At 63.1% G+C, this 227,857-nt stretch carries 212 protein-coding genes, 2 tRNA genes and 4 pseudogenes (2 of these 218 cut by a window edge); 107 read left to right on the top strand and 111 right to left on the bottom strand.

The window, feature by feature from the left end:
• Positions 1-187 carry the 5' end (the start) of a YajQ family cyclic di-GMP-binding protein gene (locus QYH69_RS01015; protein WP_075155912.1) on the bottom strand. The gene continues 299 nt to the left of window position 1, outside the view, so only the first 187 of its 486 coding nucleotides appear in the window; it begins with the start codon at positions 185-187; its stop codon lies off the left edge, out of view.
• Positions 188-480: 293 nt separating this feature from the next.
• Here QYH69_RS01015 and murB point away from each other — a divergent pair, with 293 nt between their 5' ends.
• A complete protein-coding gene (gene murB, locus QYH69_RS01020) occupies positions 481-1,578 on the top strand; it encodes a UDP-N-acetylmuramate dehydrogenase (protein WP_308830071.1) in 1,098 nt (365 codons plus the stop codon).
• 189 nt (positions 1,579-1,767) lie between these two features.
• Here murB and QYH69_RS01025 read toward each other — a convergent pair whose 3' ends face one another.
• Together QYH69_RS01025 and argF are read right to left on the bottom strand one after the other, a co-directional pair.
• Positions 1,768-2,997 carry an argininosuccinate synthase gene (locus QYH69_RS01025; protein WP_308830072.1) on the bottom strand — a complete coding sequence of 410 codons (1,230 nt, stop codon included), beginning with the start codon at positions 2,995-2,997 and terminating at the stop codon, positions 1,768-1,770.
• Between the two features lie 161 nt (positions 2,998-3,158).
• Positions 3,159-4,088 (bottom strand): ornithine carbamoyltransferase, encoded by a 930-nt coding sequence (gene argF / locus QYH69_RS01030; RefSeq protein ID WP_308830073.1) that lies wholly within the window; start codon positions 4,086-4,088, stop codon positions 3,159-3,161.
• A gap of 518 nt (positions 4,089-4,606) precedes the next feature.
• On the opposite strand from argF, the gene QYH69_RS01035 reads away from it, so the two are divergent.
• Positions 4,607-4,942, top strand: a complete 336-nt coding sequence (locus tag QYH69_RS01035; protein ID WP_075155917.1) for a DUF3579 domain-containing protein — start codon at positions 4,607-4,609, stop codon at positions 4,940-4,942.
• Positions 4,943-5,171: 229 nt separating this feature from the next.
• Here QYH69_RS01035 and rpsT read toward each other — a convergent pair whose 3' ends face one another.
• Entirely contained in the window at positions 5,172-5,450 is a 279-nt protein-coding gene (gene rpsT, locus QYH69_RS01040; protein WP_075155918.1) for a 30S ribosomal protein S20, read from the bottom strand.
• 375 nt (positions 5,451-5,825) lie between these two features.
• Between rpsT and murJ the strand changes: the two genes are divergently transcribed.
• On the top strand, positions 5,826-7,376 hold the full coding sequence (gene murJ / locus QYH69_RS01045; protein ID WP_308830074.1) for a murein biosynthesis integral membrane protein MurJ: 1,551 nt from the start codon (positions 5,826-5,828) through the stop codon (positions 7,374-7,376).
• A gap of 5 nt (positions 7,377-7,381) precedes the next feature.
• On the top strand, positions 7,382-8,224 hold the full coding sequence (locus tag QYH69_RS01050; protein WP_308830331.1) for a SirB1 family protein: 843 nt from the start codon (positions 7,382-7,384) through the stop codon (positions 8,222-8,224).
• 159 nt (positions 8,225-8,383) lie between these two features.
• Here the strand turns inward: QYH69_RS01050 and QYH69_RS01055 are convergent, their stop codons facing one another.
• The 5 genes from QYH69_RS01055 to lpxK all read right to left on the bottom strand — a co-directional run bounded on the left by QYH69_RS01055 (position 8,384) and on the right by lpxK (position 12,504).
• Positions 8,384-9,142 (bottom strand): 3-hydroxyacyl-CoA dehydrogenase, encoded by a 759-nt coding sequence (locus QYH69_RS01055; RefSeq protein ID WP_308830075.1) that lies wholly within the window; start codon positions 9,140-9,142, stop codon positions 8,384-8,386.
• Between the two features lie 267 nt (positions 9,143-9,409).
• Positions 9,410-10,075 carry an adenylate kinase gene (adk, locus tag QYH69_RS01060; protein ID WP_308830076.1) on the bottom strand — a complete coding sequence of 222 codons (666 nt, stop codon included), beginning with the start codon at positions 10,073-10,075 and terminating at the stop codon, positions 9,410-9,412.
• Between the two features lie 353 nt (positions 10,076-10,428).
• Positions 10,429-11,271: a 3-deoxy-manno-octulosonate cytidylyltransferase gene (kdsB, locus tag QYH69_RS01065; RefSeq protein WP_308830332.1), complete on the bottom strand. Its 843-nt coding sequence runs from the start codon at positions 11,269-11,271 to the stop codon at positions 10,429-10,431.
• A gap of 32 nt (positions 11,272-11,303) precedes the next feature.
• Complete coding sequence (locus QYH69_RS01070; RefSeq protein WP_075155923.1) at positions 11,304-11,507, bottom strand: Trm112 family protein; 204 nt, start codon at positions 11,505-11,507, stop codon at positions 11,304-11,306.
• A complete protein-coding gene (lpxK, locus tag QYH69_RS01075) occupies positions 11,488-12,504 on the bottom strand; it encodes a tetraacyldisaccharide 4'-kinase (protein WP_308830077.1) in 1,017 nt (338 codons plus the stop codon). The genes QYH69_RS01070 and lpxK overlap by 20 nt, the downstream gene beginning before the upstream one ends.
• 604 nt (positions 12,505-13,108) lie before the next feature.
• Between lpxK and xseA the strand changes: the two genes are divergently transcribed.
• From xseA to QYH69_RS01090, 4 genes and pseudogenes are all read left to right on the top strand, one after another.
• Positions 13,109-14,488, top strand: coding sequence for an exodeoxyribonuclease VII large subunit (gene xseA, locus QYH69_RS01080; RefSeq protein ID WP_308830078.1), 1,380 nt, complete (start codon positions 13,109-13,111; stop codon positions 14,486-14,488).
• A gap of 442 nt (positions 14,489-14,930) precedes the next feature.
• A pseudogene (locus QYH69_RS36010) lies at positions 14,931-15,272 on the top strand (superoxide dismutase); the annotation flags it as partial.
• Positions 15,273-15,352: 80 nt separating this feature from the next.
• Positions 15,353-15,505, top strand: a pseudogene (locus QYH69_RS36015) (Fe-Mn family superoxide dismutase); the annotation flags it as partial.
• Between the two features lie 708 nt (positions 15,506-16,213).
• Positions 16,214-18,121 (top strand): PAS domain-containing protein, encoded by a 1,908-nt coding sequence (locus QYH69_RS01090; RefSeq protein WP_308830079.1) that lies wholly within the window; start codon positions 16,214-16,216, stop codon positions 18,119-18,121.
• Between the two features lie 53 nt (positions 18,122-18,174).
• Here QYH69_RS01090 and QYH69_RS01095 read toward each other — a convergent pair whose 3' ends face one another.
• The 3 genes from QYH69_RS01095 to clpP all read right to left on the bottom strand — a co-directional run bounded on the left by QYH69_RS01095 (position 18,175) and on the right by clpP (position 21,116).
• Complete coding sequence (locus QYH69_RS01095; RefSeq protein WP_308830080.1) at positions 18,175-18,795, bottom strand: LysE family transporter; 621 nt, start codon at positions 18,793-18,795, stop codon at positions 18,175-18,177.
• A gap of 8 nt (positions 18,796-18,803) precedes the next feature.
• Positions 18,804-20,261 carry an NYN domain-containing protein gene (locus QYH69_RS01100; RefSeq protein WP_308830081.1) on the bottom strand — a complete coding sequence of 486 codons (1,458 nt, stop codon included), beginning with the start codon at positions 20,259-20,261 and terminating at the stop codon, positions 18,804-18,806.
• A 189-nt stretch (positions 20,262-20,450) separates the two neighbouring features.
• The gene (clpP, locus tag QYH69_RS01105; protein WP_308830082.1) at positions 20,451-21,116 is read right to left on the bottom strand and encodes an ATP-dependent Clp endopeptidase proteolytic subunit ClpP; all 666 of its coding nucleotides are present in this window, start codon (positions 21,114-21,116) and stop codon (positions 20,451-20,453) included.
• A 256-nt stretch (positions 21,117-21,372) separates the two neighbouring features.
• On the opposite strand from clpP, the gene QYH69_RS01110 reads away from it, so the two are divergent.
• Positions 21,373-22,239 (top strand): sigma-70 family RNA polymerase sigma factor, encoded by an 867-nt coding sequence (locus QYH69_RS01110; RefSeq protein WP_308830083.1) that lies wholly within the window; start codon positions 21,373-21,375, stop codon positions 22,237-22,239.
• On the opposite strand, the gene QYH69_RS01115 is transcribed toward QYH69_RS01110, so the two are convergent.
• The 3 genes from QYH69_RS01115 to QYH69_RS01125 all read right to left on the bottom strand — a co-directional run bounded on the left by QYH69_RS01115 (position 22,192) and on the right by QYH69_RS01125 (position 26,831).
• Complete coding sequence (locus tag QYH69_RS01115; RefSeq protein WP_308830084.1) at positions 22,192-23,469, bottom strand: EAL domain-containing protein; 1,278 nt, start codon at positions 23,467-23,469, stop codon at positions 22,192-22,194. The genes QYH69_RS01110 and QYH69_RS01115 overlap by 48 nt on opposite strands.
• A 239-nt stretch (positions 23,470-23,708) precedes the next feature.
• A complete protein-coding gene (gene mdtD, locus QYH69_RS01120; protein WP_308830085.1) occupies positions 23,709-25,157 on the bottom strand; it encodes a multidrug transporter subunit MdtD in 1,449 nt (482 codons plus the stop codon).
• Between the two features lie 264 nt (positions 25,158-25,421).
• Entirely contained in the window at positions 25,422-26,831 is a 1,410-nt protein-coding gene (locus QYH69_RS01125; RefSeq protein ID WP_308830086.1) for a PLP-dependent aminotransferase family protein, read from the bottom strand.
• 161 nt (positions 26,832-26,992) lie between these two features.
• On the opposite strand from QYH69_RS01125, the gene QYH69_RS01130 reads away from it, so the two are divergent.
• Complete coding sequence (locus QYH69_RS01130) at positions 26,993-27,295, top strand: DUF2917 domain-containing protein (RefSeq protein WP_308830087.1); 303 nt, start codon at positions 26,993-26,995, stop codon at positions 27,293-27,295.
• A 70-nt stretch (positions 27,296-27,365) separates the two neighbouring features.
• Here the strand turns inward: QYH69_RS01130 and QYH69_RS01135 are convergent, their stop codons facing one another.
• Positions 27,366-28,661, bottom strand: a complete 1,296-nt coding sequence (locus QYH69_RS01135; RefSeq protein WP_308830088.1) for a citrate synthase family protein — start codon at positions 28,659-28,661, stop codon at positions 27,366-27,368.
• Between the two features lie 121 nt (positions 28,662-28,782).
• Here QYH69_RS01135 and QYH69_RS01140 point away from each other — a divergent pair, with 121 nt between their 5' ends.
• A complete protein-coding gene (locus QYH69_RS01140; protein WP_308830089.1) occupies positions 28,783-30,237 on the top strand; it encodes a CoA transferase in 1,455 nt (484 codons plus the stop codon).
• Between the two features lie 146 nt (positions 30,238-30,383).
• Here the strand turns inward: QYH69_RS01140 and QYH69_RS01145 are convergent, their stop codons facing one another.
• The gene (locus QYH69_RS01145) at positions 30,384-31,130 is read right to left on the bottom strand and encodes a GntR family transcriptional regulator (protein ID WP_075155933.1); all 747 of its coding nucleotides are present in this window, start codon (positions 31,128-31,130) and stop codon (positions 30,384-30,386) included.
• A 142-nt stretch (positions 31,131-31,272) separates the two neighbouring features.
• On the opposite strand from QYH69_RS01145, the gene QYH69_RS01150 reads away from it, so the two are divergent.
• Positions 31,273-32,118 carry an aldo/keto reductase gene (locus tag QYH69_RS01150; RefSeq protein WP_308830090.1) on the top strand — a complete coding sequence of 282 codons (846 nt, stop codon included), beginning with the start codon at positions 31,273-31,275 and terminating at the stop codon, positions 32,116-32,118.
• Positions 32,119-32,187: 69 nt separating this feature from the next.
• Here QYH69_RS01150 and QYH69_RS01155 read toward each other — a convergent pair whose 3' ends face one another.
• From QYH69_RS01155 to QYH69_RS01205, 11 genes are all read right to left on the bottom strand, one after another.
• On the bottom strand, positions 32,188-32,682 hold the full coding sequence (locus QYH69_RS01155; protein ID WP_308830091.1) for a hypothetical protein: 495 nt from the start codon (positions 32,680-32,682) through the stop codon (positions 32,188-32,190).
• 381 nt (positions 32,683-33,063) lie between these two features.
• Positions 33,064-35,202 (bottom strand): ABC transporter ATP-binding protein, encoded by a 2,139-nt coding sequence (locus QYH69_RS01160; protein WP_308830092.1) that lies wholly within the window; start codon positions 35,200-35,202, stop codon positions 33,064-33,066.
• Entirely contained in the window at positions 35,199-36,128 is a 930-nt protein-coding gene (locus QYH69_RS01165; RefSeq protein ID WP_308830093.1) for an ABC transporter permease, read from the bottom strand. The genes QYH69_RS01160 and QYH69_RS01165 overlap by 4 nt, the downstream gene beginning before the upstream one ends.
• Before the next feature lie 10 nt (positions 36,129-36,138).
• On the bottom strand, positions 36,139-37,155 hold the full coding sequence (locus QYH69_RS01170) for an ABC transporter permease (protein ID WP_308830094.1): 1,017 nt from the start codon (positions 37,153-37,155) through the stop codon (positions 36,139-36,141).
• Positions 37,156-37,164: 9 nt separating this feature from the next.
• Entirely contained in the window at positions 37,165-38,838 is a 1,674-nt protein-coding gene (locus QYH69_RS01175) for an ABC transporter substrate-binding protein (protein ID WP_308830095.1), read from the bottom strand.
• A 366-nt stretch (positions 38,839-39,204) separates the two neighbouring features.
• Positions 39,205-40,293 carry a HoxN/HupN/NixA family nickel/cobalt transporter gene (locus tag QYH69_RS01180; RefSeq protein WP_308830096.1) on the bottom strand — a complete coding sequence of 363 codons (1,089 nt, stop codon included), beginning with the start codon at positions 40,291-40,293 and terminating at the stop codon, positions 39,205-39,207.
• A 31-nt stretch (positions 40,294-40,324) separates the two neighbouring features.
• Positions 40,325-40,858 carry a cupin domain-containing protein gene (locus tag QYH69_RS01185; protein WP_308830097.1) on the bottom strand — a complete coding sequence of 178 codons (534 nt, stop codon included), beginning with the start codon at positions 40,856-40,858 and terminating at the stop codon, positions 40,325-40,327.
• 164 nt (positions 40,859-41,022) lie between these two features.
• Positions 41,023-43,128, bottom strand: a complete 2,106-nt coding sequence (fusA, locus tag QYH69_RS01190) for an elongation factor G (RefSeq protein ID WP_308830098.1) — start codon at positions 43,126-43,128, stop codon at positions 41,023-41,025.
• A gap of 408 nt (positions 43,129-43,536) precedes the next feature.
• Positions 43,537-44,064: a DUF192 domain-containing protein gene (locus tag QYH69_RS01195; protein ID WP_308830099.1), complete on the bottom strand. Its 528-nt coding sequence runs from the start codon at positions 44,062-44,064 to the stop codon at positions 43,537-43,539.
• Positions 44,065-44,211: 147 nt separating this feature from the next.
• Entirely contained in the window at positions 44,212-44,400 is a 189-nt protein-coding gene (locus tag QYH69_RS01200) for a hypothetical protein (protein WP_308830100.1), read from the bottom strand.
• A gap of 328 nt (positions 44,401-44,728) precedes the next feature.
• Positions 44,729-45,298: a pseudouridine synthase gene (locus tag QYH69_RS01205; RefSeq protein ID WP_308830101.1), complete on the bottom strand. Its 570-nt coding sequence runs from the start codon at positions 45,296-45,298 to the stop codon at positions 44,729-44,731.
• Between the two features lie 453 nt (positions 45,299-45,751).
• On the opposite strand from QYH69_RS01205, the gene icd reads away from it, so the two are divergent.
• Positions 45,752-47,008 (top strand): NADP-dependent isocitrate dehydrogenase, encoded by a 1,257-nt coding sequence (gene icd, locus QYH69_RS01210; protein ID WP_308830102.1) that lies wholly within the window; start codon positions 45,752-45,754, stop codon positions 47,006-47,008.
• 326 nt (positions 47,009-47,334) lie between these two features.
• Positions 47,335-49,020 (top strand): multicopper oxidase family protein, encoded by a 1,686-nt coding sequence (locus tag QYH69_RS01215; protein ID WP_308830103.1) that lies wholly within the window; start codon positions 47,335-47,337, stop codon positions 49,018-49,020.
• A gap of 183 nt (positions 49,021-49,203) precedes the next feature.
• On the opposite strand, the gene cspD is transcribed toward QYH69_RS01215, so the two are convergent.
• A complete protein-coding gene (gene cspD / locus QYH69_RS01220; protein ID WP_017776809.1) occupies positions 49,204-49,410 on the bottom strand; it encodes a cold shock domain-containing protein CspD in 207 nt (68 codons plus the stop codon).
• Between the two features lie 585 nt (positions 49,411-49,995).
• Here cspD and clpS point away from each other — a divergent pair.
• Entirely contained in the window at positions 49,996-50,310 is a 315-nt protein-coding gene (gene clpS / locus QYH69_RS01225) for an ATP-dependent Clp protease adapter ClpS (RefSeq protein WP_075155947.1), read from the top strand.
• Positions 50,307-52,607: an ATP-dependent Clp protease ATP-binding subunit ClpA gene (gene clpA / locus QYH69_RS01230; protein WP_075155948.1), complete on the top strand. Its 2,301-nt coding sequence runs from the start codon at positions 50,307-50,309 to the stop codon at positions 52,605-52,607. The genes clpS and clpA overlap by 4 nt, the downstream gene beginning before the upstream one ends.
• 120 nt (positions 52,608-52,727) lie before the next feature.
• On the opposite strand, the gene dut is transcribed toward clpA, so the two are convergent.
• The 6 genes from dut to QYH69_RS01260 form a co-directional block, all read right to left on the bottom strand.
• Positions 52,728-53,174, bottom strand: a complete 447-nt coding sequence (dut, locus tag QYH69_RS01235) for a dUTP diphosphatase (RefSeq protein ID WP_308830104.1) — start codon at positions 53,172-53,174, stop codon at positions 52,728-52,730.
• A 67-nt stretch (positions 53,175-53,241) separates the two neighbouring features.
• On the bottom strand, positions 53,242-54,243 hold the full coding sequence (locus tag QYH69_RS01240) for an LLM class flavin-dependent oxidoreductase (protein ID WP_308830105.1): 1,002 nt from the start codon (positions 54,241-54,243) through the stop codon (positions 53,242-53,244).
• A gap of 71 nt (positions 54,244-54,314) precedes the next feature.
• Positions 54,315-55,529, bottom strand: a complete 1,215-nt coding sequence (coaBC, locus tag QYH69_RS01245; protein ID WP_308830333.1) for a bifunctional phosphopantothenoylcysteine decarboxylase/phosphopantothenate--cysteine ligase CoaBC — start codon at positions 55,527-55,529, stop codon at positions 54,315-54,317.
• A 207-nt stretch (positions 55,530-55,736) separates the two neighbouring features.
• Positions 55,737-56,237, bottom strand: coding sequence for a signal peptidase II (lspA, locus tag QYH69_RS01250; protein WP_308830106.1), 501 nt, complete (start codon positions 56,235-56,237; stop codon positions 55,737-55,739).
• On the bottom strand, positions 56,237-59,074 hold the full coding sequence (gene ileS, locus QYH69_RS01255; protein WP_308830107.1) for an isoleucine--tRNA ligase: 2,838 nt from the start codon (positions 59,072-59,074) through the stop codon (positions 56,237-56,239). The genes lspA and ileS overlap by 1 nt, the downstream gene beginning before the upstream one ends.
• A gap of 202 nt (positions 59,075-59,276) precedes the next feature.
• Positions 59,277-60,275, bottom strand: a complete 999-nt coding sequence (locus QYH69_RS01260; RefSeq protein ID WP_308830108.1) for a bifunctional riboflavin kinase/FAD synthetase — start codon at positions 60,273-60,275, stop codon at positions 59,277-59,279.
• A 179-nt stretch (positions 60,276-60,454) separates the two neighbouring features.
• Here QYH69_RS01260 and purN point away from each other — a divergent pair, with 179 nt between their 5' ends.
• From purN to nadC, 6 genes are all read left to right on the top strand, one after another.
• Entirely contained in the window at positions 60,455-61,141 is a 687-nt protein-coding gene (gene purN, locus QYH69_RS01265; protein ID WP_308830109.1) for a phosphoribosylglycinamide formyltransferase, read from the top strand.
• A complete protein-coding gene (locus tag QYH69_RS01270) occupies positions 61,138-62,397 on the top strand; it encodes an RsmB/NOP family class I SAM-dependent RNA methyltransferase (RefSeq protein WP_308830110.1) in 1,260 nt (419 codons plus the stop codon). The genes purN and QYH69_RS01270 overlap by 4 nt, the downstream gene beginning before the upstream one ends.
• Positions 62,398-62,485: 88 nt before the next feature.
• Positions 62,486-63,838, top strand: coding sequence for a mechanosensitive ion channel domain-containing protein (locus QYH69_RS01275; protein ID WP_308830111.1), 1,353 nt, complete (start codon positions 62,486-62,488; stop codon positions 63,836-63,838).
• Positions 63,839-64,134: 296 nt separating this feature from the next.
• Complete coding sequence (locus QYH69_RS01280) at positions 64,135-65,331, top strand: acyl-CoA desaturase (RefSeq protein ID WP_308830112.1); 1,197 nt, start codon at positions 64,135-64,137, stop codon at positions 65,329-65,331.
• Positions 65,332-65,470: 139 nt separating this feature from the next.
• Positions 65,471-66,607, top strand: coding sequence for a quinolinate synthase NadA (nadA, locus tag QYH69_RS01285; RefSeq protein WP_374992332.1), 1,137 nt, complete (start codon positions 65,471-65,473; stop codon positions 66,605-66,607).
• Positions 66,607-67,524 carry a carboxylating nicotinate-nucleotide diphosphorylase gene (gene nadC / locus QYH69_RS01290; protein ID WP_308830114.1) on the top strand — a complete coding sequence of 306 codons (918 nt, stop codon included), beginning with the start codon at positions 66,607-66,609 and terminating at the stop codon, positions 67,522-67,524. The genes nadA and nadC overlap by 1 nt, the downstream gene beginning before the upstream one ends.
• Positions 67,525-67,595: 71 nt before the next feature.
• Here nadC and nadB read toward each other — a convergent pair whose 3' ends face one another.
• The 4 genes from nadB to radC form a co-directional block, all read right to left on the bottom strand.
• Positions 67,596-69,203 carry an L-aspartate oxidase gene (gene nadB / locus QYH69_RS01295; protein ID WP_308830115.1) on the bottom strand — a complete coding sequence of 536 codons (1,608 nt, stop codon included), beginning with the start codon at positions 69,201-69,203 and terminating at the stop codon, positions 67,596-67,598.
• 221 nt (positions 69,204-69,424) lie between these two features.
• Positions 69,425-69,592, bottom strand: coding sequence for a 50S ribosomal protein L33 (gene rpmG / locus QYH69_RS01300; protein WP_087733803.1), 168 nt, complete (start codon positions 69,590-69,592; stop codon positions 69,425-69,427).
• An 11-nt stretch (positions 69,593-69,603) separates the two neighbouring features.
• Positions 69,604-69,837: a 50S ribosomal protein L28 gene (gene rpmB, locus QYH69_RS01305; protein ID WP_075155960.1), complete on the bottom strand. Its 234-nt coding sequence runs from the start codon at positions 69,835-69,837 to the stop codon at positions 69,604-69,606.
• A 323-nt stretch (positions 69,838-70,160) separates the two neighbouring features.
• A complete protein-coding gene (radC, locus tag QYH69_RS01310; RefSeq protein WP_308830116.1) occupies positions 70,161-70,994 on the bottom strand; it encodes a DNA repair protein RadC in 834 nt (277 codons plus the stop codon).
• Positions 70,995-71,263: 269 nt separating this feature from the next.
• On the opposite strand from radC, the gene QYH69_RS01315 reads away from it, so the two are divergent.
• The 7 genes from QYH69_RS01315 (at position 71,264) to QYH69_RS01345 (ending at position 78,378) form a co-directional block, all read left to right on the top strand.
• A complete protein-coding gene (locus QYH69_RS01315) occupies positions 71,264-71,719 on the top strand; it encodes a peptidylprolyl isomerase (RefSeq protein WP_075155961.1) in 456 nt (151 codons plus the stop codon).
• Between the two features lie 2 nt (positions 71,720-71,721).
• Complete coding sequence (ispH, locus tag QYH69_RS01320) at positions 71,722-72,681, top strand: 4-hydroxy-3-methylbut-2-enyl diphosphate reductase (protein ID WP_308830117.1); 960 nt, start codon at positions 71,722-71,724, stop codon at positions 72,679-72,681.
• A 567-nt stretch (positions 72,682-73,248) separates the two neighbouring features.
• Positions 73,249-74,487, top strand: a complete 1,239-nt coding sequence (locus tag QYH69_RS01325; protein ID WP_308830118.1) for a branched-chain amino acid ABC transporter substrate-binding protein — start codon at positions 73,249-73,251, stop codon at positions 74,485-74,487.
• Between the two features lie 225 nt (positions 74,488-74,712).
• The gene (locus tag QYH69_RS01330; RefSeq protein ID WP_308830119.1) at positions 74,713-75,663 is read left to right on the top strand and encodes a branched-chain amino acid ABC transporter permease; all 951 of its coding nucleotides are present in this window, start codon (positions 74,713-74,715) and stop codon (positions 75,661-75,663) included.
• A gap of 36 nt (positions 75,664-75,699) precedes the next feature.
• Positions 75,700-76,869: an ABC transporter ATP-binding protein gene (locus QYH69_RS01335; protein ID WP_308830120.1), complete on the top strand. Its 1,170-nt coding sequence runs from the start codon at positions 75,700-75,702 to the stop codon at positions 76,867-76,869.
• Positions 76,870-76,885: 16 nt separating this feature from the next.
• Entirely contained in the window at positions 76,886-77,662 is a 777-nt protein-coding gene (locus tag QYH69_RS01340) for an ABC transporter ATP-binding protein (protein ID WP_308830121.1), read from the top strand.
• Positions 77,662-78,378, top strand: coding sequence for an ABC transporter ATP-binding protein (locus QYH69_RS01345; RefSeq protein WP_075155966.1), 717 nt, complete (start codon positions 77,662-77,664; stop codon positions 78,376-78,378). The genes QYH69_RS01340 and QYH69_RS01345 overlap by 1 nt, the downstream gene beginning before the upstream one ends.
• 151 nt (positions 78,379-78,529) lie before the next feature.
• Here QYH69_RS01345 and QYH69_RS01350 read toward each other — a convergent pair whose 3' ends face one another.
• The 3 genes from QYH69_RS01350 to QYH69_RS01360 all read right to left on the bottom strand — a co-directional run bounded on the left by QYH69_RS01350 (position 78,530) and on the right by QYH69_RS01360 (position 81,579).
• Complete coding sequence (locus QYH69_RS01350; RefSeq protein ID WP_308830122.1) at positions 78,530-79,039, bottom strand: GNAT family acetyltransferase; 510 nt, start codon at positions 79,037-79,039, stop codon at positions 78,530-78,532.
• Between the two features lie 19 nt (positions 79,040-79,058).
• Entirely contained in the window at positions 79,059-80,243 is a 1,185-nt protein-coding gene (locus QYH69_RS01355; RefSeq protein WP_308830123.1) for an acetylornithine transaminase, read from the bottom strand.
• Positions 80,244-80,547: 304 nt separating this feature from the next.
• Positions 80,548-81,579: a CDP-6-deoxy-delta-3,4-glucoseen reductase gene (locus QYH69_RS01360; RefSeq protein ID WP_308830124.1), complete on the bottom strand. Its 1,032-nt coding sequence runs from the start codon at positions 81,577-81,579 to the stop codon at positions 80,548-80,550.
• A gap of 134 nt (positions 81,580-81,713) precedes the next feature.
• Between QYH69_RS01360 and QYH69_RS01365 the strand changes: the two genes are divergently transcribed.
• Positions 81,714-82,778, top strand: coding sequence for an NAD-dependent epimerase/dehydratase family protein (locus QYH69_RS01365; RefSeq protein ID WP_308830125.1), 1,065 nt, complete (start codon positions 81,714-81,716; stop codon positions 82,776-82,778).
• Here the strand turns inward: QYH69_RS01365 and QYH69_RS01370 are convergent.
• The 3 genes and pseudogenes from QYH69_RS01370 to QYH69_RS01380 form a co-directional block, all read right to left on the bottom strand.
• Positions 82,770-82,957: pseudogene (locus QYH69_RS01370) on the bottom strand (hypothetical protein). The gene QYH69_RS01365 and the pseudogene QYH69_RS01370 sit on opposite strands and share 9 nt — an antisense overlap.
• 168 nt (positions 82,958-83,125) lie before the next feature.
• Entirely contained in the window at positions 83,126-83,848 is a 723-nt protein-coding gene (locus QYH69_RS01375; protein ID WP_308830126.1) for a 16S rRNA pseudouridine(516) synthase, read from the bottom strand.
• A gap of 159 nt (positions 83,849-84,007) precedes the next feature.
• The gene (locus QYH69_RS01380) at positions 84,008-84,802 is read right to left on the bottom strand and encodes an alpha/beta hydrolase (RefSeq protein WP_308830127.1); all 795 of its coding nucleotides are present in this window, start codon (positions 84,800-84,802) and stop codon (positions 84,008-84,010) included.
• A 252-nt stretch (positions 84,803-85,054) separates the two neighbouring features.
• On the opposite strand from QYH69_RS01380, the gene QYH69_RS01385 reads away from it, so the two are divergent.
• The 3 genes from QYH69_RS01385 to QYH69_RS01395 all read left to right on the top strand — a co-directional run bounded on the left by QYH69_RS01385 (position 85,055) and on the right by QYH69_RS01395 (position 88,792).
• Complete coding sequence (locus QYH69_RS01385; protein WP_308830128.1) at positions 85,055-86,419, top strand: amino acid permease; 1,365 nt, start codon at positions 85,055-85,057, stop codon at positions 86,417-86,419.
• Positions 86,420-86,688: 269 nt separating this feature from the next.
• The gene (locus QYH69_RS01390; protein WP_308830129.1) at positions 86,689-87,798 is read left to right on the top strand and encodes a hypothetical protein; all 1,110 of its coding nucleotides are present in this window, start codon (positions 86,689-86,691) and stop codon (positions 87,796-87,798) included.
• A 229-nt stretch (positions 87,799-88,027) separates the two neighbouring features.
• The gene (locus QYH69_RS01395) at positions 88,028-88,792 is read left to right on the top strand and encodes a DUF3800 domain-containing protein (protein ID WP_308830130.1); all 765 of its coding nucleotides are present in this window, start codon (positions 88,028-88,030) and stop codon (positions 88,790-88,792) included.
• A 157-nt stretch (positions 88,793-88,949) separates the two neighbouring features.
• On the opposite strand, the gene QYH69_RS01400 is transcribed toward QYH69_RS01395, so the two are convergent.
• Positions 88,950-89,951 carry a hypothetical protein gene (locus tag QYH69_RS01400; RefSeq protein WP_308830131.1) on the bottom strand — a complete coding sequence of 334 codons (1,002 nt, stop codon included), beginning with the start codon at positions 89,949-89,951 and terminating at the stop codon, positions 88,950-88,952.
• 174 nt (positions 89,952-90,125) lie between these two features.
• Between QYH69_RS01400 and QYH69_RS01405 the strand changes: the two genes are divergently transcribed.
• Complete coding sequence (locus QYH69_RS01405) at positions 90,126-90,617, top strand: hypothetical protein (RefSeq protein ID WP_308830132.1); 492 nt, start codon at positions 90,126-90,128, stop codon at positions 90,615-90,617.
• 177 nt (positions 90,618-90,794) lie between these two features.
• On the opposite strand, the gene QYH69_RS01410 is transcribed toward QYH69_RS01405, so the two are convergent.
• Both QYH69_RS01410 and QYH69_RS01415 read right to left on the bottom strand, forming a co-directional pair.
• Complete coding sequence (locus QYH69_RS01410) at positions 90,795-91,262, bottom strand: hypothetical protein (RefSeq protein ID WP_308830133.1); 468 nt, start codon at positions 91,260-91,262, stop codon at positions 90,795-90,797.
• Positions 91,263-91,306: 44 nt separating this feature from the next.
• Positions 91,307-91,546: an Arc family DNA-binding protein gene (locus QYH69_RS01415; RefSeq protein WP_308830134.1), complete on the bottom strand. Its 240-nt coding sequence runs from the start codon at positions 91,544-91,546 to the stop codon at positions 91,307-91,309.
• A 481-nt stretch (positions 91,547-92,027) separates the two neighbouring features.
• Between QYH69_RS01415 and QYH69_RS01420 the strand changes: the two genes are divergently transcribed.
• The 16 genes from QYH69_RS01420 to QYH69_RS01495 all read left to right on the top strand — a co-directional run bounded on the left by QYH69_RS01420 (position 92,028) and on the right by QYH69_RS01495 (position 102,905).
• A complete protein-coding gene (locus QYH69_RS01420; RefSeq protein WP_308830135.1) occupies positions 92,028-92,495 on the top strand; it encodes a hypothetical protein in 468 nt (155 codons plus the stop codon).
• An 8-nt stretch (positions 92,496-92,503) separates the two neighbouring features.
• A complete protein-coding gene (locus tag QYH69_RS01425) occupies positions 92,504-92,785 on the top strand; it encodes a hypothetical protein (RefSeq protein WP_308830136.1) in 282 nt (93 codons plus the stop codon).
• Complete coding sequence (locus QYH69_RS01430) at positions 92,778-93,701, top strand: hypothetical protein (RefSeq protein WP_308830137.1); 924 nt, start codon at positions 92,778-92,780, stop codon at positions 93,699-93,701. Before QYH69_RS01425 ends, QYH69_RS01430 begins: the two co-directional genes overlap by 8 nt.
• A 142-nt stretch (positions 93,702-93,843) precedes the next feature.
• Entirely contained in the window at positions 93,844-94,314 is a 471-nt protein-coding gene (locus QYH69_RS01435; protein ID WP_308830138.1) for a hypothetical protein, read from the top strand.
• 112 nt (positions 94,315-94,426) lie between these two features.
• Positions 94,427-95,059, top strand: coding sequence for a hypothetical protein (locus QYH69_RS01440; RefSeq protein WP_308830139.1), 633 nt, complete (start codon positions 94,427-94,429; stop codon positions 95,057-95,059).
• Between the two features lie 109 nt (positions 95,060-95,168).
• Positions 95,169-95,414 carry a transcriptional regulator gene (locus QYH69_RS01445; RefSeq protein ID WP_308830140.1) on the top strand — a complete coding sequence of 82 codons (246 nt, stop codon included), beginning with the start codon at positions 95,169-95,171 and terminating at the stop codon, positions 95,412-95,414.
• Positions 95,415-95,423: 9 nt separating this feature from the next.
• Positions 95,424-95,729, top strand: a complete 306-nt coding sequence (locus QYH69_RS01450; protein WP_308830141.1) for a helix-turn-helix domain-containing protein — start codon at positions 95,424-95,426, stop codon at positions 95,727-95,729.
• A complete protein-coding gene (locus QYH69_RS01455; RefSeq protein WP_308830142.1) occupies positions 95,723-96,649 on the top strand; it encodes a toprim domain-containing protein in 927 nt (308 codons plus the stop codon). The genes QYH69_RS01450 and QYH69_RS01455 overlap by 7 nt, the downstream gene beginning before the upstream one ends.
• Positions 96,646-97,797, top strand: a complete 1,152-nt coding sequence (locus QYH69_RS01460; protein ID WP_308830143.1) for a helicase RepA family protein — start codon at positions 96,646-96,648, stop codon at positions 97,795-97,797. Before QYH69_RS01455 ends, QYH69_RS01460 begins: the two co-directional genes overlap by 4 nt.
• Before the next feature lie 207 nt (positions 97,798-98,004).
• Complete coding sequence (locus QYH69_RS01465; protein WP_308830144.1) at positions 98,005-98,193, top strand: hypothetical protein; 189 nt, start codon at positions 98,005-98,007, stop codon at positions 98,191-98,193.
• Positions 98,190-98,573, top strand: a complete 384-nt coding sequence (locus QYH69_RS01470; protein WP_308830145.1) for a single-stranded DNA-binding protein — start codon at positions 98,190-98,192, stop codon at positions 98,571-98,573. Before QYH69_RS01465 ends, QYH69_RS01470 begins: the two co-directional genes overlap by 4 nt.
• 29 nt (positions 98,574-98,602) lie before the next feature.
• Positions 98,603-99,025: a DUF5681 domain-containing protein gene (locus tag QYH69_RS01475; protein WP_308830146.1), complete on the top strand. Its 423-nt coding sequence runs from the start codon at positions 98,603-98,605 to the stop codon at positions 99,023-99,025.
• Entirely contained in the window at positions 99,003-99,293 is a 291-nt protein-coding gene (locus QYH69_RS01480; RefSeq protein WP_308830147.1) for a hypothetical protein, read from the top strand. Before QYH69_RS01475 ends, QYH69_RS01480 begins: the two co-directional genes overlap by 23 nt.
• 255 nt (positions 99,294-99,548) lie before the next feature.
• Positions 99,549-100,016 carry a hypothetical protein gene (locus tag QYH69_RS01485; protein ID WP_308830148.1) on the top strand — a complete coding sequence of 156 codons (468 nt, stop codon included), beginning with the start codon at positions 99,549-99,551 and terminating at the stop codon, positions 100,014-100,016.
• 28 nt (positions 100,017-100,044) lie between these two features.
• Positions 100,045-102,153 carry a hypothetical protein gene (locus QYH69_RS01490; protein WP_308830149.1) on the top strand — a complete coding sequence of 703 codons (2,109 nt, stop codon included), beginning with the start codon at positions 100,045-100,047 and terminating at the stop codon, positions 102,151-102,153.
• Positions 102,154-102,581: 428 nt separating this feature from the next.
• Positions 102,582-102,905, top strand: coding sequence for a hypothetical protein (locus QYH69_RS01495; RefSeq protein WP_308830150.1), 324 nt, complete (start codon positions 102,582-102,584; stop codon positions 102,903-102,905).
• Between the two features lie 10 nt (positions 102,906-102,915).
• Here the strand turns inward: QYH69_RS01495 and QYH69_RS01500 are convergent, their stop codons facing one another.
• Positions 102,916-103,350, bottom strand: a complete 435-nt coding sequence (locus QYH69_RS01500; RefSeq protein ID WP_308830151.1) for a hypothetical protein — start codon at positions 103,348-103,350, stop codon at positions 102,916-102,918.
• A 765-nt stretch (positions 103,351-104,115) separates the two neighbouring features.
• Between QYH69_RS01500 and QYH69_RS01505 the strand changes: the two genes are divergently transcribed.
• Together QYH69_RS01505 and QYH69_RS01510 are read left to right on the top strand one after the other, a co-directional pair.
• Complete coding sequence (locus QYH69_RS01505; RefSeq protein WP_308830152.1) at positions 104,116-105,021, top strand: integrase domain-containing protein; 906 nt, start codon at positions 104,116-104,118, stop codon at positions 105,019-105,021.
• 1 nt (position 105,022) lies between these two features.
• Complete coding sequence (locus tag QYH69_RS01510; RefSeq protein ID WP_308830153.1) at positions 105,023-105,235, top strand: AlpA family phage regulatory protein; 213 nt, start codon at positions 105,023-105,025, stop codon at positions 105,233-105,235.
• Positions 105,236-105,356: 121 nt separating this feature from the next.
• Here QYH69_RS01510 and QYH69_RS01515 read toward each other — a convergent pair whose 3' ends face one another.
• The 4 genes from QYH69_RS01515 to hemN form a co-directional block, all read right to left on the bottom strand.
• Positions 105,357-106,124: an Abi-alpha family protein gene (locus QYH69_RS01515; protein WP_308830154.1), complete on the bottom strand. Its 768-nt coding sequence runs from the start codon at positions 106,122-106,124 to the stop codon at positions 105,357-105,359.
• An 82-nt stretch (positions 106,125-106,206) separates the two neighbouring features.
• The gene (locus QYH69_RS01520) at positions 106,207-107,430 is read right to left on the bottom strand and encodes an integrase arm-type DNA-binding domain-containing protein (protein ID WP_308830155.1); all 1,224 of its coding nucleotides are present in this window, start codon (positions 107,428-107,430) and stop codon (positions 106,207-106,209) included.
• A 207-nt stretch (positions 107,431-107,637) separates the two neighbouring features.
• Positions 107,638-107,722 (bottom strand) — tRNA-Leu (locus QYH69_RS01525).
• 124 nt (positions 107,723-107,846) lie between these two features.
• On the bottom strand, positions 107,847-109,259 hold the full coding sequence (hemN, locus tag QYH69_RS01530; protein WP_308830156.1) for an oxygen-independent coproporphyrinogen III oxidase: 1,413 nt from the start codon (positions 109,257-109,259) through the stop codon (positions 107,847-107,849).
• Positions 109,260-109,448: 189 nt separating this feature from the next.
• Here hemN and QYH69_RS01535 point away from each other — a divergent pair, with 189 nt between their 5' ends.
• From QYH69_RS01535 to QYH69_RS01545, 3 genes are all read left to right on the top strand, one after another.
• Positions 109,449-109,790 (top strand): YkgJ family cysteine cluster protein, encoded by a 342-nt coding sequence (locus QYH69_RS01535; RefSeq protein WP_308830334.1) that lies wholly within the window; start codon positions 109,449-109,451, stop codon positions 109,788-109,790.
• Positions 109,787-110,371 carry a DUF1439 domain-containing protein gene (locus QYH69_RS01540; RefSeq protein ID WP_308830157.1) on the top strand — a complete coding sequence of 195 codons (585 nt, stop codon included), beginning with the start codon at positions 109,787-109,789 and terminating at the stop codon, positions 110,369-110,371. The genes QYH69_RS01535 and QYH69_RS01540 overlap by 4 nt, the downstream gene beginning before the upstream one ends.
• A 95-nt stretch (positions 110,372-110,466) precedes the next feature.
• Positions 110,467-111,303 (top strand): undecaprenyl-diphosphate phosphatase, encoded by an 837-nt coding sequence (locus QYH69_RS01545; RefSeq protein WP_308830158.1) that lies wholly within the window; start codon positions 110,467-110,469, stop codon positions 111,301-111,303.
• 1 nt (position 111,304) lies between these two features.
• Here QYH69_RS01545 and trmB read toward each other — a convergent pair whose 3' ends face one another.
• The 4 genes from trmB to QYH69_RS01565 all read right to left on the bottom strand — a co-directional run bounded on the left by trmB (position 111,305) and on the right by QYH69_RS01565 (position 113,751).
• Positions 111,305-112,162 carry a tRNA (guanosine(46)-N7)-methyltransferase TrmB gene (trmB, locus tag QYH69_RS01550; protein ID WP_308830159.1) on the bottom strand — a complete coding sequence of 286 codons (858 nt, stop codon included), beginning with the start codon at positions 112,160-112,162 and terminating at the stop codon, positions 111,305-111,307.
• Between the two features lie 272 nt (positions 112,163-112,434).
• Positions 112,435-112,509, bottom strand: a tRNA-Gly gene (locus QYH69_RS01555).
• A gap of 113 nt (positions 112,510-112,622) precedes the next feature.
• Positions 112,623-113,186, bottom strand: a complete 564-nt coding sequence (locus QYH69_RS01560) for a YggT family protein (RefSeq protein WP_308830160.1) — start codon at positions 113,184-113,186, stop codon at positions 112,623-112,625.
• A 244-nt stretch (positions 113,187-113,430) separates the two neighbouring features.
• The gene (locus tag QYH69_RS01565; protein WP_308830161.1) at positions 113,431-113,751 is read right to left on the bottom strand and encodes an EthD family reductase; all 321 of its coding nucleotides are present in this window, start codon (positions 113,749-113,751) and stop codon (positions 113,431-113,433) included.
• Positions 113,752-114,468: 717 nt separating this feature from the next.
• Here QYH69_RS01565 and QYH69_RS01570 point away from each other — a divergent pair.
• From QYH69_RS01570 to QYH69_RS01580, 3 genes are all read left to right on the top strand, one after another.
• Positions 114,469-114,594: a hypothetical protein gene (locus QYH69_RS01570; protein ID WP_308830344.1), complete on the top strand. Its 126-nt coding sequence runs from the start codon at positions 114,469-114,471 to the stop codon at positions 114,592-114,594.
• Between the two features lie 420 nt (positions 114,595-115,014).
• Positions 115,015-115,314 (top strand): hypothetical protein, encoded by a 300-nt coding sequence (locus QYH69_RS01575; RefSeq protein ID WP_308830162.1) that lies wholly within the window; start codon positions 115,015-115,017, stop codon positions 115,312-115,314.
• A 230-nt stretch (positions 115,315-115,544) separates the two neighbouring features.
• Positions 115,545-116,510 (top strand): threo-3-hydroxy-L-aspartate ammonia-lyase, encoded by a 966-nt coding sequence (locus QYH69_RS01580; protein WP_308830163.1) that lies wholly within the window; start codon positions 115,545-115,547, stop codon positions 116,508-116,510.
• Positions 116,511-116,534: 24 nt separating this feature from the next.
• Here the strand turns inward: QYH69_RS01580 and QYH69_RS01585 are convergent, their stop codons facing one another.
• On the bottom strand, positions 116,535-117,245 hold the full coding sequence (locus QYH69_RS01585) for a LysE family transporter (RefSeq protein ID WP_308830164.1): 711 nt from the start codon (positions 117,243-117,245) through the stop codon (positions 116,535-116,537).
• 79 nt (positions 117,246-117,324) lie between these two features.
• The gene (locus QYH69_RS01590) at positions 117,325-118,902 is read right to left on the bottom strand and encodes a UbiD family decarboxylase (protein WP_308830165.1); all 1,578 of its coding nucleotides are present in this window, start codon (positions 118,900-118,902) and stop codon (positions 117,325-117,327) included.
• 673 nt (positions 118,903-119,575) lie between these two features.
• On the opposite strand from QYH69_RS01590, the gene QYH69_RS01595 reads away from it, so the two are divergent.
• Positions 119,576-120,781: a transglycosylase SLT domain-containing protein gene (locus tag QYH69_RS01595; RefSeq protein WP_308830166.1), complete on the top strand. Its 1,206-nt coding sequence runs from the start codon at positions 119,576-119,578 to the stop codon at positions 120,779-120,781.
• Between the two features lie 180 nt (positions 120,782-120,961).
• Here QYH69_RS01595 and QYH69_RS01600 read toward each other — a convergent pair whose 3' ends face one another.
• From QYH69_RS01600 to leuC, 10 genes are all read right to left on the bottom strand, one after another.
• Positions 120,962-122,155, bottom strand: coding sequence for a pyridoxal phosphate-dependent aminotransferase (locus QYH69_RS01600; RefSeq protein WP_308830167.1), 1,194 nt, complete (start codon positions 122,153-122,155; stop codon positions 120,962-120,964).
• Positions 122,156-122,228: 73 nt separating this feature from the next.
• Positions 122,229-122,666: a transcription antitermination factor NusB gene (gene nusB, locus QYH69_RS01605; RefSeq protein WP_308830168.1), complete on the bottom strand. Its 438-nt coding sequence runs from the start codon at positions 122,664-122,666 to the stop codon at positions 122,229-122,231.
• Positions 122,663-123,190: a 6,7-dimethyl-8-ribityllumazine synthase gene (ribH, locus tag QYH69_RS01610; RefSeq protein ID WP_308830169.1), complete on the bottom strand. Its 528-nt coding sequence runs from the start codon at positions 123,188-123,190 to the stop codon at positions 122,663-122,665. The genes nusB and ribH overlap by 4 nt, the downstream gene beginning before the upstream one ends.
• Before the next feature lie 85 nt (positions 123,191-123,275).
• The gene (gene ribBA, locus QYH69_RS01615; protein ID WP_308830170.1) at positions 123,276-124,409 is read right to left on the bottom strand and encodes a bifunctional 3,4-dihydroxy-2-butanone-4-phosphate synthase/GTP cyclohydrolase II; all 1,134 of its coding nucleotides are present in this window, start codon (positions 124,407-124,409) and stop codon (positions 123,276-123,278) included.
• Positions 124,410-124,540: 131 nt separating this feature from the next.
• Positions 124,541-125,629, bottom strand: coding sequence for a porin (locus QYH69_RS01620; RefSeq protein ID WP_308830171.1), 1,089 nt, complete (start codon positions 125,627-125,629; stop codon positions 124,541-124,543).
• A 252-nt stretch (positions 125,630-125,881) separates the two neighbouring features.
• Positions 125,882-127,222 carry an MFS transporter gene (locus QYH69_RS01625; protein WP_374992325.1) on the bottom strand — a complete coding sequence of 447 codons (1,341 nt, stop codon included), beginning with the start codon at positions 127,220-127,222 and terminating at the stop codon, positions 125,882-125,884.
• Positions 127,223-127,374: 152 nt separating this feature from the next.
• A complete protein-coding gene (locus tag QYH69_RS01630; RefSeq protein WP_198039184.1) occupies positions 127,375-128,262 on the bottom strand; it encodes an alpha/beta fold hydrolase in 888 nt (295 codons plus the stop codon).
• Positions 128,263-128,361: 99 nt separating this feature from the next.
• Entirely contained in the window at positions 128,362-129,381 is a 1,020-nt protein-coding gene (locus tag QYH69_RS01635) for a 4-hydroxythreonine-4-phosphate dehydrogenase PdxA (RefSeq protein WP_308830173.1), read from the bottom strand.
• 155 nt (positions 129,382-129,536) lie between these two features.
• Positions 129,537-130,196 (bottom strand): 3-isopropylmalate dehydratase small subunit, encoded by a 660-nt coding sequence (gene leuD / locus QYH69_RS01640; protein WP_308830174.1) that lies wholly within the window; start codon positions 130,194-130,196, stop codon positions 129,537-129,539.
• A complete protein-coding gene (leuC, locus tag QYH69_RS01645) occupies positions 130,189-131,625 on the bottom strand; it encodes a 3-isopropylmalate dehydratase large subunit (protein WP_308830175.1) in 1,437 nt (478 codons plus the stop codon). The genes leuD and leuC overlap by 8 nt, the downstream gene beginning before the upstream one ends.
• A gap of 156 nt (positions 131,626-131,781) precedes the next feature.
• Here leuC and QYH69_RS01650 point away from each other — a divergent pair, with 156 nt between their 5' ends.
• From QYH69_RS01650 to QYH69_RS01670, 5 genes and pseudogenes are all read left to right on the top strand, one after another.
• Positions 131,782-132,717, top strand: a complete 936-nt coding sequence (locus QYH69_RS01650) for a LysR family transcriptional regulator (RefSeq protein WP_308830176.1) — start codon at positions 131,782-131,784, stop codon at positions 132,715-132,717.
• 157 nt (positions 132,718-132,874) lie between these two features.
• Positions 132,875-135,340, top strand: a complete 2,466-nt coding sequence (locus tag QYH69_RS01655) for a tetratricopeptide repeat protein (protein ID WP_308830177.1) — start codon at positions 132,875-132,877, stop codon at positions 135,338-135,340.
• A 271-nt stretch (positions 135,341-135,611) separates the two neighbouring features.
• Positions 135,612-137,531, top strand: a complete 1,920-nt coding sequence (locus QYH69_RS01660) for a methyl-accepting chemotaxis protein (protein ID WP_308830178.1) — start codon at positions 135,612-135,614, stop codon at positions 137,529-137,531.
• A 93-nt stretch (positions 137,532-137,624) separates the two neighbouring features.
• Positions 137,625-138,101: pseudogene (locus QYH69_RS01665) on the top strand (methylated-DNA--[protein]-cysteine S-methyltransferase); the annotation flags it as partial.
• A gap of 64 nt (positions 138,102-138,165) precedes the next feature.
• Positions 138,166-138,990, top strand: coding sequence for an isocitrate lyase/phosphoenolpyruvate mutase family protein (locus QYH69_RS01670; RefSeq protein ID WP_308830179.1), 825 nt, complete (start codon positions 138,166-138,168; stop codon positions 138,988-138,990).
• Positions 138,991-139,148: 158 nt separating this feature from the next.
• Here the strand turns inward: QYH69_RS01670 and QYH69_RS01675 are convergent, their stop codons facing one another.
• The 4 genes from QYH69_RS01675 to QYH69_RS01690 form a co-directional block, all read right to left on the bottom strand.
• Positions 139,149-139,937, bottom strand: coding sequence for a class II aldolase/adducin family protein (locus QYH69_RS01675; RefSeq protein ID WP_308830180.1), 789 nt, complete (start codon positions 139,935-139,937; stop codon positions 139,149-139,151).
• Between the two features lie 85 nt (positions 139,938-140,022).
• The gene (locus QYH69_RS01680; protein WP_308830181.1) at positions 140,023-141,360 is read right to left on the bottom strand and encodes an MFS transporter; all 1,338 of its coding nucleotides are present in this window, start codon (positions 141,358-141,360) and stop codon (positions 140,023-140,025) included.
• A 96-nt stretch (positions 141,361-141,456) separates the two neighbouring features.
• Entirely contained in the window at positions 141,457-142,827 is a 1,371-nt protein-coding gene (locus QYH69_RS01685; RefSeq protein ID WP_308830182.1) for an MFS transporter, read from the bottom strand.
• A 100-nt stretch (positions 142,828-142,927) separates the two neighbouring features.
• Entirely contained in the window at positions 142,928-144,040 is a 1,113-nt protein-coding gene (locus QYH69_RS01690; RefSeq protein WP_308830183.1) for a D-2-hydroxyacid dehydrogenase, read from the bottom strand.
• Between the two features lie 271 nt (positions 144,041-144,311).
• Between QYH69_RS01690 and QYH69_RS01695 the strand changes: the two genes are divergently transcribed.
• Positions 144,312-145,208 (top strand): amidohydrolase family protein, encoded by an 897-nt coding sequence (locus tag QYH69_RS01695; protein ID WP_308830184.1) that lies wholly within the window; start codon positions 144,312-144,314, stop codon positions 145,206-145,208.
• Positions 145,209-145,399: 191 nt separating this feature from the next.
• Positions 145,400-146,290, top strand: coding sequence for a LysR family transcriptional regulator (locus tag QYH69_RS01700; RefSeq protein WP_075156002.1), 891 nt, complete (start codon positions 145,400-145,402; stop codon positions 146,288-146,290).
• Positions 146,291-146,316: 26 nt separating this feature from the next.
• Here the strand turns inward: QYH69_RS01700 and QYH69_RS01705 are convergent, their stop codons facing one another.
• The 3 genes from QYH69_RS01705 to QYH69_RS01715 all read right to left on the bottom strand — a co-directional run bounded on the left by QYH69_RS01705 (position 146,317) and on the right by QYH69_RS01715 (position 147,419).
• Entirely contained in the window at positions 146,317-146,517 is a 201-nt protein-coding gene (locus QYH69_RS01705; protein WP_075156003.1) for a hypothetical protein, read from the bottom strand.
• Positions 146,517-147,086, bottom strand: coding sequence for a hypothetical protein (locus QYH69_RS01710; protein ID WP_308830185.1), 570 nt, complete (start codon positions 147,084-147,086; stop codon positions 146,517-146,519). Before QYH69_RS01710 ends, QYH69_RS01705 begins: the two co-directional genes overlap by 1 nt.
• A 96-nt stretch (positions 147,087-147,182) precedes the next feature.
• A complete protein-coding gene (locus tag QYH69_RS01715; RefSeq protein ID WP_308830186.1) occupies positions 147,183-147,419 on the bottom strand; it encodes a hypothetical protein in 237 nt (78 codons plus the stop codon).
• 725 nt (positions 147,420-148,144) lie between these two features.
• On the opposite strand from QYH69_RS01715, the gene QYH69_RS01720 reads away from it, so the two are divergent.
• The gene (locus QYH69_RS01720; protein ID WP_308830187.1) at positions 148,145-148,351 is read left to right on the top strand and encodes a DUF1330 domain-containing protein; all 207 of its coding nucleotides are present in this window, start codon (positions 148,145-148,147) and stop codon (positions 148,349-148,351) included.
• 672 nt (positions 148,352-149,023) lie between these two features.
• Here the strand turns inward: QYH69_RS01720 and QYH69_RS01725 are convergent.
• From QYH69_RS01725 to QYH69_RS01765, 9 genes are all read right to left on the bottom strand, one after another.
• Positions 149,024-149,545 (bottom strand): hypothetical protein, encoded by a 522-nt coding sequence (locus tag QYH69_RS01725; protein ID WP_308830188.1) that lies wholly within the window; start codon positions 149,543-149,545, stop codon positions 149,024-149,026.
• Between the two features lie 169 nt (positions 149,546-149,714).
• On the bottom strand, positions 149,715-152,006 hold the full coding sequence (locus QYH69_RS01730; RefSeq protein ID WP_308830189.1) for a heavy metal translocating P-type ATPase: 2,292 nt from the start codon (positions 152,004-152,006) through the stop codon (positions 149,715-149,717).
• An 85-nt stretch (positions 152,007-152,091) separates the two neighbouring features.
• Positions 152,092-153,147: an AI-2E family transporter gene (locus tag QYH69_RS01735; RefSeq protein ID WP_308830190.1), complete on the bottom strand. Its 1,056-nt coding sequence runs from the start codon at positions 153,145-153,147 to the stop codon at positions 152,092-152,094.
• Positions 153,144-155,831 (bottom strand): cation-translocating P-type ATPase, encoded by a 2,688-nt coding sequence (locus QYH69_RS01740; protein WP_308830191.1) that lies wholly within the window; start codon positions 155,829-155,831, stop codon positions 153,144-153,146. Before QYH69_RS01740 ends, QYH69_RS01735 begins: the two co-directional genes overlap by 4 nt.
• Before the next feature lie 23 nt (positions 155,832-155,854).
• Entirely contained in the window at positions 155,855-156,322 is a 468-nt protein-coding gene (locus QYH69_RS01745) for a carboxypeptidase regulatory-like domain-containing protein (RefSeq protein ID WP_374992326.1), read from the bottom strand.
• Between the two features lie 270 nt (positions 156,323-156,592).
• Entirely contained in the window at positions 156,593-157,090 is a 498-nt protein-coding gene (locus QYH69_RS01750) for a DUF805 domain-containing protein (RefSeq protein ID WP_308830192.1), read from the bottom strand.
• A 156-nt stretch (positions 157,091-157,246) separates the two neighbouring features.
• A complete protein-coding gene (locus tag QYH69_RS01755) occupies positions 157,247-157,384 on the bottom strand; it encodes a DUF3563 domain-containing protein (RefSeq protein WP_308830193.1) in 138 nt (45 codons plus the stop codon).
• A 61-nt stretch (positions 157,385-157,445) separates the two neighbouring features.
• Positions 157,446-158,369, bottom strand: coding sequence for a hypothetical protein (locus QYH69_RS01760; protein ID WP_308830194.1), 924 nt, complete (start codon positions 158,367-158,369; stop codon positions 157,446-157,448).
• Entirely contained in the window at positions 158,366-159,766 is a 1,401-nt protein-coding gene (locus QYH69_RS01765) for an ATP-grasp domain-containing protein (RefSeq protein ID WP_308830195.1), read from the bottom strand. The genes QYH69_RS01760 and QYH69_RS01765 overlap by 4 nt, the downstream gene beginning before the upstream one ends.
• A 343-nt stretch (positions 159,767-160,109) precedes the next feature.
• On the opposite strand from QYH69_RS01765, the gene nhaR reads away from it, so the two are divergent.
• Positions 160,110-160,997 (top strand): transcriptional activator NhaR, encoded by an 888-nt coding sequence (nhaR, locus tag QYH69_RS01770; protein ID WP_308830196.1) that lies wholly within the window; start codon positions 160,110-160,112, stop codon positions 160,995-160,997.
• A gap of 58 nt (positions 160,998-161,055) precedes the next feature.
• The gene (locus tag QYH69_RS01775) at positions 161,056-161,700 is read left to right on the top strand and encodes a glutathione S-transferase N-terminal domain-containing protein (protein ID WP_308830197.1); all 645 of its coding nucleotides are present in this window, start codon (positions 161,056-161,058) and stop codon (positions 161,698-161,700) included.
• Between the two features lie 22 nt (positions 161,701-161,722).
• On the opposite strand, the gene QYH69_RS01780 is transcribed toward QYH69_RS01775, so the two are convergent.
• Both QYH69_RS01780 and QYH69_RS01785 read right to left on the bottom strand, forming a co-directional pair.
• Positions 161,723-162,415 carry a PepSY-associated TM helix domain-containing protein gene (locus QYH69_RS01780; protein ID WP_308830198.1) on the bottom strand — a complete coding sequence of 231 codons (693 nt, stop codon included), beginning with the start codon at positions 162,413-162,415 and terminating at the stop codon, positions 161,723-161,725.
• A 16-nt stretch (positions 162,416-162,431) separates the two neighbouring features.
• Positions 162,432-164,453: a TonB-dependent siderophore receptor gene (locus QYH69_RS01785; RefSeq protein WP_308830199.1), complete on the bottom strand. Its 2,022-nt coding sequence runs from the start codon at positions 164,451-164,453 to the stop codon at positions 162,432-162,434.
• A 513-nt stretch (positions 164,454-164,966) separates the two neighbouring features.
• Between QYH69_RS01785 and QYH69_RS01790 the strand changes: the two genes are divergently transcribed.
• From QYH69_RS01790 to QYH69_RS01805, 4 genes are all read left to right on the top strand, one after another.
• On the top strand, positions 164,967-166,310 hold the full coding sequence (locus QYH69_RS01790) for an MFS transporter (protein ID WP_308830200.1): 1,344 nt from the start codon (positions 164,967-164,969) through the stop codon (positions 166,308-166,310).
• Positions 166,311-166,340: 30 nt separating this feature from the next.
• The gene (locus tag QYH69_RS01795) at positions 166,341-167,405 is read left to right on the top strand and encodes an alpha/beta hydrolase (protein WP_308830201.1); all 1,065 of its coding nucleotides are present in this window, start codon (positions 166,341-166,343) and stop codon (positions 167,403-167,405) included.
• A 31-nt stretch (positions 167,406-167,436) separates the two neighbouring features.
• Positions 167,437-168,162, top strand: a complete 726-nt coding sequence (locus tag QYH69_RS01800; protein WP_308830202.1) for a hypothetical protein — start codon at positions 167,437-167,439, stop codon at positions 168,160-168,162.
• A 182-nt stretch (positions 168,163-168,344) separates the two neighbouring features.
• A complete protein-coding gene (locus QYH69_RS01805) occupies positions 168,345-169,229 on the top strand; it encodes a LysR substrate-binding domain-containing protein (protein WP_308830203.1) in 885 nt (294 codons plus the stop codon).
• Positions 169,230-169,305: 76 nt separating this feature from the next.
• Here the strand turns inward: QYH69_RS01805 and QYH69_RS01810 are convergent, their stop codons facing one another.
• The 4 genes from QYH69_RS01810 to QYH69_RS01825 are packed head-to-tail and all read right to left on the bottom strand — an operon-like array spanning position 169,306 to position 175,397.
• Positions 169,306-170,865: a UbiD family decarboxylase gene (locus tag QYH69_RS01810; protein ID WP_308830204.1), complete on the bottom strand. Its 1,560-nt coding sequence runs from the start codon at positions 170,863-170,865 to the stop codon at positions 169,306-169,308.
• On the bottom strand, positions 170,862-171,620 hold the full coding sequence (locus QYH69_RS01815) for an enoyl-CoA hydratase/isomerase family protein (RefSeq protein ID WP_308830205.1): 759 nt from the start codon (positions 171,618-171,620) through the stop codon (positions 170,862-170,864). The genes QYH69_RS01810 and QYH69_RS01815 overlap by 4 nt, the downstream gene beginning before the upstream one ends.
• A gap of 13 nt (positions 171,621-171,633) precedes the next feature.
• Entirely contained in the window at positions 171,634-174,024 is a 2,391-nt protein-coding gene (locus QYH69_RS01820; protein WP_308830206.1) for a xanthine dehydrogenase family protein molybdopterin-binding subunit, read from the bottom strand.
• Entirely contained in the window at positions 174,021-175,397 is a 1,377-nt protein-coding gene (locus QYH69_RS01825) for an MFS transporter (protein WP_308830207.1), read from the bottom strand. The genes QYH69_RS01820 and QYH69_RS01825 overlap by 4 nt, the downstream gene beginning before the upstream one ends.
• Positions 175,398-175,778: 381 nt before the next feature.
• Here QYH69_RS01825 and QYH69_RS01830 point away from each other — a divergent pair, with 381 nt between their 5' ends.
• Positions 175,779-176,561, top strand: coding sequence for a class II aldolase/adducin family protein (locus QYH69_RS01830; RefSeq protein WP_308830208.1), 783 nt, complete (start codon positions 175,779-175,781; stop codon positions 176,559-176,561).
• A gap of 3 nt (positions 176,562-176,564) precedes the next feature.
• Entirely contained in the window at positions 176,565-177,299 is a 735-nt protein-coding gene (locus tag QYH69_RS01835) for a dienelactone hydrolase family protein (protein WP_308830209.1), read from the top strand.
• A 55-nt stretch (positions 177,300-177,354) separates the two neighbouring features.
• Here QYH69_RS01835 and QYH69_RS01840 read toward each other — a convergent pair whose 3' ends face one another.
• Together QYH69_RS01840 and QYH69_RS01845 are read right to left on the bottom strand one after the other, a co-directional pair.
• On the bottom strand, positions 177,355-178,152 hold the full coding sequence (locus tag QYH69_RS01840; protein WP_308830210.1) for a xanthine dehydrogenase family protein subunit M: 798 nt from the start codon (positions 178,150-178,152) through the stop codon (positions 177,355-177,357).
• Positions 178,153-178,164: 12 nt separating this feature from the next.
• Complete coding sequence (locus QYH69_RS01845) at positions 178,165-178,659, bottom strand: 2Fe-2S iron-sulfur cluster-binding protein (RefSeq protein ID WP_308830211.1); 495 nt, start codon at positions 178,657-178,659, stop codon at positions 178,165-178,167.
• 449 nt (positions 178,660-179,108) lie between these two features.
• On the opposite strand from QYH69_RS01845, the gene QYH69_RS01850 reads away from it, so the two are divergent.
• Genes QYH69_RS01850 through QYH69_RS01860 form a run of 3 tightly spaced genes read left to right on the top strand, consistent with a single transcriptional unit; the run spans position 179,109 to position 182,023 of the window.
• The gene (locus tag QYH69_RS01850; protein ID WP_308830212.1) at positions 179,109-180,740 is read left to right on the top strand and encodes an FAD-dependent oxidoreductase; all 1,632 of its coding nucleotides are present in this window, start codon (positions 179,109-179,111) and stop codon (positions 180,738-180,740) included.
• The gene (locus QYH69_RS01855; RefSeq protein WP_308830213.1) at positions 180,737-181,558 is read left to right on the top strand and encodes a fumarylacetoacetate hydrolase family protein; all 822 of its coding nucleotides are present in this window, start codon (positions 180,737-180,739) and stop codon (positions 181,556-181,558) included. Before QYH69_RS01850 ends, QYH69_RS01855 begins: the two co-directional genes overlap by 4 nt.
• 9 nt (positions 181,559-181,567) lie before the next feature.
• Positions 181,568-182,023, top strand: coding sequence for a carbon monoxide dehydrogenase subunit G (locus QYH69_RS01860; RefSeq protein WP_308830214.1), 456 nt, complete (start codon positions 181,568-181,570; stop codon positions 182,021-182,023).
• Positions 182,024-182,098: 75 nt separating this feature from the next.
• On the opposite strand, the gene QYH69_RS01865 is transcribed toward QYH69_RS01860, so the two are convergent.
• Complete coding sequence (locus QYH69_RS01865) at positions 182,099-182,845, bottom strand: IclR family transcriptional regulator (RefSeq protein ID WP_198039187.1); 747 nt, start codon at positions 182,843-182,845, stop codon at positions 182,099-182,101.
• Positions 182,846-182,870: 25 nt separating this feature from the next.
• Here QYH69_RS01865 and QYH69_RS01870 point away from each other — a divergent pair, with 25 nt between their 5' ends.
• From QYH69_RS01870 to QYH69_RS01885, 4 genes are all read left to right on the top strand, one after another.
• On the top strand, positions 182,871-183,194 hold the full coding sequence (locus QYH69_RS01870) for a hypothetical protein (RefSeq protein WP_308830215.1): 324 nt from the start codon (positions 182,871-182,873) through the stop codon (positions 183,192-183,194).
• 311 nt (positions 183,195-183,505) lie between these two features.
• Complete coding sequence (locus tag QYH69_RS01875) at positions 183,506-184,480, top strand: cupin domain-containing protein (RefSeq protein ID WP_308830216.1); 975 nt, start codon at positions 183,506-183,508, stop codon at positions 184,478-184,480.
• Positions 184,481-184,637: 157 nt separating this feature from the next.
• Entirely contained in the window at positions 184,638-185,723 is a 1,086-nt protein-coding gene (locus QYH69_RS01880; RefSeq protein ID WP_308830336.1) for a porin, read from the top strand.
• A gap of 12 nt (positions 185,724-185,735) precedes the next feature.
• Entirely contained in the window at positions 185,736-186,311 is a 576-nt protein-coding gene (locus QYH69_RS01885) for a UbiX family flavin prenyltransferase (RefSeq protein ID WP_308830217.1), read from the top strand.
• Positions 186,312-186,347: 36 nt separating this feature from the next.
• Here QYH69_RS01885 and QYH69_RS01890 read toward each other — a convergent pair whose 3' ends face one another.
• Complete coding sequence (locus QYH69_RS01890; protein WP_308830218.1) at positions 186,348-187,463, bottom strand: NADH:flavin oxidoreductase; 1,116 nt, start codon at positions 187,461-187,463, stop codon at positions 186,348-186,350.
• Between the two features lie 105 nt (positions 187,464-187,568).
• Between QYH69_RS01890 and QYH69_RS01895 the strand changes: the two genes are divergently transcribed.
• Both QYH69_RS01895 and QYH69_RS01900 read left to right on the top strand, forming a co-directional pair.
• Complete coding sequence (locus tag QYH69_RS01895; protein WP_308830219.1) at positions 187,569-188,465, top strand: LysR family transcriptional regulator; 897 nt, start codon at positions 187,569-187,571, stop codon at positions 188,463-188,465.
• Between the two features lie 511 nt (positions 188,466-188,976).
• Positions 188,977-189,732 carry a FadR/GntR family transcriptional regulator gene (locus QYH69_RS01900; protein WP_308830220.1) on the top strand — a complete coding sequence of 252 codons (756 nt, stop codon included), beginning with the start codon at positions 188,977-188,979 and terminating at the stop codon, positions 189,730-189,732.
• Between the two features lie 33 nt (positions 189,733-189,765).
• On the opposite strand, the gene QYH69_RS01905 is transcribed toward QYH69_RS01900, so the two are convergent.
• On the bottom strand, positions 189,766-190,536 hold the full coding sequence (locus tag QYH69_RS01905; RefSeq protein WP_308830221.1) for a FadR/GntR family transcriptional regulator: 771 nt from the start codon (positions 190,534-190,536) through the stop codon (positions 189,766-189,768).
• A 239-nt stretch (positions 190,537-190,775) separates the two neighbouring features.
• On the opposite strand from QYH69_RS01905, the gene QYH69_RS01910 reads away from it, so the two are divergent.
• The 8 genes from QYH69_RS01910 to pqqA all read left to right on the top strand — a co-directional run bounded on the left by QYH69_RS01910 (position 190,776) and on the right by pqqA (position 196,447).
• Positions 190,776-191,804 carry a 2-keto-3-deoxygluconate permease gene (locus QYH69_RS01910; protein ID WP_308830222.1) on the top strand — a complete coding sequence of 343 codons (1,029 nt, stop codon included), beginning with the start codon at positions 190,776-190,778 and terminating at the stop codon, positions 191,802-191,804.
• Positions 191,805-191,817: 13 nt separating this feature from the next.
• Positions 191,818-192,246 carry a heme-binding protein gene (locus tag QYH69_RS01915; protein ID WP_308830223.1) on the top strand — a complete coding sequence of 143 codons (429 nt, stop codon included), beginning with the start codon at positions 191,818-191,820 and terminating at the stop codon, positions 192,244-192,246.
• A 23-nt stretch (positions 192,247-192,269) separates the two neighbouring features.
• Complete coding sequence (locus tag QYH69_RS01920) at positions 192,270-193,247, top strand: D-glycerate dehydrogenase (RefSeq protein WP_308830224.1); 978 nt, start codon at positions 192,270-192,272, stop codon at positions 193,245-193,247.
• A 9-nt stretch (positions 193,248-193,256) separates the two neighbouring features.
• Complete coding sequence (glxR, locus tag QYH69_RS01925) at positions 193,257-194,144, top strand: 2-hydroxy-3-oxopropionate reductase (protein WP_308830225.1); 888 nt, start codon at positions 193,257-193,259, stop codon at positions 194,142-194,144.
• A gap of 254 nt (positions 194,145-194,398) precedes the next feature.
• The gene (locus QYH69_RS01930; protein WP_308830226.1) at positions 194,399-195,601 is read left to right on the top strand and encodes a PQQ-dependent sugar dehydrogenase; all 1,203 of its coding nucleotides are present in this window, start codon (positions 194,399-194,401) and stop codon (positions 195,599-195,601) included.
• A gap of 9 nt (positions 195,602-195,610) precedes the next feature.
• Complete coding sequence (locus QYH69_RS01935) at positions 195,611-195,919, top strand: cytochrome c (RefSeq protein WP_308830227.1); 309 nt, start codon at positions 195,611-195,613, stop codon at positions 195,917-195,919.
• A gap of 67 nt (positions 195,920-195,986) precedes the next feature.
• Positions 195,987-196,334 carry a hypothetical protein gene (locus QYH69_RS01940; RefSeq protein WP_308830228.1) on the top strand — a complete coding sequence of 116 codons (348 nt, stop codon included), beginning with the start codon at positions 195,987-195,989 and terminating at the stop codon, positions 196,332-196,334.
• 38 nt (positions 196,335-196,372) lie between these two features.
• On the top strand, positions 196,373-196,447 hold the full coding sequence (gene pqqA / locus QYH69_RS01945; RefSeq protein ID WP_308830337.1) for a pyrroloquinoline quinone precursor peptide PqqA: 75 nt from the start codon (positions 196,373-196,375) through the stop codon (positions 196,445-196,447).
• Positions 196,448-196,538: 91 nt separating this feature from the next.
• On the opposite strand, the gene QYH69_RS01950 is transcribed toward pqqA, so the two are convergent.
• The 7 genes from QYH69_RS01950 to QYH69_RS01980 all read right to left on the bottom strand — a co-directional run bounded on the left by QYH69_RS01950 (position 196,539) and on the right by QYH69_RS01980 (position 204,468).
• A complete protein-coding gene (locus QYH69_RS01950; RefSeq protein ID WP_308830229.1) occupies positions 196,539-197,462 on the bottom strand; it encodes a hypothetical protein in 924 nt (307 codons plus the stop codon).
• Between the two features lie 232 nt (positions 197,463-197,694).
• Positions 197,695-199,116 carry a UbiA family prenyltransferase gene (locus QYH69_RS01955; RefSeq protein ID WP_308830230.1) on the bottom strand — a complete coding sequence of 474 codons (1,422 nt, stop codon included), beginning with the start codon at positions 199,114-199,116 and terminating at the stop codon, positions 197,695-197,697.
• A 195-nt stretch (positions 199,117-199,311) separates the two neighbouring features.
• Positions 199,312-199,725: a GtrA family protein gene (locus QYH69_RS01960; RefSeq protein ID WP_308830231.1), complete on the bottom strand. Its 414-nt coding sequence runs from the start codon at positions 199,723-199,725 to the stop codon at positions 199,312-199,314.
• Positions 199,722-200,462 carry an SDR family oxidoreductase gene (locus QYH69_RS01965; protein ID WP_308830232.1) on the bottom strand — a complete coding sequence of 247 codons (741 nt, stop codon included), beginning with the start codon at positions 200,460-200,462 and terminating at the stop codon, positions 199,722-199,724. The genes QYH69_RS01960 and QYH69_RS01965 overlap by 4 nt, the downstream gene beginning before the upstream one ends.
• A complete protein-coding gene (locus QYH69_RS01970) occupies positions 200,459-201,781 on the bottom strand; it encodes an FAD-binding oxidoreductase (protein WP_308830233.1) in 1,323 nt (440 codons plus the stop codon). Before QYH69_RS01970 ends, QYH69_RS01965 begins: the two co-directional genes overlap by 4 nt.
• Positions 201,782-201,998: 217 nt before the next feature.
• The gene (locus QYH69_RS01975; RefSeq protein ID WP_308830234.1) at positions 201,999-203,687 is read right to left on the bottom strand and encodes a carboxylesterase/lipase family protein; all 1,689 of its coding nucleotides are present in this window, start codon (positions 203,685-203,687) and stop codon (positions 201,999-202,001) included.
• A gap of 58 nt (positions 203,688-203,745) precedes the next feature.
• Complete coding sequence (locus tag QYH69_RS01980; RefSeq protein ID WP_308830235.1) at positions 203,746-204,468, bottom strand: extensin family protein; 723 nt, start codon at positions 204,466-204,468, stop codon at positions 203,746-203,748.
• A 367-nt stretch (positions 204,469-204,835) separates the two neighbouring features.
• On the opposite strand from QYH69_RS01980, the gene QYH69_RS01985 reads away from it, so the two are divergent.
• The 4 genes from QYH69_RS01985 to QYH69_RS02000 all read left to right on the top strand — a co-directional run bounded on the left by QYH69_RS01985 (position 204,836) and on the right by QYH69_RS02000 (position 210,643).
• Positions 204,836-205,219, top strand: coding sequence for a hypothetical protein (locus QYH69_RS01985; RefSeq protein WP_308830236.1), 384 nt, complete (start codon positions 204,836-204,838; stop codon positions 205,217-205,219).
• A gap of 338 nt (positions 205,220-205,557) precedes the next feature.
• The gene (locus QYH69_RS01990) at positions 205,558-205,788 is read left to right on the top strand and encodes a hypothetical protein (protein ID WP_308830237.1); all 231 of its coding nucleotides are present in this window, start codon (positions 205,558-205,560) and stop codon (positions 205,786-205,788) included.
• Complete coding sequence (locus QYH69_RS01995) at positions 205,788-206,429, top strand: ParB/Srx family N-terminal domain-containing protein (protein ID WP_308830238.1); 642 nt, start codon at positions 205,788-205,790, stop codon at positions 206,427-206,429. Before QYH69_RS01990 ends, QYH69_RS01995 begins: the two co-directional genes overlap by 1 nt.
• A gap of 551 nt (positions 206,430-206,980) precedes the next feature.
• Positions 206,981-210,643: a CheR family methyltransferase gene (locus QYH69_RS02000; RefSeq protein ID WP_308830239.1), complete on the top strand. Its 3,663-nt coding sequence runs from the start codon at positions 206,981-206,983 to the stop codon at positions 210,641-210,643.
• 40 nt (positions 210,644-210,683) lie between these two features.
• Here QYH69_RS02000 and QYH69_RS02005 read toward each other — a convergent pair whose 3' ends face one another.
• From QYH69_RS02005 to QYH69_RS02015, 3 genes are all read right to left on the bottom strand, one after another.
• The gene (locus tag QYH69_RS02005) at positions 210,684-211,706 is read right to left on the bottom strand and encodes a lysylphosphatidylglycerol synthase domain-containing protein (RefSeq protein WP_308830240.1); all 1,023 of its coding nucleotides are present in this window, start codon (positions 211,704-211,706) and stop codon (positions 210,684-210,686) included.
• Positions 211,707-211,711: 5 nt separating this feature from the next.
• Positions 211,712-213,007, bottom strand: coding sequence for a bacteriohopanetetrol glucosamine biosynthesis glycosyltransferase HpnI (hpnI, locus tag QYH69_RS02010; RefSeq protein ID WP_374992327.1), 1,296 nt, complete (start codon positions 213,005-213,007; stop codon positions 211,712-211,714).
• Between the two features lie 616 nt (positions 213,008-213,623).
• The gene (locus QYH69_RS02015) at positions 213,624-214,304 is read right to left on the bottom strand and encodes a VIT1/CCC1 transporter family protein (protein ID WP_308830241.1); all 681 of its coding nucleotides are present in this window, start codon (positions 214,302-214,304) and stop codon (positions 213,624-213,626) included.
• A gap of 408 nt (positions 214,305-214,712) precedes the next feature.
• Between QYH69_RS02015 and QYH69_RS02020 the strand changes: the two genes are divergently transcribed.
• Positions 214,713-215,177, top strand: a complete 465-nt coding sequence (locus tag QYH69_RS02020) for a glycine zipper family protein (RefSeq protein WP_308830242.1) — start codon at positions 214,713-214,715, stop codon at positions 215,175-215,177.
• A gap of 18 nt (positions 215,178-215,195) precedes the next feature.
• Here the strand turns inward: QYH69_RS02020 and QYH69_RS02025 are convergent, their stop codons facing one another.
• Complete coding sequence (locus tag QYH69_RS02025; RefSeq protein WP_308830243.1) at positions 215,196-216,395, bottom strand: MFS transporter; 1,200 nt, start codon at positions 216,393-216,395, stop codon at positions 215,196-215,198.
• Positions 216,396-216,587: 192 nt separating this feature from the next.
• Between QYH69_RS02025 and QYH69_RS02030 the strand changes: the two genes are divergently transcribed.
• Genes QYH69_RS02030 through QYH69_RS02050 form a run of 5 tightly spaced genes read left to right on the top strand, consistent with a single transcriptional unit; the run spans position 216,588 to position 220,821 of the window.
• Positions 216,588-217,568 (top strand): chromate resistance protein ChrB domain-containing protein, encoded by a 981-nt coding sequence (locus QYH69_RS02030; protein ID WP_308830244.1) that lies wholly within the window; start codon positions 216,588-216,590, stop codon positions 217,566-217,568.
• A complete protein-coding gene (locus QYH69_RS02035; RefSeq protein ID WP_308830245.1) occupies positions 217,565-218,752 on the top strand; it encodes a chromate transporter in 1,188 nt (395 codons plus the stop codon). Before QYH69_RS02030 ends, QYH69_RS02035 begins: the two co-directional genes overlap by 4 nt.
• 31 nt (positions 218,753-218,783) lie before the next feature.
• Positions 218,784-219,518, top strand: coding sequence for a superoxide dismutase (locus QYH69_RS02040; RefSeq protein WP_308830246.1), 735 nt, complete (start codon positions 218,784-218,786; stop codon positions 219,516-219,518).
• 58 nt (positions 219,519-219,576) lie between these two features.
• Positions 219,577-220,620, top strand: a complete 1,044-nt coding sequence (locus QYH69_RS02045; protein WP_308830247.1) for a YncE family protein — start codon at positions 219,577-219,579, stop codon at positions 220,618-220,620.
• A 30-nt stretch (positions 220,621-220,650) separates the two neighbouring features.
• Entirely contained in the window at positions 220,651-220,821 is a 171-nt protein-coding gene (locus QYH69_RS02050; RefSeq protein ID WP_308830248.1) for a hypothetical protein, read from the top strand.
• 20 nt (positions 220,822-220,841) lie between these two features.
• Here the strand turns inward: QYH69_RS02050 and QYH69_RS02055 are convergent, their stop codons facing one another.
• The 3 genes from QYH69_RS02055 to QYH69_RS02065 form a co-directional block, all read right to left on the bottom strand.
• Positions 220,842-221,609: an MBL fold metallo-hydrolase gene (locus QYH69_RS02055; RefSeq protein WP_308830249.1), complete on the bottom strand. Its 768-nt coding sequence runs from the start codon at positions 221,607-221,609 to the stop codon at positions 220,842-220,844.
• 386 nt (positions 221,610-221,995) lie between these two features.
• Positions 221,996-222,127 carry a hypothetical protein gene (locus QYH69_RS02060; protein ID WP_308830250.1) on the bottom strand — a complete coding sequence of 44 codons (132 nt, stop codon included), beginning with the start codon at positions 222,125-222,127 and terminating at the stop codon, positions 221,996-221,998.
• A 17-nt stretch (positions 222,128-222,144) separates the two neighbouring features.
• Complete coding sequence (locus tag QYH69_RS02065; RefSeq protein ID WP_308830251.1) at positions 222,145-222,639, bottom strand: ferritin-like domain-containing protein; 495 nt, start codon at positions 222,637-222,639, stop codon at positions 222,145-222,147.
• Positions 222,640-222,889: 250 nt separating this feature from the next.
• Between QYH69_RS02065 and QYH69_RS02070 the strand changes: the two genes are divergently transcribed.
• From QYH69_RS02070 to QYH69_RS02090, 5 genes are all read left to right on the top strand, one after another.
• Entirely contained in the window at positions 222,890-223,777 is an 888-nt protein-coding gene (locus tag QYH69_RS02070; RefSeq protein ID WP_308830252.1) for a manganese catalase family protein, read from the top strand.
• Positions 223,778-223,811: 34 nt separating this feature from the next.
• Entirely contained in the window at positions 223,812-224,321 is a 510-nt protein-coding gene (locus QYH69_RS02075; protein WP_075156057.1) for a ferritin-like domain-containing protein, read from the top strand.
• A gap of 129 nt (positions 224,322-224,450) precedes the next feature.
• Positions 224,451-225,092 carry a hypothetical protein gene (locus tag QYH69_RS02080; protein ID WP_308830253.1) on the top strand — a complete coding sequence of 214 codons (642 nt, stop codon included), beginning with the start codon at positions 224,451-224,453 and terminating at the stop codon, positions 225,090-225,092.
• Positions 225,093-225,230: 138 nt separating this feature from the next.
• Positions 225,231-225,539, top strand: a complete 309-nt coding sequence (locus tag QYH69_RS02085) for a hypothetical protein (RefSeq protein ID WP_308830254.1) — start codon at positions 225,231-225,233, stop codon at positions 225,537-225,539.
• A gap of 138 nt (positions 225,540-225,677) precedes the next feature.
• Complete coding sequence (locus QYH69_RS02090) at positions 225,678-226,973, top strand: divalent metal cation transporter (RefSeq protein ID WP_308830255.1); 1,296 nt, start codon at positions 225,678-225,680, stop codon at positions 226,971-226,973.
• A 55-nt stretch (positions 226,974-227,028) separates the two neighbouring features.
• On the opposite strand, the gene QYH69_RS02095 is transcribed toward QYH69_RS02090, so the two are convergent.
• Positions 227,029-227,857: the 3' portion of a sensor histidine kinase gene (locus QYH69_RS02095; RefSeq protein ID WP_308830256.1), read on the bottom strand. 296 nt of this gene lie beyond the right edge of the window; 829 of the gene's 1,125 nt are visible here — the last part of the coding sequence; the start codon falls outside the window, past its right edge; its stop codon occupies positions 227,029-227,031.

Consider the following 227,857-nt stretch of genomic DNA (forward strand, 5'->3'; position numbering starts at 1 on the left):
GCACGTCCTTCACCTGGCCGAGTTTGAACTCGTCGTCGGCATACGCAGTCAGCTCGCGTTCCTTCTGCTCGACGCGTGCATCGGATCCCTTGAAGTCGAAACGCGTCGAAATTTCCTTGTTCGACTGCTCGATCGCATTCTTCACCTCAACCATGTTGGCTTCGCAGACGACGTCGAACGATGGCATCTTTTTCTCCCATAGTGCCGCGGTGCCCCCATGCCGCCCACCGGGCGCACGCGATGCACTCGCTATAATCACGAACCGATGTCATTTTACCGACGCCTTCTGGTTTGCCCAAGTTTGCCCAAGGTTCGCACGTCGCCGTTGTGGCTTTGCATATCGATTTTCGTGGCGGCCAGCCTCGGCGCCGGGTTCATGCCGAAGCGCTCCTGAAGACTTCAACCGTTCCGAAACGCACCTGAAACCGCCCGAAATCCGCCGATATCCGTTAGTCCGACACCTTGCCGATTCCTGCCCCGATGTCTGAAACCGCCTCCGTCCCCGGCTCCGTCCTGTTTCTGGCCGACTATCCGCTGCGCGCGCACAACACCTTCGGCTTCGACGTGCGTGCAAAGCTGGCGTGCCGGATCGAACGCGAGGACCAGTTGCTCGCGGCCGTGCGCGACCCGCGCGCGGCGGGGCTGCCGCGGCTCGTGCTGGGCGGCGGCAGCAATGTCGTGCTGACGCGCGATTTCGCCGGGCTCGTGCTGCTGATCGCGCTGCGCGGCCGGCGCGTCGTGGGTGAAGACGCCGATGCCTGGCTGGTCGAGGCGGCGGCCGGCGAGAACTGGCATGAGTTCGTCGCATGGACGCTCGCGCACGGTTTGCCCGGGCTCGAGAATCTTGCGCTGATTCCCGGCACGGTCGGAGCGGCGCCGATTCAGAACATCGGTGCATACGGGCTCGAAATGGCCGAGCGTTTTGCCTCGCTGCGCGCGGTCGATCTCGCGTCCGGCGAGACCGTCGAAATGGACGCAAGCGCGTGCCGGTTCGGCTATCGCGATAGCTTCTTCAAGCGGGAAGGGCGCGATCGCTTCGTGATCACCTCGGTGAGGTTCCGGTTGCCGAAGGCGTGGACTCCGCGCGCCGGCTATGCCGATGTTGCGCGAGAGCTGGCCGCTCGACAGCACGGCAGTGGCAACGTTTATGGAAGCGCGGCCGCGGCCGCGGACGCTGCCGCTACCACGCCGGGCGCGCAGGCGATTTTCGATGCGGTGGTCCGGGTGCGCCGCGCGAAACTGCCGGACCCGCTCACACTCGGCAATGCCGGCAGCTTCTTCAAGAACCCCGTCGTGGATGCGGCGCAATTCGATGCGCTGCTCGAGCGGGAGCCGGCGTTGGTGTCGTATCCGCAGCCCGATGGGCGCGTAAAGCTGGCAGCGGGTTGGCTTATCGACCGTTGCGGGTGGAAGGGGCGCACGCTTGGCGCGGCGGCCGTTCACGACCGTCAGGCGCTGGTGCTCGTCAACCGCGGCGGCGCGACAGGCGCCGACGTGCTTGCGCTTGCGACGGCGATTCAGCGTGACGTCGCCGGGCGCTTCGGTATCGATCTCGAGCCTGAGCCGATTTTTATCTGAGGGTAGCGGGGCGGGCGTGCGAGATCCGCTAAACCCGCCGCTTCGGACCCGGACGAATCGCGCGTGAAGCGAAAAACAAAACGAACAATAAGCGAGAAATAAAAAGCGCCGATGCACGTCCATGCATCGGCGCTCTTTTGGGAGGCTTCAGCGCGGGTTTAACGAAACACCGAGCCTTAAGCGCAAGTACTACGCGTCGCGTTTGCGACGCGCATTTTCCGCGATCCGCATCCGCAGCGCATTGAGCTTGATAAAGCCGCCGGCGTCCGCCTGGTTATACGCGCCGCCGTCGTCGTCGAAGGTGGCGATGGTCTTGTCGAACAGCGTGTCCTTCGAATCGCGCGCGACGACCGACACGCTGCCCTTGTACAGCTTGACGCGCACCCAGCCGTTGACCTTTTCCTGCGTATGATCGATCAGCACCTGAATCGCGCGGCGCTCCGGGCTCCACCAGTAACCGTTGTAAATCAGCGAGGCGTAGCGCGCCATCAGGTCGTCTTTCAGATGCGCGACTTCGCGGTCGAGCGTGATCGATTCGATGCCGCGGTGCGCCTTCAGCATGATCGTGCCGCCCGGCGTTTCATAGCAGCCGCGCGACTTCATGCCGACATAGCGGTTTTCGACAAGGTCGAGACGGCCGATGCCGTGCTTGCCGCCGAGGCGGTTCAGTTCGGTCAGCATTTCGGCCGGCGACAGGCGTTTGCCGTTCAGCGCGACCGGGTCGCCGTGATCGTACTCGATATCGACGAACTCGGGCTGGTCCGGCGCTGCTTCCGGCGCCACCGTCCAGCGCCACATGTCCGCTTCGGCTTCGGCCTTCGGGTCTTCGAGGTGGCGGCCCTCGAACGAAATATGCAGCAGGTTTGCGTCCATCGAGTACGGCGCGCCGCCTTGCTTGTGCTTCATCTCGATCGGAATACCCGACTTTTCCGCGTAGGCGAGCAGCTTCTCGCGCGACAGCAGATCCCATTCGCGCCACGGCGCGATGACCTTGATGCCGGGCTCGAGCGCGTAATAACCGAGCTCGAAGCGGACCTGGTCGTTGCCCTTGCCGGTCGCGCCGTGCGATACCGCCTGTGCGCCCGTCGCGCGCGCGATTTCGATCTGGCGTTTCGCGATCAGCGGACGCGCGATCGACGTGCCGAGCAGATACTCGCCTTCGTAAATCGTATTGGCGCGGAACATCGGGAACACGAAGTCGCGTACGAACTCTTCGCGCAAGTCGTCGATAAAAATGTTTTCCTGCTTGATGCCGAGTTGCAGCGCTTTCTTGCGCGCCGGCTCCAGCTCTTCGCCCTGACCGATGTCGGCCGTAAACGTGACGACTTCGGCGTCGTAGTTGTCCTGCAACCACTTCAGGATGACGGAGGTGTCGAGGCCGCCCGAATAGGCGAGCACGACTTTCTTGATATCGCTCATGATGGACTCGTAGCTGGAAGACTAGTGCGCGCCGGCGGCCCCGGAGCGCGGAAAATCGCTATTTTGACACTAAACCGATGCATGTCCCGCGTTTTGGACGGCGGTGACGGGTGCGAGGGACGCTGCCGCTGCGGCGGCGTGCCTCCGGTTGACGCCGAAGCTCAGTGATTGAGCTTGCCGAGCAGCAGAAACTCCATCAGCGCCTTCTGCACATGCAGACGGTTTTCCGCTTCGTCCCAGACGACGCTTTGCGAGCCGTCGATGACTTCCGCGCTGACTTCCTCGCCGCGATGCGCGGGCAGGCAATGCATGAAGAGCGCGTCCTTATTGGCGCGCGCCATCATGTCGGCATCGACGCACCAGTCCGCGAACGCTTTCTTGCGCGCTTCGTTTTCGGCTTCGAAACCCATGCTGGTCCAGACGTCGGTGGTGACGAGATCGGCGCCGGCGCAGGCTTCGTGCGGATCGTCGAACTCCTGATAGAACGGGGCGCTTTCGGATGCAACGAGTGCGCGGTCGAGTTTGTAGCCTGGCGGCGTGGACAGGCGCAGCTTGAAACCGAGAATCTGCGCGGCCTCGATCCACGTGTACAGCATGTTGTTCGCGTCGCCGACCCACGCGACCGTCCGGTCGCGAATCGGCCCGCGGTGCTCGTAGTACGTGAAGATATCGGCCAGCACCTGGCACGGGTGATATTCGTTCGTGAGGCCGTTGATTACCGGCACGCGCGAGTTTTCGGCAAAACGCTGGATGATGTCCTGGCCGAACGTGCGGATCATGATGATGTCGACCATCCGCGAGATCACTTGCGCGGCGTCTTCGATCGGTTCGCCGCGGCCCAGTTGCGTATCGCGCGTGCTCATGAACACCGCATGGCCGCCAAGCTGGAAGATGCCCGCTTCGAACGACAGGCGCGTGCGCGTCGAGTTTTTCTCGAAGATCATCGCGAGCGTGCGGTCGTGCAGCGGGTGATAGGTTTCGTAGTTCTTGAACTTGCGTTTCAGAATGCGGGCGCGTTCGAGCACGTATTCATAGTCGTCGAGCGAGAAGTCCTTGAACTGCAAATAGTGGCGGATAGTTTTGGCGGTCATGAAACAAATACGGCGGGTTCACCCGGCCTCGAAAGCCGGACGGCGCCGCCGTCGTTTGTGATAAGTCAATGCAGCATAAAGGATTTTCCAAGGTTTGACGAGTCAGCCGACCCCGTGACCGGCCAGCTGGCCGATTACCCGGACCGTAAGAAAATTGTTGCCGAATCGTTCGCGAAAGTCTTGTGTGCAGTGCGGAAAAAGGCTCGCTGCGCTATAATCGACGGGTTTTTCAAAGCCCAGCAGGCAGGCTCCATGCTTGCGGAACACGGCTTACAGATAAGACGCGGCGTGTGAGTGCACGGTGCAGTGCACGCGGGGTCGGGCCTGACAGGTGCGGATAGGTGACCTCGAAGGTGGCCACGTAGCTGGCCTCGAAGCTGGCCACGACACGCCAAAGCGTTGCGATGAACATTTCAAGCGTATCGTACGCATCAGATACGCGTATGGATCTCGCGTGGTCGTGTCTCAGGTAGCTTTTCCGTTGGCGCTCCGCTGGGCAGTCACTCAGGGTTTCCTACATGGCCGACACACCCCCAACCGAGTTCTTCATTCAAGGCATCACCAGCACGGGAAAGAAGTTTCGGCCGAGCGACTGGTCGGAGCGTCTCGCTGGCGTGATGTCGGGTTTCGGTCCGGGGGCGAGGGGGCCGAATGCGCGCCTGCAATATTCGCTGTACGTGCGGCCAACCATCCTCGGCGACCTCAAGTGCGTGATCCTCGACTCCCGGTTGCGCGATATCGAGCCGATGGCGTTTGACTTCGTGATGAACTTCGCGAAAGACAACGATCTCGTCGTCACCGAAGCGTGCGAATTGCCGCCGCATCACGGGACACAGCAAGGCAGAACGTTCTAAGGATCAGATCCGGTCGAACCCGGAACCCGCATAGCGGGTTTTTTTATGCCCGAGCGAGCCGCATCCGCGAATTTTCTTGCAGCGTATGACCTGCGTCTCGATCCACAGCCGGACCCGCTGCGCGGACCCATACCGCGCGACCAACAAAAAAGCCCGCCGAGGCGGGCTTCAATGTAGCAGCGGAAACAGGAAGCAACCCGCATGACGCGGGTTGGCAGGACTTGCGAATTTACTGTGCTGCGGGGGCTTGCAGGCCCTTGACGGCTGCAGCCAGGCGGCTCTTGTGACGAGCGGCCTTGTTCTTGTGAACGATCTTCTTGTCGGCAATGATGTCGATGGTTTTCGACGATGCCTTGAAAATTTCAGCAGCCTTCGCTGCGTCGCCGGCGTCGATTGCCTTGCGCACGGCTTTGATTGCCGTACGGAACTTCGAGCGCAGCGCCGAGTTATGCGAGTTGGCCTTGGCGGCCTGACGGGCGCGCTTGCGTGCTTGTTTGGTGTTAGCCATGACGTGGTTCCTTATCCTGTTCCTGTTTCCAGTGCCGGCCCATTCGACTGACCGATGGCCGTCGGGAGACCCGGCGCTGCTTCTGGATGCAACCCGCGGAAGCGATTGCCCGCGAGCGTCGATCTGATTCGAGGTACGACAACGACGCGAAGATTGGCCTATGCCCACCTTTCATGCCGGATAGGCGAAAGAGGGGAGGCAAGCTTCGAAACGGGCGATTATAGCAATAGAACCGCCCTCCTGACAAGGCATGCAAATTCCTGCCGAAATCACGCCCCGAGCGAGCGTTTATAGCGAACGTCCTGCTCGCGGACAGGTCCGAATCGCGTTTCGACACGCTCTTCCCTCCGGACGGACCCGTATAATAAGCGCCCCATGAATCTATTCCGAGCCCTGTTGACGGTCAGCGGCTTCACGCTGCTGTCCCGCGTGACCGGACTGGCCCGCGAGACGCTGATCGCCCGCGCGTTCGGCGCCAGTCAATACACCGACGCGTTCTACGTCGCCTTCCGCATTCCGAACCTGTTGCGCCGCATCTCTGCCGAGGGGGCATTCTCCCAGGCATTCGTGCCGATTCTCGCCGAGTTCAAGAACCAGCAGGGCCACGACGCGACGAAGGCGCTCGTCGACGCGACCTCGACCGTGCTGGCGTGGGTGCTCGTGGTTCTGTCGCTGCTCGGCGTTGCTGCTGCGTCGTGGGTCGTGCTCGTCGTCGCGTCGGGCTTGCGCACCGACGGCAATGCATTCCCACTCGCGGTCACGATGACGCGGATCATGTTCCCGTACATCGTCTTTATCTCGCTGACCTCGCTTGCATCGAGCGTGCTCAATACCTACAAGCACTTCTCGATGCCGGCGTTCGCGCCGGTGCTGCTCAACGTTGCGTTCATCTTCGCGGCGGTGTTCGTCGCGCCGCATCTGCGCACGCCTGTTTATGCGCTCGCGTGGGCCGTGATCGCGGGCGGCATCCTGCAATTCGTCGTGCAGCTGCCGGTGTTGAAGAAGATCGACATGCTGCCGCGCTTCGGGCTCAATCCGGTTCGCGCGCTCGCGCATCGCGGCGTTAAGCGCGTGCTCGCGAAGATGGTGCCGTCGATGTTCGCCGTCTCGGTGGCGCAGATCAGCCTCATCATCAACACGAATATCGCGTCGCATATCGGGCCGGGCGCGGTGTCGTGGATCAATTACGCAGACCGGCTCATGGAATTCCCGACCGCGCTGCTCGGCGTCGCGCTCGGCACGATCCTGCTGCCGAGTCTTTCGAAAGCGCACGTCGATGCCGACACGCACGAGTATTCGGCGCTGCTCGACTGGGGCTTGCGCGTGACGTTCCTGCTCGCCGCGCCGAGCGCGGTCGCGCTGTTTTTTTTCGCCGAGCCGCTGACCGCGACGCTCTTTCACTATGGCAAGTTCGACGGCAACGCGGTCGTGATGGTCGGGCGCGCGCTGGCCGCGTACGGCGTCGGCCTCGTGGGACTGATTCTGATCAAGATTCTCGCGCCGGGCTTTTATGCAAAGCAGGACATCAAGACACCGGTCAAGATCGGTATCGGCGTGCTGGTCTTCACGCAGGCATGCAACTATGTCTTCGTGCCGATTTTCTCGCATGCGGGGCTCACGCTGTCGGTCGGGCTCGGCGCTTGCATGAACGCGTTGTTTCTGTTCATCGGCTTGCGGCGTCGGGGCATCTATATGCCGTCGGCCGGGTGGACACGCTTTTTCGTGCAACTGCTCGGCGCGTGTCTCGTGCTGGCCGGCGTGATGCGATGGCTTTCCGCGAGCTTCGACTGGATCGGCATGCACGACACGCCGCTCATGCGAATCGTGCTGCTCGGCGCATGCCTCGTTCTGTTCGCCGCGCTATATTTCGGTATGCTGTGGCTGATGGGCTTCAAATACGCGTATTTCAGAAGGCGAGTGAAGTGATCACGATGACGCGGGTTCTCGATTATTTCAGCACGCTTGTCGCCGAGGACGAAAGCCTTCCGCTGACGGAAGCAGCGCTTTCGCTCGCGCAGGACGCCTACCCCGATCTCGATCTGCAGGGCACGCTCGCGGAGATCGACGAACTGGTGTTGCGTCTGCAGCGGCGCATGCCCGACGATGCCGACGTGAAGCAGAAAGTCGGCATTCTGAACCGGTTCTTCTTTCGCGAACTCGGCTTTGCGGCCAACGTCAACGACTATTACGATCCCGACAACAGTCACCTCAACGTCGTGCTCAAGCGGCGGCGCGGAATTCCGATTTCGCTTGCGGTGCTGTATCTCGAGATTGCGAGCCAGGTCGATATTCCGGTGCGTGGCGTATCGTTTCCGGGGCACTTCCTGTTGCGTGTGACGACGCCCGAGGGCGATGTGATGCTCGATCCGACCAGCGGACACTCATTGTCCGAATCGGAAATGGTCGAGATGCTCGAGCCGTATGTCGCGAAGGCCGGCGACTCGGTCGGCCGCGCGCTGCGCATGCTGCTGCAGCCGGCGACACGCCGCGAGATCATCGCGCGCATGCTACGCAATCTGAAGTCCACCTATTTGCAGACCGAGCGTTGGCAGCGTCTGCTCGCGGTGCAGCAGCGGCTCGTGATTCTGCTGCCGGACAGCATCGAGGAAGTGCGCGACCGCGGCTTCGCCTATGCGCGGCTCGACTATCTGCGGCCCGCGCTCGAAGATCTCGAGCGTTATCTCGGCGACCGGCCCGACGCCGACGATGCAACGGTCGTCGAATCGCAACTCGAGGAAATTCGCCAGCGCACGCAGCATAACGATCGGGACTGACGGCGGCCGTTCCGTCACACGAAAAACGCGAAAACACGAAGACGCGAAGAAGAATGGAAAGAAAAGCCTGCAGGCGAAAACATTTCGTCTGCAGGCTTTTCTTTTTCGGTTTTCATTTACGCATCGGCGACAGGCAGTGCGTGGCGACCGTTGCTTTAGTTACTTCGGCTGCATGCGTATCGCGCCGTCGAGACGAATCACTTCGCCGTTCAGCATCGGGTTGTCGAAAATCTGCTTGGCGAGCAGCGCGTATTCGACCGGTTTGCCGAGACGCGGCGGGAACGGCACCATCGCGCCGAGCGAATCCTGCACTTCCTGCGGCATGCCGAGCAGCATCGGCGTTTCGAAGATGCCAGGCGCAATCGTCATTACGCGGATGCCGTTGCGCGACAGATCGCGCGCGATCGGCAAGGTCATGCCGGCGACGCCCGCTTTCGATGCAGCGTAGGCGGCCTGGCCGATTTGCCCGTCGAAAGCGGCGACGGACGCCGTATTGACGATCACGCCGCGCTCGCCGCCCGCATTCGGTTCGAGTTTCGCCATCGCGGCGGCGGCGAGGCGGATCATGTTGAACGTGCCGATCAGGTTGATCGCGATGGTCTTCGAAAATGCGTCGAGCGAGTGCGGGCCGTCCTTGCCGACGGTTTTCATGGCCGGCGCGACGCCTGCACAGTTGACGAGCCCGCGCAGCGCACCCAGCTTCGCCGCCGCGTCGACTGCTTGCGCCGCATCGTCTTCACGCGTGACGTCGCATTTGACGAACACGCCGCCGAGTTCCTTCGCGAGTTGCGTACCGGCTGCTTCATTCAGATCGGCAAGCACGACCTTGCCGCCGTTTTCGGCGAAGAGGCGCGCGGTGGCCGCGCCGAGCCCCGATGCGCCGCCGGTGATCAGAAATGCGTTGTCGCGGATATCCATACATTCTCCTTGGGCCGGTTTGCCGCGTCCGACTTGCGGCTCGACTTGCGGCAGCGTGTCGAGCAACGATTGTAGCGGGTGCCGTTGGCACATAAAAGGCGGTATAGCATGTCACCGCGTTCGGCAACTTGCCGCACGAGTCGCCCGACAATGATTTGGATATCTGATCAAAACCGGCCGTGGTTGCGATAGATCGCGGCAACAAAAAACCGCCCACTGAGGGGCGGTTTCCGCGAATAGCTGCATGCGCGGGCGATGCCTGTATGCCTACTTCAATGCATCGAACACGCGCGTGCGAATCTCGTCGACCGTGCCGAGCCCCGAAATACGCCGATATGCGGGCGCTTTGAGCGTGGTGGACGGATCGCCTTTCTGCGCCCAGGCCTGGTAGTAATCGATAAGCGGCTTCGTCTGCGCGACATAGACATCCAGACGTTTGCGCACGGTTTCTTCCTTGTCGTCGTCGCGCTGGATCAGCGGCTCGCCGGTCACGTCGTCGACGTTCGCGACCTTCGGCGGATTGAACTTCACGTGATACGTGCGGCCCGACGGCGCGTGCACACGGCGGCCGCTCATGCGGACGATGATCTCGTCGAACGGCACGTCGATCTCGACCACGTAGTCGATCGCGACGCCCGCCTGCTTCATCGCTTCGGCTTGCGGCAGCGTGCGCGGAAAGCCGTCGAACAGGTAGCCGTTCTTGCAGTCGGGCTCGAGCAGACGCTCCTTCACGAGGTTGATGATCAGTTCATCGGTAACGAGTTCGCCGGCGTCCATATAGCGCTTCGCTTCGACGCCGAGCGGCGTGCCCGCTTTCACCGCCGCGCGCAGCATGTCGCCCGTCGAAATCTGCGGAATGCCGAACTTGTCCTTGATGAAGTTCGCCTGGGTGCCCTTGCCCGCTCCAGGCGCGCCCAACAGGATCAAACGCATGTGATATCTCCAGATCTGTATGTGAATTCTGTTCGGCCCGCAGCGCATCCGCACTCGTCGCACTGCTTTTTTCCCGGTGCCTCTGCTGCGGCGTCCGCTGCTTCGACGGTTGCCTTGCCCGCGGTCTCGCCCTTAAGCCACCGCGCGGTACTCAGACGGACCGGAAGCCGCGCTGCACGTCACGCGCCATGCGCGACGGCGCTGCAGCATACGAAGGTGGACTGCACAACGAGCGGACGAGCGGCACAAGCGGCACAAGCGGAACATGCGGCACAAGCAGCACAAGCGGGACACTGCAATAGCGAACGGCCTTGCCGGTGGTTCGCTAACCGTCCCGATTATGCCATGGGTTTTTACGCGGACGATCCGAAAAGCGCCTGCACGCGCGCCAGATCGGCCGGTGTATCGACACCCGGCAGCGGCGTATCGGGCGTGACGAGCACCGCGATCCGTTCGCCATGCCACATCGCGCGCAACTGTTCGAGCGCTTCGGTTTGCTCGATCGGCGAAAGCGTCAGGGACGGAAACGCGCGCAAAAATTTCGCGCGGTAAGCGTAGAGGCCGATATGCCGGTAGACGGTCGCGGACGCAGGCGGCGCCGGCATTTCGGCGAGATTGGGCAACTGCGCCGGCGAGGGCGGTTGCCACGCGTCGCGCGCCCATGGAATCGGCGCACGCGAGAAGTAAAGCGCAACGCCGCGGGCGTCGAGCACGACCTTCACGACGTTCGGATTGAACACTTCCATCGGATCGGCGATCGGATGCGCGGCCGTCGCGATCGCGCATCCTTCGCTCGCCGCGAGGTGCGACGCAACGCCGCGCACGAGCGCCGGATCGATCAGCGGTTCGTCGCCTTGCACGTTGACGACGATCGTCTCGTCGCTCCATCCATGCTGCACTGCGACTTCGGCAAGCCGGTCGGTTCCCGACGGATGATCGGCGCGCGTCAGCACCGCATCGAAGCCGTGTTCGCGTGCCGCCGCGAACACTTGCGGCGCGTCGGTCGCGATCAGCACCTGCTGTGCGCCCGACTCGCGCGCGCGTTCGGCGACGCGCACAACCATCGGCTTGCCGCCGAGATCGGCGAGCGGCTTGTTCGGTAAGCGGGTGGAAGCGAGGCGGGCCGGAACGACGGCGATGAACGGCGGGGCGGCGGCAGATGAGCCGCTTGGGGAACCGCTTGCCGAACCGCCCATTGAACTGCTCACTGAACCGCTGATTGAGCTGCTCACGCAACCGACCCTGGATTCAGGTCGACGGGCGTACCTTCGACGGTCTGCCGTGCTTCTTCGACAAGCATGACCGGAATGCCGTCGCGAATCGGATAAGCGAGCTTGTCGGCGTTGCAGATGAGCTCCTGCGCCGAACGATCGTAGCTGAGCGGGCCCTTACAGATCGGGCAGACGAGGATTTCAAGCAGACGGGCGTCCACGGAGTTTCTCCACAACGGATTCGATAAGGCGATGATCGAGCGCGGCTTCGACCGGCACGACCCAGATTCGCGCGTCACGCCAAGTCCCTAATTTTACCGCATCCTTTTCGGTGACCAGGATCGCATCGGCCTCGACGTCGGCGAATGGATTCGCGATGAATGCGTAGTGGTCGGGCAGCGCGCGCGTATCGGGCGTTATGCCGGCCGCGCGCAGCGTGGCGAAGAAGCGCTCGGGTGCGCCGATGCCGGCCGCGGCCAGCACCTTGACGCCGGCGAACTGCGCAAGCGGCCGCCGCAGATGCGGATTGTCGAGATGCCACGCGTCGCCGGGCGTCAAGTGCAGCGCGTACGTGTTCGGCCACGGCGGCAGTGTGCGCTCGTAGGGGCTGTTGACGAGCGTCGCATCGCGGTGGCGCGACAGCGGTTCGCGCAGCGGACCTGCCGGCAGCAGAAAGCCGTTGCCGCCGAGCCGATGGTCGAACACGACGAGCTCGACGTCGCGCGCGAGACGATAGTGCTGCAACCCATCGTCGCTGACGATCACGTCGACCTCGCGATGCGCGGCAGTCAGCGCACGCGCGGCCGCGACGCGGTCGGGACAGACGCACACCGGCGCGCCGGTGCGTCGCGCGATCAGCAGCGGCTCGTCGCCGGCTTGCGAAGCTGGCGACGCGGGCGTGACGGCGGTCGGCGTGCGCACGTGCGCGCCGTAGCCGCGCGACACGACGCCGGGCGTGAAGCCCGCCGCGCGCAACGCTTCGACGAGCGCGATCACGGTCGGCGTTTTGCCGGTACCGCCCACGGTGACATTGCCGACCACCACGACGGGCACGCCTATCCTGACGCGCTCGAGCCAACCCGCCGCGAATGCGCCGCGGCGTGCGGCCGCGATGGCGCCGAACCCGCAGGCAAGCGGCGATAGTGCCCAGGCGAACGGACCGCGCCGCTGCCATTCGCGCGCGATATACGACTCGATGCGGGCGCGCAGCACGTTCATGCGTGTACGGCTACCGCGGGACGGCGCGAGCGCTCGCTGCAGGCGAGCAGCGGGCGAGGCGCGCGTGACACGATGAACGCGGATGGCATCGGCAGGTTTCTCCAGGCGATTCTGATTGCAGCGGGCTGCGGCTGAGGTGAATACGACGCTACGACGCGGCGGCATATGCAGACCGCCAGTGGCTGGGACCCGGCACTCTATCGCGCCAAGCCGCGTCGCGGCAAGTCGCCGGCGACAGCATTGTCCGCGCCAGCGGCCGTTCTGCGAACCTCGGCGTAGCGTGGTCCACCTGTGGATAACTTTGTGGAAAATCTGCCCCGCATTCAACCGCAAGCACCGCCGCCCAAGCCTCGGGCCGGTATAGGGAATCATTTAAGAGATAAAAAACCCATAAAAATCAGCAACCTATTTCGAATTCATTGGCGTTTTCGGGGCGTTTTCGACCCCTCATATCTAGCATCCCGTCATGTGGACACTTTTAACAACGTGACTAACCCGATCCCTTGAAGGCTGGACGCGGCCGGCCACTCGGTCTATCGTCTGTTCGGCCTGGCGAAACTGCCCCGATTTGCGCCCGACGACCCGATCCCATCCAGACACCCGCATGAATTCAGATAGTCCTTTCGCTTCATCCATTCCGGGCAGCGGCGATGCCGTCGTGCCGGTGTCCGCGCTGAATCGCGCGATCGGCACGATGCTCGAGCGCTCGTTTCCGCTCGTGTGGGTAGCGGGCGAAGTGTCGAATTTCACGCGCGCTGCAAGCGGTCACTGGTACTTCTCGATCAAGGATGCGCAAGCGCAGATGCGCTGCGTGATGTTCCGCGGCCGCGCGCAGTACGCCGAGTTCACGCCGCGCGAAGGCGATCGCATCGAAGTGCGCGCGCTCGTGACGATGTACGAGCCGCGCGGCGAACTGCAGCTCAATGTCGAAGCGGTGCGGCGCACGGGTCAGGGGCGCCTGTACGAAGCGTTCCTGAAGCTGAAGGCCCAACTCGAAGCCGAGGGTCTGTTCGACGCCGGGCGCAAGCGCGCGCTGCCCGCGCATCCGCGCTCGATCGGCATCGTCACGTCGCTGCAAGCGGCGGCGCTGCGCGATGTGCTCACCACGCTTTCGCGCCGCGCGCCGCATGTTCCGGTGATCGTTTATCCCGCACCGGTGCAAGGCGTGGGTGTCGGAGCGAAGCTCGCCGCAATGGTCGAAACGGCGAATGCGCGGCGCGAGGTCGATGTGCTGATCGTGTGCCGCGGCGGCGGCTCGATCGAAGACCTGTGGGCGTTCAACGAAGAAGTGCTCGCGCGCGCGATCGCGGCGAGCCGCGTGCCGGTCGTGAGCGGCGTCGGTCACGAAACCGACTTCACGATCGCCGACTTCGCGGCCGACGTGCGTGCGCCGACGCCGACCGGCGCCGCCGAACTCGTGAGCCCGCAACGCGTGCTGTTGCTGCGCGATCTCGACCATCGGCATGCAGCGCTCGCGCGCAGTTTCGGCCGGATGATGGAGCGCCGCGCGCAGCAACTCGACTGGCTTGCGCGGCGTCTCGTATCGCCAGCCGAGCGGCTCGCCCGGCAACGCACGCATTTGCATCAGTTGAGCGTGCGGCTCGCGTCGGCCGGCGCACGTCCGGTTCGCGACGCGCGGGCGCGCTTTGCATTGCTGCGCGTGCGCTGGCAACGCTGGTGTCCGGACGTCGCCGTGCATCGCAGCGCATTGGGCCGCCTCGACGAACGTTTGCGCAGCGCGTTCGTGCGGCGGCATGAACGCGATGCCGCGCATATCGCGGCGCTCGCGGCGAGGCTCGAAGTGCTGAGTCCGCAACGCACGTTCGAACGCGGTTATGCCGCGTTGCTCGACGCGCAAAACGGCCGCGCACTGCGTGCGCCAGCTGCTTTGAAACCGGGGCGCCGGCTGACCGTGCATCTCGCGGAGGGCTCGGCGGACATCGCGCTATCGGACGTGCAGCCGCGTCTGCCGGAAGGCTTTTGAGCGCAGCGGTTCGAAGTAGATTTGACCTCGTCGCAACGCGCGGGCAAGAAGCAATTGCACTCATTACCCTAATTCATAGGTATGTGAATTTGCATGGCAATTGCGCAGACGCGCGTGACACTGGAACGCCGATATAACGCCTATAAAGACGCAGATGGGACATTCGTAAGACCGCAATCAAGGCCCGGGTACGCGGCTTGATACTGTTCCGATACAACGCCGGATTGCAGGATTCCGCCCGATCGGCTGCGGCGTCGCGCGACGTGAAGATCTGCGATCGCGACTCGCGCGTGCCGAGTGAATTTCATGGGCCGGCGCCGCCATTGATACCCCTCTGGTCAAAAGACCGTTGGTTTGCGGGGTTATCCCAAGTCGCCTACAATCCATTGCTCGACAAGCGTTGTCCGCAGACTTCCCCATAAACAGATAGAAGGAAAGCACCATGGAACATCAGCTCCCGCCTCTGCCGTTCGCGAAAAACGCACTCGCGCCGCACATGTCCGAAGAGACGCTCGAGTTTCATTACGGCAAGCATCACCAGACCTATGTGACTAACCTGAATAATCTGATCAAGGGTACCGAATACGAAAATCTGACGCTTGAAGAAATCGTCAAGAAATCGTCGGGCGGCGTGTTCAACAATTCCGCCCAGGTGTGGAATCACACGTTCTTCTGGAATAGCCTGAAGCCGCAAGGCGGTGGCCAGCCGAGCGGCGCACTTGCAGAAGCGATCAACAAGAAGTGGGGTTCCTTCGACAAGTTCAAGGAAGAGTTCACGAAGTCGGATCGTAGCCATGTCGTTCTGTGAGCCAAGGAGTTGGTAGAATGTTTTGTCTTCCTAAGACCGCTTGGCCTCCCGACTTCGCCACGCCGCTCACCACCGATGCGAAGCCGCTGCTCACGATCGACGTGTGGGAGCACGCGTACTACATCGACTATCGCAACGCACGTCCGAAGTTCGTCGAGGCGTACTGGAACATCGTGAACTGGGACTTCGCAGCGAAGAACTTCGGCTGATACTGATACGAAGGCGCGCCAACCGCGCCACATCGGATCGCGGCCTCATCGCGTAGCGCGCCCGCAGTCGGCGAACGATCTGTAGTCGAAATGAAAGCCCTCCATCGCGAGGGCTTTTGTTTTTTTGTATTCGTATGTTGTCCGTATCCAACCACGCCGACTCATCTGGCTATCGGCAATCGTGGTTTTGGCAATTGCCGTTCCATATTCCCGATGTGATGGCGATGTCGTCGCTCCGTGCACTGCCTTTTCGCGTTTTACGAAACCCTCTTCCTTGTTTGAATGCATTGTCATGCATGAAGACGCGTCGTGTCTTTTTCGTGCATTACCGCACCCGGCGTGCGTGCTTGATGGTGAAAAAATATCTCAGTACACTCACTTGCGACGCGATGACTGCGGCAAGGCGAGCAATGCAAAGAGGCCTTCGCGGTCGCGGTCTATCTGCGTCCGGTGTCTTATGGCGTGATGCCCACTGCGCCGCTGCCCGATGGCGGGCAGCCTATGCGCGCAGCCGGGGCTCGGACGGTTCGCGCCGCGCGCGCAGCAAGCGTGCGCATCACTGAGGTCTCTTCTTAAGGAGCGTCGGCATCCGCGAGGCGTACGGCTTCGAGTGCCGGCATGCCCAGGTGATGGTGTCGTCCGTGGTTTCGCAACGTTCGATTCATCCATGCCCATGCGCTCTACTAACTATCGTGGCCTGAGTAGTCAATGACACCCGAACTCGACTCGCCGAATCTGCTCGACACGATCCCCGCATTGATCTGGAACGGTTCGCCCGACGGCGGCGCGTCGTCCCTCAACGCAGCCTGGACGCGCTTCACCGGCAGGCCGCCAGCCGAGTTGCTCGGCTTCGGCTGGCAGCGCCTGTTGCATCCCGACGACGTCTACTGCGTACAGGAAGGCTGTGCACGCGCGCATGGCGGCGGCGCCGACCGGCGCATGCACGTGCGCATCCTCGACGCGACCGGCCGTTATCAGCGGTTTCTCGTCAGCATCAGTGCGAACGGCGCCGACTACGATGCGCCCGGCGGCTTCGCGGCCGCGGCGATCCGGTTCATCGACAGCAGGGCGGACAAGGCCACCGATTGCATGGGCGAACGAGACCTGCGCTTTCCGTGGGGCCATGTGCCGGTGATGGTCTGGAGTACCCAGGCGGACGGCTACCTCGATTTCGTCAACGACCATTGGGTGCGTTTCACCGGCATGCCGCTCGAACACGCGCAGGGTTGGGGCTGGCAGGAAGCCGTGCATCCGGACGATCGCGAGCGATCGATGCGCGTGTGGCGGCAACTGCTGGAAAGCGGTCTCGAGGGCTCGTGCGAATGCAGGCTCGGCAACCACGAGCGCGGCTACCGCTGGTGCATGTCGATCGTGAAACCGAGGCGCGACGCGACGGGGCGCATCGTGCGCTGGTATGGAGCGATCCTCGATATCGAAGACCGCAAGCGCGCCGAAGACGCCTTGCGGTTGAGCGAAGCGTATCTGACCGACGCGCAGCGTTTGAGCCACACCGGCAGCTTCGCGCTGAACCCGCATACGGGAGCGCTTTACTGGTCGCCCGAAATGTACCGGCTCTACGAATACGAGCCGGGCACGAAGGTCGATCTGCGTGCGGTGTTCGCGCGCACGCATCCCGACGATCTCGACGAGGCGACGCGCGCGTTCGCGCGGATCGGCGCCGGCGATCTCGAAGTCGACACGACGCATCGGCTCATGATGCCTGACGGTCGCGTCAAAGATATTCGCCTGCTCGCGCATCCGGTCGACTATCAGGCCGGCACATCCGAGTATGCGGGCGCGGTCATCGACATCAGCGAAACGAAGCAGGCCGAACGGCGTCTGCAGCAGGCGCACGACGACCTCGCGCACGCCACGCGCATCGCCACGCTCGGCGAACTGACCGCCTCGATTGCGCACGAGGTGAGTCAGCCGCTCGCGGCGATCGCCGCGAACGGCGCGGCCGGCCTGCGCTGGCTCGCGCGCGGCGAGCCCGATGTCGGCGAGGCGTGGCTCGCGGTGGAGCGGATGATCAAGGATGCGCAGCGTGCCACCGACGTGGTCCGGCAACTGCGCGCGCTGGCGCGCAAAGACGGCACCGCGCGCAAGTTCGACGACGTCAATCGCATCATTCAGGAGACGGTGCTGCTCGCGCAGCCCCAGCTATCGAAGAATCGCGTCGTGTTGAAGCTCGAGTTGTGTCCGCAACTGCCGCGCGTCGAAGTGCATGCGGTGCAGCTGCAGCAGGTACTGATCAATCTGATGACGAACGGCAGCCAGTCGATGGACGGCGTCGACGGCGCGCGCGTGCTGACGGTGACTTCGTCGGCGAGCGCGGACGGCGGCGTGCGCGTGGTCGTGCGCGACGTCGGCACCGGTTTCGCGGCGCACGATCATGAAAAGCTCTTTTCGCCGTTCTTCACCACGAAGCAGGACGGCATGGGAATGGGGCTGTCGATTTGCAAGACGATCATCGAGAGCCACGGCGGCACGATCATGGCCTGCAATAACGCAGGGCCCGGCGCACAGGTCACGGTGGAATTACCGGGCGCATGCCGGCCTGAACGATATGCGAGCGAAAGCAGCCGCAAAGCCGACGACGCAAACTCGCGCGTCTAGTCGTCAAGTGCGCGGCGGCACGCCGTAAGGCCGTGCCGCGCGTCATGGAATGACTAGCGGTCGAGCGCGAGTTTGGCGCCGAGCGCGATCAGGATCGTGCCCATCGAACCGTCGATAATCTTTCGGATGCGGCCGTAGCCGTTCTGCACACGCGGCATCGAGAAAACGATGGCCATCGCGTTGAACCAGCCAAGCGACACCACGGTGACGACGCCGACCGTTGCCGCATGCGCCCATGACGGCGCATGCGCGGGCAGCACGGTGACGAACAATCCGCCGAAAAATGCGGCCCCCTTCGGATTGGTCAGGCCAACCAGAAGACCGCGGCGATAGGCGCCGAGTGCGCTGGACGCGGCTGCGGCGCGCGCTTCGAGCTGGCCCGCGGGCTGGCGCAAACCGGCGAGCATTCTGATGCCGAGATAGATCAGATAAAGTGCGCCCGCCACGCGGATCGCGCCGTAGAGCCATGCGAGTTGCGCCAGGATCAAACCGAGCCCGAAGTTCGCAAGCGTGGCCCACAACGCATGCGACGTGGCGATGCCGCATGCGGCGAATAGCCCGGCGCGGCGCCTCGCCAATGCCTGCGACGTGACGGCCATCAGGTCGGGCCCGGGGCTCGCGCACGCGAGCAGCATGACGCCGGCAACCAGCGCGAGTTGCGGGAGATAGCTCATCGCGACGATCATTCCGTACCTGTCGTTGCGGTTGTTCCTTTGCGCGGACGCCGCCCGCGAGACGTCGATTTGCGCGCCGTCTTGCCGGCTTTTGCTGCTTCCGCCGAGCCGCTTGCAGCGGCGGAAGCCGTGGCTTCGTGCCGCGATTCCCGCGAGTCCTGTGGCTCGTGCGGCTCGCGCTGCTCGTGTCGCTCGTGTTGTTCGTGTTGCTCGTGCGGTGCTTCCGCGTGGAACGGCAACTCCGCATTGACGGGCCCGGCCGATTCCGCTGACTGAGCTCCTTCCGCCGTTTCCTTCTTCGGCTTCTTCGCTTGTTTTGCGGCTGGTTTGCGTTCCGTGCGCGTCTTGCCGCGCGTGCCGGCGTGTTCGGCCGGCGCTTCGCCTGCCGCGGCCCGTCCACTGCGTCCACCGCGCCCGCCGCGTCCACCGCGTTCGCGAGGTTCCCGTTCCACTTCCGCTGCCGCTTCGAGAGGAGAGGCCGCAAGCGTGGCCTGCGGACCGTCGATGACTTCGCGCAGCACCTCCACGGCGGCTTGCGATTCGCTTGCGCCGCGACTCGCGCGCTCGCCTGCGGGTTCGCCGCTGGTCTCGATCGCGGCCTCTACCGCGGCCTCGCCCGCCGCCTCGCCTATCGGCCCCGCCGCCACGTTCCGATACACGTAAGTGCCCGACTTCTCGTCGCGGCCCACTTCGAACAGGCCACGCGCTTGCGCTTCTTCGAGCAGATTGCCGAACGCGCGAAAGCCGTAATACGTTTCGTTGAAATCGGGCTTGCGCCGTTTGATCGCGTTCTTCAGCACCGACGCCCAGATCTTGCCGCTATCGCCGCGTTCGGACGCTAGCGCGTCAAAGGTCTGCACGGCGATTTCGATCGCCTTCGTCTTGCGCGTATCGAGATCTTCCTTGCGCTGCTTGTCGCCATCGGGCGCGCGCTTCGCCGACGGCTGCGGCGCGCGTGCCGCTTCGCGTTTGGCGGCGGCGCGCTGGCTTTCGCGGACCAGATCGTCATAAAAAATAAACTCGTCGCAATTCGCGGTCAGCAGGTCCGATGTCGAACGCTGCACGCCGACGCCGATCACCTGCTTCGCGTTCTCGCGCAGTTTCGACACCAGCGGCGAGAAGTCCGAATCGCCGCTGATAATCACGAAGGTGTTCACATGCGACTTCGTATAGCAGAGGTCGAGCGCGTCGACGACGAGGCGAATATCGGCCGAATTCTTGCCCGATTGCCGCACGTGCGGAATCTCGATCAGCTCGAAATTCGCCTCGTGCATCGCCGCCTTGAAGCCTTTGTAGCGCTCCCAGTCGCAATACGCCTTCTTGACGACGATGCTGCCTTTGAGCAGCAGACGCTCGAGTACGAGCTTGATGTCGAACTTCTCGTACTTCGCATCGCGTACGCCGAGCGCGACGTTTTCGAAGTCGCAGAACAGCGCCATGCTGACGTTGTCGAAAGATGACGCCATGGGTTTTTCTCCATTGGAATGCCTGCCCGCTTCGCCAGGCCGCGGTCAGAAACAGAGAAAGTACTCGATCGCACGCAGCACCGCAACGGCAAGCATTGATCGACAAAAAAGCCCTCGCGACGAGGGCTTCTGTTTCGCTCATTGCATCCGGCCGTGCCGCGATGATCCGACATGCCGCAAGGCGGGCAATTATCGCGCGTTTGCGTTTGCGTCGGCATCGCGCGCGAGGGCCGCGCGTGTTTCGAGCACATCGTCGATAAGCCCATAGGTTTTTGCGGCGTCGGCCGACATGAAGTTGTCGCGGTCGGTGTCGGTTTCGATTTGCGCGACGGTCTGGCTGGTACGCTCGGCAAGCAGCGCGTTCAACCGCTCGCGCAGGTAAAGCACTTCTTTGGCCTGAATCTCGACGTCGGACGCCGTGCCTTGTCCGCCGCCCGACGGCTGGTGGATCATGATTCGCGCGTTCGGCAACGCATAGCGCTTTCCCTTTGTGCCGGCCGCCAGCAGAAAAGTGCCCATGCTCGCGGCAAAGCCGGTGCACAGCGTCGACACGTCGGGCTTGATGAACTGCATCGTGTCGTAGATCGCAAGACCGTCATAGACGGAGCCGCCTGGCGAATTGATGTAGAACGCAATATCCTTGTCGGGGTTCTCCGATTCGAGAAACAGCAGTTGCGCGACGATCAGGCTGGCCGACTGCTCGGTGACCGGACCGACCAGAAACACGATGCGTTCGCGCAGCAGCCGCGAGTAGATGTCGTAAGCACGCTCGCCGCGGCCCGACTGTTCGATAACGGTCGGCACGAGGTTGAGGCCGGAGGCCGAAGCTGACAGGGTGGGGTAATGCATGCGCATGAAGTCCTCGCTGGGTCCGATAAGAAAAGTCAATTCACTTGAAGGAGTCGCACACGGGTTGGCGCGATTCCTGTCAGCGAAGACGCGTCGGCGCGAGCAGACGTGACGCGAAATATTTTTCTGATCGGCTGTCACGGGCGGGCGAAGGTGTGCGTCTACAGGTAGCGGAGCATGGTCCGAAGGGCCGAAGAGTTCCGGCGACGATCGAGGAGCATGACGAATGGATAACGACGCGCAACGCACGGAGGCGAGCGGAATGGACGGAACAGATCAGGCAAGCGGCACGGAGGGCATGAGCGGGCGAGCGTCGCCCCGGTCCGACGCAACTTTCGAAGCGCTGCGCCGCAAGCTCGTTGCGCACGCGCAGCGCATGCTCGGCAGCCGCGCCGAAGCCGAAGATGTCGTGCAGGACGCGTGGCTCAAGTGGCACGGTGCATCGGCCGCGGACGTCCGCTCGCCCGACGCGTGGCTCACGACGGTCACGACGCGCCTCGCGATCGACCGCTTGCGCCGCTTGCGGACCGAGCGCGCATCGCACGTATCCGGGAAGTTGCCGCATACATGGCTGGCCGATGCGCTTGCTCCCGCCGCCGACGAACGCGCATTGCACGCATCGGACATGTCATATGGCGTTATGTTGCTGCTCGATCGATTAAAGCCTGACGAGCGTGCGGCGTTCGTGTTGCACGAAGCGCTCGACTGCGACTACGCGGAAATTGCGAAGATTGTTGCGAAGACGCCCGTTCATTGCCGCCAGATCGTGCATCGTGCGAAAGAGCGGTTGCAGCGTGCGGGCGCGCCATCGAAAGCAGCGGATCCGGCTCAGCATGCACGCCTGGTCGAACGCTTGCGCGCGGCCATCGACGCTCAGGATCGCATCGAACTCGTGCGTCTGTTCAGCGTGGGAGTGCATATCGAGAACCGTGAAGGGCGCGGCGACGGCTTCTCGACGAGAGCTGCTTGCGCGTCGGCGAGGTCGATGCCGACGCCGATACATCACGCAGAAGCGATACCGCAGGCGTTCAGTCTGTCCGCGATCCGCCGCCTGCTGCGGCAAATTGCGGATCAACCGTCGTTATGGACGCGGTGCGGCCCCGCCGTCCCAGTTGATATCGACGCATAGCACCTGCATGCCGTGCGCGGCCTGCGAGGCGATCGACGCGGTCACGCACAGGTGCGCTTCATTGATCGACAGATACGGCGGTGTCAACTGCACGCGTCCCGGCGCACGTACGGCCTGGATGAAATAAGGCCGCCGTTCCCAGCTTGCGCCTTCGGAATGCAACAGCGGACGGAAGCGCTTCGCGCGCTGCGAAGCGCGCCCGCTCGGCAGCACGTTGTCGCCGATCTGCCGGCCCGAGCCATCGAGCAGGAAGCAGCGCGCCGTTTCACGCAGCGCGAGCAGCGGTGCGGTTGCCGCTGACATCGTCGCGCCTTCGGCAAGTTGCGCGCTCGCCTGCTCGAGCGCCGCGACGAACGGCGCGAGCCGCTCGGCCTGCGCCTGTTCGCGCGCTGCGACGCGCTTGCGCAGCGCCGCCGAAAGGTCGTCCATCAGGCTCACGGCGACCTGCGGCTTGACCGGTTCGACGCTCGGCGACGCGAAGAACGTGCCCTGCACGAAGTCGACATTGCATTCGAGCGCGATCAACGCGTCGTTTTCGGTAGTCAGATTGCCCATCAGCACGAGCTGCCCCGATTCGTGCAACAGCGACACGATGCCCGGCAATACGCGCTCGATATGCGAATGCTCGGTGGCCTGCGCGAGAATGCCGCGGTCGAGCGTGACGATGTCGGGCCGCAGCGTCCAGACGCGGTCGATATTCGAATGCTTCGCGCCAAAGCCGTCGAGCGCAATCAGAAAGCCCGACTTGCGCAGCGCGTCGATGATTTCCGCAAAGCGCGTGGTTTCGCCGCCCGCCTGCTCGCTGACTTCGAGCACGACGCGTTGCGGCGGCAGACCGAGCGCCTTGAGGCCGGCGAGCAGCGCGTCACCATAGCTCATATCCATCAGCGCGGCCGGATGCAGGCTCAGGAAGAGCCACTCGTCGTGACTGTCGAACGCATTGAAATTGCCGAGGTGCAAGGATTCGGCAAGCCGCCCGAGTTCGAGCAGATCGCCGCGCCGCGCGGCTTGCGAAAACACTTCGTGCGACGGCACCTGCATTGCGTTTTCGTCGTGCACGCGCAGCGACGCGTGATAGCCGATCGCGCGGCGATGCGATACCGAAAACACCGGTTGAAACACGCTGAACACGGTATAGCCGCCGTAGCGCACCGTGCGGCGGGAACCTTCCTCCCCCGCGACAGGGCGCGGCGGCTGAAAACCGGGAGGGTCGAGTTCGACCATGCTCATCGTGTCGATCATTCGCGAATATGCGCAGGTGCGCGGAATCTTCAGTTTACAGGATCGGCCAGCAAGAAACATGCGAGCGGACAATCTGCCGCGTCGTTCGACCGATGGCTTGCCGGCAAGGCGTGGCGTGGCTTCAGCGGACGCCGCATGCGCCGGTTGGCGGCACATCGATGGTGCAACAGCGTGCGTCGCGCCCCGTTGCGGTTCGTCGCGACCGGCCGCGATGCTCACGCGCAGGATCAGGCCCGCTCCGACGGATCGGTCTTCGCCGCGGGCCGTCGGATGTCCTGAGCGAGTTGCGCGAAGATCCACGACGTGCCCGCGGTGATGATGCCCACGCAAATGAATGTCGCGTGAAACGCCGGCAGCGTGTTCGCTTCGGTGACGCGCGGAATGATGCCGGTGAACGTCGTCAGCATCGCGCCCGCGACGGTGACGCCCAGGCTCATCGACAGCATTTGCACGAGCGAAAAAAGACTATTGCCGCTGCTTGCGCCGCCGGTGCCGAGGTCCTTCAGTGTCAGCGTATTCATCGCGGTGAACTGGATCGAATTCACGCCGCCGAAGAACGCAAGCTGAACGAGCCGCAGCCATAGCGGCTGGTTCGGCCCGGTCAGCGCGAAGCTCGCCATCGCGAGGCCGACCAGCACGGTGTTCGTGACGAGCACACGCCGGTAGCCGTAACGGAAGATCAGGCGTGTGACGAGCCGCTTCGAGGTCATGCCGGCCGCGGCGACCGGCAGCATCATCAGGCCTGCTTCGAATGCGCTGTAGCCGAGGCTCACTTGCAGCAGGAGCGGCAGCAGATACGGCATCGCGCCGCTGCCGATCCGCGCGAACAGGTTGCCGAGTATGCCGACGCTGAATGTATGGATCTTGAAGAGGTCGAGCGAGAAGATCGGCTGCGGCACGCGCACCGCGTGCAGTCCGTATGCGGTGAAAAAGCCGAGGCTCAGGATAAGCAGCACGAGCACCGTGGCATGGGCGAAGCCGAACTCGCCGCGGCCGTCGAGCGCCATCGAAATCGAGATCATCGCCACGACGAGCAGCAGATAGCCTTTCAGATCGAATTTCGCGGTGTCCGGATTGCGCGAGTCCGGCATGAAGATAAAGGTGGCGATCACGCCGATCACGCCGACGGGCACGTTGATCAGAAAGATCCAATGCCACGAAGCGATTTTCACGAGCCAGCCGCCGAGCGTCGGTCCGATCAGCGGACCGATTAGCCCCGGTATCGCAACGAAGGACAGCGCGGGCAGATAGCGTTCGGCCGGAAATACGCGCAGCACGGCGAGACGTCCGACCGGCAGCAGCATCGCGCCGCCGGCGCCCTGCAAGATGCGCCATAGCACGAGCTGTGGCAGCGTATGCGCGCTCGCGCACAGCAGCGAGCCGAGCGAGAACACGAAGATCGCGCTCATGAACACCCGCCGCGTGCCGAGCTTGTCGGCGAGCCATCCGGACACGGGGATCATCACCGCCATCGTCAGCGAATACGCGATCACGACCGATTGCAGATGCAGTGGCAATTCGCCGAGGCTCGTCGCCATTGCCGGCAACGCGGTGTTGACGATCGTCGAATCGAGCGTCTGCATGAAGAAGCCGGTCGCGACGATCCACAGCATGACCGTGAGCGATCGGGCAGAGGGCTTGACGGGAGGTGTCTCGGAGGTTGTCGTTTGTGCCATGAGTGCGAAGGCGAGCCGGTTGAACCGGTCGGGCGATATTTTAAGCAAAAACTGTATCGGCGCGCAGAGGTTGCGCGTGCGGACACGCATCGGCTGCAAGCGGCGAGCCTGTAAGGACAGCGATGCATGCGGCATCTGCATCGGCATCGGTCGATACCGATGCGCGAGGTCGGCCTGTTCTATCGGACGGAACGTACCTGCCTGCGAATCGGCCTCGCGCCCGGATGGTGCACGAGCGGAAAGCGCGTTGCGCAGCGCTGGCCGTTACAGCCTGGCCGCCGCCTCGAAAAAGGCGAGCGCGCGCGGGTCCTGCGTGTAGGCGGCATTGATGCGAATCCACGGGCACGTCTCGGCATTCGGACGGAAGTAGTGTCCCGGCGCGACGGTCACGCCGAGCGGCGCACCGCATTCGGCGAGCACGCGCGAATCGTCGATATGCGGCACGCGCGCCCAGATCAGATTGCCGCCGAGCGGCTTTTCGAACACCTCCCAGCCGGCGGCCTCGAGCATCTGCACCGACGCGCCGAGCGCTTCGCCCATGCGCCGGCGCAGCCGTTCGATGTGCTTGCGGTATACGCCGCGTTCGAGCATCGCGACGGCCACGGCTTCCGTGAAGCGCGAGCCGCCCACGCTCGTCAGCATCTTGATGTCGGCCAGATCCTTGATGATCGCCTGGCTCGCGATCGTATAGCCGATGCGCAGCGACGACGACAAGGTCTTCGATAAGCCGCCGATGTAAATCACATGCTCGAACTGATCGAGCGTCGCGAGCCGGTCGGTTGTTTCATTCTGGAAGTCCGCGAAGATGTCGTCTTCGATAATCGTGAAATCGTAGTCGCGCGCCAGTTGCAGCAGGCGAAACGCCACATGCGGCGCGACCGTCGTGCCGGTCGGGTTGTGGAACACGCTGTTGACGAAAAACAGCTTTGGCCGGTGCTGCGCGAGTTGCACCTGCAGCGCGTCGAGGTCCGGGCCGCTGCGCGTGCGCGGTATGCCGACGAGCTTCACGCCATGCAGTTTGAGCAGACCGAACAGATTGTAGTAACCGGGGTCTTCGACGAACATCGTGTCGCCTGCTTTCAGCATGTAGCGCATCAGCAGGTCGAGCGCCTGGCTTGCGCCTTGCGTCACGAGAATCTGCGATGCATCGACGTCCATGCCGAGCTGCGCCGAGCGGCTGCGCAAATGCTCGCGCAATGTCGCGTTGCCGAGCGGCGTCGCGTAATCGACAAGGCTCGCGGCGTCGGTGCGCGACACGTGGCGGACGGCCTGCGCGAGACTGTCCATATCGCGCCATCCCTCGGGAATAAAGCCGCTGCCGAGCTTCAACGTTCCACCCGGATGGTTCATCTGCTGCAGCAGATGAAACGACTCTTCTTCGGCGCGCCGCGGGTCCGACGTGCCCTGGCAGCGGTCGACGCCCGCGCGTGCGCGCTGCGCGACATAGAATCCCGAGCCGTGCCGCGAGTCGAGATAACCGAGCGACACGAGCCGGTCGTATGCCTCGATGACCGGGAAGCGGCTGATCGCGTGGTCGGCGGCGAACTGTCGGATCGACGGCAGCTTCGTGCCCGCGTGCGCGGTGCGCGAGCCGATCCATTGCGTGACGCCATTGACGATCTGCTCGGTGAGCGGCACGCCGCTTTCGCGGTCGAGTTCGATATCGAGCTTCATGCGCCTCCTTGTTCGGGCCATCGGCTTTCGCCTGCGCTTCGCAAAAGTGTCCGTTTTTTCAACTGCACAGTTCCGTTGAAAGTGTTCGGTACTGTGCATGTGATTGGCGACATCGTACGTCAATAATCGACGTACCGAAATGCTTTACAAGGAGCACTGCGATGCGCGAAATCCGAACTTTCGAACTCGAACACGGCGAGCCGGCGGCCGCGTGGCGTGTCGCTCAGCCGCTCCTGCTCAAAGTAACGGCCGGCGAGGTGTGGCTGACGATGGAAGGCGACGCCGAAGACTATTGGCTCGGCCGCGGCGACACATTCAGGCTGCCGCGCGGCGTGACTGCCTGGCTCAGCGCCGGCGATCAGGGCGCACGCGTCGTGCTGTCGGGCAACCGGCGTATGGCGGGCTGGCCTTTGACGCGCACGTCGGCGTGGAGCTGGTTGCCGCGGTGGTTGCTGGCGGCTTGAGTTGTCGGCTCAAATCGCCGCTTCGAATTACGCGATCCGTGCGGCAAATGGATGTGGCCAACGCGGCACTTCAACCATTTATATCGTACGCGCCGATATAGCGGGCGCGCGGGCGAATGAGCCTGCCGTCCGCTGTCTGTTCGATCGCATGCGCGATCCACCCCGCAACGCGGCCCACCGCAAATAGCGTAAACGCTGCGCCCGAGGGCAACGCGAGCACGCGTTCGATTGCAGCCAACGCATAGTCGACGGTCGGCTCGACGCCGGCCGTGTCGTGCATGGCCGCGGCGAGCCGTTGCACTTCCACGAGCGGTGAACGCGAGGGCGCGCAGTCGGCGAGCATCTCGAGCAGCAGCCTCGCACGCGGGTCGCCGTCCGGATACAGCGGATGGCCGAAGCCCGGCAGCGGCGGGCGCAGTGCGAGCGTTTCCTGCGTGCCGGCGCTGCGTGCGTCGCTGTGCTCCTCGCGAGCGAGACGCGTGGCGAGGAAGCGATCGAGGTCGGCGGCGCGCGAGGCGTCGTCGAACAGCGCCGCGATGCGCACCGTCTCGCCGCCGTGCCGCGGCCCCGCGAGCGCGGCCAGGCCGCCCGCGATCGCGCCGAATAGATGCGTGCCGGTCGAGGTGATGCAGCGCACCGTGAAGGTCGACGCGTTCAATTCGTGATCGGCGCACGCGACGAGTGCGGCACGCAGCAGGTTGATCTGCGGCCGGGTGCGTACGCCCCACGCGGCGGCGAGTTGCCGATGCAGCGGATCGTTCGACGGCGCAGCCGAAATCATGGCGGCCGCGACGAGGCGCAGCAGCACGCAGGCAGTGTCGAGCTGCGCGTCGCGCCCGAGCGCCCAGACGCGCGGCATTTGCGCCGCGGCGGCCGGCAGCAGCACGAGCGCGCGATCGAGCGGCGTACTGTCGCTCCACAATTTCAGCCATGCGGACCACTGCGCGGCGGCGATCGGCGCCGCCGGCGCCTGTGCGATGCGCCGTTCGCTGCACGCCCACAGCAACGCGGCCGTGTCTTCCAGCGAGGCAGTGCGAGCGAGTTCTATCGCGTCGTGTCCGCGATAGAAGAGCCGGCCGTCGGCAATTAGCGTGATGGCCGATTCAAGCACCGGCACGCCCCAGTCGAGTACTTTCTGCGCGACTTTGCCTGCGCGCTTGCCGTCGGCCTTGCGGCGCGCGAGGCGCCGCACTTCGTCGGCATCGTAGAGGCGGCGCTTCGAATTTGCATCGGGCGACGAGCGCAGCATGCCACGGCTGACATAGGCGTACAGCGTCGGCAAGCTGATGCCGAGCGCTTGCGCGGCTTCATCGGCGCTGAGGTGGCGCTTCGACGAAGAATCGCTGGCACGACGGGTGGAGGGCATAAGGGGCGGCAAAAACCGGACAAATCAATATACATTGATTCTAACAATCAAGATTGATCGATGTGGGGCCGAATTCTAGACTGGTCGCCATTCCCACCGTCGGCGCGAAGCCGCTTCCACCATGACGCCTCTTATTGCCCTGGACCACCTGTGGACCGCGGCCGGCTGCGACGCCGCGGCGCTCGACGCCGTTTCGATTACCGGCAACGATCCCGCGTTGCCATCTGTGTTCCGCGTCGGCACGCTCGCGGCTGCGACGATCGCGGCGACGGGGCTGGCCGCCGCCGAATGTCATCGGTTGCAAACCGGGCTGCAAAGCGGACAGCGGCAACGCGTTCACGTCGACGTGCGACGTGCGCTGACCGCGTTTCGCAGCGAACGGTACCTGCGCGTGAACGATGGCCCGCCGCTGGACATGCGCAATCCGATCTTCGGCTTCTTCGAGACGCGCGACGGCCGTTGGGTTCAGCTGCACACGAATTTTCCGCATCACCTCGAAGGTGTGTTGAAAATCCTCGGTTGCGCGAACGACCGGTCTTCTGTGGCACAGGCGATTCGCGATCGGGACGGCGCCACGCTCGATCAGACGCTCGCCGATGCGGGCTTGCCCGCTGCGCTGATTCGCACGCCGCGCGAATGGGCGGCGCTCGAGCAGGCGAAGGCGATTGCGAATCTGCCGCTGTTCGAGATCGAGCGGATTGGCGACGCGCCGCCGCAGCCGATTGCGTCGTCAAGCCGTGCCGGCGCCGGGGGGCTTGCTCGAGCGGCCCAAGCGGCCCAGCCACCCGACCAGCCGCTTTCCGGCGTGCGCGTGCTCGATCTGTCGCGGATCATCGCGGGGCCGGTCGCGGGCCGCGCGCTCGCATCGCACGGCGCACAGGTGCTGCTCGTCAATGGCCCACATCTGCCGAACATTGCGCCGCTCGTGATCGACACGGGTCGCGGCAAGCGTTCGGCGACGCTCGATCTGCGCGAAGCGGCGGGCCGCGCTCGACTCGAAGCGCTCACGCGCGATGCCGATGTGTTCCTGCAAGCCTACCGGCCGGGCGCACTCGCCGCGCGCGGCTTCGGACCGGAGGCACTCGCGCGCTTGAGGCCCGGCATCGTCTGCGTCTCGATCTCCGCATATGGGCATACAGGGCCGTGGGCCACGCGGCGCGGTTTCGACAGCCTCGTGCAGTCGGCCAGCGGCATTGCGCATACGGAGGCGCACGCGGCCGGCGTCGATGGGCCGAAGCACCTGCCGTGTCAGGCGCTCGATCACGGCACCGGCTACCTGGCCGCGTTCGGCGCGATGGTGGCGCTGGCGCGCCGCGCGACCGAGGGCGGCAGCTGGCATGTGCGGCTGTCGCTTGCGCAAACGGGCCGCTGGTTGCAGTCGCTCGGGCAGATCGAGGATGGCTGGCGCGTGCCGGAAGTGAATTTCGACGATGTGAAGCATTCGCTCGAAGCGGTCGATTCGCCGTTTGGCCGCGTGCTCGGCACGCCGCCTGCCGAACAGCTTTCGGAGACGCCGCCGCGCTACGGCCGGCCGCCGGTGCCGATCGGCACTGATGACGCGCGCTGGGAAAGCTAGCGCCTCGCGGCCGGCGGGGCGGTTTCGCACGAGCATGTCATCCGCGGTGCGGTGCGGTGCATCTGACGTCGCCCGCTGCCCGGCGCGTCGGTCTGCCGGCCGGATCGCCGGCGAGGCGAACGATGCCTGCGCCGCGCAGCAGTCCACTACTTCCGCAACTCGGCCACGAAGTCGTAGTAGTCGTTACGGCAATAGGTATCGGTCAGTTCAATCGCGCGCTGGTCCGACGTATAACCGACGCGTGTGATTAGCAACAGCGCTTCGTTCTGCGCAATGCTCATTTGCTGTGCGATTTCCTCGCTCGCATTGACCGCGCGAAAGTGTTGCAGCGCGCGTACGATCGACAAACCGCGCTGCTCGAGATACGAATACAACGAATCGCCGATCGCATGCGGATCGGGAATCACCGAAGCGGGGAACGTCGAATTTTCGACGGCCATCACGATGCCGTCCGCGAGCCGCAAGCGGCGCAAGCGCGTGACGGCGGCCGCCGGCGACAGCCCGAGGCGGATCACTTCATCGCGATTCGCCGGCACGATCTCGCGCGAAAGCCATTGCGAACTGGGTGTGAAACCCCGCCGGCGCAGCATCTCGCTGAAGCTTGACAGGCGCGACAATGGATCTTCATAGCGCGGCGTAATAAAGCTGCCCGCGCCTTGCGTGCGGCGGATCAAACCCTGTTCGACGAGCAGCGCGATCGCCTTGCGCGCGGTAATGCGCGACACGCCAAGCGCGTCGGACAGCACACGCTCCGAGGGCAATGCTTCTCCGGGGTTCCAGCGGTTGTCATGAATCGCATGGCCGAGCTTGCGGGCGAGTTGCAAGTAAAGCGGCGTATCGTTTTCCGGGTCCGGACGCAAATCGCGCCAGCGGTCTTCCGTGGTTGAGTTCATGACTTGTGCGCAAGAAGGGCAAGCGGCAATTCTATGATATTGGCGCGCGGCGTTATAGCGGGCTTTTGCCTGGTGTGCCGATGCGTTGCGGCCAAAACGCTACACTCGCAGCAGCGCAACGCAACCGTTCCTGGAGAAATCAATGACGACCGATATCGCCACCGTGACGTTACCCGACGGCGAGCGCATTCCGAAGCTGGGGCAGGGCACGTGGGAGATGGGCGAGCGCACGTCGCAGCGCGCGGCGGAAATCGCCGCGCTGCGCGAAGGCATCGAACTCGGCATGACGCTCATCGATACCGCGGAGATGTACGGCGAAGGCTCGACCGAATCGCTGCTCGGCGAGGCGCTGGCGGGCGTTCGCGACGACGTGTTTCTCGTCAGCAAGGTGTATCCGCATAATGCGAGCCGGCGCGGCGTGCAGGCGGCGTGCGAACGCTCGCTCAAGCGCCTGAAGACCGACCGGCTCGACCTGTACCTGCTGCACTGGCGCGGTTCGGAGCCGCTCGAAGAAACCGTCGCGGGCTTCGAAGCGCTGCGTCAGGCCGGCAAGATCCGTCACTGGGGCGTGAGTAACTTCGACGCCGACGATATGGACGAACTCGCCGCCGTGCCGCACGGCGATGCGTGCGCGACGGATCAGATTCTGTACAACGTCGCGCGGCGCGGGCCGGAATTCGATCTCCTGCCGTGGCTCAAGGCGCGCAATATTCCGGCGATGGCTTATAGCCCGGTCGATCACGCGCGTTTGCCGAAGCGTTCGCCGCTTGACGACATCGCGGCCGCGCACGGTGTATCGGTGTTCCAGATCGCGCTTGCGTGGGTGCTGCAGCAGCCCGATGTGTTCGCGATTCCGAAGGCGGGACGCGTCGAACATGTGCGCGATAACCGGCGCGCCGCCGATATCGCGCTGAGCGCCGACGATTGCGCGGCGATCGATGCGCATTTCCGTCCGCCGCTGCGCAAGCAGCCGCTCGAGATGTTGTGAGCGCGGCGCCGCGCGCGGCTCGCGGCTGTCGCTATCGGCTGTCGCTGTCGACCGGCTGCCTCGCGGCCATCAGTTGCACGGATGATGCATGTGCACGGAGCCGAGCAGGGCGACTTCGGCGGGCGTGTCCTTCAGCGCAGCGGCATCGACCTGATTCGCATCGGCAAGATAGTCGTCGATGATCGACGAAAGCTTCACGTCGTGCAGGCACAGCGACGCGCGTTGTGCTTCACCTGCGGACAGTTGCGCGCGTTGCGCGAGAAACTGCACGCCATATTGATAGCCATGAATGATGCCGCGAACGGCGCCGAGGCATTGGCCCTGCGCGACGGCGTCGTTTTTGCGCGCGCATAGCCGCTCGAGCGTGTAGGCGGAGAAGGTCGGATCGGTCGTTGGCATCGGATGCGACTGAGCGGACTGCAGCCTTGCTTGCACGACCGATCGAGCCGGTACGCCGAAGGCGTTTGCATCGGCTTGCGCAAGCGGCACGAGAGACACGCACAGCGCGGCGCAAAGCAGGCCGGCGGCAACGCGCGCGGCAGCGCGACGTGAAGTTTGTTGCATGGCAAGCGCTCATCGAACGGCGACTCAAGTCTGAGACGCCCGGCGCGCTTTGGTTCCGTTGCTGCGCGTGGACGGCATTCGGCGCGCAGTCGTGTCGACTGATGTGTCGACTGGGGCCGTCACGGTCGGGGCGGTGACGTTCGACCGGGGGGAGCGAAACCTCACCGCCGCCGCTGGCAGGCGATGGTCGCCGCCAGGCTGCGCGCTTGCTGGCGGATCACGCGAATCGTCGCGCGGCACGACTGGCGTGAGCACCGCGGCGGCGTCATCGGCGGCCGTCGAAGGTGTCGCATCTAGGGAAAATTGACCGGTGGCCATAGGATCGCCGCGCGTGGCGTTTCTGCGCTGAAACGAGCGCGCGAAATCAGCACGCGCGATGCTTCATCGGCGACGTCGAAGTAAGCGAAGCTCGTCGACGGGGATGTGGCAGCGGATGCGATGGCCGTCGCCGGCATCGGAAAACGGCGGGTCCTGCTGTTCGCAGATCGCGCCGATCTTACGCGGGCAGCGAGTATGAAACACGCATCCTGACGGCGGTTCTGCGGGACTCGGTGGCTCGCCCTCGAGACGAATGCGCTCGCGGCCCGAATTCATTGCATGCGCATCGAGTGTCGGTACCGACGATAGCAGTGCCTCCGTGTACGGATGATGCGGTCCCTCGAACACAGCGGCGGCGGGTCCGATTTCGAGCAGCCGTCCGACGTATAGCACGGCGATGCGGTCCGACAGATACCGGACCACGTGCAGATCGTGCGAAATGAATATGTAGCTCACCTGATGCTCGCGCTGCAAATCCGCGAGCAGGTTCAGGATTGCGGCCTGTACCGAAACATCGAGTGCGGAAGTCGGTTCGTCGCAGACGACGACCCGCGGATCGCCCGCGAATGCGCGCGCGATCGCCACGCGCTGCTTGAGGCCGCCGGACAGTTGCCGCGGGCGTGCGCCCAGATAGCGGTCCGGCAAGCGCACGGCTTCCACGAGCGTCGTCAACCGCTCTTCGCGCGCGAGCGCATGCAGCGAAGTCAGCCGCGACAGCGCGCGGCCGATCAGACGCTTCACCGAATGCGCGCGATTGAGCGCCGAATCCGGGTTCTGAAACACAATTTGCAGCGACTTCACCTGCTCGTCATTGCGGCGTGTCACGCGCGAGGCCAAGGGTTCGCCGTCGAGTTCGAGCACGCCGCCCGCGTCGGGCTCGATAAGACCGAGCAGCATTTTGGCGAGTGTCGTCTTGCCGCTGCCCGATTCGCCGACGAGGCCCAATGTTTCGCCAGCCGCGAGTTCGAGCGATACCGAATCGACCGCGCGCAATGCGACGCCGGATGCATGGAAGGTCTTCGAGATGTGACCGGCGCGCAGCACGCGCTCAGCGCCGTTGGGCTTTGCAGCGACGGGTGGCGCATGAGTGTGCGTTTGCGCTTGACCGGAATCGGCGGACTGCGCAGCCTGCCCGGTTTGCTGCGGCGCATTCGCCCGCGGCAACTCGGTCGCGCGCTCATGATAGTGACAGCGCGACATCTGGTCGCCATGCTGTGCGCTCATCCTGTACGGCGGCGGCGCGTCGCGGCGGCAACGATCGTCGGCGAGCCGGCAACGGTCTGCGTAAATGCAGCCCTGTGCGATCGAACCGGGCATCGGCAAGCTGCCCGCGATCGTATCGAGCCGATCCCTATCCTTGCTGCGGCCCGGGCTCGGCAGGCAGCGCAACAGGCCTACCGTATAAGGATGACGCGGCCGGCTGAACACGTCGCGTGTCGCGCCTTCCTCGACGAGCTTGCCGGCGTACAGCACGCCGACGCGCTCGCACATCTTGCCGATCACCGCGAGGTTGTGGCTGATAAACAGCACCGCGGTGCCATATTCCTTGCGCAGTTGCGCGATCAGATCGAGCACTTCCGCTTCGACGGTCGCGTCGAGCCCGGTCGTCGGTTCGTCGAGAATCAGCAGTGCGGGGTTCGACGCAAGCGCCATCGCGATCACGACGCGCTGCTGCATGCCGCCCGACAATTCGTGCGGATAACTATCCATCACGCGTTCGGGCGCCGCGATGCGCACGCGCCGCAGCATCTCGAGCGTGCGTTGCATCGCCTCGTCGTAGGTCGCGCCCGATACCTCGAACGCTTCGGCGACCTGGCGCGCGATCGTCAGCGAAGGGTTCAGCGCGCGCGACGGGTCTTGATAGACCATCGAGATCGCATTCGCGCGCATGGCACGCAGCGCGGCCGTGTCGAACGATTCGACATCGTCGCCGTCGATCGCGATGCGGCCCGCCTTGACCCGGCCATTGCGCGCGAGATAGCGCAGCACGGCCATCGCAACCGTCGATTTGCCGCAGCCCGATTCGCCGACGAGACCATAGGCTTCGCCGCGCCGCACGCGAAACGACACGTCCTGCAGCACCTCCCGGTCGCGGCCGCGCACACGGTAAGCAACTGTGAGGCCGACGATCGTCAGCGCATCGGAACGGTCGCGCTTCGACACATCGAACGCGGGAAATGCTGCGGCCGGCGACGCGCTCATCGGTCCAATACTCCTTCGACGCTGTCGGCGATCAGATTCACGCCGACCACCAGCGATGCGATTGCCGCGGCGTCGAACACGACGGTCCACCATGCGCCGCCGGCCATCAGCGTGTACGAATCGGAGAGCGCGAGCCCCCAGTCCGCGGAAGGCGGCTGGATGCCGAAGCCCAGAAACGACAGCGTTGCGACCGAGAAGATCGCATAGCCGAGACGCACGGTCGCTTCGACGATGATCGGCGGCAGCACGTTCGGCAGAATTTCGGCGAACATGATGTAGACCGCGTGCTCGCCGCGCAGCTGCGCCGCGGCGACATAGTCGAGATGGCGTTCGGCGAGCACCGCGGCGCGCACGGTACGTGCGGTGATCGGCATGAACGTGATGCCGATCACGAGTATCACCGTGAGGTTCGACGCGCCGACCGCGGCGAGCGCGAGCAGCGCGACGATCACGAGCGGCAACGCGAGCACGGCGTCGATCGCGCGGCCGATCACATGATCGACCCAGCCGCCGAAATAGCCGACGGTCAGCCCGAGCGCGGTGCCCGCGACCGTGCCGACGAGCGTCGCGAGCGGCGCGATCGTCAGGATGTCGCGCGCGCCGACGATCACGCGTGAACAGACATCGCGGCCGAGCTGATCGGTGCCGAACCAGTGCGTGCGATCGGGCGGCAGCAGCGAATTGAGCGGATCGGATGCGTAAGCGTCGTGCGGCGCGATCCATGTGCCGGCGATCGCGCAGGCTACCCACCACAGCACGATGAGCAAACCGATCACAAAGCTCGGCGAGCGCAGCAGCAACAGCAGCCGCTCGTAGCGCGGATCCTGCGCGCGCGGCGGCGGCGCGGCGGAGGTCGTCGCGGTCGTCGCGCCTGCCGCGGCGCCCGCCTCGCGCGCTTCGGGTGTACCCGGTGCGGCGCTCGTCATAAGGTGCTCCTCATTCGGCGCTCCGTACGCGCAGACGCGGATTCAACGTCACGTGCAGCGCATCCGCGATGAAATTGGCGACCGTATAGACGACGCCGACCGTCAGCACGCCAGCCTCGAGCATCGGAAAGTCCTTCGCTTTCGCGGCGTTGTAGATCAGCGAGCCAATGCCTTCGTAGTGAAACAGCGTCTCGACGACGACGAGCCCGCCGATCATATAGCCGAGCTGCGTCGCCGAGACCGTGATGGTCGGCAGCAGCGCATTGCGCAGCACGTGCCGGAAAATCACGATGTGCGGCGGCAAGCCTTTCAGGATCGCCGTGCGCGTGTAGTCCGCATCGAGCGCTTCGACGGTGCCCGCGCGCGCCATTCGCGCGATGTAGCCGAAAAAGATCAGGACGAGCGGCAGCACCGGCAGGATCAGATGCCGCAACTGTTCGAGCGCGCCCGCGCCCGGCGGCGCGGCTGCTTCGATCGGCAGCCAGCGCAGCCAGATGCCGAACACGAGTATCAGCACGATCGACGAAACGAATTCCGGCACCACGGTCGCCGATAGCCCGGCGACGCTGATCGTGCGGTCGATCCAGCGCCCTTCGTGCAAGGCGGCCCATACGCCGCCCGCGATACCGAGCGGCACGACGACGATAAACGCGAGCAGGCCGAGCTTCGCGGAATTCGCGAGCGCGCTGCCGATAAACGGCGCAACCGGTTCGCGAAACGCATACGACATACCCATATCGCCGTGCAGCAGATGCATGATCCATTGCGTGTACTGCGTGAGCAGCGGGCGGTCCGCGCCGAGCTGATGGTTGAGCGCGGCGACCGCGCGTGCGTCGGCGAGCGGGCCGAGTATCGCGCGGCCGATGTCGCCGGGCAGCAACTGCCCGCCGGCGAACACGAGTACCGAAAGCAGCCACAACGTGACGAGCGCAAGTGCGAGACGCGTCGCGAGAAAGCGCGCAACGCGCGCCGTGTTGCCCGAAGTGCCGCGCTGGGCGGCGGAAGCGGAAGAGGCGGAAGTCGACATCGGAGCCGGCTACGCGGCGATCACCGCGCGATCGAAATACAACTGCGCGAGCGCAGTAAAACGCACGCCGTTCAGCTTCGCGCGTGCCGCTATCAACTGATCGTAGAAGAACGGAATGATCACCGGCGTTTCATCGAGCAGCAGCGTCTGGATCTGGGCGGAGATGCGCTTTTGCGACGTGATGTCGAGCGCCGCGTCGAAATTCGCCACAAGCCGGTCGTACTGCGAATTCCGGAAGTGCGCAGCATTCCACGTACCTGTGCTCGTCAACGGCGCTTTCAGGAATACGTTCGGCACGCCGCGCGCGCCGTAATCGGTGATGCCGAGCGGCGAGTCGAGCCAGTCGGACTTGCCCGGCACGCCCGCGCCGTAATACGTCGACTGGCTTTCCACCTTCAGGTTGATGCGCACGCCGATCGCCTTCGCGTAATTCTGCACGACGACCGCGAGATCGGGCAGTTCCATGTACTTTTCAGTGGTCAGCGTAATGTCGAAGCCGTTCGGCACGCCCGCTTGCGCGAGCAGCTGTTTGGCCTTCGCGACATCGATCCTGCGTTGCGGCACGCCTGCGTCGGACGACGGAAACACCGGCGCAAACGGGCTGTCGTTGCCGACCTGCGCGCGGCCCTGAAAGAGCCCGCGCACGATTACATCGCGATCGATCGCGAGTGCCAGTGCCTGGCGCACGCGTTTGTCCTTGAACTGCGGGCTGTCGTTGCGCATGTGAATCTGCCGGTGCGCACTCGACTTCACGCCGATCACCTTGAATTCGGGGTTGTTCAGAAGCCCGCGGCCGCCCTGCACGGTGAACGTGCCCATCACATCGGCCTGACGGCCTTGCAGCGCGAGAATCTGCGCCTGCTGATCCGCGTAGAACGTGAACTGCAGGCGTTCGGGCAGCGCTTTTTCGCCCCAGTAGTCGGGATTGCGCACGAAAGACGCGCCGACCTTCGGCTGATACTTTTCGAGCTTGAATGCGCCGGTGCCGACGAAGGTTTTTTCGTAATCGCCTTTATAGCTCGCCGGCAGAATGATCGCGTTGTAGTTGTCCGACGAAACGTAGTACGGAAAGTTGCCCGTCGGCGCGTCGAGATGAAACTCGACCGTGTGATCGTCGACGACCCTGGTCGCGCCCTTCGACAGCACGCCCTTAAATACCGACAGCGCGGCCGAGCCGGCTGCCGGGTCGGTCAGCCGGTCGAACGTCGCGGCGACGTCCTTTGCGGTGAACGGTTCGCCATTGCTGAACTTTACGTTCTGACGCAGCTTGAAGGTCCACACGCTGCCCTTGTCGTCCGGTTTCCACGACAGGGCGAGCGCGGGTCGCAGCATAAGCTTTTCGCTGTCGTCGTCGACGAGGAATTCACCGGTTTGATTGAGCAGCGCGAGGCCGCCGGCGTCCGTCACGGTGAGCGGATCGACGGCGCCGGCCGGCATTAGATGCGCGATGCGGATCGTCGCGTTCGACGCGCCTTGCGCACGCGCTTCGCGCGCGGCGAAAAGCCCCGTGCCGGCCAGCGAAAGTCCGATTACGCTCGCGTAGCGCAACAGTTCGCGGCGCGACAGGCGGCCAGCGAGGAATTCGTCGATTGCATGATTGCCGTACGGGTCGGCTTCATTGCGGGCGGTGTCGAGAGCCCGTCGTAGCGACGGCAGGTACGGGTGGTCCGCGGGGATTTTCATCGATGGATAGTCCGGTCCGTTCTGTTGAGCGTCGCGCGCGGCCTCGCGAGAAAGCCAGGGCGGCGCGGCGGTGCGAGCGGTACTGCGACGATGGATGACGACTCAGTGTAAGCGATTGCCTTGCACTGCGGCGTGTTTGCGGCCGCGAACCGCCCTGCGGATCACGAGAAACCGGAGCGGCTTGTCTCGCGCTGACAACGGTGGGCGTTCGATCGCGCGGGCTTGCGCGTGCTTACCGCGTGCTTCGCCGCGCGGTAAGCACGCGGTGAAGCACGGAAGACTTGCGGCGCTGCGATGGCGAATGCGTCGTTGTTGCAGCGCGCGCTACGCTTGCGACGCTTATCGCGCTAACCGCCGTTATCGCAGTTACCGTGTCGACGGTGCGCGCCGCCAGCGGTGAAACAGGATCGACCCGATCCAGCACGCCATGAAGGTCGCGACGATGCCATAACCGAGCGTGCCGAATCGTGCGTTGAGCGCGCCGATTGCATCCCAGGCGCGGCCGGACAAGCCGAGTTTGTCGGCGATGAGGCCGAGCGCTTCGACGCCGCCGATCGCGATCGCGACGAGTGCCGACACGAAGGTGATGCTTGCGTTGTAGTAGAGCTTGCGCTTCGGGTCGTCCATCGCCCAGCCGTACGCGTGGACCATCAGCACATTGTCGGTCGAATCGACGAGCGTCATGCCCGCGGTGAAGAGCGCCGGGAACACGAGGATCGAATAGAGCGGCAGACCTTTGCCGGCCTCGGCCGCGGCGATCGCGAGCAAGCCGATTTCGGTCGCGGTGTCGAAGCCAAGGCCGAATAGCACGCCGACCGGATACATATGCCAGCTTTTCGTGACGATGCGAAAGAGCGGCTTCAGCGCGCGCGACAGCAATCCGGCCGGCGCGGCCGCATGGGCCGCGGCTTCGAGGCTCGCATCGGCCGCTGCTTTGCTGCCATCAGCGTTGCCGCCATCGGCGTGTCCGCCATGGGTGCCGCCGCTGCGTTGCACATGCCGATAACGGCGCCACACATCGCGCAGGATCGTCAGATTGACGCCCGCGAGCACGAGCAGAAATACCGCCGATACCATCGTGCCGATCGTACCGCCGACGGCCTTGAACGCGTCGAAGCGGCTATGCAGCGACAACGCCGTGATGGCGATGCCGATCGTCGCGGCGATCACGATCGTCGAATGGCCGAGCGAAAATGCGAGGCCGACGCCGAGCGGCCGCTTGCCCTGCTGCATGAGCTTGCGCGTGACCGCGTCGATCGCCGCGATATGGTCCGCGTCGACGGCGTGCCGCAAACCGAAGCCATACGCGAGCAGCGCGGTGCCGAGCAGCAGCGGATAGTGGCGCAACGCGACGAGCGCCCACGCCCATGCGCCGAGGTTCGCGGCAATCAGCAACGCGTAGAGCGTGACGATCTGTCGTGTCGGAAGACGAAGGCGCGTGGCGGTCGGCGTCATGAGGCGTCGTGCGGAAAAGGGCGGTGGTGTTTCAGTGCTGGTGCGGATGCTTGTGGATCGGATCGACCCAGTAGACCGTCTCCGGCTGCTCGACGGCGTCGATATTGAGGTTTACGACGACTGCCTCGTTGTCGCTGCGCACGAGCACGCATTCGAGTGGGTCGTCGGTGCTCGCATTGATCTCCTGATGCGGCACATACGGCGGCACGAAGATGAAGTCGCCCGGGCCTGCTTCGGCGGTGAATTCGAGGTGCTCGCCCCAGCGCATCCGCGCGTGGCCGCGCACGACGTAGATCACGCTTTCGAGCGCGCCGTGATGATGCGCGCCCGTCTTCGCATTTGGATGGATCGTCACCGTGCCGGCCCAGATTTTCTGCGCGCCTACGCGCGCCGCGTTGATCGCGGCCGCGCGGTTCATGCCCGGCGTTTGCGCCGTATTCGTGTCGAGCTGGTCGCCGCGGATCACCTTGACGCCGTGCTCGCGCCAGTCGATCGACTGATCGTGCTTTTCGTGCGCGGCATCATTGCCGTCGCCGTGGTGATCGTGGTCGTGGTCGTGGCTCATCGGTTGTCTCCTTGCGCGACGCCTTGGGCCGCGCGGTCCATTCTGACATGACCAAAATTGACACGCACGCTCGCTGACATGGCGGCGCGTGCGCAGGCGAAAAAAAGCCCGTTCGTCAAGAACGGGCCTTCGCAACGAGCTTTCGCTACAGCGGCGAATGCCGGTTACTTATGCTTCGAGTTGATGATCGCTTCGGACACGTTGTTCGGCGTTTCGGCGTAGTGCTTGAATTCCATCGTATACGTCGCGCGGCCCTGCGTGAGCGAGCGCAGCGACGTCGAATAGCCGAACATCTCGGCAAGCGGCACTTCGGCGCGCACGAGCTTGCCGCCGCCGCCCGCGATGTCTTCCATGCCCTGCACGATGCCGCGCCGCCCGGACAGGTCGCCCATCACGTTGCCCATGAACTCTTCGGGCGTTTCCACTTCGACGGCCATCATCGGTTCGAGCAGCACCGGCTTCGCCTTGCGCATCGCGTCCTTGAACGCCATCGAGCCGGCCATGCGGAACGCGTTTTCGTTGGAGTCGACGTCGTGATACGAACCGAACGTCAGCGTGACCTTCGTATCGACGACCGGATAACCCGCGAGCACGCCCGCTTTCAGGGTTTCCTGGATGCCCTTGTCGACAGCGGGGATGAATTCGCGCGGAATCACGCCGCCCTTGATCGCGTCGACGAATTCATAGCCCTTCGTCGGATTCGGCTCGAGCGTGATCACCGCGTGGCCGTACTGGCCGCGGCCGCCCGACTGCTTGACGAACTTGCCTTCGACGTCTTCGACCTTCGTGCGCACGGTCTCGCGATACGCGACCTGGGGCTTGCCGACCGTCGCCTCGACGCCGAACTCGCGCTTCATCCGGTCGACGAGAATTTCGAGGTGCAGCTCGCCCATGCCGGAGATGATCGTCTGGCCCGATTCCTCGTCGGTGTTGACGCGGAACGACGGGTCTTCCTGCGCGAGGCGGTTCAGCGCAATGCCCATCTTTTCCTGGTCGGCCTTCGTCTTCGGCTCGACAGCCTGTGAGATAACGGGCTCCGGGAAAATCATCCGCTCGAGGATGATCACTTTGTTCGGATCGCAAAGCGTATCGCCGGTGGTCGCTTCCTTGAGACCGACGGCGGCCGCGATATCGCCCGCGCGCACTTCCTTGATTTCCTTGCGCTCGTTCGCGTGCATCTGAAGGATACGGCCGAGGCGCTCCTTCTTTTCCTTGACCGCGTTGTAGACGGTATCGCCCGACTCGACGACGCCCGAATACACGCGGAAGAAGATCAGCTGGCCGACGAACGGGTCCGTCATGATCTTGAACGCGAGCGCGGAGAACGGCTCGTCGTCGCTCGGATGGCGTTCCGCTTCGTTGTCGTTTTCGTCGTGGCCCAGAATGGCGGGCACGTCGACCGGCGACGGCAGATAGTCGATCACCGCGTCGAGCATGGCCTGCACGCCCTTGTTCTTGAACGCGCTGCCGCACAGCATCGGCACGATCTCATTGGCGATCGTGCGCTTTCTGAGCGCGCCCTTGATTTCCTCTTCGGTCAGGCTCTCGTGGTCTTCGAGGTACTTTTCGAGCAGCGCTTCGTCGGCCTCGGCCGCGGCCTCGACCATCTTCTCGCGCCACTCGTTCGCGAGCTCGACGAGATTCGCCGGAATGTCCCGGTACTCGAACTTGATGCCCTGGCTTTCGTCGTCCCAGACAATCGCCTTCATCTTGACGAGGTCGACCACGCCTTCGAAATGCTCTTCGGCGCCGACCGGAATCTGGATCGGCACCGCGACGCCCTTCAGGCGCTCGCCGATCTGCTTCTGCACGCGGAAGAAATCGGCGCCGACGCGGTCCATCTTGTTGACGAACGCAATGCGCGGCACCTTGTACTTGTTTGCCTGGCGCCAGACGGTTTCCGACTGCGGCTGTACGCCGCCGACCGAGTCGTACACCATGCACGCGCCGTCGAGCACGCGCATCGAGCGCTCGACTTCGATCGTGAAGTCGACGTGACCAGGGGTGTCGATAATGTTGATCCGGTGCTCCGGATAATTGCCGGCCATGCCCTTCCAGAAGGCCGTTGTGGCAGCCGACGTGATCGTGATGCCGCGCTCCTGTTCCTGCTCCATCCAGTCCATCGTCGCCGCGCCGTCGTGAACCTCGCCGATCTTGTGAGTCACGCCGGTGTAAAAAAGGATGCGCTCGGTGGTGGTAGTTTTGCCGGCATCGATGTGAGCGCTGATCCCGATATTCCGATAGCGCTCGATAGGAGTCTTGCGGGGCACGTGAACCTCCATGAAATAGCGCGCCGCCCCTTTTCCGCCGGTGGATGACCTACCCGTCCGGTCGGCTGCGGCGCGTCTGGCAGAGAATATAAGGATAGCGTGTCGGGTCCCCTTTTGCTTGAATCTTCCGCGCCGGGGCAAGCGGGTGGGGCGCGCGGAGTCGGTTGCGCCGCAATTGCGGGAAGTACGGTGCGGCAGCAAGCGGAAGCCTGCAGGCGCAAAAAAGCCGGTTTGCACACCCGGTGTACAAAACCGGCTTTATGCCGTGCCCGCTTCGCGCGCAGCGGGAATTCAGGTGGTTACTCGAGCCTGCGAGCCGGCGCGACGCGCGAGCGTCGGCTGCTGATTGCAGCCGCGCATTGCAGCTGACTGCTGTGGCTGGCTGCTGTGGCTGCCTACGGTGGCTGCCTACTGTGCCGCCTGCTGCGGCTGGGGCAGGCCCTGAATCTTCATGCCGGGCTTGATGCCCTTCGACTCGAACCAGCCCTTGCTCATCTCGAGCGCGTAGACGCCATTGTTGCGCGGGCAATGGTTGTTCTCGGTTTCGGCCTGCATCTCGTCGATGTCGGTGATCGTGCCGTCCGCGCGGATAAACGCGATCGACAGCGGAATCAGCGTGTTTTTCATCCAGAAGCAGTGCACCGCGGTCTCGTTGAACACGAACAGCATGCCCTCGTTCGGCCTGAGCTCCGTACGATACATGAGGCCTTGCTCGCGATCCGGATCGTTCGCGGCGACGGCAGCGTCGATCACGAACATGCCGGCCGTCAGTTTCACGCGCGGGAAGTCGCCGGGCTGCTTCGCGCCGGGCGGAATTTGCGCAAACGCGTCGCGCGCCGGCAAGGCGGCAAACGACAACGCGACGACCGACAACGCAACGGCAAGCGCGAGGCGCGCCGCAAAATTCGCCCATAGCGAGCGCGGGTTGAATCGCACGACGGTGCTCCTTCTCCAGAGATGAACCGCGAATGTTACGCGAGCGCACAGAAAAAGAAAAAGGCAGACGGCCTTGCGGCGATCTGCCTTTCAACGCCGTAAGAACGGCAGGTATGGCTTGTTCTTGACTGCGTTATTTCTTCGAACTTATTCCGAAGCGGCCGAAGCTGCAGCTGCCGGTGCTGCCTTCTTCTTCGAAGCGTGCTTCGTGTGCTTCTTCGTTGCCTTGTGTGCCGACGAAGCCGGAGCCATTGCGTCAGCGGCCGGAGCCGAAGCTTGTGCGAAAGCAGCAGATGCGAAGAGGCCAGCGACCAGAGCGGCGATGAGCTTGTTCATTGTGTGAAATCCTCAGCTTTAGTTAATTAACCAGATGACCCGTGGGTCGAGTCATGTCGTTCAACGTGCCATCCACCTTTCGGTTGACAGCCGGTTCGTCAAATTTCCGCGGAAATTCTCATGAGCCGGTTGCGAGCTGCGAGTCGCGCGCGACACACGGCAGCGATGTGCCGGGTGGTGCGAACGGCTTGCGAGGCTGAATGCCGGACAGCTCGCGGCATCTGGGTCGTGTAACGCGTGATGCCGCGACGCGGTTGACGAAACGGCGGACGAAAGCTCGCGAATTTTTGCGGCACACGACGGTGCGCCGCGAGTCGGACGACGCTGCCTAGGCGAGCCCGTCCCACGGCGCGCGTGCGGACAGTTCGGTCGACTCGCCCGGTTCGAGGCCGAGCGCGAAGATGTCGAGCGCGCCGATGCCGACGCGCACGAGACGCAAGGTCGGGAAGCCGACCGCGGCCGTCATTCGACGCACCTGGCGGTTCTTGCCTTCGGTGATCGACAGTTCGATCCACGTCGTCGGAATGGCCGCGCGGTAGCGGATCGGCGGATTGCGCGGCCACAACGCGGCGGGCGGTTCGACAAACTCCGCGCGACACGGGCGCGTCACATAGTCGCCGAGATCGATGCCGCGCGCGAGCGTCTTCAGGTCCGCGGTGCGCGGCGTGCCCTCGACTTGCGCCCAGTAGCGTTTGACAAGTTTGTGACGCGGCTCGGCGATGCGCGTCTGCAGCGCGCCATCGTCGGTGAGGAGCAGCAGACCTTCGCTGTCGGAATCGAGCCGGCCCGCCGGATAGACGCCGGGCACGCGCACCCAGTCCGCCAGCGACGCGCGCGTTTCGTGCGGCGAGAACTGACAGATCGTGCCGTAGGGCTTGTTCAGAGCGAGCAGCGTCATGCGCGGAATCTGTGCTGATGAATGGAGTAGTAACGTCAAATGGCGGCGTTCGCGCCGTAAAGGCGCGAGAATAGGACGCAGGAGATGAACGCGCGGACGCAAGCCGCAAACATGGTAAATGGCGCGATATTAATGCATAATACGGAGCGCTCAGTCTTATGTCTTATATAAGACCTATGACATCACGCTTCTGAGCAGGCATGCCGATGTCTTTCTGCTTTCCCGCGAGGGTCCGGTCTGGCCGTGCTGGCCTTTCTCCGGCTTCTGCCCGGCCTTCGCGGACCGGGCCGCGGCAGCGTTCGCGTACGACGGTGGGCTAGAATAACGGCCTGGCGGCTCACGGACGTCAGGCATGCGCGGTAAGAGGAATGCCCGGGAATGCCCGGGAGTGCCGGTTTTTGCGGGTCCCCAATCTGCTTTCACAGCACAGCCATCCATCACTGGAGTCCGATCATGGCGTATCAGCACATCAAGGTTCCGACGGGCGGTGACAAGATCGCCGTCAACGCGGATTTCTCGCTCAAGGTTTCCGACCAGCCGATCATTCCGTACATCGAAGGCGACGGTACGGGTGTCGATATCACGCCGGTGATGATCAAGGTCGTCGATGCGGCGGTCGAGAAGGCGTATGGCGGCAAGAAAAAGATCCACTGGATGGAAGTTTTTGCCGGCGAGAAGGCGACCCGCGTGTACGGTCCCGATGTGTGGCTGCCGGAAGAAACGCTGGCCGCGGTCAAGGAATACGTGGTGTCGATCAAGGGCCCGCTGACGACGCCGGTCGGCGGCGGCATCCGCTCGCTGAACGTCGCGCTGCGCCAGGAACTGGACCTGTACGTATGCCTGCGCCCGGTGCAGTACTTCAAAGGCGTGCCGTCGCCGGTGCGCGAGCCGGAAAAAACCAACATGGTGATCTTCCGCGAGAACTCGGAAGACATCTACGCGGGCATCGAATGGGCCGCGGAATCGGAGCAGGCGAAGAAGGTCATCAAGTTCCTGCGCGACGAAATGGGCGTGAAGAAAATCCGTTTCCCGGACACGTCGGCGATCGGCGTGAAGCCGGTGTCGAAAGAAGGCACCGAGCGCCTCGTGCGCAAGGCGATCCAGTACGCGATCGACAACGACCGCCGTTCGGTCACGCTCGTGCACAAAGGCAACATCATGAAGTTCACCGAGGGCGCGTTCCGTGACTACGGCTATGCGCTGGCGCAGAAGGAATTCGGCGCGGAACTCGTGGACGGCGGCCCGTGGATGAAATTCAAGAATCCGAAGTCGGGCAACGAAATCGTCATCAAGGATGTGATCGCCGACGCGTTCCTGCAGCAGATCCTGCTGCGACCTGCCGAGTACGACGTGATCGCGACGCTGAACCTGAACGGCGACTACGTTTCCGACGCGCTCGCCGCGCAAGTGGGCGGCATCGGCATCGCGCCCGGCGCGAACATGTCGGATTCCGTCGCGATGTTCGAAGCGACGCACGGCACCGCGCCGAAGTACGCGGGCAAGGACTACGTGAACCCGGGATCGGAAATCCTCTCGGCGGAAATGATGCTGCGTCATCTTGGCTGGACCGAAGCGGCCGACGTGATCATTTCGTCGATGGAGAAGTCGATCCTGCAGAAGCGCGTGACGTACGACTTCGCGCGTCTGATGGAAGGCGCGACTCAAGTGTCGTGCTCGGGCTTCGGTCAGGTCATGATCGAGAATATGTAATCGCGGTTCGGGTCCCGATTGCTGCTGTTTCGCGCGGCCCGAATCGAGCGATTGAACCCCGGCGGATCGCGTCGCGATTGCCGGGGTTCTTTTTTCGAGCACTGTTCGAAATCGCGCTTTTCGCTTTCGTTGCGCGCGCATCGAGTTCGCACCATGCGTTCCGCTTCGGCGCGCGAACGCAGGAGCTGCGTTATGCTGGGCGCTCGCCGCGAATGAACGCCTGATCGCCCGATCTGCGGGAAACGAATACGTTGGTGCGCATCGTCATTGTGCTGTCACTTGCCATGCTCGCGATGCAACGTTGCGGTATGAACAGGGAACAACCGATGATTCGCAGGGAATTTCTGGCTCGTGCGCTGCGCGCCGCCGTCGCATCTGCCGCAGGGTCTTTCGGCGTGCGCAGCGCGCTCGCGCAGCACGCCGGGCACGATATGCAGGACATGCCGGGCATGGAAGGCATGGGCGACATGCACGGCACGCATGATACGGCCGCCATGCGCGGCATGGCGTCGCATGCGGGCAGCGCGAACGACGCAGGTGTCGCGCTCGCATCGCCGAACGCATTGCCGTCCGGCGCGCCGCTCGCGACGTTGCGCCGCCTCGCCAACGAAAGCAGCGATCCGGGCATGTTTCGCGCAACGCTCGTCGCGCAGCCGGTGCGCCGGCAACTGATGCCGGGCAAGGCGACGCCATTCTGGCTGTACGGCGACGCGGCGCAAGGTCCGGTCGCGGGTCCGCTGATCGACGTGCACGAAGAAGATACCGTCGAAATACGCTTCGTGAACCGCCTGCCGCAGCCGTCGACCGTGCACTGGCACGGCCTGCCGGTGCCGCCCGATCAGGACGGCAATCCGTTCGACCCCGTCGCGCCGGGCGAATCGCGCGTCTACCGCTTCACGTTGCCGCGCGGCAGCGCCGGCACGTACTGGTATCACCCGCATCCGCATATGTTGTCGGCGGGGCAGGTGTACCGCGGCCTTGCCGGGCCGATCGTCGTGCGCGCGGCCGACGACCCTCTTGCCGCGTTGCCTGAACGCCATCTGTTCCTGACCGACCTCAAACTCGCCGCCGACGGCTCGATCGCGCCGAACGACATGATGGACTGGATGAATGGCCGTGAGGGTCAGTTCGTGCTGGTCAACGGCGCGCGGCGCCCGCGCCTCGTGGTTGCGCGCGACGAGCGATGGCGCGTCTGGAACGCGTGCAATGCGAGGTATCTGAGGCTGTCGCTCGGCGTCAATTACCCGTTCGTGCAGGTCGGCACCGACGGCGGCCTGCTCGGCGACGCGCGCGACGGCCTGACCGAACTGCTGCTGGCGCCCGGTGAGCGCGCCGAGCTGGTGGTGCGCGCGGGCCAATGGCCATCGCAGACCGCGCTGACGGCCGCCGTCTACGACCGCCGCAAAATGGCGATGGGCTCGGGCGGCGAGCACGGCAGTTTGCCGCCCGATCCGGCCCGTGTGCTCGCCGACGTGCGTTTTTCACCGGCCGGCGGCGCGGGCACAGGCGCAGGCGCCGAGCCGACGCTGCATCCGCTTCCATCGCCGCTTCGTACGATCGAAGCGCTGGCGCCTCCGGCGGGCGCCTCGGCGCCGCGAAAATCCGTCGTCTTCTCCGAAGAGATGGATATGACCGCGATGCATCGGCCGGGCGCGACGATGCACGAGATGCCGGCCGGGATGAAATTTCTGATCAACGGCGAAACCTTTGATGCGTCTCGCATTGCGCTCACGAGCCGCAGCGGCGAGGTCGAGCATTGGTCGATTGAAAATCGTACCGACATGGACCATCCGTTCCACCTGCACGGCACGCAGTTTCAGGTTGTCGAGCGGGAGCGAAACGGCAAACGGACGCCGGAGCCGTACCTCGCATGGCGCGACACGGTCAATGTTCAGCCGGGTGAAACAGTGCGCATTGCCACTGTGCAGAAAATGCCGGGCGAGCGGATGTTTCACTGCCATATTCTCGAACACGAAGATCTCGGAATGATGGCGACGCTGAAAGTCGTCTAGACCGCCGCGTTCAATGGCGCGCCGATTATGATTCTTAAAAGCGAAAAAGAAAAAACCCGGCGTGAGGCCGGGTCTCAATAACTGGGCTTTCAAACGTGCCGTGCTTCAAAAGCCGTCACGCTTTGTAAACGAGGAACCCGGCATGAAGCCGGGTTCTTTAAAGGGTACGGGAATCGAACAAATTCAGGCAGCAGCCTGGATGTTCGATGCCTGTTTGCCTTTGGGGCCTTGCACGACCTCGAAACTCACCTTCTGGCCTTCCTTGAGGGTTTTGAACCCGTTCATCTGGATAGCCGAAAAGTGTGCAAACAGATCCTCACCGCCTTCGTCGGGCGTAATGAATCCGAAACCTTTCGCGTCATTGAACCATTTGACCGTACCGGTTGCCATACCAACTTCCCCTGTATCTCAATCACACGAGCCCTCGAAAAGCCCAACGACCGCGAAATGCAGCCGCCCCTCCTCACAAGCTCACCAACGGCATTTTTTCGTATAGACCGCGCATTGAAAAAAGTGCCAGCTTGATTGTTGAGTCTCTTTATTCGAGTGTCAAGGAAATTTTGAGACGCTATGTGCGCCGTTGTAAAGAACCAATTTCCAGGGTTTTTCCTTCTTTTCTTATGTGCGGTCGCCCAAGCGGTCCATCTTGAAAAGTCGCATAATCGACTCACATGCCGCGTGTAGCCGGGCTTTTCGGGGCGCGTGCCGTCGGACGCTTCTGCATCCGCGGCGAGCTTAACGTCTGCTGGCGCAGGTTGTGCGATACTCGTTTCGGACAGCGGCCTTTGCGCCGCGAACTGGAACGAATGAGGACATACCGGAGGGCTGGTTCCGCGATCGGCCCCGCGCATTGCGCAAGCGCGACGGGCCAACGCCCGCGGGTCCCGGCCGATGTGTTACCGGCCGTGGCCGGCTGGTCGGCCGGTTGGGTTTTGACAGGATTGCGGGCCTGTCCGAGTTGTTTAGAATGGGTGTATGGCGATTATCCCGGACAAGCAGGACAACACGGTACTGGAGCGGCAGGAACAAAAGCTGAAACCGCCGGCCATGTACAAGGTAGTGCTGTTGAATGACGACTTCACGCCGATGGAATTCGTCGTGATGATCGTGCAGGAATATTTCAATAAAGATCGTGAGACCGCTACGCAGATAATGCTGAAGGTGCATCGCGAAGGCAGGGGAGTTTGTGGGGTCTACACGCGGGACATCGCGTCGACCAAAGTCGAGCAAGTCGTTACCCACGCACGGCAGGCCGGGCATCCGCTGCAGTGTGTGATGGAGGAAGCATGATTGCCCAGGAACTGGAAGTCAGCCTGCACATGGCGTTTATGGAAGCACGTCAGGCGCGGCATGAGTTCATCACGGTCGAACATCTTTTGCTGGCGCTGTTGGACAACCCGACAGCTGCCGAAGTGCTGCGCGCCTGCGCGGCCAACATCGAAGACCTGCGGCAGAACCTGCGCAACTTCATTCATGACAACACGCCTACCGTGCCAGGCACGGATGACGTCGATACGCAGCCCACGCTGGGTTTCCAGCGTGTGATCCAGCGCGCGATCATGCACGTGCAGTCCACGTCGAACGGCAAGAAGGAAGTGACGGGCGCGAACGTGCTCGTCGCGATCTTCGGCGAGAAGGATTCGCACGCGGTGTACTACCTGCAGCAGCAGGGCGTCACGCGCCTCGACGTGGTGAACTTCATCTCGCATGGCATCGCGAAGACGAACAGCACCGATGCGGCGAAGGCGAGCGATTCGAACACCGAATCGGACGAAGCAGCCGCGCAGAAGGAAACGCCGCTCGCGCAGTTCACGCAGAACCTGAACCAGATGGCGAAGGACGGCCGCATCGATCCGCTGATCGGACGCGAAGCGGAAGTCGAGCGCGTGGTGCAGGTGCTGTGCCGCCGGCGCAAGAACAACCCGCTGCTGGTCGGCGAGGCCGGCGTCGGCAAGACCGCGATCGCCGAAGGCCTTGCGTGGCGCATCATGCGCGGCGAGGTGCCCGATATCCTGGCCGATGCGCAGGTGTATTCGCTCGATATGGGCGCGCTGCTGGCCGGCACGAAATATCGCGGCGACTTCGAGCAGCGTCTCAAGACCGTGCTGAAGGAACTGAAAGAGCGTCCGCACGCGATTCTGTTCATCGACGAAATTCATACGCTGATCGGCGCGGGTGCCGCATCGGGCGGCACGCTCGATGCGTCGAATCTGCTGAAGCCGGCGTTGTCGTCGGGCACGCTCAAGTGCATCGGCGCGACGACGTTCACCGAATTCCGCGGCATCTTCGAGAAAGACGCAGCGTTGTCGCGCCGTTTCCAGAAGATCGACGTCACGGAACCGACGGTCGAGCAGACGGTTGCGATTCTGCGTGGCCTCAAGTCGCGCTTCGAAGAGCACCACGGCGTGAAGTACTCGTCGGGTGCGCTGTCGGCCGCGGCCGAACTGTCGGCGCGCTTCATCACGGACCGTCATCTGCCGGACAAGGCGATCGATGTGATCGACGAAGCGGGCGCGGCGCAACGGATTCTGCCGAAATCGAAGCAGAAGCGCACGATCGGCAAGGGCGAGATCGAGGAAATCATCTCGAAGATCGCGCGCGTCCCGGCGCAAAGCGTGTCGCAGGACGATCGCAGCAAGCTGCAAACGCTCGATCGCGACCTGAAAGCGGTCGTGTTCGGCCAGGATCCGGCTATCGACGCGTTGTCTGCTTCGATCAAGATGGCGCGCGCGGGTCTCGGCAAGACCGACAAGCCGATTGGCGCATTCCTGTTCTCGGGCCCGACCGGCGTCGGCAAGACCGAAGTGGCGCGGCAACTGGCGTTCACGCTCGGTATCGAGCTGATCCGTTTCGATATGTCCGAGTACATGGAGCGTCACGCGGTCAGCCGTCTGATCGGCGCGCCGCCCGGATATGTCGGTTTCGACCAGGGCGGTCTGCTGACCGAAGCCGTGACGAAGAAGCCGCATTGCGTGCTGCTGCTCGACGAAATCGAGAAGGCGCATCCGGACATCTTCAACGTGCTGCTGCAGGTGATGGACCACGGCACGCTGACCGATAACAACGGGCGCAAGGCGGACTTCCGCAACGTGATCATCATCATGACCACCAACGCGGGCGCGGAGGCGATGCAGAAGTCGTCGATGGGCTTTACGAATCGCCGCGAAACCGGCGACGAAATGGCCGACATCAAGCGCATGTTCACGCCGGAGTTCCGCAATCGTCTCGATGCGACGATCAGCTTCCGCTCGCTCGATGAAGAAATCATCATGCGCGTGGTCGACAAGTTCCTGATGCAGCTCGAAGACCAGTTGCATGAGAAGAAGGTCGACGCGCTCTTCACCGACAACCTGCGCAAGCATCTCGCGAAGCACGGTTTCGATCCGCTGATGGGCGCGCGTCCGATGCAGCGCCTGATCCAGGATACGATCCGCCGCGCACTGGCCGACGAACTGCTGTTCGGCAAGCTGATGAACGGCGGCCGTGTGACGGTCGATGTCGATCAGGAAGACAAGGTCCAGCTGACGTTCGACGAACAGTCGCTGCCGCCGCGGAATCCGAATCCGGAAGCGGTGGAAGTGGACTGAAGTCGTCCGTCTTCTTCGGAAAAAACGGCGTGGGTTCTTCAACCCGCGCCGTTTTTATTTTGCCTCCCGCACGTCGGGGCCAACGCAACCGAAGTGTCGTTACCGCGTCCGCGTCGCAAGTCAGTGCTTGCCGGTACTCCCGAACCCGCCCTCACCGCGCTCGCTCGCGGCGAACTCGTCGACGATATTGAACTGTGCCTGCACGACGGGCACGATCACGAGCTGCGCGAGCCGCTCCATGGGGTTCAGCGTGAATGTCGTTTGCCCGCGGTTCCACGTCGAAATCATTAGCTGGCCCTGGTAATCCGAGTCGATCAGGCCGACGAGATTGCCGAGCACGATGCCGTGTTTGTGACCCATCCCCGAACGCGGCAGAATCAGCGCCGCATAGCCGGGGTCGCCGACATGCACGGCGAGGCCGGTCGGCACGAGTGCCGTGCCGCCGGGCGCGAGCGTCAGCGGTTCATCGAGGCAGGCGCGCAGGTCGAGGCCCGCGCTGCCCGGCGTGGCGTAGGCGGGCAGATAGTCGCGCATGCGCGCGTCGAGAATCTTCAGGTCGAGTTTCATGCAGGTCGAATTTATGTTCGGGTTTGGAATGAAGTGGGGAAAACCGCGGCGCAGTATCCGGGTCCGCTCAGCGACCGAGCTCGAACGCCTCGGCAAGCAGTTGATAAGAACGCAGCCGCGCTTCGTAACTGCCGGCGACGGTCAGCACGATCAGTTCATCGGCCTCGAACTGTTCCTGCAGTGCTCGCATGCGCTCGGTCACCGACTCCGGCGTGCCGATAATGCTGCGCGGCTTCTCGCGATCGATGATCAACTGCTCACGCGCGCCGTATTCTTGCGCGACGCCTTGCGCAATCGACGGAATCGGCGCGTTGAGTCCATACGCCATTTGCACGCGGCGCAGATCGACGGCTTTTTCGAGGTCCGCGGCCTCGCGCTCGGTATCGGCGCAGATCACAAATACGGCGGCGGCGAGATATGGCTTTGCCTCGTGACCCGCCTGAAAGCGTTCGCGATACGCCTGCGCGACCGCATGTCCGAAATGCGCATTGATGAAATGCGCAAACGAAAAGCGGATACCGAGCTGCGCCGCGAGCATGCCGCCGAAGTCGCTGGAACCGAGCATCCACAACTGCGGACGCGCGTCGATTTGAGGCTGCAGCAGCACGCCGTACGCGACGTGATCCGAAGGCAGCGTGCCGTTCATCAAGCCGATCAGATCGGCCACCTGCTGCGGGAAAATATCGCCGCGATTGTACGCGCCTGCCGCGACCGCCTGCGCGGTGCGCATGTCGCCGCCCGGCGCGCGGCCGACACCGAGATCGATGCGATTCGGAAACAGCGCCTCGAGCATCAGGAACTGCTCGGCGATCTTGAACGGACTGTAGTACGGCAGCATCACGCCGCCCGAGCCGATGCGAATCCGTTTCGTCACGCTGCCGAGGTGCGCGAGCATCACTTCAGGGCACGGATTCGACACGCCGCGCAAGCCGTGATGCTCGGCACACCAGTACCGTGTGTAGCCGAGATCGTCGGCCAGTTGCGCGAGTTCGACCGTTGCGGCAATCGCATCGGCCACCGAGTGCCCGTCGATCACGGGCGTCTGGTCGAGCACGGAGAGTAGCGTCATGACAGCAGCGCTCCTGGATAGCTAGAGTGCGGGAGGCACGCGAAGGCGAGCGCGAAGTTCACGGCGGCCGTTTAGCCGATCAGGCTCGCGTCCGGCAGACGCTGCGCGATTTCGGCGATCAGCGCGCGCGCGAGCGCCTGTTTGCCGGCGCGCGGCAGCCGCGTGATGCCGCCTGCCTCGAACAGTGCGACTTCGTTATCGTCGCGGCCGAACGTCAGCGGACCGAGGTTGCCGATCAGCAGCGGCACGTTCTTGCGCACGCGTTTTTCTTCGCCATGCACGTCGAGGTCGCCGCTCTCGGCGGCAAAGCCGACGCAATACGGCGGATGCGTGAGATGCGCGACCGCGGACAGAATGTCCGGGTTTTCGACGAACGTGAACGCAGGCACCGCGCGATCCGCGGTTTTCTTGATCTTCTGCTCGCTCACATGTTCGGCGCGCCAGTCCGCCACCGCGGCGACGCCGATAAAGATGTCGTAGTCGGGTACCGCGCGCATCACCGCTTCATACATCTGCTGAGCGGTTTGCACGTCTTCGCGGTAGACGCCCCACGGCGTATCGAGCGCGACCGGGCCCGCGACCAGATGCACGTCCGCGCCGGCCTGCTGCGCAGCACGGGCGAGCGCGAAACCCATCTTGCCGCTCGAGCGGTTCGTGATGCCGCGCACCGGGTCGAGCGGCTCGAAGGTCGGACCCGCGGTCAGCAGCACGCGGCGGCCGGCGAGCACCTTCGGCTGGAAAAACGAAACGATCGCTTCGTAGGTGGCTTCGGGCTCGAGCATCCGGCCGTCGCCGATTTCACCGCACGCCTGCGCGCCGGAGTCGGGCCCCAGCACCTGCACGCCGTCGCCGCGCAGCAGCGCGACATTGCGCTGCGTCGCCGGGTTCATCCACATCTGACGGTTCATGGCGGGCACCACGAGCAGCGGACAGTCGCGCGCGATGCACAGCGTGGACAGCAGATCGTCGGCCATGCCGTGCGCGAGCTTCGCGAGAAAGTCGGTGGAGGCCGGCGCGATGACGATCGCGTCCGCTTCACGCGACAGATCGATATGCGGCATGTTGTTCGCGATACGCGCATCCCACTGGCTCGTGTAGACGGGGCGCCCGGACAGCGCCTGCATCGTGACCGGCGTGATGAATTGCGTCGCCGCCTCGGTCATCGCGATCTGCACCGTGGCGCCTGCTTTCACGAGCAGGCGCGTGAGTTCGGCGATCTTGTAGCACGCGATGCCGCCCGTCATGCCGAGCACCAGATGCTTGCCGGCGAGCTCGCCGACGATCATGGCTTCGGGCGCAGCGGCTGCGTCGCGCGCATCATCGCGTTGTTCGGTCGACGCGGCGAGCGCATCGTTGGTCAGCTTGTTTGCCACTGAAGTCTCCGACTAGACGTCGACCCTACCCGCGCATTTCGGCGCCTGTGCCAGCGCATGTCTGAGCGCGTCTCTCAGCACAAGCCGCAGCACACCCCGCAGCACACGTCTGAGCACCCGTCAGCGTGCCCCGCGCACGCGCCGCAATTCGTCGATCACGAGCAGCACGGCGCCGATCGTAATGGCGCTGTCGGCAAGATTGAACGCGGGCCAATGCCATCCGCCGACGTGGAAATCGAGAAAATCGATCACGTGGCCGTACATCAGCCGGTCGATCACATTGCCGAGCGCGCCGCCGAGAATCAGCGCGAGCGCGGTGCAGAACATTCTCTGCGTGCCGTGGCGCTTGAGCAGATAGCAGATCACGAGCGCCGCGACGATACCGAGCAGCGTGAACGCCCAGCGCTGCCAGCCGCCCGCCATCGCGAGAAAGCTGAACGCCGCGCCGCGGTTGAACACGAGCACGAGATTGAAGAACGGCGTAATCACGTGCGACTCGCCGTACGCGAACACCTTCGCGATCGCGATCTTCGTCAGCTGGTCGCCAAGGATCACGATCAGTGCGACGCCGAGCCATGGCGCAAGCGACCCGCTTGCCGATTTCGACAGGCTTCTGGACATTATGCCGCGCTCCTTGCTTCGCCGTTGCCGAACAGGTTGCTCACGCAGCGGCCGCACAGCGTCGGATGGTCGGCATCGGCGCCGACGTCCGCGCGATAGTGCCAGCAGCGCTCGCATTTCAGATACTTCGACGCAATCACTTCGACGCCTTCGTCCGTCTCGCTCTCCACCTTGACGACGTTCGCCGCGGACGTGATCAGCACGAACTTCAGATCGTCTTCGAGGCTGGCCAGCGCATCGTAGCGCGCGCCGCTCGCGCGCAGCTCGACTTCGGCCTGCAGCGACGAGCCGATCAGGTTCGCGACGCGCGCTTCCTCGAGCGCCTTCGTCACGTCGCCGCGCACCGCGCGCAGGAGCGCCCACTTGTCGAGCAGCGCGGCACCGTCCGGCACCTCGGGGTAAGCGTGATAAAGCTCGGTGAAGATCGTCTCGCTGTGCGGCTGAAACACCTTCCACGCTTCTTCGGCGGTGAACGACAGGAACGGCGCCATCAGACGCAGCAGCCCGTTTGCGATGTGATACAGCGCGGTTTGCGCGGAACGGCGCGCGGCGGAGTCGGGCGCGGTTGTGTACAGGCGGTCCTTCAGCACGTCGAGGTAGAAGCCGCCGAGGTCTTCCGAGCAGAACGTCTGCAGCTTCGCGACCACCGGATGGAACTCGTACCTGTCGTAGTGCGCGAGGACGTCGGTTTGCAGGCTCGCCGTCAGCGCGAGCGCGTAGCGGTCGATCTCGAGCCATTCGCCAACGGGCCGCGCATGCTGCGCGTAATCGAAGTCCGACAGATTGGCGAGCAGAAAGCGCAGCGTATTGCGGATGCGCCGATAGCTTTCGGTTACGCGCTTCAGGATTTCCTCGGAAATCGCCAGCTCGCCCGAATAGTCGGTCGACGCAATCCACAGACGGATGATTTCCGCGCCGAGCCGGTTCGACACTTCATGCGGATCGATGCCGTTGCCAAGCGACTTGCTCATCTTGCGGCCTTCGCCGTCGACGGTGAAGCCGTGCGTGAGCAGCGCGTTGTACGGCGGCCGGCCGTCGAGCATCGACGCAGTCAGCAGCGACGAATGGAACCAGCCGCGGTGCTGGTCCGAACCTTCGAGGTACAGGTCGGCCGGGAATTGCAGTTCGTCTTTGTGCGAGCCGCGCAGCACATGCCAGTGCGTCGTGCCCGAATCGAACCAGACGTCGAGCGTATCGCGGTTCTTTTCGTACAGGTTCGCGTCGTCGCCGATCAGTTCGCGCGGATCGAGCGTTTGCCACGCTTCGATGCCGGACACTTCGACGCGTTTCGCGACTTCCTCGAGCAGTTCGAGCGTGCGCGGATGCAGTTCGCCCGTTTCCTTGTGCACGAAGAATGCCATCGGCACGCCCCATTGGCGCTGGCGCGACAGCGTCCAGTCCGGGCGATTCGCGATCATCGCGAACAGGCGCTGCTTGCCCCACGACGGAAAGAACGCGGTCGCCTCGATGCCTTCGAGCGCGGTTTCGCGTAGCGTCCTGCCGCCGTCGCGCGGCTTCACGTCCATGCCGGCGAACCATTGCGACGTCGCACGATAGATGATCGGCGTCTTGTGGCGCCAGCAGTGCATATAGCTGTGCGTGTACTTCTCGCTGCGCAGCAGCGTGCCGGCCTCGCGCAGCGCGTCGACGATCTTCGGATTCGCAACCCAGATCGACAGCCCGCCGAACAGCGCAAGCGATTCGATATAGCGGCCGTCGCCCATCACCGGGCTGATGATGTCGGAGTCCGCCATGCCGTGCGCCTTGCACGAGACAAAGTCTTCGACGCCATACGCCGGCGACGAGTGAACGATGCCGGTGCCGGTATCGGTCGTCACGTAGTCGCCGAGATAGACGGGCGACGTGCGCTTGTAGGCCGGATGCGCCGACGATAGCGGATGATGGAAGCGCAGGTTCGCCAGCGCGGCGCCGGGCGCGGTTGCGATCACGCGGCCTTGCAGACCGAAGTCCTTCATGCACGCTTCGACGCGCTCTTCGGCGAGGATCAGCAAGCCGCGCTGCGTATCGACGAGCGCGTAGACCACTTCGGGGTGCACGTTCAGCGCCTGGTTCGCGGGGATCGTCCACGGCGTCGTGGTCCAGATCACGATGCCGCCTTCGGCGCGCGGCAGCGCCGCAAGACCGAATGCCTGCGCGGTCTTGTCCGGTTCCGCGAACGCGAACAGCACGTCGATGGTCGGATCGGTCTTGTCCTTGTATTCGACTTCCGCTTCGGCGAGCGCCGAGCCGCAGTCGAAGCACCAGTTCACGGGCTTCAGGCCGCGAAACACATAGCCCTTTTCCATGATCTTCGCGAGCGCGCGGATTTCGCCGGCTTCGTTCGCGAAGTTCATCGTCTTGTACGGGTTGTCCCATTCGCCGAGCACGCCCAGGCGCCGGAAGCCCGCTTTCTGCTTCTCGATCTGCTCGGTCGCGTACGCGCGCGCCTTCTGCATTACTTCGGCGGCCGGCAGCGACTTGCCGAACTGCTTTTCGATCTGGATTTCGATCGGCATGCCGTGGCAATCCCAACCCGGCACGTAGACCGCGTCGAAGCCCGCCATATTGCGCGCCTTGACGATCATGTCCTTCAGGATCTTGTTCACCGCATGGCCGAGGTGGATGTCGCCGTTCGCATACGGCGGACCGTCGTGCAGGACGAATTTCGCGCGGCCCTTCGAGGCGGCGCGGATTTTTTCGTAGACCTTGCGCTCCTGCCAGTCCTTGACCCATTGCGGCTCACGCTTCGGCAGGTCGCCGCGCATCGGGAACGGCGTGTCCAGCAGGTTGACCGGATACTTGGCTTGCGGTTTCGAATCGGCTTTCTTGTTGCTCATGGTGACGTAGCGGTGAATACGGTGTTGGCGCCCATGTCGGCGGTCGGCGCGGATTTGCCCGGGATTGCGCGACCGGTAGTACGAGGCGGCGCGGCTTGCGAACCGTCGGGCCCGTCCGGCGGACTGTGCCGGCTTCGGGTCGAACCCGTCGGTTCAGAACGCTTCGGTGCGCACGGTTCCGTTCCGCACGCACGATGGCCGTTTATCTAATTCGGTCGGTTGCCGAGGTCGAGAAGTTCGTTGACCGGCTGCCCGGCGCGCGACCCGGCTCGAGCGCTTCGAACCACGCGCGCGCGCTCGCGACATCGCGCGCGATCGCGGCAGACAGTTTTTCGAGGTCGACATACTTCTCCTCGTCGCGCAGCTTCTTCAGAAACTCGACGCGCACGAGTTTGCCATAGGCGTCGCCATGCCAGTCGAGCAGATGCACTTCGAGCAGCACGCGGCCGGAATCGTCGACGGTCGGACGCAGCCCGAGGCTCGCGACGCCGGGCAGCGGCTTGTCTTCGATGCCATGCACGCGCACGACGAAAATGCCCGACAGCGCGGGCCGCTTATGGGCGATCGGCAGATTCAGCGTCGGAAAGCCGAGGTCGCGGCCGAGCTTGAGCCCATGCACGACATGTCCGCTGATCACGTAGTCGCGGCCGAGCGCGGCGCGCGCCGCGTCGAGGTCGCCGGCGACCAATGCCGCTCGCACACCCGAGCTCGAAATACGCGCGCCAGAGGGATCGGCCACCGTCGGCATCTGCTCGGCTTCGAAGCCCAAGCGCTCGCCAGCCGCTTTCAGCGATGCGAAGTCGCCGGCGCGCTTTGCGCCGTAGCGGAAATCGTCGCCGATCATGACCCAGCGCGTGTGCAGCCCGTTGACGATGATCCGCTCGACGAACGCATCGGGCGACTGGCTTGCGAACCGTTGATTGAAGTGCTCGACGACGACGCGATCGACACCGTTCATCCGCAGCGCTTCGAGCTTGTCGCGCAGCATCGCGATGCGCGGCGGCGCGCTGGCCGGGTTGAAGAATTCGCGCGGGTGCGGCTCGAAGGTCATCACGCAGACGGGCAAGCCGCGTGCATCGGCGGCTGCGCGCACGTGCGCGAGCAACGCCTGATGGCCGCGGTGGACACCGTCGAAATTGCCGATGGTCAGCGCGCAGGGCGCACGGCTCTCGGCATTGGGAAGACCCCGAAAAACTCTCACGATAGCGGGCTGCGGTAAATGCCTGAGGTTAGTACCCGTCGTCGATACCGGGTTCATGAGACAGGTGATGCGATCAATGAAGCACGACCGATCCCCGCAAAACACACGATTATAAACGCTCAAGGCCGCCGACGGCTTCGCGTCGCGGTTCGCGCGGTGCCGGATGGTAAAATCCGCCGATGAAAAAACTCGTTATTCTGATCTCCGGACGGGGCAGCAACATGCAGGCAATCGCGAACGCCTGCGCGCGCGAGCGCTGGCCGGCGCACGTCGCCGCCGTGATTGCCAACCGTCCGGACGCCGCCGGGCTGCAGTTTGCAGCGTCGCAAGGCATTCCTACCGCGGTGGTCGACCACCGCCAGTTTCCCGACCGGCAGTCGTTCGACGTCGCGCTCGCCAATATGATCGACGCCTATGCGCCCGATCTGCTGGTGCTGGCCGGCTTCATGCGAGTCCTGACCGATGGCTTCGTCGAACGTTACGCGGGCCGCATGCTGAACGTCCATCCGTCGCTGTTGCCGAGCTTTCCGGGCCTGAAAACGCATCAGCAGGCGCTCGACGCCGGCGTGCGCGTGCACGGCGCGTCCGTGCATTTCGTCACGCCCCGGCTCGATCACGGGCCGATTGTCGCGCAGTCGGCCGTGCCGGTGCGCGCCGGCGACGACGCAACGGCGCTCGCCGCGCGCGTGCTCGCGACCGAGCATCTGATTTACCCGCGCGCAGTGCGCTGGTTCGTCGAAGGGCGGCTCGCGCTCGACGGCGAGCGCGTCGTTCTGACGCCGCCCGAGCCGCAAGCGTTTTTCTTCGACGATATGGGCCGCGCGAATGACGCGGCCGACTGCAACGCCACCGCGGAGGGTGCATGAGGCTGCATGGTTTTCTGATTGGCCAGACCGAGACGCTGCTCGCCGAAGTCTTGAAGTTCACCGGCCCCGCCGACGCGACGACGAGCCGCTTTTTCCGCGCGCATCCGAAGCTCGGCCACAGCGAGCGCGGCGTGATTGCCGAAGCCGTGTTCGCGGTGCTGCGCCGGCGCATGGAATTCGCGCATCTGGCCGAGAGCGGCAGCGGCAGCCCGGCGCGACGTCTGGCGCTGCTCGGTCTGATGCAGACGGCGGGCCGCACGGCATTGAAGCCGTTCGTGAGCGAAGCGGAGGGCGAATGGCTCGAGCGCGTATCGAAGATCGACCCGGCGAGCTTGCCGCAGCGCATTCGCATGAATCTGCCGGACTGGATCTACGACGCGCTCGCGAGGCGTTTCGAGCCCGAGGAGCTGGTGCAACTGGCTGCGGCGCTCAACTATCCGGCGCCGCTCGATCTGCGCGCCAATCCGATGAAGGCGAGCCGCGACGAGGTTTTGCAGGCGCTCGAAAAGGCCGGCATCGACGCGGGCGCGATGCCGTTCGCGCCGCTCGGCGTGCGCGTGGCCGACAAGCCGCCGCTCACGAAGCTCGATGCATTCCAGAACGGCTGGATCGAGGTGCAGGACGAGGGCAGCCAGCTGCTGTGCTCGCTCGTTGCGCCGCGGCGCGGCGAGATGATCGTCGACTTTTGCGCGGGAGCGGGCGGCAAGACGCTCGCGCTCGGTGCGATGATGCGCTCGACCGGGCGGCTCTACGCGTTCGATATTTCCGAGCGGCGTCTTGCGAAGCTGAAACCGCGCCTCGCGCGCAGCGGCCTGTCGAACGTAAACCCGGTGCTGATCGACAGCGAGCACGATGCGAAGATCAAGCGCCTGGCGGGCAAGATCGACCGCGTGCTCGTCGATGCGCCGTGCAGCGGCCTCGGCACGTTGCGCCGCAATCCGGACCTGAAGTGGCGGCAGTCGCCCGAATCGATCGGCGAACTGACGCCGAAGCAGGCCTCGATCCTCGCGAGCGCGGCGCGTCTCGTGAAAAAAGGCGGCCGGCTCGTCTATGCGACGTGCAGCATTCTCGAAGCGGAGAACGAGGCGGTGGTCGCGCAGTTCCTCGCCGAGCATCCGGAGTTCGCGCTCGTTCCCGCGCGCGACGTGCTGGCCGAGCAGCGCATCGACCTGGAAATGGGCGACTATCTGTCGCTGTGGCCGCATCGGCATGCGACCGACGGTTTCTTTGCCGCCGTGCTCGAGCGGCGCGATTGAAGTCGACCGGAGCTAACCCAGGCAGTTGCGCGCAGCAGGTGATCGAAGCGCCGCGCACTGACCGAACGGAACCGCATACGCCCTGACCATGCAGAACACGCCGTTCTTCGAACCGCTGACTGACCTGCTGCGCGATCTCGGCGAGCACGCGACGCTGTGGCAGGTCGCCGTGCTGGTCGGCGCGCTCGCGCTCGCGTGGCTGGCTGCGCGGCTGTTGCGCCGCACGCTGGACGCGCGGCGCGAGACGCGCTACCAGGCGTTGCGCTTCGGCGCGGAGGCGCTCAATCGCGCATTCTTGCCGCTGATCGGTGCGTTCTTCGTGTGGATTGCGCGCGCGGTTGCCGGACGCTTCATCCATACGGCGCTGCTCGATCTCGCGCTGGTGCCGCTGGTCGGCATCGGCCTCATCTACATCGTGTTCTTCTTCGCGCGGCGCGCGTTCGGCCGCGACGGGCACACGCACACATGGCTCGCGCTCGTCGAACGCGTCGTGTCGCTCGTCGTCTGGGTCGGCATGGGGCTGACGGTGATGGGTATCCAAGGCAACGTGCTGACCTGGATGGCCGGGGTGAGCTTTCGTGTTGCGAATACGCAGATCACGCTGCTGTCGCTGCTATCCGGGTTGCTGTGGGTGTGCGGGACGATGGTGGTGGCAATGTGGCTCGGCGCCGCATTCGAAGAACGCGTGATGCGCTCGAGCACGCTCGATGCGAATCTGAAGGTCGTGCTCGCGCGCGTCGGCCGTGCGCTGTTCGTACTGGCAGCGGTGCTGATCAGCCTGTCGCTGGTCGGCATCGATATCACCGTGCTCGGCGTGTTCGGCGGCGCGCTCGGTGTCGGGCTCGGCTTCGGGCTGCAGAAGATCGCGAGCAACTATGTGTCCGGCTTCATCATTCTGCTCGACCGGTCGCTGCGCATCGGCGACACGATCAATGTCGGCGCGCTGCAAGGGCAGGTTACGCAGATCCGCACGCGCTATACGGTCGTGCGCGGCCTCGACGGCATCGAGACGCTGATTCCGAACGAGCGGCTCATCACCGACGTCGTGCAGAACCAGTCGTCGTACCTGACGCGCGGATTCCAGAAGACAGCCGTGCACGTGGCCTACGCGACCGACGTCGAAAAGGCCATGGCGCTGCTCGCGCAGGCCGCGACCGGTGTCGAGCGCGTGCTCGAGGATCCGGCGCCATCGCCGAATCTGGTCGGTTTCGGGCCGGACGGCATCAATCTCGAGCTCGGTTATTGGGTCGCGGATGCGGCGACCGGCACGTCGGGCGTGCGCTCGGCGGTCAATCGCAATATCTGGCGGCTTTTTACCGAAAACGGCGTTTCGATTCCATATGCGCAACGCGATGTGCGGATCGTCGGAGCGGGCACTGCGGATGCGCATACCGTTAACCTGGCCACGCCCGCCGCGAACGAGCCGGGAACCGCCGCGTGATGTGTTGTACAAAGCATTTATCGGTGCGCGACGGTTCGACGCACAGCTGTCGTTGCCGGTGGGTTCATCATGTGAAGTGCAGCGCCAGCGCCCGCATCGGTGGGGTCTGCGCGCCGCATTCAGTGATGACCCGAATTGATGCGGCACAACAAATTTCTTATTTTTTACAACGACTTGGAACCCTTCAAGTAGAATGTCGTCCAACTCGGCCGCATGCTTTCACTTTCTTGACACGCGTCGTTGTATGCTTCTGCAGTGGCGTTCGCGCTGTCTCTCCGTCTCACAGGTAAATAGCCTTGCTCAACTCGCTGCTTGATTTCATTGCTCATGGGCTGCTTCGCTTTTCATGGTGGCAACTCCTGCTCTATACACTCGCGGTCACGCACGTCACGATTATTGGCGTGACGGTTTATCTGCACCGTTGCCAGGCGCATCGCGCACTCGATTTGCACCCTGCAGTCAGTCATTTCTTCCGATTCTGGCTGTGGATGACCACCGGCATGCTGACGGGCCAGTGGGCGGCGATTCACCGCAAACATCACGCGAAGTGCGAGACCGAAGAAGATCCGCACAGCCCGCAAACGCGCGGCATCTGGAAGGTGCTGCTCGAAGGCGCCGAACTCTATCGCGCCGAAGCGAAGAACGAAGAGACGATGCGCAAGTTCGGCCACGGTACGCCGAACGACTGGATGGAGCGCAACGTCTACACGAAGTATCCGATCCTCGGCGTGAGCCTGATGATGGTGGTCAACGTCGCGCTGTTCGGCGTGGTCGGCCTGTCCGTATGGGCCGTGCAGATGGTCTGGATTCCATTCTGGGCGGCGGGTGTCGTCAACGGTCTCGCGCACTTCTGGGGTTATCGCAACTTCAATTCGGCGGACGCCAGTACGAACATCTTCCCGTGGGGCATTCTGATCGGCGGCGAGGAACTGCATAACAATCACCACACGTACGCAACTTCGGCGAAGCTGTCGAACAAGTGGTTCGAGATCGATATCGGCTGGATGTACATTCGCGTCCTGTCCGCATGCCGGCTCGCCACGGTCAAGAAGATTGCGCCTACGCCGCGCTTGGGATCCGGCAAGCTCGTGCTCGATCAGGACACGCTGCAGGCCGTGCTCGCAAACCGCTATGAAGTCATGGCGCGCTACGGCAAGGCGCTCAAGCGCGCGTATCGCCAGGAACTGGCGCATCTGAAGGAAGTCGGCGCGCGTGAGAAGTATCAACTGATGCGCGGTGCGCGCAACTGGTTCCACAAGGAAGAGGCGGGGCTCGACGAGCCGCAGAAGCGCCAGCTGCCGCAAATCTTCGCGAACAGTCAGAAGCTGCGCACGTATATCGAACTGCGCAACGAGCTTGCGGCGATGTGGGAGCGTTCGAACGCGTCGCGCGAACAGCTTCTCGCGCAATTGCAGGACTGGTGCCATCGCGCCGAGCAAAGCGGCATCAAGGCGCTGCAGGAATTCGCGCTGCGTCTGCGGCGCTACGCCTGACCGGGCGAAATCCATTAAACTCTGACTACGTCACAGAAGAACCCCGCGTTGGCGGGGTTTTTCGCATTCTGGGCCCCGAAATGCACAAGAATGACGTGGTCGCCGCGTTTCACCTGCACCAGTCAGGACTGAGGAAATGATGAATGAGGTAATCAGGACCATCGAGTACGATCGGCCGCTCGCGCAGGGGATGACCTGCGGCGTCGGCGAAGCGTGGGCCAAGGTGCCACAGGCGCCGTCGCCCGAGGAAAGACGTGCGCTGAAAGAGCGCATTCGCGCATTGCTCAAGCGCGAAAAAGCCGTGCTCGTCGCACATTACTACGTCGACGCGGAATTGCAGGAGCTGGCAGACGAAACCGGCGGGTGCGTGGCCGATTCCCTCGAAATGGCGCGCTTCGGCCGAGACAACGACGCGCAAACGCTCGTGGTGGCCGGCGTCCGGTTTATGGGCGAAACGGCGAAGATTCTGAGCCCCGGCAAGCGCATTCTGATGCCCGATCTCGACGCGACGTGTTCGCTCGACCTCGGCTGTCCTGCAGACGAATTTTCGGCGTTTTGCGACGCGCATCCGGACCGCACGGTGGTTGTCTATGCGAACACGAGCGCCGCGGTGAAAGCGCGCGCCGACTGGATGGTCACGTCGTCGATCGGGCTCGAGATCGTCGCCGATCTGCATGCGCGCGGCGAAAAGATCATCTGGGCGCCGGACCGGCATCTCGGCGGCTACATCCAGAAAAAGACCGGCGCGGACATGTTGCTGTGGCAGGGCTCGTGCCTTGTTCACGACGAATTCAAAGGCATCGAACTCGAGGTGCTGCGCGCCGAATATCCGCACGCGAAGGTGCTCGTTCATCCGGAGTCGCCGGAAAGCGTGGTCGCGCTGGCCGACGTGGTCGGCTCGACGACGCAGCTGATCGACGCGGCGCAACGGCTCGATGCGACGCACTTTATCGTTGCAACCGATCTTGGCATTCTGCACAAGATGCGGCTCGCGGCGCCGGGCAAAACGTTCATCGAAGCGCCGACCGCCGGCAACAGCGCGACCTGCAAGAGCTGCGCGCATTGCCCGTGGATGGCAATGAACGGACTCGCCAATCTCGCCGACGTGCTCGAACGCGGCCACAACGAGATTTTCGTCGACCCCGCCATCGGCGAGCGCGCAAAGCTGCCGATCGACCGGATGCTCGACTTTGCCGCCCGCCATAAGAAGCGCGTGCAGGCAAGCGGCGATCTCGCGCGTGACGGCGCGCTGTTTTCGAACGTGGGAGCGGCCTGATGGGTGCCATGGTGGGTGCTGGCGAGCAACCTGGCTATCTCGGCGACGTCGTGTCGCCGCTCTTCGCGGAAATCCGCGCGCAATACGGCGATGCGCTCGATGCGGCGCTTGCGCGCAACGTCACGGACGCGCTTGCCGAAGACGTCGGCAGCGGCGATCTGACCGGATATCTCGTGCCCGCCGACGAAATGCGCGACGCGCGGATCATCGTGCGCGAGGAGGCGGTGCTATGCGGCGTGATGTGGTTCGGCGAAGTGATGCGTCGCGTCGATCCGCGTATCGACGTGCGCTGGCGCTATCGCGAAGGCGACCGGATGACGGCGGACACGACGGTCTGCGCGCTGCGCGGCCCGGCGCGCTCGCTGCTGACCGCCGAGCGCAACGCGCTGAACTTCCTGCAACTGCTGTCAGGCGTCGCGACGGCGACGCGGCGTTTCGCCGACGCGATCAGCCATACGCCGGCAAAGGTGCTCGATACGCGCAAGACGCTGCCGGGGCTGCGACTCGCGCAGAAGTACGCGGTGCGCGTCGGAGGCGGTGCGAACCAGCGGCTTGCGCTGTATGACGGCATTCTGATCAAGGAAAACCATATCGCAGCGGCCGGCGGCGTCGGTGCGGCCATGAAGGCCGCGCTTGCCCTGGACGCGAAAGTGTCGATCCAGATCGAAGTGGAAACGCTCGAGCAACTCGAAACGGCGCTCGCACACGGTGCCCGCTCGGTGCTGCTCGATAATTTCACGTTCGAAGCGATGCGTGACGCAGTCCGTATTACGGCGGGGCGCGCGGTGCTCGAGGTGTCGGGCGGAGTGAACTTCGAGACGATTCGCACGATTGCCGAAACTGGAGTCGACCGTATTTCGGTGGGCTCGTTGACGAAGGACGTGCGCGCGACCGATTACTCGATGCGGATCATTTAGGCCGGCGCGTCAAGCAAACGAGGCCATCGCGTACACGCTGTGCGCGATGGCCTTTCGTTTTGATGGTTGCGTTACAGCGTGCGCTTCGACGTGCGTTTTGGCGTGAGCACGGACGGCAGTGCCTTCGGCAATGCGTCTGGCCAATCGCGGCTGAAATGCAGACCGCGGCTTTCGCGCCGCGACCGCGCGCCTTCGACGATCAGCGACGCGACGTCGACGAGGTTGCGCAGTTCGAGCAGGTCGCGACTGACTTTGAAGTTCGCGTAAAACTCGTGAATCTCGTCGCGCAGCAACGAGATCCGATGCTTGGCGCGCGCGAGACGCTTGTCGGTGCGCACGATGCCGACGTAATTCCACATGAGCCGCCGCAATTCGTCCCAGTTGTGCGCGACAACGACTTCCTCGTCCGGGTCCGACACGCGGCTCTCGTCCCACTCGGGCAACTGCGCGTGGACGGCTGCGCGAAAGCCTTCCTGTTCGATTGCCGCAGCGGCCGAGCGGCCGATCACGAGGCACTCGAGCAGCGAGTTGCTGGCGAGTCGATTTGCGCCGTGCAGACCGGTGCAGGACGTTTCGCCGACCGCATAGAGACCGGCCACATCGGTGCGGCCCGCGAGATCCGTCACCACGCCGCCGCAGGTATAGTGCGCCGCGGGCACCACCGGAATGGGCTGCTTCGTGATGTCGATGCCAAACTCGAGGCAGCGCGCGAGGATGGTCGGGAAGTGCTCGTGCAGGAACGCGGCCGGCTGATGACTGATGTCGAGATACACGCAATCGATGCCGCGTTTCTTGATCTCGAAGTCGATCGCCCGGGCGACGATATCGCGCGGCGCCAGTTCGGCACGCTCGTCGTGAGCGGGCATGAAGCGCGTGCCGTCCGGCAGCTTCAGCAGGCCGCCTTCGCCGCGCACCGCTTCGGTGATCAGAAACGACTTTGCGTATGGGTGGAACAGGCACGTCGGATGGAACTGGATGAACTCCATGTTCGAAACGCGGCAGCCCGCGCGCCATGCCATCGCGATGCCATCGCCGGTCGCGGTGTCGGGGTTGGTCGTGTACAGGTACACCTTGCCCGCGCCGCCCGTGGCGAGCACCGTGTGCGGCGCTTCGATCGTGACCGTGCGGCCGGTATTGAGATCGAGCGCGTAGAGGCCGTGGCAGCGGCGGCCCGGTAGACCAAGGCGATCTGACGTGATCAGATCGATCGCATGGTGATCTTCGAGCAGCGTGATGTTCGGATGCGCGCGGACCCGTTCGGTGAGCGTCGCAACGACAGCGTGGCCGGTTGCGTCCGCCGCGTGAATAATGCGCCGATGACTGTGGCCGCCTTCGCGCGTGAGATGAAAGCCGAGCTCGGCCGCGTCGTCTTTGGTGAACGGCACACCTTGTGCGATCAGCCATTCGATCGCTTCGCGGCCGTGCTCGACGATAAAGCGCGTAGCCGCTTCGTCGCATAGCCCGCCGCCCGCAACCAGCGTGTCGCGCACATGGTTTTCGACGCTGTCGGCGGAATCGAGCACTGCTGCGATGCCGCCTTGCGCCCAGTCGCTCGCGCCATCGGTCAGCGACCGCTTGGCGATGACCGCCACCCGCCGCGACTGCGCGAGGTTCAGCGCGACGCTCAATCCGGCAAGACCGCTTCCGACAATTGCTACATCGAATTTCATCTGCTGCATCTCCGTCATGTTTTGCTGGCGCGGCGATGGGTATGCCGCTTGCCCGTAGGAAATCAAAGAGCATACGCGCCACTGACCCCGAGGGAAAGCTGGCCGATCGGCCGATGGGGAAAACCAGCAAGCGTAGGGAAGAGTCGGCGGACAGCGCGGATAGCGGTGAATCGACCCGCGAAAATAAAAATGCCCCGCACTGGGCGGGGCATTTTTTGAAGGAACCAGACTTACTTGATCTTGGTTTCCTTGTACGCGACATGCTTGCGTACGACGGGATCGAACTTCTTGATCTCCATCTTTTCGGGCATGTTCCGCTTGTTCTTCGTGGTCGTATAGAAGTGACCCGTGCCGGCAGTGGATTCCAGCTTGATCTTGTCGCGTGCGCCTTTCGCCATGATGTAGCTCCTTACGCTTCGCCGCGTGCGCGCAGGTCTGCGAGCACAGCGTCGATACCGTTCTTGTCGATCAGGCGCAGGCCGGCGGTCGAAACGCGCAGGCGCACCCAACGATTCTCGCTTTCAACCCAGAAACGGCGGCTTTGCAGATTCGGAAGAAAACGACGCTTGGTCTTGTTGTTCGCGTGGGAAACGTTGTTGCCGCTCATCGGCGCTTTCCCAGTTACTTGGCATACGCGTGCCATGAGAGCACTCCTAATACGCTTTAAATTCTGAGCCCGAACGCCGTATAAGCTTCTGGAAGAGGCGCCGGGGCGACTGTTCGCTCTGACTGCGCTGCTCGAAACAACACGCTGTGAAGTTCCGCGCCGCCATGCGATTCTGCCGTTGATTCCCGTCCGTTCCGGAAGACCTTGGAAGGCGCTTCGAACAGGGTTACAGGTTGGAAAGAGGCAAACCGCGATTCTAGCAGAAAAAAACCCGCAAAATCAAACTTTTTGCCGCCGGGAATCGCGCGAAGCGGTCGCGGAATGAGTCAACGCGGAGTCAAAGCGGAGTCAAAGCGGATTCAAAGCAGGCCATTGCGGGCGAAGGAGTATACGTCTTTCGCGCCGACGACGACATGATCGAGCAACCGCACGTCGACGAGCGCGAGCGCGTCGCGCAGCATTCGTGTGAGCTGCCGGTCGGCGGCGCTCGGCTTCGCCGCGCCCGACGGATGATTGTGCGCGACGATCAGGCCCGCCGCGTTCAGCAGCAGCGCGCGCCGCACGATTTCGCGCGGGTAGACGGCCATCTGCGTGAGCGAACCGCGCGTAAGCTCTTCCGCCCGGATCAGCCGGTGCCGCGCGTCGAGGTAGAGGCAGTAGAACACTTCGTGCGGCTGACCGCCGATCGTCAGACGCAAATAGTCGTCGACGGCCTGCGGCGAGTCGAGCAGCGACCGGGTTTCGAGTTCCTCGAGAAGCGCGCGCCGGACCATTTCGATGACGGCGAGCAACTGCGCGATCTTGGCGCGGCCAATGCCGTGCAGGCCTTCGAAGTCGTCTTCGGTTGCAGTGAGGATGGCCCGCATCGAACCGAAGCGCCCCACCAGCGTGCGCGCCATCTCGAACACGTTGTGGCCCGTCTGGCCGGTGCAAAGCATGACCGCGATCAGATCCGCGTTCGACAACACGCTCGGTCCCTGCTTGAGCAGCCGCTCGCGCGGCAAGTCGTCCTTCGGCGACGCGCCCCGCCGGCGGCGTTTGGTTTTTTTCGCAGGCAGGGCCACCGGCTCGACGGACGCCGGGGCTGCCAAGGCGGGCTCCGGCAACGCAGCGTCGGGCAGCGCAGGGTCCTGCAGCACCGGCAAAAAGCCCGGCGCCGCGTGCTCGCGCGCGATGCAGATACCGTCGTTCATTTCAGCAGCCTCCCCGGCGAAGTGTGACGCGGCTTCGCGCCGCAGGCGAGCGGTCCGGACCGGTCACGGATATGTGGCTTACAATAGATCCTTTGCGCGGGGTGCCCCGACATGGGGCGTGCTCGCGTAAGACACCCCGGCGCCGCGCTACACGCGCAGCCGCAGGGCGCGCCGGATGCACCGCGGCGCACGCGCACTGCCGAGGGCCGCCTCGTTGACGGCCGCTCGGCGCTGCGGCGCCCGGCGCCTTCCGACCGAACGAGTACTGCATGAGCATCATCGACATCTCCGAAGTGAAACCGGGTTCGCACGTCACGCTCCATTACCGGCTTTCGCTTGCCGAGGGCGCCGAGATCGTCAACACCTTCGCCGACAAGCCGGCCACGCTGCTTTTGGGGGCAGGCCAACTGGCGCCGCCGCTGGAAGATATTCTGCTGGGATTGAAGGTCGGCCACCATTCGACCTTTCGGCTAACGCCCGAGCAGGCCTTCGGCCCGCGCAATCCGGATCTGATCCAGCGCGTGTCGCTTGCCACGCTGCGCGAAAACAGCATGATCGGTGAGGATTTTTCTCCCGGCGATCTCGTCGAATTCAATGCGCCCGGTGGTGGCCGCTACGCGGGCGTGCTGAAAGAGGTCGGCGAAACCTCAGCCCTGTTCGATTTCAATCACCCGCTCGCCGGCCAGGCGCTGGCGTTTGAAGTGAAAATCATCGGAATCCTGTAAACATGAGCATCATGGACACGACTCTCGCCGAAACGGAAATCCTGCTGGCGCAGCCACGCGGGTTCTGTGCCGGCGTCGACCGCGCCATCGAGATCGTCGAGCGCGCGATCAAACTGTATGGCTCACCGATCTACGTGCGCCATGAAATCGTCCATAACGCGTATGTGGTCGAGGACCTGCGCAAAAAGGGGGCGATCTTCATCGAACAGCTCGACGAAGTGCCGTCGGGCAGCACGGTCATCTTCAGCGCGCACGGCGTGTCGAAGGCGGTGCGCACCGAAGCGGAGTCGCGCGGGTTGCGCGTCTACGACGCAACCTGTCCGCTTGTCACGAAGGTGCATATCGAAGTGGCGAAGATGCGCGCCGAAGGGTTCGACATCGTGATGATCGGCCATAAGGGCCACCCCGAAGTCGAGGGCACGATGGGTCAGACCGAGCGGGGCATGTACCTCGTCGAAGACATCGAGGATGTGCAGGCGCTCGAACTCGCCGACCCCGACCGTATCGCGTATGTCACGCAGACCACGCTGTCGGTCGACGATGCCGCGGAAATCATCGCGGCGTTGAAGGCCAAGTACCCGCAGATCCGCGAGCCGAAGAAGCAGGACATCTGTTACGCGACGCAAAACCGTCAGGACGCCGTGAAATTCATGGCGCCGCAGTGCGACGTCGTCATCGTGGTCGGCAGCCCGAACAGTTCGAACTCGAACCGCTTGCGCGAACTCGCGGAGAAGCTCGGCGTGCCTGCGTATATGGTCGATTCGCCGGACCAGATCGACCCGAACTGGGTCGTGGAGAAGAAACGGATCGGCGTCACGGCGGGCGCCTCGGCGCCGGAAGCGCTTGCGCAGGCCGTGATCAGCCGTCTGCGCGAGATGGGCGTGCGCAACGTGCGCGCGCTCGACGGTATCGAGGAGAACATCGCGTTCCCGCTACCGCGCGGGCTCGGTTTGCCGGCCTGAGGTCAAGGCGATCGGAGCGACCGGCTCCGGTCGCGTCGAAGAAAGCGCGTCCCGACCGCGTCGACGACGCGCTTTTTTTCAACCGGGCATTCGATAAATAAGTTCCATATCACACCTGAAAGCCACTCCTGGTGTGTCTGCGCGCACAGTTTTTACCAAATTTGCGGCGTAATTTGGTGACGAACCGCGAATCGTTCCCCTATTTAAGTGTTCGGAAAGCGGTAAATGCCGTCCCATTTCGCACCGAATTGGTGCTTCCGAAGTCGTCCGACTTTGGTGCGCGGAGCAGGCGCAGCGTCGTTCGAAAAGCCGGTTCTCTCCTTCAGCCATAAGGCTCGCAAGCAAAACGCGGTGTTGTCTCAAATGGTGCAACTGCGGCATGAAAATGCATTGCAACCCGGTTGCGCCAAATGCGCGATACGGATCTCAAAAAGCGGTTGCAATGCAGGAAAACCCTGCGCATTCAAGAATATTGCCCATCCCATAATTGGAGTTACAATGCGCGCGTTCTTAAGGCTTCAGGCGCTTCGGAACATCGGATTTTGCAAGGCGCAGGAGACCTATTTAATGCATTTCAAGTTTGCTTTCGCCGTGTCTATCGCGGCCGCGGTCGTGATGTCGGCCGGGTGCAGCAAGAAGAACGACGGTGAAGCGAGCACGGCGGCATCGGCAGCAGCGACGGCCGCGGCTGCGTCGGCAGGGCCGACGGGCGCGAGCGGGGCAAACGGCGACTCGAATTCGGCGACTATCGTGAAAATCGGCCACGCGGCGCCGCTGACTGGCCCTATTGCGCATCTGGGCAAGGACAACGAAAACGGAGCGCGGCTTGCGGTTGAGGAAATCAATGCGCAGGGTCTTACGATCGACGGCCGCAAGATCCAGCTCGAACTCGATGCGCAAGACGATGCAGGCGACCCTAAAACGGGCACCCAGGTCGCGCAGCGGCTCGTCGACGATCACGTGGTCGCCGTGATCGGGCATCTGAATTCGGGCGTGTCGATTCCGGCGTCGAAAATCTATAGCGATGCGGGCATCGTGCAGATTTCGCCGTCGTCGACGAATCCTGCCTATACGCAGCAGGGTTTCAAGACCACCTACCGTGTGGTTGCGACCGACGCACAGCAGGGTCCCGCGCTCGCGAACTATGCAACGAAGGCGCTCAACGCGAAGCGGATCGCGGTGGTCGACGATGCGACCGCATATGGCAAAGGTCTCGCCGACGAATTCGCGAAGACCGTGCAGGCGAGCGGCGCGACGATCGTCGCGCGCGAGGCGACGAATGACCGGGCAACCGACTTCCGGGCCATTCTCACGAGAATCAAAAGCGTTCAGCCGGACGTGATCATGTACGGCGGCATGGACGCAACGGGCGGACCGTTCACCAAACAGGCGGCGGCGCTCGGCATCAGGGCAAAAATCCTTGGCGGCGACGGCGTGTGCACCGACAAGGTAGAGGAACTGGCGGGTCAAGCCGTGCAGAACCTCGTATGTTCGGAAGCAGGACTGGCGCTTTCGAAAATGGAGCGTGGCGCGGACTTCGAGAAGAAGTACGACGCGCGCTTTCACACGCCGGTGCAGATTTACGCACCGTTCACGTACGACGCCGTATACGTGATCGTCGACGCAATGAAGCGCGCCAATTCGATCGACGCGCCCAAGGTGCTGGCTGCGATGCCGTCCACCGATTACAACGGGGTAATCGGTCACATCGCATTCGACGACAAGGGTGATCTGAAAGAAGGCGCCATTACGCTTTACGACTTCAAGGACGGCAAGAAAACCGTTCTCGACGTCGTGAAGATGTAATGACGGGAATAAAGCGTGGCGGCACCGAACCATCCATCGGTGCCGTTTTTGCATCCGCATCGAACGCGGGCGTGGTTGCGACCCAGCCGCGCGCGTGTTCGATACGAATAACCCTTACCGGTCTTTTATATCAGTACCGCAGTGCCGTTGCGATTCCGTAATGCACGACCGCCAACCCGGCCGGTCGTGAACGTGAATCCAGTCGCACGGGCCAAGGAGCATTAAATGGATATTTTCATCCAGCAGATCATCAACGGACTGGTGCTTGGTAGCGTCTACGCCATCATCGCACTGGGCTATACGATGGTGTACGGCATTCTGGGCATCATCAACTTCGCACACGGCGATGTGTTGATGATCGGCGCGATGGTCGCCTTGTCGGCGATCGGCGTGTTGCAGAATCACTTCCCGGGCCTCGGTAACGTGCCGACGCTTTGTATTGCGCTGATCATCGCCGCCTGCGTGTGCTCGGTGGTCGGCTACACGATCGAGCGCGTCGCCTACCGGCCGTTGCGCCGCGCGCCGCGTCTCGCGCCGCTGATCACGGCCATCGGCGTATCGATCCTGCTGCAGACGATCGCCATGATCATCTGGGGCCGCAATCCCCTCGCTTTCCCGCAGTTGCTGCCGACCGACCCGATCAACGTGATCAAGGCGACCGACACCAACCCCGGCGCCGTGATCTCGATGACTGAAATCGTGATCATCGTCGTGGCGTTCGTCGTGATGGCCGGCCTGCTGCTGCTCGTGCACAAGACGAAGCTCGGACGCGCGATGCGCGCGATCGCCGAGAACCCGGCCAATGCATCGCTGATGGGCGTGAATCCGAACTTCGTGATTTCCGCGACCTTCATGATCGGCTCCGCGCTTGCCGCGCTGGCCGGCGTGATGATCGCATCCGAGTACGGCAACGCGCACTTCTATATGGGCTTCATTCCGGGCCTGAAAGCGTTCACCGCGGCGGTGCTCGGCGGTATCGGCAACCTCGGCGGCGCAATGGTCGGCGGCGTGCTGCTCGGCCTGATCGAACAGCTCGGCGCCGGCTATATCGGCAACCTGACCGGCGGCGTCTTCGGCAGTAACTACCAGGACGTGTTTGCGTTCGTCGTGCTGATCGTCGTGCTGGTGTTCCGTCCGTCGGGTCTGCTCGGCGAACGTGTTGCGGATCGTGCCTGACCTCGGGCGATATCGGGCCAACAGGAGTAGATAACCATGACCTCAATTCAACCGATCGAGCCGTCCACGACGCTCATCCCCGAGAAGAACGTTACGAAGACGCTGGTGGTGGGCATCATCACGGCGGTGTTCGTGATCGCTGCGCCGATGATCATCGGCGCAGCCGGCGGCAACTACTGGGTGCGCGTGCTCGACTTCGCGATGCTGTACGTGATGCTCGCGCTCGGCCTCAATGTGGTGGTCGGCTTTGCCGGCCTGCTCGATCTGGGCTACATCGCGTTCTACGCGATCGGCGCGTACACCGCGGCGCTGCTTACGTCGCCGCACCTCACGTCCCAGTTCGCGTGGATCGCCGCGATGTTCCCGAACGGCCTGCACGCGCCGATCTGGATCGTCGTGCCGCTCGCGATGGCGCTCGCGGCGCTGTTCGGCGTGCTGCTCGGTTCGCCGACGCTGCGGCTGCGCGGCGACTACCTCGCGATCGTCACGTTGGGCTTCGGTGAAATCGTGCGGATCTTCATGAACAACCTCGACCGTCCCGTGAACATCACGAACGGGCCGAAGGGCATCACCGGCATCGATCCGGTGCACGTCGCCGGCTTCAACCTGTCGCAAACGCATACGCTGTTCGGGTTCACGTTCCCGTCGGTGTACATGTATTACTACCTGTTCGTGCTGTGCTCGCTGCTCGTGATCTGGACCTGTACGCGTCTGCAGCACTCGCGTATCGGCCGCGCGTGGGCTGCGATCCGCGAAGACGAGATCGCCGCGAAGGCGATGGGCATCAACACGCGCAACGTGAAGCTGCTCGCGTTCGCGATGGGCGCGTCGTTCGGCGGTTTGTCGGGCGCGATGTTCGCGGGCTTCCAGGGCTTCGTGTCGCCCGAGTCGTTCACGTTCTGGGAATCGGTCGTGGTGCTCGCCTGTGTGGTGCTGGGCGGCATGGGGCACATTCCGGGCGTGATTCTCGGCGCGGTGCTGCTCGCGGTGTTCCCCGAATTCCTGCGCTCGACGATGGGCCCGCTGCAGCATTTCCTGTTCGGCCATGAAATCGTCGATACCGAAGTGATCCGTCAGCTGCTATACGGTCTCGCGATGGTGCTCATCATGCTGTACCGCTCGGAAGGCCTGTGGCCGTCGCCGAAGCACGAGGACAAGATTGCGAAGCTGGCCAAACGCAGCGGCAAGAAGCCGGTGCGCGCATAAGGCCGGGGAGAAACACATGAGCGATAAAAACATTCGACTGTCCGTGAAGGGCGTGAACAAACGCTTCGGCGGCCTGCAGGCGCTGTCCGACGTCGGCCTGCAGATCGAGGAAGGTTCGATCTACGGACTGATCGGCCCGAACGGCGCCGGCAAGACTACGTTCTTCAACGTGATTACGGGCCTCTACACGCCGGATTCCGGCGAATTCAAGCTCGACGGCGAAAACTACACGCCGACCGCGGTGTATCAGGTGGCGAAAGCGGGCATCGCGCGTACGTTCCAGAACATCCGCCTGTTCGGCGGCATGACCGCGCTCGAGAACGTGATGGTCGGCCGTCACGTGCGCACGAAGCATGGCCTGTTCGGCGCGGTGTTCCAGACGCCGGCCGAGCGCCAGGAAGAGCGCGAGATCAAGGAACGCGCGCTCGAGCTGCTCGAGTATGTCGGCGTGCTGCAATACGCGGACTACACGTCGCGCAACCTGTCGTATGGCCACCAGCGGCGCCTCGAGATCGCGCGCGCGCTCGCGACCGATCCGAAGCTGCTCGCGCTCGACGAGCCGGCGGCCGGTATGAACGCGACCGAAAAGGTCGAACTGACGAAGCTGCTCGACAAGATCCGCAGCGACGGCAAGACGATCCTGCTGATCGAACACGACGTGAAACTGGTGATGGGCCTGTGCAACCGCATGACAGTGCTCGATTACGGCAAGGTGATCGCCGAGGGTCTGCCGCAAGACGTGCAGAAGGACCCGAAGGTGATCGAGGCATATCTCGGCGCGGGGGTCCACTGATGGCTACGGCGATGTTGAAAATCAAGGGCCTGCAGGTCAACTACGGCGGCATCCAGGCGGTCAAGGGTGTCGACATGGAAGTCGCGCAGGGCGAGCTCGTCACGCTGATCGGCGCGAACGGCGCGGGCAAGACGACGACGATGAAGGCGATCACGGGTCTCAAGCCGTACTCGGCCGGCGATATCGAGTATATGGGCCAGTCGATCAAGGGCCTGCCCGCGCACGAGCTGCTGAAGCGCGGGCTCGCGATGGTGCCCGAAGGCCGCGGCATCTTCGCGCGCATGTCGATCCTCGAGAACATGCAGATGGGCGCCTATCTGCGCAAGGATAACGACGGCATCAAAAAGGACGTCGACCGCATGTTCGGCTTCTTTCCGCGACTGAAGGAACGCGCGACGCAGCTGGCCGGCACGCTGTCGGGCGGCGAGCAGCAGATGCTCGCAATGGCGCGTGCGATCATCAGCAAGCCGAAGCTGCTGTTGCTCGACGAACCGTCGATGGGGCTCTCGCCGATCATGGTCGAGAAGATCTTCGAAGTGGTGCGCGAGATTTCGAAGGAAGGCTTGACGGTGCTGCTCGTCGAACAGAATGCGCGTCTCGCATTGCAGGCTGCGAATCGCGGCTATGTGATGGACTCGGGCACGGTCACGATGTCGGGCGACGCGAAGCAGATGCTCGACGATCCCAAGGTGCGTGCGGCGTATCTCGGCGAGTGAGCAGGTAAGCTGATGGCACTGCTTGCCCGGCTTCAGGTAGCCGGGTGCCGATGCGAATAGAAATAGGGCTGCGCGCAGGCGATGCACGCAGCCCTTTGTTTTTGGCTATTCGATCCGTTCTATTTGCGCTTTGTCACGCGCGCATGGCGAGTCAAGCAGGTTGCGGCGCCCCGGCGCGGTCGCTCGAAGCGTGATCGGAGAGTTCGCCAAGCCGCTTGCCGAGACTGACTACGTCATCCATCCTGTAACCGAGCCGTTCGTAGAACGCGCGGATCTCGCCCTTCGCGCTCAATACCTGCAGATTCACTTTTGGGCAGCCGCGCGCCGCGAGCGCCGCTTCGGCGTACCGCACGAGCTGTGTGCCGATGCCGCGCCGGCGCCGCGCGCTGTCCACCGCGAGCGAATACATCCAACCGCGGTGCCCGTCATAGCCAGCCATCACGGTGCCGACCACACGTTCATCGTCTATCGCGACGAAGAACAGTTCGGGCTGCGTCGTGAGCTTGTTCGCGATCGACAACTGCGGATTGCGCTGCGGGCGCGTCGGATCGCGGTATTCGGGGAACGCGTCGCGCCACAATGCGATCACCTGTTCGGTGTCGCTCTCGGCGAAACAGCGGATCGAGATTCCGTTCGGGTTCGACGTCGCAGGCGTAGTCATAGGCACACTCAGTTATTGGTCAAAGCGAATCGAGCACGGTACGCAGCATCTTCATCATCTGGTCGATTTCGTCGTTCGTGACGTTGAGGGCCGGCATGAAGCGCAGCAGGTTCGGTCGCGCGGCGTTCAGCAGCAGGCCATCCGGCTGCATGAGACGCGCTTTTTCGACGATCTGGCTGCCAATGTCCTTACCGAGCAGCAGCGCCCGCAGCAGGCCTTCGCCGCGTTCGCCTTCGAAGCCGCGTTCCTTCGAAAGATCGAGTAGTTGCGCGCGCAGATAGTTGCCGCGTTCGCGAACGCCTTCGAGGAAGCCCGGCGCGCTCAGCTGCGAGATGACCGAATAGCCGACCGCCGTCATCAGCGGATTGCCGTTGTACGTGCCGCCCTGATCGCCGGCCTCGAACACTTCGAATTCGTTTTTCGTAAGCAGCGCGGCGAGCGGCACGCCGCCGCCGATGCCCTTCCCGAGCGTCATCACATCGGGCTCGATGCCCGACAGCTCATAGGCGAAGAGCGTGCCTGCACGGCCGCAGCCGCTTTGCACTTCGTCGACGATCAGCAGCACGTTGTGCTTTTTCGTCAGCGCGCGCAGTTGCTGCATGAACTCGCGCGTTGCCGGAATCACGCCGCCTTCGCCTTGAATCGGTTCGAGCATCACGCCGACCGTCTTCTCGTTGATCAGCTTTTCGACCGAGGCGATATCGTTCAGATCGGCCTTCGGGAAGCCTGGCACTTGCGGCGCGTAGATCGTGTCCCAGCCGGCCTTGCCGCTTGCCGACATCGTCGCGAGCGTACGGCCATGAAAGCTGTGATCGAACGTGATGATCTCGTACGCGCCGTTCTTGTGTTTCTTGCCCCACTTGCGCGCGAGCTTGATCGCGCCTTCGTTCGCTTCGGCGCCGCTGTTGGCGAAGAACACCTTGTCGAAGCAGCTGTGCTGCGTCAGCAGCCCCGCGAGCTGCGCCATCGGTTCGTTGTAGAACGCGGGCGACGGGTTGATCAGCAGACGCGCCTGCTTGTCGAGCGCTTCGATCATGCCTTCGTTGCAGTGCCCGAGGCTGTTGACGGCCCAACCCTGAATGAAATCGAGGTAGCGCTTGCCGGTATTGTCGTAGAGCCATGAACCCTTGCCGTGCGTAAAGACGACTTCGGGCCGGTTCGTGATGTACATCAGCGACTCGATCGGGTACTCATTGAAATTCATGGCGACGGGCTCCGGGCAGCAGGGAAAGAAGAACGCAAGAGAGCGGTAAGGGAATGCAATATGCAAACAGAAAAAGCCACACGCCAAACAAAAAAGCCACGGCATGCCGTGGCTTTCATGATCCGAATCGCGTGTGACGTGTGATGCACCGACGCGAATTCATAACGAAGCCACGCGCCCCTAAGGGAGCGGCGAGCGGCGACGTCGGAGTTCGGACTGGATGCGGTTCATGGGCGCAAGAATACGACAAGGCCGGCGGCGATGTAAACCATAAATTTGCGGAAGTACGCTGCGAGACGGCCGATCAGACCGGGTGCGCGAGATCGGCTGCGCTCGTGAACGAATCCGCGTAGAACTCCTCTTCGGGCAGGCGATGATGCTGCGTGAAATCGCGCTGCGCCGATTCGACCATCACCGGTGCACCGCAGGCGTACACCTGATAGCCGGACAAGTCTGGCAGATCTTCGATGACCGCACGATGAACGAAGCCGGTGCGGCCCGTCCACGCGTCGCTCGCGTCCGGCTCCGACAGCACCGGCACGAACCTGAAGTTCGGGATATCTTTCGCCCATTGCTCGGCGAGCTCGAGCATGTAGATGTCTTTCTTGCGGCGCGCGCCCCAGTAGAGCGTCATTGGCCTCTGCAGATTCTTGAACACCGCATGCTCAATGATCGCCTTGATCGGCGCAAAGCCCGTTCCCGACGCGAGCAGGACGATCGGCTTCGCCGAATCCTCGCGCAGGAAGAATGTGCCGAGCGGCGCTTCGAAGCGCAGGATGTCGCGTTCCTTCATCGCGCCGAAGACGTGGTCGGTGAACGTGCCGCCGGGCATATGGCGGATATGCAGCTCGATCGGTCCTTCGTCGTGCGGCGGCGTGGCCATCGAATAGCTGCGGCGCTTGCCGTCCTTCAGGATGAATTCGAGGTACTGCCCGGCCAGATATTGCAGACGCTCGTTGGCCGGCAACTGCAGTTTCAGCACGACGACGTCGTCGGCTTTGCGCTCGATCGAGTTGATGCGGCACGGCAGCTTCTTCACCTGCATGTCGCCGACGCCGCTGATCTCGCGCACGTCGACCTCGAGGTCCGAGCTCGCTGTCGCGCAGCAGAACAGCGCCATGCCACGGGTTTTCTCATCGTTGGACAGCGCTGACGAAGAATGCGGGCGCTGCTCGACCTGACCGGAGAGGACCGTGCCCTTGCACGAGCCGCACGCACCGTTCTTGCAACCGTACGGCAGGCCGATGCCCTGGCGCAGCGCGGCGGTCAGCACCGGTTCATCCGGTTCCACCTGAAACTGCCGGCCGCTTTGCCGGATCGTTACGTTAAAAGCCATAGATCAATCGAACTCGAAAAGTCAGTAATTCGTGGGAGCGCTTCATCGCGCGGTCCGCGACCGCTCGCGCCGCCGCACCGGGCCTGCGTCATGCGCCGATGCAAGCAGCCATTGACCGCTACAATGCGTGCACGATGAATGCGACACGAACCTTGCGCAGACCGCGCGTGCTGATCGTCGGATGCGGCGATGTCGGAACGCGCTGCGTACAGCAATTGCGGCAACTGCGGCACTCCACGCGCGTCTTCGCGCTGACGAGCCATGCCAGTCGTTGCGCCGAACTGCGTGCGGCTGGCGCGATTCCGCTCGTTGGCGATCTCGACATGCGCCGCAGCCTCGCACGCATTGCCGGTCTTGCGCCGACCGTGTTGCATCTCGCGCCGCCGCCGAAAACCGGCGACGACGACGCGCGCACGCGCGCGCTGCTCGCCACGCTTGCCGCGCGACGCATACGGACCGCGCGTACCACACGTATTACGCGCGCGAAGCATGTGTCGCATACGCCTATCGGCAGACAACGGCGCTTGCGCGCCGCGTGGACACCCTACGCAACAGCCCAAACGCATATTGTACCCGACGGGCCACAGCGAGCCCGCCGCCCGCGCGTGCTGCCGCGCATCGTCTACGCGAGCACGAGCGGGGTGTACGGCGATTGCGGCGGCGCGCTGATCGACGAGACGCGGGCGGTGGCGCCGGCGAACGCACGCGCGAAGCGGCGCGTCTCGGCGGAGCGGCAGTTGCGTCGCGCGGCGGCACGCGGCGCCGTCAGCGCATGCATCGCCCGTATCCCGGGCATCTACGCGGCGAACCGTTTGCCGCTCGCGCGTCTCGAACGGCACACGCCTGCGCTTGTCGACGCCGACGACGTCTACACGAATCACATCCACGCGGACGATCTCGCCGCGATCCTGCTGCGGATGGCGACGCACGGCCGTCCCTCGCGCGTGATTCACGCGTCGGACGACAGCACGCTAAAGATGGGCGAATACTTCGACCGCGTCGCGGACGCGTACGGACTGCCTCGCGCGCCGCGCGTGTCGCGTGCCGAAGCGGAGCAACAGCTCGAGCCGATGATGTTGTCGTTCATGCGCGAGTCGCGGCGTCTTGCGAACGAGCGGCTCAAGCGCGAGTTGAAGGTGCGCCTGCGCTATCCCGATGTCGACGGTTTTCTGCGCTCGATGCGCGAGCATTCAGATTAGTCCCGGCAACGCCTCGAGCAGCAGAAAACACAAGAGGCCGCCGATCAACGCACCGACGAGTTCGGGTCGTACTTGTGCCTGACGTGCATCGCGACGACAACGCCGATCAACGTCAGTGCGGCGAGACAAACGAAACCCATCATCACGTAGGAAATCGCTAAATTGCCGTAGTGGATCATGGCGCCCCTCCCTCATCTTTCTACTCCTTGTGAAACCAAGTATAGAAGGCGGGGCAGGCAACGGCATGCTGCGTCGCAGCGCTGCCGCGGTGTTTCGCGGCGGTTTCGTACGGAGTCCCACGTAGACGCTCGCGTTTGGTTCGCGCGGCCGCCGCTTCAGTTGCCGCTTCAGTTGCCGCTGCCGCTTCGGTTACTGCGCAGCGCGGCGAGTTCGATGTCGTCGAGCCATTGCCACGCACCCTCAGGCAAATCCGCAGGCAATGCCAAGCCACCGACGCGTTCGCGATGCAACGCTTCGACGCGATTGCCCGCCGCCGCCACCATGCGCTTGACCTGATGGTATTTGCCCTCGAGCACGGTCAGTTCGAGCGTGCGCGTGTCGCGCGCATGTGCCGCCACCGCGGCGACCGGTTTTGTCTCGCCATGCAGCAGCACACCGCTGCGCAATGCGTCGAGTTGCGGATCGTCGAGCGGATGGCGCGTCGTGGCGATGTAGACTTTCGGCACCTTTCGCTTCGGCGAGGTGAATGCGTGGACGAACTTGCCGTCGTCCGAGAGCAGCAGCAAACCGGTGGTGTCCTGATCGAGGCGGCCGACGCTTTGCACGCCGCGCGCAGCGAACTGCGGCGGCAACAGACTGAACACACTCAGATGATGTTGCGGCTCGCGCGAACACTCGTAGCCGGCCGGCTTGTTGAGGACCAGGTAAGCGAACTCGCGATAAGGCCACGCGATGCCGTCGACGGTGAACTTGAGACCGGCGACGTCGAGGTCCGCGTCGGGATCGGTCAGCACGGCCTCTGCGATTGCGACGCGGCCGTCCGCGATCAGCGCGCGACATTGCCGGCGCGAGCCGAAGCCCTGCGAGAAAAGAATGCTTTCGAGATTCATGACCCGGTGATGGACGGTGTGCGGGACCGCACCGGCGCGCACGTTGCGCGACGAAACCGTGCATTTTACCTACGCACGGCGGGGAGGACAGCTTGCTGAATCTGCGATTGCTCGTTGTCTCGCGTTCGGCCGCGTAGTCAGACCGCGACCGCGCCGTTACTACTGCTTGCTGAATTCGCGCGCAGCTTTGTCGATTGCATCCGCGGTCGCGCCGGCGTGCGCGACCGTGACGAGATGGCTTGATGGAATCTCGACGATCTTCGCACCGATGTGTTTCGCCATCGAGCGCTGAACATCGGGCGACACCGCGCGGTCCTTCGTCGTGACGATGTACCACGAAGGCCGCGTTTTCCAGGCGGCCTTGTCGACTTTTTCATCGAACGCGGCCGACGCGATCGGCTGCTGCGCCGTGGCGAGGACACGCGTGAGATTGGCCGGCACGTCCGCTGCGATGCTCGCGCGATACTCGTTCCGATCGAGCCACAGAAAGCCGTTCGCGTCGCGAATGATGTTGTCGCCGGCCGGCATTTTCGGCCCGCGTTTCAGGATGTCCATCGGCGATTCGCCGACGTCGGGCGCAATCGCCGAGACATAGACGAGGCCGACCACTTTCGCGTCGTCCGCGCCTGCTTCCGTGATGACCTCGCCGCCCCACGAATGGCCGACCAGTACGGTCGGGCCGTCCTGTTGCGCGAGCACGCGCCGGGTGGCGGCGACATCGTCGGCGAGCGACGTTAGCGGATTCTGCACGGCGCTGACGTGGTAGCCCTTCTTCTGCAGGCGCGCAATGACGCCGTTCCAGCTCGAGCCGTCGACGAACGCGCCGTGCACGAGCACGATATTACGCACCGGCCCGTCAGCCGACGACGCGGTTTGTGCGTGGACGTACTGCACGATCGCGGCGGCCGTCGACAGGCACAGAAAAACGGCACAAAGCAGACGTTTTGTCGACATGTTGCATCCTTTTCCGAGCCGGGATTACGGCAACATACCTAACCCGCGAATGCGTAGCAACCGCTAATGCGTCGCAGACGGTGCGGTTGGTCACGCGGCCGGCGACGAAGCGCATTGCCGTCCATGCACCCGACCTGCGCGCGACGCGCGACCTAACATGTAGGAACCCGGACGAACGATACAATGGCGCCTTTTTTCGGGCGAACCACAAGTTCGGCCGGAATCCGATTCCACACCATGGAGCGAGGCATCTTGCATAGTTCACCTCATCACGACGGTCTGAAACGCGGTCTGAGAAACCGTCATATCCAGCTGATCGCGTTGGGCGGCGCAATCGGCACGGGGCTTTTTCTCGGCTCGTCGAGCGTGTTGCAGGCAGCCGGGCCGTCGATGATTCTCGGCTATGCGATCGGCGGATTCATCGCGTTTCTGATCATGCGGCAGCTCGGCGAGATGGTCGCGCAGGAACCGGTGGCTGGCTCGTTCAGCCATTTTGCATACAAGTATTGGGGCGATTTCCCGGGCTTTCTGTCGGGCTGGAATTACTGGGTGCTGTACGTGCTCGTGAGCATGGCGGAACTGACGGCGGTCGGCCATTACGTGCATTTCTGGTGGCCCGGCGTGCCCGCGTGGCTGTCCGCGCTCGTGTGCTTCGTCGTGGTCAATGCGATCAATCTTGCCAATGTGAAGGCCTATGGCGAAACCGAGTTCTGGTTCGCGATCGTCAAAGTGGCCGCGGTGATCGGCATGATCGTGTTCGGCGGTTATCTGCTGATCAGCGGCGAAGGCGGTCCGCAGGCAACGGTGACGAATCTGTGGCGCGACGGCGGCTTCTTTCCGCACGGTTTCCACGGGCTCTTCATGACGCTTGCCGTCATCATGTTTTCGTTCGGCGGACTCGAACTGATCGGCATCACGGCAGCGGAAGCGGCGGAACCGCAAAAGAGCATCCCGAAGGCCGTGAACCAGGTGATCCATCGCATACTGATTTTCTACATCTGCTCGCTTGCCGTGCTGCTTTCGCTGTATCCGTGGAGCCAGGTCGCCGCCGGCGGCAGTCCGTTCGTGATGATCTTTTCGCAGATTGGCTCGAGCGTGACCGCAAATGCGCTTAACGTCGTTGTGTTGACCGCGGCGCTTTCGGTTTACAACAGCTGTGTGTACGCGAACAGTCGCATGCTCTATGGGCTCGCGGAGCAGGGCAACGCGCCGCAGGCGCTGCTCAAGGTCAATGCACGCGGCGTGCCGTACAGGGCGATCGGCGTGTCGGCTGCTGCCGCGTTCTCGTGCGTGATCGTCAACTATCTGATTCCGGCGAAGGCGCTCGATGTGTTGATGGCGCTCGTGGTCGCCGCACTCGTGCTCAACTGGGTGTTGATCAGTCTCACGCATCTGAAAACGCGGAAGGCCATGCTCGAAGAAGGGCAGACGCTCGTGTTCAGGTCGTTGTGGTTTCCGTTCGGCAACTGGATTTGCCTCGCGTTCATGGCGATGGTGATCGTCATTCTTGCGATGACGCCTGGTTTGAACGTGTCGGTAATGCTTGTGCCGATCTGGCTCCTTGTGATGTGGGTAGGTTATCGGATCAAGGAGCGGCGTGCGCCGGTAGCGGTTTGATTGTTGAGGCTCGAAGCCGGTGCAGCGGGGGAGCGACGGGAGGGGAGAAGAGAAGAGAAGAGAAGAGAAGGCGGATGACTGGTGCCAGGGCCGGAATGAAATAGTTCCGAAAAAAGCATATCAGTACTGGAGGTTTGAATCCGCAGCGGACAAAAAACCCCCAGAACAACCCCCAGACGACGGCCGCTCGGTCTACACGGTGTGGGCTCCGCGCCAAGGAAGTCGCTAGAATCACACGACTCCTTTCTGTGCTCCATTTCGACCAAGCCATGCAGACAATTCACGACCGAAATCGCCTGATTGGTTTCTTGAAGTCTTGCATCGAGTGCAGCATCTACCTTGCGCCAACGGACCCAGGTTTGACCTTTGGCGAGCTCGTCGAAGCCGGGCGTAGCGTTGGGCTTCTGCCGGGAGAAATTTCAGATGCGATGCCATACGTAGCCACGGTGTACGGCGTTGGCGGCCGATTAATGCCGGGGCCGAACGATACCGTGCTGTGGCTGATTTTCTACCCGCCCGAGGCCCCGGATTACCGGAACCCCAAGGCATTTGATTTCGTCTTCGCCGAGATGCACGAAGCTGCGCGTGTCTACGGGGCACAGAGCGCACGGCTTGAGCGCACTGTTATTGTCGAGCGTGGGAATACCGCGGGACTTTCACGGAATGACGTCCAGGTTGCCGTGACCATGATGGTGTTGAACGGTATTCTGGTGGAGCAGGAAGGAATCCTTAGATATGCGCGAGGCAGGGAAGCCTTCGCCGCCCCGAGCACGCAACTGACGCAACAACGCAACTTTACGCAGGCGCGTCGAAACGAGTCTCGCGAGCGAGCTTATGCTGCGGTGAAAGACGTCATAGCACGGCGCTCAGATGGTCGCCCAGAATCCGCTGAACCCTTCAAGGCTTTCGCGGAGGCGCTTGAATCCCTTGGCACCGGTCCATTCCGCGTTTGGTGGAACCAGATGGTGGCGGAACTGCGGCAGGCGAGCACGCAAACTGCACCAGTCACTGTGACGACGCTCGCGGCCGCGCTCGTTGAAGCCTCGCTCACGTTCGTCGTGTCGCACGCCCAGACGCTTGGTCTTGGTGTCATGGGCTCAAAATCATTTACGGAACGGCCTTCAAGATGGAAGCTGGAGGAACTGGTCACCAGCGCGGGATATGGCGGCGAAGCTGCGATACTGGATAAGTCAGTGCAGACGCGGGCAAGCATGCTGATCAGCGCACGGCAGCGAATTCACGCAGGGCGGATGCTTGAGGATTTTCCTGGTGGACCACCCGATCTGCAGCCCGAAAAGGCGCGGGATGCGGTTCTCACGGCGGAGCAGGTTGTTCGCAGCGTGCTTGACTGGTTGCAGCGATACCCTTCGAAATCGTAAGGACGAACGACGTCGATTTGCGCTCCCTACTTACGGCGTCTTTCTGGGCGGCCGACGACGCGCTGCTCACTTAAAACCCGCGTTTTCACGATAGCCGCGGCGAAGCGCTCACGCGTCTCGCGCGAAAGGCCGACGTACTCACCTTGTCTCGAATCAGCGGTATCAAGGACCTGGAGGTCTTGATGCAGCACTACTACCGAGAGACGTCTGAGCAGATCGCTGCGCGTTTATGATCGACGAAACATTTGGGGGCGAAAACGCAGTGAATAGCGATTACATAGTCTTCGTGGACGAAAGCGGCGACCACAGCCTGACGTCAATCGACGCGGAGTATCCGCTGTTCGTGCTTTGCTTTTGCATCGTGAAGAAGACCGACTACGCGGACACGCTTGTGCCGAGTATCAAGCGTCTCAAATTTGACACTTTCGGCCACGATTGCGTCGTCCTGCACGAGATCGACATCCGACGGAAGAGGGGCCCGTTCTCGAAGCTCAGCAAGGAGCCGCGCGAGGCGTTTCTAAACGCGCTGACGGCGATCATCGACGATCTACCCCTCACCGTCATTGCCGTCGTGATCGAAAAACAGAGGCTACGCGCGCGCTACGCGCATCCGTTCAATCCGTACCACATCGGCATTCAGTACGGACTTGAGCGCGTGAGGGCATTCCTCAGGCTGCAGGGGCAACACGAGGCGCTCACGCATGTCGTATGCGAGGCGCGCGGCGCAAAGGAGGACGCCGATCTGGAGCTCGCGTTTCGGAGGGTTTGCGACGGCGATAACCGGTCGGGCGCACCCTACAACTTCGACATAGTTATCTGCGACAAAAGATCCAACTCGGAGGGTTTGCAGCTCGCCGACCTCATGGCAAGGCCGATCGGCCTGTCGGTTCTACGGCCGGGGCAGGCCAATCGCGCTTTCGAAGTGCTCGAGAGAAAGTTCTTCGCTGGTGCTTTCGGGGTGGTGAATGGCAACGGCCTGAAAATCTTCCCCTAGAAAAGCGAAAGGCCCCAAGGTAGTCCCTGGAGCCTAGCGCCGGCCGCGTAGTCGCAACCCATTTGGTATTACAAGCATAGCTTGTAGGGTAGCCTAAGGTCAAGCTGGCTAAACTCTCGGGTATGCGAGTTCCGCGTTCGGTCCAATTTCAGCGGACCTATCGCCGTGCGGCCGAAGCCGGTTGTGCCGTAACTGAAATGATGCTGGCGGTCGTAACCTCGCCGCGGAGGATCGTTGCATTAATGCTCAGATAAACGGGTGTTCTACCCCACTCGGCCGATTGGAGCAGCCCTATCTGAGCTCGATCAAGGCTATTGTCTTGAAACGTTGCTGAAAATTCTTTTTCGTCCTGAACGCGGCGCACCCGTAACTTGATGTAATCAGTCGCGCGCAAGTCGGTACTGAGGATCATGTAGGTTCCATTAAGCTGGGCCTCTTCGGACGGTGATCGTTTGGCGAGAGACAATGTTCGAGCGGTGTCGCGATCGATCGTCACATCATTAACCGCGAGCGTTTTGGCGTCACCAACGCTTTTCAGCAGCGAGTTACGCGCGTCGTCGAAGTCCGTCCTCGCGGCTGCAATTGCTGCATTTGCAGACATTGCTCTTGCTAGCGTGTCGAGGCGTTTTGTTTCCTCCTGACTCAGTGCGATTTGCTTGTCGGCGTCGATCTGCGACTTCCTGTCGTCCGATCGCACCTTCAAATATCCCTTGTAAGCTACGACGCTGGCTGCGATCGCGCCTAAACCGAGGACAGAGATGACGAGCTGATCGGGCGTCATTTTGCTTAACAGCTCCGTGCTGAGTGTTTTTGCGAAGTCGCCGAGGTCGATATTGATCAACGACGAGCCCTTGCTCACTTTCGCTTTGAACCGCAGATTGTTGCGTTCAGCGGCGGTCAGCGAGCGAGAGTCGGGGCTGTCGTGTACCAGTCGGGAATACGCCCGGTTCAATGCCGTTTGAATTTCAACGATCGCTTCCGCGATGTCCGACGTAATGGAACTGTTGTAACCAGGGCCATTTAACCGGATGGTGACCTTCGGCCAGTCGACGAACTCCAGCTTGTATGTAGCATCCGCGAGCTCCTTTTGCAATGCTTTTTCGAGAGCCGCGAAGGCGGTCTTATCGTCCGTTATTTTGAGCGTTCGTGACGTAGCCATCGTTCCCCTTCGATATTTTTCTGGTGCCCGGCCTGAGCGTTGGTGCGCATCCTAGCACTACTGTGGGGTGGATAAAACGTATCTGCATCGAATATGCCTGACGAATATTCGGGAGCGCTTTAGCGACTATTGCATGACGGTTGTATATTCACGTCTCCACACCTAGGAGATGACATGGATAACAACGAATATTCTGAATTGCTCCGTCTCAAGTCTCCGCATTTCCCAGCCTTGGGCGACGTCTTCATAGTTGTGTCGGCCGGTGACTATCGGACAGGTGGAATTCCGCATTTCTTCGGAGAGTTTTTTATCTTTTCTACGAAGGAGATTGGTGGCGTTATTGGGCAACGGGTGTACTTGCATCAACATCTAACCCGGAACGGCTCCGCCGAGGTTTTTGCTTTGTCGAAGGTGCGCGCTACAGCCGAGCTCTCGCAGCAAGTGGCAAAGTTGCTCAGCTTAAAGAACGACGACAGGTTTGATGGTGGTTTGGTACTCGAAAAATCTGAGTGGGATTACGTTGAGACGCTGTGCCGTGCGGGCATTCTGCCACAAGAGTCCATACGAGAAATTGAGCAAAAGACCAGATCGTCGTACGTCGTGAAGATTCTCAGAGAGATGACGAATTTCTCTGCATTGACGTTCGAAGAAGCCAAGAACCGATAACCGATGGCGGCGTTTCGGCCAACTCGACATTCTCGCGAGACGCTTTAGAAATTGAAAAAACGGCCCCGCCGAGGCGAGGCCGAACCTATGGTCAATGGCGCTCGCCACCACGCGAGCAACTGAACGATAGGACTTGATGTACAGGGCGGCAAGGTTAGCTATCGCATGCGGCGGTGTCTACGGCCGCGTTGGGCCGACCGGAAAGAGTTTCGCTTCCCACATCATCAAAACCTGTCGCACGATGCCAGAAAGTGGACGTGTGTGCCCGGAATCAAACGTGACCGTGACCGCAGAGCCAGTGTTGTATGGGGCGGTCACATATGCGGCGCCCATATACGCTCCTGCAATGCGCTGGATCTGCCCCGATGTCGATATCTGGCGCGGCGACTTTTTCGGCACCGACAGGACAGCATGCTTTGATGCATCGGCTATGTCATGAACCAGTGCGAAATCGGGGCACGCGCTCACCAACTCTTGTCGTAACCTATCAACACGAGCTTGCATCTCCTGGCGATCACGTCCCTCATAACCCTCGAGCGCGGCATGATCAGTCATGTGGTACAGGACGATCGTCGCCAAACGTCCGCGCCGGACGTTGCTCACGTCGGCCAGGTACTCATCGACGGTTGGTTTTACCGTCGACATGAAGAACTGCGCCGCAGTCGGTCGCTTGCCTCGGCGCATATCGTCTAGCGCTTTGCGCGTTTCTTCTCACGTTCGTCAAGCACCTGACCGACCTTCTCAGCGAACAGGTCCAGTGTATACGGATCGACCTGAGTAACCGGGGCTGGATCTTTGGAAAAACTCTCTTCCAGCCGCGCAACGATCTCGGCGGTAAGTGAGCGCTTGTTCCTGTCCGATGCCTTGTCTAGCCTGTCTTTCAAGGCGGCAGGGATTCGGAGATTGACTTGAGGTTCATCGCGGGCCATGCCGCATTATATGTAGCACCGTGCTTGCAATCAATAAAGCACCGTGCTACATTCATTGCCAATCCTCGCCAATGTATGCATAGGGTCGGCGAAGGCGCGGTGCACACTCACTGAGTGGATCAAATCAACAGGGTGGCATATGAGCGAAATTTCTGAAATCCGACTCACGAAACATCCTCTGGGGCGCCGCAAAAGCCGGCCGCTTCCGGGGGCACCGTTAGCAGGAACGGTGGATTTGTGCGCATACCGCAGCCGTCGGGCTGCAGAGCATTCGGATTGTCTGCAAATCCCGTCGTCCTCATGCCTTCAGGTAATGATCAGTGAGTCCGGGGAGTTGAACTGGGTTGGGCATATCAACCCGTTACACGCGGCAAAAATGCTTGATCTGCTTCTCTTGCTAACCGTACTTGCAAGAAAGGCTGAATGCTTTGGTCAAGACACGTTTCGAGAAAAATCGAGAAAGAACGAGTGATCGATAACTATGCAAGAAGAACGGTTCCTGATCCGCGATCGCGCCTATGGCGTATGGCATCGACCGCGGTCGATTGAGCGCTACCTGGGCAGGCGTCAGGCCACGTCGATGACGATGGCCGATCTGGATAGCGTGCTATTTGTCGAGTACGGCTACGACAACAAGCTCCCGCTGGCTCTTGTCGAGGTCGCTCGCGATATCGGACAGGAGAAGGCAACGGGCGTCATCCACCAGCTCGCGCGAATGGCCGGCATTCCGGCATTCGTGGCGCTATACAGCCCCGCGACAACGGCAAACCCGGCAAGTCCTGCGTGGCACGACATCGAGGCATTTCGGGTGCGGCGCGTGTGGCCAAAGCCGGAAAATGAGTGGCGCCAGCTGTCACCAGCCGAATGGGCGGCCGCACTCGTCCAAATCCGCGACTGGCAGCTCAGGCGCTTTTCATCTCAACTCGCCGCAAATGATGCGGTGTATTAGGAGGTCATATGCGAATCGATGACGAAATATCTCCCACTTCGGGCGAACCACAGCCGGTCAAGACCGAACTCGATGTCGCAATCGTCGCGCTCCAAAACATCGATCAACTATCCCAAGAAACGTCGGATAACATCTGTGCGTTGGCCCGGGCATTGGAAAAGCTCGTTGCCACGGAAACCGAACGCACTCTGGCGAGGCTTATCGTGCAGCAGTCGGACATGTTGATGAACGACATCAATGCGCGCGCCGAGTCGTGTGGCGCGAACTACAGCGAGGCGCGCCATGCATGACAACGTCATTGCGCTGGTGCGCCCGCAGCGCCAAGAGGCACGGATTCGCACCGTCCCCGCAAACGAGCGCCTGACCAGTTCTGCGCAAGTGATGCAATTGGCAGTTCAATTCGGTGATGCTGATCTGCTCAATCGAGTGGTGCCTTGGCTTCGCGACGGCAAAGCTGATGCCGTGGAAACTTGGCTCTCCAGTTCATTCATGTCGCGTCTCAGAACACACGTCGACGACGCAATGGGATCGACGGCCATGGAACCGGTCCGGTGGAAGGCCCAGTGCAATCACGTCAAAGGGCGACTCACCACTCCCGCGGGCACTGTCGTCATAGAAGTTATCCCGCGCTGTGGCAACGGCAGATCGGCGTTATTCGGTAACAAATTTGTGTCCTACGTCAGATTCGAGGGACATCGGGACGCACTGCTTCTCGCTCGGCTTGTGCAAGTGCACTGGTTGCATACCGGTTCCCGTGGAGGAAAGAGAAACGAGTTCGAGGCCGCCATCTTTGGTGCAAAGCGCATCGTAAAGATCGGGCGAAGCGGCGAGCGCTACAAGGTCTGCGTCGACATGACCGACGACGAGCATCTCGAGGTCAGAAGCGACAGGTCCGAAACCATCGAGAAAGCGCAGAAGTCCTTACGGGACGAGGTCGACGGGTTGCCGCAGTCGCCGGACCAATACATGGAGACATTCCGCGCCCAAGCAAATCTAGGTATCGGTCTGTTGCAGATGTGTGCCTGCGACAACGAGGGTGGCTTTTCACTCGACGATCGTAGCCGCGCCGCGATCCTCGTGCGATTGGACGCATTGCGACAAGCCTTGGCTCAGGCGAAGTCGACCTTCGACCGTGGCGCACGCAGAAGTCAGATCGCGTGCATCGCACAACGACATGCGCATTCAATACCCGACACGGCAACCTAAGACGGATGTTTGCTCGGGACTAGATACACCGTGCATGGAGGAAGCGTAGCAGACACATTCATTCATTGAGAAAGGCGGGACGGAAGGCGTTGGCGCGCCAGCCGTCCCTAACCACAACACGACCTGTTACGGAGGTCGCATCATGGCTGTTTGCAAGTTTATCGCAGCTGCGGCTGCGGGCCTGCTCGCGTGCGCAAGCGCAAGGGCGGAAACCGATCTTGTCCTGATGGGTAAATCGTGGCACTTCGGCCACGATGTCCCGGCCGGCGAGACGGGCTATAACGTGAACCAGTACAACTGGGGCGGGGGCCTCGAATACCGCTTCACGCCGTCTGGCTGGTTCGTCGGCGGTTTGACGTATCACGACACGTTTCATCAGCAAGCGTATGCGTTGTACGGTGGCTACCAGTATTCGGTGCCGCTCACCGACAATCTCTCTGCTTTCGCCGCGATCCGTGCTGGCTATCTGAACGGTTCGGGTTGGCACGGACCGGGAGCGCTGCCGAGCTTCGGTATCAAGTACAAGCGGGTGTCTGCAGAGGTCGTATACATTCCCCCTTCCGGGAAGGACGGTTACAACTGCATCGCCGTATTTGGTCGGATCGCGTTCTGACATGCGACGGCACATCAGACACGGCGCCGCAGAGTTTGGCCGAATGGCGCACAGGTATCATGTGTGGCGGAGACTCAACCCAACTTCGCCACGTCGAGATATGCAGAATCGAATGCCAGACCTCAAAGTCGACGTCGACGAAGTCGCCGCCTTGATGGCTTTTCCGAGTGATGAACTGGCGCGTAAAGCCTTTGCGCTGTACATCCGTCACGACCGAGCCGCGGCGATGGGCCAGAGCGTCGTGTTGTCGGCCGACGAATATCTGTTTCTGACATCGTGCGCTGACGTTTCTCGTCCCGAGATAGCGCAACGTGCGAAAACATCGACGGCCAGGGGAATGGCGGCAGCGTGGCCATTCGTCCAGATGTTTCTTGCGCCACCTGATTCAAAGCCATCGCTCGCAAAGGCGTACCGACAAGCGCAGGAATTGAAGGAGACGAACTACCGGGCGACCAAACACAGATTGACAGAAATTTACGCGGATCTCGATTCCGATCGCGTTGACCGAAAGTACTTTGAGGAAGTCAGACGGGAGTTTGCTTCCGTGCTGCATCTGTGGATGGCGCACATGATCACAAACGTCGCGACGGATCGTGGTCCGGACGTACGGGACCCCCAAAGGCTTCGCGCGTTCCTCTTGGGCGCGGAGCGGTGCGCGGCATATCTCGCATCTCTCCAACACGCCAACCGACACCCACCTGTCGACGTTTCGCAACTCCATCGCGTCCCTGTCCCAGACAACTAGTCACCGTCTGTCGCGCCACCGATAGGGAAAATGTAACTCCCTCACTTACCAGCCCGATTCATGGCTGCGATTCTGCCCACATGCAAACGACGCCTAGGAGCGACAAAGCATGCGTGCAGATACCGAAATTAGCAAAGTCCCAGAGACGCTTCCCGTGGTCGGGTTCTCCCGATGGGAGCAGCTCCGTCACTTCATCCCGGTAAGTCGCGAGACGTGGCGAAAACTCGTTAAGGAAGGCCGTGCGCCCCAGCCGCAGCGCTGGACCGAGCGCTGCACCGTCTACAGCAACGAGGAAGTGCATCGCTGGATGAAAGATCCCGCCGCCTATCAAGCGCATCAGGCTATGGCTGCTTGAGGAGGTCGGATGACAGATAAAGAAAAAGCCGCAACCCACGAAGGTGCGGCTCAAAGTAAAGACCAAGGGCAGTTTAACGGAAACGACGCTGATGCTCAACGGCGCCGGATTCTTGAATTCCTGCGTCAGCATCGCTCTCTTTCCACGATCGATGCGCGGCATCAGATAGATGTGCTTCATCCCGCCGCGAGAGTCATGGAGCTGCGTCGGATCGGTCACGAGATCATGACCGTATGGGCGCATGAGTACACGCCGGAAGGACGCAAGCATCGCGTAGCGCGTTATCACCTGGTGCAGGAGGCTTCGCCTTGCTGACCGAAATCGACCGCGCGCGTTCAGCGCTTTTTCATCTCGACGCCGGTTGCGAACGCTCGGAATGGGTTCGCATCGGCATGGCGGCCAAAGCTGCTGGGCTCGATGTGGATGACTGGGTCACCTGGTGCGCATCGGGCGGTAACTTCGGTGGCGAGCGTGAAGCTACGACCGTCTGGCGTTCATTCGGATCTGGCAGCATCGGCGCCGGCACGCTCTTTCGCGCCGCGCATGACGCCGGATGGACAGACACGTCGCCCGCCCGCCGCCTCGTCCCCGTGCGGGTCGCACCGCAGCCCGAACGCGACATCCGCACGACCATAGATCCGCGCTGGCTTTCCTACTGGCACGGGCTCGGTCCCGTTAGTGATGCTGGCGCGGCCTATCTCGAGAACCGGCAATGCATCGTCCCGCCAGCGGATGGTGCGCTTCGGTTCGATCCAAACGGGCGTCATCCGAACGGGTTCGCCGGACCATGCCTTGCAGCGCTCGTCACCGACATCGTCTCTGGCGCACCCATCAGTCTGCACCGGACGTGGATCAATGCAAACGGCACCAAAGCCGCCGTCGAGCCGCCTCGCATGTTGCTGGGCGGTCACCGCAAGGCGGGCGGTGTCATTCGTCTCTGGCCCGACGATGCGGTTACGCATGGCCTTGCCGTGGCGGAGGGCATCGAAACGGCGCTGAGCATCGCGCAAGTCTTCAGACCGGCATGGGCCTTGATTGACGCCGGCAATCTCGCGAAATTCCCGACCCTTCCCGGCGTCGACTCGCTACTGATCGCGGCAGATCACGACAACGCTGGACAGCGGGCCGCCGAGTCGTGCGCCATCGCATGGGCGAGCGAGGACCGAGAGGTTCGCATCGCAATGTCTCCGACTGCGGGCCAGGATGCCAACGACTACCTGCGGGAGGCGGCATGAAACCCGAATTCCGCGACTGGATTGATGGCGCGCCTGTCTTTGACATCACCCAGTACCGTGATGAAACGAGAGCGGACGGCTTCGACGGCGACCAACCGAGCGTTGTTGCGACTAATATCCGCGCCGTTCCTGTCAGCGAGCTGCTGGCCGGCGAGCGCCAGAAGTACCTGATCAAGGGCGTATTCCCGGCAAAGGGTGTCGCGGCCATCTATGGGCCTTCTGCGTCCGGCAAAACGTTTCTCACGCTCGACGTGTCGCTGGCTGTTGCGCGCGGCTTGCCGTGGTTCGGGCGGCGCGTCAACAAAACGGGCGTGGTCTATGTCGCTGCGGAAGGCGAAGCTGGTATCTCGGACCGCTTGCGTGCTTCTCTGGGAGAAGACCTCGAAGACGTTGCGATGGAGATCGTCCCGTCGCCGGTCGATCTGCTGCGCGGCGTGGCAGATCTCGATGCACTTGTCTCTGCCATTCGCGCCGCAGAAACCCGGATTGGTCCGGTCGGGCTGGTTGTGATCGACACGCTGGCGCGATGCATGCCGGGTGGCGATGAGAACACGTCGGACTCGATGGGCGCTTTCCTGCAGAACGTCGACGCCTTGCGGCGTGCAATAGATGGCCTCGCCCTGATCGTGCATCACACCGGGAAAGACACATCCGCCGGTGCCCGCGGCCACTCGTCCTTCTTTGGCGCGATGGACGGCTGTCTCGAGGTCTCGCGCGACGGAGATCACAGGTCTTTCAAGGTCGCCAAATCCCGCGATGGCGTGGACGGTGAATCGCAGGCTTTCCGCCTCGTTTCCGTCGAACTTGGCACCGATGACGACGGCGACCCGATCACGAGCTGCGTCGTTGAGCCCGATGACCAGCGATCCATGTCCAGCGATCAGAGTTCCCGGAAGCCGCCGAGCGGAGCGAACGCAAAGATCGCGATCCGCGTGCTCAAACAGTTGCTGAAGGATTCGCGGGACTTCGCCAAGGGCGGTGCTCCGGTCGGCCGCCCCTGCGTCCGTCTGGACGACGCCAAGGAAGCAATCATGGCCGTCCTTCCAGTCGAGCCGAAGCGCAAGCGCGAGCGGACCGAATCCGCGCTCACCAGTCTGCTGGGTTCCGGCACGTACGAAATGCGGGAGGACTGGATATGGGCAGCGTAGGCACTTTCCCGATTTTCCCGATTTCGGGAAGTTTCGGGACGCCGATTCTTTCCCGATTCCCGAAACCCCCTAAGGGGTTCGGAACGGGAAATCGGTCGGGAAACCGTAACGGGATTTCGACATACGTGGGACTGATTCAACAGGCCATCTACAGAGGCGGAGCGACAGGACAGGCCAAACTTTGGAACGAACAGCGAGAGGGTTTGCATGGGAACGTCTGACGAGCGCCTCAAGTCATGGAGCGACTTCATGCGGGCGGTGCACGAAGGCAAGCGCGGCAATTTCGGGCCGGCTCGGGAAATCGTCGAGCGGGTCAGGGCCCGATCTGGGGATGCCGCAGCAAGCGCGCAGCGGCGGGAAATCTGGCGGGTCATTCAGGCGGGGCAAGCGAAATGATCGATGCATTGGTGGCGGGAAAGCTGTGGAAAAAGCCGGAGCAACGACGCTCTGGCGCCGGCAAGACGTTTGTGACCGCGAATGTCCGCGCTGCGGACGGGGACGGCGAAGCGCTGTTCGTGAACGTCGTGGTGTTCGACGACGAGGCCAAGACAGCGATGCTGGCGCTCGAGGACGGCGACAGCGTGTCGCTCACTGGTTCGCTCAAGGTCAGCACGTACGAGGCTCGAGACGGCTCTGTAAAGCCAAGCGTCAGCATGGTCGCGCAAAAGGTCCTGACGGCGTATCACGTGGCGCGCAAGCGAAAGGCAGTCACGGTTACGGGCGACAAGCGTGCGTCCGGTGAAGCCGGGTTTGCCGATGACGATGTTCAGTTCTGACGTGAATTTTTCAGGGAGATTGCAGCGCAATGAGTGGCGGCCAATTCAGGAAAGGGCAAAGCGGAAATCCGGCAGGCAAGCCGAAGGGCGCACGCGACAAGCGCACGGCGCTGCGCGAGCTGCTGCAACCGCACGCCGCGGATCTTGTGAAGAAGGCTGTTGAGCTGGCGCTGGCGGGCGATACAACCGCGCTACGCATCTGTATCGACCGTTGCATTCCGGCGATCAAGTCGAAGGATCAACCGATCAGCCTTCAGGGTTTGAGCGGCTCTCTGGCGGAGCAGGGAGAAGCAGTGATGGCGGCAATGGCCGCGGGCGAGATCACACCGGACGAGGCCACCGCGGTAATGCAGGTACTCACTGCGCAAATGAGGATTGTCGAGGTCGATGATCTTGTAAAGCGAATCGAGGCACTGGAGGGAAACGGAAATGGCAAGCAACAGCAGTCTTAAGACGCGCGTGGGGTACCTGGAACAACGACGGGGCAAAAGCGACGCGCCGATCATCATTCGCCGGATCATCGCTCCGGATAACGAAAACGGATTTGATGGCGTAACGGTCAACGGAGCCTATACGCCGTGTGCAGCCGGCCAGTCAGCATCTGAATTGGAGCAACAGGCGATCGCGGAAATCAGGCGTCAACGTGTGGCAGGCAGATTTCTCGTTCGCAAGGTTAGGGCAGGCGCCGCAACCGACGCCGGACGACAAAACGAATCGTGATCACTGGAGGGCAAGGTAATGGCGGGCAACAACCTTAAAACGCGTATCACGCAGCTCGAACAGCGGCAGACGCCGCCTACTGCAGCGAGTCTGATCGTAATAACCGCGCTTGGCGACAAGGAAAACAGGCCTCGACTTGTTGCCCGTCCCGGAGGGATGCCCTTCGAGGAGGTGCCCGAAGGTACGACCTGGCATGACCTCGATCGCTTGTACCGCTGACTGATCTCCCAACACTCTCAATCGCAAGGATTCGAAATGACGTTACCAGCCACTTTGCCGTTATCCATGTCTCAAATCGCCAACGAACTTGGGCGAGCTCTTCCGCTCGGCATGTTAGACCCGATGGTGCTGTCGCTCGCGGGAAAGAGCGCTCCGCCGATCAGCTTTACTGATTTGCTGGGCAAGACCGGGCGCTACGACGGCAGTGTGAAGACGGGCGCCATATCGCTCCAGCGTTCCATCGACTGGCTGAACGGGACAGCACGTTTCTTCGACGTGTTCTTGTCGGAAGTCGTTTGGAACTCTCCGACGACAGCGACGCTGTTCACATGGTCGCCGTCCAACGAGTGGCGAGGAAACATCCTCGTCAGAAACAACACGACCGGCGTCCAAGGGGTGTTTGTACCGGCTCAACCCGCTCTGTATTCGGCAAGCGGGTTCGATGCAAACAACTTGATCAGGAACGGCGCGACCGACAACTACACGATCGTTCCGTCGTTTTGACACTGGTAATTCATCAAGGGAGAAGCAAATGAATGGCGTTGATATGCAGACCGCGAGCGCGCCGCGCGCTTCAATGAGTCTTGCCGACCAGTTTGCCGCTGACGCTGCTGCTGGTGCAGCTGGGGGTCCCGCGCAGCCTGCGCCTGCAATGACAATCGCCCAACGGTTTGCGGCCGATGCCGCTGCGGGTGAAAAGATCAGCGCCACGGCGCCCGGAGCGACAGCTCAAGCTAACCCCCAGGGCAATTCACAAGCCGCTGATCTCGCTGCTGGCGGCGCATCGCCTGACACGTTGGGCAACCTGCAGCAGATCGGAGCCGGTGCTTTGCACGGTGTTAGCAGCTTCGGCAACAACGCGATCAATCTCCTGGAGAAGGGCATTGCTGGCGGAGCCAACATGATTCCTGGCGTTCGTGGCTCTGCGCTTGGCGATTGGCTTGCTAACACGGCGAACAGCGATGTCGCCGCCCAGGCCGCAAGCGACCAACGGTTCCGTCAGACAGCGTCTCCGGGAGAGCAGGCATCGGCCATCATCTCCCCGATGCTCATTCCCATGGGAGGCGTGGCTCGAGCTGGTGCGGCGATTCGTGATGGAATTGCAGCGCTTCCGATGATGGGCGGCACTGCGGGGCGCCTCATTGGTGCCGGAGTGGGAAATGCCGCAACCGGTGCTGCGCTGTCGGCTGCGTCTGGCTCGATCGACGCGAGCCAGCCATACTGGCAACAGGCCGGCAAGAATGCACTGATAGGTGCAGGGACTGGAGCGGCTTTGCCTGCGTTGCTGGGTGGTGTCGCTGGTGCTGGCCGCGCGTTGTATGGCGCGGCGTTTCCGATCTTGAATCCGCGGGGCTATGTTGGTCGGCAATTCGCTAATGCCGTGGGCGATGATGCTGCACAGGTCGCAAGCAACATCCGGAGCGCGCCGACCTATGTGCCCGGGTCTGTGCCAACCACCGCCCAAGCGGGTGCAACGCCGTTCCTGGTGCAGACTGAAAAAGCCGCCGCGAACAGCAATCCCACGTTCAGGACTACGCTCGAGCAACGCAATATCGACAACAACAATGCGCGCTGGCAAGCGCTGATGGGTGTTGCGCAAACGCCGGTCGATCTGCAGGCCGCCCAACAGGCGCGTACAGCCACGACCCAACCGTTATACGACGCCGCGCATCGGTCGACCGCGAACGTGGGCCCGGCCTTCATGCGCTATGCGCAGATACCGGAGATGCAGGAAGCAATGCAACGCGCCAACGCCACTGCCTCGCTGGATGCTTCTGTCGGTCGCGGAATTCAGCCGGTGTGGCCGACACCGTCTTCCAAAGCCATCAACGGGTCGGCGCTTGACTACACCTCGCGCGCATTGGACGACATGATCGGCGAAGCACAGCGTGCGGGGAACACGGCTCGCGCCGGTTCGCTGAAGGCTCTGCAGCAAAAGATCGACAACTGGACGCTGACCTATATCCCGGGCGTCAAGCAGGCGTCAGACACCTATGCGCAGATGAGCACCCCGGTCAACACCATGCAGGTAGGTCAGCAGATCGCGAACGGGCTGGGAACGCGGGCAATGAATGCCGGACAGGTTCCCCAGATCCAGATGATGCCGTACCGGTCGGCGCTTACGAAGGCGATGAATGGCGCGCAGTTCGGCATCGACCCGGCCGCTCTCAACACACTACAGGGCATCGGGCAGGACCTCCAGCGCGCAACCGTTTCAAACTCGATCCGATCGCCGGGAAGCGACACTGCGTACAACATCACCGCCAACGGCTGGTTGCCGCGTCGACTGTATGGCTCCAACTTCCAGGGTGGTGCGATCGGCCGAGTTCTGGGTAGTGCGGCGCAAGCGGCTGGCGCTGCGGGCGGAGCGGCCATGTTTGGCCCGGCAGGCGCTGGTGTCGGCTCTGCGCTTGGCAGCGGCGTCGGCGGTTTGCTGAACGGGTCGTTCGTCGGCGCGCGGCTGAACAACCAGTTGGGCGACATGTTGCTCAATCCGCAGTCGTTTCTACCCTATCTGGACGCGAGAGCGGCCGGGGCACGGGCACCCGTCACAGGTGGCCTCATGAATGGCATAACGCGACAGTTGCAGTACGTTCCTGCGTTGATGATTCCGCAGCTCGCGGCCCCGACCCGCCCATGAAGGACATATGGCGATCAGCGGCCCCATCGGGGATCTCCGCCCGCCAGCTTCAGCGGTTCTGCGACCTCCCTGATGTCGCCGTCGATGATCACGCTGCTTTGGGGCAGGAGAACTTCCGATTGTCCTGCTTGCGGGACATCGCGTTCGACAAGGGTCCAATCTGACTGGCGCCGGGTAGCTGCTGGCGCGCTAGCGAGCAATGGGACGAGTCCGACAAGGCCAAACAGTATAGCCGCCGCGATGTAGATCAGGACCTGACCGCCAGTGCCAACACCTGCGGTGTTAGCTGCGACCACGGTTCCGACAACGGCTGGCGCGACGCTCATGAGATATATCCCGAAAGATCCAACATAGAATACGCAACGCGAAGAAGGACGGCAATCCACCAGTGCTGCTCGTCAAAAATGAACGCCCTCAGGGAGATCTATATGTTTGGCAGCGACGTAGAGAAAACCGTAATTGGTGCCGCCATTGTGCTCTGGTTCGCACACGGCTGGTATCTCAATACACGGCTGGAACGTGTTCACGCAAAACTTGACGCGATCTTGAATAACTTCGACGGACTGCGTAATTACCTGTACGAGATCGATCCGCAGTTCGACGACGAGCGTATGGCAAATGCGAGTCTCGAAACATCAGTTCGAGGTGGTACAAATCCGTTCGCGGGAATCGATGCGTATCGCGTGGACAATGAGAAACGCGAACAGGGCAAGCGAACGCTAAATACGCCATTCGCCGACTCTGGAATGTGACGTCAGTGGATCATTCGTTGGTGGTCTGTTTCATCAATGCCTTATTGCGATCTGAAAGCTCGCGAAGCTTATCGTCCAGGTCGCTCTGTAGCGCTCGCCGTTCTTCGGCAGTCAGATCGTCTTTCAGTGCATGTGCCTCGATGTCGCGAAAGAAGTGCAGCTTCTTGATGTTCATCTCGTGCGTGTTGCATTGAATTTCGAGCCAACGTACTTGCGCCTCGAGATTCTTAAGGCGGGTCTGTCGAAATGCGAGCCAGAGGATGGCCGCCAAAGCTAAGAGGTCGATCCATGTTATTTGCATACGAGCATGGGCGGTCGATGGGGAAGAGTACGCGCCGCGAATGCGGGTGTCGCGAAATCCTAACATCCCCGCCTCGCATGCCGAGTAGGAAGCATCACTTTGCGAAAGCGGACGCAAAGTGATAGCCGTTACTAAAGATCGCATGCGTCACTCTGGGACTGCGACTATCGGTGGCGGGCCTCGAATTGGTCGGACGCGATTCAGAGAGAAAAATGCTTGCGCACGCATCGATCTTCAGACTATTCTGCGCACGTACCACCTCGCCTAGGTTCAGGCATCGACACGTTAGCTGGGACATCTCCAGCCATTTAGTAAGCCCGCTTTGCGGGCGCGGCATTCGGTAACCGAAAGCCGTGATGAATTTGCAGGGCCTACGCCCAAATTGCGTCCATCGATTTCTGATGGGCCATGCAAAAGCTCCGTCGTCAGACGAGGCAATGAATTCGTCTTTTGCGCTCTGCGAAAGGCGTGCTGTGCAATCCCGTTCGCCGTTCATTCGGCATCAATCCGTGACGTGCGCTCCCCAGCGCCAACGCCGCGCCCCGTTGCGTCCGTCGCTTTCGTCCCTGTGACGAGCGGCGGCGCGCTCGGTCGCGGTGTCTGCAATGTCGTGTCGGCTCGTCCGGCACCTATCAATTCTCGCGGTCAGGGCAGTGGCGCCCCCTGATCGGTCGAACAGCCAAAACACGGAACAAACGGGGAGAAGCGTCCACCCGCGGCAGACCGGCCTTGATGGGCTGGTGTGCTTAGGGCTGCGTCAGCACGCTGGCGCAGAACGCTCTCGAACTCACCAGCCCGAGGCTCATGCCCCCGTTTGTTGTCTCCCGGCCGCGCTCAATGCGGGGCTCCGTTCCAACGGTCAGGGGAGGCGACTGGGGTCGAGCCTCAACACTGGATTGCGGGGTGCACATGTCTCATAAGTCACTTACGGCCGACCTGTGCCGTGCCGCGCGTCGTTCGCGTGGGAAACAGGCCAATCTCACCTTCACAGGGCGCGAGAAATCGCTCGGGCGTTTTGCACGGTTCCTGTGGGAGTCTGGCTTTCAGATACACACAACGGGGCACATTAAAGCGAAGCACGTCAAAGCGTGGGCAGCTGATATGGCAGCGCGCGGCCGCACGAAGCGCACGATCGCCAACAATGTGGCGCACATTCGGACTGCGCTCGAGGGAATCAAGCGTCGTCCGTTTGCTGACTGGCTCAGCAATGCGCAACTAGGCATTTCTGGCGCCAGCCGCGCCGGCACCAAGCGGCCAATGGCGCGCGGGGTCTTCGAGCAATACCTAGCCGCGGTGCGTCGCATCGACCCGGGCGTAGCTCTTGTGCTCGAGCTGGAACTGGAGTTCGGCTTGCGCGCGGAGGAGGCCGTCCGCTCTGTTGATTCGCTGGCCGACTGGTTGTGGGCTCTCACGAATCCGGTTAGCGACGGATTCGTGACCGTGATTCACGGTACCAAGGGCGGGAAAACACGACGCTGTCCGCCTCTGGATCGTCAGCGCGCCGCTGACACGGTGTCGAGGGCGATTGAGGCGAGCAGGGGCCAGCGAGGGAAGCTTGTGCGCAAGCTTGATCTCAAGAGCGCCATGTGCCGTTACCACTACGTCGTGCGGTCAGCCGGCATGGTGGCAGAACGGGCGCCACACAGTTTGCGATACGCATACGCGACCGAGCATCTGCAGCGAATGAAAGCCGCTGGTGTGACGAGGCGGGAGGCGGCCGCAGGCGTGTCGACATGGCTTGGGCACGGCGACGGGCGCGGGAAATGGGTCGAGCAGGTATATGGTCGCGAAACGCTTGCCGCCGGTGAGGCGTGACATGCACAAGCACACCGATTCTCTGCCGCAGGTGGGCCTCTCGCGGTGGGCTCAGATCGAGCCGTTTGTGGGCGTGTCTAGAGAGACTTGGCGCAAGCGCTGTTTGGAAGGTCGTGCGCCGCGGCCGATTCAGTTGACGCAGCGGTGCACCGTCTGGAAAAACGAAGAGGTGCATCGCTGGCTGGCAGATCCGCTGATGTATCGAGAGCCGTGACGCGAATTAACGCACGATAGACTCCAGTTGCAACTGGAAATACCGTTGTCGGAGGAGCTTTGCTAATCAAATCCGCCCTACCAAGTCAAGACGTCCCAGTGCGTTCCGATTCGGATCGCGGTCATGTTTCCGTACCAGCTGGCGTGAACGCGCCACCTACGGGCCCTCCCTTCTCGTAGAAGTCGTATGGGTCGCCCGTGAACCCCTGTGTTCTGGCGAACAAATTCAAACACAGGGCACTGGGAATCAACGTCGCAACGGGGGCCGGACTACTGTTGAGGTTAAACCCGCTCGACATATGGAGAAGGCCGACCTCACGAAGGTGATCAATGGCAATGTCAAGTTCGCTCGCGCTGTCGATGCCGGTGGCATTGCGTAACCCATCGAGCGACACATAGGTTTGCGTTTCGGCTAGCACGAGCCGGTGCTCCGACGAGTGTACCCGGGCATTTTTGCAGAGGAATTCGATAAGCCTCGCCTCACCTGCCGTCAATTGATCGAGTAACGTGATGAAGATCAGATTACTGTCTTCCGTGCCGCTAGGCGTGCATGAACTTGCAAAGATCCCTGCCCACATGTCCTGCAGATTTCCCTCGTTAACCCATGAGCTTTTGTCGATGATCTTGCCCGCTAAGCGCGGGTGCACATGGATGTCGTTCAGCCCCCTGCTTTGCTCCAAGATTATTCGGGCTTTTTCAACGACGGCAGCGGCATTTGCGGCGCGCCAACTCTTTACCTTGTCTTGAAGCAGCAGGCCGAATTCTTCGGCGGCAGGCATGCAGACTTTGCCGAGAAACGCGCCGATCCCAACCGTCGTCTTTTCGACAATTATCTTCGCGGTTTCGGAAAGCGCTTTTGCGCCTAGCGGATCGAGATCTTCTGCACCCATGGCATATCCCATGTGTTGTTCTAACGCCGATGATTGTAGGCGATTCGGTCAGCGTCACGGCAGAGATCGATGGCGACGACGCCTACGCAGTCCCGGCCGACTGATGCAGACAAATTATCTGCGCCCCGGCCTTTAGTCCATCAAGGTAGTCTGCCCATCGCTGCATCATCGCGCGGCGTTCTTTAATGAACTTTGTGCGGTTGTAGGCGCCGCCCAAGTTGTCGGGAACTGCGTGTGCAAGCTGATGCTCGATGACTTCAGGCTTTTGCTCGAGTTCCTCGTGGAGGATCGTGCGCGCCATCGCCCGAAATCCGTGTCCAGTAATCTCTGTTCGAGTGTCATAGCCAAGCCTTCGTAGTGCTGCGTTGATCGTTGCTTCGCTCATCGGTCTATTGCGATCGCGCGCGCCAGGGAAAACATAGCGGCCCGCTCCCGTCAGCGCGTGCAACTTGCGCAGGATGGCGATCGCCTGCTTGGCGAGCGGAACAAGATGATCAGTCGTCGTCTTGGTGACCCGATAGCGCCACTCGCCTTTGTCGAGGTCGAATTGCGTCCACTCGGCTTTTCGTAGCTCCCCCGGCCTCACGAACAGCATCGGCGCCAGCTTGAGCGCACACTGCACGGGGAAGGTACCGTTAAACGCGTCAAACGCGCGCAGCATTTCACCGACCTTCGCCGGCTCTGTGATCGAAGCAAAGTGCGTCGTCTGGGCTGGCGGAATTGCGCCGACCAGGTCGCGCGCAGGATCGGACTTGCAGAAGCCCTCCTTGATCCCGTAGCGAAACACGCGGCTAATCTCGCCGCGCAGACGGTGAGCTGTAAAACGGGCGCCGCGGCCATCTACGCGCTTCAGCACATCCAGGATTTCCGGGGCCTCGATTTCGGAGACGGGACGCTTGCCGAGCCATGGGAATGCATCATTGTTGAATCGCGCCAGCGTTTTATCATACTGCGCTTGCTCGACATACGGCCGCCGCTCGTCCATCCACGCCAGAGCAACTGATTCAAATGAGTTGGCAGCGGCCAGCCTCGCTGCACGCTTGTCGGCTTTCTTCGCCTCACCTGGATCGATACCGGCCGCCAGCTTTTCACGTGCCACGTCGCGCCGCTTGCGCGCCTCTGCGATCGATACTGCCGGGTACATGCCGAGCGCAAGGCTTTTCTCTTTTCCGTTATAGCGGTACTTGAGCACCCAGCGTTTCCCGCCAGCCGGTGTGATGAGCAAAAACAAGCCGCCGCTATCGAACAGCTTCTGCTGTTTCGTGGCGGGCTTGGCGTTGCGAACAGCGATCTCGGTCAGAGGCATTTCTGCTCCTGTTGGGCTGCCGGACTGTCGTCGTTGGGGGTTCTTTGGGGCCACCGATCAGCTTTAGACGGTGCAACCCCCGAAAAGCCCCACGCTTGGGGGTTGTTGGTGCTTGGAATCGATGGGCAAAGTTTGCAACAAAAAACCCCGTGAAGCTAGGCTTGACGGGGTTCTGTTGCTATCGATGGTTGTCGCTGGGCGACTATTTGGTGCCCAGGGCCGGACTCGAACCGGCACGCCTTGCGGCGGGGGATTTTGAGTCCCCTGCGTCTACCTGTTTCACCACCTGGGCAGGCCGTGCGGCGCAAAGAACGTTTCGAATAGACGAAGCAGACGAAACCGCGCGCAGTGAAGTCGGTGATTATCGCTGAAAGCGCGACGGCGGGCAAGCTGGGCGTCCGCCCGGAGACGCCGTGTCAAACGGTCCGCGAAAACTGCCGCAACGCATTCCCGGCATGGTTGGCGTCGTGCTCGAGATACCGGTCGAACACCATCGCAATGTTGCGCACAAGCATCCGTCCGGCCACGTTCACTTCGAGCTTGCCGCCGCCTGCCGATACCACGGACACGAGCCCGTCGTCCTCGAATGCACGCAGCCGCTCGAGCTCCGGCGCAAACGCATCGGCAAAGCGGATGCCATACGCCGCTTCGAATTCGTCGAAGCGCAGTTCGAGGTTGCACATCAGTTCGACGATGATGTCGCGGCGCAGCCGGTCGTCGGCGGTAAGGCGCACGCCGCGCCGGATCGCAAGGCGGCCCGCGTCGATTGCCGCCGCGTAGGCGGGCAGGTCGGTCGCGTTCTGTGCGTACACGTCGCCGACCTTGCCGATCGACGATGCGCCGAAGCCGATCAGATCGCACGCGGCCCGCGTGCTGTAGCCCTGGAAATTGCGATGCAGCGTGCGCTGCGCTTGCGCGCGCGCGAGTTCGTCGGTCGGCAGCGCGAAGTGGTCCATGCCGATATACACATAACCGGCCTCGGTCAGGCGCTGCACGACGCGCTGCAACAGCGCGACACGTTGCTCGGGCGACGGCAGCGTCGCCGGGTCCATCTGCCGCTGCATCTTGAAGCGCTGCGGCATGTGTGCGTAACCGAACACCGATAGCCGGTCCGGCGCGAGCGCGATGATCGTGTCGAGCGTGCGCTCGAAGCTCGCGACGCTTTGATGCGGCAAGCCGTAAATCAGGTCGACGCTGATCGAGTGAAAGCCGCTGGCGCGCGCCGCGTCCATCACGGACTGCGTCAGTTCGAGCGGCTGGATGCGATTGATCGCGCGCTGCACGACCGGGTCGAAATCCTGCACGCCAAGGCTCAGCCGGTTGAAGCCGAGCGGGCGCAAGTGTGCGATCGTTTGCGGCGATGCTTCGCGCGGGTCGACTTCGATCGAGATTTCCGTGTCCGGCTCGGGACGCAGGCGGAAATGCTCGCGCGTCGCAGCCATCAGTTCGGCCATTTCGTCGTCGGACAGAAAGGTCGGCGTGCCGCCGCCCCAGTGCAGTTGCGACACTGCGCGCGACGTGTCGAAGCACGCGGCCTGCAGCGCGAGTTCGCGCTTCAACCGGTCGAGATACGGTCGCGCACGCGCACGATTTTTCGTCACGACCTTGTTGCAGCCGCAGTAGAAGCAGACGGTGTCGCAAAACGGAATGTGGAAGTACAGCGACAGATCCGTGTGCCCGGCACCGGGATCGGCGGCCGCGCGCAGATAGTCCGCCTGGTCGAAGTCTTCGCGGAACTGCAGCGCGGTGGGGTAGGACGTATACCGTGGGCCGCTCGTGCTGTAGCGAGCCAGCAGATCCGGGCGGAACAGAGTGTCTGCAGTGTGCATCGTCGGGGTCCGGGGCGCCTTGTGAACGGGGCGCATCGTTCTTGATCGACTCAGTGTAAGGTTGCGGCGCGCTTCGACATTGCGTGAAAAGGTCGCATGCGGCGCAATGGCACAATGCGGGGTCGGGCGTGTGCCGCGGTCGACCGCAAGCGCCCGCATCAGGTCATGACGTATCAGGAAAATGCAGTGATGCTCGATGTTTCTCTGGAAGCAGCCGATGTTGCCGATCACGCGTGCCGCGCCGGCTGCGGCGCGTGCTGTATTGCGCCATCCATTTCAAGCCCGATACCGGGCATGCCCGATGGCAAGCCGGCCGGTGTGCGCTGTGCGCAGCTCGGCGACGATCTGCGTTGCGCGATTTTCGGCAAGCCCGAGCGGCCGGCCTGTTGTTCGGGTTTGCAGCCGCAGGCGGAGATGTGCGGTGCGTCGCGTGCCGAGGCGCTCGTCTGGCTCACGCGGCTCGAGCACGATACGCAGCCATTCATCGCGACCGCGGCATCGGCCGCGACCACACGAGGAGAACAACAATGACTCGACCCGCTGCGCCGGCCAGGCGCCGCTTCCTGCTCGCGTCGGCTGCGACCGGAGCCGCCGTGCTGTCGCTGTCCGCGTGCGCGGCATCGATTTTTCCGTTCATTCCGGATCACTACACGTTCTCGCAACAGCAGGTGCAGGACGCGGTGCAGCGCAAATTTCCGTACCAACGGACTGTTTCGCAGGTGTTCGACGTCGCGCTGAGCAACCCCGTGGTGGGCCTTCTGCCGGACACCAATCGCGTCTCGGTGCGGCTCGATGCGCGATTCGCGAGCCCGTTTCTCGCGCAACCGGTGGACGGCGTGTTCACGCTGTCGAGCGCGCTCGAGTACGACGCCGCCAGCCGTTCGGTCGTGCTGAGGCAGCCGAATGTCGACAACGTCGCGGTGAGCGGCGACGCGCAGGCCTACGCGCAGCAGATCAGCGCGGCAGCCGGGTTGCTCGCGACACAGCTGCTCGCCAACTATCCGGTCTACACCTTCAAGCCCGAGCAGTTGCAATTCGCCGGTGTTTCGTACGAACCCGGTACAATCACGGTCCTTACAAACGGCATACGCGTGCAGATCATCGAAAGGTGACGCACTCGCGGCCGGACGGGCCGCATCTGCCGCATGTGCCAGTGCTCAGGCGACCCGACGCGCTCAACGGAAATTAACCGCAATAAAGGTCGCCGATGGACTGGATACTCACCTGCAAGGCGCTGATTCTCGGCGTCGTCGAAGGCTTGACGGAGTTTTTGCCGGTGTCGAGCACCGGGCACCTCATCATCGCGGGGCATCTGCTCAAATTCAACGCGCCGCAGGCGAAAACCTTCGACGTCGTGATTCAGTTGGGCGCGATTCTCGCCGTGTGCTGGGAATTCCGGCAGCGCATTTTCAATGTCGTGGTGGGCCTGCCGGTGCGCGCCGACGCACGGCGCTTCGTATTGAACGTGATCATCGCGACGATTCCCGCCATCGTGCTCGGGCTGCTGTTCGAAAAGACCATCAAGGCGGTGCTGTTCGCGCCGGTGCCCGTTGCGCTCGCGCTGGCGATCGGCGGCGTCATTATTCTTTGGGTCGAATCGCGCCAGCGCAACGGCAATGGCGTGCAGACGCTCATTCATTCGATCGACGACCTGCGCCCGCTCGATGCGCTGAAAGTCGGCCTCGCGCAATGCTTCGCGCTGATTCCGGGCATGTCGCGTTCGGGTTCGACGATTATCGGCGGCATGCTGTTCGGGCTCGACCGGCGCGTCGCGACCGAATTCTCGTTCTTCCTTGCGATTCCGATCATGTTCGGCGCGACCTTCTACGAGGTCTACAAGGATTGGCACGCACTGTCAGCCGATGCGCTGGGGATGTTCGCGGTCGGCTTCGTCGCGGCGTTCGTCAGTGCGTTCGGCTGCGTGCGCTGGCTGTTGCGCTATGTCGCGTCGCACGACTTCACGGCGTTCGCGTGGTACCGGATCGGCTTCGGGCTGCTGGTGCTCGTGGTCGGATACAGCGGCGGGTTGAGCTGGGCTGACTGATTCAGCTTGCCGCCGCGCGGCGCCTGAAGATCAGATCCCACACGCCGTGCCCGAGCCGCAGGCCGCGGCGTTCGAACTTCGTGACCGGGCGATAGTCGGGACGCGGCGCGTAGGCCTCCGCCGTGTTTTCGAGCGCTGCCTCTGCGCCGAGTACTTCGAGCATCTGCTCGGCGTAGTTCTGCCAGTCGGTCGCGCAGTGCAGATACGCGCCCGGTTTCAGACGCGACACGAGCAGCGCGACAAACTTCGGCTGGATCAGTCGGCGCTTGTGGTGACGCGCCTTGTGCCACGGGTCGGGAAAGAAGATGTGCACGCCATCGAGGCTCGCGGGCGCGATCATCTGTTCGAGCACTTCGACCGCGTCGTGCTGAACGATGCGAATGTTCGACAGGTTCTGTTCGTCGATCAGCTTCAGCAGCGCGCCGACGCCGGGCTCATGCACTTCGACGCCGAGAAAATCGTCTTGTGGACGGCGCGCCGCGATTTCGGCCGTCGTCGCTCCCATGCCGAAGCCGATTTCGAGCACGCGCGGCGCGTGACGGGCGAATACGGCGTCCCAGTCGGGCTGCTGTTCCGCGTAGGGCAGCACGAAGCGCGGGCCGAGTTCGTCGAGCGCGCGGCGCTGGCCCGTGGATACGCGGCCCGCGCGCGTGACGAAGCTGCGGATGCGGCGCATATGCACGGCTTCGGATGACGCCGCGTGCCGTTCGTTGGCCGCTGCGTTCGCGCCTGCGGGCGCGCCAGCAGTGCCTTGCCCAGCTTCGTTGAAGCGGCTGTCGTTCGCGTCATTCCCGGACGGACGCGCGGAAGGGGCAGAAGGATCGTGCGGCAAGCCGGCTTCGTTCGGGTCGTGGATCATTGTCAGTGGGTGCGAGGCGATCGGCGCGCAGCTTTAGTCTTGAATTGGTATTGGGATCGGCATCGGTCGCGCCGTGGGTTTTGCCGGTTTGCCGCTGCGGATTGCAGTACTGGACCGCCGCTTTGGGCCATGATGGGCCGATTGGCTACTTGCGAGGACTGCACGGCTGACTGAGCGGAATCAAGCAGCAGAATCAAGCAGCGGAATCAAGCAGCGGAACCAGTCCGCGAAACCAGGCGACGGCGCTTTGTGCCACGCCACGAACGCGGCAGTGGAGCGGGCGATGGGAATCGAACCCACGTCTCTAGCTTGGGAAGCTAGGGTAATAGCCATTATACGACGCCCGCGGAGCGCGCCATTTTACGCGGATTCGAGTGATTTACGCAAACCGCAAGCAAGCTGCGCGGCCGCCACGCGTTGCGTGTAAAACCTGCGGCGGCCGACCCAACCCGACCGTCGATCAGATCCCGAACAATGTCAGCGACACCGCGGCGCGCGTCACCACCATCAGCAACACCTGCACGATCACGAACAGCAGGATCGGCGACAGATCGATGCCGCCGAGACGTGGGATGATCTTGCGCAGCGGGTCGAGAAATGGCGCGGTCAGCTGATAGAGAATCGGCATTGCCGGCGAGCGCGGGTTCAGCCACGACAGCAGCGCCATCAGGATGGTCAGCCAGATCAGCAGGTTGAGCGCCCATTTGACGACGGTGAGCAGCGCGACGATCAGCAGCGACGGCATCAACGCAATCGGATCCACCCCGACGATCACCACCATCAGCACGACATAGACAAGCGCCGTGATCAGCGTGGCAACAATGCTTGCCCAATCGATCAGGCGCGCATTCGGCAAGATTTTGCGCAGCGGCAGCACGAGCCAGTTCGTGACCTGAAACACCGCGCTCGACACCGGGTTATACGGCTGCATCCGGACGAATAGCAGCCATGCGCGCAGCAGCAATGCCGCGCCGAAAAGCGTGAAGATCGTATTGAGCAGAAAACGGGCGATATCGCCGAACATCTTGTTGTCCTTTCCTTCAGTATGCGTCCGGCACAGCGCGGACTCGGCGCCAGTCCCGAATACGGGTTAAGTCGGATCGTAGCCATGTCGTTCTGTGAGCCAAGGAGTTGGTAGAATGTTTTGTCTTCCTAAGACCGCTTGGCCTCCGACTTAAGTACGACGAAAAACGGCAGCACAAAACGGCAGACAGCAAGCAGCGCACGGCGTGCCGCGCCGTGCGCCCCGTACGGCCGTCACTGCGCGGTCACTTCGAAACCTTGACCTCGCTGATCATGACCTGCGGAGGGCCGCCGTCGTAGTAATTCGGCACGTCGCCCAGCAGTTGGTCGGCGACTGGCGTGAACGCCTGATAGAACGCTTCGGCCGTGTCGAACAGGAAATGGCCGACCGCGAAATACGGTGGCGCCGATCCGGGCTGGCCCCCGGTGACGCCGGCGTCGACCGACCATCCTTTCAGTGCCGCGCCAAACAGCTTCTCGGCGAGCGGCATGTGCGAGCCGCAGTAATAATCCATATCGAAACGGCCGTCTGGCCGATACGCGTAGAACAGATAGACGTTGATCATTGTGTGTTCTCTCGTCGGTTGGTTCCGGCCCCGCGTGCGGCGGATGGCGCCGCATGCCGGTCGTCACATTATCACGGCTTACTGAACGCCTGCATTGTGCGGCGCCCCGCCCGGCACATCTCCCAGACACGATCTGCCGCATTGCGTGCTGTGCGTGTCACGTGGTTTGGCGATCTCTCATTTTCCGGCCGGCCAATGTCGTCGCAGAGCGCATTGAACATCCTAGTTGCTTTTCCGCCACGAGCGGCCGATGCGTCGAACGAACGTCGATGCCGCCACGGGCGCGGGCGAGGCGCAGCGCCCGTCGATGCGCTTTTTGCCTATCCATCAGGCATTTCCGGTGGTATCTGCCGGTTTGCCGCCAAACAGGTAAAGTGATTCAAATGCCCCGTTAAATGCGCCGATTCCGACGGAAAGTGCGCATCAAAGCTGATGAATTGCAACAGTAGAGCAGTGCGGCGACGCTCGCAACGTCAGATCGCGAGCGCAGGACAAGCCGGGCGTGCGACGCGCTGTGTACGCTGACGTACCGAAGCCTCGCATCGGCCCGGTTAAAAAGACGATTGCAGGAAGAAATGGTGGCGCGAAAGATGCAGGCGCGAAAACTGCTTCACGTGCACCGGCAATGAACGGCAGTCCGTTGGCTTTTCCCTGGTTTGCAGTCAGATTCCGGAGGTCGCGATGAGCATCTTTTCTTACCGAAAGCACTTGCGGTTCTTGACCCATTCCCAGCGCCGTCGCTGGTGGGATCAGAGAAAGCGGCTGACGCCTCGTGTCAAGATCAGTGGCGCGTATGTGCCGCCGAGCGTCACGCGCGAATTCACCTATGTGAAAGTCGGCTGATCGCAAAACGTGGCGACTCGCGTCGCGCTTTGCGGCACCGCAGTATCTGGACCATACCCATGCCCGGCTCGCGCCGGGCATTTTTATTCCGGCGCCGGATCGTCTCCTCATACGCCGCGCGAGTCGGTCGTGAAGCCTGCAGCGAATTTGTAATCAAAGATTACCGGCGCGCGGCGCCGCTTCGTTTGCAGGCCGGTAAAGACGGCCGGGTTCGCTGAGTGACGCACGCAACCCCTTGATTTTCGAAGACCGGCGCCGATTTCGAACGCATGTAGGGCGCGCTACATGAAACACCGCGCCGGTATCAATTGCAATTTGCAACAAATGCATACGACGGCTTGGGGCCTTTTTCGTTAGATTAGGTATCAAGGATGTCGTTTTGCGGCACACGGGCATGATGTGCCGCTCTGGAGAAAACAAATGAAGAAGATCGTCCCGTTCGTTGTCGCCGCTGCACTTGGAGTAGGCCTGACCACCGCAGCCGAGGCGCACGTTTCTGTCGGTATCGGCATCGGCGTGCCGGTGGCGCCTGCTTACCCGGTCTATGCTGCACCGGCGCCGGCCTACTATCCGCCGCCGCCCGTTGTGTATGCGCCCCCGCCGGTCGTCTATGCGCCGCCCGTCGTGGTCGGCGGCTACTACGGCGGTTATCGCGGCTACTACCGCGGCGGCCCGTACTGGCGGCACGGCTACTATGGCCACGGTTACTACCGCCGTTGATCCGGCATTGATTGAAGCCCGGCAATGAGATTGAAGCGAGCGGCCTCGCTGCTAGCCTGGTGAAAACCAGGAGCGTTTTGTCCAATAGCAGGCCTTAACGCAGCGCAGCAAGCGCAAAGCAGCAAGCGAAAACGGCGCAACGCGGGTTGACCACCCGGTTGCGCCGTTTGTTTTTTGTGCGCGGAAGCTGGGAAAATAGGCGCTTTCCCATGCTCCGGAGTTTTTTGTCGATGTCATCGCTGCCTGCTCCTACCTATGAAGACGTCGTCGATGCCGCCCAGCGCATCGACGGCTTCGCCCACCGTACACCCGTCCTCACGTCGACGACCGCCAACGAGCGCACTGGCGCATCGATCTTCTTCAAGTGCGAGAACTTCCAGCGCATGGGCGCGTTCAAGTTTCGCGGCGCTTTCAACGCGATCTCGCATTTCGACAGCGAGCAGCGTAAAGCGGGCGTGCTGACGTTTTCGTCGGGCAATCATGCGCAGGCGATTGCGCTGTCCGCACGGCTAGCCGGCATTCGCGCGACGATCATCATGCCGCACGACGCGCCGGCCGCGAAGGTCGCCGCGACCAAAGGATACGGCGGCGAGGTCATCACCTATGACCGCTACAGCGAAAATCGCGAAGAGATCGGCGCGCGGCTCGCGAAGGAGCGCGGCATGACGTTGATCCCGCCTTACGATCATCCGCATGTGATCGCCGGGCAGGGCACGGCGGTCAAGGAACTGATCGAAGAGACCGGCCCGCTCGATCTGCTGTTCGTGTGCGTGGGCGGTGGCGGGCTGATCGGCGGCAGCGCACTGGCTGCGGCGGCGTTGAGCCCCGAGTGCCGCGTGATCGGCGTCGAGCCGGAGGCCGGCAACGACGCGCAGCAGTCGCTCGCGCGCGGCGAGATCGTCACGATCGACGTACCGCATACGATCGCGGATGGCGCGGCGCCGACGCATGTCGGCCACTACAACTTCCCGATCATCCAGCGCCACGTCGCGCAGATCGTGACGGTCAGCGACCCGCAACTGATCGACGCGATGCGCTTTTTCGCGCAGCGTATGAAGATGGTCGTCGAGCCGACCGGTTGCCTCGGCGCGGCGGCCGTGCTGAATGGCATCGTGCCGGTTGAGGGCAAGCGCGTCGGCGTCGTGATTAGCGGCGGTAACGTCGACCTCGCGCGGCTCGCGGAATTTCTCGCTTAGCGCGTCTCGTTCGTCCTCGTCCGCTTAACCTGTTCGACCGGCCGCGTGCGCCGTCGGCACGATCAGGTCGTGATAGCCGTTCACGATCACGCTGTACGAAAAGTACGCGAAGAGCAGTGCCGACAGCACATGGCACGCGCGCAGCAGTCCAGTGCCCGCGCGCTTGCGCCCGTGGCTCGCTAGCGAGCAGATAAATAGCGTCCATACGACGCCGCCCGCGAAGAAGCCGCCGAGAAACACGGGTGCGGTGCGCGCGGAAGTCGCGCCGGCTTTCGCGATCAGCGCGCCGCCGACCGCCGCGAACCACAGAATCGCGCTCGGCGACGACACCGCGAGCAGCACGCCGCGCGCAAAACCGCGCCACAGGCTCAAATGCGGCGCGGCCACGTCGGCTTCGACGCCGTCTTTGCCCTCGGCTTTGCCTGCGACCGGCGGCGCCGACGCCGGAAACCACGCCTCGCGCGCCATCTTCCATGTCAGATAGAGCAGGATCGCTGCGCCGCCGATCCATACGACCCAGCGCACCGCATCGAATCGAAGCAGTGCGGTCATGCCCGCAAGCGCGAGCGCCGCATAGATGAGATCGCCGAAACACGAACCGAGGCCGAGCCAGAACCCGGGCCTGAAGCCGTGCGACAGCGTCAGCGAAATGATCGCGACATTGACGAGGCCGATATCGAGGCACAACGATAGCGACAGAAAAAAACCGTCCGACATCAACGACAACGGATGCATCCGCGCAACTTCCCTGAATTCTTATAGTTGAAACACCATGCGTACGCGCGGCGCGCGTTCGATCAGGCGACGCCTGCGCTTAAAGACCGAGTGTTGTCCAGAGCTGATCGATGCGCGCTTTGACAGCGCTGTCCATCACGATCGGCCGGCCCCACTCGCGGTCGGTTTCGCCGGGCCACTTGTTGGTGGCGTCGAGCCCCATCTTCGAACCGAGCCCGGCGACGGGCGACGCGAAATCGAGGTAATCGATCGGCGTCCGGTCCACGAGCACCGTGTCGCGCGACGGATCGACGCGTGTCGTGATCGCCCAGATCACTTCCTTCCAGTCGCGGATGTTCACGTCCTCGTCGACGACCACGATGAACTTCGTATACATGAATTGCCGCAAAAAGCTCCAGACGCCGAACATCACCCGCTTCGCGTGCCCCGGATAACTTTTCTTCATCTGCACGATCGCCATCCGGTAGCTGCATCCTTCGGGCGGCAGATAGAAATCGGTGATCTCGCCGAATTGCTTCTGCAGGAGCGGCACGAATACTTCGTTGAGCGCGACGCCGAGCACGGCCGGCTCGTCAGGCGGCTTGCCTGTATACGTCGAGTGATAGATCGCGTCGCGGCGCATCGTGATCCGCTCGATCGTGAAGACCGGAAACCACTCCTGTTCGTTGTAGTAGCCGGTGTGGTCGCCGTACGGACCCTCGAGCGCGTGCTCGTACGCGGCGGACGGACCTTTCGACGGACGCGGCGGCGAGCCGGCCGGCGCCGCGTCCGGCTCGCCCTGCTGCGGGTAGATGAAACCCTCGAGCACGATCTCGGCGCGCGCCGGCACCTGCAGCGTATCGACGCCGGGCGTCAGGCATTTCGCGAGCTCGGTGCGGCTGCCGCGCAGAAGCCCCGCAAACTGGTATTCGGACAGCGTGTCGGGCACCGGCGTCACGGCGCCGAGCGTCGTCGCCGGGTCCGCCCCAAGCACGACCGCGACCGGGTACGGCTGCCCCGGATTGCGCAGCGCGAACTCGCGGAAATCGAGCGCGCCGCCGCGATGCGCGAGCCAGCGCATGATCACCTTGTTGCGGCCGGTGACCTGCTGCCGGTAAATGCCGAGGTTCTGGCGCGTCTTGTTCGGCCCGCGCGTGACGGTGAGCCCCCATGTGATCAGCGGCCCGGCGTCGCCGGGCCAGCAGGTCTGGACCGGCAGCTTTGCCAGGTCGACGTCGTTACCCTCCCAAACGATCTCCTGGCACGGCGGCGCGCCGACCGTCTTCGGCGCCATGTCCCAGACCGCCTTCGCGAGCGACAGCAGCTTGCCGGCGTCCTTGAGACCCTTCGGCGGCTCCGGCTCCTTCAATGCGGACAGAAGCCGCCCGACGTCGCGCAGCGACTCCAGCGCCGCGCGTTCGCCGTCGGCTCCGTGCTGTTCCGCCGTGTCGATGCCCATGCCGAGCGCGACGCGGCGTGGCGTGCCGAACAGGTTGCCGAGCACGGGAAACGCATGCGTCGCTTTCGATTCGAACAGCAAGGCCGGGCCGCCGGCGCGCAGTACGCGGTCGCATAGCTCGGTCATTTCAAGAACAGGGGAGACGGTTTGCGAAATGCGGCGCAGTTCGCCTAACGATTCGAGACGTCCGGCGAAGTCGCGCAGGTCTTTATATTTCATGGTCCGGTTGCGAAGGCCGTGGCAAGGCGACACGGCCGCCATCAGGGAGACATCGATCAGGAGACTTTCGTCGCCGATGCACGAGGCTGACGGCGATGAAAGCAAACGGCAACAAAATGCAACAAATATGCTGGAACGCAGCGTCCTTTCGATTGTCGATTTTACATGCGTTGCTTGGCGCACGCTGAGGCGCAGAAAGTCATATGGCCCGAAAGGCGCATCCTGCGCGGTTCTTGACCGACTGAACGCCGTTCATCATTACAATTGGTTATAATTTTGGAGTTTTATAGTGTTGACGATCTATAAAACGGTGCTCTAGAATCCGCTGCATTGGTTGCAGGGCTTGATAGTTTTTACCACCGTCCCCCGGTCCTTCAGACGCAACGCGTCGCTTTTGCCGCCCCCTGCACGGCATTGACGGTTTAGTTGTCTTCGCCAGCGCAATTCGCCGCTGGTTTTTTCGTGTGGGAGCCGCCGTGTGCATGCTTTACAGCATGCTGCCGGACTGTTTTCGTAATTTGGGCTCCCCGAACGGTATTTTTTGCCGTTCTGTGCTGTTTCCCGGCGTCGCAGCCGCCTTAACCAGAGCGCGCGGCGTCTTGATTCTGCGGACAGGTGTCCGAAGCCGGTTCATCGGCGGGGTGCGCGGAGTCATGCAACATGGGAGATCTGAATGAACGCCTGGTTAACGTGGCGTCCCGACGAGCGAGCTGCACAAGCTGTACGCGCTGTTTTACGTCGCGGGACGCGTCTGAGTCATCATCTGTTTAGCGTCGTGGGCGGTATCGCCGTGGTGCTCGCGCTTGCGCTATGGCTCATGCCGACGTGGCGCGGCACCCTTGCGGCGAAGCTGATGCCGGTGCTGTCGAAGGCGGTCGAGGCAGGCCCTGTGCGTCTGCTGCAGGGCAATCCGCTGCCGTCGTTCGCACCGCCCGGCGCGCGCAAGCCCTCGTCCGACGATACGCTGTCGAGCAACAACGGCGGCAGCGAGTCGCAAGCCGTCGCGCTGACCGGCGTCAACGGCTTCGACAACCCGCTCGATCTGGGCATGGGTCTGAACAATAGCGCGAACAGCGGCAGCGCCGCGTCCTCGTCGGCGCTCAATGGCCTCGACCCGCGCACGCTGCCGAGCGTTGCGTCGATCGCCGATATGATCCCGGCGCAACGCGTCAGCGCCGATGCGCGCGACGACCGCGTGCTGGTGTCGTCGCGCGAGCAGGACCTCGTCGCGACGTTCCTCGCGCGCCGCTACCGCGTCGCGCAGGAACCGGTCAGCGAGCTCGTCAAGGCGGCGTTCGATACAGGCCACGAGGTTGGCCTCGATCCGTTGCTGCTGCTCGCCGTGATGGCGATCGAATCGGGCTTCAATCCGTATGCAGAAAGCGGTGTCGGGGCCAAGGGTCTGATGCAGGTGATGTCGACGGTCCACTCGGACAAATTCCGCTACTTCGGCGGTCAGAGCGCCGCGCTCGAGCCGCTCGCGAACATCAAGGTCGGCGCGCTCGTGCTGAAGGACTGCATCGCGCGCGGCGGTTCGCTGCCCGGCGGCCTGCGTCTGTATGTCGGTTCGTCGACGCAGGACGACGGCGGTTACGGGGCGAAGGTGATGGCGGAGCGCTCGCGTCTGCGCGACGTCGCACGCGGCCGCAAGGTGCCGATCAACGCCCCGCAGGCGCCTGCGACGGTGACGGCGTCCACGTCTTCCTCGCAGCAGGCTGCGAACAGCAGCACCGGCAAGCGCGTCCAGGTGACGCTCGACGGCGGCCATGCGATCGCCGCGGCGAAATCGACCAGTGCGACGAGCGCCGTCCCCGCCCAGGATGACGCGAGTACCTCGCAAAAGCAGCACGTCGCAACGTCGGAGCAGTTGGGCGCCTGACCTTTCTGCCTGAAACGCGCTGCATACGCTCGATATAAGCAAGCCCCTGTGGTCACCGACCAGCAGGGGCTTTTTCATGACATGTGTCAGGTCAGGTCCGTATGACCAGCGGTTACGTGGCCGTCATTAAACCCGAGTCGACGCAGCCTGACGCTGCGTCATGGCGCGGGCGAGGCCGGGTTAGCGGCCGAACACGCCACGCAGCCGGTCTACCGCCTCTTCGAGCCTCGCATAGGCGGTCGCATACGACACGCGCACGTATTGCTGCGCCGTGGCTGACCCGAAATCCATGCCGGGCACCATCACGACACCCGCGTCGTGCAGCATCGCGTTCGCGAGCGCATTGCTGTCGCCGGCCGCGGCGTGCGGCACATTGCGGCAATCGGCGTAGACGTAAAACGCACCGTCCGGCATCACCGGCACCGCGAAGCCGAGCGATTCGAGCGCCGGTACGAGATAGTCGCGGCGGCGCTTGAACTCGAGCCGCCGCATTTCGTAGATCGCGAGCGTTTCCGGTTCGAAACACGCCAGCGCCGCATGCTGTGCAAGCGCCGACGCGCAGATAAAGAGGTTCTGCGACAGCTTCTCGAACGCGCCGACGAGCGACGGCGGCACGACGAGCCAGCCGAGCCGCCAGCCCGTCATGTTGAAGTACTTCGAGAAGCTGTTGACAGTGATCACGTCCTCGCCGTACGACACCGCGGACACCGGCGGCGCGTCGTAGCTGAGCCCCTGGTAGATTTCGTCGACGACCGTGAAGCCGCCGCGCGTCCGCACGGCCGCGACGATGCGCTTCAACTCGTCCGGCGCGATCGACGTGCCGGTCGGATTCGACGGCGACGCGAGCAGCACGCCGCGCGTGCGCGCGGTCCACAGGCGTTCGACGTCATCGGCGGTCAGCTGGAAACGTTCGGCCGGTCCGCTCGGCACGAGCACCGGCTTGCCCTCGGCCGCGGTCACGAAGTGGCGGTTGCACGGATAGCAGGGGTCGGGCATCAGCACTTCGTCGTCGCGATCGATGAGCGCCGTGCACGCAAGCAGCAGCGCTGCCGATGCACCGGCCGTCACGACGATCCGTGCCGGATCGACCTCGAGACCATACGCATGCCGATAGTGGCCGGCGATCGCTTCACGCAGCGGCCGGATGCCGAGCGCGCTCGTGTAGTGCATGTCGCCGCGCTTGAGCGCATTCGCCGCCGCATCGAGCACGGACTGCGGCGCCGTGAAATCGGGCTGCCCGATGCTCATATGAATGATGTCGCGGCCGGCATGCTCGAGCAGCGCGGCCTCCTTCATCATTTCCATTACATGAAACGGCTGGATCGCATCGACGCGCGCGGCCAGATGGATCAGAGGTTCGCTCACGCTGTTCATTCGACGAGTTCCGTTCAAGTCCTGCCTGAATCCGACTTCAATCCTGCCCGAGTCACACCGGTCTGGCGCCTGTCTAGCGCCTGCGTCCCGCAGACTGCGTCTCGGCCTCGCGCAACTGCACGGCGAGCTTGTCGAGCACGCCGTTCACATACTTGTAGCCATCGGACCCGCCGAATGTCTTGGCGAGCTCGACCGCTTCATTGATGACAACACGATACGGGATGTCGATGTGATGCTTGAACTCATACGCGGCGACGAGCAGCACCGATCGTTCGACCGGCGAAAGCTGATCGATCGGCCGGTCCAGACACGGCGTAATCGCGGCCGACAGATCGCCGGCCTCGCGAATCACGCCGTGCAGCAGCGCATTGAGGTGGTCGTGATCGGCTTTGTCGAAACCCTGCGCGCCGCGCAGCTGCACATCGATCTCGCCGGCGGGCGCACCCGACAGCAGCCACTGATAAAGCCCTTGCGTGGCCAGTTCGCGCGAACGTCGGCGTGCGCTCTTCATGCCCGATCCTCTTCGTCACCCTCGTCTTCTTCTTCTTCTTCTTCTTCGTCCTCGTCGCCGTCGAGCTGTTCGAGCGCGACCGCGAGATTTGCCATTTCGACGGCCACGCGCGCCGCGTCGCGCCCCTTTTCGGTCATGCGCGCGACGGCCTGCTCGTCGGTTTCGGTGGTGAGCACCGCGTTGGCAACCGGAATACCGAAATCGAGCGCGACGCGCGAGATGCCCGCGCCGTTCTCGTTCGACACGAGTTCGAAGTGGTACGTCTCGCCGCGGATCACGGCGCCGACCGCGATCAGCGCATCGAACTGGCCGCTTTCGGCAAGTTTTTGCAGCGCGAGCGGGATTTCGAGCGCGCCCGGCACCGTGACGAGCAGCACGTCTTCACCGGTGACGCCGAGGCGTTCGAGTTCCTCGATGCAGGCATCGGCGAGGCCGTTGCATACGGGTTCGTTGAAACGCGACTGCACGATGCCGATGCGCAGCCCGTCGCCGTCGAGATTCGGTTGGTATTGTCCGATTTCCATATCAGGTCCGTGAAGTGTAGGGTGGGCGCAGCATATTGACTGAACGCGGGTTATGCAGGTGCTAAAAATTCGAACACGGCGGCTGTCAGCACGGCTTTTCGGCCGCGACGCCCGGCATGGGTACGAAGCCGGTCACTTCGAGCCCATAGCCTGACATGCTGCCGAGCTTGCGCGGATTCGACAGCACCTGCATCTTGCCCACGCCCAGTTCGCGCAGAATCTGCGCGCCGATTCCGTAGGTCTTGAAGTCGACCGGGCGGCGCTTCAACGCATCCGCCTTGTCCTGCTGATCGAACGCCTTGAACAGGTCGACGAGGTGCTCCTTCGAATCGCCGCAGTTCAGCATGACGATGACGCCCAGGTCGCGCGACGCGATTTCCTGAATCGCCGCGTCGAGCGTCCACGAGTGCGTGCACGAGGAACCGACTTCGAGCAGATCGAGCACCGACAGCGGCTCGTGCACGCGCACCGGCGTGTCGCGATCGGGCGTCGGCGTGCCGCGCACGAGCGCGATATGCGGCTGGCCGCTCGGCTGGTCCAGGTACATGACCGCGCGGAACGCGCCATGCGCCGTATGCATCGTGCGCTCGGCCACACGTTCGACGATCGATTCGGTGCGGCTGCGGTAGTGGATCAGATCGGCGATCGTGCCGATCTTGAGGCCGTGCTCGTGCGCGAACTCGATCAGGTCCGGCAGCCGCGCCATCGTGCCGTCGTCCTTGATGATTTCGCAGATTACCGCGGCGGGCGCGAGACCCGCGAGCGCGGTGAGGTCGCAGCCGGCTTCCGTATGGCCCGCGCGCATCAGCACGCCGCCCGGTTGCGCCATGATCGGAAAGATATGGCCCGGCTGCACGATGTGCTCGGGGCGCGCGTCGCGCGCGACCGCGGCGGCGATCGTGCGCGCGCGGTCCGCGGCCGAGATGCCGGTGGTCACGCCTTCGGCCGCCTCGATGCTGACCGTAAACGCGGTGCCGTACTGCGTGCCGTTGCGATACGTCATGAGCGGCAGATTCAGCTGCTTGCAGCGTTCCTGCGTCAGCGTCAGGCAAATCAGGCCGCGGCCGTAGCGGGCCATGAAATTGATCGCTTCCGGCGTGATGAATTCCGCGGCGATCACGAGGTCGCCCTCGTTTTCGCGGTCTTCTTCGTCGACGAGGATCACCATCCGGCCGGCTTTCAGTTCGGCGATGATCTCGGGGGTGGAGGCGAGCGTCATGATGGCGAGCAGTTCGGGAAAGACGCGTATTTTACGCCACGCGGCCCGCCAAGTCGCCCGTCGGGACGGAACCACGCGGTGGCGGCGCTGCCAGGGCCCCGGAACGGGGCGAAGCAGCGCCGCGTGCTTGCCTAGAAGTAGTGGATCACGCCGAGCATCACGCCGGTCTGGTTGTGGCCGGCGACGATATCGGTGTCGTAGCCGTTCAGACCGAGATTCGAGCCGTTGCTGTTCTTCACGTAGCCGACTTCCGTATACAGCGTCGTGCTCTTCGACAACGCATATTTGGCGGTGGCGGCCAGATAGACCGGCCGCTGGTTCGCCGACGTGATGTCGGTCCAGAAGACGGCGCCGGCAATCGTCAGCGGCACGGACACGCGGTACTCGAGGCCGGTCCAGAACTCGTTCGCATGCCCCTGCGTGCTCGAATCGAGCGGCAGCGTGCTGCTGAGCCACCGGTAGCCGAGGTACGCTTTCGCCTTGCCGATCTTGTACGTCGCCGCAGCGGCCAGATGCTGCTCCTTGCCGGACTGCGTCGCGATCGACGTGCCGTTGCGCAGATCGTAGGTCACCATCGCCGAGAACGGGCCGCTCGCGTACTGAACGGCCGCACCGATTTCTCGCCCCACTTTGAAAGCGCCGGGCACCTGGCCGCCGTTCGGGATCGTCGCGTCGTAGCCGGTGCTGTAAAGCGCCTCGTAGCTGACCGGGCCGACGCTGCCGAAATACTTGACCGAGTTGTCGGCGCGGCCCGTGAACTGCCCGTCGGTTTGCTTGAGGCCATAGATGTTGTAGTCGAGCGGGTCGTAACGCACCGAGAAGTCGTACATCGGAACGCGCTGCCGGCCGAATGTGAGCGAGCCGTAGCGGCTGCTCAGGCCCACGTAGGCCTGGCGGCCGAACAGGCGTCCGTTCTGCAGCGACTTGCCGCGCGTGATGTCGACGCCGCCTTCGAGCTGGAAGATCGCCTTGAGCCCATCGCCGAGATCTTCGGCCCCCTTGAAGCCGATCCGGCTGCTCTTCACCCCGCCCGATTCCTCGCGTAGAAGATGCGACGCCTTGCCCTGCGAGTTGGGCGCGCCGGTCAGAAACTCCAAACCGGCATCGGCGATGCCGTATAGCGTCACGCTCGACTGCGCATGAGCGCCCGCACTCAACGACGTCGCCAGCACGCCGAGCAGAAGCGGCCTGATCCGGATTACTGTTCCTCCAATGCTCATCTCATTTCCTCATTTAGTCGACCGGAAGCACCTGACGGGATAGCCAGATCGCGCACCGATCATTAATTAGTCATACTGAGTGCGGACGTGAGAGCGCCACATCCGTTTCGATGATTTCAGTCCCGCATGAGCGGGTCGTTGCGCATGCGGATATGCGCCTCAGGGGTGAATTCCCTCGAATGCGCCTGAACGTCTCCTGAACGCATGAACGCGGTGCGAGGCAGCCGCCGCGCTCACGCTTTCTGGTTTGCGCTAGCGGGACGGGGCGTGCGCCACGTCGGGTCCGGCCGTCACGGCTTTCTCCCTCGATTTGCCGATCGGCGAGGGCGGGTCGTCGTCGATGCGGATCTTCAGCGTGAAGAGCGGGCCGAGCAGCAGCACGACGATCGATGCAACGAACGCGACTGCCCATCTGCCGTGCGACACATCGAGCAGCATGCCGACGACGACCGGCGACACGGCGCCCGCCAGCGCCATCCCGGTGAAGGTGCACGCGCTCGACGTAGCGGAGTGCTCGCGCGAGACTTCCGTGCCGACGACCCAGAGCGGCGAATCCGCGAGTTCCGAGCAGAAGAATGCCAGCCCGAGGCACGCCGAACTGATCGTGACGTCGCGCGTCAGCAGCAACGGAATCAGGAAGACGATCGACGAAAGGAAGCCGACGATGATCACTTCGCGGCGCGCGCGCAGCCGGTTGCCGGTGCGTTTGAAGCGCCAGTCGGTCAGCATGCCGCCCGCGAACGTGCCGAGCGAGCCGCCGAGCAGCACGAGCGCGGAGAAGATCGCGTTGTGCGACAGCTTCATGCCATAGCGCTGCGAGAAAAACGACGGAATCCAGTTCAGGAAGAACCACAGCACCCAGCCGTGACAGAAGCACGCGGCAGTGGCGGGCCACACGCGGCGAATCATGTCGCGCCAGTCGAGCGGCTTGCGATGCGGCGCGGGAGCCGCCGCGGCCTGTGCCTGTGCCTGTGCCTGTGCATGAGCGGCATGGCTTTGCGCATCGTCGCTATGCTTTTTCGCCTCGTTCAGTCCCAGATACATCACGATCATATAAACGAGCGTGATGCCGCCCAGAATAATGAACGTGAAGCGCCACGAAAACGCGACGATCAGCCCCGTGACGATCAGCGGCGCGAGCGCATTGGCAATGCGGCCCGTCGCGTGCATCGCGCCTTGCGCGGAGCCGCGGCGGTCTTCGGGAATCACACGCGCGATCATCCGCGCAGCGGTCGGGTAGATCGGCGCTTCACCGACGCCGACCAAGAAGCGCGCCGCCACCAGCGCGACCAGACTGCCGACCATGCCCGTCGCGATCGTCGCGATGGCCCACAACGAACCGTACAGCAACAGGCCCTTGCGGGAACCGATACGGTCGCTGTGCCAGCCGCCCGGAATCATGAAGCAGCTGTAGGCGATCGCGAAAGCGGAAAAGATAAAGCCGAGATGGGTGTTGTTGAACCCGAGTTCCTTGCTCATCACGGGCGCGGCGACCGAAATATTGGTACGGTCGACGTACATGATGAACGCCATGAGGCAAAGCAGGATGAACGTGATCCTTGCCCTGCTTCGCGTTGGCTGCGAAGGGGTCATGTCTTCCTCCATTTTGTTATAAGACTTAGGTGCTGCCATGCGCGGCGCTGCTTGACGAAGTGCAGCGGATGCAGCGCCGCGCGCGCTGCTGCGAGAAAGTTGCCTGGGGCTGCCGCGGGAACGGGTTCGCCGGCGGCGGCGCCGGTTACGTATCAGCCGCGGAAAAAGCTCGACAGTGCTTCATAGGTTTCGTCGGGGCACTCTTCCTGCAGATAGTGGCCCGATGGCACCGTGCCCGTCTTGACGATGTTCGTCGCGTAGCGGCTCCACACTTCGGCCGCGTTGTGATTGCGCCCGACACCGCCTTTTGCGCCCCACAAGATCAGCGAGGGCGTGGTCACGCGTTTGCCGGCATCGTAGTCGGCGGTGTCCATGTCGAGGTCGATGCCGAAGGTTGCGCGGTAGTCCTCGCACATTGCGTGAATCACGTCCGGATTTCTGATGCAGCGGATGTAATCCTGCAGCGCTTCGGGGCCGAAGAAGCTCGTGCCCTGATCGGTCTTCGACAGCTTGCGGCGGATAAAGAACTCCGGATCCGCGCCCATCATCGTTTCCGGCGTCGGGTAGTCCTGCACCATGAAGAACCAGTGCCACGAGAATTTGCCCCACTGACGCGTCACGTTGTTCAGCAGATGGTGCTGCGGCAGCATGTCCATGAAGCCCGCTTTCGTCACCTTGGCCGGATGATCGAGGCACATCCGGTGCAGCACGCGCGCGCCGCGATCGTGCCCGGCTGCGTAGAACTTCGTGAAGCCGAGCGTTTCCATCACTTCCACCTGGTCCTGCGCCATCGCACGGAACGAGTAGTTCGAGTGATCGCCGCCGCCGGGCGGCTTCGAGCTGTCGCCATAACCGCGCAGGTCGGTACAGACGACGGTGAATTCCTTTGCCAGCCGCGGTGCGATCTTGTGCCACGACAGATGGTTGAACGGGTTGCCGTGCATCAGCAGCAGCGGCGGGCCTTCGCCGCCTTTGACCGTCACGATGTCGGCACCGCTCGTCTTGATCGTGGTTTTTGTGAAATTCTCAAACATGGGCATGGCTGACTCCAGGCTAAAGCGTGTTTATGTTGTTGCGGTCCGCCGCGCACGCCGTCTCCAGGCGGCGCAGCGGCATCGACGCGGGTGCTGCGATCTGCTTCAGTGCGCGAGCGCTTCGCGCGCGCTCTTGCGGGCGGCGGCGGTGCGGGTCGCGACGTCGAATGCGGCCGCGGTCGCGCCGACGTCCGCGCTGCCTTGACCTACGATGTCGTAAGCGACGCCATGCGCCGGCGTCGCATAGACGGTCTTCAGTCCGCCCGTCAGCGTCACCCCCTGCGAGAAGCCGAGCAGCTTCGTCGCGATCTGCCCCTGGTCGTGGTACATGATCACGACTGCGTCGAAGTCGCCGCGGCGCGCCTTGATAAATACGGTATCCGAAGGAAACGGGCCTTCGCTCGCCAGACCCTTCGCGCGCAGCGCTTCGAGCGTCGGGCGAATGATCTTGATCTCCTCGTCGCCGAACAGGCCGTTTTCGCCGCCGTGCGGATTGAGCGCCGCGACGCCGATGCGCGGCGCGCTCTTGCCGAATGCGCGCATCGTGTCGTGGGCAAGCGTCAGCGCGCCTTCGATGCGATCGGGCTTGACCATATCGACGGCCTGACGCAGCGCGACGTGCGACGTCACGCGAAACGTCGAGAACTGCGGAATGATGTTGACTTCGCCGAAGTAGCCTTCGTGCTTCGTCCATGCGGCGAACATCTGGTGCTCGTCGTGGAAGTTCCAGCCGCCGCGATGCAGCGCGGCCTTGTTCAGCGGCGCGAAGCAGATGCCGTCGAGTTCGCCGGCAAGCGCGAGGTCGGTCATGAACTTCAGCGTTTCGCCGGTCAGGCGGCCCGATTCGGCGTTCAATTTGCCGCGCTCGTACAAGGCCGGGTCGACATTGTGCAGATCGATGAACGGCACCGCGGCTGCATCGTGCACCGCGTCCTTCACGTTCGCGATCTTCACGTACGGAATGCGCTGGCCTGCGTCCTTCATGCCGAGTTCGAGCACACGCTCGTCGCCGATGATCACGACATTCGCCTTTTCACGCGTCTCGGGCAGCGACAGCAGCTTGACGATCAGCTCGGGGCCGATTCCCGTGACGTCGCCGAGCATCAGGCCGATCAGAGGTTTCATGCGAGATTCTCCATACTGGTTCTAGTTGATTGAAACGGGCAGGCGCTCGCGTCGTGGCTCGTGTTTGCAGCCTGTGTTAAGGCCCGTATTGCCGCCTGTGTTGCGGCCCGTGTTGCGACCCGTGTTGCGACCCATCGCGCGACCGCCGAGGCAGCCTACGCGCGCGCTGCCGAACCACTCGCGCGATCGCCGTCCGGCAGCGGCAGCACGACGGCCCACGGGTTTTCCGCGCGATGCCGCTTCTCGAATGCTTCGATTTGCGGAAGCATTTTCAGCGACGCGCCGAGCACGTCGAGCCCTTCGAGGAACATCTGGCGATGGCGCTCGTCCATTCTGAACGCGTACGTGCGGCCCAATGCGGTGCGCACGCGCTGCGCCGCCACGTCGATCGCGATGGCGCTGGTCGCCGCGTTCGACACTTCGGCCGTGATCTCGTCGATCTCTTCGGGCTTCAGCACGATGGCGAGCAGCCGGTTATTCGCCGCGTTGTAGTAGAAAATTTCACCGTAGCTCGGGGCGAGCACGGCTTCGATGCCGCTTTGCAGCAGGCCCCACACCGCATGCTCGCGGCTCGAGCCGCAACCGAAATTCGGGCCGCCGACCAGCACTTTCGCATCGGCATACGCAGGCGTATTGAGCACGAAGTCGGCGCGCTTGCTGCCATCCGGCGCAAAGCGCAGGTCGTACAACAGGCCGGCGGCGAGGCCCGATTTGTCAGTGCCGAGCAGAAACTGCTTCGGCATGATCTGGTCGGTATCGAGGTTCGCGATCGGCAGCGGGGCTGCGACGCCTTCTATGCGCGAGTAATCAGGCACGGTAGTGCTCCCCCTGTTGCTCCCAGTTGCGGATATCGGTAATGCGGCCCGCGATCGCCGCCGCGGCCGCCATCGCGGGGCTCATCAGATGCGTACGGCTATCGCGGCCCTGGCGGCCTTCGAAATTGCGGTTCGTCGTCGATGCGCAGCGCTCGCCCGGACGCAACACGTCGTCGTTCATCGCGAGACACATCGAGCAGCCGGGCTGACGCCATTCGAAGCCGGCCTTGATGAAAATGTCCGACAGCCCTTCTTGTTCCGCTTGCTGACGCACCGCGCCCGAGCCCGGCACGATCATCGCGCGCACGGTGGGCGCGACGCGCATCCCGTCGCGCAGCATCGCGGCCACGGCGCGCAGATCTTCAATGCGGCCGTTCGTGCACGAGCCGATGAATACGCGGTCGATCGGTGTGCCTTCGATCTTCGAGCCGGCCGCGAGGCCGATGTAATCGAGCGCGCGCGCGGTCGCCGCGCTCGCGATGCGATCGGCGCCATCGGCCGGCGCGGGAATCACGCCGTCGACCGGAATCGCCTGGTCGGGGCTCGTGCCCCACGTCACGTACGGTGCGACCTCGGCGGCCGCGATCGTGATCGTGCTGTCGAACGTTGCGTGCGCATCCGAGCGCAGCGAGCGCCATGCGGCGATCGCGTCTTCCATCTGCGCTTCGCCGAGGTTGCCGCGATGCGCGCGCAGATAGTCGAACGTCGTGTCGTCGGGTTCGACGAGCGAGGCGCGCGCGCCGGCCTCGACGGTCATGTTGCACAACGTCATGCGCGCTTCGATCGACATCGCACGAATCGCTTCGCCCGTATATTCGACTGCATAGCCGCGCGCGCCTTGCGCGCTGATCTTCGCGATCACGCGCAGCACGAGGTCTTTCGACGTGGTGCCGGCGGGCAAAGGACCGTCGATATGAATGCGCATCGTGCGCGCCACGCGATACGACAGCGTCTGCGTGGCAAGCACATGCTCGATTTCCGATGTGCCGATGCCGAAGCCGAGCGCGCCGAACGCGCCGTAGGTGGTGGTATGGCTATCGCCGCACAGCACGACCATGCCGGGGCGGATCAGGCCCGACTCGGGTGCGACGACGTGTTCGATGCCTTGCAGCGGATCGTTGACGTCGAACAGTTTGATGCCGTAGCGCGTGCAATTGCGCGTGAAATTGGCAGCCTGGCGCGAGGCGGCGTCGATCGCGATCACGCGTTTGCCGACCGGATCGGGTTTCGTCGGAATCACGTGATCGACGACGCCCATCTGCTGTTGCGGCCGCAGTACGCCGATACCGCGTTCGACGAGCCCGTTGAACGCCTGCGGGCTCGTGTACTCGTTCATGATGTGCAGGTCCGCGTAAAGCAGGACGTGCTCCGCGTCGAGACGGGCCACGGTGTGTGACTCGACGAGCTTCTGATACAACGTGCGCGGCACATCTCCTCCAATGGTGTGGGGCCGGGAGTGGACAGCTTTTTTTGGCTAACGACGCTGACAGCTTCGTTACGGGGGATAGTCTATACAGATGGTCGGCGCATATAATGCATTCTTCTTTAATCTATTTTTAACTTGAATTTATAAGTGGGCCGGTAAGTGGATTCGATCTCCGATCTCGCGTTCTTTGTCCAGCTCGTCAAACACGGCAGCCTGTCGGCGCTGGCCCGCGAGCTCGGCGTGACGCCGCCTGCGGTCACCGCGCGCCTGGCACGCATGGAAACGCGCCTCGGCGTGCGGCTGCTGAATCGCACCACGCGGCGGATCAGCGTCACGCAAGAGGGCGAACTGTATCTGTCGCATGGCGCGCGGTTGCTGCTCGAGTTCGAGGAGCTCGACCGCATGGTGTCGAGCGCGCGCGCGGTGCCGAAGGGCTTGTTGCGCGTCAATGCGACGTTCGGCTTCGGGCGGCGTCATATCGCGCCCGCGGTGTCCGAGTTCGCGCGGCGTTACGCGGAAGTCGAAGTGCAATTGACGCTGACCGACCGCTCGATCCGGCTTGCCGACGAAGCGTACGACGTCGGCATCTGGTTCGGCGAAGCGCCCGACTCACGCCTCGTCGCGCGCAAGATCGCGCCGAACCGGCGCTTTCTGTGTGCGTCGCCTGCTTATCTCGCACGCGCCGGCGTGCCGGCCACGCCGCGCGATCTGCACGGGCACCAATGCATCGTGCTGCGCGAAAACGACGCCGCGTACGGCACCTGGCATTTGCGCCGCGGCCGCAAGCACGAAACGATCAAGGTGCGCGGCGCGCTCAGCAGCAACGACGGCGAGACCGCGCTGGTCTGGGCGCTCGACGGTCACGGCGTGCTGATGCGCTCCGAATGGGACGTGTACCCGCATCTGCGCTCAGGCGCATTGCAGCTGGTGCTGCCCGAGTGGTCGTTGCCGGGCGCCGATGTGCATGCGGTGTATGGCGAGCGGCTCAATGTGTCGGCCAAGGTCGGTGCCTTCGTCGACTTCCTCGCGGAATGGTTCGGTCATACCGTGGACCAGATGGGCGAGACGCAAACGTGGATGGCGCACGGCGATTAGCTGCGGTGCCCGAGTCGCTTGAAAAGGCAGGCAGCAGCGCAAGTCTTGCCATCGGCCGCTCCGCTCGACGGCTTTCCGTAAGCTGGCGTGAACGGCTGTAACCGCAGACCGCCGGTGCTGCGATATGATCCGCACGGTCGCACGGCAACGCGGTCGCATGGCAACGCGGTCGCATGGCAATAAAGGCACGAACATCGTCACACGCGCACATTTTTCGCGCGACAGAACGGGGCGCAGCATGGAGGTCGATCGGATTCTCGCGGCAGCAAAGGAGCGGCATCTTGCGGGCGATTTCGCCGCGGCGCGCGACCTTTACCGGCGCGTGCTGGCTATCGGCCCAACCGACGCCGACGTGCTGCTGCGGCTCGGCGTGCTCGAACTGCAATGCGGCGCCTACGATGCCGCGCTTGCATGGCTCGACGAAGCGATCGTTCATGCGCCCGCCGTCGCGCGCCTTCACTTCGCGCGCGGCCAGGTGCTTGCGGCCGCGCAGCGATTCGCCGAAGCCGTGCGCGCCTACGAACGCGTCCTGTCGCTCGACGCGCCGTCTGCCGACCTGCTGTTCGCGATGGGCACGGCGCACGAAGCGCTCGCCGACTATCCCCGAGCCATCGACGCCTACGCACGCGCCGTCGAATTCGACGCGACGCATGTCGACGCGCTGAACAATCTCGGCAATGGCTATCGCCGGCAACATGCGCTCGACGATGCCGAACACGCGTATCGTCGGGCACTCGCGATTGCGCCGCACGATGCAAATGCACTGACGAACCTCGGCACGCTGCTGCAGGCGCGCGGCCGCATCGACGCCGCGATTCCTATGCTCGAAGCGGCAGTCAAGGCGGCACCGGCTTCGCCGTACGCGTTGCTGAACCTTGGCGTCGCGCTGATGGCGCGCCGCGATCAGGCGGGCGCCGCGACGCTTTTCGCGCGCGTGCTCGAACTCGACGCTCACTTTCCCGAGGCTGCATACAACCTCGGTAACGCCCTGCATGCGCTGGGCCACTCAGACGAAGCATCGTCGTTCTATCAACGCGAAATCGCGCTGAACCCCGCGCACGCCGATGCATATAACAATCTCGGCAATGTCCTCAAGGAACTCGGCGACGCGACGCGCGCCGCCGAAGCATTCGATCGAGCCATCGCACTGCGTCCCAATCTCGTCGCCGCGCACAACAACGCGGGCACCCTGATGCGCACGCTCGGGCGCCTCGACGAAGCGCAAACGCGTTTGCGCCGTGCACTCGAAATCGATCCGCAGCACTCGGTCACGCATAACAATCTCGGCACGGTGTTGAAGGACGCAGGCCGCCTCGAAGACGGCATCGCATGCTACCGCGAGGCATTGCGGTGCGACCCGGCCAACGTCTTGGCACACAGCAATCTGGTGTATGCGTTGACGTTCAGTGCCGAAGACCCCGAAACCCCGCTCGAAGAATGCCGCCGCTGGTCCGCGCAGCATGAAGCACGCTACCGCGCGACACGCGAGCCGCACGCGCGGCCAGGCGGCGCGGACCGCACGCGACGCCTGCGCATCGGCTACGTATCGCCCGATTTCCGCAACCATTGCCAGGCGCTGTTCATGATGCCGCTGCTGTCGCATCACGATCATGCGCGCTACGAGATTGTCTGCTATTCGAGCGTCGCGCGGCCTGACGATGTCACGGAGCAACTCAAGAGCCATGCCGACGTATGGCGCGACGTGCGCACGCTCGACGACGGGCAACTCGCGCAGCAGATCCGCGACGACCGCATCGATATCCTGCTCGATCTGACGATGCATATGTCGAACGCGCGTCCGTTGCTGTTCGCACGCAAGCCGGCGCCGGTACAGATCGCATGGCTTGCCTACCCGGGCACGACCGGCATCGATGCGATCGATTACCGGCTGACCGATCCGTGGCTCGATCCGCCGGGCAGCGATCGCCATTACAGCGAGCAATCGCTTCGTCTTGCAGATACGTTCTGGTGCTACGACCCGCTGACGTCATCGACGAAGCCGGCCGACATGCCGGACGTCAACGCGCTGCCCGCATTCGACAGCGGCTTCGTGACGTTCGGATGCCTGAACAACCCGTGCAAGCTGACTGACCGCACGCTGCAGATGTGGCGCGACGTGCTGCACGAGATCGGCACCGCACGCTTGCTGCTGATGGCGCCGCAAGGCTCGGCACGCACGCGTCTGCTCGAACGGCTCGCGTCGCACGGCATCGGCAGCGAGCGAGTGCGCTTCGTGCCGTTCCAGTCGCGCTCCGACTATCTGCGCACCTATCACGAGATCGATATCGGCCTCGACACATTCCCCTACAACGGCCATACGACGAGCCTCGACGCAAGCTGGATGGGCGTGCCGGTCGTCACGCGCGTCGGTGCGACGGCGGTCGGACGCGCGGGCCTGAGCCAGTCGATGAACCTCGGCCTCGGCGAACTCGTCGCGCACAGCGATGAGCAGTTCGTCGAGATTGCCGCACGACTCGCGCGCGACTTGCCGCGTGTCGCGCAACTGCGCGACAGCTTGCGTGCGCGTATCGCCGCTTCGCCGTTGATGGACGGCGCGCGTTTCGCGGCGCAAGTCGAAGCCGCCTATCGCGCCGCATGGGAACGCTGGTGCGACGACGCGTGAACATGAACGTAAATTCACGCGCTCATGTCGCACCATATCAGCGCCTTTTAACGGGTCTTTTGCGCGTGCGGCACTAACGCAATGCATAGTGCGCCCCGCGTTGGTGCCATACGAAGAAACCGCTTCGCATCGTTTCAGTTCGGGGTTCGACCGCCGTAATAGCGATGTGACGGCGGCATGACGCAGAGTTCGCGCGCACGCCGACGTCTGCAACCCGAACCCGAATGACAGGATGTACACGATGCGTTTGTTTGCTCCAGGAATGGCCTTGATGGGCCGCCTCAGAATGTCGCGCAAGCTCGCCCTGCTCGCGCTGCTGTTTTTGCTGCCGCTTGCGGTCTGCCTGTACGCGATTCTTCACGATGAAGTCAATTTCTATGTGTCGACGCGCGACGAACTCGACGGCGTTCGATTGCTCGAGACGAGCCAGGCGCTGCTGAAAGCGGTGCAGAAACGCCGCGGCGCGAGCGCGTCGCTGATGGCCGGCAATCAGTCGATACGGCCTGCGTTCGATGCGGCGAATGCCGACGCCGAGCGCCTCATGGCAACACTGCGCGCACAGGCGGCGCAAACGAAGTCGTTCGATCTCGCCACGCAAACGGACGCATTGTCCGCGCAATATGCGCAGCTTGCGCAGATGCCGCTGAGCGGCTCGGGCAAGGACGTCTTCGACGCACATACGGCGCTCGTGCGGGCCATCTTCGCGTTCACCGCCGATCTCGCCGACGCGTCGCAACTCGCGCTCGATCCCGAGGCCGCGACCTACTATCTGGCCAACCTGGTGGTGCTGTCGCTGCCCGACACGGCCGAAATGGCCGGCATTGCGCGCGGCAAGGGCGCGGCGGCGCTCGCGGCCGCCAGAAGCGAGGGTCGCTTGAGCGATGCGGACCGCGCGGCGCTCGGCGTTCATGTGGCCTTTCTGCGCGATCAGATCGACATCGTCCGGCGTGACCTGAAGCGCGTGCAACGCGCACTGGGCACGAGCGACGGCGCAACGACCGTGCAGGGCCTGAGCCTCGACGACGCCGACGCCTTCGGCAAGATGATCGAGGGCCTCGCATCGAACCCGAACGCGCCGATGCCGGAGTCGAATGCGTACTTCGATTCCGGCACGCGTGCCGTCGATGCGGTCTATCGCGTGCATGGTCAATTGTCCGCATTGCTGAAATCGCTGCTCGACGCACGGGCGCACGCGCAGGCCGTGCATATCGCCGTGCTAAGCATGCTGAGCGTGGTGTCGGTGGGCGTCGCGCTGTATCTGTTCGTCGCGTTCGCGCGCCGAACCGGCGCCGATGTGAACGCGCTCGCCGGCAGCATGGAGCAGGCGGGCGCCGGCGACCTGCGTGGCCGGCTCGATGCAAGCGGCCGCGACGAACTCGCGTCGATCAAGCTGCGCATGAACGAACTGCTCGCGGCGCTCAGCCGCACGATTACGACCACGAGGACAAGCGCCGAATCGGTGCTGACCGGCAGTCAGGAAATCGCGGCCGGCAACCTCGATCTGTCGCGGCGCACCGAGGAACAGGCGGCGTCGCTCGAAGAGACCGCGGCCAGCATGGAGCAGCTGACCGCCACCGTGCGCCACAACGCCGACAACGCAAAACAGGCCGGGCTGCTGAGCCGCGAAGCGTCGACGAAAGCCACGGCGAGCGGCGACGTGATCACGCGCGCCGTCGACGTGATGAACGAAATCGGCCGGCGTTCGACGGAGATGGCCGCGATGATCTCGACGATCGAAGCGATTGCCTTTCAAACGAATATTCTCGCGCTCAATGCAGCCGTCGAAGCGGCGCGCGCGGGCGAGCAGGGCAAGGGCTTCGCGGTCGTGGCGGCCGAAGTGCGCACGCTTGCGCATCGCACCGCGAGCGCGGCGAAAGACGTGAAGGAGATGATCGAACGTTCGTCGGCGAGCGTCGAAGGCGGCACGCGGCTCTTCGCCGATGCGCATACGGCGATTCGCAGCGTGATCGAATCGGTGACGAACGTCGATGCGATCGTCAATGAAATTGCCGGCGCGTCGCTGCAGCAGGGCGAAGGGATCGAACAGGTCAATATCGCGATTACGCAGCTCGACCGCACCACGCAGCAGAATGCGGCGCTCGTCGAACAGGCCGCTGCCGCAAGCACGTCGCTGAAAGAGCAGGCACTGATGATGGAGGAAGTCGTCGCGACATTTCAGATCGACGCGTAACGTCGCGGCGAGAATTGCGCTTATGCTAATGATTTAGGCCGTTGATCGGGCCGGTGGCGCATACGCCGCTCGGTCCGCGGCGAGGAGAGCGCAATGTCGTATGTCTACAGGTTTGTCGCGTCGCCGGTCGGTAAGCTGAAGCTCGTCGCGCGCGGCGAGTGCCTTGTGGCGATTCTGTGGGAAAACGACCGGCCGGGCCGCGTGAGGCTCGGCGAGATGCGGGAGGTGGACGATCACCCGGTGCTGGTCGAAACCGCGCGCCAGCTCGACGAATACTTCGCCGGCACGCGCACGCGTTTCGACGTGGCCACAGAGTTTATCGGCACCGACTTCCAGAAGAAAGTGTGGAGCGCGCTGCTGACCATTCCATTTGGCGAGACGCGCAGCTACCGCGAGATTGCCGTGCAGATCGGCGACGTGAACGCGACGCGCGCGGTCGGCGCGGCGAACGGCCGCAACCCGATTTCGATTATCGCGCCGTGCCATCGCGTGATCGGCGCGTCTGGCGATCTGACCGGCTTCGCCGGCGGCATACAGACCAAAGCCGCATTGATTGCGCTCGAAGCGGGCGCGGTGCAGCCGTCGCTGATTTGAGCGCGGTTGCGGTTGCGATTCCTTCTAAAGGAGACACTCGATGTCACGCACTACCGCAGAAAAGCGCGCTGCTTTCCGCGCATTGCACGCGTCAGGCTGTTTTATCCTGCCGAACCCGTGGGATGCGGGCAGCGCCCGCTATTTGCAGTCGCTCGGCTTCAAGGCGCTTGCCACGACGAGCGCAGGCTTCGCATGGTCGAGCGGGCGCGAGGACAACAATCTGCCGCGCGACGCAATCCTTGCGCATCTGCGCCAGATGGTCGAGGCGACCGATCTGCCGATCAACGCGGATTTCGAAAGCGGCTTCGGCACCGATGCCGAAGGCGTGGCGCAAAGCGTTGCGCTTGCGGTCGAAGCGGGGGTCGCAGGGTTATCGATCGAAGATTCGACCGGGCGCGCCGACATGCCGCTTTTTCCAATCGATGTGGCAGTGGAACGGCTGCGCGCGGCGCGTCGCGCAATCGACCAGACTGGCGGCGACACGCTGCTTGTGGCGCGCGCGGAGAATTTCTTCGCTGGCGTACCCGATCTCGACGATACGCTCGCGCGCCTGAGGGCCTATGCGGCGGCCGGCGCCGATTGCCTGTACGCGCCCGGAATTCGCACGCGCGAGCAGATCGAAGCCGTGGTGGCCGCGGTCGCGCCGAAACCGGTAAATCTGTTGATCGGCGGGAATTCGTCGTTCACGTTACGCGATATCGAGGCGTTGGGCGTGCGGCGTATCAGCACCGGCGGCGGGTTGGCGCGCGCCGCTTGGGGTGGATTGATGCGCGCGGCGCAGCCGCTTGCCGACGGGCGTTTCGAGGGCTTTCCCGATGCGCCGAGCGGTGGCGACATCAACCGGTTGTTCGGCCCAGACGCTTGAACGCGGAGTTCGGACGCGGCCCGCGAAACACTACGCGTCGATCAGCTTACGACATGGGTCGAACGCTGGTAAGCGTCGATGCGCGATCGAGCGACAAACCGGCGAGGCCGCGAGTTCACCGCTCGGATTGCAGCGCCGCGTGCTGACTAACACGCCTCTCAGTCGCGATACGAAGTATCGATCCGGTCGAGCTTGCGCAACAGCGCAGGCCATTCCATGACGCCATAGGGACGGCGCGTCTGCGGCTGATAATTCATATACGTTTCCTCGAGTACCTTCTTCGGTACCGGATTCAGCTCGACATTGCAGGCCATTGCCGCAAGCTGCGACCGGCACGACAGTTCGAGCCGGTGCATCGCGTTGAACGCTTCTGGAATCGTCTTGCCGACCGTCAGCAGCCCATGGTTGCGCAAAATCAGCGCATTGTTGTCGCCGAGGTCGTGCACAAGCGATTCGCGTTCCGATGTATCGAGGACGACACCGAAATAGTCGTGGTAACCGATCTTGTAGAAGCGCATCGATGTTTGTGTAAGCGGCAGCAGGCCGCACTTGAGCGACGACACCGCCATACCCGGCCAGCTATGCGTATGAATCACACAGTTGATGTCGGGCTTCGCTTCGTGAATGGCGCCGTGAATGACATAGCCCGCGCGGTTGATGCCATAGTCGGAGCCGACAAACGCGGGCTTGCTGATGATGTTGCCTTCATGATCGATCTTGATCAGGCTCGATGCAGTGATCTCTTCATAGAGCATTCCGTATGCGTTGATCAGGAACGCGTCGTTTTCGCCGGGCACGCGCGCGGAGATGTGATTGGCAATCATGTCCGACATGCCGTACAACTCGACGAGCCGGTAGCAGGCGGCCAGATCGACGCGCACTTGCCACTCGGCTTCGGAACAGTGTTCGCGCATGGACGGGATGGAAAATTCCGTTTGCTTCGTCATAAAAAGACTCCTGCTGATCGGTACAGCGAAACCGGCGGGCGAGGCGCCCGCGATGAGAAGAAAGCGTGTCGAGACGTGGCGGCGTTCATGGCTGCATCTGAACGTCGCTCTTGCGCAGGCTCAACGTGGCGATCAGCGTGCAGGCGATGCAGGCCGACGCATACAGGTAGAACCCGCTTTCGTGGCCGATGCTCTTGAACCAGAGCCCCGCGTACGAGGCCGTGCCGCCGAAGATTGCGGTCGCAACCGAATACGGCACGCCGACGCCGAGCGCACGCAGCCGTGCCGGAAAAATCTCCGCCTTCACGACCGAGCACACCGACGAGTAGCCGGACACGATCATCAGCGCAAATGCGAGCAGAAAGAACGCGGTCATTTCATCGCGCGTATGGGCGAGCGCCGTGAGCAGCGGGTAGGTGCCGAACGTGCCGGCAACGCCGAACCAGAGCAACAGTGCGCGACGGACAATGCGATCGGACAACGCGCCGAACAGCGGCTGCACGACCATGAAAAGCGCGAGCGTGGACAGCGAGATCCATGAGCTTTGCCCGGCGGTCAAGCCAACCGTGTTGACCAGGTAGTTATGCATGTAGACCGTATAGGTGAAGAACGCGAGCGTGCCGCCCGTCGTGAGGCCGAATACGAGCAGCACCGGCCGCCAGTGTTTGCTTAGTTCGGCGAGGTGCAGCTCGCGTTTGGCTTTCTCGGACAGCGCGCGGAAGTCGGGTGTTTCATCGATATTGCGGCGCACCCACCACGCGACGAGCGCGAGTCCGGCGCCCGTCACGAAAGGCACGCGCCAGCCCCACTCGACGAGTTGCGCATGCGTGAACACAAGGTCTTGCAGCACGACCTGCACCATGGTCGCGAGCAACTGGCCGAGAATCAGCGTCACGTAATGGAAACTGCTGTAGAAGCCGCGGTGCCCCGGCTTTGCGATCTCGCTCAGATACACCGAACTCGCGCCATACTCGCCGCCGAGAGAAAAGCCCTGCACGAGGCGCGCGAGCAGCAGCACCACGGGCGCGGCAAAGCCGATCTGCGGATAAGTCGGGCACAGGCCGATCGCGAGCGACCCCGCGCACATCAGCGCAACCGATAACGTGAGCCCTGCGCGGCGGCCACGACGATCGGCGTAAAGGCCGATCATCCAGCTGCCGACCGGGCGCAACAGGAAGCCGAGAGCGAAGATCGCGGCTGCGCTCAGCAACTGGATCGTGCGGTTCTCGCGCGGAAAGAACGATGCCGCGAAGTAGATGGAAAAGGTCGTGTAGACGTGGAAGTCGTACCACTCGATCAGATTGCCGATCGAGCCGCCGACAATCGACTTGACCGCGGTGCGCCGGCGTGCGGCGCGACGTTTGGCATCGTCGAGATCGTCGGCGGCAGCAGCGGCCGTCGACGTACCGAAGGAATCGTGCATGTGTAGTCTCCTTTTACTCAATGTGTGTCTGCAGTCGATGCTGCCGCGATTCGCCATGTTTCTTTATCCCGTTCCCCGGCGCTTCATGCAGTGACTTCATGCCGCACCCGATCGCAGGACGCGCGCTGGAAATGCGACGAGCAGCAGGGCCGCACCGCACGCGATGACGGCGCCGAGCACGACGAGCCCGATGCCGAAACCTTGCGGGCCCTTGCTCATCCAGCCGAGCGCCGCGGTGCTGAGCGCGCCGCCCAGCGAACCGATCACATTGACGAGCGCGATGCCCGCCGCGGCGGTTTCGCGAGGAAGATAAGTGGGCGGTATCGACCAGAACACCGCGAGGCACGAGTAATGTCCGGCCGACGCGACGGCGAGCAGCGCGAGCGCGACAGTCGTATCGCCACGGAAATGCGGCAGCAGCGCAAGCGCGCCGGCCGCCGCGAATAGCGCGAGGGCCGCGTGCCAGCGGCGCTCGAGCGTGCGATCGGAATGGCGGCCGACGGCCAGCATCACGACGATACCGACGAGCGCCGGAATTGCCGCGAGCACACCGACGTTGGCAACCTGCGCGATGCCCGAATTGCGGATAACGACCGGCGCCCAGAACGCGAGCGTGTTGCCGAGCGAAAAGCTGCACGCGAATGTGAACCCCGCGCAGAACACGCGCGGATCGCGCGCGATCACTCGCAATGCCGAAGCTTTTGCCTGATGCGCGACGCGGCGTGTCTTCTGCGCATCGTCGGCAGCCAGTTGCGCGAGCACGAAGGCCTGTTCGCTTGCGTCGAGCCACGCCGCCTGCTGCGGCCGGTCGCTAAGCGCGAAATAGACGATTACGCCGAACAGCACCGAGGGCAGCCCTTCGAGCATGAAGAGCCACTGCCAGCCGCGCAGTCCAAGGTCGCCGCCGAACGCATGCATGATCCAGCCCGACAGTGGGGTACCCACGATCGCCGCGATCGGGATGCTCAGATAGAAAATCGACGTCATGCGCGCACGGCGCCGCGCGGGAAACCAGTAGCTCAGATACAGAAAGATGCCTGGAGTGAAGCCCGCTTCGGCGACGCCGATCAGAAAACGCACGATGTAAAACTGCATTGGTGTGCGCACGAACATCGTCATCGTCGATAGCACGCCCCATGCGACCATGATGCGCAGAAAAGTCTTACGCACGCCGATGCGGTCGAGTAACAGATTGCTGGGGATTTCGAACAGCACGTAGCCGACGAACAGCAGCCCGGCGCCGAGCCCGTAAGCCGCATCGCTGAAGCCGAGGTCCGATTTGAACTGCAATTGCGCGATGCCGATGTTGATGCGGTCGAGATAGTTGAGGATGTAGCAGAACACGAGCAGCGGCAGAATCCGCCATGCGATCTTGCGATAGATCGCGCGCTCGCGCCGTGCGTCGGCGGATGAGCCGGCAATGTCCGTGGAAGAAGGCACGGACGGCGATACGATGCGGGCGTTCATGTTGGCTTGTCTCCGTTGTTTGACTTTGGCGCTTACTGCGCGTGGCGTCGCGTTTGCGCGTGTCCGTCTATGAGCGCGTCGAGGAGCGGGCAGTGGTCCGTCATCGCGTTGCGAGTTGCTGTGGTTCGCGCGGATGCGACCCGTGCGAATGCGCTTGCGCCTCGTTGATGAGCGGCTCGCCGCGGTTGAAACGTGCGAGGTTGTCGAGCCAGATGCGGCCGACCGCCGCGTAGTGGCTGTCCGCGTGTCCCGCCGTGTGCGGGGTGACCAGTACGTTCGGCAGATCCCATAGCGGCGAGGCCGCGTCGAGCGGCTCGTGCTCGAACACATCGAGATATGCGCCGGCGACGGTGCCCGCGCGCAGTGCCGCGATCAGATCGGCTTCGACGACCACTTCGCCGCGTGCGACGTTGATCAGATGCGCGCCAGGCCGTAGCAGCCGCAGGCGACGGGCGTCGATAAGCCGCGCGGTCAGCGGTGAAAGCGGGCAGGCGAGGATCAGCCAGTCGGTGTTGGGCAAAGCGCGGTCGATCTCGGCGAATGCGATGCTGCGATGAGCCGTAGCTTCGTTTTCGGTCAGGCGGCCGTTGCCGCTTGCGGCGAGTTCGCGACGCACGACGGTTACGTTCATTTCGAGCGCATCGAGCAGCTTCGCGAGCCGCTGGCCGATCGCGCCATAGCCGACGATCAGTGCGTTCTGGCCCGCGAGATCGCGTGGTGTGTCGTCGTCGAGCAGCGGTTTCCATGCGTGCTCGCGTTGCGCGGCCTGCAGTCGTGGCAGACGCCGCGCGAGCGAGAGCAGGCCGGCGAGCGCCGAGTGCGCGACGGGGCGCGCATTCGCACCGGCCGACGTCGTGACGCGCACGCCGCGTCGCAGCAGTTCCGGATAGATCGGCCGGTCGAGGCCGGCCGAATGCGCGTGCACCCAGCGCAAACCTGGCGAGGCAAGCAACGCATCGTAGAAGTGCTGCGTCTCGGCGGTTACGACGGCCTTTGTCGAGCGCCCCGTCACGTCGCGGCTGATCAATGCGGCGATTGGCGCGACCGGAACAATGGGTGCGGCTTTCGCAACATCGCGCGAGCCGTCTGCGCGCGCCGGACCCGCGTCTACGATGTCGTCGGGTGTAATGATCCGGTAGGGTGCCGCATGCAGCGTCTTTGCAATGGCATCGCCGAAATGCTGTGCGGCGTAGCGGGAAAGCAGAATGTCCAAGGGGCGCTTCGTCTCCATGATGTTCAAATGCTGTCTTGTCGTTATTGTTTTGCGTGGCCGACGCGCGCGGCTATCTCGTTAAGGAAAAGCGCAAGCGCGAACGGCTTATTCTGACGCCCTCCAGCGCGCGTGCTGATCTCTTTGGTGAACGCACCGTTTCCATCTGGTTAACGCTCGCCGTGTCGTGCCGCCGTACCATGAGGTCGCGCGCCGCCCCGGTCGATACGGCTTCGAGACGTCGCGCCGCTCGCAGACACTACGAACACGACCCATGACGAAACCTTGCCTCGGACCTTTGCCGACGCCGGCTGCCCGGCCAATCACGATGCCGCCGCATGCCTGCGATTGCCATGCGCACGTATTCGGCCCGTATGCGCGCTTTGCACTTGCCGACGAGCGCAGCTATACGCCGCCGGAAAACCCCGCGGACCGCTTTATCGCGCATCTCGACGGCCTCGGCTTCGAGCGCGGCGTGCTCGTGACAGCGAGCGTCTACGGGACGGACAACGCGTCGCTCGTCGATGCACTGCAGCGCTTTCCCGCGCGTTTGCGCGGCGTTGCGGTGCTCGGTGCGGATACGCCGGAAGCGGAACTCGACGCCCTGACCGAGCATGGCGTGCGCGCGGCGCGTTTCAATCTGTTTCGCCGCGACGGGCAGGCGGTTTACCGCAACGGCGCGGGACTCGACGCATTGCGCGCGTTGGCGCCGCCAAAGCTTGCCGCGCGCGGCTGGCATGCGCAGATCTGGGTTCACGCGCCCGATCTGCCCGAGCTCGAACCGCTGTTACGCGCACTCTCGATCGGCCTTGTGATCGACCACATGGGGCGCATGAGCGTCGCGAACGGCACTGCCGACGCAGGCTTCCAGCGCCTTATCGCGATGCTCGCCGATGGCGCGGCCTGGACGAAGATTTCGGGCGCCGATCGCGTCAGCGCGCAGGGAGCGCCTTACGACGACGTCGCGCCGTTCTTCGATGCGATTCTCGCGGCGAACCCGCAGCAGGTCGTATGGGGCAGCGACTGGCCGCATGTCAACTACTTCGACGCGGCGCGGATGCCCGACGATGCCGTGCTGCTCGAGCGCTTCGCGCGCGCGGTGCCGGACGAGTCGTTGCGGCGCGCGATTCTCGTCGACAACCCCGCGCGCCTGTACGGCTTTGCCAGTTGAGGCGACCAGTGAGGTCGTGCCGAGGCGGCTGCCTGGTGGCGCTGAGTGGGTCGCTGAGTGGCTCGCTGAGGTAGGCCCTCAGGCGGTCATTGTCGCTCGTCGAGGCGTGCCCTGAAGCGCGGCGCGTATCATCGCAAAAGCGGCAGCGCGCCACGCGCGGCCACGTGCCCTTACGACTGATAGCGCATCACATGAAAATGGATTTGTTGGGCTTGCAGATGCTCGTCTCGGCGATCGAATCGAAGAGCCTTTCCAAGGCGGCCGAGCGCGAGAATCTGGCGACGTCGGCGGCCAGCAAGCGCATTGCCGAACTCGAGCGGCGTCTGGGCGCCGTGCTGCTCTTGCGGCATGCACGGGGCGTCGAGCCGACCCCTGCCGGCGCTGCGCTTTATCACCGTGCGAAGGCGATTCTGCGCAGCGTCGAGCTAGCGCAGAACAACGTTGCCGAATTTGGTGCGGGCGGCATGCCGAAGATACGTCTGGCCGCGAACCGCTCGTCGATCATTCAATACTTGCCGCAAGTGCTGAGCCGCTATTTCGCGAGCGAACCGGGCGCGCAGATCGACTTGCAGGAACGGTATAGCTACGACATTCCGCGGCTCGTGACCGACGCCGAAGCGGACCTCGGCATTTACCATGCGCTGACGCCGGCGCCCGGCGTTCACTCGCTGCCATACCGGCAGGATCGCGTCGCGCTGGTCGTGCCGCTCGATCATCCGCTTGCGCGTCTCGACGAGACGACGCTTGAGTCGGCGAAGGACTACCCGTTCGTCGGCTACTTTCCGCGTCACTCGTACGAGGCGTTTTTGTCGCTTGCCGAAGCGAGCTTGTCGCAGCCGTTGAATGTACGCATCGAGGTGTCGGATTATGAAGCGCGTTGCCGGCTGATTCGCGAGCAGATCGGCATCGGAATCATGCCGGAGCTGATCGCCGCCACCTATCTTTCGCGCTATGGGTTGAAGGCGATTCGCCTGCTTGACGACTGGGCGTGCCGGCAGTTCTATATCTGTATGTCGGCGACCGAGCGCAGCGCGCTTCGGCCCGCCATTGCGGCGTTTGTCGATCAGTTGCTGGCGGCCTGAGCCGAGCGCGTGGTCTGCGATTTTCGCTAGCTATGACTATCGACCCATGCCTCGGCCCATTCGAGGCCGACGGTTTCCGCTTCTTCTTCGGTGTTGACGTGCGCAAGAATGCCCGACGCTTCGACGACCTTCGCGCCGGATGTGATCGTGCCGCTCGCCGCATAACCATCCTGCTGGCGGATCGCATGACCCCAGATCGAATAGCCCTTGTAGTACCGCGCTTGCATTAGCGCGTGACCTGAGCCGTCGCGCCGCCGGTGCCGACGCGCAACACATTGCCTTCCGGCGTGACGATGCGCGGAATGTCCTCGAAGTGCGAGAGGTCGTGCTTCGGCGCCGGGACTTCGTTGTGCTTGAGACGGCTCGCATCGATGGCGGGTGTCGTTGCGTGACGCGTGCCTTCGTTCGCGGCCGGGTTTCGAGGCTGACTCGCCGCTTCGTGTGAGCCTTGCGGCGAACCCTGTTGCAAACTGCGCTGCGCAGTTTGATGTTGATGCGGCGCCGACGCACTGCGATGCGCGAGCACCTTCCGGCGATGCGGCGTCGTCGCGCTCTTGCCGATCAGATGCGCGCCTCGCCGCGCTTCCGGCGTATGTCCGGCAGGCAGCCGCGCTTCGGGCGGATTCCAGATTTCGATGATGCGTTCGCCGGCAAAAGCAGCGGGCGCGGCAGCGAGCAGCGACGTGGCAAGCAAGCGCGAAGCGAGCAGGGCCGGCGAGGACGCCGGAAGGCGAACCGGAGCCCGAAGCACTCGAAGCACGGCGCTCATCGAAAGTCGCAGCATGTCAATCTCCATTCCGCTTACTCCTTTCCGCTCATCCCTTTTGCTGACGCTTTTCGCCAGACCGCTCATCGATCACTGCAACCGCGCATTGTCCATTCAAGCGGCAACTCACGCTCCGGCCGACGCACGAGCCGTCACAGCCTGTGCAAAAGTGTTTATCGCGCAACATATGGCCATCGACGCGCCATGAATTGTACGCGGCCGCCCGGCGGTTCCGACCGACCGGCCGTTTTCGCGTGCATGAAACGTCGGCTCGCCGTCTTTGCCGCGCCGGATTGCGCCGTCGACGACGGCGGTGCCGAACGCGGCCCTCAGGCGGGCGACGAGGGCAGCGATTTTGGGCATGGGAGGCGGCGCGGGTTTCAAGGCGATGATCGAGCAGGCATCACGGTTAGGCTGCGCATAGGATACTGTATAAATATACAGGTGTCACGCGTTGTCGCGAGGTTGTCGCGAGCGCACGTTGTGCAGGGAAACGGAATTCGTGAGACTGGAGCGAACTTCGTGAGACTGAAAAGACCGAATTGATGAGACTGCCGGGATTGTCCTCCCGGCCGATCTACGGCAGAGCAGCTGCAAATCAAGGGGCGCCGAGATGCTGTTCCACGACAGCCAGCGCAATGACGAATTCGCGAATGTATGTCGTCCGGTGCCTGGCAGACTCAAACCGACCCTGAAGGGACATCGGGTCAGCGTGCGATGAATGACCGTTTCCGGTACACGCAGGCTCCCAGAAGCAGCGCCGTTCCAGTTAGCGCAGTGGCGATAATCTTTTTTTGCATAGCTGGTTGTCCTTTCGACACCGGAGCGATGAATATACTAATCGTCTCGGACGAAAAATCGAGCCGAGTAGTCAATTCGACGCTTACGGAAGGCTAGTGCAAGCCGATTTCGACTCTCGCTCGGCTGCTGGTCGCCCGCGTTGGGCTCAGGTCGACCCACAGGCGAAGTTCGGCTGCAGCCACCGTCAGTCACCGTTGCATAGCGGCCATTCACGCGAGGATGCAATACCTACCGACCAGCACAGTGCCATCCAATTCGGGCACATCCTTTTGAAGGAAGCGACAATCATGGCAACGTATCTTGTCAATCACCTGCGGATTCCCGGCGACGTCCCAAATGAAGCCGGTCTCTCGTATCTGGAGCAAGTGGAGGCGACCGTAGTGCCGTTCGGTGGCCGGTGGCTTGCACAAGGCCAAGGCGACATAGTCGAAGGCGCCTGGCCGGGTTCGGTGGTGCTGATGGAGTTTCCAAACCGCGAGGCGGCGGATGCCTAGTATAACTCGCCGGCGTATCAGGCTATCCGTCCATTGCGAACCAAAAATGCCATTTCCGACATCATCCTGATCGATTCGATGCCAGAAGGCTTCACAATCAAGGCTTTCGCCGAAGGAATTCGCAACGCCGTGAAGCCCGCCTGAACGCATGAACGCCGATCCGTACCGGCTTCGGCGTTCCGACCTGACTCAGGGAGTCACTCCAGGCCAATTCGATGAGGAGGGGACCGCGCGAACAGGTCACGACTCAGTATCAACACACTCAGTCACCCTAACCTGTTAGGCGTTTGGCGATCTACTACATTCCAAGCCAGTTGTACCATTCACAACGAACTCCGTGGCCGGAGCGCGGACCTTACTTTCCTTGCTTTGACTATGGTAACGGAGCCGCCCCACCTAGCGAGGTTGACCAATAGGCGCACCATCGGCTTCTGAGGCCGACAAGTAACACGTCACCATGGTGAATTTGATTTGCAATGAAGCCTAGTCCAACCAATACCGTTGCCCTGCAGTTGCGCGGGCGGCGGCTGTGCCGCGCGCCGTGTCGAGAGGTCATCGGCGAAAGCGGAGACGGCGAAGCCGGGCAGGCAGTCAAAGCCGGCAAGCACGGAATGCGCAGAGTGCGCGGCAAACGCGTGCGCGGATCAAATCGGCTGCTGGTTCGCACGTATCTCACTGGGCCGAAGCCGGCGGTCCCATCCGGTACTGTTGCTGCCACATCATGTTGTTCATCATTTCCTGCTGCATATGAAGATACTGGTCGGTCATGTATTGACGCTTGCGCAACTGTTCGGGCGTCATCTGCGAGTAGTAGCCGCCCATATGCCCCCAGCCGCCGCCGCAACAGCCGGGACCGGCGCCTCCCATCATGCCGGGTCCCATCCGGCCGTAGCCCATCATTCCGGGGCCCCACATGCCGTGCATCGTGCGCATCGCTCTCTGCATGGTTTCCCAGTGCTGCTGCAGAAGCTTCTGACGTTCCTGGGGATCCTGAGTGTTGCGGATCTTGTCCATCTGCGCCTGCATGACCTTCATCTGCTCCTGAAACTGAGCCAGATTCTTATCGAACGCGGCCGTATCCGGGCTTTGCTGGCTGGAACTGTCTTGAGAGCCAGCCGCGTCCTTCGATGCAGCAAGCAGCACGGGCGAAGTCAGGGCGGTGAAAAGTGCGAGGATAAACACGAATTTTTTCATGTGGCCTCCAGATGCGTTGCGTGTGACGAGCGACAGGTTTCGTCGCTGATTGCAGCTTATTCGCGGGCTCGAACTCTGGCTTGACATGCATCAAGCGGAGCAAACCGCGAATTCTGCTTCCCGGACGCCGCCGCCGATTCGCGCGCACGAGGTGCGAGACTTCGCGCATTCATGTCCCCTCGCCGAGCGTGTGGAACAGTTCGTCCTCCTGCGCGCAATGCAGACGGACGATGGCATCGAGCCCGTACAGCAGCCGCTGCAATTCGCACACGACAGCGGCATCGGGGCCTTCGGGGCGAATGTCCTCGGTCATGTGCCGAAGCAACCGGGCAATCCGGAATATCTCGCGATGCGTTGCGCTCATTGCGGCCATCGGATCGTCGCCGCCCACCAGACGCGCGAGGTCCGGATACACCTGCAGATCGTCACGTTGTTCATGCGGCACGAGCCGAAGCTCGAGCAAATCGTTCAAGCGCGCGAGTGCGCCCGCGACCGAGGCGGCGGGCAAGCGCGGCAACGCGTCCGCCAGTTCCCTGATCTGCTCCATCACGGGACCGAGTTCGACATGCTCGCGTTTCAAACGGTCTGCATCGCTACCGGAAAGGCGGGCCGCCTTATTTGCCGGTCGTATCCGCAAGGCGCGCAACGCATTCGCGATGACTGCCACGTCGATGACCTCCTGAATGATCGCGCCGAGGAGAGGAGGCAGAAACCCGAACGCCGCGACCCCCATCGCTGCACACGAGAGAACCATGCCTGCGATCACGCTCTGAAGCGCGATTCGTCTCGTTCGGCGGGCTACCCGCAAACCATCGACGAGTCGATCCAGCCGGTCGACGAGCAGCACCACGTCGGCTGCCTCCGACGATGCCGCCGCGCCGCGCGCGCCCATCGCGACGCCGACATCGGCAGCCGCGAGAGCGGGCGCGTCGTTCACGCCGTCGCCGATCATGATGACCGTGCCTTCGCGCCGCGCCGCCCGAATCGCTTCGAGCTTGTCCGATGGCGTTTGCTCGGGCCGCACTTCGGTCAGGCCGAGCGTCGCGCCGATGGTCTCGGCCACGTCGCGTCTGTCGCCCGTCAGCATGATCAGGCGCCGGATGCCTTCGTGCCGTAACAGGCGCAGCGCGCGCGGCGTCTCGAGGCGGATCTGGTCGGCCATCTGCAGCGCACCCGCGATCGCGCCGTCCACGCCGACGAATACAGCGGAGGCACCCTCGTACGCCACGCGTTGAAGAAACGCCGCGCTCCATGAGGCAGGGGACGCGTGTGCCGATACATAGGCAAACGAACCCATTGCGACAGCATGGCCTTCGACCTCGCCGCGCACGCCTGCGCCCGGCTGCTCGTCGACGTGGGCCGGCGCCGACAGCACGAGATTGCGCTCGCGTGCGGCCGTCACGACGGCTTCCGAAATGGCATGCGCGGACGCCTGCCCCAGAGACGCCGCGTAGCGCAACACGGTGCTTTGCGACACGTCCGGTCCGGTTTCGATCGAAACGAGCCGCGCGCGTCCGCTCGTCAGCGTTCCCGTCTTGTCGAAGAACAGCACCTCGGCGCGCGCCAGTCTTTCCAGCGCGCCGCCGCCCTTGATCAGCACCCCGCGTCGCGCGCAGCGCGACATGCCCGACACCACGGCGACAGGCACTGCAAGAATCAGCGGGCACGGCGTAGCCACCACGAGCACCGCGAGTGCGCGATTCACGTCGCCGGTGACGAGCCAGCTTCCGGCGGCCAGCGCCAGCGCGGCCAGCACGAAAAACAGCGCGTAGCGGTCGGCAAGACGCACGGCTGGGCTGCGCTCCTGTTGCGCGGACCTCACCATGCGGACGATGGCGGCGAATGTGCTATCGGCGGCGCGCGCGGCGGCGATCATCTCGAACGCAGCACCGGCGTTGACGATGCCGCTCTTCACCGATTCGCCGGACGACCGGAGCTGAACGGCCGACTCGCCGGTCAGCGACGATTCGTCGAGCTGCGCGTGGGCCGCCAGCGACCCATCGACCGGCACGAACTCGCCGCCGCGCACCAGCAGACGATCGCCGGGACGCACGACGTCCAGCGCGACCGTGCGCCACTCGCCGGCCTCGAAGCGGTTGGCATAACGCGGCGCGCGGTTCAGCAGGGCGGTCATCTCGCGACGCGCCCGCTCCTGCGCGTACCGTTCCAGCGTCCGGCCACTCGCAAGCATCAGCGAGATCACCGCCGCCGTCAGAAATTCGCCGAGGCCCAGTGCAAAACCAATGGCAAGCAGGGCGAGCACGTCGATGCCCGCTTCACGCCGGCGCAACGCTTGAACGATCGATATCGACAACGCCAGCAGGACCGGCAATGCGCCGGCTGCCCATAGCAGATCGGCGATCGCGCGCTCGCCGAGCGCGGCCAACGCGAGTCCGATCAGCAGACTGCCTGCCGAGACGAGCAGCAACGCGAGATCGACTGAGGGTAAGCGGCGTGCCATGAACCAGTTTACGAACCCGGCCCGCGCATTCGCTTGACGCGCATCAAACAGGCGGTGTTCCGGCGAAGTCGAGATGAGGCGGCGGTCACCCGTCGCCGGATGCCGGCTGCGATTTGCCCTCGTGCGCGGCGAGCATGGCTTGCCATTCGCGCCAGACGACGATCAGCGTCGACATCACGAGCGGGCCGACAAAAAGACCGATCAGACCGAACGCCGCGATGCCGCCGAAGATGCCGAAGATAACGAGCAGAAACGGCAGTTTCGAGGTGCTGCTGATCACGAGCGGCCGGATGATATTGTCGATCCAGCTCACCGCGAGCATGCCCCACAAAAGCAGCCCGATGCCCGCCCACAGGTGCCCGTCGATGATCAGCGATACGCCGACCGGCACCCAGATGAACGGCGAGCCGAACGGCAGCAGCGCTGCCGCGGCGGTCAACATGGCGAGCAGCAGCGGCGCGCCGACGCCCGCTGCCCAGTATCCGATGCCGGCGAGCGCGCCCTGGGCACAGGCCGTCAGCACGGTCCCGAAGACAACGGAGCGGCACACCTCGCCGATCGCGGCGAGATAAGCGTCGAGCCGGGCGCCGAGATACGGTTTCAACGCGTGCCGCACCTGCCCGAGCATCGTCTCGCCATCGCGATAGGCGAAGAACAGCGTGAGCACTGCGAATCCGAGCTTCACGGCGTTTCGGCTGACACTGCCCGCGACCTGTACCGCCTCCTTGCTCCACAGCGCGAATTGCGCCTGCCAGCTCGAGGGGTCGTGCGCGAGGCTGTCCCGCAAAGCCTGCAACGTCGTGCCGAGCCACGGAATCGAAGCCAACGCGCGGTCGTTTTCCGCGAGCCATGCTGCGCACGCGCGATAAAACGCCGTGGCCTCGCGCATCAGCGGCACGGAAAGCAACAGCATGGGCACGAGCAGGCCGATCGTGAAGGTCGCCGTGACCAGCAAGGCCGCGCACGAGCGGCGATTGCCCGCTGCGATTCGCACGCGCTCGTAGATCGGCCACGTCAGGTACGCGATGATGCAGGCCCACGCCACCGGAACCAGGAACGGACGCAGCACGATACCGCCGAGCACGACGAGGCAGCCGAGAAGCACCGCGAGCACGGCCTGCTTACCGATCGGTGTGGTCATGTGTTTTCCGTGCGGGCAGCACGCTTCGTGGTATGTCCGGCAGAGCGACGCCGCAAGCGGTAGATCAGATTGCGCCGCACGAGATACTTCTCGAATTCGACGAGCACGAATACGACCATCGACAGGGCCAGCGTGATGGCGAGTTCGGCGGGATCGAGCGCGGTCGTGTCGAGCAGCGCGCTGAGCGGCGGAACGTAGATGGCTGCCATTTGCAGCGCGACCGTCAGCGCGACCGCGCCGAGCAGCGGAAGATTCGAGCGCAATCCTTGCGCGAACAACGATTCGCGCTCGGAACGGATCGCGAGCACGTGACCGAGCTGCGAGAAGGCGAGCACCGTGAACGTCATCGTCTGCCATTCGGCGAGGCCGGCGTCGAGGGCCCATGCTTGCATTGCGAGCGTGACGGCCGCCATCGCCAGACCGACCCACACGATGTGCTGCCACATGCCATGAGCGAATACGCCCTCGTCGGGCGGGCGCGGACGCCGCTGCATGATCGTCGGCTCGGCCGGCTCCGCGGCGAGCGTGAGGCCGGGCAAGCCATCGGTGAGCAGGTTGATCCAGAGGATATGAATCGGTAGCAGCGGCACCGGCAAGCCGAACAACGGGGACGCCGCGACCACGCAGATTTCGGCCGCGTTGCAGGTCAGGACGTAGCGCAGGAATTTCCGGATGTTGTCGAAGATTCGCCGGCCTTCCTGAACCGCGGCCACGATGGTCGTGAAGTCGTCATCGAGCAACACGAGGCTCGCGGCCTCGCGCGCGACGTCGGTGCCGGTCTTGCCCATTGCCACGCCGATATCGGCGCGCGCGAGGGCGGGCGCATCGTTGACGCCGTCGCCCGTCATCGCAACGTAGTGGCCGCGTTTCTGGATCGCTTCGACGATGCGAATTTTCTGTGCCGGGTCGAGCCGCGCAAAAACCTTGACGTGCCCGATCCGCGCAGCGAGTTCGTCGTCCGTCAGTGCGGCAAGCTCGCGCCCCGTCATCGCCGTGTCCGCGCCGCCGAGCATGCCGAGCGAGCGTGCGATCGCCTCGGCCGTGACCGGATGATCGCCCGTGATCATGACCGGCGTGATGCCGGCCGACAGGCAGGTCGCGATCGCCGCGGCCGCGCCGGGCCGCAGCGGGTCGCGCATGCCGACGAAGCCGAGCAAGGTCAGGCCGCGTTCGACCTCGTCCGGCGCGCTGCCGGCCGCGGGCAGCGACGGCCATGCGCGCCGCGCGAGCGCGAGCACGCGCAGTCCGTTCGCGGCCATCGCGGCCGCCGCGGCGAGCCACGCGGCGCGGTCAAACGGTGCGCCGGCGCTGGCCGCGACGTTGCCATCGTCGCTTGCGATCGACGTGCATCGCTCGACAATGGCCTCCGGCGCGCCTTTCGTATATGCGACGAAGCCGTTTTCCGCCGTGCGATGAATCGTCGTCATCCGCTTGCGCTCGGGGTCGAACGCGAACTCCATGCATCGCGGCATCGATGCCTCGAGGCTGCGCCGGTCGAAGCCTGCGTCGGCGGCCGCGCGCCATAGCGCGACTTCGGTCGGATCGCCGGCAGGCGCGCCGTGCGCGTCGCCTTCGGCGTCGTTGCTGAGCGCGGCGGCTGCCAGCAGCGGCGCGGCCGTGGCACCGCACGGGTGAAGCTCGACCACGCGCATCTCGTTGCGGGTCAGCGTGCCCGTCTTGTCGGTGCAGATGTAGCTGACCGAACCCAAGGTTTCGACGGCAGGCAGTCTGCGCACGAGCGCTGCGCGCCGAGCCATGTTGCGCGCCCCGAGCGCGAGCATGACCGTGACGACGGCCGGCAGCGCTTCGGGAATGGCGGCGACGGCAAGGCTCATCGCCGTCAGCAGCATCAGCAGCGTCGCTTCGCCGCGCAGCACGCCCGAGGCAAAGATTGCCGCGCACACCACGAGGATGCCGATCGCGAGCTGGCGCCCGAACCTGGCAAGACGCGTTTGCAGCGGCGTTGCGACGGCGGGCACCTGGGCGAGCAGCGCCGCGATATGCCCCAGTTGCGTATCCATGCCGGTCGCCACCACGATGGCGCACGCGCGTCCATAGGTGACGATCGAGCCTTTGAAGGCCATATTCGTGTGATCGGCGAACGGTAGTCCCGCGTCGTCGAGCGCGGCGACGTTCTTTTCCACCGGAATCGCTTCGCCGGTCAGCGCGGCTTCGCTGACTCTCAGTTGCGGCGCCTCGATCAGGCGCACGTCGGCCGGCACGGCGTTGCCGGCTTCGAGCAGGATGACGTCGCCCGGCACGACCGCTGCGGCGGGAACCGTCGAGCGCTTGCCGTCGCGGACGACGACCGCGTGCAGCGCGGCGAGGCGCTTGAGTTCGAGCATCGCGCGTTCGGCGCGAAAGTCCTGAACGAAGCCGATTGCCGCATTCAGCACCACGATCGCGACGATCACGATCGCGTCTTCGACGTCTCCGAGCAGGCCCGACAGAATCGCGACCGCGATGAGCACGAGAATCATGAAGTCGCGAAACTGAGCGGCGAACATGGCGACGAGGCTGCGCCGCTTCGCTTCGACGATCTGATTGGGCCCATACCGTTGCAGACGGCGCACCGCTTCCTCGTCGCTGATGCCGTTCGCTGCATCCGACTCGAAATGTCGTGCGACCGCCGCTGCGCTCTGCGTGTGCCAGGGGGCGCTGCTGAGGTTTCCGGTGGCGGACATCGCTGATACGTGTCGACGCCCGCTTACTGCGGGCGCCGCGGGCAGTTGCTGCAAAGCCGGGTGATGCCCCGGCGAGCGGGGTCGTCCCAATAGAAGCGGAGATCGACGCCGCCTGTGCGGGGCACGGCGACCTGTCTTGCTTCGGTAACCTGATGGTCGCGTGCGCTGACCCGGTAGCTGCCCGCGGGCAAGCGGACAAACAGGAACGGCCCATCGGTGCGGACCGCGAGAACCGTACGTTCGCCGGACGAGATCCGGACATCGACGTCCGACAGATACTGCCCGGTCTTCGACGCAAAGGTGAGACGCAGGTTATACCTCGGCGCGGCCTGACGGAACGCATGCGCCTCGTCCTCGCCCACGCCGCCGGTGATGTAGGTGACGCCATTGCGTTCGACGGGCGCGAGCGGCGTCTGCGCAAACGCGGGAATCGCGGCGAGGAAGCAGCAAACAACTAACAGGTGGAGGATGCGCATAGCAATGTTCGACATGGAACACTCCGGGCGAGCATTCACGGCCGCCACGGCTACCCGATTGACGGTTCAGCCTCGAAGCACGCGACTCGTGAGCGACACAGGCGCGAAGACCGTACTCGAAGGACGAGCCCGGAAGCAGGACGTATCTTTGCCCAGGAAACGGTACTCCGGTAGATGCAGGATGACCTGCCGGAGCGGTGACGACCTTGACATGCATCAAGTGCGATGCGGGTCAGCGAGCCGCATTGCGAGTCGTCGACCGTGCGGGTCGGCCGCCGTCGCCGATCAGAACCCGCCGCTTGCCAGCAGGTGGCGCGTATGCAGATAAGTGAGCAGCGCCCAGCGGCAAAGCGCAAGCGCGACCAGACACGAAACGAGCGCGAGCGCTGTCCTTGCGACACCGGACGGCGCCGGCGCCGGGCCGAAGTCGTTCGCCTCGCGCGGGCCGGATGGAAAGCAGAGGATCGGCAGCAAAAACACGCCGACGAGCGGGATCGACAGCGTCTTGACCGACCATGCGGGAAAACCCAGATCTCTGAGGCGGCGCGTGGACGCACCGTAGAACAGTGCCGCGAGCGCGGCACCAAGCAGTGCCATGACGAAATTCAGGCCGGCAAGACCGATGCGGCCCGTGGCGGCGAACCGAACGCAAACGAGGACGGTAAGCAGCGACCATGCGATCACGCCAAGCGACATCACGATCAGGTAGCGGCCCGCGCCGAGACGGCCGTTCGCGATAAGCGAGTCAGCCTGGAACCTGCACGCTGCGAGAATCTTCGACATCACCGTTTTCCCTTGCCGGTATAGGTGAACGCTTCGCGATGATAAGCCGGATGTCGAGGTTAACGGCGGGTGCTGCGGAAAAATTAGGGATGCGGAGCGCATCGTTGCATCGAGGCGCTCCGCGCGTCCCCTGACGCGACGCCGAGTCGTGTCGCGTCAGCTCGTCGTCTCGAGATGGATCATGCGGCGTTCGATCTCGGCGAGATCCCTGGCCATCGCGACGTATTCTTCGCGGCGGTCCTTGTCGGCCTGTTCGATCCACTCGGTCAGTTTGGTCATAAGGTAGGCAACCATCGCAGTCTCCAACGTGTTGAGTCGGTAATGCAGATCGTACGGCGCGACAATGAGCGCAAAGTTAGGACACGGAGACAGGCTCGGGCGTGGGCTTGCGCCGTCCGGCGAACACGTCGAAAAGCAGCGCGCCCGCGACGATCAGCGTGCCCGCCAGCGTGACCGGTTGCCACTGATACGCGGGCGACAGCATCGACAGCATGAACGACAGCACCGGCTGCAGCGCCATGCAGATCATCAGCGTCAATCCGTCGGTCTTTCGCACCGCGAACTGCAGCAGCAACAGCGGCAGCATCACGCCGATCGCGGCGACCGCGACGATCGTCAGCACGTCGGCGGGCGCGGGAAACGCGAGGCTGCCGGCACTGCCCGCGCCACCTTCGAACGAAAGCCACAGCAACGCCACCGCAATCGTCAGATAGAACCGGTGCGCGAGGATCGATGCGGGCCGCCAGCCGCTCCCGGCGAGCTTGCGAAACGAGCCGAGGATCAGCGTCGAAGCGGCGCCGGCAATTGCCGCGGCGATCAGCGCGAACACGGTGTGCCACGATGCGGCCGCGGCGCGCTCGAGTTCGACCGGCACGAGCAGCGCGCATCCGCCGACAATGCCCGCGCACACAACGAGCTTCGTCGCACCGGGCCGCCTGTTGGCTGGCCGCTCGCGCCTCTGCCGTGCCGCGGACACGACCGCAACCAGCACCGCGATGCCGATCTCGATCGCACCGACCGCCGCCGGCGACAAATGCTTCAATGCATGGAAGAAGCAGATAAACGCAACGGCCGTCCATACGTTGACCGACACGATCGCCGCGCGCGAGCCAGCCGGCAGCCGGCCGCGCGCGACCACGAGGAACACGCCCGCGACAACGCAAAAACTGATCAGCAAAAACTGCGCGGGCGCGATCGCAGCGAGAAAGGTGCCGTACATCACCTTGCCCACCGATTGCAGCAACACGGCAAGGAACGACAGCGCATGGGCGGAGGTCATGGCGCACTGTCCGATTCGGTTGCGAGCGCAACTTTCCGCTGCGTCTGCGGTTGCGCCTGCTTCGCGATTCGTTGCGCTGCCGCGTTCGGCTCAGATGCAGACTCGGATGCGGTCCCGGCTTCGGGCACCGGTTCGGGCACGATCGCATACAGCGCATGAGCGGCTTCCCATGCGCGAAATTGCGCGATGTCCATGCGGATCTGCATCGGGTCGTCGTGGATCAGATAGACGACGCCGCCGCAAAACAGCGAATCGGAACTGCGCCAGACGCGCGCGCCGGGTTCGAGGGGCCGGTAGTGTGCATGAAACGACGGCAGTTTCGCGAGCCTGTGCAGTCCGTGCGTCGATGCGACATGGCCGCCCTCGCCGAACACGAAGAACACTTTTGCGAAGTGGCGCGGGCGCTCGTAAGTGTCGCGCCCGGCCGGCTCATTGCGGTACCGCGCGACGAGCTGGTCCGCGAAGCAACTGGCCTGCGTCGGCAGTCCCGCTACCGCGTACGACGGCGCATTCATCATGCCGCCCATCAGCCGCGCGCCCGTTTCGATCAGCGCGGGTCCTGCTTCGGTAAGCCGCAGCTCGCTATGCGCGGGGCCGTTTTCGATGCCGAGCGCCGTGATCGCGCGCTTCGTATAGTCGAACAGCGCCGCGATTTTCGGCGCCCTGGGGTCGAGCAGCGTCATCGAGCACATCGCGTTCGACGCGCCGCGCACGTTGCGATAGTCGACGTGCCATGCGTCGGTCACGCGATGCATGCCGTTTTCGCTGACCGTATTGACGATGTATTGCGGCCCTTCGAGATACGACTGGATCACGAGGCTGTCGTTGAATCCGCCAAGCAGGTTGTCGCGGTACAGCGCCGCGTGCACCGCGCGGTCGATGTCCATATGGTCGTAGCAGAACACGACGCCGTCCGAGCCCGCGCTCAGCAGAGGCTTCACGACCACGGGCCACTTGCCGTGATTTCTTGCCCATTCGTGCGCTTCGTCCGCCGACGTGATGCGCGCCTGCTGCGCGGCGTGCAATCGATGCGCGCGCAACTGGTCGATCATGTCGAACTTGTTGCGGCGCGCGCTCAACGTGTCGGCGCGATTGGTCGGCAAGCCGAGCGCGAGCGCGAGCGATTCGGCGTACGTCACGCCCCATTCGGAGCCCGCGACGATCGCATCGAAGCGCACCGACGGCAGCCGCGCGAGCGCTTCGCGTACCGTGCCGAGATAGCCGAGATTGGCCGCATACGGCGTTGCATCGAAACACGGCGCCGCCAGCTTCGGGATCTGCTGCGTCGAGCGCAGATGAACGCAGATTGCGCCGCGCTGGTTCAGTTCGCGCACGAGTTCGCGCCCGGTCGAGTAACCGTCGACAATCAGGATCAGTTTGCCGCTTACGCTTGCCATGATGACGTCTCCTTGACGTTTCCTGCATGAGAACCGCGATATGCGCGGTCATGGAGATAAGGTCGGTCCGCTCGCATTGCATTGAAGCGCTTGCCTGACTTCGGCGGGCCGGATGCGAGAGACGAAAGCCTGTGTCAGCAATGTAAGAGGTGAAGCGCCGGTTCGAATATTCGAAAAAACATTGCGAAACGAAGAAAAAGCGGGCGGGCGCGGCACGGGGAATCTTCCGCGGAAAGAGGCAGCAAGCGGCTTCGAACGCCCGCTCGCGATGCTCATTCGCAACTCATTCTTCGCCGATACGATGCGCAGCATCTACGCATCGGACGAAGGTCGGGTGGATCGTATGAACTACAAGCACCTTTATTACCTGTGGATGGCCGCGAAGCACGGAGGCATTGCGGGCGCTTCCGCGCGACTGCATCTGACGCCGCAGACCGTGAGCAGCCAGATCAAGCTGCTCGAAGATCGCGTCGGCTGCGCGCTGCTGCGGCGGCGCGGGCGGCTCGTCGAGCTGACCGATGCCGGGCGCGTCGCCGCCGGCTACGCGGCAAAGATCTTCGCGCTTGGCGCCGAGCTCGAACGCGAGTTGCGCACGCCCCGCCGTGGCGCCGATGTGCTGCGCGTCGGTATCGCCGATTCGATTCACAAAACGATTGCATGCCGGCTGCTCGAGCCGGCCGTGTCGTCGCACGAGGGATTGCGCGTGGTGTGCCGCGAGGGCAATCAGACGGCGCTTGTCGGTGCGCTCGCCGAAGATCGGCTCGACGTCGTGCTCTGCGATGCGCCGTTGCATGACGAAGGGCGATTGGGCGCGCGCAGCGACAGGCTCGGTTCGACCGGCATGTCGGTCTTCGCGACGTCTGAACTGGCGGAACCCCGTCGTGAGTCCGCGTTTCCCGCATGCCTCGCGCATATGCCGATGCTGTTGCCCGGTGCGGACAGCATGCTGAAGGCGCGCCTCGATGCGTGGCTCGATTCGAACGGGCTCGCGCCGCCGATCGTCGGCGAATTCGACGATGGCGCATTGATGGTCGCGTTCGCGGGAGAGGGCAAGGGTGCGATCGTTGCGCCGTCGATGCTCGAAGCGTCGTTGCGCGCGCAATATTCGCTGCTGCCGGTCGGGCGCATCGACGAAGTGCGCCACGACTTCTATGCGATTTCGCTGGACGGACGTGGCAAACATCCGGCTGTCGGCGAGATTACGCGTGCGGGAAGGCGATTCGAGTTTTGAAACCGTACGCGTCTGCGTGGATAATCGAAGGCCTCCCCCAGATGACGGAGCGCCAGCGATGCAGGTTTATGGAAGACGCAGTTCGATCAACGTGCAGAAGGTGGTCTGGTGCCTCGCGGAACTGGGCGTTGTCGAAGGACGCGACTATCAGCGCATCGATGCAGGGCTCGAGTTCGGCGTCAACGACACGCCCGACTATCTCGCGATGAACCCGACCGGCCTCGTGCCGACGCTCGTCGATGGCGAACACGTGGTGTGGGAGTCGAATACGATCCTGCGCTATATCGCCGCGACGCGCGCGGGCGGCCATGCGTTGTATCCGGCCGATGCGGGCGAACGATCGGAGGTCGAGCGCTGGATGGACTGGCAACTCGGCACGTTGTGGGCGACGCTGCGTGTCGCGTTCGTCGGGCTCACCCGCACGCCCGAGCCGCAGCGCGACTATGACGCGATTCGCGGCGCGTTCGGGGACGCGGCGCGATTGCTGCGCGTGCTCGACGGTCACCTGGCGCAACGCGCGTTTATCGCGCTCGAGAGGTTCACGCTCGCGGATATCGGCGTCGCGCTGGCGGCGCATCGATGGACGATGCTTTCCGAGCGCTTCGCTGATGTGCTGGGCGCGGAGCCGGCGATGCCGTCGGTCGCGCGTTGGCTCACGCAGGCAAAAGGCCGCGAAGGCTTTTCGATCGCTGTTCCCGCGTAACGACGCAGATCGCGAACGCCGATCAAAGCGAATCGGCTGCGAGCACGATAATCGCGATCAGCGAAACGATGAAAATCGTCGCGCCGACCGTGCGCTTGCGATTCAACTCGGTCCACAGAATCACACCGGTCAGCGAAAGCAGGATCAAACTGCCCGCGATCGAATCGGCAAGCAGAATCCAGCCGACATTCGCGCCCTGCGAGCGATGCATCGCTTCGAGCACGCCCACGAGACCCTGCTCGCGCCGTTCGACATGCACGAACGTGCCGCCTTTCCAGTAGTCGGCGTCGACCAGATAGCGCGGCGCGATAAAGCGCACGGTCCAGTGCTCGGGCTGCGTGACCGACTGGTCGCCCCAGGTAACGGGCTTCGCCGGTTCGCGCTGAACGCGCAACGCGGGGCGGTCGACCTTCAACGTGTCGTGCGCCCACTTCGCAAAGTCGCGCGGCGAATGAAATGCATCGGCCGCGACCGGCAACTCGACAGACGATACCTCCGGTCCGCCGGCCTTGATCTTCATCACGGCGCGGTGATTCTGCAGAAAGCCGGTGACGCCGAACAGCAGGCCGAGCGCCGCGCCCCACAGCCCGACCCATCCGTGGATCTTGCGCAGCCATTTCAGGAACTGGCTGCGTCGCGAGCGCGTCGAGTTGCCGGCACCGCGCGCGGCATTGAGTTCGGAGTCCGTGACGACACGGGTGGTGGGCGTATTCATTGACGTTTCCATAGATTTAGAACTCGAGCGTCGACTCCAGTTCGAGCGTGCGACCGAGGCCGACGCCGATCTGGTTCGATCCCGCCGCGCTCCAGTAACGCCGGTTCGCTGCGTTTTCCAGATTCGCCTGGAACGACACGCGCTTGCCGTACACGCGAGTCGCGTAGCGCAGTCCCGCGGTGAGCAGCGTGTAGCCGCCGATGCTCGCCTGATCGGCGCTATTCACGGGGCGCGGCCCGACGTAGTAGATGCCGCCGTTGACGGAGAACCCCGCGAGCACCGGCACGCGATACTCGGCGAACAGGCTCGCCGTGACATGTGGCGTGTTTTCAGGCGTCTTGCCGATCAGCGTCGGATCGGACGAATCGATCTGCTTCGCGTCGAGATAGACGGCCGACGCGGTCAGCGATACGTCTCTCGTCACATCGCCTTGCACCGAAAATTCGATGCCGCGATAACGTGCATTGCCGTCGAGCGCGAAGATGTTGTCCGCGTTGGTTTCGGCGGCGGGCTGGCGCAAGTTGAACAACGCGAGCGAGACGAGCGCGCGATCGGCAAGCCGCGTGCGAATGCCGACTTCTTCCTGATGGCTGACGGCGGCCGGCAGGATCTGGTTCGCATTGGCCGCGGTGGCCGGCGCGCTGCCCGCCGATTCGAGCGCCTCGACGTAGCTCGCATAGACGCTCGTGTCCGGCAGGATCCGATAACTGATGCTGCCCGACGGCGAGGTGCGGCTGATGTCCTGATTGGGCGTGCCCGCTTGCGACGAGATGTACTCCGAACGACGTACGCCCGCGACGACCTGCAGTCGCGAGGTCAGGTCGATCTGATCGAACGCATACGCGCCGCCGTTGCGAATGTGCTGCGCGAAGAACTGTTTGGGCGCTCCGCCCGGCGTTAGCGTGGTCACCGGAACCGGGTTGTAGAGGTTCTGCGGCGCGGTGAAGAAGAACGTCGTGAAGTCGGGCTGGAACAGCCAGTTCTGCGTGAGGCCGAGCGTCAGCGTATGGCCGATCGGGCCGGTATGAAACGCGCCGACCACTTCGAGCCGGACGTTCTTGTTCTCGTACATCTGGCCGTTCTGCTCGCTCGCCTGCACACTGCCGGCGCCCGTTACGACGTTGTATTTCTGGAATACCCATGCCCAGCGGTCGCGCCGCGTGATCGACTGACCGAGCGTGAAATTCGCGCTCCAGTTCTCCGAGATCGCATAGTCGGCGCGCACGAGCTGCGACGTGGCCGTTGCGTTGGTCGGATGCGCGTTGCTGACGAGCAGCTTCGACGGGTCGGGCAGGGCGGGCAGCGGAATGACGCCGTTTTTCCCCGCCGCGAGCGGTGCGATACCGGCCTGCTCGACGACGCGCGTTTCGATGTGCTCGAGGTCGTACTGCAGCTTGAGCTGCTTCGTGACCTGCCAGTCGAGCGCGGCACTGATGAACTTGCGATAGCCGCGGTCGCCGTCGATCGGCGTCTCGACGTGTTGGTCCATTGCGTTCACACGAATGCCGAACTGGTTGTCCGGTCCGAAGCGCCGTGCAATATCGACGGCCGCGCCGATCGAGCCGTTCGAATCGCCGAGCGCGGTGATGCTCGTCACGGGCTCGCTGCCCGCGCGTTTCATCACCATGTTGACGATGCCGGCCGGCACCGTGAAGCCGTAGTAAAGCGCGGACGCGCCTTTCAGCACTTCGACGCGCTCCTTGTCTTCGGTCGGCATCCAGATGTTGTTGTCGATCGGCAGCACGCCGTCGATCAGAAAACTCGAGCGGTTGTCGAGCGCGATGCCGCGCACGGACAGGTTGTCGTACGCGAGGCCGTTCAATTGCTGGCGCACGACGCCGGGCACATTGCGCAATGCGTCGTAAAGGCCGGTGTCGCCTTGCGCGTCCATCACGCCGCGCGTGACGACGTTGATGGTGGCAGGCACGTCGAGCGCATCCATGCCCTTATACGGTCCGGTTTCAACCGACGCCGGCGCGAAGCCGTTTGTCTTTTCGCCGACTACCTTGACGGGCGCGAGCTGTTTCGTGTCGTCCATGTCCTGCTTCCGGGCGTCAGCCTCCGGTGCGGAAACTTCCGCGGCCTGCGCGATAGTGCCGACGAGGCTCGTCGCCAATACGACGCTCAACCATCGCGCTTTCGTCCGAGCCGGCATGCGCCCGCTCAGTCCGTCTTCAATCATTCCTTTTCCCCGTGTTCCTCTCGTCACGCTCGCAGTGCAGCCGCGCCAGGCAACGAATGCCAACAAAAACCTTACATTCTTATAGTCATGCAAGAGGCGCTATGGTAATGCGAATCGTTATTATTTGCATAAAAAATGGCGTGGGAATGACATCTGCGATCCGATCGTGCAGTGCGAAAAGCTGTGGAGATGAAGGTTCGCGCCATGTCGGCGAAGCCTCGCGATCGACAAAAACTTCACGCACGCACGACGAAAAGTCGATGGCGGCGGCGAAGTGGATTTCCTATCCTTGCGATTCAACAACCGCACCATACAGCGCAGACGCGTCGCGCAATCGACTGCCGCGGCGCCGCGAGGAGACCCCCGTTCATGCGGCAGCTTGCGCACGCGTCCATCGAGGCGCGCACGATCGCCCGAATCTCGGGACGCATCGTCCCATTCCTTGTCCTTGCGTTCTTCGTGTCGTTTGTCGACCGTGTCAATGTCGGCTTCGCCGCGTTGCAGATGAACCATCAGCTCGGCTTTTCCGCGACCGTATTCGGCTGGGGTGTCGGCGCGTTCTTCGTTTCGTTGTGCCTGTGCGAAGTGCCGGCGAACCTGCTGATGGCGAAGGTCGGCGCGCGCCGCTGGATCTGCCGGATCATGATCAGCTGGGGGCTCGTGTCGGGCGCGACCGCGTTCGTGACCGGCGTGAAATCGTTCCTGCTGCTGCGCTTTCTGCTCGGCGTCGCCGAAGCCGGATTCTTCCCCGGCGTGATTCTCTATCTCGGCACCTGGTTTCCGCGCGGCAATCGCGCGCATGTGCTGAGCCTGTTCCTGATGGCGATGCCGCTCGCGAATTTTATCGGCTCGCCGATCTCGGGCGCGCTGCTCGGCCTCGACGGCACGCTCGGTCTGCACGGCTGGCAGTGGCTTTTCATCATCGAAGCGATACCCGCGGTGTCGATGGGCGTGCTGTGCCTTGTCGTGCTGCCCGACAATCCCGCGAAAGCGCACTGGCTCGCCGACGACGAACGCCGCTGGCTCGACGGGCGTCTTGCCGCGGAACGCAGCAGCGCGCCGGCTACGGTCGAGGCGCATTCGATCTGGCAGGTGCTGCGCAATCGGCGCGTGCTCGGCCTTGCGGTCGTCTATGCGGGTTCGGTGGGCTGCAACTACGCGCTTAGCTACTGGCAGCCGCAAATCATCAAGGCGTTCGGCCTGACCAACTTGCAGACCGGGCTCGTCAACGCGATTCCATTCGGTCTCGCGACCGCCGCGATGATCATCTGGGCGCGCCGCTCGGACCGCAGCGGCGAGCGCTTCTGGCATACGGCGGTGCCGCTCGCGGTGTCGGCGGCGGGCCTGATCGCGTGCATGTTCCTCACCACACTGGCGCCGACCGTGATCGCGCTGACCGTCGCGCTCGCCGGCTGCTATGCGGTCAAGGCGCCGATGTTCGCGTTGTGCGCGGAATCGATGTCCGAGAACGCGGCCGCCGCCGGCATCGGACAGGTCTGCGCGATCGGTAACGTCGCGGGATTTATCTGTCCGACGCTGATCGGCTGGATTCGCGACTTGACCGGCAACTTCCGCATGGGCCTGCTGCCGATGGTGGTGCTCGCGCTGCTCGGCATGGCCGTGACGCTTGCGCTCAAGCGCCGCCATCGCGTGCCGCCGCTGCCGCCCGGTCCATCCGGTTCACCTGGCAGCCGGCTGCAACAGGTGCGCTGACGTTCCAATCGATACCGAGCGATAAAGACGATGGACACCATCCAATTCCACGAAGAACAGGCTGGCGCCGCGCACCACGTCGCGGTCTGCGGTGCGCGCGATCGCGGCCGGTGCGCCGAACTCTTCTGCATCGAGGACGACTACACCGACGGCTGGCGCACGCCCGATACCGTGCTGTTGCTGCACGGCATTGCGGAGCGCGCCGAGACGTGGCGCGCGTGGGTGCCGCAACTGGCGCGCCGCTACCGCGTGTTGCGTCCGGACCTGCGCGGCTTCGGCCGGTCGAGCGCGCTGCCGGCGGGCTTCACGATCGCCGACTGGGCCGACGACATCGTCCAGATGATCGCCACACTCGAACGCACGCGCGTGCATCTCGTCGCGACGAAGCTCGGCGCGCTGATTGCGTTTGAACTCGCGCAGCGTCAGCCGCAATGGGTCGCGTCGATGACGCTTGCCGGCATGCTGCCGTCGCCGAACAAGGCGCTCGGGCCGTGGATCGACGACTGGCTCGCGATGGTCGAGGGCGAAAGTGGCAGCGAGGGCAAAGGCAAGCTCAATGGCAGGCTGAAACGCAGTGGCACGGACGGCGGCGAAGACGGCGCGGGTGGCGTCGAGCGCTGGGCGCGCGAAACGATGCCGGGACGCATGGGCAGCGCGCTGTCGCCGGCCGCGATGCAGTGGTGGACCCGCGCGATGGCGACGGCGCCGGCGGCGAGCGTCGCCGCGTGCTTCCGTCTGCTGCCGGGCATCGATGGCCCGAGTTGTCCCGAACGCGTGCAGTGTCCGACGCTTTTTATCGCGGCTGGCGCGCCCATTGTCGCGGATCGGTCGAGTTACGACCAGCGGCCGGCGGCCGCGGATCTGCAGCGATTGCGCGAGCGCGTGGCCGGATCGTCGTGGGTCGAGGTGCCGGCCGATTCGTACCATATCGCCGCGACGCATCCGGACGACTGCGCGCGCGAGGCGCTGGCCTTCATCGAACGTGTCGACGAAGCGCAAGCGGCTGCGATCGAGGAAGCTGGCGGCGCTGCGAGCATCGCCATGAACGGCGCCGCAGCGCGACCGGCTATCGAAACGAACCGCCCGGCGCCATAAGCGCCCGGGCACTGTCACTGCGGGGGCATATATGAAAGGATGGCGAGCGCGCATCGGGTTTCTGGTTCCACCCGGCAACCCGACTGTCGAGCCGGAAATGTTCGAGATGGCGCCGCGCGGCGTATCGGTGCATTTCACGCGAATGACCGCGCGCGGCGCAGCCGGCACGCATGAAGGCCAGGACGAGCGCAACCGCAGCCAGATCGAAAGCGTCGACGCGTGCCTCGAACTGCTCGCGATGGTCTCGCCGGATGTCGTCGTGCTGGCGCATACGGCGACCAGCTATACGCTCGGCCGCGAGGCCGAAGCGACGTTGATTGCGCGCGTCGAAGCGCAATTCGGGCTGCGCTTTATCACTGCGTTCGGTTCGGTGATGGCGGCCGTCGCCAGACTCGGCGTCAAACGCATTGCGTACGCGACACCGTATAACGAAGCGACGACGTTGCAAGGCGTTGCGCATCTGCGCGAACACGATCTCGACGTGGTCAGCCACGGCCGCCTCGACAACGTGCGCAACATTTACGAAGAAAACGACGAGCGTGCGTACCGGGTCGCGCGTCAGGTCGATCATCCGGACGCGGAAGCGATCTTTCTCAGCGGTGTCGGCATGCCGACGCTCGGTGCGCTCGAATGCCTCGAACGCGATCTCGGCAAGCCGGTGATCTCCGCCGCGTCCGCGATGATGTGGCACGCGTTGCGGGTCAGCGGCGTCGGCGATGCGGTCGACGGCTTCGGCCGACTGCTGCGCGAGCGCTGAGCATCGGAGTGCAGCGGTGCAGCGGCGCAGCGAGCATTCGCGATACGTTTCGCAGAGCGCTTGTTCCGACGCGATATCAGAGCAGCGAGACCGAAGCAGCGGCCGGTGGCGGCGCAGCCGTACGCGAGTGCTGCGGTAAAGTAGCGGCGTTCCAGATCGAAGCCGAAAGGAGAGCCGCTGCGATGCATCGCCTGCCCCCGCTCAATGCCTTGCGGGCGTTCGAGGCCGTCGCGCGCCAGGGCACGCTGACGCGTGCGGCCGAAGAACTGCACGTCACGCCGACCGCGGTCAGCCGGCATCTGCGCAATCTCGAAGAGTCGCTGAACGTGCGGCTGTTCGATCGCGAAGGCGGTCAATTGCTGCTCACCTCGCACGGCAAGACCTACGCACGCACGCTTGCGCGCGCCTTTGAAATGATGGGCGAGGCGACCGATCTGTTGTCGCAAGCGTCGGCGCGCACGCAGATCACGCTGCGCGCCTTCACGACGTTGCTCGTGCGCTGGATGATTCCGCGCCTGCCCGATTTTCAGCTCAGGCATCCGGAGGTGGACCTGCGTCTGACCACCGCTTTCGATGCGGTCGACTTCGGTCGCGACAAGGTCGATCTCGGTGTGCGCTACGGACTCGGCCAGTGGCCCGGCCTGCACGCGACGCGGCTCTTTTCCGACGAACTCGTCGCCGTCGGCAATGCGGCGATGCGCGATCGTTTCGCGGACCGGCCGCTCGTGGAAGCACTCGAGTCGTCGACGCTGCTCGTGCATACGCTGCATCTCGACGACTGGCCCGACTGGTTCGAAGCGGCGGGGCTCGAGGAGATCGTCGCGCACAAACGTCAGCCGTTCGACGACATGTCGCTGATCTATCAAAGCGCGCTCGACGGCATCGGCGTCGGCATGGTCCAGCGGCGTTATGTATCGCGCGACCTGGCCGAAGGACGGCTGCACCTGCTGTCGCCGGCCGTGCTGCGCCGCGAGCGCGGGTTTTATCTCGTGTGCCGCCAGGAAACGGCGTTGAATCCCGCGGTGCAGTCGTTTATCAAATGGATCGACGAGCGCCGCGACGATTGAGCGCGCGTCAGCGCGGCCCGATTGCAACGCGAGCGCGGCGTCGCGATGCCGCCGCCCGCTCGCGCCACCGTTGCTGTTACTTCTTTTCGCTGCCTTCGAGCGCCCATTCGCCGTCGCGCAAGCGGCAAATCGCGCCTTGCTGACTCAGCGTATCGAGTTCGAGCGCGATTTCACGGCCATCCGTGCTGCCGAGCGCCGTCATCAGTTCCATAAAGAACATCGGCCGTGACGCGAGCGCCTCGCGAACGCTGCCGAATGCCTTTGCCGATGCCGATGCGCCGGCAAAGCGCGGCGCGAACGCACGCCGCGTCTCGACTGTTTCGGGCCGGCCATACGGCGCGGTCAGATCGAAGCCGACCTTCGCGATGCTGTCGTGGTCGCCCGTCGTCGGGTCCATGTAGAACGGCGCGAAGCCTTCGAGCACGACGATGTCGCGATCGCTGCGAAAGCGCGTCGACATCGCCCATTCGACCTCTTCGTTCGAGAATACGTCGACGTCGTCATCGACGATATAGATGTACTTGAGCCGCGGAATCGACGCGAGCGCGGAGATCGCGAGCCGCGCCTGGCCTGGCGTGCCGCGCTTGAGCGCCACGCGCGCGCTTTGCCGCCCATTGGTGCCGGGCACCGCGCAAACGGCGGCGGGTTCGATGTTCGCGGCGCGCAGCAAGCGCCACATCTGCAGCTCGGAATTGAGGCCGCCGAGATTCGCCGATTCGGTCCAGCTCAGATAACGGCCGCTATGACGCACGGTTTGATGCAGCATGTCCTTGCGCATCGTGATTGCGGTGACATGAAACACAGGGTCCATATGCACGGGGCCGTAGTAGCCGTAGAACTCGCCGTACGGTCCTTCCTTCTCGCGATAGCCGAGTTCGTCGAAGTAGCCTTCGACGATCATCTCGGCGTCGGCCGGAGCGAGCACGCCGTTAGACAAGCCGCGCACCATCGGCACCGGCTCGCCGCGCAACGTTCCGACAAGGCCGAATTCGTCGACTGGAATGCGCAACCCTGCTGCCAGATAGTCGAGCGGATGCGAGCCGATCGCGAAGCTCGCCGGCAGCTTTTCGCCGCGCTCGACGCAGGCGAGGTACACGCGCTTCAGGTCGGATGGCTGCGACAGGTTCGCGCGCATCGTGTTGCGGCTGCGAAACATCAGGCGGCGGCAGCCGACGTTGGTGCGGCCCGTCGCGGGGTCGACGCTATAGTCGATGCCCGACGAGATATAGGGCGCGCCGTCGTATTCGTGCTGCAGGTGGAACGGCAGCTTCATCAGGTCGATGTCGTCGCCGGTGATCACCACTTCGTGCACGGGCGCGCTTGCCGACGGCACTTCGACCACCTTCTGCGGATTGGCCATGCGGCGCGTGTATTCGTCGATCACCCTGGTTTCGTCGACGCCGAACGCCATCGCAAGCCGTTTGCGGCTTCCCGATACGGCGGCGATCATCTCGAACTTCTCGTCGCCGACCTGTTTGAAGAGCGACGCCTTCGGCGTTTCGTCGACGCGCGCGCTCAGGTCCGCGAGCGAAACGGGTTCCTCGTGAATCGCGACTTCGCCGGCCTCGATCAGCTTCTCGACGAAGCGTCGCAGGCGGAATTTATCGAAGTCGAAGGGAGTATCGTGGTTGCTCATCGTTCGTCCTTGTTGGCTTGATCTTTCTGCTTGAGCATTTCGTTTGACGAATTGATCGTCGCGTGCAGGTTCTGCGCGTAGTCCACCGCGCCGCGAATCGGCATGTCGGGTGCCGAACGCAGATATTCCTTGGTACCGACGAGCGCGGCACGCGGCATGTTCAGCATCGATGCGGCGAGCGCGTCGCATGCCGCGTCGAGACCCGCGTCGGGCACGACCTCGCTGACGAGGCCATACGCATGCGCGGCCGCCGCATCGATCTCGCGCGTCGAATAGACGAGATACGCGAGTTCCTTGGCCGGCACGCGGTCGATCAATGCCGACATCACCATGGTCGGCAAGATGTTGTGCGCCATTTCGGGAATCTGGAACGTCGCGCTGCTCGCCGCGAGCGTGATGTCGCAAAGGGCCGCGATCGCGCAGCCGAAACCGTGTGCCCGGCCGCGAACGACGCCGATCACCGGCACGGGGGCTGCACGGAATGCGTCGTAGCAGCGGAAGATCACTTCGGTCCTGCGCCGCCGATCGAGCGCCTGCGGCTGGACGCCGCTGCGCTTGCCCATCGACATCCGGCCGCTGCAGAAGTCCGCTCCGGCGCCGCGCAGCACGACGAGGTCTGCGTCGTCCGCCGCCGTGTCGAGCATATCGGCCAGGTGGCGCGCCATGTCGTCGGACATCGCGTTGCCGTGCTCTTCGTTGTCGATCGTCAGTTCGAGGCAGCGTCCGCTAAGCTGCCGAATGATGTTGCCGCTCATTGATAGGCTCCCGCTAAGCCAGGGTCTTGCCGCTTGCGCGTGCGTCCTGGATGGCCTGCCATACGCGTTCCGGTGTGGCGGGCATGTCGATATGGGTGACGCCTAATTCCGCGAGTGCATCGACGATCGCGTTGATCACGCAGCCGAGCGCTGGCGTCGTTCCGCCTTCGCCGCCCGCGCGCACTCCGAGCGGATTGGTCGGCGACGGCGTTTCGCTGATCTCGGTGACGAAGTCGGGCAGGTCGGACGCGCGCGGAATCGCGTAGTCCATAAACGAGCCCGACAGCAGCTGGCCGCTTCCGTCTTCGTAATAGCAGCGCTCGTGCAGCGCCTGGCCGACGCCTTGCGCGATGCCGCCATGGGCCTGGCCGTGCAGAATCAGCGGATTGATCGCTTGCCCGACGTCGTCGACGGCGATGTAGTCGACGAGTTCGACCGTGCCCGTTTCGGCATCGACCTCGACCTCGCAGACGTGGCTGCCGAACGGATAGCCCGCGACCTGCACGGTTTCGTCCGAGACGGCTGCGAGCGGGCCGCGCAGATCGTCGGGCAGGGCGCTGTCAGCGTTCACTGCCGCAGCGGCAATGTCGAAGATGTCGAAAGATTTCGATGTGCCGTCGCGGGTCGCCGCCGTGAAGCGGCCGTTTTCGAAGCGCACGGCTTGGTCTTCGTGAGTACCGGGCTTCAGCAGATGCGCGGCGATCCGCTTCGACCTCGTGAGCAGCGCCTCGCTCGCCTTGCCGATCACGATGCCTGCAAGGCGCATCGAGCGTCCCGACTGCGAGCCGCCGCCGGCCGGCACGATATCAGTATCTCCGGTGATGATGCGCACCTGTTCGATTGGCACGTCGAACCATTCGGTGATCAGCTGCGCGAAGCTCGTTTCGTGTCCCTGGCCGCTCGACAGCGTGCCGATCACCACGTCGACCGTGCCACCCGGCTGAATCGTCACCTCTGCGCGCTCGCGCGGCATGCCCGACGTGATCTCGACATAGTTGGCGACAGCGATGCCGCGGTGCTTGCCGCGCCGGCGCGCTTCGGCGCGGCGCTGCGCGAACGTCTGCCATTTGCCGAGCTCGAGCGCGCGCTCCATCGTTTGCGGATAAGCGCCACTGTCGTACGTGAGGCCGAGCGGATTCGCGTACGGGAAACGATCGGGCTGAATCAGATTGCGACGCCGCAATTCGACGCGATCGAAGCCATGCTCGCGCGCGGCCATATCGATAAGCCGCTCGATGACGAACATCGCTTCGGGCCGGCCCGCACTGCGATACGAATTCGTCGACGGCGTGTTGCTGTTGACCGCGCGCCCGCGAAAGCTCGCGCTCGGGACATCGTAGACGCTGCTCATGAGGCCGATGCCCTTCGTCAGCGGAACGAACGAAACCGTATGCGCGCCGACGTTGCTGAGGTTCGAGCCGCGCAACGCGAGAAACCGTCCCTCCTTGTCGAGCGCGATTTCCGCTTCGACGTAGAGGTCGCGCCCCTGGTAGTCGCTCAGAAACGCCTCCTGGCGCTCGCAATTCCAGTGCACCGGACGTCCGACGCGTCGCGACGCCCACGCGATAACGGCGAATTCGGGGTAGAACGCATTGCGCGTGCCGAAATTGCCGCCGACGTCGCGCGCGACCACGCGCACCATCGGTTCGCCGATGCCGAGGATATGCGCGAGTTCGCGTTTCTGCCGCACCACGTTGCCGCTGCCCGCGAACAACGTATAGCGCTGCGTTTGCGCGTCATAGCTGGCGGCCGCGGCGCGCGGTTCCATCGGTACGCCGGTTAGCCGCTGAATCCAGGTTTTGATCGACGTGACATGCGCGGCGTGCGCGAAGGCTGCGCTCGTCGCTTCGGCGTCGCCGAGTTGCGCATCGAGCGCGACGTTCGCGTGTTCGTCCCATACGCGAGGCGCATCGGGCGCGGCGGCCGCGAGCGTGCCGGTAACGGACGGCAGCGCTTCGTATTCGACGTTGACAAGCTCGGCCGCATCTTTCGCGATCGCGACCGTCTCGGCGACGACAACGGCCACGGCCTCGCCGACAAAGCGCGCACGATCGGGCGGCAGCGGCAGGTGCGGCGAAATGAACTTCTCCGACCCGTCGCTGTTGGTGAGCTTGACGTCGGCGTGGTGCCCGAGCACGGGGCGGTGCGGCAGCGACTTGAGTCCATCGGCCTCGACATCCTTGCCGGTCAGCACCGCGATCACGCCTTCGAGCGCGAGCGCCGCCGACGCATCGATCGAGACGATCGCCGCATGCGCATGAGGCGATCGAATGAAATAGGCATGTGCCTGGCCGGACAGATGGATGTCGTTGCTGAAGCAACCTCGACCCTGGATCAGACGCAGGTCTTCGCGGCGCGGCACCGGTTGACCGATGCCGTTATGAACGGATGGCGACTTGCTCAAGACACACTCCGGCTGGTCTGGATATGCGGGTCCTGGCGCGTGCTCGGCGGTTGCCGGCTACGCATCATCAGCAGCACCGCGACCATCGCGAACAGCATCGGCGCGGCGGCGCAGTAGAAGATCGTTGCGAGCGGCCAGTGCCGGGCGATCATCAGGCCGCCGACGAACGGGCCGACCACCGACAGCAGCCGCGCCACACCGAACGCCCAGCTCGACCCGGTTGCACGGATACGCGTCGGATAAAGCGTGGCGGACAGTGCGCCGAGTGTCATCTGCGAGCCGATCACGGCGAAGCCGCCCATAAAGATCGTGACCATCAGGCCTGCTTGCGAGGTGCCCGCCTGGCTGATCGACGCGATCCCGACACAGCCCAACGCGAAGACGGCGGCAAGCACCTTGTAGTAGCCGAACCGGTCGGCGAATAGGCCCATCAGCGCAATGCCGATAAAGCCGCCGAATTGCAGCATCGTGGCCGTGCGCAGCGCTTGCGGAACCGGCAAGCCGGTTTGTATGACGAGCGTGGGCAGCCAGTTGTTCATGAAGTTCAGCACGACGAGATTCATGAACAGACACGTCCACAGCAACAGCGTGATACGCGTGCGGTTCTCGGTGAAGAGTTCGCGCACGTGCGAGAACGTGCCGTTCCTGCCGGTGTCGCGGCCCGTGGTCAGCATCATGAAATGAGCGTCGGCGGGGAAGCTCAGCGACGGTACGATCTTGCGCAGGACTGCCGCGATACGCACGTTGTCGTGGCGCAAGGTGAGGAAGCGGATCGATTCGGGCATCCACAGCATCAGCGCGACGGCGAGCAGCAGCGGTAGTACGGCGCCGACGTAGAACACCGAGGTCCAGCCGAAGCGCGGCACGATATGAACGGACAGGAAGCCACCCGATGCCGCGCCGACGGCATAGCCGCAGGTCATCATCGTGACCATCTTCGCGCGGTGCCTGAGCGGCGCGTATTCGTTGCACAGCACGACCACGAGCGGAATCACGGCGCCGAGCACGAGGCCGATGAAAAAGCGCAATACGGTGAGCTCTGTGATCGACGTAGCCTGCGCGAGCAGCAGGGAAATCAGGGCGAAACACAGCACCGTGAATAGCAAGGTTTTCACGCGGCCGAAGCGATCGCCGAACGGGCCGATCAGAATGCTGCCGAGGCCGACGCCGAATACGCCGGCGCTGAACACCGGGCCCAGCGCGCCGGCGCTCAAATGCCATGCCGATTTCAGCGCGGGCGCCACATAGCCAATCATCTGGTTGTCGAAGCCGTCGAGCATCAGCGTGATCGCGCCCAGTATCGCAACGCGTATTTGCAGCCAGCTGATTTTGTGACTATCGATAATCTCGACGACATTGATCGGTTCAGCCATGCCGTGTCTCCTTGCGCTGCATCGTTGCATGCGCTTTTATCGGCGTTTTCCTATGCTGCGGATGTCGGACGGCGGGCAAACGTGCCATCGCGCTGCCGCGCCAGCACCGCAGTCTACCTTGCATCTACAATTCGCTAAGCGAAATACGATGCGCATTGCGAATTCTAAGTTCGGCGCGGCAGAACTGTCAATGTGAAAAGTCCCTTCCGCAACGGCAGGCTGCGGTTCGCAGGCTTTTGGGAGGCGGTTTTACAGGCTTTTTCAGCGCACGGACGGCATTCCGTTGACAGTGTAATGGGTCGCACCGTACTATTTGCTATGCGTTTTACTATTTGCTGTGCAAATTACAAGTTGCGCTTTGCGAATTATTGGAGACGATCGATGAATGTGCTGGACGCGGCGATACAGGACCTGGTGATGGCGAATCACATCCTCGCCAATGAAAACATCGTGGATGCTTACGGTCATGTCAGTGTCCGTCATCCGGAGAACCCGCAGCGCTTCCTGCTGTCCTGCTCGCGCAGTCCGGAATTCGTCGCGGCCGACGACATTCTCGAATTCGGCTTCGACGGCGAACCGGTCGTACCCGGCGGCAAGAAGCCATATCTCGAGCGCTTCATTCACGCGGGCATCTATGCGGCGCGGCGCGATGTGAATGCGGTCATCCATAGCCATGCGGCCGACGTCCTGCCTTTCACGATCAGCACGCGGCCGCTGCAGGCGGTGCTCAACACGGCGTCGGGCATCGGCGAGCACGTGCCGGTGTGGGATATTCGCGATCATTTCGGCGACACGAATATTCTCGTCGAGAGCATCGCGCAAGCAGACGACCTCGCACGCACGCTGGCCGGCAACAGCGTCACGCTGATGCGCGGGCACGGCTTCACGGCTGTCGGGCGCACGCTGATCGAAGCCGTGAAATCGGCAATCTATCTTCCGCTCAATGCGCGCGTGATGATGGCGGCGCTGAGCCTCGGCGGCGATATCAAACCGCTGTCGCCGGGCGAAATCGCGATTCGCCATAAGACGCCGATCGATTCGCCGGCCTATACGCGAGCCTGGGAATACTGGACCAATCGCGTCAAGCTGTCCCGCGTGGGCAGCTGCAGTTGCTGCGGGGGCGAACAGACGCAGCACGATGCGGACAACGCGCGAGGGAAATAAGCGATGCAGACGGAATGGATTGATCTGCCTGATGCCGATCACTTCGGCTCAGACAGCTTCGGCATGCAGGCGTACCGTGTCGCTCCCGCAGGCGCTGCCACGGCGCCGACGGTCATCGTGCTGCATGAAATTTTCGGCGTGAACGCTGCGATGCGCGACGTCGCCGGCATGCTCGCGCGCGAAGGCTTCGAGGTTCTGATGCCGGACCTGTTCTGGCGCGTCGAGCCGCACATTTCGCTTGGCTATGTCGAGCCGGACCGCACGCGGGCGGGTGAACTCATGCGCGGTTACGACACCGATCTCGGACTTGCCGATATCGGCCGGCTTGTCGCGTGGGTCAAACGGCGTTCCGGCGCGCAGCATCGGATCGCCGCGATCGGGTTTTGCATCGGCGGCAAACTTGCGACGCTGCTTGGCGCAAGAGGCGAGATCGACGGCGGCGTGTCGTTCTACGGCGTGCAGTTGAGCGACTACGTCGATGAGATAGCGAAGGCGCAATCGCGTCTGCTACTGCATTTCGGCGGGCAGGATGCGCAGATACCGGTAACGCTCGTCGAGCGGATCGAAGCGGCGTCGCGGCCGAATTCGCGCGTCGACGTTCGCCTTTATCCGGAGGCGAAACATGGTTTCTTCAATCCGTCGCGCACCGATAGGCATCATGCGGATGCCGCGTCCGAAGCCGGCACGCGGACTCTGGCGATGTTGCACGAAGTGTTCGGTTCGCCGGCAGCAGGCTGACTAACCGGTTACGCGGCGCGGCATTGCACGGCGCCGCACCGCGACGGAATTACCTTCAGGCGTTGGCGATATCGACAGCACGCCGTGCGATCACGCCAACGAGATGCGCACGATACGCGGCACCGGCGTGAATGTCGCTGTTCATCAAGTCGACCGGCGTTTCGATGCCATCGAGTGCGGACGAGCTGAACGACCGCTCGAGCGCTTCCTCGAACGCACGGTGGCGAAACACCCCATCCTGCGCGGCGCCGGTCACCGCCAGACGCACGCGCCCGGCCGTCTTTGCGACGAATACGCCGACCATCGCATAGCGTGACGCGGGGTTCGGGAATTTCACATAAGCGGCACGCTCGGCAACCGGCAACCTTACTTCCGTGATCAGTTCGCCCGGCTCGAGCGCCGTGGCGAACATCCCCTGAAAATAGTCGTCGGCGGCGATATCGCGCCGATCGGTTCTGAGCGTCGCGCCGAGCGCGAGCGCGGCCGACGGATAGCACGCGGAAGGATCGTTATTGGCCAGCGATCCGCCGATCGTGCCGCGATACCGGACCTGACGGTCGCCGATATGGCCCGCGAGCCATGCAAGTGCCGGAATCGCCGCCCGCACGATTGGAGACGCCGCCACCACACCATGCGGCGTCATGGCGCCGATCACGAGCGTGTCGTCTTCACGGCGAATCGAGGCGAGACCCAAACCGCTCAGATCGACCACGACCGACGGCTGGCCGAAACGCTGCTTCAACACGGGGATATAGGTCATGCCGCCCGCGAGCGCCTTCGCGGCATCGTCGTTCGTCAGCGTGTTGACCGCATCTTCAATCGTGGCGGGCTTTACATATTCGAAGTCGTACATCCGGGCCTCCGGCTATTGCGCTGCAGGCGCGGTATCGGCCTGCATCAGCGGCCACGCCGCTTCGATCGCACGCACGATGTTGTGATAGCCGGTACAGCGGCACAGATTGCCCTCCATCGCATGGCGGATCTGCTCCGACGTGAGTCCTTCCGGGTGCGTTTCGACGAGGTTGATCGCGCTCATCATCATGCCCGGCGTGCAATACCCGCACTGCAGCGCGTGATGCCGCCGAAACATGTCCTGCATCGGATGCAACGTGCCGTCGGGCGCGGTGAGTCCTTCGATGGTTCTGACCGCGGCGCCGTCGGCCTGAACGGCGAGGAACGTGCACGACTTGACCGATTGGCCATTGACTTCCACTACGCAGCAGCCGCACTGGCTCGTATCGCATCCGACATGCGTGCCGGTCAGCCCCAGCTTGTCGCGCAGCAACTCGACCAGCAGGGTTCTGCCTTCCACCTCAGCCGACGATGGCTGCCCGTTCACCGTTAGCGCAATTCGACGCATGTGTGTGCTCCTCCAGAGTGCGACGCGATGTAGGCGAACCGCGGAATCGAGCCGCGGAGCGGGATTGCGGAGCCGATCTGCGGGGCATGGCCCGCGGTTGCCCCTCGCATCGTTTTAATTTGCAAAGCGGATAACAAAACGCATAGCAAATAGTAGTGGCTCGTGGACGAGACTGTCAATCGGCACGCAGCAGCGAGCCTGCGCCTCGCCGGCGCCGCATGCAACAAGTTGACAACGCAATGACTGGCCCATAAACTGTTTGCGAATCGATATTTGCATTGCGAATAATCGCAAGGATGGACGGAGACAGAGCGAGCGATCGGCGGTGCTCTCACCATGTTTTTCATTTAGTAAGGATCGCCAGGTGCACGGGGCGTTTGCCCCTCGCGCAGGACGCGAAGCCGATGCATTGAGAAAATCAAATTCATATGACAGCCAAACCAGACTTGTTGGAATGCGAAATCCTCGTCATCGGCGCCGGACCCGTCGGGCTGGCGCTGGCGGGAGACCTGGGCTGGCGGGGACGCCGATGTATCGTCGTCGATCGTGGCGACGGCTCGGTGTTCCAGCCGAAGATGGACCTCGTCGGCATCCGCACGATGGAGTTTTGCCGCCGCTGGGGCATTGTCGGCGACGTGGAGGCGAGTCCCTACGATCGCGACTATCCGCAGGACAACGTCTATCTGACGGCGTTGAACGGTTACGAACTGGGCCGCCAGGCGATGCCGTCGATGCGCGCCGAGCTGCCGCCGCCGGAGAGCCCGCAAAAGCGCGAGCGCTGCCCGCAGAACATGTTCGACCCGATTCTGCGTAAGTTCGCCGAATCGCAAGCGGGCGTACAGATGCTTTACGAGCATGAATACGTGTCGTTCGAAGAAGACGCGGACGGCGTGACCGCGAACGTCGTACGGGCGTCGGACCAGCATGCATTCACGATCCGCGCCAAATACCTGGTCGGCTGCGACGGCGGACGCAGCCTCGTGCGCGAGCAGCTCGGCATCGGCATGCATGGCAAAGGCGTGCTGACGTACACGACCAACGTGATCTTCCGTTGCGCCGAATTCAACAGCCTGCACGACAAGGCGCCCGGTTACCGCTATATGTTCGTCAATCACACGGGCGTGTGGGCGACGATCGTTGCGATCAATGGCAAGGATTGCTGGCGCATGTCGATTGTCGGCAACGCGGACGAGCGCAAGCGCTATACGAATGACGAACTGAAGGCGTTCGCGTGCCGCGCGCTCGGCCGTCCGTTCGAGCCCGAGATTCTGAGCGTGCTGAATTGGACGCGCGAGGAGCTCGTCGCCGATCAATACGGCCGCGGCCGCGTGTTTATCTGCGGCGACGCGTGCCATCTGACGTCGCCGACCGGCGGCCTCGGCATGAACACCGGCATCGGCGATGCCGTCGACCTTTCATGGAAGCTCGATGCCGCATTGCAGGGCTGGGGCGGCCCGGCGCTGTTCGATGCATACGAAATCGAGCGCAGGCCGATCGCCGAACGCATCACGCGTTTTTCGACCGGCAACCTCGAAACGATGAAGCAGGCGAGCAATAGCCACCGTCTCGACGAAGACAGCGAGGTCGGCGCGGCGGAACGTATCAAGGTCGGTCAAGCGCTCGGCGAAGGTTTGAAGCGCGAGTGGTTCTCGCTGAACATGCACCTCGGCAATCGCTACGCCGACTCGCCGGTCTGCGTGTATTCCGAGAATGAGGATCGCGAGCAGATCGTCGCCGAATACAACGACGGCGTGAACTACCGGCCCACCACGCGCGCGGGCTGCCGCGCACCGCATGCGTGGCTTGCCGACGGCCGCTCGACGCTCGATCTGTTCGGACGCGGCTACGTGCTGCTGAGCTTTACGAAGGACGACACCGCTCAGCGCCTTGCCGACGCCGCGCGCGACGCGCGCGTGCCGCTGACACTGCACGCGATCGATGAACCGGCCGTGGCCGCGCTCTATGAGAAGCGCCATGTGCTCGTGCGTCCCGATGGCCACGTCGCCTGGCGCGGTGACGCGCTGCCCGCCGATCCGATGGCGCTTTTCGCAACGATTTCTGGAAAGAAGGAACAACAATGAAACTGTTTCGCTTCGACGACGGCCGGATCGGCGTTCAATCCGGCAACGAGAGCTACGACATTACCGACGCGCTCGGCATCGACACGCAGATGTGGCCCCCCGTGCAGATGGTGCAGGTGATCCGCCAGTTGTGCGAATCGGCCCCCGCCGTGCTCGATCATCCGAAGACGCGCCGCATCGATCTCGCATCCGTGCGTCTGCTGGTGCCGATCGAGTGGCCGAACAAGCTGCTCGCATTGCCCGTCAACTATGTGGCGCACGGTGCGGAAATGAACTCGGCCAATCGCGCGGATCTGAACGGCTTCTTCCTGAAAGCGAACTCGTCGCTGTCCGGTCCGAACGATGCGGTCGTGCTGCCCGATCTGCCGGGACGCGAGATTCACCACGAGTGCGAACTCGGCATCGTGATCGGCAAGGGCGGCCGCAACATCAGCCGCGCCGATGCGTGCGAGCACATCTTCGGCTATGCCTGTCTGATCGACATGGTCGTGCGCGGCAAGGAAGAACGCGTGATGCGCAAGTCGTACGACACGTTCTGCCCGTTTGGACCGTGGATCGTGACCGCCGACGAGGTGCCGGACCCGGCCAACCTGCAAACGCGTCTGTGGGTCAACGACGAGCTGCGGCAGGACTCGAACACGAAGGACCTGATTGTCGACATCCCCGGCATGATCGAGCTGATCTCGCGCGTGGCGACGCTGTATCCGGGCGACATCATCGCAGCGGGCACGCCGGCAGGCGTCGGCCCCGTCCAGCGCGGCGATCGCATGCGCATTGCGATCGATCACGTCGGCGAGATGACGCTCGACGTCCGCTAGGAGACCGATATGGATTTCAAAGGATCGGAAACGATCAGGGCGCCGCGCAGCCTCGTATGGAAATGCCTGAACGATCCGGAGGTTTTGAAGCACTGCGTGCCCGGATGCCAGTCTTTTACGGCGGCCGGCGAGGGCGAGTTTCTTGCGACGGTGACAGTCGCGGTCGGTCCGGTCAAGGCCAACTTCAAAGGCAATCTGAAGCTGTCCGATCGTGTCGAGCCGCAAGGCTATCGGATCGTCGGCCAGGGTGAAGGCGGTATCGCCGGATTCGGCAAGATGAACGCCGAGGTGGTGCTCAGCGACGACGGCGACGATACCGTGCTGTCGTATGTCGCGTATGCGGAGGTCGGCGGCAAGCTCGCGCAGATCGGCACGCGGTTGGTGTCGTCGGTGGCGAACAGGCTCGCGGCGACGTTCTTTCAGCGCTTCAACGAGAACGTGAGCGCGCTCGCCGCGCAGCAATGAAGCGATGCAGAAGCGGCGCGGCGGGCGGCAGGTCCCGCTAGTGCGGAACTTGCCGCCGCAATACGGCAGCGCCGCCTATCTCATCGTATCGAGCGCGGACGCGAATCGCGCGGCAAGCCGCTTCAGTTCGTTGCCAACCTTGACGAGCGTTTCGTCGTCGAACACGAGGCTGATGCCACCCGCGCTCAGCGACAACAGCGCCTTGCCGTCCGACGACATGACCGGCACCGCGACGGCATTGATCTGCGCATGCAACGAGCCCTTGTTGATGATGAACCCCGTGCGCTTGTACTGCGCGATCGATTGCTTGATCTTCGGCAGCAGCGTGCTCCAGCGCTTTTTCTCGATCTCCTGCAGTTCCTTGAAGACCTGCTCGCGCTCGTCGTCGGGCAGTCCGGCGAGGTACGCCCAGCCGGTGGCCGACGACGACAGCGGCACGCGCGAGCCGACTTCGAGATCGCGCAGGATGATCTGCGAGCCCTGCATGCGCTGCATATAGACCATGTAGTGCCCGTCGCGCATGCCGAGCGAAACGGCGCATTGGTAGCGGCTCGCGAGCGCCTGCATGTCGTCGCGCGCGAGCTCGGCGATCGGCATGCTGGCAATCGCCGCCTGCCCGAGGCCGAGCACGGAAATACCGGGACGCAGCCGGCCGCCGCGGTCCGTCTGCACGAGATAGCCCTCCTGGATCAGCGTGTAGCAAAGCCGCCAGACGGTCGGCTGCGCGAGACCGGTCATACGCGCGATGTCCGCCGTGCCGAGCGCCGGGGTCGCGCGCGTGAAGCAGCGCAATACGTCGAGTCCTCGGGCCAGCGCGGTCACGAACTGGCGGTCTTTCTCGGGAGCGATGTCGTCGTCGCTCCTGGCAGCCTTGGCAGTGGTTGTTTTTTTAGCTGGTTTTCGTTCTGTCAATTTGGCAATCCTGTTGTGCGCGAACTGGATGGAGCGCAGCGCGCTCATGGCAAACGCGGAATGCGGCGCGCAGGCCGCTCTCGGTGGCATCTCCCCGGCGCTTGTCGTGCCCGGGCGTTGCCTCTTTAACGTGCCGAATTATAAGCAGCGCGTGCATCGACGTCGCGCAGCGTCGATGAAGCGTGCCGCCGCCGTGATCCGTTGCCGCGCGAGCGGCGATGCGGATATTCACACAGAGGATAGCTTACTCGCAAGGTGAATTGGGGCCTGGCGGGCATTTCGCGCGTCGTTTCAGCGCAAAGGCAAGGCTGCATGCGCTCGCCGGGGCGATGCCCACTTTGTGCAATCGATGCGTGGCGAATTTGCCTAAACGAATTGACAGATCAACTGAACCCGATATAATTTGCTCTACAGATTGAAATTCGCATTGCGAATAACGCGGACGAAGCGAAACAAGGCGATACAGCAGTGCCAGGAGACCAGGGCGAAACGGTGCCGACAGGAAAATTCTGCGGCTGGAAAGCGTTGTGCCGCATCCGTTCTCCGCTTCCAACCCAGAGGATGATTCCGATGTCGCAAGCCGAGCATGCCGAAGTCGATTTCGATTCAGCGCAAGATCTGCCTGCTTTGCACGCGTTGCTCGAGCACGTGCAGATGAAAAACGGCTGGGCCAAGCCCACGCCTTCGCTGTATCCGCAACCGAAGCAGACGTTCGTGCCCGCGCATTGGCGCTATCGCGATGCTCGCGCGGCGCTGCATGCGGCGGGACGGCTCGTCGGCACCGAATGGGCCGAGCGGCGCAACCTGATCATGGCCAACCCGATTCCGGGCAACGACTACGCCACGGTGCGCACGCTGGTCGGCGCGTATCAGATGATCAAGGGGCACGAATCGGCGCGCAGCCACCGGCACACGCCGAACGCCATGCGCGTCGTGCTCGAAGGCGCGCCGAACATGTACACGATCGTCGACGGCGTGAAAATCCCGATGCTGCCCGGCGACATCCTGCTGACGCCGAACGGCTGTTACCACGGACATCTGAGCGAATCGGACCGGGAAGGCTACTGGATCGACTTTCTCGATGCGCCGCTCGTCCAGCATCTGAATCCGATGTTTTTCGAGGTTCATCCCGATGAACTGGAAAAGAGCCATCGCGTGGACGCGCATTCGCCGATGCGGTTCGCCTATGCGGATTACCGTCCGCGGCTTCTCGACTCCGCCGAGATTGCGGCAGGCGTACGCAGCCTCGAACTCGGGCCGCCGACGCTCGTCACGTTCGACCGCGTGGTGCTGCATCTCGCCGCCGGTACGCAATGGCCGTGCGCGCGCACCACGGCTAATCGCATTTTTACGGTGGTCGAAGGTGAGGGCGTGACGCGGGTGGCCGGCCGCGAGTTCCGCTGGCAGGCAGGCGATATGTTCGCGATGCCGGGATGGAACGAATACAGCATCGAGGCAAGCAACGACGCGTTGCTGTTGCGCGTGTCCGATGAACCGCTACTGCGCATGCTCGACTGGTATCGCGTGGACGGGACTGCCTGGTAGGAAGCGCGAATAATCGTGCGGCTTTCGTATGACTATTAATTGGCATTGCAAAATTAAATGTCATTGGTGACGCAGTAAGCAGCAGAACGTGCGCCCTCAGATCGCACGGCACCGTCAAGGTGTGAACAAATACAAAAAATGGAGACAGCAATTGAAAATGAGATGGAGCTCGGCTGCCTGTGCAGCGGCGTTCGCGCTTGCGTCGACTCAGGCGAGCGCGCAAAGCAGCGTCACGATCTTCGGCTTGCTCGATGTGGGTTTGACCTATATCAGCAACATGAGCGGCCACTCGTCGGTGCAGTTCAAGGACGGGCAAAACTCGCCCAACATATGGGGCTTTACCGGAACCGAAGATCTGGGCGGCGGATGGAAGACGTTCTTCATGTTGCGCGATCAGATTGTGATCGGCACGGGATCGATTCTTAACGGGCAGAGCCTCTGGTCGAAGTCGGCGTATGTCGGCATGAAAAACGAGCGCTACGGTTCGATGTCGGCTGGCGAGCAGTACGACTTCATGCGCGACATGGTGAAAGATTCACCGGCCGAAATTTCCGGCCACCTTTATTCATATCCGGGCGGGATCTTTACGAAGCTCGCTATCCCGGGCAATCCGTCGGGTAGCTTCGACTGGAGCCGCTTGACCGGCACACCGATTTCGAACTCGATCCGATATGAGTCGCCGAAGTTCGCCGGTTTGCATGTGGGCGCGATGTATGGCTTCGGCAATGTCGCCGGCTCGATCGGCGCGGGCAATGCGTCGAGCTTTCTGGTCAGCTACGAGCAAGGCAAGTTCGGCGCCGATGCCGCGTACACCACCACCAAACACGTCGGCACGCTGGGCGCGCCGGACGTCACGATTCGGAACGCGGCGGTGGGTTCGCGCTATACGTGGGGGCCGGTGTTTATGACTGCGCTGATCACGACGGTGCGCAACGTCGCGAATGGCGCTGCAGCAGCGTCGTATTCCGCGGGCGCGATGTACCACGTCACGCCGCTATGGTCGCTCGGTTTCAGCTACATGTACCAGAAGGGCAACGAAGAGTTGAGCAACCAGCACGCGAATGAGATCGCCGGGATCGTCGACTATGCGTTGTCGAAGCGGACTTCCGTCTATGCGCTCGGTGCGTGGCAGCGGACGAATCATGGCTTCCGCGCCAATATCGACGGCTTGCTCGGCGCGACCGCAGCGGCGAGCGGGCCCAATCAGGAGGTGTTTCGCGTGGGCCTCCATACGCGCTTCTAAACCGGAAAATCAATGGGAAATACAGCAGCGCGGCGTCTGGTCGTCGGTATCACGGGGGCATCGGGCATTGGGTATGGGATTCGGGCGCTCGAAGTGCTCAAGGAAGCGGGCATCGAGACGCACCTGATCCTGAGCAAGGCCGCGGAACTGACGATGACGTACGAGACCGACCTCAAGTCCAACGATCTGCGCGCGCTGGCATCCGTGTGGTATTCGTCGGGCGATATCGGCGCGGCGGTTTCTTCAGGATCGTTCCGGACGATGGGCATGCTGATCGTGCCGTGCTCTGTTCGGACCATGAGCGAGATCGCGACGGGCGTGACGGGCACGCTGATGAGTCGTGCCGCCGATGTTGCCTTGAAGGAGCGGCGCCGGCTGGTGTTGGGTGTGCGCGAGACGCCGCTGCATAGCGGTCATCTGCGGACGATGCTGCAGTTGTCCGATATGGGCGCGGTGGTGGCGCCGCTCGTGCCTGCGTTCTATTCGCGGCCGCAGTCGCTCGACGATGTCGTTGACCATACCGTCGGGCGACTGCTCGATCTGTTCGATATCGAGACCGATATCGTGAAGCGCTGGAAAGAGGCGTAGGGGCATCGGCCCCTACGCGGCGCTGCATTCAAACATTCAGGCATCGGCCAGCATCGCGAGTTCGTCATCCTTGATGCTCGCGACCGGATGAAGAATCGCGCCATCGAATGTCTTCGGCTCGCGGTTGCCTGCGAGTACCTTCGGCAGGTCCGGGTTGGCCAGCGCGCCACGTCCTACCGTCACGATGTCCGCACCGGTCGCGAGCGCATTCGAGATTCGCTCTGCCGTGTGCAGGCTGCCATTGGCGATGATCGTGACGTTCGGCGCGTAGCGGCGCGCCAATGTGACGAGACTGTCGCGCGTGCCTTCGAACGCGGGCTGCCATGCCTCATATTCCGTCACGTGGATGAAGTCCGCGCCGGCATCGGCGAGCGCGCCGAAGATGATTTCGGCGTCCGCTTCCGCGCCTTGCCACTTCGATACGTAGTCGTTGACCTTGCCTTGCGAAATCCGGATGCCGACCGGAACCGTATCGCCGACGCTGTACTTGACCGCGTTGACGACATCGGCAAGCAACTGCACGCGCGCCCTCGTATCGCCGCCCCAACGATCGGTTCTGCGATTGGTCTCCTGCGTGAGGAACTGGTCGAGCAGATAACCGTTGGCGCCGTGGATCTCCACGCCGCTGAAGCCGGCGATATTGACCGCGCGCTGTGCGGCGTCCACGAACCCTTGAAGCGCGTCGTCGATTTCGGCATCGGTCATCGGCTTGGGTTCCTGGTACTGCCCCGCGCCGTAATAGAACTCCATCTGCTTGCCTTTCGGGCGAACCGCCGACGGCCCCACCGTGTGCGAGCGATAGATATTGCCTTGACTGAGTGCGCCCGCGTGCATCAGTTGTGCGAACACATGCGCGCCTTGCGCTTGCATATCGCGATTGAACGCTGCCCATGCTTCTGCCTGCGCGTTATCTGATAAACCGGGTTGAAACCGGTATCCTTGCGAAAACGCCTTGTCCGTATAGATGCCTTCGGTCGTGACGAGACCGAAGCCACCCTTCGCGAAACGCCGGTAATAGTCGAACATGGTTTGCGTCGGGTGCCCGTCTTCGGTGGCCGTGATGCGCGTCATCGGAGCGACTGCAATCCGGTTACGTACCGCGATGCCATTGCCATCGTACGGGGAAAGGATCAGAGAGGTGGTGTCGGTCATTTTGCAGCTCGTCTTGAAGAGAAAGTGTCCCTATCTTAGGAGTCGAGACGAGCAGGAAACAGACATCGGAATGTGAAGGCACCCTAACACTTCTGGATATAAACCATGCTTCTTCCGGACGTTCGAACCTTCCTCGCCGTTGCCTCGGCGGGAAGCCTGTCCGCCGCGGCGCGCCAGCTGGACGTGGTTCCGATGCAGGTATCGCGGCGCATCGCGGCGCTCGAAGAAGATCTTGGCGTGCGTCTTTTTCATCGGACCACGCGGTCGCTGACCCTGACCGCGGAAGGCGAGGCGTTTGTGCCTTATGCGAGAACGCTGGTTGATGCAGAAGCGACCGCGCGTGCCGAATTGAGTCCGTTGCCGAAAACGGCGTCAGGCGTGCTGCGGATGACTGCGCCCAGCGGCTTTGGGCAATCGGTGGTGCTGCCGATGCTTTCGCGGGTGCTGGAAGAGAATCCTGAGCTGCAGATCGATCTCGATCTTTCGGATCGTCAGGTGGATATCGTGGGGCAGGGGCTCGATCTCGCGTTGCGCATTGCGCCGTTGGAGGATTCGGAACTGATCGCGAAGAAAATTGCCGCTAATCCGCGGCTAATTTGTGCGGCGCCCGACTATCTGAAAAAGCATGGGGTTCCGCAGACCGTGGCCGAGCTCGACGGCCATCGATGCGTCAGGCTCTGCGCGGTCAGACGATGGCCGCTGATTGTCGACGGTGCGATGACGCGCAGGCGTGTGGAAGCGTCGATCACCACAACGAGCGTCGAAGCAGCGCGCACGGCTACCGTGCAAGGCCTGGGACTTGCGATGCTGACGTACTGGGATGTGTTCAGGCAGTTAGCCGACAAGTCGCTTGTGCGCGTGCATCTGCAGGATGCTTCGATGGAGGACCTGTCCGTGTGGGCTGTGATTCCGAGCAGGCGTTACGTGCCCAATCGCGTCAATGTGTTCCTCGGCGCGCTCGAACGCGAGATCGCCGGGCTCGCGAAGAAATACGGCCGCTGACAACGGCAACCCGACCCGCGTTGTTGCGGCCGTCCAGCCGGCGCGCCCGGTTCACCCGATCATCGAGGCGTCACGCCGCATACATAGGTCTGCGCGACGTCCCGGGAATCGCTGCCGCGCTCCGTAGCAAGATCGAATGATTCTGCGACAGCGTAACGCCGACGCACTGGTCCGGAACAGAACAACTGGATAGAAATGGAAAGTCCATGTCGACGGACAGGACGAGCCGCGCCTGCACGCGGCAGCAGTGGGGCGGCGACCTAAAGAAAACGTCGCGCCGCGCCGATATGATGTGTTTCGGGAAACGGGCTTGACGAACGACGTCGCCTCCGGCGAAGGCCGCCGATAACGGCTAGGCGAACTCCGATTCGTTGCGGGGTTCAGACGGGGCCTGCAGCTTCGTCTCGGGAAAACGCCTTGCGTGTCTGTCGCCGACTGGAAGATGCGCTGGAATTAAAGGAAAATGTAACCTGTCTCCCCTGCACAGGGCCACGGAACCCAATCGCACGCCATGTTTACCCGATCATCCGGCCCTTCCATTGCCAGACCCGTCACGCTGACGCAGCAGGTCGCCGAGCAGATCGCGGGCGAAATTCTGAGCGGGGTGTATCCGGTCGGCACACGGCTTCCATCGGGCAAGGATCTCGCGCAGCGCTTCGGCGTGAGCGCGGCGGTAATCCGGGAAGTCACCGAACGCCTGCGCGCGCAAGGCCTGATCGACAGCCGGCAAGGTTCCGGGTGCACGGTGCGCGCGCGTACGCAAAGCACGGGCTTCCAGGTGCCGGAAGGCCGCGACGCGAATCGTGCGGACCTCGTCAATGTGTTCGAGCTGCGCCTCGACCTCGAGGGCGCGGCGGCGGCGCTTGCGGCCGCGCGCCGGACCGACGAAGACCTCGCCACCCTCGAAGCGATCCTGCTCGCGCTGGCCGAGCAACGGTACACGCCGAACCGCGCCATCGAACTCGATATTGCTTTTCACGTCGCCGTGGGCGACGCGACTCACAATCGCTATTTCAAGGATCTGCTGCAGTACCTGAACGTGCAGATTCGCGAGTCGGTGCAGGCAGGGCGCACGAATCCGATCGCTTATCCCGACCAGCCCGACGACGTGCATCGAGAACACGTCCGGCTGTTCGAGGCGATTCGCGCGGGCGATCCGGTCGCGGCGCGCGCCGCGGCGATGTCGCATCTTCACAATGCGGCCGCGCGCCTCGATCTCACCATACAAGGGCGCGACGCGCTCGGCGAAGTGTCCATACCCGGCTGATTGCGCCGGGCTCCGCTCGTCCTTCCTCAGGCCTCATCCGACGCGCGCCGCAGTATCGCGGCGTGGCTCCTGCGCGACCGCGAGCAGCATGCCCGAATCACGGTCGCGGCCGGGAATATCGAGCTCGAGGTGGCATGCCGCGCGTTGCAGATGCAGCATCACCGCCGCGCGCGCTTCGTTTGCGTTGCCGTTGCGGATCGCTTCGTACACTGCCAGATGCTCGCGCTGCACGGTTTGCGGCAACGGTTCGTTGACGAGTGCGTTATAGCGCGCCGCGTGCACGGCCTGACGCAACTGCAGGTTCAAATACCTGAGCAGCGCGCCGTAGTAGGGATTGTGCGTGGCGGCCGCGATCGCGACGTGAAAGGCAAGGTCCAGTTCGACGCCTGCATCGAGATCGTGAAGGTTCTCGCCGAGCTCGATCAGGATGCCTGATAGTTTCGCGAGATCCGCGTCCGTGCGCCGTACAGCCGCCAGTCCTGCCGCGGCACCTTCGAGGTCGAGCCGCAATTCGAACACGCTCGACAGTTCCACCGGATCGGCAACCCTGGTCGTCAGGATCTGAAAGCCCTCGGCTTCGGCGCGCGCCTTGACGACACACCCCGAGCCTTGCCGGCTGTCGATCAGGCCTTTGGAACGCAAGCGCTCCGTGACCTCGCGGATCACCGCCTGACTGACGCCATACATCTGACCCAGCGCTTTGCCCGACGGCAGCTTGGTGCCGACCGGATAGACCCCCGAGTAAATGGCCTCCCGCAGCAGATCGGCTACTTGCGCGGTCAACGAGTTGAGTTTCGCCGCCATGTGTCTCCTCGTGCTTGTTAGCCTCGATGCGACGTAGCGTAAGCCCAGGATGCCCCAAAGCGTGCACTCAACTTGTCCAGGGTTTACCTGAGCCATGCTTCAGCAAACTTATCATATAACATGATTACACGCTAAGACGACAATCAGGCGCGCAGACCTGAATCGATGCGACCGAACGCCGTGAATCCACGCCAACAAAACGATGGTGTCCGCGAAGCGGGCAGGTTCAGGAGACGACATTGAAGATCTATCAGGCAATTAATCGCGTACCCGGCGGTTTGATGGTCATACCGCTGTTCATCGGCATGCTGGTCAACACGCTCGCACCGAATGCACTGAAAATCGGCGGCTTTACCGAAGCGCTGACGAACGCAGGCTATCCGACGATCCTTGCGATGTATCTGTTCACAGCGGGCACCAAGATGACATTGCGAGCCGCGCCGAAGATGTTGCGGCGCGGACTCGGCATTCTGGTGGCGAAGGTGGGCGTGGCGGTGCTTCTGGCGCTTGGCGTCGCGCATCTGTTTCACGGCAATTTTCTCGGCCTGTCGACGCTCGCGTTGCTCGCGGCGATGAACGACACCAACGGCGGCATGTTCCTCGCGCTGACGAGCGCATTCGGTACGAAGGAGGACGCGGGCACCTATGTCGTGCAGAGCATCGAGACGGGACCGTTCGTTACGATGCTCGTGCTGGTCGGCGCGGGCCTCGCGGTGATTCCGTGGCTGACAATGGCTTCCGTAATCGCCCCGATCGCCGCCGGCGCGATTCTTGGCAATCTTGACAAGGATCTGCGCGATTTCTTCGGCAGGCATGAGCCGATCATCGTGCCGTTCATGGCGTTCACGCTCGGCGAAGGCATCAACCTCAAGTCGGTCACGACGGCCGGGCTGCCGGGCATTCTGCTCGGCGTGGGCGTGTTCGTGATCACCGGCATCGTCTGCATTACCGCCGATCGCCTGCTGGGCGGGTCGGGCATTGCCGGGGCGGCCGCCTCGAGCACGGCAGGCAACGCGGCGGGCACGCCGCAGGCGGTGGCGCTTGCCGATCCGAGCTATGCTGCCATCGCGCCGCTCGCGACAGTGCAAGTGGCTGCCTCGGTCATCGTGACCGCGATCCTGACGCCTGTTCTTACCGCATTCATACACCGCCGCCTGAAGCGGGCGGAGCAACGCAAGCCGCAGGCGGCCGTGCCGGCCGCTTCATCGTGGGACCCCGGCGAAGACGCCGGGGGAATCGATCACCCCCATCCCGCCATAAACCGATAGCCAAGAGGAACCGATGGCAGTTGCAGAACTCGATCTCGAACGCGCCCAACATCTGGTCGACCATCTGATTGCGCAAGCGCGCGAGAAATTCGGCAAGCCCGTATGTGTCGCCGTATGCGATGCATACGGCTTTTTAATCGCATTCGCGCGTGCCGACGGCACGCCGGTGCGCAGCATCGCGCTCGCGCAGCAGAAGGCCTACACCTGCACGCGCATGGTCGGCACGACTCAAGCATTTCTCGAACGGCTGCGGCGCGAGGACCTCGCGATCGGCTACTTCTGCGACCCGTTGCTGACCGCGCTGCCGGGCGGCGCGCTGCTCGACGACGGCCACGGGCGCACGATCGGCGCGGTCGGCATCAGCGGGCTCGCGCCCGCGGAAGACCAGCTGCTTGCAGATAGCGGCAGCGGTGTTCTCCAACACCGTGCGCAGCGCGATTAATTTACTTCAACAGGAAACAGGCAATGGCGAAGAAGAGCGTCTATGTCACCCGGGCGATTCCCGAGCAGACCATCGATACGCTGCGCGAGCGTTTCGACGTAACCGTCAACCCGCACGACCGCGCGCTGACGCGCGACGAACTGCTGCAGGCCGTGCGCGGACGCGACGCGCTGGTGACGCTGCTGACGGACAAGATCGACGGCGAAATTCTCGATGCGGCCGGAACGCAATGCCGGATCGTCGCCAACTATGCGGTCGGCTTCAACAATTTCGATCTCGACGCGGCGACTGCGCGCGGCGTCATCATGACGAACACGCCGGGCGTGCTCGACGATGCTACCGCCACGCATGCGTGGGCGTTGCTGCTTGCCACGGCGCGGCGCGTGTCGGAGTCGGAGCGCTATGTTCGCGCCGGCAAATGGAAGGGCTGGGCGCCGATGGCGTTCATCGGCCAGGACGTCGATCACAAGACGCTCGGCGTCGCGGGTCTCGGGCGCATCGGTTCGAAGTTCGCGCGCAAGGCCGCAGCGTTCGACATGAACATCATCTACACGGACGCGCAGCCGAACGAGGCGTTCGAGCGCGAGTATCGCGCGCGCTTCGTCGACAAGGCGACGCTGCTGCGCGAATCGGACTACCTGTCGCTGCATCTGCCGCTGCTGCCGGATACGCATCACTACATCGGCGCGGCGGAACTGGCCGCGATGAAGCCGACCGCCGTGCTGATCAATGCGGCGCGCGGTCCGCTCGTCGACGAGAAAGCGCTGGTCGCCGCCTTGCAGGACAAGGTGATCTGGGGCGCGGGACTCGACGTGTTCGAGGACGAGCCCGCGCTGGCCCCGGGGCTGGCCGACCTGGACAACGTTGTCATCGTCCCGCACATCGCGTCGGCGACCACGCAGACCCGGCTCGCGATGGGCAAGATCGTCACCGATAACGTGATCCGCGTGCTGAACGGCGAGTCGCCGCTCAACTGCATCAATCCGCAAGCTCTCAAGTAAAGGGACGCCATGGCAAAGGTGGGATTCATCGGGCCCGGCATCATGGGCGCGCCGATGGCGGCGAATCTGCTGCGCGGCGGTCATCAGTTGTTCGTGAACGCGCGCCGCTCGGTGCCGGCCGCATTGCTCGAAGCCGGCGCACGGCCATGCGCCTCGCCGAAAGAAGCGGCACAGCAGGCGGACTTCGTGTTCCTGATGGTGCCGGACACGCCGGACGTCGAACAGGTGCTGTTTGGCGAGAACGGCGTGGCAAGCGGCCTCGGTCGCGGGCAGGTAGTGATCGACATGAGCTCGATTTCGCCGATCGCGACGCGGGAATTCGCCGCGAAGATCAATGCGCTCGGATCGAAGTATCTCGACGCGCCGGTGTCGGGCGGTGAAGTGGGCGCCAAGGCAGGCACGCTCACCATCATGGTTGGCGGCCCCGCTGAAACGTTCGAAGCGGTCAAGCCGCTGTTCGACTTGATGGGCAAGAACGTCACGCTCGTCGGCGAAAACGGCGACGGTCAGACGACCAAGGTCGCCAACCAGATCATCGTGGCGCTGAACATCGAAGCGGTGGCAGAGGCCTTGCTGTTCGCGTCGAAGGCCGGCGCGGATCCGGCCAGGGTGCGGCAGGCCCTGATGGGCGGCTTCGCGGCGTCGAGAATTCTCGAGGTGCATGGCGAGCGGATGATCAAGCGCACCTTCGATCCCGGCTTCAGGATCGAGCTGCATCAAAAGGACCTGAATCTGGCGTTGCAAGGAGCGCGGGCGCTCGGCGTGGCGTTGCCGCACACCGCATCGGCGCAGCAGCTGATGAACGCGTGCGCGGCGCAGGGCCAGGGCAAGCTCGACCATTCCGCGCTGTGTCAGGCGCTGGAACTGATGTCGGACCACAAGATCGCCGATCAGTAAGTTAAAGGGTTTTTATTGCACAGGCGGTGTGCCGCCTGCGGTTTTGCTTGCAACAGCTTGCGCAAACGTTTCACTGATTTAATTAGCATTACAGAAATTACGAAAACGAAATAAAAGCATGGATGCGGGTTGATGCGAGACGCTTTCGGGCGTGGTTGCATGAACCCGGCCGGCACGGCGATGCCGTGCGTTTCCGCGGAATCGATGCTGTTTCTCGAGTCCGCGTCATAACCTTCGAAAAACAGAGGACGCACATGGACCGAAGCTTCAAGCGCACCCTTCTTGCGTTGGGCGTACTGGCTTACGCGGCGGCAGGCACAGCGCTCGCGCAAGACGCGCCGCAAACGTATCCGCAAGATCCGCAAGCGATGGCTGCCGTCAGGCAGAACCTGAAGAACATCAAGCTGCCTCCCGGCTTCAAGATCGAACTGTATGCGATGGTGCCGGGCGCGCGCGCCATTGCAGTCGATCCGACGACGGGCACCGCGTATATCGGCACGCGCAAGAACGCGGTATGGGTGCTGCACGACGACGGCAACGGCAAGGTGACTCAGGTTACCGAGTTTTCGCCGGCGAGCAATTTCAAGGATCCCAATGGCGTGTGCTTCTCGCCGGAGGGCAAGTTGTTCGTGGTCGAACTGAACCGTATTCTGTCGTTCGCGAACCCGGGCAGCGCGACGCCGACCGAACAGATCATCGTGCCGCAGGGCCAGTTGATTCCGGTCGGCGACGAAGCGTACAACCACGGAGCGCGCGTCTGCCGGATCGGGCCGGACGGCAAGCTGTACGTGACGGTAGGCGAGCACTACAACGTGCTGCCGCCCGAGAAATACGACGCGTACTACAAGGCGGGCATGGGCGCCATTGTTCGTTACAACCAGGACGGCAGCGGCCGCGAGATATACGCGCACGGCATTCGCAATTCGGTCGGGCTCGACTTCAATCCCAAAGACAAAACGCTGTGGTTTACCGATAACCAGACCGATACGCTCGGCGACGACCGTCCGCCGGGCGAGTTGAATCGCGCGACGAGAGCCGGCGAGGATTTCGGTTATCCGTTCTATGGCGGCGGCCATGACCGCACGGTCGAATACAAGGACAAGACGCCTCCGCCCGGCGTCGTGTTCCCGCAGGTCAACCTGCCGCCTCACGCGGCGGATCTCGGCATGTCCTTCTACGAAGGCTCGTCGTTTCCGAAAACGTATGACGGCGGCATTTTCGATGCTGAACACGGCTCGTGGGTCCGCAAGCATCCGCTCGGTGCGCGCATCATGTTCACGCGCCTGAAGGCCGACGGCACGGCGGTGGGGACGAAGGTGTTTGCCTCAGGCTGGCTCACCGACGATGGCCAGTACAAAGGGCGCCCGGTCGACGTCGAGCCGATGAAGGACGGCTCGTTGCTCGTGTCGGACGATTTTGCCAGTGCGGTCTACCGCATTACTTACGTCGGGAAATGAGGGGGAAGTGTGCGAACGATTTTTTGCAACGTCATTGTGCCGATGCTGCTGGCAGCGATCGCGTCGTCGAGCATGGCAGCCGATATTGCAGCAGGCAAGTCGCGCGCGGCGCAATGCGCGGCCTGCCATGGGCCGGATGGGCATGCGGTCATGCCGCAGACGCCGAACCTTGCGGGCCAGGACGAGGATTATCTGGTCGCGCAATTGAAGGCCTTTCGTTCCGGCGAACGGCAGAACGAAACGATGTCGGTGATCGCGAAGCCGCTCAGCGACGTCGAAATCGCGAATCTCGCCGCTTACTTTCACAGCTTGAAGTGACCGCGTCCCATACGAATGAATGGCGGCCGGACGCATGGCGCGAGGCCGAAACGATCAGGAGACGACAATGAAGATAAAAGCGACCACCGTGCTTGCATGCTGCTGGTCTGTTGCCGCGCTCGGGGCGGTGATGCCTGCGCGCGCGGCTTCCGATCCGCACGTCTTCACGCAGACGTGCCCGAACGGCGACAAGATCGCGGTGGACATGAACAGGAAGACCTTGGCGTTCACGCGCGGATCGCAAACCTACCATGCGACCTACGACGATGGTTATGCGATGACGTGGGCGGCCAACAATCCGCCGCTGCCTCCCGGCGTCAAGAACATGCCTACCGGCGGGCAGGTTGGAACCGATGGCGTTTTCTTCGGCGATGGTGACGTCGACAACAACGTCGTGTGTCCGCGCGATAAATGAGCGGACGTTTTTTCTTTTAACCTTAAGGAGCCTTAGCCATGACCTGGACCACTCCAGCCTATACCGACATGCGTTTCGGTTTTGAAATCACGATGTATATCGCCGTGCGTTGATCGCGGTCAGTCTTCACGCTCAAGGCGGTTTTCCGCCTTGAGCGTGGATGCCGGTGCAACGTCACCGGCTTTCTCGACGCTCTGCGCATTCTCACGTTCGGATCGAGCCGCGTCGCGCCAGAAGCGAGAGGTTCGTGGAGCACCATTTCCGGCCAGACCTCGTTTCGAAGAGCAGATAGATCGCGGTCAGCGCCAGCATGCCCGTGAAGGGTTGGTATAGCCGCACCTCTTCGAGAATGCCGAAGATGAAAATGCTCAGCGTGTACAGCGTCATCGTGACGCCTATCGCGAGCAGATTCTTTTCCTTTTCGCGATATCCCACGTAGGTGCACGCAAGAAAAACCAGCATGATCGTTGCGTACACCAGGGATACCTTGCTTGCCGAGAGAAATACCGTCCCGTTATGGAGGTAATGGAAATGATTTTCAAATTGCTCGTGTGCCGTATCCGCGCCTACGCCCGCCAGCATCGAAGCCTTGAAGAGCATTTTTCTTAGCGCCTCGGTGATGGCAATGCTCATGACAACAAGGCCTGCGCCCCACGTCAATGGACGAAGTGCGATCCGCTGACCGAATGCGATCGGCGAGACACCTCTGAGGATCAGAAACAGTCCAACGAAAATACAGGATTCGCGGCTAAGCACAAAAAAGATAAACAGCAAAACGAATGGGAAAATGCGTTCGCTTCTGATGGCGAACAGAAAAAGCATGGTGAGCAACACCGATTCGATGAAGTCCCAAGGGTAGCTGAAGTAGTGTATGCAGGCCACCCATGCTACCGACGATGCGACAAGCGCGAGCACCGTGAGACTGACTCTACGCGTCAGTACATAGGCGCACACGCACAAAGCCAAATTTTCCAGCATGAGGAACACTTTCGCGAAATCATTGAACGGATTCTGCGAGACATGCCTGAACAGGTCCAATAGATAGGGACCAAGAAGACGATTCTGAAACGCTCGCCAGTGAGGCGTCCCGCTCAATACTCCGTCAGAGGCTGCGAGCAGCATATCCATGTTGGACACGTGCTTTCTCGCCCAGAACGCATACTCGATCCACGTGCAACCCGCGACACACAAAAGCAGTGTGACAACGGCAAGCGGAAGCATCGTGCTTCTTGTTCGAGTCGTCGGAGTCATTTTTCCACGCCTGAGGGAAATTTAATCAAATCCGCCTGGCGAGCGGAATTTCGCATGATTCTCAGAGGGTCTGTGCATTGCCGCAGACTTTCTGCCCGGTGTCGTCTCATCAGATCGCCAGCACCATGAACACACCGCACAATCCGATCACCGCGCAACTCACGCGGTCCTTGAACGTGAAGACGATCGGGTCGTCGTGCATCTGCCCGCGAAACGCGAGCATCCAGATGCGGCTTACCCAGTAAAGCGTCAGCGCGAACACGGGCCACAGCAACTTCGGATGCTGGTAGAGCAGCTTGAACTCGGGCGAGTTCAGGTAGAGCGCGAGCACGAGTACGGCGAGATAGCCCGCCGCAGTGCCGTACGAGCGCAGGATCGACATGTCCTGCGTGATGTATCCGCGACCGGCCGCCTCCGTTTTGCCTTGCTGAAACATGGCTTCGAGTTCGACATAGCGTTTGAGCATGGCGAGACTCAGGAAGATCGGCACGCTAAAAAGGATCAGCCAGTAAGACAGTGAAATGTTGCTGCATTCGCCGCCTGCGATCACGCGTACCGTGTAAAGGCTGGCTAAGGTGAAAACATCGATTAGCGCGATGCGCTTGAGTACAAACGAATAGGCCACGGTGGCGATCATGTATGCGACGAGCACCACGCCGAAGCGCCACGGCAGCAAAGCAGCGAGCCCGAAGCCGGCGCCGAGCAGCAAAATCGTAAGCACGATGCCGAGCGAGAGCGGCAGTGTGCCCGATGCAAACGGGCGGCTATGCTTGCGAGGATGGCGGCGGTCGGCATCGAGATCGAGCATATCGTTCAGCAGATAGACCGATGACGCGGTCAGGCTGAACGAGGCAAATGCGAGACAGGCCGCGAGCACTGCTCCGAGGTCGTTGAAACGATGCCCCGACAGTAGCGGTACAAAGATCAGAGAGTTTTTGACCCACTGGTGCACGCGCATTTCTTTGAGCACGAGCGGAATCAGACGACGTTTCTCTTCGAAAAAGACAATCTCGGCATTTGCCTTGCGCGCGATCCTGGCGATCTGTTGGTTGCCGACAACGATCGCGCGGCGTGCGCGACGCCATACGGGCACGTCTGCACGCGCGTCGCCACAATAGTCGAAGCCGTGTTCGCCGAACTGTTTGACGAGGGCCGCAGCCTTGTTCTTCCCAAGCAGGTTCATGCTCGCGTTGCTCGCGAGCACGCCGCTGAACAGGCCGAAGTGAGCCGCTACCTGGCTGGCGAATCGCTGGTTCGACGCAGTGCATAAGTAGAGCGGCCGGCCCGCCTCGCGCGCTTCGCGCAAATAGGCGACCAACTGACCGTTATAGGGCAGCACACCTACATCGAGCGTCACACGCAGTGCGATCTGCTCCTTCAGATAGGCCTTGCCCCGCAGCAGCCAGAACACGCAAAGAAATATCGCTAGCGGCTGCCGTTTGAGCAGCACGAAGAAGCTTTCGAACAGGAAGTCAGCGCGCGTGAGCGTTCCGTCCAGGTCCACACAGAGTGGAATTGCAGGATCTGACATATCGATATCCTCCCGTGCTTCTTCGGGGCATGGCGGCATGCGCCGCGCTATGCCCGACTTACCGGATAACCGTAAAGCGTGACTAGGCATGGGTCTGTACGCCAACGTACGAGGCTGCGTGAAAACAGATGGGTTGCGGTGAGTGAACAGATGAGAAATGGCCTACGTAGAAGACGATCGAGGGCAACTACGCGATCAGGCGAATACGAAGCGCTTGTCGAGCTGGTACTTTGCGATATAGCCGAGCGTGAGGCCGAGCGCCCCGCCGGCAAGGCGTGCCGTTTCCGAATTGAAGATCACTTGAGCGGCGAATTCCATGACCCAGAAGATCGTGGTGGTGGCAAGACCCATTACGACGTAGCGCATGAAGGTCTCGATACCGTGAGCCACGCTGCGGTGCTCGTAGCGGAAGATCCATCCCTTGTCGAGCGCGTACTTGACGATAAGTCCCACGCCCGTGCCGATGCATACGGCAAGCGGGATCGAAAATGGCCCATCGTAGATGTGCCATGCGATCTTCTGGCTGACGAGATTCGCCGCCATCGAAATGAGCGCGAATAGCGCGTACCACGTCACGAGAGCGGTGCGGCTCGCGGCGGCCGTGTTCACAGCGAAACCCGCTTGAGCACGAAGCGCGGCAGAGAGCGGATGACAAGCATGATCGCGCTCCAGAACCATGGCGTGTAGAGCAGGTCTTTGCCTTGGGCAATCGCGCGCACGATATCTGCGCCTACCTTTTCGGGCGTAGCGACGAGAGGCCGCGGTAGGGCAAGGCCTGCCGTCATCGGCGTATCGACGAAACCAGGCTTGATCGTGAGCACGTGCACGCCCGATTTGAAGAGGCGTGCACGCAATCCTTCGCAGAACGTCGTGACGGCAGCCTTTGCCGCGCCGTAGACGTAGTTCGAGGCACGTCCGCGGTCGCCTGCCACTGACGAGATCACCGCGATGGTGCCGCTGCGCTGCATCTCGAACAGGCCGGCGAGCCGTGTCAGTAGCGCAATGGTGGACAGCGCGTTGGTCGAGAATTCGTGCAGCGCTGCATCCACGTCGCGCTCGCACAGCGCCTGGTCAGCGAGCGTGCCGTGTGCGATGAGCACGATGTCGATCGAACCCAGCGCCGTGCGGCAGGCATCGAGCATGGCAGCATGCTGCGTGTGATCGTTCAGATCGATCACGTGTGTATAGACGTCTTGTACCCCGCGCACGCGCAAATCCTGCGCGATGGTGTCGAGCCGCGCCGCATGGCGGCCAGCGAGGAACAGGCGCGCGCCGGCCGCGGCCCAGTGCCGCGCGCACGCCGCAGCGATCGCAGAAGAGCCGCCAATGATCAGGATGTTTTTCATGATTGAGTCGTCCGTTTCCAGAAACGCGACATTAGCGCGGGGTCGCGGTGCCGCTCGAGTTCCTGCCACGCGGGGTAAGCTGCGCGGAAATGCTCTGCGCTCATGTGTGCATCTTTCGCAGGATATTGACGGCCGCCTGCTTCGGCCACGATCGAGTCGAGCCGGGCGAAGAGGTCGGAGTTGCGTCGTTCGTTTTGCGGGAAGTCGAGGGCAAGCGACACCCCTTCCATAGGAAACGAGAGCAGGCCAGGTGAGGGCAGTGGGCCGCAACGCTTGAGCACCGCGAGAAAAGACCCGCTACCGTTCGTGGCGATCGTGTGCAGGATCGCATGCAACGCATCGCGCGCGTTCGCCATCGGGACGACGCATTGATGTTGCTGGAAGCCCTGCCGCCCATAGATGCGATTCCAGTTGTGAATGTTATCGAGCGGGTAGAAGAAACGGGTCGCGGCTTCGCGCGCGAGTTCGATGCCGGGTTTCTGGCGCCGATAATAGAGTGCGTTGAATGCGCGCACCGTCGTACGGCTAACCGGTGAAAACGGCGGAACGAACGGCACGCTGTACGCGCGTTTTGCCGGAACAGAGAAGTCGCCGTCGTCCGTGTGATCGCCGCTCGTGTAGATGCCGCGCCCGAGCGCCGCGCCGCGCGCGAGGCAGTCCACCCACGCGACGCCGTACTCGTGGATCGCCTCGCGCTCTTGCGCGAGCGCGAGGAATTCGTCGAGGTTCGCATAACGGGTGCGTGAAACGGCGATATGGCTCGAGCGTACCGGCATCAGCTGGATCTCTACCCATTCGATCACACCGGTAAGGCCGAGGCCGCCGATCGTCGCGCGAAACAGCGCGGCTTCCTCATCGAGTGAACATTCGATTGCCGCACGGTCGGAGCGCAGCAGCGAAAAGCGACGCACGTGGCGTCCGAACGTCCCGCGCACATGATGGTTCTTGCCATGCACGTCGTTGGCTACCGCACCGCCGAGCGTGGCGAACTGCGTGCCCGGCGTGACCGGCAGCATCCAGCCACGCGGCAAGGACACCGTGAGCAGTTCGCCAAGCGTCATGCCTGCTTCGGCACGCACGACGCCGTTCGTCCAGTCGGCGCCGATGAAGCGCGCGAGGCACTTCATCGGCAGCACCTGACCGGTGTCCGCGAGGCAACTGTCACCGTAGCTGCGGCCGTTGCCGAATGCGAGCGTCGTACCGAGACGAGCGTGGGCGTCGGCGAGGCGCGCCTGGATGGCATCACGCCACGCAAGCGGTTCACCCGACTGGTCGCTATAGGGGTATCGTCCCCACGATTGCAGCTTTGAGGCGTTCATGTGTGACGACACTGTTTCGAATGTCCGGCAATTTGCCAGAATGCCGGACCGTCGACAGTGGGCCAGACCACAGTCCAGGCGGACGGGCGAACAGGCCAACCTGCTTCAGTGCCTGGTGACCCTCCTCGGACACACTGAGCATCCGCACCCCATACCGCGCAATTATGTCGAGTCTGCTGAAAACGCTCGCCGCGTATGCGAAGGTGTAAAGACGCCGCTAAGCCCGCGATGGCCGCACCACGCTGTTGCGGTCCATGCTGTACTCGTAGGGTGGCAATCCGTCGAGTGCGTGTCGCGCGACACCGCCCGGATCGCTCTCGGTGCGGCTTTCGCTATCGATGATCATTGTCGTGCGGCGCGTCGTTTCGTATGGCGCCCACTCGGGCATTGCATCGGTGTTCGGGTTACCGGTGCGCGCGAAAGCCGTCCACGCGCCCATCACCTCGCCGGATAGACGCGGAATCTCGGGCCCATTGCCGAGAAGCCCGCGTGCCGAGTCGAAAGTACCGAACACGAACGGCACTTCGGACGTATGCGGCGAGTGCAGATTTCCGTTCATCACCGGCGTCTTCCAGTTGAAGACGTAATCGTAGACAGGCGCTTGCGCCGACTGCAGCGCGGCGATGCGCGTCGTATTGCGGCGAAACACGTAATCGGTGCTCAGTGCGGCAAGCAGTTCGCTTGGCGAAGCGTTCGGCTGCGCGGCGCGGTACGCATCGATAATGCGCGCGGCCGATGCCGTGTTTTGCTGCAGCAGCAACGCCGTGCGCCTCTTCACTTCGGCCAGGTCGAGCGAGAAATTGCGCGAATCGGCCGCCATATAAAGCGTCATTTCGGTGGCCGCATTGCCGATCAACACAGGCATGCCTGCCGATTGTGCGGGGGCGCCCGGGTCGAACGGATCTCGCGTAAAGCCGCGACCATCGACGACCGGCCGGAATGGATCGCGCACCGGCCTCATCGCGGCGATCAGTTGTTCCATCGGCACGGCCTGGAGCTTGATCGGGTCGAGATCCGCAATGCCGAGATGTGCTCCTAACTGATACGCTTGCCTCGCGGCTTCGTCGCGGCTCTCGAGATGAATCCCACCCGAGCAGCTTTCGATCACGGCCTTGTGAAAGAGACCGCGCGCAGCGGGAAAATCCATCATCGCCGCCACTTTCGCGGCGCCGCCCGATTGTCCGAACAGCGTGACATTGCCGGGATCGCCGCCGAACGCGGCGATGTTGTCGCGCACCCACTGAAGGCTTGCGGCGACGTCGAAGAGGCCTGCGTTCGCCGAATCGGCGAAACGTGCGTCCTTGTCGCCGAGATAGAGATAACCGAAAACGTTGAGCCGATGATTGACCGTTACGACCACGACATCGCCGTTGCGTGCGAGGTTCGTGCCGTCGAATCCAGGGGCCGTGCCGGCGCAATTCGACCATGCCCCGCCGTGCAACCACACCATCACCGGGCGTTTAGCCAACGCGCGGTTGCTCGACGGCGCGAATACATTCAGAAACAGGCAATCTTCGCTCTGCGGCTGCAACGCCGAATACCAGCTGCTTAGCGCGCTCGGCGTTTCAGGCGATTGCGGTGCGGACGCGCCGAACGCGATTGCGTCCTTTACGCCTGCCCAGGCCGACACCGGCTGCGGCGGTAAAAACCGGTTACTCCCTGCAGGGCTTTCGGCATAGCGAATGCCCTTGAATACGTCGACGCCTGCGATACGCGTTCCGCGCAGCTTGCCGGCGTCCGTTTCGGCGATTGGGTTCGCGGCAACGGAGGCGGACGTCGACGCGCACGAGTACAGCATGGGAAGCGTTGCGGCGGCGGCGAGCGCCGCGACGCTTTTGAACACGGTCCGCCGCTCAGGGCTCGCGATACTTGCGATTTTTACGATTTCGCCGTTCTTAACTTTCATTCCGCTGTCTCCTTACTTATTGATTTAATTGGATTTTTAACAGTCTAGCGAAAAATCCTCAGCGGCAGAGACGAAACCTTCCCATGTCGAAATGAAAATGCGCGCTATGCAACGCATTGAAGTCGGGGCCGAGCACGACATGAAACGTATCGCATGCGCGGTCGCGCGCTGCCCGAAGAAACTGCGATGCACGCGTGCCTGCAGACCAGTTTCGCTGGACTGAAATGCGCGTGCCGTCTTCCAGTACGAACGCTTCGATGTCGAGCGCGTCGGCGGACGCGTGTTCGCTCGGCGGGCCCGACGCTGCATGGTTGACGTTGCGGCATGCATAGCTGCCGACATGATCGATTCGCCGCACATTCTGCCCGTAGACGCGTTGCGCGGCGTTCTGCAACGGGTCGTGTACGTAGACGGCAAGGCCTAGTGCGAGCGGGCACGATGCGATGAAGCTGCTGCTTACGCTAATGCTGCCGAGCTGTTCGATGCGCACTGCGTTTTCGAGTGGACATCTCGGTGAGGCCTCGTTGGCGCGAACCGGGCGATAGGCGATGTTCGAGGTAGCGAGTGCATGTGCGCACCGCCCGTCATCGTGCGTCGCGCGCCAGAACTTCCATGCGCTCAGCGGTCCATGCGGCGCTTGCACGTCGAAAGGGGTGAATGGATTCCAGCGGCTGTTCCAGTCGGCGGGTAGCTCGATGCGGCCGTGCGCGGCGAACCACGCTATCGCGAGGTAGACGACTGTAGACAAGACGACCAGCAGCGCGAGGACGCGGGCGAGCATATCGTGGAAGGTGCGCGGTCACGCAGCGTGGTGGTGCTGCGTCTGAAGCAACCGATGTTCCTGGTTGCAACGCGTCAACGACATTGCGGTTTTCCAGAATCAGAAAGGTGGCTGCACGGAGCAGCAGGGCAAGCCGGTCAAAGCGGCATTCGCACCAGCGTTGCCGTGCGGCCTTTGGCAGACGCGCGGCGGGGTAGGAGCGTCATACATCACAACGTCGATAGTCTCCGCCGGCACACCACGCGGTTGATCTGGGGAAAGCGGGGCGCAGGAGAATCTCAATACAGTCACCCCCACGTTCTGCTTCTTGAAAAACCGATCGCTGCCCATACAGTCCGCGCACAAGACTTCGTAGGGGAGAATCGCCGTGGAATTCGATACCGACTGGAAAACGCTTGGGAAACACCGGATCAGGCTGCGTTCGACGAAAGGCTTTCCGACCGAGGTGCTGCGGCAATTGGCCGACGTAGCTCGCCTCGCGGTGGACAACAACATGAGCGCGAGGGCACGCATAGTCGAAATAGTGTTCCGGCAGGAGAAAACGTACGACATAACGATCGGCACGACCTTAGCCGAAGACCGCCTTTGCGCGCCTCAACTGGAGAGCGCCATAGCGACCGTAATGGGACTGCTGCCGCAGCAGGTAAACGTCTTCGTGCAGGTGGTCACGCAGGAAGAAGTAGATCTGAGCTTCGGAGTCTACGAACGCACGCTCGCTGAGAAAGCGGGCGTCATTCCGCCACTGCAGTAGGCCAGTGAACCGGCGTTTCGCCGGCGATACTGGAATCGGGTTCTGCGCCCGGACGGGCGGCGTGAGAGCCAGGCGAGCGCACGTCACGCAGTGCGCGTGATCATGCGCGAACGGCAGGTCAGTGTCGAAGCACTATCCGACTTCCGCAACGACAACGTCGATACGGACGGGTCCATGTGCCGCCGATCGTCAAAACGGGCACAGCGGATGCGCACCGAAAGCGTATGCGAGGCAATTGCCGAAGTGATGGCTAGCCTCGGCTTGAAGCGCTGGATACCTGGGCGCGACGCGAATCCCGTCCTTACACCGCGACTCGTCGTTGCCGTCGAGCTTCGATCATGATCAGCCAGATGACGATATATCTCGCGCAGACTTTGCACCCCGACGACTTATACGGTGCGTTGCGTGAGAGTCAGGTTAGCCTGCTCAGCGAACGCTCGCGACCTGACGGGCAGATTCTGGAATGGCGAGTGGAAAGCGCTGGACCGCGCGCCGTCAATCTGCTGTGTCAAAGCCTGGTCGAGCGTGAGCTCGCGAAAACCGTCTTTGTGAACCGACTCGACATTTGATGCCCAAAGCGCTCTCGCCCATGAAAAAACCGGACAACGCGATGCAATGGCTTCCGCTCGCATCGTTGAAACCAACGCAGATCACCGTGGGCATGCAATACGTGGCGCTCAAGGTGCTAGACACTCGTCGTCGCGAAGGGGCGGCACGTCGGGCGCTGCTCGAACGTCACCCGCTCCCTTGCGTGCGAGCGCCGGACGGCAGTGTCTATGTCGTCGACCATCATCATTGGGCTCGTGCGTGGTTCGAATGCGGTATCGACACGGTTCCCGTGCGCTTTGCCCTGGAGGTGAAAGCGCATTCGATGCCGTCATTCTGGCGAAAAATGGAGCGTCGCAACTGGCTGCATCCTTTCGACGCGCACGGTCGGCGTCGCGACGTGAGCGAGCTGCCGGGATCGATCGCAATGATGCGGGATGATCCATATCAAAGCCTCGCCGCTCTTGCGAGACAGTGCGGTGCATACCGGAAGTCGCGCGAACGCTACAGTTCGTTCGTCTGGGCGGATTTCCTGCGCGAACACGTGCGCCTTCCGGGTAACGATAAAGTGTCGTTGCTTGCTGCGCTCGTCATGTGCGCCAAGGTCGCGCGCAGCAGGAAGGCGCGACGGTTGCCCGGCTACGCTGGCGCGATGCGGGCCTGACGCGCAAGCCGTCCTTGGCGTTGTGCCGCTAACCTGCGGCGGCCAGTCCGTCGATCGCGCTGATCCTCGATCGCACCAACGGCGCGGTACTCGCGAAGCTGCCGTTCGGCGGCGTCGATCAGATTGCCTGCGATACGACCTCGAACCGCTACTTCCTGCATGCTCGATCTGCTGATCGGCCGGCGTGGCCCTATGGCCGCGCCGGCCACTCGCATACGGTGTATGCTGCACGGATTGCACCGCAGCTGGCATCGTCCCTGCCTCGTGTCCTCACGGGCGAACTCACTTCGGTTTTCCGACCAGGTTCGCTGCCATCTGCAATAGGCTCGAACCGGGCCTATTCCAAAGAGATCGCTCGATGCCGCCTTGAAGTAGCGGACCGCACACGGCCATCACACACTTGACCCGCGATTCAGCCTCGCAGACAGCGCGCGTCGCGCGGATTCCATCCACGCACCGCATGGGCACACGGATTGCTGTGCCTCACCCGCGAGATGCGGCGGGGCCCGCGACTGTCGATGCATCAACTAGAACAAGCAGGAGTACGGCCGATGGGGTCGACGCTTTCGGATTTGTTGCGGGTAGCCGTAATTGGCGGCTCGGCGGGCAGCCTCGATGGACTGCGCGCTATCGTCGCCGCGCTGCCCCCTGATCCCGGCTTCGCCACGCTTGTTATCACGCACCTCGACCCCGATGAAGAAAGTCGGCTTGCCGACATCCTTCAGGCCGATTGCCGCATACCGGTGGAAAAACTGGTCCACTTGCGCAAGATCGAGCACGACCGCGTTTATGTGCTGCCCGAGAATGCCGGCGTGATTGCGCTGGATGGGCACTTTCGGCTCACGCGCCGCCTGTACGGTCCCAACCTCGTGATCGACGCTTGTCTGGCCTCGCTCGCGCAGGACCCGGACGTGAACGGTGCAGCCGTGATCCTTTCCGGAACCGGCGAGGACGGCGCGCGTGGCCTCGTGGACCTCAAGGCCTCCGGTGGCTTCGCCATCGCGCAGAAGCCGCAGACGGCCAGGCAAAAGGGCATGCCTGCCGCGGCGATCGACACCGGGCTCGTCGACGAGGTGCTGGCACCTGAAGATATCGCCGGATGTCTGGTCCGGCGCTTTGGCGACCCGGCGCGCCAGAACGATGCAGTCGACGCGCAGACCGGGGACGCCGACGAGCTCGGTATTGCGCTGTCGATCGTGCAGCAGAAGACCGGCATCAACCTCGGCTACGTCAAGGACGTGAACCTGCGCCGGCGCTTCCTGCGCCGCGTGCTGCTGCAGAAGAACCGGGATGTCGGCGCGTACCTGCAACTGCTGCGTGGCGATGCGCGCGAAGCTGCTGCACTGCGCGACGACATCCTGATCGGCGTGACCGCCTTCTTTCGCGATGCCGAATTCGTCAATGTGCTGCGTCAGTCGGTGATTCCGCGCCTGCTCGAACTGAAGGACGATCCGATCCGTGTCTGGGTATCGGCCTGCTCGACGGGCGAAGAGGTCTATACCATCGCGACGCTGCTGAAAGATGCGCTTGACCGCGCGGCGCTGCATCGCCGCGTGCAGATTTTCGGCACCGACATCAACGAGGCGTCGATCGAGTTCGCGCGTGCCGGCCGCTATAGCTCCGGTTCGGTCGACGACGTGCCGGAGGCGTTTCGCGAGAGCACTTTCGCTGCCACTTCGGGCGGCTATGTGGTACGCAAGTCGATTCGGGACATGTGTGTGTTCGCGCGGCACAACGTGCTGACCCACGCGCCTTTCTCGGGCATGGGCCTGATCAGTTGCCGCAATCTGCTGATCTACCTGCGCAAGGAAGCACAGCAGCATGTGCTCGAAGCGTTGCACTACGCCTGCCGGGCGGACGGCTTCGTGGTGCTCGGCCGCGCCGAGGCGGCGTCAGGCGCCGACGGCTTCGAGCACGCGGGTGCGCCGCACCTCTATCGCAAAGTGGCGCTGGCGAGGCGCCAGCAGGCGATGTTTCCGATTGACGCACTGCGGCCGTGGGCAAGCGAAGGCGGTTCACCGCCGGTTCGCCGCTCGCAGCCAGTCGATCCGGTGATCGAGGCCGCAACGCGGGCCGCGCTGGAGCGCTATGCACCGCCTGGCTTCGTCGTGGACGAGAAGGCGGATGTGGTGCAGTTTCGCGGCGACGTCTCGGACTTCGTGGCGCCGGCCAGTGGAGAAGCGTCGCTGGCGCTGCCGCGCCTGCTGCGGCCTGAGTTGAACGTAACGGTGCGCACCGCGCTGATCGAAGCAAGGCGCACGGGCCAGCCCGTGCGGCGTGAACGCGTGGTGCTCGGCGACAGACGCTTTACGCTCGAAGTGCTGCCGCTCGGCGGCGAGAATCTGGTGCCGCATTTCATGGTTACCCTGCAGCCGTTGCAACAGGAGACGCCCGCAGTGCCCGGCACCGGTCAGGACGCGCGCTCGACAGGCAGCCAGCTTCAGGAACTCGAGCGCACGGTTGCCACGCTGTCCGACGAACTCGAGGCGACCCAGGCGCAGCTGAAAGCGGTGGTAGCCGAGTTCGAATCGGCTAACGAAGAGCTGCGTACTGCCAACGAAGAGATGCTCAGCACCAACGAGGAACTGCAAAGCGCGAATGAAGAGCTGCTGCTGGCCAAGCAGGAACTCGAATCGGCTAATCAGGAACTGGGCTCGCTGAACGACGAACTGAGATCGCGCAACCAGCAGCTCGACCGGGCAAACGATGACCTGAGCAATCTCGTCGAAGGCATCCCGCTGCCGGTCGTGCTGCTGGACAGGCAACTGCGCCTGCGCCATTTCTCGCCACAGGCGCAGATGCTGTTCGGTTTCTCCGAAGACAGCGTCGGGCAGCCGATGGCGCAACTGAATCGGCTGTTCTCGGCCGCCGATCTGGAGCGCATGGTGCAGTCCGCCGTACAGGGGCTGGCGGAGGTCGAGCGCGAGTATAGGGATAGCGAAGGACGATGGTGGCTCGTCAATGTGCGCGCCTACCGGACCGCCGACGATCGCATCGATGGCGCGGTGCTCGCCGTGCAGGACATCGACGAGCTCAAGCGTGCCGTCGATGTGGCACGGACCGCCCAGCGCGACGCTGAGCGGGCCAATACCGCCAAGGACAATTTTCTCGGTCTCGTCTCGCACGAGTTGCGCGCGCCGCTGAACGTGATCGCGGGCTGGGCGGCCGTTCTCAAGGCGGCCGGCGAACGCGGTCTGAACACCGACGGGGCTTCGCGTGAGCGCGCGGTGGCGGCGATACTGCAGCACTGCCAGTCGCAGGCAGCGCTGATCGATGACCTGCTCGATGTTTCGCGTATCACCTCGGGCCGCTTCGCGCTCGACTCCCAACTGGTCGACTTCGCGGCCGCCGTGCGCACGGTGGTAGAAGGTCATCGGCCGGCAGCGGCGGCGAAGGAGATGACGCTGCTGAGCTCGGGCCTGCACGAGCAGGCCGTCGTCAGCGGTGATGCTCGCCGCTTGCAGCAGGTGGTGTCCAACCTGCTCGGCAACGCCCTGAAATTCACGCCACGGGGCGGTCGGGTCGAGGTCGCACTCACGCACCTGGGCACGCTCGTCGAACTGTCGGTGGTCGACAACGGCATTGGCGTCGATCCTGAGCTGTTGCCGCAGCTGTTCGACCGCTTCATGCAGTCGGACACGAGTCGTACCCGCGAATACGGCGGCCTCGGATTGGGGCTGTCGATCGTCCGGCACCTGGTCGCGGCGCACGGCGGCACGGTGACGGCCACTAGCGAAGGCGAGGATCGCGGTACGCGGTTGACTGTGCGCCTGCCTCTGGTGCAAAGCAAAGTGATCGGCGAGGAAGCCGTCACGTTAGCGCCCAATCGCCGGCCGGACCTGAACGGCCTGTCGCTGTTGCTCGTCGATGATGACGTGCAGGCGCAGGAAGCGCTCGTGCATCTGCTGCATGGCCTTGGCGCGCAGGTGCAAACGGCCACGGGCGCCAGCGAAGCACTCTCGTGTCTCGCGGCCGGATCGTTCGACATACTGGTGAGCGATCTCGCGATGCCAGGCGCCGACGGCTACGCGCTGATGCAAGCTGTGCGGAAACGCGAAGGCGGCCAGCGGCGCATTTACGCGCTCGCGCTCAGCGGTCTCGCGTCGCTGCAGGACAGGGACGCCGCGATCGCCGCCGGCTTCGACGATCACCTGCCCAAGCCGCTGAACGCCGACGTGCTGCTCGAGAAATTACTGCTTGGACGGGGCCGCTGATCGGCACGCAAGCATTGATGCCTTGTTCAAGCTTCGACGTTCACCGGGTCGAACGTGCACGGGTGAAGCGGTCCGCTCGAACGGCAGGTTGGCGGCTAGAAGCCGGCGAATGCTCGGCGACCTGCCAGGCCAGCAGCCCTGGCAGGTAAATCAGCAAATCGCGTATCCGTCTTGCGCCCGCGAGCGCGAGACACGTCTCCGGAGTCAAACCGAGCAAGCCGCCGATCACCACGAATCCGCCTTCCTGCACACCGAGCCCCGCCGGCACCAGAAAGGCCGCGCTGCTCAGCATCTGGATCAAAGCCTCGAGCACGAACGCTTGCGCGAAACTTACATCGGTACCGAGGAAATGAAGCGCAAGCCAAAGCTCGCATGCGAAGCCCACGCATTGCAGCGTCTGCCAGATACACAGATAACGCACGACCACGCCGCGCTGCCGCCAGATCAGCTTCACCGACTGATCGATGCGTGCGGACCGGCCGATCAGTGCAACGAGCTTGCCGCTCGTCATCTGGTTGAGGACGCGCGCTGCCCGCTCGAACGGGCGCGCGTGCTGAACGAGTGCGAACAGCAATAGCACCGGCACGGCCACGGCGGCGACACCGGCCAGCCGCTCCATCACGGCGGCCGCTTGCGGTGACCCGTGATAAAGCACGTAGCAGGCAGCGGCAAGGGCAAAAACCACCTGGCTGATCAGCGTGAGCTGCATATCGACGACGAGGCTCGCCACCGCAGTGGCGGGCCGCGCGCCAACCCGTCCGAGCAGACGGAACGAAACGATTTCTCCGCCGATACGGGCGACGGGCAGCAGGCCGTTCACCGATTCGCGAATCCACACGAGCTTCAGCATGGCCGACAGCCGCGGGCGCTGTGCCGCGCGAATCAGCGAGCGCCAGTCCCATGCATTTGCCAGCATCGGCAGCACATGAACGAGCGCAGCCAGCACGAGCCCGGCACCCGCGTCTTTCAGCAGTCGGAATACGGTGGCCGGATGTTCGCGCCACACGAGCCAAGCCGCGGCGGTAACACCGATCAGGGCCAACGCCCGTCCGGGATATTTCATTGATTTCATTTCTTATGCGCTGGCGACAGAAGGCCTTCGTCGTCGACTTCGAAGCTGAATCCGCGCCACTCGACACGCGACGAGAAGAAACTCGCAATAAAGATGACGAACGATAGCGCATCCCACATCGGCAGCAGCCAGATTCCGCGATGGGTCTGCTGTACCGCGTTGTCGGAGCGCCACTTGAGCGCGAGCCGCGCGACGAGCGCGATGCCGGCTAGCACCCATGTCCACAGCGCGCCTCCCGACGCCAGTACCGCCAAGATGGCGAACGGAACCGGATGCATCAGCGCGGAGCCCAGATGCCCGAGCCGATCGACGGCCCGGATCGTCCGGCTCCAGCGCAATTCATGCGCGACGAACTTCGTGAAGCTCGTCTCGACGCACGCATGCCGTACTGTGAAGGGCGGGATGGCGACCGTCGCCCCGGTGCGCCGCACCGCGTCGCCGATCGCATGATCCTCGGCCAGATGATGAGCGAACTGTGTCAGGCCGCCGATGCGCTCGAGCATCGCGCGCTCCATCGCGATGGTCTGGCCAAAACAGGGGCGCGCCCTGCCAATCGCGAGGCCCGTTACGACGCCGGGCAGAAAATGATAGTTCGTCGCCGCTGCGGAAAAGCGCGGCCACCAGCCCGGCGCGCACAGTCCGCGATACACGCAGGTCACGAGTCCGACACCGGGGCTCTGCAAGGTGCCGACGACGTGCCGCAGATAACTGCGTTCCACGGTCACGTCGCTGTCGGCAAAGCAGAGCACATCGTGCTGCGCATGCTCGAGCATATTGACGAGATTGCCGATCTTCCGGTTCGGCCCGTATAGCCGCGAGTCGATCACCACGCTGACCCGCGCATGCGGATACCGCGCGCGCAGCCTGTCGACGGTCGCGAGCGCGACATCTGCGGGGTCGTGCACACCGAACACGAACTGCACCGGCCCCGGGTAATCCTGCTCGAAAAAACTGACGAGATTGTGCTCGAGATTCCACTCGTCGCCGCACAACGGCTTGACGAGCGTCACGCCGGGAAAGCTCGACGGCTGCGCACATGAGCGCGCAAAGAAGCGGCGCACGAACTCGCCGGCGAGCCACGTGTAGCCGATTCCCGGCACCGCGACCGCCGCACAGATGCGGGCCAGCAACACGCTCAGCACATGGGCGACATGCAACGCGGCGAAAACATTCGACGCCGACACGCGCGCGAGCCCAACAGGTATGCATAGGAACAGGACCACGCGCAGCGCGCGCATGTACCCGTTCGAGCGTCCCCGGCGCCCGCTCGATTCATCGCTGCGCGCGTTCATCGCACCCTTGTATGAGCGTTGACCTGAGGGACTTCGTCGCTTTGCGATGAACGCAAAGAAGGCACAGGAGGTCACCGCGTCGGCGCGCGCTGCCCGTTTTTCCAATGTAAGGTGTCAAGGAACCGTCCGGTCGAAGAGCCGGCTTCAAGGTCGACGGCCTCATGGTGGTATCGGGTTCGACACGGCACGGTGATCCGCGGTGTCAGCGCAGTGTTTCGAAATACTTGCAGCTCACTTCCAAAAGATCGACGTTTCTGTGAGGCGGCGCAAACACGTATCGTCGTCGAGAGACAAGGATGGTACTCGCGCTTATCTGAAGGAATTCTTAAGAAATGCGGCGCAAAATAATTTTTGCGCGGCCGACCTCGTTTCCGATTGTTACCAATTCGGATTCGCGGTCTATGGTTCTATCGGATTGGGCTCAATGTCGTCGCTATTTCGCGTCGCGTCGCATCGCAAAGCGCACTTTGGCCCGGGACGATGGCTTACGAAAAGAAAACGCGCAGGCCGATCTGCGCGCTTCGATGTCTTTGACGTCGGCCAGATCGGAGTCGCCCGACTCCGTCCGCGAGGAAGCCGGATACCCGGGTATTAACCTCACACCAAAGTGCGTCGATCAACCGCCGAGTGCAATGATCGCCATCGTCAGCAGAATGCCAAGCGCCGTCATGGCGAAGCCCGCTTTCATGGCGCCCGCATCGGTGTAGCGTCCTAGCGCAAACCCAGCAGCGAAAAGTATCAGAAGCGTGAGCACACGCGAGGCGATCAGTGCCGTCCCGAGATCCTTGACCACCAGAAAGGGCAGCGCGACCGGGAAGGTTCCCAAAACGACAAGCAGGAAGATGCCCAGCGCGCCGACGAAGTCCTGACGCACATATCTCGCTCGAGGCGGCAACGTCGGCATTGCCGCCACGCGTGCGCGGATTCGCTCGAGGTCGGTGTCTTCGACGAACTGTTTAAGAGTCTCAGGCAACGCATTGCGGAGGGCACGCACGGCGACCGTCTCGTCGCGTTCCCGTTGCACCGTTAGCGCGATCTTCAGGCGCTGCCCCCGATCGACGAGCGCGCGTACCAGATACATCACGGCATCGGCGAGTCCCCATGCGAGGTTGCATCCGAGTGCGGCAAAGAACATTTTGTACCCGGCGTCCTGGCCAGCGCCGGCCGCCTTGACGGCACCGACAAACGTCAAAGCCATGAACAGACCAAAACAAAGCTCGCAGACGCGGTCGACGGGCTTCAGAACCGGTTCGCGCTGTGCGGGCTCCGTGTGGCCGGCCGGCATGATGGTGCTCATTTCGCCCCCAACTCAACGTGGACAAGGTCGCGCTTCAACTCGGCAGGAAGGAGACGGACAGGACGACTACGGCGAGTGATGACCGCGGCCATCTCCCGGGCTGCAGCAGCGACATATCTGCATCACAGCGCTAATCAAGACAATGCCGATTGATTCATGTCAAGCCGATGCGTCAACCGTGGCTCGGGCTGGTCCGCTAAAAGGCTCATCGCAGAACACAAGAAGACAAGAACACAAGAACACAAGAACACCCACGCACCTTGTCCGATTGGCCGGAGTCTCCATCCTTGATCTGTCGCAATGGAGGACGCCCCTGGCGGCCTATGCTTGTATTGCATCGCGGCCGACGAGATGCGCGGGCAACAGTTGCGCGTCTTCTTTCAATGGCCGCCCATCAAGGAGCATCCCATGAACGTGTGGACGAAAATCGCGTCGATCGCCCCACTGCTGTGCCTCCAGATCGCAGCGCAGGCACAGCCCGTAGCGTACCCGGCCAAGGGTCAAAGTTCGCAGCAACAGCAAAAGGACCAATCGGCATGCGTCTCCTGGGCCAAGTCGAAAACCGGCGTCGATCCAGCTACAGCCGCGGCCGCTGCGCCGCCGCCTTCGGGGCCGGCGGTAGGAGGCGGTGAGAGGCTCTCGGGAGCCGCACGAGGCGCAGCCGGTGGCGCAGTGATCGGAGCGATCGCCGGCGACGCCGGCAAGGGGGCCGCTATCGGAGCGGCTACCGGCACAATGGTCGGAGGAGTACGGGCTCGTCAGAACAGACGGAATGCAGAAGCGTCCGCACAGGCTCAGAGTCAGAATGCCATGGCCGCTTTCAATCAGGCCTATTCCGCATGTATGAGCGGTCGAGGGTACACGACGCAATAAACGCTAGTCCTGCGCAAGCTAAGGCCTGCCATGCCGAGCCTTGCCGGAAAGAAGCAGTACGATTGTCGCCACACTGAACGCGACACCTGCATGGAACGTAGCGGCGGCCCCTACCTTGTCCCATAGTTCGCCCGCAATGATGCTCGACATCAACGTAACCGCACCGCTAAACAGATTGAAAAAACCGAACGCCGTGCCGCGCAATTGTGCCGGTGCGGTATGAGCCACCATGGTGGCAAGCAGTCCCTGCGTCATGCCCATGTGAAGACCCCACAATGCAACGCCCAGCAGCACGACGCCCCAGTGTGTTCCGTGTGCCAGCACGAGGTCTGAAGCGATCAGCACCCCGAGTCCGGCGATCAGCAGTTTGACAGGGTTCATCGTGTCGGCGAGCTTGCCGAACGGATAGGCCGACAGCGCATACACAATATTCATCGCGACGAGGAGGAGGGGAACCAGCGCAACGGGAACCCCGCTGCCCATCGCGCGCAGCACCAGAAATGCCTCGCTGAAGCGGGCCAGCGCAAACACGGCCCCGATAGCGACGACCCACCAATAGTTCGAGCCGAGATTCCTCAGGTTATCCAAACTAACGGGATTCACCCTCTTTGCGCCGGGTTCGCGTGACGGTTCCCGAATGCCGAAAGCCAGCAGCGCGACGGCGAGCAAACCTGGTATGACAGCGAGCCAGAAGGCAAGCCGGAAGTTGTCCGCCCACAATGACATGATGACCACAGCCAATAGCGGTCCGAGAAACGCGCCAATCGAATCAAGCGACTGTCGCAATCCGAACGCCGCGCCTCTCAGATGAACGGGCGTAACGTCGGCGACCAGCGCATCGCGCGGTGCGCCGCGGATTCCTTTGCCGATCCTGTCGATGACGCGCGCGGTCACCACTACGCCGATGGTAGGCGCGATAGCGAACAGCGGCTTGCTTAGCGCTCCCAGTGCGTACCCGGCTACCGCGAGCCATTTCCGGTTTCCAAGATGATCGCTCAGTGCGCCGGAGAACACCTTGACGATCGGCGCCGTCGCTTCCGCAATGCCCTCGATGAGACCGATGGTCGCCGCACTCGCACCGAGCCCGACCATCATGAACATGGGCAGCAGACTGTGAACGATTTCCGATGAGATATCCATCAAGAGACTGACACAACCTAGTATCCAGACGCTCCTTGGGACGCTTGCGAGACCGTTGAGTCGAGATCTGACTTCCATGTGTTCGTTCCATTTGCGACAAGGGACAGCGCGGTTCCGCGCGTGCAGCAGCCTACCATTCGACGCAGTGGTTAACGGCGCGCGCGTCAACGCCGATCCGGATCTCTCCGCACGGGGCATCGCGAATACCTGACTGCTGGCGTCAAAAAAGTTAACTTGTAGATGTTGTTACGCGTAAGTAGTATTGTCTACATGAACACGTTGATGACATGGTCGCTGCTCATTCTGACGCTTCCCACCGAGAACGCGACGGCGCGCATGCGTTTCTGGCGGGCGCTGAAAGCAAAGGGTTGCGCGGTTCTTCGGGACGGCATCTATCTGTTGCCTTACAGCGAAGAACGGGAAGCCGCACTGCGCGAACTCGCTGCGGCCATTGCCGATAGCGGCGGCAGCGCATGGCTGCTGCGGGCGCCCAGCGTCGATGCTTCGCAAGAAGCCGAATTCCGTGCGCTGTTCGACCGCGTCGACGATTACGACGCGTTGATCCGCGCGCTTTCTGATACACGCAAGACAGTGGCCGGCCAGTCCGCTGCCGATCTGACGAAGCTGCTGCGGCGCTTGCGCAAGGACTACGAGTCGATCGCCGCCATCGACTATTTCCCGGGCGAAGCGGCCACGCGCGCCGAAGTGGCCTGGCAGGACTTCGTCGCGCATGTCGACACGGTGCTGTCGCCCGGGGAACCGCACGCCGCCGATCGCGCTATCCGTTCGCTGTCAGTCGCGGACTATCAGCGCCGCACCTGGGCAACCCGTCGACGCATGTGGGTCGACCGAGTCGCAAGCGCGTGGCTCATTCGCCGCTTCATCGACCGCGACGCGCGCTTTATCTGGCTGACCTCACCCGACGCCTGCCCGGCCGATGCACTGGGCTTCGATTTCGATGGCGCGGCTTTTACCCATGTGGGCGAGCGCGTCACGTTCGAAGTGCTGCTTGCGAGCTTCGGTCTCGACAAAGACCCTGCGTTGTTGCGGCTTGCCGCCATGGTGCACGCGCTCGACGTGGGCGGTACGTCTGTGCCCGAAGCGATCGGCTTTGAAGCCATCCTGGCCGGCGCACGGGAACGCGCAGCCGACGATGACGAACTGCTCGCCGACATGAGCCGTGTGCTCGATTCGATGTACACGCACTTCGCCGCAAGCGAAACAAGCAGCGGCTCCGGAAAGCGCTCATGAGCACGACAGCGACTGCGAGCACGCCTTGCTACACGCTCGGCCAGATGGCGCGTTACATGCTGAAGCTCGGCACCTTCGGGTTTGGCGGACCGGTGGCGCTGGTCGGCTACATGCGCCGCGATCTGGTCGAGCAGCGCGGCTGGATCACCGAAGACGACTATCGCGAAGGGCTCGCGCTCGCCCAGATGATGCCCGGCCCGCTTGCCGCGCAGCTCGGCATCTATCTTGGCTACTTGCACTACCGGATCGTCGGTGCAACGGTCGCTGGGCTCGCGTTCGTGCTGCCGTCATTCCTGATGGTCGTTGCGCTCGGCTGGGCGTACGCGCACTTTGGCGGGCTGCCGTGGATGCAGGCGGTCTTCTACGGGGTAGGCGCGGCAGTGGTCGGCATCATCGCCATGAGCGCGTACAAGCTCACCACAAAGACACTCGGCGCAGACAGGCTATTGTGGGTCATCTATCTGACGCTCGCCGCCGTGACCGTCGTCACCGAGTCCGAGATAGCGTGGTTGTTTATCGCGGGCGGTCTTGCGAATTGTTTCCGCCGCGCACCGCCGCGATGGTGGCGCAAGGATGGCATCAATGCCGTCGCGATTGCGCAGGCGCCCGCATTGAGCGGCATGCTGAGCGGCCTCGATCTGTCATTGCTGAGCCAGCTTGGCGTGTTTTTCGCGAAAGCGGGCGCCTTCGTGTTCGGCTCGGGTCTCGCGATCGTGCCGTTCCTTTACGGCGGCGTCGTGACCGACCACCACTGGCTCAACGACCGGCAGTTCGTCGATGCGGTGGCCGTCGCGATGATCACGCCGGGCCCCGTCGTCATCACGGTCGGGTTCATCGGCTTTCTCGTCGCGGGCTTTCCCGGTGCCTGCGTGGCCGCGCTCGGCACATTCCTGCCTTGCTATCTGTTCACCGTGCTGCCGGCACCGTACTTCAAGAAATACGGTCGGCTACCTGCCGTGAAGGCGTTTGTCGACGGAATCACGGCTGCGGCCGTCGGTGCGATCACGGGCTCCGTGATCGTTATCGCGAAGCGCTCGGTGTTCGACTGGCCGACCGCGCTGCTCGCGCTCGCAACCGTATTGCTGCTATGGCGCTTCAAAAAGCTCCAGGAGCCCGTGATCGTCGTCGCGGCTGCCGCCGTCGGTCTTGTCGTCTATCCGCTTGTCCACCTGCACGCCCTGTGACCGGACGCGTGCGCGAATCTGCGAGGAACTCATGGCAACACGTCGTACCTTTTTGCAAAACTCTGCCGCGGTCGGCGCCGGGATGATGATGGCTCAGGCGCAAACGGTTTTCGCGGCAGACGGCGGCGTTTACATCGACAAACTTGTCGATGCGGACGGCAAGTATGTAGCCGCCCCGCTGCCATTCGACTACGGCGCGCTCGAACCGGTCATCGATGCGCGTACGGTCGAACTGCACTACAACTTCCATCACAAGCCGGCGGCGGCCGCGGCGAACAAAGCTGAAGAAGCGTTGGCCAAAGCGCGCGACACCGGCGATTTCGCGCTCGTGAAGTTCTACGAGAAGGAACTCGCGTTCCAGCTCTCCAGCCACATCCTGCATACGGTTTACTGGACGAGCATTTCGGGCAGGGGCGGCGAGCCGAAGGGCGATCTGGCGAAGATGATCGACAGCAACTTCGGCTCGTACGCGAAGTTCAAGATGCAGCTCGCCGCGGCGACCATCGCCACCGAAGCGTCGGGCTGGGGCGTCGTCGGTTATCACCCGGTGACCGGCAAGCTGATGATCCTGCAGTGCGAGAATCACCAGAAGCTGACCGCCTGGGGCATCCAGCCGATCCTCGTGCTCGACGTGTTCGAGCACGCTTACTACCTGAAGTATCAGAACCGCCGCAACGAGTACGTCAACGAGCTGTTCAACATCGTCAACTGGGACAACGCGGCGCTGAGGCTGCAAGCGGCGATGCCGTCCCGAAGGGCCGCCTGACATGCGTCGGACCGGTCGATTGTCGTAGCAGACAAGGCAAGGTGGACGGAGGAGCGTCATGAAGTGCACGCAGGCCTATCGCTCTTTCGCTCGATCCCTGATCGCGACGGCCTGCCTGATCGCCGCCGTCGCGGGACTGACTACCGGATGCCTTGCCAGGGATTCCGGCATACCGGAAGCGCGCGGTTTGCCGCTGACGCACATCGCCGACATACCATTGCCGGGTCGTGCGTCGCGATTCGACTACGAGACCTACGATCCCGGCCGGCATCTGCTATTCATCGCGCACCTCGGCGACAGCGAAGTCGTGGTATTCGATACGCTCGCTTCGCACGTGGTGGCCCGGATACCGGGAATCGCGGCGGTGCACGGCGTGCTTGCCATACCGGAGCTGTCCCTCGTGTACGCGTCTGCGACGGGAACGAACGAGATTGTCGCGATCGACGAACAGACTTTGAAGGAAGTCGCGCGCATGCCAGGCGGGGCCTATCCGGACGGTATGGCCTACGCGCCCGATGTCCACAAGCTTTACGTCTCGGACGAGACCGGGGAAACGGAAACCGTGCTAGACGTGCTGACGAACCGGCGTGTCGCAACCATTGCGCTGGGCGGCGAGGTGGGCAATACGCAGTACGACCCGGTCACGCGGCATGTTTTCGTCAATGTCCAGTCCCGAAAGCAGCTGGTCGAAATCGATCCGGCCAACGATGCCATCGTTGCGCGCATCGATCTGCCAGGAGCGCGAGGCAATCACGGCTTGCTGATTCTGCCGAAGCAACGCCTCGCGTTTATTGCTTGCGAGGACAACGACCGGCTGCTGGTACTGGATATGCGCACGATGAAAGTGACTGCGTCGTTCGACGTCGGCGGCGATCCGGACGTACTCGCTTTCGATCAAGGCACCGGCACGGTGTATGTGGCCGGCGAGAAGGGCATCGTATCGATGTTCGGCGTGGCAGGAGCAAAGGTCGCGAAGACCGGCGACGGTTCGGTGGGCCCGAATGCGCACGTCGTCAATGTCGATCCGGCGACGCACCGGTCGTACTTTCCGTTGAAGAGCGTCGACGGGCGTCCGGTGCTGCGGGTGATGGCGCCGCGATAACGGACGGGCTACCGCACGTTCGCAGCCGGCATGAGCAGGAGCGATCGTCCCTCCAGCGAATTCACGCTGGTGCTCATAGCGAACGGCACATCGCAGCGGGCGTACGAGGGCAAGCTGCTATACCTCGGCTTGATGGACAAAAAGCCGGGAGACCGGCATGGAGACGGGCTGAAGCAGGTGTGGCATACCGTCCAGCCATGACCTGCATGGCACCATCCGTTTCATGCCCGCTTCGCCAGATACGCATCCACGAGCTGAACCAGCCGTTCACGACCAAAGCTCGGATCGTGACCCGCATGTACCACCTGCACAGGAAGTTCGCGCAGACGTTTCATCGTTTGCACGTATGTCGGGATATCGGCGCCGCCGATTTCATCGAGCAGCGGACCGTCGTAAATTGCATCGCCGGAGAACAACGTGCCGGTGGCCGCTTCCCACAGCCCGATACTTCCCGGCGAATGACCGGGCAGGTGCAGAACTTCGAAATGCCGGTCTCCGAGATCGACGACACTGCCTTCCTTGACGATTTCGCCGACCGTTGCCGCGCGCACGTGATACTCGGACATCTGATAGTCAGCATCGGGCAGCGCAGTGATCAGGTCGCCATCGAACGGATAGCCCACATCGCGATAGCGCCGGATGGCAGCGTCACCCAAGACCGACGCGAGCAGCGTGCCGCGCTCGCGCGGCGCGCGCAGGTTGTCGGCTTCCAGTTCGTGCACGAGCGTATGTTCGAATTCGTGGTGGCCGCCGATATGGTCCGCATGCGTGTGTGTTGCGACCGCGGTCACCTTCTTCTGCAGTAGATGCCGCGCGGCCTCGCGCAGGCTGGCGATGCCCATGCCGGTGTCGATCATCAGATCGCGGTCGCGGCCGCGAATGTGCCAGATATTGCAGCGCATGAGCGGCACGACGTGCGGCTCCCACAGCAACGTGATGTCGTCGCTGATGCGCTTCAGTTCGAACCAACGGCTGGCTATCGGTAGCATGATCGTAGTCACTCGGGGTTGGCGGCGGCACTGCATCGAATTCATGGCCATAGCGGCCACGCAGCACGATGACGAATGATGATACGCCGCGTGGCCGGCGAGAAGCTAATGTTGCTTCGCGCCGACCGCGTAGCACATGCATAGCGGGCGCACGGCATGCCGGAGCTCAGACGAGCTTCCACTTGCCGAGCCGCGCCGATCACCGACCTCCGTGTTCATTCGCGTCGTCCCGTTCAGAGGCGCCAGGATTCATTCTGCAAAAGAAAGACAATGAGCCGATTCTTTGGTTGTGGCTACCGCCGCACATTCACATCGTCCGTGCTCAAGGGCGTTGAGCCGGTCGACCAGTGGGCGTCGCCACGAGAGCAGTGCGTTTTACACCGCCGTCAACTCGTCAGCGACATGCAGATCGCCAGCAGCCAGATGCCGACCTGATAAGCGAGCAACGCACGCTTGATACGGTCCGCAGTCCGTCCGTGGTACGGGCCCGGATGCACCGCGGCGGCAGGGGTTCGCATATGCGGCATACGAGCCTTTACTTGCCCAGTGCCTCGGCGGCCACTTTCTGCTCGGCGAGCAAAGAAAGCTTTTCGTCCGTCGCCTTTTCTTCCTTGAGCGTCTCGGCCAGCAGCCTGACGGCATCGTCTTGCCCGAGTTGCTTCGCGAGCGCAATGAGTGAGCCGTACGCTGCGATTTCGTAGTGTTCGACCTTCTGCGCCGCCGCGATCAATGCGACATCGAGCACCGGCCCTTTTTCGATCTCCTCGGTCTGCTCGCGGCCTTCTTCGACAAGCCCTTCCATCGCGACGCACTTCACCCTCTTCAGGCGGATGCCGGCGCCCTCGACCAGCTCGTCGATTCGTTCGATCTGACCTTGCGTTTCTTCCAGATGCGTCATGAAGGCAGCGCTGAGCTCCTCGTTCGTCGCCGCGCGCGCAAGCCGCGGCAACGCCTTGGTCAGTTGCTTCTCCGCGCTGTAAATATCGGACAAGGAGTGAACAAAAAGATCGTTCACGGTTTTGGCAGTCATGGTCAGTGCTCCATATCGAATGACATTGATAAAACTCCAGGCGCCTGGCTGCGCCAGGGCAAAGGGGAATGTGCATGGCGTGTGCCCGCTCCGTCATCTGCGGATGGATCCGTTTGCGCCGCGCAAAGCGCGTCGGCGCGCCGGAACGACGTCGGCTCGCAACGACCTATGAAGTTGTTGTGCCATTTGCACCGAGGCGAGCTAGGCACGCTGGATGCGGATTACGTTGCGCCTAACCAGGGAGGTGGCCATGTTTATGCACAACAAGCGACTGCAGTACACCGTTCGTGTCGGGGCGACGAACCCCGGACTCGCGAACCTGATGCTCGAACAATTTGGCGGTCCGCAAGGCGAGCTTGCAGCCGCGATGCGTTATTTCACGCAGGCAGTAACGGAAGAAGATCCGGGTCGCAAGGACATGCTGTACGACATTGCAACCGAAGAACTCAGTCACCTCGAAATCATCGGCTCCATCATTGCGATGCTCAACCGTGGCGCAAAGGGAGAGCTTGCCGAAGGCGTCGACCAGCAGGCGGAGCTCTATCGCAAGCTGAACTGCGCGGGCAACGACAGTCACGTCACGCAGATTCTCTACGGCGGCGGCACGCCGCTCGTCAACTCAGCGGGCGTTCCATGGACCGCCGCTTACATCGACACGATCGGCGAACCGACTGCGGACCTGCGATCGAATATCGCCGCGGAGGCGCGCGCAAAGCTCGTCTACGAACGCCTGATCAACGTGACGGACGACGCGGGCATTCGCGACGCACTCGGTTTTCTCATGACGCGTGAAGTCGCGCACCAGAAGTCGTTCGAAAAGGCGCTGTATTCGATCACACCGAATTTCCCGCCGGGGAAGATGCCGCCGAAGGAGGAATACGCGAACGTCTACTTCAAGATGTCGCATGACGGCGCTGTCGTGAATGCGCCCTGGAACAGCGGGACGGGCCTGTCGATCGAGACAGGAGAACCGGCCGTGGACGGTGGAGACGGCATGGCATCGGTCGAACTCGATGCACAGCAGGAAACCGCACTGACCGCAATGGCCGGCCGCCTGCGCTCGGACCCCGACAGCGACCCGCCTACCGGCGCCGAGCTGGGCAGCGGTGCCGCCGCACCCGACGCCGGCAGCAAATGATCGGTCTTTACATGGAACACACGGAGGAATAGCTATGACCACCCCACAGGAACACGTCGTCGACTGGCTGCGAGACGCATACGCAATGGAAAAGCAGGCCGAAACGATGCTCAAAGCGCAATCGGGACGCCTCGAAAACTATCCGATGCTGAAGGAGCGCATCGACCGGCACCTCGAAGAAACGCTTTCGCAGCAGCAGTTGCTCGAGTCGTGCCTCGACAGGCTCGGCAGCAGCCCTTCGGCGATGAAGGACCTGACGGCGCGAATGTCGGCGTTCATGCAAGGCGCGGGCGGCATGGCGGTCAGCGATGAAGTCGTGAAAGGCGGGATGGCCGGTTACGTCTTCGAAAATATGGAGATCGCGGCCTATACGACGCTCATCGCGGCGGCCAATGCCGCGGGAGATCTCGAGACTCAGCGCGTCTGCGAGCAGATCCTGCCGCAGGAAATCGAAATGGCCCGCTGGCTGCTCGAGCATATGCCTGAGACAGTGACGCAGTTTCTGGCGCGCTCGGCAGCGGACAGAAGCGAAGCGAAGCGCTGACGGTCGACAGGTCGGCGTCGTCAATTCGCTGAAGCCGAACCGGCGCCGATAACGCAAACGTCGTATCCGAGCCAGGCGAAAGCGCTGCATCGGGTCATGCGGAAACGCGATGTGATCGAGGAGCAAATCATGAGCGATCAACCATTGGACGTGCGACGCACGGGCGACACAGCGTCGGCCGCCGACCATGCCGACGGTCTGCCGGGTCTCGCGCGCGGACTCGGCTGGTTCAGCGTCGCGCTCGGCATTGCCGAGCTGTGCGCGCCGCGCGCGCTGTCGCGGGTCGCGGGAATCGATGCGAATGCAACGATCGTGCGGCTTTATGGGCTGCGCGAAGTCGTGTGCGGTATCGGTATTCTTGCCTCGCGTCAGCCGCAACGCTTCCTGTGGGCCCGCGTCGCAGGGGACGTGCTCGACGTCGGCAGCACCGCTGCGGCAGCAAAAACGGGCCACGCGCGAGCGGGGCGCCGCACGTTGGCGGTCGGCACCGCGCTCGCTGGCGTCGGCGCTCTCGATATTTATGCGGCACGCGCTGCCGCAGCTTCGCAAAGCGCCCGCCGCCGCGCCAGCACCGGGCCGCTGCTCGACTACTCGGCGCGCAGCGGCTTTCCGCAACCGCCACACGTGATGCGCGGCGCGGCGCGGGTTGACTTTCAGATCCCACGCGACATGCGTACACCCGAGGCGTTGCGTCCCTATCCAACGGCGGCCGGCACAAACGGCGCAAGCGGAAAGAACGTCGCAGACGCTTTGGGAACATCGTGGAAGTGAGCAGGCAAGTTTGCCCGTTACGTCGATACGCGCGCTGGTGCCGATCGCGCTTCGCGGCGGCTTTGTGCTGCGGTGCGAAACCGGGTACGCGCGATGCGCAGTTGCATCGACGTCAATCCGATCGATGAGGAGTTTGCGATGAGCGCACGTGAGAAAAATCAAGGCAACCCCGCACGCGAGAGCCATGAAGGCTTCAGCGACCCTGTCGAACGCGCGGATCGCCGCCGCGAGTCGGAACGCACACACGACGTCACGGTTGAGCGCGACGGCAAGGTGTCGCAAGAGCCGCATGGAAACATGGACGAAACGCTGGTCCCCAGCGGCAAGGACCATCCCGAGCAAGGCCCGTATGAGCCGGGACACGATCAGCTCGACCCCGCTCTGCAACCGGACCCGCAGGCACCGGAAGTGCCGCAGCCGCCGCGGGGCGCCACACGTCGCACCTGACGTGATGTCGCGGCACGCTGGCGGCCGCCCCGTGCGCCCGGAAACGGTCGCTGCCGCGTAGCCATTCGTCCGTTTGCTTCAGCAGCACGGGAACAGTTCGTGCACGTCACGATCATCGTTCCCATGCAGGCACGTCGCATGAATCGTGACTCGGACCAACAGACGCTGCGTGCAAACGGCAGGCGCGCCGAGCGGCCGGCACGCTCGTGGGCTGCCGACGTCGGCCCGGGTCTGGCGACGCTCGGCACCGACAACGACCCGAGCGGCGTCGCTACCTACACGCTGGCCGGCGCGTGGTTTCGCTACGACCTGCTGTGGGTGTGCGTGCTGTCCTACCCATCGATGATCGCGCTTCAGCTGATTTCCGCGCGCGTCGCTTCGATCACCGGCAAAGGGCTGACGGACAATATGCGCGAGCACTATGCTCCCGTCTTTTTTTACTTCGGCGTCGCGCGCTTCCTGATCGCCAACAGTTTCAACATCGCCGTCGACATACTGGCGATGGGCGCAGCCGTGCATGCCGTCGTCGGCGGCTCCGTCGCGGTGCTGTCGCTGTTGTGCGGCGCCGCGTCGCTAGTCTTGCAGTGGTGCGTCCCCTACGCACGCTATGCCCGTGCGGTTCAGTGGTTGGTACTAGGGATGTTCGGTTATGTCGGCGTTGTCCTGTTGCTTCAGGTGCCGTGGCACACCATTGCGATTCGTGCGTTTGTTCCGCGCATCGTCTGGACGAAGGACTACACGACGATGTTGCTCGCGCTGCTCGGCACGACGATCAGCCCGTATCTGTTGTTTTCGCAGGCCGAGCAGGAGGTGGAAGAGCGCAAGGAAAACGGACAGTCGGCGTCGTCGGTCCGCTCGGATCGGGAACTGCGCAAACTACGCAGGGACACGGCGCTGAGAACCGCGCTTTCCAATGGCGCTGCATTGGCGATCATGATCGCGTCTGCCGGCGTATTCGAATTGACGCGTCCAACACCGGGCCAACCGGTGCGGCTTGATCGCGTGCTCGAGCCTTTTGCGCATGGGTTTGCACCGCAGGTGCTCGGCCTCGCCCTGATCGGCTCGGCGCTGCTCGTGCTGCCGCCCCTTGCGGGCTCGGCCGCACAGGCGGCGGCTAGTGCTTTCCACTGGCAGCGCGGCGAAAGGCGCGACGCGCGCATTGCTTTCCTGCTCGTCGCGATCACCGCGACCGGAATCGCACTTGCCGTCACGATGACGATATTGCGCATCGATCCCGTCACCGCGCTTTATTGGAGCGCGCTCCTCAACGGCATGACGATGACGCCGATGCTCGTATTGCTGGTGCTGCTAAGTTCGAAACGCGCTGCCGTGGGCGATCTCGTCGCTCACTGGTCGCTGCGTATGCTTTGCTGGCTCGCGACGCTCGGCGCGGGCGCCGCGCTGGTCGCGCATTTCATTACGGAATTCGTATAGCACCGCTTCGTCTGTTCGTTCCTTCGCTCGCCGGTTGACGGTTTCACCGTGCGGGCTACGCCGCCCGCTGATGACACGGCAAGCGAACTGCAAATACCGTCTGGTTTTCGTCTGACCGCACCTCGATTCTCCCGCCGTGAGCCTTCGCGATTTCGGCCGCGATGTAAAGGCCCAGCCCCAGACCGCTCGCGTTCCTGCTGTCCTCGCCGGGACCGCGCCTGAGCGGATCGAAAATCGTCTCGATCGTTTGCGGGTCAATGGGCGGGCCGCTGTTCGATACCTCCAGCGATACCGCAGACGCTTCTCCGGTTAGCGCCACGCGCACTGGCGTCGTCTGATTGCCATATTTGAGCGCGTTCCCCACCAGATTGGCGAGCAGCTGCTGCAACCGCGCGCCGTCCCAGACACCTTGCGCGCGGCCCGCTACGTCGAGTTCGATCAGGCGTCCAGGATGAGCCGCACGGAGTTGATCGAGCGCATCGGCAATCAGGACCGCCAGATCGACATCGGCCGGCACGATGTTGATGCCGAGCCCCAGTTTGATGCGATTGAAATCGCATAGATCATCGAGTAGCGACTGCATGCGTGAGCCACTGCGGATCAGTCGCGCCGCGGCGTCCGAGACGTCCCCGCCTGCGTTCAGCGCGGCAAGATAGGCCGCTGTCATCTGGATGGTCTGCAACGGACTTCGCATGTCGTGGCCGAGCATACCGAGCAACAGGTTACGAGCCTGTTCGACCTGGTCGTTGAAAAATTCGACGGATTCGGCAACAGCCTGATCAATCGCCTCGTTGAACCGGATCACGTCTTCCAGATTGGTGTCTTCGGCCGCATGGTTGTCCATCCACAGGCGCAGAACGCTGGCACGCAACGCACGATATTCC

The sequence above is a fragment of the Paraburkholderia sp. SARCC-3016 genome, from assembly GCF_031119615.1.
GTDB lineage: Bacteria > Pseudomonadota > Gammaproteobacteria > Burkholderiales > Burkholderiaceae > Paraburkholderia.

Bases quoted from the DNA above. Each gene is read 5' to 3' on its own strand.
- murB (WP_308830071.1), top strand. From the start codon at position 481: ATGTCTGAAACCGCCTCCGTCCCCGGCTCCGTCCTGTTTCTGGCCGAC.
- QYH69_RS01025 (WP_308830072.1), bottom strand. From the start codon at position 2,997: ATGAGCGATATCAAGAAAGTCGTGCTCGCCTATTCGGGCGGCCTCGAC.
- argF (WP_308830073.1), bottom strand. From the start codon at position 4,088: ATGACCGCCAAAACTATCCGCCACTATTTGCAGTTCAAGGACTTCTCG.
- QYH69_RS01035 (WP_075155917.1), top strand. From the start codon at position 4,607: ATGGCCGACACACCCCCAACCGAGTTCTTCATTCAAGGCATCACCAGC.
- rpsT (WP_075155918.1), bottom strand. From the start codon at position 5,450: ATGGCTAACACCAAACAAGCACGCAAGCGCGCCCGTCAGGCCGCCAAG.
- murJ (WP_308830074.1), top strand. From the start codon at position 5,826: ATGAATCTATTCCGAGCCCTGTTGACGGTCAGCGGCTTCACGCTGCTG.
- QYH69_RS01050 (WP_308830331.1), top strand. From the start codon at position 7,382: ATGACGCGGGTTCTCGATTATTTCAGCACGCTTGTCGCCGAGGACGAA.
- QYH69_RS01055 (WP_308830075.1), bottom strand. From the start codon at position 9,142: ATGGATATCCGCGACAACGCATTTCTGATCACCGGCGGCGCATCGGGG.
- adk (WP_308830076.1), bottom strand. From the start codon at position 10,075: ATGCGTTTGATCCTGTTGGGCGCGCCTGGAGCGGGCAAGGGCACCCAG.
- kdsB (WP_308830332.1), bottom strand. From the start codon at position 11,271: ATGGGCGGTTCGGCAAGCGGTTCCCCAAGCGGCTCATCTGCCGCCGCC.
- lpxK (WP_308830077.1), bottom strand. From the start codon at position 12,504: ATGAACGTGCTGCGCGCCCGCATCGAGTCGTATATCGCGCGCGAATGG.
- xseA (WP_308830078.1), top strand. From the start codon at position 13,109: ATGAATTCAGATAGTCCTTTCGCTTCATCCATTCCGGGCAGCGGCGAT.
- QYH69_RS01090 (WP_308830079.1), top strand. From the start codon at position 16,214: ATGACACCCGAACTCGACTCGCCGAATCTGCTCGACACGATCCCCGCA.
- QYH69_RS01095 (WP_308830080.1), bottom strand. From the start codon at position 18,795: ATGAGCTATCTCCCGCAACTCGCGCTGGTTGCCGGCGTCATGCTGCTC.
- QYH69_RS01100 (WP_308830081.1), bottom strand. From the start codon at position 20,261: ATGGCGTCATCTTTCGACAACGTCAGCATGGCGCTGTTCTGCGACTTC.
- clpP (WP_308830082.1), bottom strand. From the start codon at position 21,116: ATGCGCATGCATTACCCCACCCTGTCAGCTTCGGCCTCCGGCCTCAAC.
- QYH69_RS01110 (WP_308830083.1), top strand. From the start codon at position 21,373: ATGGACGGAACAGATCAGGCAAGCGGCACGGAGGGCATGAGCGGGCGA.
- QYH69_RS01115 (WP_308830084.1), bottom strand. From the start codon at position 23,469: ATGAGCATGGTCGAACTCGACCCTCCCGGTTTTCAGCCGCCGCGCCCT.
- mdtD (WP_308830085.1), bottom strand. From the start codon at position 25,157: ATGGCACAAACGACAACCTCCGAGACACCTCCCGTCAAGCCCTCTGCC.
- QYH69_RS01125 (WP_308830086.1), bottom strand. From the start codon at position 26,831: ATGAAGCTCGATATCGAACTCGACCGCGAAAGCGGCGTGCCGCTCACC.
- QYH69_RS01130 (WP_308830087.1), top strand. From the start codon at position 26,993: ATGCGCGAAATCCGAACTTTCGAACTCGAACACGGCGAGCCGGCGGCC.
- QYH69_RS01135 (WP_308830088.1), bottom strand. From the start codon at position 28,661: ATGCCCTCCACCCGTCGTGCCAGCGATTCTTCGTCGAAGCGCCACCTC.
- QYH69_RS01140 (WP_308830089.1), top strand. From the start codon at position 28,783: ATGACGCCTCTTATTGCCCTGGACCACCTGTGGACCGCGGCCGGCTGC.
- QYH69_RS01145 (WP_075155933.1), bottom strand. From the start codon at position 31,130: ATGAACTCAACCACGGAAGACCGCTGGCGCGATTTGCGTCCGGACCCG.
- QYH69_RS01150 (WP_308830090.1), top strand. From the start codon at position 31,273: ATGACGACCGATATCGCCACCGTGACGTTACCCGACGGCGAGCGCATT.
- QYH69_RS01155 (WP_308830091.1), bottom strand. From the start codon at position 32,682: ATGCAACAAACTTCACGTCGCGCTGCCGCGCGCGTTGCCGCCGGCCTG.
- QYH69_RS01160 (WP_308830092.1), bottom strand. From the start codon at position 35,202: ATGAGCGCGTCGCCGGCCGCAGCATTTCCCGCGTTCGATGTGTCGAAG.
- QYH69_RS01165 (WP_308830093.1), bottom strand. From the start codon at position 36,128: ATGACGAGCGCCGCACCGGGTACACCCGAAGCGCGCGAGGCGGGCGCC.
- QYH69_RS01170 (WP_308830094.1), bottom strand. From the start codon at position 37,155: ATGTCGACTTCCGCCTCTTCCGCTTCCGCCGCCCAGCGCGGCACTTCG.
- QYH69_RS01175 (WP_308830095.1), bottom strand. From the start codon at position 38,838: ATGAAAATCCCCGCGGACCACCCGTACCTGCCGTCGCTACGACGGGCT.
- QYH69_RS01180 (WP_308830096.1), bottom strand. From the start codon at position 40,293: ATGACGCCGACCGCCACGCGCCTTCGTCTTCCGACACGACAGATCGTC.
- QYH69_RS01185 (WP_308830097.1), bottom strand. From the start codon at position 40,858: ATGAGCCACGACCACGACCACGATCACCACGGCGACGGCAATGATGCC.
- QYH69_RS01200 (WP_308830100.1), bottom strand. From the start codon at position 44,400: ATGAACAAGCTCATCGCCGCTCTGGTCGCTGGCCTCTTCGCATCTGCT.
- QYH69_RS01205 (WP_308830101.1), bottom strand. From the start codon at position 45,298: ATGACGCTGCTCGCTCTGAACAAGCCCTACGGCACGATCTGTCAGTTC.
- icd (WP_308830102.1), top strand. From the start codon at position 45,752: ATGGCGTATCAGCACATCAAGGTTCCGACGGGCGGTGACAAGATCGCC.
- QYH69_RS01215 (WP_308830103.1), top strand. From the start codon at position 47,335: ATGATTCGCAGGGAATTTCTGGCTCGTGCGCTGCGCGCCGCCGTCGCA.
- cspD (WP_017776809.1), bottom strand. From the start codon at position 49,410: ATGGCAACCGGTACGGTCAAATGGTTCAATGACGCGAAAGGTTTCGGA.
- clpS (WP_075155947.1), top strand. From the start codon at position 49,996: ATGGCGATTATCCCGGACAAGCAGGACAACACGGTACTGGAGCGGCAG.
- clpA (WP_075155948.1), top strand. From the start codon at position 50,307: ATGATTGCCCAGGAACTGGAAGTCAGCCTGCACATGGCGTTTATGGAA.
- dut (WP_308830104.1), bottom strand. From the start codon at position 53,174: ATGAAACTCGACCTGAAGATTCTCGACGCGCGCATGCGCGACTATCTG.
- QYH69_RS01240 (WP_308830105.1), bottom strand. From the start codon at position 54,243: ATGACGCTACTCTCCGTGCTCGACCAGACGCCCGTGATCGACGGGCAC.
- coaBC (WP_308830333.1), bottom strand. From the start codon at position 55,529: ATGATCGTCGGCGAGCTCGCCGGCAAGCATCTGGTGCTCGGCATGACG.
- lspA (WP_308830106.1), bottom strand. From the start codon at position 56,237: ATGTCCAGAAGCCTGTCGAAATCGGCAAGCGGGTCGCTTGCGCCATGG.
- ileS (WP_308830107.1), bottom strand. From the start codon at position 59,074: ATGAGCAACAAGAAAGCCGATTCGAAACCGCAAGCCAAGTATCCGGTC.
- purN (WP_308830109.1), top strand. From the start codon at position 60,455: ATGAAAAAACTCGTTATTCTGATCTCCGGACGGGGCAGCAACATGCAG.
- QYH69_RS01270 (WP_308830110.1), top strand. From the start codon at position 61,138: ATGAGGCTGCATGGTTTTCTGATTGGCCAGACCGAGACGCTGCTCGCC.
- QYH69_RS01275 (WP_308830111.1), top strand. From the start codon at position 62,486: ATGCAGAACACGCCGTTCTTCGAACCGCTGACTGACCTGCTGCGCGAT.
- nadA (WP_374992332.1), top strand. From the start codon at position 65,471: ATGAATGAGGTAATCAGGACCATCGAGTACGATCGGCCGCTCGCGCAG.
- nadC (WP_308830114.1), top strand. From the start codon at position 66,607: ATGGGTGCCATGGTGGGTGCTGGCGAGCAACCTGGCTATCTCGGCGAC.
- nadB (WP_308830115.1), bottom strand. From the start codon at position 69,203: ATGCAGCAGATGAAATTCGATGTAGCAATTGTCGGAAGCGGTCTTGCC.
- rpmG (WP_087733803.1), bottom strand. From the start codon at position 69,592: ATGGCGAAAGGCGCACGCGACAAGATCAAGCTGGAATCCACTGCCGGC.
- rpmB (WP_075155960.1), bottom strand. From the start codon at position 69,837: ATGGCACGCGTATGCCAAGTAACTGGGAAAGCGCCGATGAGCGGCAAC.
- radC (WP_308830116.1), bottom strand. From the start codon at position 70,994: ATGAACGACGGTATCTGCATCGCGCGCGAGCACGCGGCGCCGGGCTTT.
- QYH69_RS01315 (WP_075155961.1), top strand. From the start codon at position 71,264: ATGAGCATCATCGACATCTCCGAAGTGAAACCGGGTTCGCACGTCACG.
- ispH (WP_308830117.1), top strand. From the start codon at position 71,722: ATGAGCATCATGGACACGACTCTCGCCGAAACGGAAATCCTGCTGGCG.
- QYH69_RS01325 (WP_308830118.1), top strand. From the start codon at position 73,249: ATGCATTTCAAGTTTGCTTTCGCCGTGTCTATCGCGGCCGCGGTCGTG.
- QYH69_RS01330 (WP_308830119.1), top strand. From the start codon at position 74,713: ATGGATATTTTCATCCAGCAGATCATCAACGGACTGGTGCTTGGTAGC.
- QYH69_RS01335 (WP_308830120.1), top strand. From the start codon at position 75,700: ATGACCTCAATTCAACCGATCGAGCCGTCCACGACGCTCATCCCCGAG.
- QYH69_RS01340 (WP_308830121.1), top strand. From the start codon at position 76,886: ATGAGCGATAAAAACATTCGACTGTCCGTGAAGGGCGTGAACAAACGC.
- QYH69_RS01345 (WP_075155966.1), top strand. From the start codon at position 77,662: ATGGCTACGGCGATGTTGAAAATCAAGGGCCTGCAGGTCAACTACGGC.
- QYH69_RS01350 (WP_308830122.1), bottom strand. From the start codon at position 79,039: ATGACTACGCCTGCGACGTCGAACCCGAACGGAATCTCGATCCGCTGT.
- QYH69_RS01355 (WP_308830123.1), bottom strand. From the start codon at position 80,243: ATGAATTTCAATGAGTACCCGATCGAGTCGCTGATGTACATCACGAAC.
- QYH69_RS01360 (WP_308830124.1), bottom strand. From the start codon at position 81,579: ATGGCTTTTAACGTAACGATCCGGCAAAGCGGCCGGCAGTTTCAGGTG.
- QYH69_RS01365 (WP_308830125.1), top strand. From the start codon at position 81,714: ATGAATGCGACACGAACCTTGCGCAGACCGCGCGTGCTGATCGTCGGA.
- QYH69_RS01375 (WP_308830126.1), bottom strand. From the start codon at position 83,848: ATGAATCTCGAAAGCATTCTTTTCTCGCAGGGCTTCGGCTCGCGCCGG.
- QYH69_RS01380 (WP_308830127.1), bottom strand. From the start codon at position 84,802: ATGTCGACAAAACGTCTGCTTTGTGCCGTTTTTCTGTGCCTGTCGACG.
- QYH69_RS01390 (WP_308830129.1), top strand. From the start codon at position 86,689: ATGCAGACAATTCACGACCGAAATCGCCTGATTGGTTTCTTGAAGTCT.
- QYH69_RS01395 (WP_308830130.1), top strand. From the start codon at position 88,028: ATGATCGACGAAACATTTGGGGGCGAAAACGCAGTGAATAGCGATTAC.
- QYH69_RS01400 (WP_308830131.1), bottom strand. From the start codon at position 89,951: ATGGCTACGTCACGAACGCTCAAAATAACGGACGATAAGACCGCCTTC.
- QYH69_RS01405 (WP_308830132.1), top strand. From the start codon at position 90,126: ATGGATAACAACGAATATTCTGAATTGCTCCGTCTCAAGTCTCCGCAT.
- QYH69_RS01410 (WP_308830133.1), bottom strand. From the start codon at position 91,262: ATGTCGACGGTAAAACCAACCGTCGATGAGTACCTGGCCGACGTGAGC.
- QYH69_RS01415 (WP_308830134.1), bottom strand. From the start codon at position 91,546: ATGGCCCGCGATGAACCTCAAGTCAATCTCCGAATCCCTGCCGCCTTG.
- QYH69_RS01420 (WP_308830135.1), top strand. From the start codon at position 92,028: ATGCAAGAAGAACGGTTCCTGATCCGCGATCGCGCCTATGGCGTATGG.
- QYH69_RS01425 (WP_308830136.1), top strand. From the start codon at position 92,504: ATGCGAATCGATGACGAAATATCTCCCACTTCGGGCGAACCACAGCCG.
- QYH69_RS01430 (WP_308830137.1), top strand. From the start codon at position 92,778: ATGCATGACAACGTCATTGCGCTGGTGCGCCCGCAGCGCCAAGAGGCA.
- QYH69_RS01435 (WP_308830138.1), top strand. From the start codon at position 93,844: ATGGCTGTTTGCAAGTTTATCGCAGCTGCGGCTGCGGGCCTGCTCGCG.
- QYH69_RS01440 (WP_308830139.1), top strand. From the start codon at position 94,427: ATGCCAGACCTCAAAGTCGACGTCGACGAAGTCGCCGCCTTGATGGCT.
- QYH69_RS01445 (WP_308830140.1), top strand. From the start codon at position 95,169: ATGCGTGCAGATACCGAAATTAGCAAAGTCCCAGAGACGCTTCCCGTG.
- QYH69_RS01450 (WP_308830141.1), top strand. From the start codon at position 95,424: ATGACAGATAAAGAAAAAGCCGCAACCCACGAAGGTGCGGCTCAAAGT.
- QYH69_RS01460 (WP_308830143.1), top strand. From the start codon at position 96,646: ATGAAACCCGAATTCCGCGACTGGATTGATGGCGCGCCTGTCTTTGAC.
- QYH69_RS01465 (WP_308830144.1), top strand. From the start codon at position 98,005: ATGGGAACGTCTGACGAGCGCCTCAAGTCATGGAGCGACTTCATGCGG.
- QYH69_RS01470 (WP_308830145.1), top strand. From the start codon at position 98,190: ATGATCGATGCATTGGTGGCGGGAAAGCTGTGGAAAAAGCCGGAGCAA.
- QYH69_RS01475 (WP_308830146.1), top strand. From the start codon at position 98,603: ATGAGTGGCGGCCAATTCAGGAAAGGGCAAAGCGGAAATCCGGCAGGC.
- QYH69_RS01480 (WP_308830147.1), top strand. From the start codon at position 99,003: ATGGCAAGCAACAGCAGTCTTAAGACGCGCGTGGGGTACCTGGAACAA.
- QYH69_RS01485 (WP_308830148.1), top strand. From the start codon at position 99,549: ATGACGTTACCAGCCACTTTGCCGTTATCCATGTCTCAAATCGCCAAC.
- QYH69_RS01490 (WP_308830149.1), top strand. From the start codon at position 100,045: ATGAATGGCGTTGATATGCAGACCGCGAGCGCGCCGCGCGCTTCAATG.
- QYH69_RS01495 (WP_308830150.1), top strand. From the start codon at position 102,582: ATGTTTGGCAGCGACGTAGAGAAAACCGTAATTGGTGCCGCCATTGTG.
- QYH69_RS01500 (WP_308830151.1), bottom strand. From the start codon at position 103,350: ATGCGATCTTTAGTAACGGCTATCACTTTGCGTCCGCTTTCGCAAAGT.
- QYH69_RS01505 (WP_308830152.1), top strand. From the start codon at position 104,116: ATGTCTCATAAGTCACTTACGGCCGACCTGTGCCGTGCCGCGCGTCGT.
- QYH69_RS01510 (WP_308830153.1), top strand. From the start codon at position 105,023: ATGCACAAGCACACCGATTCTCTGCCGCAGGTGGGCCTCTCGCGGTGG.
- QYH69_RS01515 (WP_308830154.1), bottom strand. From the start codon at position 106,124: ATGGGTGCAGAAGATCTCGATCCGCTAGGCGCAAAAGCGCTTTCCGAA.
- QYH69_RS01520 (WP_308830155.1), bottom strand. From the start codon at position 107,430: ATGCCTCTGACCGAGATCGCTGTTCGCAACGCCAAGCCCGCCACGAAA.
- hemN (WP_308830156.1), bottom strand. From the start codon at position 109,259: ATGCACACTGCAGACACTCTGTTCCGCCCGGATCTGCTGGCTCGCTAC.
- QYH69_RS01535 (WP_308830334.1), top strand. From the start codon at position 109,449: ATGCTCGATGTTTCTCTGGAAGCAGCCGATGTTGCCGATCACGCGTGC.
- QYH69_RS01540 (WP_308830157.1), top strand. From the start codon at position 109,787: ATGACTCGACCCGCTGCGCCGGCCAGGCGCCGCTTCCTGCTCGCGTCG.
- QYH69_RS01545 (WP_308830158.1), top strand. From the start codon at position 110,467: ATGGACTGGATACTCACCTGCAAGGCGCTGATTCTCGGCGTCGTCGAA.
- trmB (WP_308830159.1), bottom strand. From the start codon at position 112,162: ATGATCCACGACCCGAACGAAGCCGGCTTGCCGCACGATCCTTCTGCC.
- QYH69_RS01560 (WP_308830160.1), bottom strand. From the start codon at position 113,186: ATGTTCGGCGATATCGCCCGTTTTCTGCTCAATACGATCTTCACGCTT.
- QYH69_RS01565 (WP_308830161.1), bottom strand. From the start codon at position 113,751: ATGATCAACGTCTATCTGTTCTACGCGTATCGGCCAGACGGCCGTTTC.
- QYH69_RS01575 (WP_308830162.1), top strand. From the start codon at position 115,015: ATGAAGAAGATCGTCCCGTTCGTTGTCGCCGCTGCACTTGGAGTAGGC.
- QYH69_RS01580 (WP_308830163.1), top strand. From the start codon at position 115,545: ATGTCATCGCTGCCTGCTCCTACCTATGAAGACGTCGTCGATGCCGCC.
- QYH69_RS01585 (WP_308830164.1), bottom strand. From the start codon at position 117,245: ATGCATCCGTTGTCGTTGATGTCGGACGGTTTTTTTCTGTCGCTATCG.
- QYH69_RS01590 (WP_308830165.1), bottom strand. From the start codon at position 118,902: ATGAAATATAAAGACCTGCGCGACTTCGCCGGACGTCTCGAATCGTTA.
- QYH69_RS01595 (WP_308830166.1), top strand. From the start codon at position 119,576: ATGAACGCCTGGTTAACGTGGCGTCCCGACGAGCGAGCTGCACAAGCT.
- QYH69_RS01600 (WP_308830167.1), bottom strand. From the start codon at position 122,155: ATGAACAGCGTGAGCGAACCTCTGATCCATCTGGCCGCGCGCGTCGAT.
- nusB (WP_308830168.1), bottom strand. From the start codon at position 122,666: ATGAAGAGCGCACGCCGACGTTCGCGCGAACTGGCCACGCAAGGGCTT.
- ribH (WP_308830169.1), bottom strand. From the start codon at position 123,190: ATGGAAATCGGACAATACCAACCGAATCTCGACGGCGACGGGCTGCGC.
- ribBA (WP_308830170.1), bottom strand. From the start codon at position 124,409: ATGACGCTCGCCTCCACCCCCGAGATCATCGCCGAACTGAAAGCCGGC.
- QYH69_RS01620 (WP_308830171.1), bottom strand. From the start codon at position 125,629: ATGAGCATTGGAGGAACAGTAATCCGGATCAGGCCGCTTCTGCTCGGC.
- QYH69_RS01625 (WP_374992325.1), bottom strand. From the start codon at position 127,222: ATGACCCCTTCGCAGCCAACGCGAAGCAGGGCAAGGATCACGTTCATC.
- QYH69_RS01630 (WP_198039184.1), bottom strand. From the start codon at position 128,262: ATGCCCATGTTTGAGAATTTCACAAAAACCACGATCAAGACGAGCGGT.
- QYH69_RS01635 (WP_308830173.1), bottom strand. From the start codon at position 129,381: ATGAAACCTCTGATCGGCCTGATGCTCGGCGACGTCACGGGAATCGGC.
- QYH69_RS01655 (WP_308830177.1), top strand. From the start codon at position 132,875: ATGGCAACGCGGTCGCATGGCAATAAAGGCACGAACATCGTCACACGC.
- QYH69_RS01660 (WP_308830178.1), top strand. From the start codon at position 135,612: ATGGGCCGCCTCAGAATGTCGCGCAAGCTCGCCCTGCTCGCGCTGCTG.
- QYH69_RS01670 (WP_308830179.1), top strand. From the start codon at position 138,166: ATGTCACGCACTACCGCAGAAAAGCGCGCTGCTTTCCGCGCATTGCAC.
- QYH69_RS01675 (WP_308830180.1), bottom strand. From the start codon at position 139,937: ATGACGAAGCAAACGGAATTTTCCATCCCGTCCATGCGCGAACACTGT.
- QYH69_RS01680 (WP_308830181.1), bottom strand. From the start codon at position 141,360: ATGCACGATTCCTTCGGTACGTCGACGGCCGCTGCTGCCGCCGACGAT.
- QYH69_RS01685 (WP_308830182.1), bottom strand. From the start codon at position 142,827: ATGAACGCCCGCATCGTATCGCCGTCCGTGCCTTCTTCCACGGACATT.
- QYH69_RS01695 (WP_308830184.1), top strand. From the start codon at position 144,312: ATGACGAAACCTTGCCTCGGACCTTTGCCGACGCCGGCTGCCCGGCCA.
- QYH69_RS01700 (WP_075156002.1), top strand. From the start codon at position 145,400: ATGAAAATGGATTTGTTGGGCTTGCAGATGCTCGTCTCGGCGATCGAA.
- QYH69_RS01705 (WP_075156003.1), bottom strand. From the start codon at position 146,517: ATGCAAGCGCGGTACTACAAGGGCTATTCGATCTGGGGTCATGCGATC.
- QYH69_RS01710 (WP_308830185.1), bottom strand. From the start codon at position 147,086: ATGGAGATTGACATGCTGCGACTTTCGATGAGCGCCGTGCTTCGAGTG.
- QYH69_RS01715 (WP_308830186.1), bottom strand. From the start codon at position 147,419: ATGCCCAAAATCGCTGCCCTCGTCGCCCGCCTGAGGGCCGCGTTCGGC.
- QYH69_RS01720 (WP_308830187.1), top strand. From the start codon at position 148,145: ATGGCAACGTATCTTGTCAATCACCTGCGGATTCCCGGCGACGTCCCA.
- QYH69_RS01725 (WP_308830188.1), bottom strand. From the start codon at position 149,545: ATGAAAAAATTCGTGTTTATCCTCGCACTTTTCACCGCCCTGACTTCG.
- QYH69_RS01730 (WP_308830189.1), bottom strand. From the start codon at position 152,006: ATGGCACGCCGCTTACCCTCAGTCGATCTCGCGTTGCTGCTCGTCTCG.
- QYH69_RS01735 (WP_308830190.1), bottom strand. From the start codon at position 153,147: ATGACCACACCGATCGGTAAGCAGGCCGTGCTCGCGGTGCTTCTCGGC.
- QYH69_RS01740 (WP_308830191.1), bottom strand. From the start codon at position 155,831: ATGTCCGCCACCGGAAACCTCAGCAGCGCCCCCTGGCACACGCAGAGC.
- QYH69_RS01745 (WP_374992326.1), bottom strand. From the start codon at position 156,322: ATGTCGAACATTGCTATGCGCATCCTCCACCTGTTAGTTGTTTGCTGC.
- QYH69_RS01750 (WP_308830192.1), bottom strand. From the start codon at position 157,090: ATGTCGAAGATTCTCGCAGCGTGCAGGTTCCAGGCTGACTCGCTTATC.
- QYH69_RS01755 (WP_308830193.1), bottom strand. From the start codon at position 157,384: ATGGTTGCCTACCTTATGACCAAACTGACCGAGTGGATCGAACAGGCC.
- QYH69_RS01760 (WP_308830194.1), bottom strand. From the start codon at position 158,369: ATGACCTCCGCCCATGCGCTGTCGTTCCTTGCCGTGTTGCTGCAATCG.
- QYH69_RS01765 (WP_308830195.1), bottom strand. From the start codon at position 159,766: ATGGCAAGCGTAAGCGGCAAACTGATCCTGATTGTCGACGGTTACTCG.
- nhaR (WP_308830196.1), top strand. From the start codon at position 160,110: ATGAACTACAAGCACCTTTATTACCTGTGGATGGCCGCGAAGCACGGA.
- QYH69_RS01775 (WP_308830197.1), top strand. From the start codon at position 161,056: ATGCAGGTTTATGGAAGACGCAGTTCGATCAACGTGCAGAAGGTGGTC.
- QYH69_RS01780 (WP_308830198.1), bottom strand. From the start codon at position 162,415: ATGAATACGCCCACCACCCGTGTCGTCACGGACTCCGAACTCAATGCC.
- QYH69_RS01785 (WP_308830199.1), bottom strand. From the start codon at position 164,453: ATGGACGACACGAAACAGCTCGCGCCCGTCAAGGTAGTCGGCGAAAAG.
- QYH69_RS01790 (WP_308830200.1), top strand. From the start codon at position 164,967: ATGCGGCAGCTTGCGCACGCGTCCATCGAGGCGCGCACGATCGCCCGA.
- QYH69_RS01795 (WP_308830201.1), top strand. From the start codon at position 166,341: ATGGACACCATCCAATTCCACGAAGAACAGGCTGGCGCCGCGCACCAC.
- QYH69_RS01800 (WP_308830202.1), top strand. From the start codon at position 167,437: ATGAAAGGATGGCGAGCGCGCATCGGGTTTCTGGTTCCACCCGGCAAC.
- QYH69_RS01805 (WP_308830203.1), top strand. From the start codon at position 168,345: ATGCATCGCCTGCCCCCGCTCAATGCCTTGCGGGCGTTCGAGGCCGTC.
- QYH69_RS01810 (WP_308830204.1), bottom strand. From the start codon at position 170,865: ATGAGCAACCACGATACTCCCTTCGACTTCGATAAATTCCGCCTGCGA.
- QYH69_RS01815 (WP_308830205.1), bottom strand. From the start codon at position 171,620: ATGAGCGGCAACATCATTCGGCAGCTTAGCGGACGCTGCCTCGAACTG.
- QYH69_RS01825 (WP_308830207.1), bottom strand. From the start codon at position 175,397: ATGGCTGAACCGATCAATGTCGTCGAGATTATCGATAGTCACAAAATC.
- QYH69_RS01830 (WP_308830208.1), top strand. From the start codon at position 175,779: ATGAATGTGCTGGACGCGGCGATACAGGACCTGGTGATGGCGAATCAC.
- QYH69_RS01835 (WP_308830209.1), top strand. From the start codon at position 176,565: ATGCAGACGGAATGGATTGATCTGCCTGATGCCGATCACTTCGGCTCA.
- QYH69_RS01840 (WP_308830210.1), bottom strand. From the start codon at position 178,152: ATGTACGACTTCGAATATGTAAAGCCCGCCACGATTGAAGATGCGGTC.
- QYH69_RS01845 (WP_308830211.1), bottom strand. From the start codon at position 178,659: ATGCGTCGAATTGCGCTAACGGTGAACGGGCAGCCATCGTCGGCTGAG.
- QYH69_RS01855 (WP_308830213.1), top strand. From the start codon at position 180,737: ATGAAACTGTTTCGCTTCGACGACGGCCGGATCGGCGTTCAATCCGGC.
- QYH69_RS01860 (WP_308830214.1), top strand. From the start codon at position 181,568: ATGGATTTCAAAGGATCGGAAACGATCAGGGCGCCGCGCAGCCTCGTA.
- QYH69_RS01870 (WP_308830215.1), top strand. From the start codon at position 182,871: ATGTCGTCGTCGCTCCTGGCAGCCTTGGCAGTGGTTGTTTTTTTAGCT.
- QYH69_RS01875 (WP_308830216.1), top strand. From the start codon at position 183,506: ATGTCGCAAGCCGAGCATGCCGAAGTCGATTTCGATTCAGCGCAAGAT.
- QYH69_RS01880 (WP_308830336.1), top strand. From the start codon at position 184,638: ATGAGATGGAGCTCGGCTGCCTGTGCAGCGGCGTTCGCGCTTGCGTCG.
- QYH69_RS01885 (WP_308830217.1), top strand. From the start codon at position 185,736: ATGGGAAATACAGCAGCGCGGCGTCTGGTCGTCGGTATCACGGGGGCA.
- QYH69_RS01890 (WP_308830218.1), bottom strand. From the start codon at position 187,463: ATGACCGACACCACCTCTCTGATCCTTTCCCCGTACGATGGCAATGGC.
- QYH69_RS01895 (WP_308830219.1), top strand. From the start codon at position 187,569: ATGCTTCTTCCGGACGTTCGAACCTTCCTCGCCGTTGCCTCGGCGGGA.
- QYH69_RS01900 (WP_308830220.1), top strand. From the start codon at position 188,977: ATGTTTACCCGATCATCCGGCCCTTCCATTGCCAGACCCGTCACGCTG.
- QYH69_RS01905 (WP_308830221.1), bottom strand. From the start codon at position 190,536: ATGGCGGCGAAACTCAACTCGTTGACCGCGCAAGTAGCCGATCTGCTG.
- QYH69_RS01915 (WP_308830223.1), top strand. From the start codon at position 191,818: ATGGCAGTTGCAGAACTCGATCTCGAACGCGCCCAACATCTGGTCGAC.
- QYH69_RS01920 (WP_308830224.1), top strand. From the start codon at position 192,270: ATGGCGAAGAAGAGCGTCTATGTCACCCGGGCGATTCCCGAGCAGACC.
- glxR (WP_308830225.1), top strand. From the start codon at position 193,257: ATGGCAAAGGTGGGATTCATCGGGCCCGGCATCATGGGCGCGCCGATG.
- QYH69_RS01930 (WP_308830226.1), top strand. From the start codon at position 194,399: ATGGACCGAAGCTTCAAGCGCACCCTTCTTGCGTTGGGCGTACTGGCT.
- QYH69_RS01940 (WP_308830228.1), top strand. From the start codon at position 195,987: ATGAAGATAAAAGCGACCACCGTGCTTGCATGCTGCTGGTCTGTTGCC.
- QYH69_RS01950 (WP_308830229.1), bottom strand. From the start codon at position 197,462: ATGGATATGCTGCTCGCAGCCTCTGACGGAGTATTGAGCGGGACGCCT.
- QYH69_RS01955 (WP_308830230.1), bottom strand. From the start codon at position 199,116: ATGTCAGATCCTGCAATTCCACTCTGTGTGGACCTGGACGGAACGCTC.
- QYH69_RS01965 (WP_308830232.1), bottom strand. From the start codon at position 200,462: ATGAAAAACATCCTGATCATTGGCGGCTCTTCTGCGATCGCTGCGGCG.
- QYH69_RS01970 (WP_308830233.1), bottom strand. From the start codon at position 201,781: ATGAACGCCTCAAAGCTGCAATCGTGGGGACGATACCCCTATAGCGAC.
- QYH69_RS01975 (WP_308830234.1), bottom strand. From the start codon at position 203,687: ATGAAAGTTAAGAACGGCGAAATCGTAAAAATCGCAAGTATCGCGAGC.
- QYH69_RS01980 (WP_308830235.1), bottom strand. From the start codon at position 204,468: ATGCTCGCCCGCGTCCTCGCGCTGCTGGTCGTCTTGTCTACAGTCGTC.
- QYH69_RS01990 (WP_308830237.1), top strand. From the start codon at position 205,558: ATGATCAGCCAGATGACGATATATCTCGCGCAGACTTTGCACCCCGAC.
- QYH69_RS01995 (WP_308830238.1), top strand. From the start codon at position 205,788: ATGCCCAAAGCGCTCTCGCCCATGAAAAAACCGGACAACGCGATGCAA.
- QYH69_RS02000 (WP_308830239.1), top strand. From the start codon at position 206,981: ATGGGGTCGACGCTTTCGGATTTGTTGCGGGTAGCCGTAATTGGCGGC.
- QYH69_RS02005 (WP_308830240.1), bottom strand. From the start codon at position 211,706: ATGAAATATCCCGGACGGGCGTTGGCCCTGATCGGTGTTACCGCCGCG.
- hpnI (WP_374992327.1), bottom strand. From the start codon at position 213,007: ATGAACGCGCGCAGCGATGAATCGAGCGGGCGCCGGGGACGCTCGAAC.
- QYH69_RS02015 (WP_308830241.1), bottom strand. From the start codon at position 214,304: ATGAGCACCATCATGCCGGCCGGCCACACGGAGCCCGCACAGCGCGAA.
- QYH69_RS02020 (WP_308830242.1), top strand. From the start codon at position 214,713: ATGAACGTGTGGACGAAAATCGCGTCGATCGCCCCACTGCTGTGCCTC.
- QYH69_RS02025 (WP_308830243.1), bottom strand. From the start codon at position 216,395: ATGGAAGTCAGATCTCGACTCAACGGTCTCGCAAGCGTCCCAAGGAGC.
- QYH69_RS02030 (WP_308830244.1), top strand. From the start codon at position 216,588: ATGAACACGTTGATGACATGGTCGCTGCTCATTCTGACGCTTCCCACC.
- QYH69_RS02035 (WP_308830245.1), top strand. From the start codon at position 217,565: ATGAGCACGACAGCGACTGCGAGCACGCCTTGCTACACGCTCGGCCAG.
- QYH69_RS02040 (WP_308830246.1), top strand. From the start codon at position 218,784: ATGGCAACACGTCGTACCTTTTTGCAAAACTCTGCCGCGGTCGGCGCC.
- QYH69_RS02045 (WP_308830247.1), top strand. From the start codon at position 219,577: ATGAAGTGCACGCAGGCCTATCGCTCTTTCGCTCGATCCCTGATCGCG.
- QYH69_RS02050 (WP_308830248.1), top strand. From the start codon at position 220,651: ATGAGCAGGAGCGATCGTCCCTCCAGCGAATTCACGCTGGTGCTCATA.
- QYH69_RS02055 (WP_308830249.1), bottom strand. From the start codon at position 221,609: ATGCTACCGATAGCCAGCCGTTGGTTCGAACTGAAGCGCATCAGCGAC.
- QYH69_RS02060 (WP_308830250.1), bottom strand. From the start codon at position 222,127: ATGCGAACCCCTGCCGCCGCGGTGCATCCGGGCCCGTACCACGGACGG.
- QYH69_RS02065 (WP_308830251.1), bottom strand. From the start codon at position 222,639: ATGACTGCCAAAACCGTGAACGATCTTTTTGTTCACTCCTTGTCCGAT.
- QYH69_RS02070 (WP_308830252.1), top strand. From the start codon at position 222,890: ATGTTTATGCACAACAAGCGACTGCAGTACACCGTTCGTGTCGGGGCG.
- QYH69_RS02075 (WP_075156057.1), top strand. From the start codon at position 223,812: ATGACCACCCCACAGGAACACGTCGTCGACTGGCTGCGAGACGCATAC.
- QYH69_RS02080 (WP_308830253.1), top strand. From the start codon at position 224,451: ATGAGCGATCAACCATTGGACGTGCGACGCACGGGCGACACAGCGTCG.
- QYH69_RS02085 (WP_308830254.1), top strand. From the start codon at position 225,231: ATGAGCGCACGTGAGAAAAATCAAGGCAACCCCGCACGCGAGAGCCAT.
- QYH69_RS02090 (WP_308830255.1), top strand. From the start codon at position 225,678: ATGAATCGTGACTCGGACCAACAGACGCTGCGTGCAAACGGCAGGCGC.